This window comes from Acinetobacter sp. MD2(2019) (assembly GCF_035615615.1).
Lineage (GTDB): Bacteria > Pseudomonadota > Gammaproteobacteria > Pseudomonadales > Moraxellaceae > Acinetobacter.
The window spans coordinates 1-230,686 of the sequence record NZ_VTDU01000001.1 but is presented as its reverse complement, the minus strand read 5'-3'; the positions used below and the strand labels follow the sequence as shown (position 1 = coordinate 230,686).

Annotated in this window: 210 protein-coding genes, 4 pseudogenes and 1 other annotated feature (1 of these 215 cut by a window edge); of the genes and pseudogenes, 132 read left to right on the top strand and 82 right to left on the bottom strand. The window is 40.1% G+C overall.

Annotation, left to right across the window (positions count from 1 at the left end):
* A protein-coding gene (locus I2F62_RS01075) for a vWA domain-containing protein (RefSeq protein ID WP_324625180.1) crosses the window boundary here: on the top strand, positions 1-50 show its final stretch. 1,138 nt of this gene lie to the left of the window's left edge; 50 of the gene's 1,188 nt are visible here — the last part of the coding sequence; its start codon lies off the left edge, out of view; it ends in the stop codon at positions 48-50.
* 41 nt (positions 51-91) lie between these two features.
* Here I2F62_RS01075 and I2F62_RS01070 read toward each other — a convergent pair whose 3' ends face one another.
* Positions 92-523 carry a CBS domain-containing protein gene (locus tag I2F62_RS01070; protein WP_324625179.1) on the bottom strand — a complete coding sequence of 144 codons (432 nt, stop codon included), beginning with the start codon at positions 521-523 and terminating at the stop codon, positions 92-94.
* 144 nt (positions 524-667) lie between these two features.
* Positions 668-901, bottom strand: a complete 234-nt coding sequence (locus tag I2F62_RS01065) for a hypothetical protein (protein WP_324625178.1) — start codon at positions 899-901, stop codon at positions 668-670.
* A 342-nt stretch (positions 902-1,243) separates the two neighbouring features.
* On the opposite strand from I2F62_RS01065, the gene I2F62_RS01060 reads away from it, so the two are divergent.
* The 4 genes from I2F62_RS01060 (at position 1,244) to I2F62_RS01045 (ending at position 3,984) form a co-directional block, all read left to right on the top strand.
* Complete coding sequence (locus tag I2F62_RS01060) at positions 1,244-1,606, top strand: hypothetical protein (protein ID WP_324625177.1); 363 nt, start codon at positions 1,244-1,246, stop codon at positions 1,604-1,606.
* Between the two features lie 91 nt (positions 1,607-1,697).
* On the top strand, positions 1,698-2,027 hold the full coding sequence (locus I2F62_RS01055) for a hypothetical protein (protein WP_324625176.1): 330 nt from the start codon (positions 1,698-1,700) through the stop codon (positions 2,025-2,027).
* A gap of 88 nt (positions 2,028-2,115) precedes the next feature.
* Positions 2,116-3,198, top strand: coding sequence for a signal recognition particle-docking protein FtsY (ftsY, locus tag I2F62_RS01050; RefSeq protein ID WP_324625175.1), 1,083 nt, complete (start codon positions 2,116-2,118; stop codon positions 3,196-3,198).
* A 192-nt stretch (positions 3,199-3,390) separates the two neighbouring features.
* The gene (locus I2F62_RS01045) at positions 3,391-3,984 is read left to right on the top strand and encodes a nitroreductase family protein (protein WP_324625174.1); all 594 of its coding nucleotides are present in this window, start codon (positions 3,391-3,393) and stop codon (positions 3,982-3,984) included.
* 102 nt (positions 3,985-4,086) lie between these two features.
* On the opposite strand, the gene I2F62_RS01040 is transcribed toward I2F62_RS01045, so the two are convergent.
* The 5 genes from I2F62_RS01040 to cydP are packed head-to-tail and all read right to left on the bottom strand — an operon-like array spanning position 4,087 to position 7,435.
* Positions 4,087-4,389, bottom strand: a complete 303-nt coding sequence (locus I2F62_RS01040) for a cyd operon YbgE family protein (protein WP_420713693.1) — start codon at positions 4,387-4,389, stop codon at positions 4,087-4,089.
* 4 nt (positions 4,390-4,393) lie between these two features.
* A complete protein-coding gene (cydX, locus tag I2F62_RS01035) occupies positions 4,394-4,495 on the bottom strand; it encodes a cytochrome bd-I oxidase subunit CydX (protein ID WP_000270276.1) in 102 nt (33 codons plus the stop codon).
* Positions 4,496-4,509: 14 nt separating this feature from the next.
* Positions 4,510-5,655 carry a cytochrome d ubiquinol oxidase subunit II gene (gene cydB / locus I2F62_RS01030; RefSeq protein WP_324625173.1) on the bottom strand — a complete coding sequence of 382 codons (1,146 nt, stop codon included), beginning with the start codon at positions 5,653-5,655 and terminating at the stop codon, positions 4,510-4,512.
* Positions 5,656-5,657: 2 nt separating this feature from the next.
* The gene (locus I2F62_RS01025; RefSeq protein WP_324625172.1) at positions 5,658-7,244 is read right to left on the bottom strand and encodes a cytochrome ubiquinol oxidase subunit I; all 1,587 of its coding nucleotides are present in this window, start codon (positions 7,242-7,244) and stop codon (positions 5,658-5,660) included.
* Positions 7,244-7,435: a cytochrome oxidase putative small subunit CydP gene (cydP, locus tag I2F62_RS01020; protein WP_324625171.1), complete on the bottom strand. Its 192-nt coding sequence runs from the start codon at positions 7,433-7,435 to the stop codon at positions 7,244-7,246. Before cydP ends, I2F62_RS01025 begins: the two co-directional genes overlap by 1 nt.
* Before the next feature lie 635 nt (positions 7,436-8,070).
* Here cydP and mnmG point away from each other — a divergent pair.
* Complete coding sequence (mnmG, locus tag I2F62_RS01015; RefSeq protein WP_324625170.1) at positions 8,071-9,957, top strand: tRNA uridine-5-carboxymethylaminomethyl(34) synthesis enzyme MnmG; 1,887 nt, start codon at positions 8,071-8,073, stop codon at positions 9,955-9,957.
* Positions 9,958-10,113: 156 nt separating this feature from the next.
* On the opposite strand, the gene I2F62_RS01010 is transcribed toward mnmG, so the two are convergent.
* Complete coding sequence (locus tag I2F62_RS01010; RefSeq protein ID WP_324625169.1) at positions 10,114-11,103, bottom strand: WYL domain-containing protein; 990 nt, start codon at positions 11,101-11,103, stop codon at positions 10,114-10,116.
* 236 nt (positions 11,104-11,339) lie between these two features.
* On the opposite strand from I2F62_RS01010, the gene I2F62_RS01005 reads away from it, so the two are divergent.
* The 4 genes from I2F62_RS01005 to I2F62_RS00990 are packed head-to-tail and all read left to right on the top strand — an operon-like array spanning position 11,340 to position 15,050.
* Complete coding sequence (locus I2F62_RS01005; protein WP_324625168.1) at positions 11,340-12,887, top strand: circularly permuted type 2 ATP-grasp protein; 1,548 nt, start codon at positions 11,340-11,342, stop codon at positions 12,885-12,887.
* 18 nt (positions 12,888-12,905) lie between these two features.
* A complete protein-coding gene (locus I2F62_RS01000) occupies positions 12,906-13,508 on the top strand; it encodes an alpha-E domain-containing protein (protein WP_324625167.1) in 603 nt (200 codons plus the stop codon).
* Complete coding sequence (locus I2F62_RS00995) at positions 13,505-14,293, top strand: transglutaminase family protein (protein ID WP_324625166.1); 789 nt, start codon at positions 13,505-13,507, stop codon at positions 14,291-14,293. The genes I2F62_RS01000 and I2F62_RS00995 overlap by 4 nt, the downstream gene beginning before the upstream one ends.
* Before the next feature lie 22 nt (positions 14,294-14,315).
* Positions 14,316-15,050, top strand: coding sequence for a proteasome-type protease (locus I2F62_RS00990; protein WP_324625165.1), 735 nt, complete (start codon positions 14,316-14,318; stop codon positions 15,048-15,050).
* A gap of 69 nt (positions 15,051-15,119) precedes the next feature.
* Here I2F62_RS00990 and alr read toward each other — a convergent pair whose 3' ends face one another.
* The 14 genes from alr to ppsA form a co-directional block, all read right to left on the bottom strand.
* Positions 15,120-16,196, bottom strand: a complete 1,077-nt coding sequence (gene alr, locus I2F62_RS00985) for an alanine racemase (protein WP_324625164.1) — start codon at positions 16,194-16,196, stop codon at positions 15,120-15,122.
* A 21-nt stretch (positions 16,197-16,217) separates the two neighbouring features.
* Positions 16,218-17,663: a replicative DNA helicase gene (gene dnaB / locus I2F62_RS00980; RefSeq protein ID WP_324625163.1), complete on the bottom strand. Its 1,446-nt coding sequence runs from the start codon at positions 17,661-17,663 to the stop codon at positions 16,218-16,220.
* A gap of 254 nt (positions 17,664-17,917) precedes the next feature.
* Positions 17,918-18,364, bottom strand: a complete 447-nt coding sequence (rplI, locus tag I2F62_RS00975; protein WP_324625162.1) for a 50S ribosomal protein L9 — start codon at positions 18,362-18,364, stop codon at positions 17,918-17,920.
* Between the two features lie 9 nt (positions 18,365-18,373).
* Positions 18,374-18,601 (bottom strand): 30S ribosomal protein S18, encoded by a 228-nt coding sequence (rpsR, locus tag I2F62_RS00970; protein ID WP_004278792.1) that lies wholly within the window; start codon positions 18,599-18,601, stop codon positions 18,374-18,376.
* A 14-nt stretch (positions 18,602-18,615) separates the two neighbouring features.
* The gene (gene rpsF, locus I2F62_RS00965) at positions 18,616-19,005 is read right to left on the bottom strand and encodes a 30S ribosomal protein S6 (RefSeq protein ID WP_324625161.1); all 390 of its coding nucleotides are present in this window, start codon (positions 19,003-19,005) and stop codon (positions 18,616-18,618) included.
* A gap of 134 nt (positions 19,006-19,139) precedes the next feature.
* Complete coding sequence (locus I2F62_RS00960) at positions 19,140-19,901, bottom strand: DUF3142 domain-containing protein (RefSeq protein WP_324625160.1); 762 nt, start codon at positions 19,899-19,901, stop codon at positions 19,140-19,142.
* Between the two features lie 6 nt (positions 19,902-19,907).
* Positions 19,908-22,010 (bottom strand): hypothetical protein, encoded by a 2,103-nt coding sequence (locus I2F62_RS00955; protein ID WP_324625159.1) that lies wholly within the window; start codon positions 22,008-22,010, stop codon positions 19,908-19,910.
* An 80-nt stretch (positions 22,011-22,090) separates the two neighbouring features.
* Positions 22,091-22,969 carry a heme o synthase gene (cyoE, locus tag I2F62_RS00950; protein ID WP_324625158.1) on the bottom strand — a complete coding sequence of 293 codons (879 nt, stop codon included), beginning with the start codon at positions 22,967-22,969 and terminating at the stop codon, positions 22,091-22,093.
* Between the two features lie 10 nt (positions 22,970-22,979).
* Positions 22,980-23,306 carry a cytochrome o ubiquinol oxidase subunit IV gene (gene cyoD / locus I2F62_RS00945; RefSeq protein ID WP_324625157.1) on the bottom strand — a complete coding sequence of 109 codons (327 nt, stop codon included), beginning with the start codon at positions 23,304-23,306 and terminating at the stop codon, positions 22,980-22,982.
* The gene (gene cyoC, locus I2F62_RS00940; RefSeq protein ID WP_324625156.1) at positions 23,303-23,926 is read right to left on the bottom strand and encodes a cytochrome o ubiquinol oxidase subunit III; all 624 of its coding nucleotides are present in this window, start codon (positions 23,924-23,926) and stop codon (positions 23,303-23,305) included. Before cyoC ends, cyoD begins: the two co-directional genes overlap by 4 nt.
* A gap of 4 nt (positions 23,927-23,930) precedes the next feature.
* Positions 23,931-25,922, bottom strand: a complete 1,992-nt coding sequence (gene cyoB, locus I2F62_RS00935; RefSeq protein WP_324625155.1) for a cytochrome o ubiquinol oxidase subunit I — start codon at positions 25,920-25,922, stop codon at positions 23,931-23,933.
* 3 nt (positions 25,923-25,925) lie between these two features.
* The gene (gene cyoA / locus I2F62_RS00930) at positions 25,926-26,969 is read right to left on the bottom strand and encodes a ubiquinol oxidase subunit II (protein WP_324625154.1); all 1,044 of its coding nucleotides are present in this window, start codon (positions 26,967-26,969) and stop codon (positions 25,926-25,928) included.
* A 296-nt stretch (positions 26,970-27,265) separates the two neighbouring features.
* A complete protein-coding gene (locus I2F62_RS00925; protein ID WP_324625153.1) occupies positions 27,266-27,991 on the bottom strand; it encodes an RDD family protein in 726 nt (241 codons plus the stop codon).
* Positions 27,992-28,063: 72 nt separating this feature from the next.
* Complete coding sequence (gene ppsA / locus I2F62_RS00920) at positions 28,064-30,442, bottom strand: phosphoenolpyruvate synthase (protein ID WP_324625152.1); 2,379 nt, start codon at positions 30,440-30,442, stop codon at positions 28,064-28,066.
* Positions 30,443-30,600: 158 nt separating this feature from the next.
* Between ppsA and ppsR the strand changes: the two genes are divergently transcribed.
* The gene (gene ppsR, locus I2F62_RS00915; RefSeq protein WP_324625151.1) at positions 30,601-31,437 is read left to right on the top strand and encodes a pyruvate, water dikinase regulatory protein; all 837 of its coding nucleotides are present in this window, start codon (positions 30,601-30,603) and stop codon (positions 31,435-31,437) included.
* 54 nt (positions 31,438-31,491) lie between these two features.
* Here ppsR and I2F62_RS00910 read toward each other — a convergent pair whose 3' ends face one another.
* Positions 31,492-32,745: a D-amino acid dehydrogenase gene (locus tag I2F62_RS00910; RefSeq protein ID WP_324625150.1), complete on the bottom strand. Its 1,254-nt coding sequence runs from the start codon at positions 32,743-32,745 to the stop codon at positions 31,492-31,494.
* 138 nt (positions 32,746-32,883) lie between these two features.
* On the opposite strand from I2F62_RS00910, the gene I2F62_RS00905 reads away from it, so the two are divergent.
* Entirely contained in the window at positions 32,884-33,348 is a 465-nt protein-coding gene (locus tag I2F62_RS00905) for an Lrp/AsnC ligand binding domain-containing protein (protein WP_324625149.1), read from the top strand.
* Between the two features lie 6 nt (positions 33,349-33,354).
* Here the strand turns inward: I2F62_RS00905 and I2F62_RS00900 are convergent, their stop codons facing one another.
* Positions 33,355-34,089, bottom strand: coding sequence for a D-Ala-D-Ala carboxypeptidase family metallohydrolase (locus tag I2F62_RS00900; RefSeq protein ID WP_324625148.1), 735 nt, complete (start codon positions 34,087-34,089; stop codon positions 33,355-33,357).
* A 229-nt stretch (positions 34,090-34,318) separates the two neighbouring features.
* A complete protein-coding gene (locus I2F62_RS00895; RefSeq protein WP_324625147.1) occupies positions 34,319-34,768 on the bottom strand; it encodes a glycine zipper domain-containing protein in 450 nt (149 codons plus the stop codon).
* Between the two features lie 367 nt (positions 34,769-35,135).
* Here I2F62_RS00895 and prfA point away from each other — a divergent pair, with 367 nt between their 5' ends.
* From prfA to I2F62_RS00875, 4 genes are all read left to right on the top strand, one after another.
* Positions 35,136-36,224 (top strand): peptide chain release factor 1, encoded by a 1,089-nt coding sequence (prfA, locus tag I2F62_RS00890; protein ID WP_324625146.1) that lies wholly within the window; start codon positions 35,136-35,138, stop codon positions 36,222-36,224.
* On the top strand, positions 36,224-37,054 hold the full coding sequence (gene prmC / locus I2F62_RS00885) for a peptide chain release factor N(5)-glutamine methyltransferase (protein WP_324625145.1): 831 nt from the start codon (positions 36,224-36,226) through the stop codon (positions 37,052-37,054). The genes prfA and prmC overlap by 1 nt, the downstream gene beginning before the upstream one ends.
* A gap of 311 nt (positions 37,055-37,365) precedes the next feature.
* Positions 37,366-38,685, top strand: a complete 1,320-nt coding sequence (locus I2F62_RS00880) for an NCS2 family permease (RefSeq protein WP_324625144.1) — start codon at positions 37,366-37,368, stop codon at positions 38,683-38,685.
* A gap of 107 nt (positions 38,686-38,792) precedes the next feature.
* The gene (locus tag I2F62_RS00875) at positions 38,793-39,791 is read left to right on the top strand and encodes an adenosine deaminase (protein WP_324625143.1); all 999 of its coding nucleotides are present in this window, start codon (positions 38,793-38,795) and stop codon (positions 39,789-39,791) included.
* Between the two features lie 40 nt (positions 39,792-39,831).
* On the opposite strand, the gene I2F62_RS00870 is transcribed toward I2F62_RS00875, so the two are convergent.
* Entirely contained in the window at positions 39,832-40,392 is a 561-nt protein-coding gene (locus I2F62_RS00870; protein ID WP_324625142.1) for a cytochrome b, read from the bottom strand.
* Between the two features lie 240 nt (positions 40,393-40,632).
* Here I2F62_RS00870 and I2F62_RS00865 point away from each other — a divergent pair, with 240 nt between their 5' ends.
* Together I2F62_RS00865 and rnhB are read left to right on the top strand one after the other, a co-directional pair.
* Positions 40,633-41,031, top strand: a complete 399-nt coding sequence (locus I2F62_RS00865; RefSeq protein ID WP_324625141.1) for a hypothetical protein — start codon at positions 40,633-40,635, stop codon at positions 41,029-41,031.
* A 7-nt stretch (positions 41,032-41,038) separates the two neighbouring features.
* Entirely contained in the window at positions 41,039-41,614 is a 576-nt protein-coding gene (rnhB, locus tag I2F62_RS00860; protein ID WP_324625220.1) for a ribonuclease HII, read from the top strand.
* 80 nt (positions 41,615-41,694) lie between these two features.
* Here rnhB and csrA read toward each other — a convergent pair whose 3' ends face one another.
* The 3 genes from csrA to alaS form a co-directional block, all read right to left on the bottom strand.
* Positions 41,695-41,949: a carbon storage regulator CsrA gene (gene csrA, locus I2F62_RS00855; protein WP_324625140.1), complete on the bottom strand. Its 255-nt coding sequence runs from the start codon at positions 41,947-41,949 to the stop codon at positions 41,695-41,697.
* Positions 41,950-42,184: 235 nt separating this feature from the next.
* Complete coding sequence (locus I2F62_RS00850; protein WP_324625139.1) at positions 42,185-43,465, bottom strand: aspartate kinase; 1,281 nt, start codon at positions 43,463-43,465, stop codon at positions 42,185-42,187.
* 63 nt (positions 43,466-43,528) lie between these two features.
* Complete coding sequence (alaS, locus tag I2F62_RS00845; RefSeq protein WP_324625138.1) at positions 43,529-46,180, bottom strand: alanine--tRNA ligase; 2,652 nt, start codon at positions 46,178-46,180, stop codon at positions 43,529-43,531.
* Between the two features lie 329 nt (positions 46,181-46,509).
* Between alaS and I2F62_RS00840 the strand changes: the two genes are divergently transcribed.
* Positions 46,510-47,538 (top strand): type I glyceraldehyde-3-phosphate dehydrogenase, encoded by a 1,029-nt coding sequence (locus I2F62_RS00840; RefSeq protein WP_324625137.1) that lies wholly within the window; start codon positions 46,510-46,512, stop codon positions 47,536-47,538.
* 35 nt (positions 47,539-47,573) lie between these two features.
* Here I2F62_RS00840 and I2F62_RS00835 read toward each other — a convergent pair whose 3' ends face one another.
* Together I2F62_RS00835 and I2F62_RS00830 are read right to left on the bottom strand one after the other, a co-directional pair.
* A complete protein-coding gene (locus tag I2F62_RS00835; RefSeq protein WP_324625136.1) occupies positions 47,574-47,873 on the bottom strand; it encodes an AzlD family protein in 300 nt (99 codons plus the stop codon).
* Complete coding sequence (locus I2F62_RS00830) at positions 47,870-48,616, bottom strand: AzlC family ABC transporter permease (RefSeq protein ID WP_324625135.1); 747 nt, start codon at positions 48,614-48,616, stop codon at positions 47,870-47,872. Before I2F62_RS00830 ends, I2F62_RS00835 begins: the two co-directional genes overlap by 4 nt.
* 163 nt (positions 48,617-48,779) lie before the next feature.
* On the opposite strand from I2F62_RS00830, the gene I2F62_RS00825 reads away from it, so the two are divergent.
* From I2F62_RS00825 to I2F62_RS00805, 5 genes are all read left to right on the top strand, one after another.
* The gene (locus tag I2F62_RS00825; protein WP_324625134.1) at positions 48,780-49,232 is read left to right on the top strand and encodes an Lrp/AsnC family transcriptional regulator; all 453 of its coding nucleotides are present in this window, start codon (positions 48,780-48,782) and stop codon (positions 49,230-49,232) included.
* A 223-nt stretch (positions 49,233-49,455) separates the two neighbouring features.
* Entirely contained in the window at positions 49,456-50,622 is a 1,167-nt protein-coding gene (locus I2F62_RS00820; RefSeq protein ID WP_324625133.1) for an ATP phosphoribosyltransferase regulatory subunit, read from the top strand.
* An 80-nt stretch (positions 50,623-50,702) separates the two neighbouring features.
* Positions 50,703-52,022: an adenylosuccinate synthase gene (locus I2F62_RS00815; RefSeq protein WP_324625132.1), complete on the top strand. Its 1,320-nt coding sequence runs from the start codon at positions 50,703-50,705 to the stop codon at positions 52,020-52,022.
* 127 nt (positions 52,023-52,149) lie between these two features.
* Positions 52,150-52,461 carry a hypothetical protein gene (locus I2F62_RS00810; RefSeq protein ID WP_324625131.1) on the top strand — a complete coding sequence of 104 codons (312 nt, stop codon included), beginning with the start codon at positions 52,150-52,152 and terminating at the stop codon, positions 52,459-52,461.
* 121 nt (positions 52,462-52,582) lie between these two features.
* Entirely contained in the window at positions 52,583-53,356 is a 774-nt protein-coding gene (locus I2F62_RS00805; protein ID WP_324625219.1) for a M48 family metallopeptidase, read from the top strand.
* A 150-nt stretch (positions 53,357-53,506) separates the two neighbouring features.
* Here the strand turns inward: I2F62_RS00805 and leuE are convergent, their stop codons facing one another.
* From leuE to I2F62_RS00790, 3 genes are all read right to left on the bottom strand, one after another.
* Complete coding sequence (gene leuE, locus I2F62_RS00800) at positions 53,507-54,169, bottom strand: leucine efflux protein LeuE (RefSeq protein ID WP_324625130.1); 663 nt, start codon at positions 54,167-54,169, stop codon at positions 53,507-53,509.
* 110 nt (positions 54,170-54,279) lie between these two features.
* Entirely contained in the window at positions 54,280-55,260 is a 981-nt protein-coding gene (gene tal / locus I2F62_RS00795) for a transaldolase (RefSeq protein ID WP_324625129.1), read from the bottom strand.
* An 89-nt stretch (positions 55,261-55,349) separates the two neighbouring features.
* A complete protein-coding gene (locus tag I2F62_RS00790; RefSeq protein WP_324625128.1) occupies positions 55,350-56,240 on the bottom strand; it encodes a LysR family transcriptional regulator in 891 nt (296 codons plus the stop codon).
* A gap of 98 nt (positions 56,241-56,338) precedes the next feature.
* On the opposite strand from I2F62_RS00790, the gene aceI reads away from it, so the two are divergent.
* The gene (gene aceI / locus I2F62_RS00785) at positions 56,339-56,761 is read left to right on the top strand and encodes a chlorhexidine efflux PACE transporter AceI (RefSeq protein ID WP_324625127.1); all 423 of its coding nucleotides are present in this window, start codon (positions 56,339-56,341) and stop codon (positions 56,759-56,761) included.
* A 44-nt stretch (positions 56,762-56,805) separates the two neighbouring features.
* On the opposite strand, the gene ahpC is transcribed toward aceI, so the two are convergent.
* Positions 56,806-57,369, bottom strand: a complete 564-nt coding sequence (ahpC, locus tag I2F62_RS00780; RefSeq protein WP_324625126.1) for an alkyl hydroperoxide reductase subunit C — start codon at positions 57,367-57,369, stop codon at positions 56,806-56,808.
* A 326-nt stretch (positions 57,370-57,695) separates the two neighbouring features.
* Here ahpC and hrpA point away from each other — a divergent pair, with 326 nt between their 5' ends.
* Positions 57,696-61,550: an ATP-dependent RNA helicase HrpA gene (hrpA, locus tag I2F62_RS00775; protein WP_324625125.1), complete on the top strand. Its 3,855-nt coding sequence runs from the start codon at positions 57,696-57,698 to the stop codon at positions 61,548-61,550.
* 21 nt (positions 61,551-61,571) lie between these two features.
* The gene (locus I2F62_RS00770; protein ID WP_324625124.1) at positions 61,572-62,681 is read left to right on the top strand and encodes a beta-ketoacyl-ACP synthase III; all 1,110 of its coding nucleotides are present in this window, start codon (positions 61,572-61,574) and stop codon (positions 62,679-62,681) included.
* A 53-nt stretch (positions 62,682-62,734) separates the two neighbouring features.
* On the opposite strand, the gene I2F62_RS00765 is transcribed toward I2F62_RS00770, so the two are convergent.
* From I2F62_RS00765 to I2F62_RS00745, 5 genes are all read right to left on the bottom strand, one after another.
* Complete coding sequence (locus tag I2F62_RS00765; RefSeq protein ID WP_324625123.1) at positions 62,735-63,454, bottom strand: pirin family protein; 720 nt, start codon at positions 63,452-63,454, stop codon at positions 62,735-62,737.
* Between the two features lie 101 nt (positions 63,455-63,555).
* The gene (locus I2F62_RS00760; protein WP_324625122.1) at positions 63,556-64,251 is read right to left on the bottom strand and encodes a PqiC family protein; all 696 of its coding nucleotides are present in this window, start codon (positions 64,249-64,251) and stop codon (positions 63,556-63,558) included.
* Positions 64,241-65,887 carry an intermembrane transport protein PqiB gene (locus I2F62_RS00755; protein ID WP_324625121.1) on the bottom strand — a complete coding sequence of 549 codons (1,647 nt, stop codon included), beginning with the start codon at positions 65,885-65,887 and terminating at the stop codon, positions 64,241-64,243. Before I2F62_RS00755 ends, I2F62_RS00760 begins: the two co-directional genes overlap by 11 nt.
* A gap of 1 nt (position 65,888) precedes the next feature.
* On the bottom strand, positions 65,889-66,653 hold the full coding sequence (locus tag I2F62_RS00750; protein WP_324625120.1) for a paraquat-inducible protein A: 765 nt from the start codon (positions 66,651-66,653) through the stop codon (positions 65,889-65,891).
* The gene (locus I2F62_RS00745; RefSeq protein WP_324625119.1) at positions 66,650-67,291 is read right to left on the bottom strand and encodes a paraquat-inducible protein A; all 642 of its coding nucleotides are present in this window, start codon (positions 67,289-67,291) and stop codon (positions 66,650-66,652) included. The genes I2F62_RS00750 and I2F62_RS00745 overlap by 4 nt, the downstream gene beginning before the upstream one ends.
* Positions 67,292-67,526: 235 nt before the next feature.
* Between I2F62_RS00745 and cas1f the strand changes: the two genes are divergently transcribed.
* Entirely contained in the window at positions 67,527-68,426 is a 900-nt protein-coding gene (gene cas1f, locus I2F62_RS00740) for a type I-F CRISPR-associated endonuclease Cas1f (protein ID WP_324625118.1), read from the top strand.
* A gap of 239 nt (positions 68,427-68,665) precedes the next feature.
* Here cas1f and I2F62_RS00735 read toward each other — a convergent pair whose 3' ends face one another.
* Both I2F62_RS00735 and I2F62_RS00730 read right to left on the bottom strand, forming a co-directional pair.
* Positions 68,666-69,109: a universal stress protein gene (locus I2F62_RS00735; RefSeq protein WP_324625117.1), complete on the bottom strand. Its 444-nt coding sequence runs from the start codon at positions 69,107-69,109 to the stop codon at positions 68,666-68,668.
* 227 nt (positions 69,110-69,336) lie between these two features.
* On the bottom strand, positions 69,337-71,460 hold the full coding sequence (locus I2F62_RS00730; protein ID WP_324625116.1) for a TonB-dependent siderophore receptor: 2,124 nt from the start codon (positions 71,458-71,460) through the stop codon (positions 69,337-69,339).
* Between the two features lie 232 nt (positions 71,461-71,692).
* Here I2F62_RS00730 and I2F62_RS00725 point away from each other — a divergent pair, with 232 nt between their 5' ends.
* Together I2F62_RS00725 and I2F62_RS00720 are read left to right on the top strand one after the other, a co-directional pair.
* Positions 71,693-72,358 (top strand): pseudouridine synthase, encoded by a 666-nt coding sequence (locus I2F62_RS00725; RefSeq protein ID WP_324625115.1) that lies wholly within the window; start codon positions 71,693-71,695, stop codon positions 72,356-72,358.
* A gap of 109 nt (positions 72,359-72,467) precedes the next feature.
* The gene (locus I2F62_RS00720) at positions 72,468-72,839 is read left to right on the top strand and encodes a ribonuclease E inhibitor RraB (RefSeq protein WP_324625114.1); all 372 of its coding nucleotides are present in this window, start codon (positions 72,468-72,470) and stop codon (positions 72,837-72,839) included.
* Positions 72,840-72,904: 65 nt separating this feature from the next.
* Here I2F62_RS00720 and I2F62_RS00715 read toward each other — a convergent pair whose 3' ends face one another.
* Complete coding sequence (locus I2F62_RS00715; RefSeq protein WP_324625113.1) at positions 72,905-74,212, bottom strand: MFS transporter; 1,308 nt, start codon at positions 74,210-74,212, stop codon at positions 72,905-72,907.
* 409 nt (positions 74,213-74,621) lie between these two features.
* Here I2F62_RS00715 and I2F62_RS00710 point away from each other — a divergent pair.
* Positions 74,622-75,239 (top strand): annotated as a pseudogene (locus I2F62_RS00710) (ribonucleotide-diphosphate reductase subunit beta); the annotation flags it as partial.
* 272 nt (positions 75,240-75,511) lie between these two features.
* On the opposite strand, the gene I2F62_RS00705 reads toward I2F62_RS00710, so the two are convergent.
* Complete coding sequence (locus tag I2F62_RS00705; protein WP_324625112.1) at positions 75,512-76,102, bottom strand: hypothetical protein; 591 nt, start codon at positions 76,100-76,102, stop codon at positions 75,512-75,514.
* Between the two features lie 401 nt (positions 76,103-76,503).
* Between I2F62_RS00705 and I2F62_RS00700 the strand changes: the two genes are divergently transcribed.
* The gene (locus I2F62_RS00700) at positions 76,504-77,784 is read left to right on the top strand and encodes a carbohydrate porin (RefSeq protein WP_324625111.1); all 1,281 of its coding nucleotides are present in this window, start codon (positions 76,504-76,506) and stop codon (positions 77,782-77,784) included.
* A 58-nt stretch (positions 77,785-77,842) separates the two neighbouring features.
* Here I2F62_RS00700 and I2F62_RS00695 read toward each other — a convergent pair whose 3' ends face one another.
* The 5 genes from I2F62_RS00695 to dnaE form a co-directional block, all read right to left on the bottom strand.
* The gene (locus tag I2F62_RS00695; RefSeq protein ID WP_324625110.1) at positions 77,843-79,849 is read right to left on the bottom strand and encodes a lipase family alpha/beta hydrolase; all 2,007 of its coding nucleotides are present in this window, start codon (positions 79,847-79,849) and stop codon (positions 77,843-77,845) included.
* Between the two features lie 119 nt (positions 79,850-79,968).
* Positions 79,969-80,892 (bottom strand): ABUW_2363 family tetratricopeptide repeat lipoprotein, encoded by a 924-nt coding sequence (locus I2F62_RS00690; protein ID WP_324625109.1) that lies wholly within the window; start codon positions 80,890-80,892, stop codon positions 79,969-79,971.
* 111 nt (positions 80,893-81,003) lie between these two features.
* Positions 81,004-81,810, bottom strand: a complete 807-nt coding sequence (cysE, locus tag I2F62_RS00685) for a serine O-acetyltransferase (protein ID WP_324625108.1) — start codon at positions 81,808-81,810, stop codon at positions 81,004-81,006.
* Positions 81,803-82,645 carry an RNA methyltransferase gene (locus I2F62_RS00680; protein ID WP_324625107.1) on the bottom strand — a complete coding sequence of 281 codons (843 nt, stop codon included), beginning with the start codon at positions 82,643-82,645 and terminating at the stop codon, positions 81,803-81,805. Before I2F62_RS00680 ends, cysE begins: the two co-directional genes overlap by 8 nt.
* Before the next feature lie 14 nt (positions 82,646-82,659).
* On the bottom strand, positions 82,660-86,232 hold the full coding sequence (dnaE, locus tag I2F62_RS00675; protein WP_324625106.1) for a DNA polymerase III subunit alpha: 3,573 nt from the start codon (positions 86,230-86,232) through the stop codon (positions 82,660-82,662).
* A 456-nt stretch (positions 86,233-86,688) separates the two neighbouring features.
* Between dnaE and I2F62_RS00670 the strand changes: the two genes are divergently transcribed.
* From I2F62_RS00670 to I2F62_RS00655, 4 genes are read left to right on the top strand one after another with little or no spacing between them, the layout of a single operon-like run.
* The gene (locus I2F62_RS00670) at positions 86,689-87,885 is read left to right on the top strand and encodes an efflux RND transporter periplasmic adaptor subunit (RefSeq protein WP_324625105.1); all 1,197 of its coding nucleotides are present in this window, start codon (positions 86,689-86,691) and stop codon (positions 87,883-87,885) included.
* Positions 87,886-87,888: 3 nt separating this feature from the next.
* Positions 87,889-91,008: an efflux RND transporter permease subunit gene (locus tag I2F62_RS00665; protein ID WP_324625104.1), complete on the top strand. Its 3,120-nt coding sequence runs from the start codon at positions 87,889-87,891 to the stop codon at positions 91,006-91,008.
* Positions 91,005-94,130, top strand: coding sequence for an efflux RND transporter permease subunit (locus tag I2F62_RS00660; protein WP_324625103.1), 3,126 nt, complete (start codon positions 91,005-91,007; stop codon positions 94,128-94,130). The genes I2F62_RS00665 and I2F62_RS00660 overlap by 4 nt, the downstream gene beginning before the upstream one ends.
* Positions 94,117-95,517: an efflux transporter outer membrane subunit gene (locus I2F62_RS00655; RefSeq protein WP_324625102.1), complete on the top strand. Its 1,401-nt coding sequence runs from the start codon at positions 94,117-94,119 to the stop codon at positions 95,515-95,517. Before I2F62_RS00660 ends, I2F62_RS00655 begins: the two co-directional genes overlap by 14 nt.
* 132 nt (positions 95,518-95,649) lie before the next feature.
* Here the strand turns inward: I2F62_RS00655 and I2F62_RS00650 are convergent.
* Positions 95,650-96,337: pseudogene (locus I2F62_RS00650) on the bottom strand (IS1 family transposase).
* Between the two features lie 207 nt (positions 96,338-96,544).
* On the opposite strand from I2F62_RS00650, the gene I2F62_RS00645 reads away from it, so the two are divergent.
* The 5 genes from I2F62_RS00645 to I2F62_RS00625 all read left to right on the top strand — a co-directional run bounded on the left by I2F62_RS00645 (position 96,545) and on the right by I2F62_RS00625 (position 106,641).
* Entirely contained in the window at positions 96,545-99,628 is a 3,084-nt protein-coding gene (locus I2F62_RS00645; RefSeq protein WP_324625101.1) for an autotransporter outer membrane beta-barrel domain-containing protein, read from the top strand.
* Positions 99,629-99,689: 61 nt separating this feature from the next.
* Positions 99,690-100,217, top strand: coding sequence for an OmpA family protein (locus I2F62_RS00640; RefSeq protein ID WP_324625100.1), 528 nt, complete (start codon positions 99,690-99,692; stop codon positions 100,215-100,217).
* Between the two features lie 343 nt (positions 100,218-100,560).
* Complete coding sequence (gene tkt, locus I2F62_RS00635) at positions 100,561-102,552, top strand: transketolase (protein WP_324625099.1); 1,992 nt, start codon at positions 100,561-100,563, stop codon at positions 102,550-102,552.
* A gap of 500 nt (positions 102,553-103,052) precedes the next feature.
* Positions 103,053-105,533 carry a membrane-bound PQQ-dependent dehydrogenase, glucose/quinate/shikimate family gene (locus I2F62_RS00630; protein ID WP_324625098.1) on the top strand — a complete coding sequence of 827 codons (2,481 nt, stop codon included), beginning with the start codon at positions 103,053-103,055 and terminating at the stop codon, positions 105,531-105,533.
* 190 nt (positions 105,534-105,723) lie between these two features.
* Positions 105,724-106,641 (top strand): LysR family transcriptional regulator, encoded by a 918-nt coding sequence (locus I2F62_RS00625; RefSeq protein ID WP_324625097.1) that lies wholly within the window; start codon positions 105,724-105,726, stop codon positions 106,639-106,641.
* A 47-nt stretch (positions 106,642-106,688) separates the two neighbouring features.
* On the opposite strand, the gene I2F62_RS00620 is transcribed toward I2F62_RS00625, so the two are convergent.
* The gene (locus tag I2F62_RS00620; RefSeq protein ID WP_324625096.1) at positions 106,689-107,144 is read right to left on the bottom strand and encodes a DUF441 domain-containing protein; all 456 of its coding nucleotides are present in this window, start codon (positions 107,142-107,144) and stop codon (positions 106,689-106,691) included.
* Positions 107,145-107,300: 156 nt separating this feature from the next.
* Here I2F62_RS00620 and I2F62_RS00615 point away from each other — a divergent pair, with 156 nt between their 5' ends.
* Positions 107,301-108,014 (top strand): 16S rRNA pseudouridine(516) synthase, encoded by a 714-nt coding sequence (locus I2F62_RS00615; protein ID WP_324625095.1) that lies wholly within the window; start codon positions 107,301-107,303, stop codon positions 108,012-108,014.
* Here the strand turns inward: I2F62_RS00615 and I2F62_RS00610 are convergent.
* From I2F62_RS00610 to I2F62_RS00600, 3 genes and pseudogenes are all read right to left on the bottom strand, one after another.
* Positions 108,006-108,449: a GNAT family N-acetyltransferase gene (locus I2F62_RS00610; RefSeq protein WP_324625094.1), complete on the bottom strand. Its 444-nt coding sequence runs from the start codon at positions 108,447-108,449 to the stop codon at positions 108,006-108,008. The genes I2F62_RS00615 and I2F62_RS00610 overlap by 9 nt on opposite strands.
* 224 nt (positions 108,450-108,673) lie before the next feature.
* A pseudogene (locus I2F62_RS13160) lies at positions 108,674-108,868 on the bottom strand (type II toxin-antitoxin system RelB/DinJ family antitoxin); the annotation flags it as partial.
* Positions 108,869-108,925: 57 nt separating this feature from the next.
* On the bottom strand, positions 108,926-109,876 hold the full coding sequence (locus tag I2F62_RS00600) for a pseudouridine synthase (RefSeq protein ID WP_324625092.1): 951 nt from the start codon (positions 109,874-109,876) through the stop codon (positions 108,926-108,928).
* A gap of 105 nt (positions 109,877-109,981) precedes the next feature.
* Between I2F62_RS00600 and tsaE the strand changes: the two genes are divergently transcribed.
* The 4 genes from tsaE (at position 109,982) to hfq (ending at position 113,941) form a co-directional block, all read left to right on the top strand.
* Positions 109,982-110,452, top strand: a complete 471-nt coding sequence (gene tsaE, locus I2F62_RS00595; RefSeq protein WP_324625091.1) for a tRNA (adenosine(37)-N6)-threonylcarbamoyltransferase complex ATPase subunit type 1 TsaE — start codon at positions 109,982-109,984, stop codon at positions 110,450-110,452.
* Positions 110,452-112,380, top strand: coding sequence for a DNA mismatch repair endonuclease MutL (gene mutL, locus I2F62_RS00590; protein ID WP_324625090.1), 1,929 nt, complete (start codon positions 110,452-110,454; stop codon positions 112,378-112,380). The genes tsaE and mutL overlap by 1 nt, the downstream gene beginning before the upstream one ends.
* A 6-nt stretch (positions 112,381-112,386) precedes the next feature.
* On the top strand, positions 112,387-113,331 hold the full coding sequence (miaA, locus tag I2F62_RS00585; protein ID WP_324625089.1) for a tRNA (adenosine(37)-N6)-dimethylallyltransferase MiaA: 945 nt from the start codon (positions 112,387-112,389) through the stop codon (positions 113,329-113,331).
* A 94-nt stretch (positions 113,332-113,425) separates the two neighbouring features.
* A complete protein-coding gene (gene hfq / locus I2F62_RS00580) occupies positions 113,426-113,941 on the top strand; it encodes an RNA chaperone Hfq (RefSeq protein ID WP_324625088.1) in 516 nt (171 codons plus the stop codon).
* A gap of 80 nt (positions 113,942-114,021) precedes the next feature.
* Here hfq and I2F62_RS00575 read toward each other — a convergent pair whose 3' ends face one another.
* Both I2F62_RS00575 and I2F62_RS00570 read right to left on the bottom strand, forming a co-directional pair.
* Positions 114,022-115,353 (bottom strand): peptidylprolyl isomerase, encoded by a 1,332-nt coding sequence (locus tag I2F62_RS00575; protein WP_324625087.1) that lies wholly within the window; start codon positions 115,351-115,353, stop codon positions 114,022-114,024.
* Positions 115,353-117,779 (bottom strand): LPS-assembly protein LptD, encoded by a 2,427-nt coding sequence (locus I2F62_RS00570; RefSeq protein ID WP_324625086.1) that lies wholly within the window; start codon positions 117,777-117,779, stop codon positions 115,353-115,355. The genes I2F62_RS00575 and I2F62_RS00570 overlap by 1 nt, the downstream gene beginning before the upstream one ends.
* A 119-nt stretch (positions 117,780-117,898) precedes the next feature.
* Here I2F62_RS00570 and I2F62_RS00565 point away from each other — a divergent pair, with 119 nt between their 5' ends.
* The 19 genes from I2F62_RS00565 (at position 117,899) to I2F62_RS00475 (ending at position 133,498) form a co-directional block, all read left to right on the top strand.
* Entirely contained in the window at positions 117,899-118,912 is a 1,014-nt protein-coding gene (locus tag I2F62_RS00565) for an aminoglycoside phosphotransferase family protein (RefSeq protein WP_324625085.1), read from the top strand.
* Positions 118,909-119,598, top strand: coding sequence for an N-acetylmuramate alpha-1-phosphate uridylyltransferase MurU (gene murU, locus I2F62_RS00560; protein WP_324625084.1), 690 nt, complete (start codon positions 118,909-118,911; stop codon positions 119,596-119,598). The genes I2F62_RS00565 and murU overlap by 4 nt, the downstream gene beginning before the upstream one ends.
* Positions 119,599-119,682: 84 nt before the next feature.
* Positions 119,683-120,315, top strand: a complete 633-nt coding sequence (rsmG, locus tag I2F62_RS00555; protein ID WP_324625083.1) for a 16S rRNA (guanine(527)-N(7))-methyltransferase RsmG — start codon at positions 119,683-119,685, stop codon at positions 120,313-120,315.
* Between the two features lie 14 nt (positions 120,316-120,329).
* Complete coding sequence (locus I2F62_RS00550; protein ID WP_324625082.1) at positions 120,330-121,103, top strand: ParA family protein; 774 nt, start codon at positions 120,330-120,332, stop codon at positions 121,101-121,103.
* Between the two features lie 5 nt (positions 121,104-121,108).
* Positions 121,109-122,002 (top strand): ParB/RepB/Spo0J family partition protein, encoded by an 894-nt coding sequence (locus I2F62_RS00545; RefSeq protein ID WP_324625081.1) that lies wholly within the window; start codon positions 121,109-121,111, stop codon positions 122,000-122,002.
* Positions 122,003-122,036: 34 nt separating this feature from the next.
* Positions 122,037-122,660 carry a MotA/TolQ/ExbB proton channel family protein gene (locus I2F62_RS00540; RefSeq protein WP_324625080.1) on the top strand — a complete coding sequence of 208 codons (624 nt, stop codon included), beginning with the start codon at positions 122,037-122,039 and terminating at the stop codon, positions 122,658-122,660.
* Between the two features lie 17 nt (positions 122,661-122,677).
* Positions 122,678-123,106, top strand: coding sequence for a biopolymer transporter ExbD (locus tag I2F62_RS00535; RefSeq protein ID WP_324625079.1), 429 nt, complete (start codon positions 122,678-122,680; stop codon positions 123,104-123,106).
* Entirely contained in the window at positions 123,103-124,827 is a 1,725-nt protein-coding gene (msbA, locus tag I2F62_RS00530) for a lipid A export permease/ATP-binding protein MsbA (RefSeq protein ID WP_324625078.1), read from the top strand. The genes I2F62_RS00535 and msbA overlap by 4 nt, the downstream gene beginning before the upstream one ends.
* A gap of 2 nt (positions 124,828-124,829) precedes the next feature.
* Positions 124,830-125,840, top strand: a complete 1,011-nt coding sequence (lpxK, locus tag I2F62_RS00525; RefSeq protein WP_324625077.1) for a tetraacyldisaccharide 4'-kinase — start codon at positions 124,830-124,832, stop codon at positions 125,838-125,840.
* Positions 125,841-125,851: 11 nt separating this feature from the next.
* The gene (kdsB, locus tag I2F62_RS00520; RefSeq protein WP_324625076.1) at positions 125,852-126,613 is read left to right on the top strand and encodes a 3-deoxy-manno-octulosonate cytidylyltransferase; all 762 of its coding nucleotides are present in this window, start codon (positions 125,852-125,854) and stop codon (positions 126,611-126,613) included.
* Positions 126,610-127,590 carry a DNA polymerase III subunit delta' gene (locus I2F62_RS00515; protein ID WP_324625075.1) on the top strand — a complete coding sequence of 327 codons (981 nt, stop codon included), beginning with the start codon at positions 126,610-126,612 and terminating at the stop codon, positions 127,588-127,590. The genes kdsB and I2F62_RS00515 overlap by 4 nt, the downstream gene beginning before the upstream one ends.
* Before the next feature lie 18 nt (positions 127,591-127,608).
* Positions 127,609-127,950: a PilZ domain-containing protein gene (locus I2F62_RS00510; RefSeq protein WP_324625074.1), complete on the top strand. Its 342-nt coding sequence runs from the start codon at positions 127,609-127,611 to the stop codon at positions 127,948-127,950.
* Between the two features lie 29 nt (positions 127,951-127,979).
* Positions 127,980-128,756 (top strand): TatD family hydrolase, encoded by a 777-nt coding sequence (locus I2F62_RS00505; RefSeq protein ID WP_324625073.1) that lies wholly within the window; start codon positions 127,980-127,982, stop codon positions 128,754-128,756.
* A gap of 37 nt (positions 128,757-128,793) precedes the next feature.
* On the top strand, positions 128,794-129,405 hold the full coding sequence (locus I2F62_RS00500; protein WP_324625072.1) for a TetR/AcrR family transcriptional regulator: 612 nt from the start codon (positions 128,794-128,796) through the stop codon (positions 129,403-129,405).
* 100 nt (positions 129,406-129,505) lie between these two features.
* Positions 129,506-130,108: a 6-carboxytetrahydropterin synthase gene (locus I2F62_RS00495; protein WP_324625071.1), complete on the top strand. Its 603-nt coding sequence runs from the start codon at positions 129,506-129,508 to the stop codon at positions 130,106-130,108.
* Positions 130,109-130,128: 20 nt separating this feature from the next.
* Positions 130,129-130,842 carry a uracil-DNA glycosylase gene (ung, locus tag I2F62_RS00490; RefSeq protein WP_324625070.1) on the top strand — a complete coding sequence of 238 codons (714 nt, stop codon included), beginning with the start codon at positions 130,129-130,131 and terminating at the stop codon, positions 130,840-130,842.
* On the top strand, positions 130,839-131,954 hold the full coding sequence (locus I2F62_RS00485; protein WP_324625069.1) for an enoyl-CoA hydratase/isomerase family protein: 1,116 nt from the start codon (positions 130,839-130,841) through the stop codon (positions 131,952-131,954). The genes ung and I2F62_RS00485 overlap by 4 nt, the downstream gene beginning before the upstream one ends.
* Positions 131,944-132,477, top strand: coding sequence for a tRNA adenosine(34) deaminase TadA (gene tadA, locus I2F62_RS00480; protein ID WP_324625068.1), 534 nt, complete (start codon positions 131,944-131,946; stop codon positions 132,475-132,477). The genes I2F62_RS00485 and tadA overlap by 11 nt, the downstream gene beginning before the upstream one ends.
* A 133-nt stretch (positions 132,478-132,610) precedes the next feature.
* Positions 132,611-133,498 carry an amino acid ABC transporter substrate-binding protein gene (locus I2F62_RS00475; RefSeq protein ID WP_324625067.1) on the top strand — a complete coding sequence of 296 codons (888 nt, stop codon included), beginning with the start codon at positions 132,611-132,613 and terminating at the stop codon, positions 133,496-133,498.
* Positions 133,499-133,530: 32 nt separating this feature from the next.
* Here the strand turns inward: I2F62_RS00475 and I2F62_RS00470 are convergent, their stop codons facing one another.
* Positions 133,531-133,761 carry a hypothetical protein gene (locus tag I2F62_RS00470; RefSeq protein WP_324625066.1) on the bottom strand — a complete coding sequence of 77 codons (231 nt, stop codon included), beginning with the start codon at positions 133,759-133,761 and terminating at the stop codon, positions 133,531-133,533.
* A gap of 304 nt (positions 133,762-134,065) precedes the next feature.
* Here I2F62_RS00470 and cmk point away from each other — a divergent pair, with 304 nt between their 5' ends.
* The 11 genes from cmk (at position 134,066) to I2F62_RS00415 (ending at position 144,982) form a co-directional block, all read left to right on the top strand.
* Positions 134,066-134,752, top strand: a complete 687-nt coding sequence (gene cmk, locus I2F62_RS00465; protein WP_324625065.1) for a (d)CMP kinase — start codon at positions 134,066-134,068, stop codon at positions 134,750-134,752.
* A 110-nt stretch (positions 134,753-134,862) separates the two neighbouring features.
* Positions 134,863-136,536, top strand: a complete 1,674-nt coding sequence (gene rpsA / locus I2F62_RS00460) for a 30S ribosomal protein S1 (RefSeq protein WP_324625064.1) — start codon at positions 134,863-134,865, stop codon at positions 136,534-136,536.
* A gap of 154 nt (positions 136,537-136,690) precedes the next feature.
* Positions 136,691-136,999 carry an integration host factor subunit beta gene (locus I2F62_RS00455; protein ID WP_324625063.1) on the top strand — a complete coding sequence of 103 codons (309 nt, stop codon included), beginning with the start codon at positions 136,691-136,693 and terminating at the stop codon, positions 136,997-136,999.
* Positions 137,000-137,025: 26 nt separating this feature from the next.
* Positions 137,026-137,394: a LapA family protein gene (locus I2F62_RS00450; protein ID WP_324625062.1), complete on the top strand. Its 369-nt coding sequence runs from the start codon at positions 137,026-137,028 to the stop codon at positions 137,392-137,394.
* A 174-nt stretch (positions 137,395-137,568) separates the two neighbouring features.
* Positions 137,569-137,967 carry a hypothetical protein gene (locus I2F62_RS00445; RefSeq protein ID WP_324625061.1) on the top strand — a complete coding sequence of 133 codons (399 nt, stop codon included), beginning with the start codon at positions 137,569-137,571 and terminating at the stop codon, positions 137,965-137,967.
* 7 nt (positions 137,968-137,974) lie between these two features.
* Entirely contained in the window at positions 137,975-138,649 is a 675-nt protein-coding gene (locus tag I2F62_RS00440) for a CDP-alcohol phosphatidyltransferase family protein (protein ID WP_324625060.1), read from the top strand.
* Between the two features lie 12 nt (positions 138,650-138,661).
* Complete coding sequence (locus I2F62_RS00435) at positions 138,662-139,309, top strand: lysophospholipid acyltransferase family protein (protein WP_324625059.1); 648 nt, start codon at positions 138,662-138,664, stop codon at positions 139,307-139,309.
* Positions 139,306-140,256, top strand: a complete 951-nt coding sequence (locus I2F62_RS00430) for a phosphatidate cytidylyltransferase (RefSeq protein WP_324625058.1) — start codon at positions 139,306-139,308, stop codon at positions 140,254-140,256. Before I2F62_RS00435 ends, I2F62_RS00430 begins: the two co-directional genes overlap by 4 nt.
* A 103-nt stretch (positions 140,257-140,359) precedes the next feature.
* Complete coding sequence (pyrF, locus tag I2F62_RS00425) at positions 140,360-141,076, top strand: orotidine-5'-phosphate decarboxylase (protein WP_324625057.1); 717 nt, start codon at positions 140,360-140,362, stop codon at positions 141,074-141,076.
* Positions 141,077-141,279: 203 nt separating this feature from the next.
* Complete coding sequence (gene zapE / locus I2F62_RS00420) at positions 141,280-142,398, top strand: cell division protein ZapE (protein ID WP_324625056.1); 1,119 nt, start codon at positions 141,280-141,282, stop codon at positions 142,396-142,398.
* Between the two features lie 421 nt (positions 142,399-142,819).
* A complete protein-coding gene (locus tag I2F62_RS00415) occupies positions 142,820-144,982 on the top strand; it encodes a malate synthase G (RefSeq protein ID WP_324625055.1) in 2,163 nt (720 codons plus the stop codon).
* 687 nt (positions 144,983-145,669) lie between these two features.
* Here I2F62_RS00415 and I2F62_RS00410 read toward each other — a convergent pair.
* The 3 genes from I2F62_RS00410 to I2F62_RS00400 all read right to left on the bottom strand — a co-directional run bounded on the left by I2F62_RS00410 (position 145,670) and on the right by I2F62_RS00400 (position 147,673).
* Positions 145,670-145,981, bottom strand: a complete 312-nt coding sequence (locus I2F62_RS00410) for a hypothetical protein (RefSeq protein WP_324625054.1) — start codon at positions 145,979-145,981, stop codon at positions 145,670-145,672.
* Positions 145,982-146,262: 281 nt separating this feature from the next.
* Positions 146,263-147,171, bottom strand: coding sequence for a LysR family transcriptional regulator (locus I2F62_RS00405; RefSeq protein ID WP_324625053.1), 909 nt, complete (start codon positions 147,169-147,171; stop codon positions 146,263-146,265).
* Between the two features lie 76 nt (positions 147,172-147,247).
* Positions 147,248-147,673, bottom strand: coding sequence for a guanosine-3',5'-bis(diphosphate) 3'-pyrophosphohydrolase (locus I2F62_RS00400; protein ID WP_324625052.1), 426 nt, complete (start codon positions 147,671-147,673; stop codon positions 147,248-147,250).
* A 151-nt stretch (positions 147,674-147,824) separates the two neighbouring features.
* Here I2F62_RS00400 and I2F62_RS00395 point away from each other — a divergent pair, with 151 nt between their 5' ends.
* A complete protein-coding gene (locus tag I2F62_RS00395; protein WP_324625051.1) occupies positions 147,825-148,148 on the top strand; it encodes a hypothetical protein in 324 nt (107 codons plus the stop codon).
* 96 nt (positions 148,149-148,244) lie between these two features.
* Here the strand turns inward: I2F62_RS00395 and I2F62_RS00390 are convergent, their stop codons facing one another.
* Positions 148,245-149,480 (bottom strand): chloride channel protein, encoded by a 1,236-nt coding sequence (locus I2F62_RS00390; protein WP_324625050.1) that lies wholly within the window; start codon positions 149,478-149,480, stop codon positions 148,245-148,247.
* 220 nt (positions 149,481-149,700) lie between these two features.
* Between I2F62_RS00390 and prmB the strand changes: the two genes are divergently transcribed.
* From prmB to I2F62_RS00370, 4 genes are all read left to right on the top strand, one after another.
* Complete coding sequence (prmB, locus tag I2F62_RS00385) at positions 149,701-150,711, top strand: 50S ribosomal protein L3 N(5)-glutamine methyltransferase (protein ID WP_324625049.1); 1,011 nt, start codon at positions 149,701-149,703, stop codon at positions 150,709-150,711.
* 12 nt (positions 150,712-150,723) lie between these two features.
* Positions 150,724-151,815, top strand: a complete 1,092-nt coding sequence (gene aroC / locus I2F62_RS00380) for a chorismate synthase (RefSeq protein WP_324625048.1) — start codon at positions 150,724-150,726, stop codon at positions 151,813-151,815.
* A 193-nt stretch (positions 151,816-152,008) separates the two neighbouring features.
* Positions 152,009-152,239, top strand: coding sequence for a hypothetical protein (locus I2F62_RS00375; RefSeq protein ID WP_324625047.1), 231 nt, complete (start codon positions 152,009-152,011; stop codon positions 152,237-152,239).
* Positions 152,240-152,370: 131 nt separating this feature from the next.
* Positions 152,371-153,156, top strand: a complete 786-nt coding sequence (locus I2F62_RS00370) for a DUF4198 domain-containing protein (RefSeq protein WP_324625046.1) — start codon at positions 152,371-152,373, stop codon at positions 153,154-153,156.
* 105 nt (positions 153,157-153,261) lie between these two features.
* On the opposite strand, the gene accC is transcribed toward I2F62_RS00370, so the two are convergent.
* The 5 genes from accC to I2F62_RS00340 form a co-directional block, all read right to left on the bottom strand.
* Positions 153,262-154,641, bottom strand: coding sequence for an acetyl-CoA carboxylase biotin carboxylase subunit (accC, locus tag I2F62_RS00365; protein WP_324625045.1), 1,380 nt, complete (start codon positions 154,639-154,641; stop codon positions 153,262-153,264).
* Positions 154,642-154,656: 15 nt separating this feature from the next.
* Positions 154,657-155,085, bottom strand: coding sequence for an acetyl-CoA carboxylase biotin carboxyl carrier protein (gene accB, locus I2F62_RS00360; RefSeq protein ID WP_324625044.1), 429 nt, complete (start codon positions 155,083-155,085; stop codon positions 154,657-154,659).
* 26 nt (positions 155,086-155,111) lie between these two features.
* Complete coding sequence (aroQ, locus tag I2F62_RS00355) at positions 155,112-155,555, bottom strand: type II 3-dehydroquinate dehydratase (protein ID WP_324625043.1); 444 nt, start codon at positions 155,553-155,555, stop codon at positions 155,112-155,114.
* A 600-nt stretch (positions 155,556-156,155) separates the two neighbouring features.
* Positions 156,156-157,583: a coniferyl aldehyde dehydrogenase gene (locus I2F62_RS00350; RefSeq protein ID WP_324625042.1), complete on the bottom strand. Its 1,428-nt coding sequence runs from the start codon at positions 157,581-157,583 to the stop codon at positions 156,156-156,158.
* A 355-nt stretch (positions 157,584-157,938) separates the two neighbouring features.
* Positions 157,939-158,727, bottom strand: a complete 789-nt coding sequence (locus I2F62_RS00340; protein WP_324625041.1) for a suppressor of fused domain protein — start codon at positions 158,725-158,727, stop codon at positions 157,939-157,941.
* Between the two features lie 236 nt (positions 158,728-158,963).
* On the opposite strand from I2F62_RS00340, the gene I2F62_RS00335 reads away from it, so the two are divergent.
* On the top strand, positions 158,964-159,692 hold the full coding sequence (locus tag I2F62_RS00335; protein WP_324625040.1) for a D-Ala-D-Ala carboxypeptidase family metallohydrolase: 729 nt from the start codon (positions 158,964-158,966) through the stop codon (positions 159,690-159,692).
* A 52-nt stretch (positions 159,693-159,744) separates the two neighbouring features.
* Here I2F62_RS00335 and mutS read toward each other — a convergent pair whose 3' ends face one another.
* The gene (gene mutS / locus I2F62_RS00330) at positions 159,745-162,384 is read right to left on the bottom strand and encodes a DNA mismatch repair protein MutS (protein WP_324625039.1); all 2,640 of its coding nucleotides are present in this window, start codon (positions 162,382-162,384) and stop codon (positions 159,745-159,747) included.
* Between the two features lie 373 nt (positions 162,385-162,757).
* Here mutS and mobA point away from each other — a divergent pair, with 373 nt between their 5' ends.
* The 18 genes from mobA (at position 162,758) to I2F62_RS00240 (ending at position 179,772) form a co-directional block, all read left to right on the top strand.
* Positions 162,758-163,342, top strand: a complete 585-nt coding sequence (gene mobA, locus I2F62_RS00325; protein ID WP_324625038.1) for a molybdenum cofactor guanylyltransferase — start codon at positions 162,758-162,760, stop codon at positions 163,340-163,342.
* Positions 163,343-163,505: 163 nt separating this feature from the next.
* Positions 163,506-164,246: a molybdate ABC transporter substrate-binding protein gene (gene modA / locus I2F62_RS00320; RefSeq protein WP_324625037.1), complete on the top strand. Its 741-nt coding sequence runs from the start codon at positions 163,506-163,508 to the stop codon at positions 164,244-164,246.
* Positions 164,247-164,258: 12 nt separating this feature from the next.
* Complete coding sequence (modB, locus tag I2F62_RS00315; protein WP_324625036.1) at positions 164,259-164,939, top strand: molybdate ABC transporter permease subunit; 681 nt, start codon at positions 164,259-164,261, stop codon at positions 164,937-164,939.
* An 11-nt stretch (positions 164,940-164,950) separates the two neighbouring features.
* Entirely contained in the window at positions 164,951-165,622 is a 672-nt protein-coding gene (locus tag I2F62_RS00310; RefSeq protein ID WP_324625035.1) for an ATP-binding cassette domain-containing protein, read from the top strand.
* Positions 165,623-165,804: 182 nt separating this feature from the next.
* Positions 165,805-166,956: an ATP-dependent RNA helicase RhlB gene (gene rhlB, locus I2F62_RS00305; protein ID WP_324625034.1), complete on the top strand. Its 1,152-nt coding sequence runs from the start codon at positions 165,805-165,807 to the stop codon at positions 166,954-166,956.
* Between the two features lie 77 nt (positions 166,957-167,033).
* Positions 167,034-167,327, top strand: coding sequence for a hypothetical protein (locus I2F62_RS00300; protein ID WP_324625033.1), 294 nt, complete (start codon positions 167,034-167,036; stop codon positions 167,325-167,327).
* 8 nt (positions 167,328-167,335) lie between these two features.
* On the top strand, positions 167,336-167,851 hold the full coding sequence (locus I2F62_RS00295; protein WP_324625032.1) for a hypothetical protein: 516 nt from the start codon (positions 167,336-167,338) through the stop codon (positions 167,849-167,851).
* Positions 167,852-168,137: 286 nt separating this feature from the next.
* Positions 168,138-168,836 carry a tetratricopeptide repeat protein gene (locus I2F62_RS00290; RefSeq protein WP_324625031.1) on the top strand — a complete coding sequence of 233 codons (699 nt, stop codon included), beginning with the start codon at positions 168,138-168,140 and terminating at the stop codon, positions 168,834-168,836.
* Positions 168,837-169,064: 228 nt separating this feature from the next.
* A complete protein-coding gene (locus I2F62_RS00285; protein ID WP_324625030.1) occupies positions 169,065-169,640 on the top strand; it encodes a nitroreductase family protein in 576 nt (191 codons plus the stop codon).
* A gap of 17 nt (positions 169,641-169,657) precedes the next feature.
* Positions 169,658-170,731, top strand: coding sequence for an NAD(P)H-dependent glycerol-3-phosphate dehydrogenase (locus I2F62_RS00280; RefSeq protein WP_324625029.1), 1,074 nt, complete (start codon positions 169,658-169,660; stop codon positions 170,729-170,731).
* Positions 170,732-170,789: 58 nt separating this feature from the next.
* Positions 170,790-171,245: a phosphohistidine phosphatase SixA gene (sixA, locus tag I2F62_RS00275; RefSeq protein ID WP_324625028.1), complete on the top strand. Its 456-nt coding sequence runs from the start codon at positions 170,790-170,792 to the stop codon at positions 171,243-171,245.
* Between the two features lie 180 nt (positions 171,246-171,425).
* Positions 171,426-172,436, top strand: a complete 1,011-nt coding sequence (locus I2F62_RS00270) for a quinone-dependent dihydroorotate dehydrogenase (protein ID WP_324625027.1) — start codon at positions 171,426-171,428, stop codon at positions 172,434-172,436.
* Between the two features lie 2 nt (positions 172,437-172,438).
* Entirely contained in the window at positions 172,439-173,032 is a 594-nt protein-coding gene (locus tag I2F62_RS00265) for a CvpA family protein (RefSeq protein ID WP_324625026.1), read from the top strand.
* Between the two features lie 23 nt (positions 173,033-173,055).
* Positions 173,056-174,597 (top strand): amidophosphoribosyltransferase, encoded by a 1,542-nt coding sequence (gene purF / locus I2F62_RS00260; protein WP_324625025.1) that lies wholly within the window; start codon positions 173,056-173,058, stop codon positions 174,595-174,597.
* 88 nt (positions 174,598-174,685) lie between these two features.
* Complete coding sequence (locus I2F62_RS00255; protein WP_324625024.1) at positions 174,686-176,578, top strand: peptidase M48; 1,893 nt, start codon at positions 174,686-174,688, stop codon at positions 176,576-176,578.
* A 75-nt stretch (positions 176,579-176,653) separates the two neighbouring features.
* Complete coding sequence (locus tag I2F62_RS00250; protein ID WP_324625023.1) at positions 176,654-177,304, top strand: hypothetical protein; 651 nt, start codon at positions 176,654-176,656, stop codon at positions 177,302-177,304.
* Between the two features lie 10 nt (positions 177,305-177,314).
* Positions 177,315-178,289 carry a D-glycerate dehydrogenase gene (locus I2F62_RS00245; RefSeq protein WP_324625022.1) on the top strand — a complete coding sequence of 325 codons (975 nt, stop codon included), beginning with the start codon at positions 177,315-177,317 and terminating at the stop codon, positions 178,287-178,289.
* A 97-nt stretch (positions 178,290-178,386) separates the two neighbouring features.
* Complete coding sequence (locus tag I2F62_RS00240) at positions 178,387-179,772, top strand: M48 family metalloprotease (RefSeq protein ID WP_324625218.1); 1,386 nt, start codon at positions 178,387-178,389, stop codon at positions 179,770-179,772.
* Positions 179,773-179,794: 22 nt separating this feature from the next.
* Here I2F62_RS00240 and I2F62_RS00235 read toward each other — a convergent pair whose 3' ends face one another.
* Complete coding sequence (locus I2F62_RS00235) at positions 179,795-180,241, bottom strand: GatB/YqeY domain-containing protein (protein WP_324625021.1); 447 nt, start codon at positions 180,239-180,241, stop codon at positions 179,795-179,797.
* A 30-nt stretch (positions 180,242-180,271) separates the two neighbouring features.
* Positions 180,272-180,487, bottom strand: a complete 216-nt coding sequence (rpsU, locus tag I2F62_RS00230; RefSeq protein WP_004652785.1) for a 30S ribosomal protein S21 — start codon at positions 180,485-180,487, stop codon at positions 180,272-180,274.
* Between the two features lie 145 nt (positions 180,488-180,632).
* Here rpsU and tsaD point away from each other — a divergent pair, with 145 nt between their 5' ends.
* The 4 genes from tsaD (at position 180,633) to I2F62_RS00210 (ending at position 183,904) form a co-directional block, all read left to right on the top strand.
* A complete protein-coding gene (gene tsaD / locus I2F62_RS00225; protein WP_324625020.1) occupies positions 180,633-181,643 on the top strand; it encodes a tRNA (adenosine(37)-N6)-threonylcarbamoyltransferase complex transferase subunit TsaD in 1,011 nt (336 codons plus the stop codon).
* 90 nt (positions 181,644-181,733) lie between these two features.
* Positions 181,734-182,327 carry a YigZ family protein gene (locus I2F62_RS00220; RefSeq protein ID WP_324625019.1) on the top strand — a complete coding sequence of 198 codons (594 nt, stop codon included), beginning with the start codon at positions 181,734-181,736 and terminating at the stop codon, positions 182,325-182,327.
* On the top strand, positions 182,320-182,937 hold the full coding sequence (locus I2F62_RS00215; RefSeq protein ID WP_324625018.1) for an acyltransferase: 618 nt from the start codon (positions 182,320-182,322) through the stop codon (positions 182,935-182,937). Before I2F62_RS00220 ends, I2F62_RS00215 begins: the two co-directional genes overlap by 8 nt.
* A 124-nt stretch (positions 182,938-183,061) precedes the next feature.
* Positions 183,062-183,904: a universal stress protein gene (locus tag I2F62_RS00210; RefSeq protein WP_324625017.1), complete on the top strand. Its 843-nt coding sequence runs from the start codon at positions 183,062-183,064 to the stop codon at positions 183,902-183,904.
* Between the two features lie 112 nt (positions 183,905-184,016).
* Here the strand turns inward: I2F62_RS00210 and I2F62_RS00205 are convergent, their stop codons facing one another.
* The 4 genes from I2F62_RS00205 to I2F62_RS00190 form a co-directional block, all read right to left on the bottom strand.
* A complete protein-coding gene (locus tag I2F62_RS00205; RefSeq protein WP_324625016.1) occupies positions 184,017-184,682 on the bottom strand; it encodes an O-methyltransferase in 666 nt (221 codons plus the stop codon).
* Positions 184,683-184,887: 205 nt separating this feature from the next.
* The gene (locus I2F62_RS00200; protein ID WP_324625015.1) at positions 184,888-187,041 is read right to left on the bottom strand and encodes a TonB-dependent siderophore receptor; all 2,154 of its coding nucleotides are present in this window, start codon (positions 187,039-187,041) and stop codon (positions 184,888-184,890) included.
* Positions 187,042-187,590: 549 nt separating this feature from the next.
* Entirely contained in the window at positions 187,591-188,589 is a 999-nt protein-coding gene (gene araD1, locus I2F62_RS00195) for an AraD1 family protein (RefSeq protein WP_324625014.1), read from the bottom strand.
* A 37-nt stretch (positions 188,590-188,626) separates the two neighbouring features.
* Entirely contained in the window at positions 188,627-189,910 is a 1,284-nt protein-coding gene (locus I2F62_RS00190) for an MFS transporter (protein WP_324625013.1), read from the bottom strand.
* A gap of 208 nt (positions 189,911-190,118) precedes the next feature.
* On the opposite strand from I2F62_RS00190, the gene I2F62_RS00185 reads away from it, so the two are divergent.
* Both I2F62_RS00185 and I2F62_RS00180 read left to right on the top strand, forming a co-directional pair.
* The gene (locus I2F62_RS00185; protein ID WP_324625012.1) at positions 190,119-191,852 is read left to right on the top strand and encodes an IlvD/Edd family dehydratase; all 1,734 of its coding nucleotides are present in this window, start codon (positions 190,119-190,121) and stop codon (positions 191,850-191,852) included.
* A gap of 88 nt (positions 191,853-191,940) precedes the next feature.
* Entirely contained in the window at positions 191,941-192,666 is a 726-nt protein-coding gene (locus tag I2F62_RS00180) for a FadR/GntR family transcriptional regulator (protein WP_324625011.1), read from the top strand.
* Between the two features lie 272 nt (positions 192,667-192,938).
* On the opposite strand, the gene I2F62_RS00175 is transcribed toward I2F62_RS00180, so the two are convergent.
* From I2F62_RS00175 to I2F62_RS00160, 4 genes are all read right to left on the bottom strand, one after another.
* A complete protein-coding gene (locus I2F62_RS00175) occupies positions 192,939-193,817 on the bottom strand; it encodes an NAD(P)-dependent oxidoreductase (RefSeq protein ID WP_324625010.1) in 879 nt (292 codons plus the stop codon).
* On the bottom strand, positions 193,817-195,184 hold the full coding sequence (locus I2F62_RS00170; RefSeq protein ID WP_324625009.1) for an MFS transporter: 1,368 nt from the start codon (positions 195,182-195,184) through the stop codon (positions 193,817-193,819). The genes I2F62_RS00175 and I2F62_RS00170 overlap by 1 nt, the downstream gene beginning before the upstream one ends.
* A 157-nt stretch (positions 195,185-195,341) precedes the next feature.
* The gene (gene denD, locus I2F62_RS00165) at positions 195,342-196,331 is read right to left on the bottom strand and encodes a D-erythronate dehydrogenase (protein WP_324625008.1); all 990 of its coding nucleotides are present in this window, start codon (positions 196,329-196,331) and stop codon (positions 195,342-195,344) included.
* 106 nt (positions 196,332-196,437) lie between these two features.
* On the bottom strand, positions 196,438-197,376 hold the full coding sequence (locus I2F62_RS00160; RefSeq protein WP_324625007.1) for a LysR family transcriptional regulator: 939 nt from the start codon (positions 197,374-197,376) through the stop codon (positions 196,438-196,440).
* 114 nt (positions 197,377-197,490) lie between these two features.
* On the opposite strand from I2F62_RS00160, the gene I2F62_RS00155 reads away from it, so the two are divergent.
* From I2F62_RS00155 to I2F62_RS00135, 5 genes are all read left to right on the top strand, one after another.
* On the top strand, positions 197,491-198,666 hold the full coding sequence (locus I2F62_RS00155; protein WP_324625006.1) for a fumarylacetoacetate hydrolase family protein: 1,176 nt from the start codon (positions 197,491-197,493) through the stop codon (positions 198,664-198,666).
* An 87-nt stretch (positions 198,667-198,753) separates the two neighbouring features.
* The gene (locus tag I2F62_RS00150; protein ID WP_324625005.1) at positions 198,754-200,541 is read left to right on the top strand and encodes an IlvD/Edd family dehydratase; all 1,788 of its coding nucleotides are present in this window, start codon (positions 198,754-198,756) and stop codon (positions 200,539-200,541) included.
* 172 nt (positions 200,542-200,713) lie between these two features.
* Positions 200,714-202,039, top strand: a complete 1,326-nt coding sequence (locus I2F62_RS00145) for an MFS transporter (protein WP_324625004.1) — start codon at positions 200,714-200,716, stop codon at positions 202,037-202,039.
* Positions 202,040-202,299: 260 nt separating this feature from the next.
* Positions 202,300-203,175: an SMP-30/gluconolactonase/LRE family protein gene (locus I2F62_RS00140; protein ID WP_324625003.1), complete on the top strand. Its 876-nt coding sequence runs from the start codon at positions 202,300-202,302 to the stop codon at positions 203,173-203,175.
* 41 nt (positions 203,176-203,216) lie between these two features.
* On the top strand, positions 203,217-204,581 hold the full coding sequence (locus tag I2F62_RS00135; RefSeq protein ID WP_324625002.1) for an MFS transporter: 1,365 nt from the start codon (positions 203,217-203,219) through the stop codon (positions 204,579-204,581).
* Between the two features lie 152 nt (positions 204,582-204,733).
* Here the strand turns inward: I2F62_RS00135 and I2F62_RS00130 are convergent.
* Positions 204,734-206,014 (bottom strand): annotated as a pseudogene (locus I2F62_RS00130) (acetyl-CoA C-acetyltransferase); the annotation flags it as partial.
* 316 nt (positions 206,015-206,330) lie between these two features.
* On the opposite strand from I2F62_RS00130, the gene I2F62_RS00125 reads away from it, so the two are divergent.
* The 7 genes from I2F62_RS00125 (at position 206,331) to I2F62_RS00095 (ending at position 214,557) form a co-directional block, all read left to right on the top strand.
* Positions 206,331-207,719: a 3-oxoacyl-ACP reductase gene (locus tag I2F62_RS00125; RefSeq protein ID WP_324625001.1), complete on the top strand. Its 1,389-nt coding sequence runs from the start codon at positions 206,331-206,333 to the stop codon at positions 207,717-207,719.
* Positions 207,720-207,780: 61 nt separating this feature from the next.
* Entirely contained in the window at positions 207,781-208,635 is an 855-nt protein-coding gene (locus tag I2F62_RS00120; protein ID WP_324625000.1) for a MaoC family dehydratase, read from the top strand.
* A gap of 128 nt (positions 208,636-208,763) precedes the next feature.
* Positions 208,764-210,767: a DNA polymerase III subunit gamma/tau gene (gene dnaX / locus I2F62_RS00115; protein ID WP_324624999.1), complete on the top strand. Its 2,004-nt coding sequence runs from the start codon at positions 208,764-208,766 to the stop codon at positions 210,765-210,767.
* 70 nt (positions 210,768-210,837) lie between these two features.
* On the top strand, positions 210,838-211,359 hold the full coding sequence (locus I2F62_RS00110; RefSeq protein ID WP_324624998.1) for a low molecular weight protein-tyrosine-phosphatase: 522 nt from the start codon (positions 210,838-210,840) through the stop codon (positions 211,357-211,359).
* Complete coding sequence (gene murB, locus I2F62_RS00105) at positions 211,359-212,396, top strand: UDP-N-acetylmuramate dehydrogenase (protein ID WP_324625217.1); 1,038 nt, start codon at positions 211,359-211,361, stop codon at positions 212,394-212,396. The genes I2F62_RS00110 and murB overlap by 1 nt, the downstream gene beginning before the upstream one ends.
* A 2-nt stretch (positions 212,397-212,398) precedes the next feature.
* Complete coding sequence (locus tag I2F62_RS00100) at positions 212,399-213,529, top strand: YdcF family protein (protein WP_324624997.1); 1,131 nt, start codon at positions 212,399-212,401, stop codon at positions 213,527-213,529.
* Complete coding sequence (locus I2F62_RS00095; RefSeq protein WP_324624996.1) at positions 213,529-214,557, top strand: alpha/beta hydrolase; 1,029 nt, start codon at positions 213,529-213,531, stop codon at positions 214,555-214,557. The genes I2F62_RS00100 and I2F62_RS00095 overlap by 1 nt, the downstream gene beginning before the upstream one ends.
* A 134-nt stretch (positions 214,558-214,691) precedes the next feature.
* Here the strand turns inward: I2F62_RS00095 and I2F62_RS00090 are convergent, their stop codons facing one another.
* The 3 genes from I2F62_RS00090 to I2F62_RS00080 all read right to left on the bottom strand — a co-directional run bounded on the left by I2F62_RS00090 (position 214,692) and on the right by I2F62_RS00080 (position 216,954).
* Positions 214,692-215,864, bottom strand: coding sequence for a cupin domain-containing protein (locus I2F62_RS00090; RefSeq protein WP_324624995.1), 1,173 nt, complete (start codon positions 215,862-215,864; stop codon positions 214,692-214,694).
* A 110-nt stretch (positions 215,865-215,974) separates the two neighbouring features.
* Positions 215,975-216,568, bottom strand: coding sequence for a Maf family protein (locus tag I2F62_RS00085; protein ID WP_324624994.1), 594 nt, complete (start codon positions 216,566-216,568; stop codon positions 215,975-215,977).
* Entirely contained in the window at positions 216,568-216,954 is a 387-nt protein-coding gene (locus tag I2F62_RS00080) for a DUF2237 domain-containing protein (protein ID WP_324625216.1), read from the bottom strand. The genes I2F62_RS00085 and I2F62_RS00080 overlap by 1 nt, the downstream gene beginning before the upstream one ends.
* Positions 216,955-217,153: 199 nt before the next feature.
* Here I2F62_RS00080 and I2F62_RS00075 point away from each other — a divergent pair, with 199 nt between their 5' ends.
* From I2F62_RS00075 to I2F62_RS00025, 11 genes are all read left to right on the top strand, one after another.
* Positions 217,154-218,341, top strand: coding sequence for a phosphoglycerate kinase (locus I2F62_RS00075; protein ID WP_324624993.1), 1,188 nt, complete (start codon positions 217,154-217,156; stop codon positions 218,339-218,341).
* A 16-nt stretch (positions 218,342-218,357) separates the two neighbouring features.
* Entirely contained in the window at positions 218,358-218,585 is a 228-nt protein-coding gene (locus I2F62_RS00070; RefSeq protein ID WP_324624992.1) for a hypothetical protein, read from the top strand.
* Positions 218,586-218,705: 120 nt separating this feature from the next.
* The gene (fba, locus tag I2F62_RS00065; protein ID WP_324624991.1) at positions 218,706-219,740 is read left to right on the top strand and encodes a class II fructose-bisphosphate aldolase; all 1,035 of its coding nucleotides are present in this window, start codon (positions 218,706-218,708) and stop codon (positions 219,738-219,740) included.
* 121 nt (positions 219,741-219,861) lie between these two features.
* Entirely contained in the window at positions 219,862-220,368 is a 507-nt protein-coding gene (locus I2F62_RS00060; RefSeq protein WP_324624990.1) for a DinB family protein, read from the top strand.
* Between the two features lie 120 nt (positions 220,369-220,488).
* Complete coding sequence (locus tag I2F62_RS00055; RefSeq protein WP_324624989.1) at positions 220,489-221,274, top strand: ABC transporter substrate-binding protein; 786 nt, start codon at positions 220,489-220,491, stop codon at positions 221,272-221,274.
* 94 nt (positions 221,275-221,368) lie between these two features.
* Complete coding sequence (locus tag I2F62_RS00050) at positions 221,369-222,058, top strand: histidine ABC transporter permease HisQ (RefSeq protein WP_324625215.1); 690 nt, start codon at positions 221,369-221,371, stop codon at positions 222,056-222,058.
* Entirely contained in the window at positions 222,055-222,768 is a 714-nt protein-coding gene (locus tag I2F62_RS00045; protein WP_324624988.1) for an ABC transporter permease, read from the top strand. The genes I2F62_RS00050 and I2F62_RS00045 overlap by 4 nt, the downstream gene beginning before the upstream one ends.
* A gap of 10 nt (positions 222,769-222,778) precedes the next feature.
* Positions 222,779-223,555, top strand: coding sequence for an ABC transporter ATP-binding protein (locus I2F62_RS00040; protein ID WP_324624987.1), 777 nt, complete (start codon positions 222,779-222,781; stop codon positions 223,553-223,555).
* Positions 223,556-223,733: 178 nt separating this feature from the next.
* Positions 223,734-224,906, top strand: coding sequence for a cysteine desulfurase family protein (locus I2F62_RS00035; protein WP_324624986.1), 1,173 nt, complete (start codon positions 223,734-223,736; stop codon positions 224,904-224,906).
* Between the two features lie 150 nt (positions 224,907-225,056).
* Positions 225,057-226,694 (top strand): OFA family MFS transporter, encoded by a 1,638-nt coding sequence (locus I2F62_RS00030; protein WP_324624985.1) that lies wholly within the window; start codon positions 225,057-225,059, stop codon positions 226,692-226,694.
* A gap of 58 nt (positions 226,695-226,752) precedes the next feature.
* Complete coding sequence (locus I2F62_RS00025) at positions 226,753-227,613, top strand: DMT family transporter (RefSeq protein ID WP_324624984.1); 861 nt, start codon at positions 226,753-226,755, stop codon at positions 227,611-227,613.
* Positions 227,614-227,640: 27 nt separating this feature from the next.
* Here I2F62_RS00025 and nfsB read toward each other — a convergent pair whose 3' ends face one another.
* On the bottom strand, positions 227,641-228,294 hold the full coding sequence (gene nfsB / locus I2F62_RS00020) for an oxygen-insensitive NAD(P)H nitroreductase (RefSeq protein WP_324624983.1): 654 nt from the start codon (positions 228,292-228,294) through the stop codon (positions 227,641-227,643).
* 185 nt (positions 228,295-228,479) lie between these two features.
* Between nfsB and I2F62_RS00015 the strand changes: the two genes are divergently transcribed.
* The 3 genes from I2F62_RS00015 to I2F62_RS00005 form a co-directional block, all read left to right on the top strand.
* A protein-coding gene (locus tag I2F62_RS00015) for an IS3 family transposase (protein WP_324624982.1) occupies positions 228,480-229,636 on the top strand; the annotation gives its coding sequence in 2 pieces (ribosomal slippage) (positions 228,480-228,756 and positions 228,756-229,636; 1,158 coding nt in all).
* Positions 228,755-228,871: a sequence feature (AL1L pseudoknot), on the top strand. It overlaps the preceding gene by 117 nt.
* Before the next feature lie 161 nt (positions 229,637-229,797).
* On the top strand, positions 229,798-230,517 hold the full coding sequence (locus I2F62_RS00010) for an acyltransferase (RefSeq protein WP_324624981.1): 720 nt from the start codon (positions 229,798-229,800) through the stop codon (positions 230,515-230,517).
* Between the two features lie 37 nt (positions 230,518-230,554).
* On the top strand, positions 230,555-230,686 hold a 132-nt coding region (locus I2F62_RS00005), incomplete at its 3' end, for a transposase-like zinc-binding domain-containing protein (RefSeq protein WP_324625214.1).

Genomic DNA, 230,686 nt, shown 5'->3' with positions numbered 1-230,686 from the left:
CATTAAGCTTAAATGGCTTAGAACAGATGACTCAATATTTGGCAAAATAATCTGCGAAGCAACAAGCGTATTCTGCGCTTGTTGCGCGGTTTTAGCTGGTAATATAACGTTGTAATTGCTCAATTAAGTCGTGCTGATCTTGAATGGTCGCTTTGACTAAATCGCCAATGGCAACTAATCCAACCAATACTTCATTTTCAAGCACAGGCAAATGGCGTAAATGTCGGTCAGTCATGAGGGTTAAGCATTCTTCGACACTATTATTCAAACGAACGCTAATTACGTTTGCCGTCATAATTTCGCTCACCAAGGTATCTTCTGCATTTAAGCTATGTAAAATGACTTTTCGTGCGCAATCGCGTTCCGATAAAATACCAACCACACGCTGATGTTCAGTGACAATTACCGCCCCAATGTCTTGCGTGGTCATTAAGTTGACTGCATCTACGATAGAGGCATCGGGTGAAATGGTAAAAATGGTCGAATTCTTTTTTTGCTGGATGACTTGAGATACTGTGGTCATAACTGGCTATCCTTCGTTTGTTGTTTTTGTCTAAGATTAGATTGGAATGAAACTCAAGCTTTTGCAAGTCGAAAAATAAAAAAATGTGTACAGTAGAGGTCAAAAAATTAATGCATTAAAAAACGCCACCAAGGTGACGTTGTTTTAAGCTTTCATTGTGGCGAAGTTTTGCCAATACTGTGCCTTTAAGCTATCTCGTTCAACACGGAAACCTTGATAATAAAGTTCCGCTAAAAACAATGCTGCTTTTCCATGCCCAGCACGAGCGACGTTTTCTAGATCTGTTACGGCATCTGCAAAATTCATTTGTGATTGAATTGTGTTGACTGCAGAAGAATAAACATGTTCTAAGTCTTGTTGAGTCGATTGTTGCATCATATAAGGTTCCTTATTTTAATTATGACTACAATAGATTTCTTGCATAATTATTTAAATTAAAAGCGATGTTTTAATTAAATCCAGTAAAATAGAATCAAATATTAGCTAATTTTTGATTTATGCAAGAAGTCTAATATAACTTCAATTTAAATAACTTCACTTGAAGTAAAAATAGAATAACTGAATTACATTTAAGTTTTATTACAGTGAAATTCTAAAGTCAATGTATAGATGGGGATTTATCCCTCTAATACAAGTAAAATGCAGTTTATATGATTAAAAAGTGACCGTAAAGATTTTTTTTGTTATATTGGAATGAAAAGATAACAAGGAGAAGCACTTATGATAACTACAATTGATGGTTTCGAGTTCAGCAGTCCGTTAAACCCTGAGCAAGTGGCGTCGCTTGCTAAATTTCATCGGCAACAACTAAATGCAGCTATTTATAACGAAAACCAGCACATTGGTAATATGGGAATCGGACATCGGACCAAAATTGCTGAATTGACCAAAGACTTTCCAGTTGAAGAGCAAAAAGAGTTTTATCGTATTTATAATCAAACCTTATATGCTTTGGCAGACGACCCTTTACATCCGCCACATGCAGCGCATCAAGGCAATATTATGTTATTGGTGCTGATGTTGGTGATTATTGCCGCAGTTTTATATTATATTTTTATCAGGCACATCACAACGTCATACTAAGCTTGAGTTAATTATAGATCGGGTCGATTTATAATTGTTATTGTGTCGTTTAAGCATGATCAATTATACTGATGTTTAATCGAGGTTGATCATGTTTAAATCGATAGATATTTTAACTGTTGTAAAGTCTAAGTTTTCTTTTGCATATTATGTGCATTATTTTATTGTTTTTCTTGTGTTTATCGTATTGGTGTTGGGTTATTTATTATTGACTGCGCCTATTCAAACCACACAATTTTCAAATATTCAGCAATTGGCTTCCATGGGGCAATATCCCCAAACGCAATCTTTAGCGAGCTCATTGTTGCAGCAACCCCAAATTAATAAGCAGCAATATTTTAGGCTTATTCGTGCATTCCAGTACGAACAACGCGCCATTCAGCACTATCCGGCACTTGATCCTGAACATCGTAACAGATAAAGATTTTATCCATTTGCGACAGCAGCAAGCACCCGTAATTTATGCTAAACTTTTATTTTTAATGTGATGTTTTTTTCGAAGGATGAGCATGCAACAGAACACACACGGGCAAACAAAACTTTTGATTGATGCCGAAATTGGTGATGATGATGTCACTTTACCAAGTTTACCTGCTGTGGATGTGCCCATTATTGAGCAGAAAATAGAACAGCCTCAAAATTTAGACACCGATGAAGATAAACCGAAAAAAGGTTTCTTTGGTCGAATGAAAGAAGGCTTAACCAAAACCCGTAAAAGCTTTGCCGATGGAATGGTTAACATTTTAATTGGTGGTAAAGAAATTGATGATGAATTATTAGAAGAAGTTGAAGAACAACTTCTGGTTGCAGATATTGGTGTTGAAGCAACTAAAACTATTATTACCAACTTAACTGAACGTACTGCGCGTGGCGATTTAATTTATTCACATGCCTTATATAAAGCGTTGCAAGAAGAATTGGTGGCATTACTTGCACCACGTGTGAAGCCTTTACATATCGATCCGCAAAAAAATCCGTATGTGATTTTAATGGTTGGTGTAAATGGCGTTGGTAAAACCACGACCATTGGTAAACTTGCAAAACGTTTGCAAGGCGAGGGTAAAAAAGTCATGCTTGCTGCGGGCGATACTTTCCGTGCCGCTGCCACCGAACAATTACAAATTTGGGGCGAGCGCAATAATATTGCAGTTGTGGCGCAAGGACATGGTGCAGACAGTGCTTCAGTAATTTTCGATGCTTTTGAAAGTGCCCGTGCTAAAGGTGTAGATGTTTTAATTGCAGATACCGCAGGTCGTTTGCATAACAAAAGCAACCTAATGGAAGAGCTTAAAAAAGTTAAACGCGTCATGCAAAAAATTGATGCCACCGCGCCACATGAAATTATGTTGGTGGTCGATGCGGGTACTGGGCAAAATGCAATTAACCAAGTACAAGAATTTGACCAAGCTGTTGGGCTTACAGGCATTACCATCACCAAATTAGATGGTACAGCCAAAGGCGGCGTATTATTTAATATTGCTAGCCGCACTCATGTGCCAATACGATTTATTGGCGTGGGCGAAAAAATTGACGATTTGCGTCCATTTTCGGCTAAATCGTTTGTTGCAGCCTTATTTGAAACAGAAAAATAAAATTGTTGCACGTCATGCAGTTTCGTTTTATAAACGGCATGACGTGCAAATAAAAAGAATTTTTGCTACTGGTTTTGTCTATTCTAAAAATAGAACACTGTGTTAATCGTAAGCTACTTTGTCTTTATTTTATAAAATCCTACACTGTTACTCATCAAATTTTATATCAAGCATATAATAAGGAGTCTGATTATGTCCTTTATTGAACAAATTGAAAAACGCCGCACAATTTATGCAATTGGCAACCAAGTTGCTTTATCAAACCAACAAATTGAAGACCTGATTAAGCATGTTGTGCGTCAAAGTCCTTCTTCGTTTAACTCGCAGTCGTCTCGCGTGGTAATTTTGCTTGATGCATCGCATCAAAAATTTTGGAACATCGTTTTAGAAACGTTGCGTAAAATGGTTCCAGCAGAAGCATTTGAAACAACAGCGAAAAAAATCGCGAGTTTTGCTGCGGGTAAGGGCACGGCATTGTTTTATGAAGATCAAGATGTCATTCAATCTCTGCAAGCAAAATTTGCAGCGTATGCCGACAATTTCCCAGTTTGGTCGGAGCATTCAACGGCAATTGCACAATTCGCGGTTTGGACTGCTTTGTCAGAACAAGGGATTGGTGCATCGTTACAGCATTACAATCCAATTGTAGATCAAGAAACAGCAGCAACTTTTGATGTGCCTGCAAATTGGAAATTACGTGCGCAATTGGTGTTTGGTTCAATTGAAGCTCCTGCATCAGAAAAAACGTATATCGCAGATGAGTTGCGTTTCAAAACGTTTGAATAATTCATATTGTAAAAAACCAGCAGAAGATGCTGGTTTTTTACGTTTTATGTTTTAACAGCAATAAAAAACCTCCAAACTTGTGGAGGTTTTTTATTTGGGTGGTTAATGCACAAGCCAAACATAATAACCAATGAACATTAGCGGCCAAGAAATAAGTGGGCTAAATAACCATCTCCATAACCAAAACTCGGGTTTAAAACCAACACCATGAATAAATCCACCTGAAATACCAAGCATAACTAACATGAGTTGCGGATGGCTATAATGTCCATTTGCATCTAGCATCAGCGATGGATAAATCATAAGTATTGCGGCAAGCGGCAATGCCAACGTAAATGAGAGAATCATACTGATGATTCGCATTGCCCCTTTGGGTTGAGGTGATGTTGTCATTGCATTTGCCATGGTTTTATTCCTCATCTAAATTTTGATGATGCTCAATATAAAGTGCACTGAGAACACCTGCAAAACACGCCATTAAAATTCCGAGAATCCAAGCGAAATACCACATCTGTCATTCTCCTTTTAATACAAACTATGTGAGTGAGTTTCAATATGTTTGTTGGTGATTACACCCCACATTTTGTAGTAGCACCACGTGGTGTAACACAAAATGATCGGTACAAAGATTGCCGCAGCAACAGTCATTACACCCAAGGTTTTATGGCTAGATACAGCATCCCACATAGTTAAGCTTGAGGTTAAGTCAATACTAGATGGCAACAAGAATGGGAACAGGGCAAAACCTGCGGTTAAAATTGCACCCACAATGCTTAAACTGGTACCAGTAAAGCTTAGACCTGCTTTATTTAAGCCACCTGCCAAAATGGTAATGATGCCACCCAAAATAGCCACAATCGGCGCAAGCATGGTGATTGGATAAGTTGAGTAGTTGTTCATCCATCCATGATTGGCATTATTAACCACGTGTTTAGTGAGTGGGTTAATGGCTGTGTTGGTTGCAAGAGGCTCAGCCAAGCTGTATCCCTGAATTGAACCGAAATATAACCATGCACCGGCAATTAAGAAACAGGCTAAAAAGACCATACCCATTAGCTGCGTTGCTTTTGCTGAACGTTGGCGCAATATGTCATCGGTACGTAACATTAACCATGCACCACCATGAGCACAGAGCATAGACAGACTCACAATGCCACAGACTAAGGCAAAGGGATTTAGTAGGGCAAAGAAACTGCCTGTATAGGTTGAGCGTAAGGTGTCATCGAATTGGAATGGAACACCTTGGAATAAGTTACCAAACGCCACGCCAAATACGAGGGCAGGCACAGCACCGCCCATACATAAGCCCCAATCCCAAGAGGTACGCCATTTGGTATTTTCAAGTTTAGAGCGATAGTCAAAGCCGACAGGACGTAAGAATAGGGCAAATAACACCAATAATAGCGCCCAATACATGCCTGAGAAGGCGACGGCATAAACCATTGGCCATGCCGCAAATAAGGCACCGCCTGCAGTAATAAACCAAACTTGGTTGCCATCCCAATGTGGGGCGATGGTGTTAATGGCTGCGCGGCGTTCATTATCGGTTTTACCCACAAACGGCATGATGGCCATAGATCCCATATCGAACCCATCGGTCAATGCAAATCCAATGAGCAGTACACCCACCAATACCCACCAAACAATTTTTAATAGTTCATATTCGATCATGATTATGCCTCCCCAACAGAAGAATCATGTAGAGGTTGTTTGTTTGTTTCGAAGTGATATTTGCCTGTATGTAATGAACTTGGGCCTAGGCGAGCAAATTTAATCATTAAATACATTTCAATAATCAGCAACACGGTATAGAACGCAACCAAGGCTAAAATAGAACCTGCAAGGTCTGCTGTGCTTAAGCTTGAGGCAGATAAATGCGTTGGCAAGACTTCACCAATGGTCCAAGGTTGACGACCACCTTCAGCCACATACCAACCTGTTTGTGCTGCAAGCCAAGGTAACGGTAAAGAGAACAGGGCAAATTTAAGTAACCACGGTTTGTTTTCGGCATTGCGTTTTGCAACCGCCCATGTGGTGAGTACAAACAGAAGTAGCATTAAGAAACCAGCAACAACCATGGCACGGAAGCTGAAGAATAATGCTTTCACATTAGGAATGCTGTCTTTTACAGCCGACTGAATTTGTTCGTCAGACGCTTGAGTGACATCGTTGGTATATTTTTTAACAAGTAAGCCATATCCCAAATCTTTTTGGCTGTCTTTAAACGCTGCTAAAAGTTCAGGTGATGTATTGCCTGCGCGAAGTTGCTCAAGTTGTCCATATGCAACCATGCCATTACGAATACGAGCTTCGTGCTCTTGCATCAAGTCTTTAATGCCAGTGACTTGACCATCGGTTGAGCGTGTTGCAATTAAACCCAAAACATAAGGAATTTTAATGGCGTAGTCGGTGCGCATTTCTTTTTGGTTTGGAATACCAAATAAGGTGAAGCTAGCAGGCGCTGGCTCTGTATTCCATTCCGCTTCAATGGCTGCTAATTTGGTTTTTTGTACATCACCAATTTCATAGCCCGATTCATCGCCCAGTAAAATGACCGATAGAGTCGATGCAAGACCAAAAATGGCAGCAATGGCAAAAGAGCGGCGTGCAAACGGTAAATCACGTTTTTTGAGTAAGTAGTAGCTTGAAATGGCTAAAACAAAAATGGCACCTGTGACATAACCTGCAGAAACTGTATGTACGAATTTTACTTGCGCAACAGGGTTAAAAATAAGTGCACCGAAGTCGGTCAGTTCCATACGCATGGTTTCAAAGTTAAATGCTGCACCGACGGGGTTTTGCATCCAACCATTGGCAACCAAAATCCACAATGCAGACATGTTTGAACCAATCGCAACCAACCATGTCACAGCTAAATGCTGCCCGCGTGAAAGTCGTTCCCAACCAAAAAAGAACAAGCCCACAAAGGTTGACTCGAGGAAGAAGGCCATGAGTCCTTCAATGGCTAAAGGCGCACCAAAAATATCACCCACGTAATGTGAGTAATAGGCCCAGTTTGTTCCGAATTGGAACTCCATGGTTAAGCCTGTAGTGACACCGAGTGCGAAGTTAATGCCGAATAATTTGCCCCAAAATTTGGTCATATCCTTGTAAATTTCTTTGCCTGAAACCACATAGGTGGTTTCCATAATGGCAAGAATAAAGGCCAAACCAAGGGTTAGTGGAACAAATAAAAAGTGATACATCGCTGTCATTGCAAATTGCAAACGCGAAAGATCGACCACGCTTTCAGAAATCATCAACGTGTCTCCTTAGTTTCAGATGAGTTACCCGAAATATGCTGGGCAGTTTGAGTGTTAAAATCTTTAGGGATAGTTGGAGAATTAAACCAAATTGATTTAATGAGCATGAGTACCGCAACTTTAATAACCAAAATAATGGCGATTTCTCTGCTCAGTTTTTGGTTTGGTGTTTTATTTTTTAAGCCCATTTAAAATAAGCCTACAATATATTTGTTAATTTATTATCGGACAAAAATAACAAAAAATAAACAAAGAATTGATAAAAAAACAATTTAATTTTTAACTATATAAAACAGTATCTTATTGTTTAATTTGTGCGTAATTTATTCTAAATAAACCTGACAAAAATACTCTGAATTACTAAAAATAAATACAACTAAAATGGTTGGAATTATCAAATTTTAAATATTTTAATAAAAATATTTTGAGAAATAGTTTTTGTTTTATGTTTATTTAAGTATTTTGTAGATTATTTTTATTACATAGTTAAGGTTGGTTGTTTTTTGATTAATTGCGGTTGAGGTTTTAAGATCAATAAAATAGAGCTTTTACGTTAATTTAAATACCCAAGACGATTTGCTAAATTGACTCAGCTTTAATGAATACATTTTTTTAAAAAGCTAAAAGCTAAAAGCTGGTTGATATGGGTTGTGCATGGCCTGAAGGTTGAAAATTTGTGCTGTTTGCTTAGGACTCAAGAAACATCCATTGAGCTTGCAACTTAAGGCTTTAAAATATTGTAATTGCTCGAATGAAAAAGCTATATCCAAAATGAAATTCTGCTATAATTCACGGTCTTTTTTATTGTTCAGACTTAAAGATTATGCATTATCCTAAAGTGTACGATGTTATCGTTATTGGTGGTGGTCACGCAGGTACGGAAGCAGCGCTTGCTGCTGCGCGTATGGGGCGACAGACTTTACTGCTAACTCATAATATTGAAACTTTGGGGCAGATGAGCTGTAACCCTGCCATTGGGGGAATTGGTAAGTCTCATTTGGTGCGAGAAATTGATGCTTTAGGCGGTGCGATGGCATTGGCTGCCGACAAAGGCGGTATTCAATTTCGTATTTTAAATTCGCGCAAAGGCGCGGCCGTTCGTGCAACACGTGCGCAAGCTGACCGTGTGCGTTATAAAGCGGCCATTCGCGAAACCTTAGAAAACCAAGCCAATTTGGATATTTTCCAACAAGCCGCAGACGATTTAATTGTTGATGGCGATACGGTCAAAGGTGTAGTGACCCAAATGGGCATTCGTTTTGATGCCAAAACAGTAGTACTCACCACAGGGACTTTCTTAGGTGGTGTGATTCACGTTGGTTTAGAAAAATCGAGCGGTGGTCGTGCAGGCGATCCACCTTCAATTGCGCTTGCAGATCGTTTACGTGAGCTTAAATTACCGGTTGGGCGTTTAAAAACGGGTACACCACCACGTATTGATGCTCGTTCAGTTGATTTTTCAGTAATGACCGCACAGCCGGGCGATTTCCCATCGCCAGTGATGTCATTTATGGGCGATGCGTCAATGCATCCTGAGCAAGTTAGCTGTTATATCACCCATACCAATGAAAAAACCCACGACATTATTCGCGGTGGTTTAGATCGTTCGCCAATGTACACCGGTGTGATTGAAGGCGTTGGCCCACGTTATTGCCCATCGATTGAAGATAAAATCCACCGTTTTGCCGATAAAGACTCACATCAAGTGTTCTTGGAGCCTGAAGGTTTAGATACGCACGAATTGTATCCAAATGGCATTTCAACTTCGTTGCCATTTGATGTGCAGTTTGAATTGGTACGCTCAATTCGTGGTATGGAAAACGCGCATATTTTACGTCCGGGTTATGCTATTGAATACGATTACTTTAATCCGCAAGCTTTGAAATTTACCTTAGAAACCAAAGCCATTAATAATTTGTATTTTGCCGGTCAAATTAATGGCACAACGGGCTATGAAGAAGCGGGCGCACAAGGATTACTTGCTGGATTGAATGCGGCTCGCCGTGCATGGGATCAAGAACAATGGACGCCAAAACGCGATGAAGCGTATTTGGGCGTGTTGGTTGACGATTTAATCACGCTTGGTACCAAAGAACCGTACCGTATGTTCACCTCACGTGCCGAATATCGCTTAATGCTGCGTGAAGACAATGCAGACCAACGTTTGACTTCAATTGGGCGTGAAATGGGCTTGGTGGACGATACGCGTTGGGCGGCGTACTGTGAAAAAATGGAAGCCGTAGAAACCGAATTGGGTCGTTTAAAACATTTATGGGCTGCACCAAATAACCCAATGGGTAAGCAGTTTGTAGAAATGACCGGTGCAGACTTAAGTAAAGAATGTAGCGCGGTTGATTTGTTAAAGCGTCCAAACATTAACTTTAGCCAAATTGCAGAATTAACCGGTTCGCAAGTTTCACAACAAGTGGGCGAGCAAATTGAAATTGCGGTGAAATACGAAGGTTACATTAATCGCCAGCATGAAGATGTCGCGCAAATGAAACGCTTAGAAGAAACGCGTATTCCTGCCGATTTTGATTACGATGTAGTTTCAGGTTTATCACGTGAAATTACCTTGAAGTTAAAAGATATTCGACCAGAAACCTTAGCGCAAGCCAATCGTATTCCGGGTGTGACACCTGCAGCTGTACAATTGGTGATGATTACAATTCGTAAAAATGCCCAAATGAAGAAAGCTGCAACCGTTTAAATACTTTTAGATTTTGCTTAAAAAACCTGCCATAGCGCAGGTTTTTTATTGCATCACTGATCTACATGCATTTTATTTTTTAAATGCTACGTTGTAGCAGAAGAATAAAATCTGAAATTATGCATATAGATAGAAAAAATTTAGGTTCATCCTATTTTAGGATTCTTCATAAACCTGTTGTGCCACTTCAATGGGTTCAATTTTTAATATTTTATTGCCAAAGCTTCGAAGCCACCAAACCAGTTGTGAGGTGAACGGGACAGTCGCTTGAATTTCAATATCTTGGTGGTTTAAATTGGTAATGACCTGATCTTTACTTAATTGAGATTCATAGAAGGTTTGTGCATCATAATCACGCATAGTCAGTTTTAATTGCACTAATTCCGATGGTTTGTTGCTATCAATTCTAAATCCTAACCCCCCGGCGTCGATATAACGGTCGATATCGAAGTTAACCGGGTGCAATGCACGCTGTTTTGACAGCGTTGCTGCTTTAAAACGATGCAAAGCAAAAGTTTGTACATCGCTACCATCATTTCGGGTGCAAATTAAATAAATAATCGCACCTTTTTGAACCAAGCCTAAAGGATTTAAAATATACGATTTTTCTTCTCTGCCTCGACCTTGATACAAGCATTCAATTTGTTTATCTTGCAATAATCCTTCATAAATCGTTTGTTGTGCCTGCTGATTAATTGTTGGAGGAATCAGAGGTTGGCTCGCCGGTACAATCCGAACCCGATTCACCCATTGGCGTACGTTGTTTTGGCTAGATAAACTGCGCCGAGCAAGATCAAACCAAGGATTCATTTCATCGATTAAACTTGGTGGAAGAAGGTGTTTTAAGTGTTCTTCAACCATCATAAAGGTGACCGCCTGAGAGCTGGTCATATGCGGAAGACTTTGAATGGGGGCATCCGATTTCCAGCGCCAACCTTGCGGTGTTTCTTTGTTATTTTCAATTAAAAAGCGTTGCGCGAGCTGGTTTAAGTCGCGTTGAATGGTTCTGAGGCTAACATTAATGCCTTCGCGTGCCAGCGATTCTTGAATAAAACGCGTGCCTGTCCATTTCCCCGTGCCCAGCAAAGACAGCGTTTGCCATTGACGATATAGGCTGTTGGAAGTTTCTTTTTCTTGTGTAGACATAATGTTTCAAATTTTTTCGTGCGAGAAAGGTATGCTTAACCATAGAAAAATTAGGTGAATTTTGCAAGAGATTCAGTCCATCTCATCAATCATAACGCTTCTATTTCATCAATAAGATGGTGTACAGTGGTTAAGCGTATTAAAGTAATAGAATTATAAATGTGAATGCTGTCACGCTTTTTGGCATTCATTTTGCTTAAGTTAATTGACCTTCATAATAAAAGGGAGAGGTTGATATGCTAAAAGACAACAAAGAAACCCTAGAACGATCAGAAGCTATAACCGCAGGAGTACTCTCGACTGGTTTAACTCAACAGCATGTTCAATCTACATTACAGTGTCCAAATAATATGTTACAAGAATTAAAATCTAAATTTTTCAATGAAATGTCGGACGATCCGCATATGTCTGCAGATGCCTGTCGTAACATTGAAAAGTGGTTATTTAGTCGCAGTTTAACCGAACTTAAAAGTTTAAATGAAAAAGCCAAAGAATTTTTCCTTTATCACGGCATTACTTTTACCGTATACGGCGATGATGAAGGCACCGAGAGAACCATTCCTTATGATTTAATCCCGCGCGTCATTGCAAAAAAACAGTGGGATAAAATTTCTGCAGGTTGTGTGCAACGCGTACGCGCACTGAATTATTTTTTAGATGATGTTTATAACGCACAAGAGATTTTAAAAGCCGATATTATTCCGGAATTACAAGTTTTAAGCCATGAAGCCTTCCAGCCACATATGCTTAACTTTAAATTGAAAGGCAAGATTTATTCGCAAATCAGCGGTATTGATATTATTCGCGATAACAGCGGCGAATTTTATGTTTTAGAAGATAATTTAAGAACACCGTCTGGCGTGTCTTACATGCTTGAAAGTAGAAAAATCAGCAAGCAGTTAATGCCAGATTTATGTGCACAAACCAATTTGCATGAAATTGAACAATACCCACAGTTATTACGAGCCATTTTAGAAGAAAATGCACTGGTTGATAACCCTTGTGTGGTGGTGTTGAGTCCGGGGCGTTTTAATAGTGCTTTTTATGAACATGCCTTTTTAGCCCGAGAAATGGATGTGCCATTAGTGACTGGGCAAGACTTATTTGTAGAAAACGAAAAAGTCTATGTTAAAACCATTCGCGGCAAACAGCGTATAGATGTCATTTATCGCCGTTTAGATGATGCTTTTATCGACCCACTGTGTTTTAGACCAGACAGTTGCTTAGGTGTTCCGGGCTTAATGTCTGCATATTTAAAACAAAATGTCGTTATTGCCAATGCACCAGGTACAGGTGTCGCCGATGATAAATCTATTTATCCATATGTCGATAAAATGATTTCTTATTACTTAAATGAAACTCCAATTTTAAAAAATGTGCCGACCTATCAATGTCGTGATGCAAAAGATTTAGATTTTGTATTAGAAAACATGCCACAGCTTGTTGTCAAAGAAGCACAAGGTTCTGGTGGTTATGGCATGCTGATTGGCCCACAAGCCAGTGCAAAAGAGGTTGAGGAATTCAGACAAAAAGTTCAAGCACAGCCGCATTTATACATTGCTCAGCCAACCTTAGATTTATCTGTTGCGCCAACATTAACCCAAAAGGGAATAGCAGAACGGCATATCGATTTGCGTCCCTTTGTACTCAGTTCGCCCGAGCGTACTGAAATAGTACCCGGAGGATTAACCCGTGTTGCCATGAAAGAAGGCTCACTGGTGGTGAACTCTTCGCAGGGCGGTGGCGTGAAAGATACTTGGGTCATTGAAACTTTAAATGCTTAATTTTGTAGGAAAACGCTGATGCAATTACTTACTTCAAATGCCTACAATATACTTTGGACTGGACGTTATCTGGCTCGAATAGATTTTTTCTGTAAGCATATTCCGCTACAGGAAGATCAGCTTGCACAACAGATTGCTGCGGCTTTTTATCTGCCCGCACAAAATGCCGAAACTTTAAATCGCTTGGTGCTTGATCCAGAGCAGTTATGTTCATTTAATCAATTATTTCAGGCGGTGTATGACAATGTACAATCGTTGCGTGGCGTGTTGTCTAGCAATGGTTATGCCGAACTGAATGCATTATTTAAGCAAAGCAAAAATAATCCGGGTTATATTTGTGATGCTTTGAACGATTTTGACCAAATTTTAGAGGGCGAATCAAATGATTTGTTCTTGTTTTTTAGTTTGGGCAAAACAGTAGAATTATTGGATCATAAAGTGCGTTTGCATGAACCAGCAGATGAGTTGGTTGCGGTGATGGACAGCTTTATGCCCGTTTTACATGACTATGATTGGCGCGAGTTTGAACGCAGTTGGCACGATTTTAAAGCGCAAAAAGACCTCCAATCATTTTTTAGTTTTGTGCAACGCCTGCAACAGGTTTTTGAGATTACTGTATGAAACTGATGGTGAATCACCAAACGCATTATCGTTATACACAGCAGGCATCAAATAGTATCCAGTCGATTAAAATGATGCCTCAAAATGGTCAGCATCAGCATGTACATTCATGGGATATCAGCGTGCCTGGGCAATGCACCTTGCAAAAAGATGCTTTTCATAATGTATGGATGACCAGCACACAGCGCTATGCGTATCATCACCTGACCATTATGGCGCAAGGCATTGTGGAAATTGATGCAAAGCAACACGTTGCGAACCATTCAACGGCATTGCACCCATACATTTTTATGCAACCAACCGTTATGACGGCTTGTAGTCCTGACATGTTGGCTTTTGCATATACGTATGTCAAAGTGAAAGATCTTCAACATTTGCAAAAATTGGCACAAGCTATTTTGGAATATATTCCATATATGCCCAAAGTCACCCATGTCCATAGCTCTGCAATTTCTGTATTTCAGCAGCATGAAAATGGGGGCGTATGTCAGGATCATGCCCATGTCATGATTGCCATGTGCCGAGCCATGGGTTTAGCTGCGCGTTACATTTCTGGTTATTTATATGTGCCTGAAATGACGCATCTGGCGAGTCATGCGTGGGTCGAGGTTTATTTAAATCAAACATGGTATTGTTTCGATGTAAGTAATCAACTGTTCAGTCCAAGTTCGCATATTTACGTGGCGGTTGGACGAGATTATTATGATGTAGCTCCTGTCCGCGGTATACGCGAACAGGGCGGTGTAGAAAGCATGAGTTCCATTGTTCAGGTTCTGGCATGTTAGGGTTGAGTTAAGGATAGTTGTAATGACCTATTGTTGTGCTTTACGTTTAAAAGATGGTCTGGTGTTTATTAGTGATACCCGTACAAATGCTGGTGTTGATCAAATTTCAGTTTTTAGAAAGCTTTATACATTTGGGGTGGAGAGTGAGCGGTTTATTGCAATTCAAACGGCTGGCAATTTGGCGACCACACAGGCGGTAATTGGGCATTTAAGAGACCAATTGGCTTTAAATGAAGAACCTAATTTGTATAGCCTAAGTACGATGTTTGAAGTCGCGCAATTGGTCGGTCGAACCTTACGACAAGTGATTGCAGAAGTCACCGAGAATACCCAAGAACAAAGCAATTATTATTGTAGTTTGTTGGTTGGTGGGCAAATTGGTGAGGCTGAATTGCAGCTATACAATATTTACCCTCAAGGCAATTTTATTTGTGCAACCAAAGACACGCCATTTTTTCAAATTGGTGAAAGTAAGTATGGCAAGCCGATTTTAGATCGTGCATTAACTTACCTAATGCCTTTAGATGAAGCTGTGCGCTGTAGCTTAATTTCCTTCGACTCAACCATACGTTCTAATGTTTCAGTGGGTTTGCCGTTAGATGTTTTGGTGTATAAAGTCGATAGCCTAAGCATTCCAAAAGGAAAGCGTATTACCGCAGAAAATGAATATTTTAAAGAAATTAGTCGGCAATGGTCAGAAACCTTACGCCGTGGTTTGCACGATATTCCCAAACCATCGGATGATTATTTAGAATAGTTTGTTTTTTATAAAATGTTGTTGATTCAAAAGCATATCCACACAGAGTAGATATGCTTTTTTTTGCGATTAAGCTTTAATTTTACGTGTAGGTCGGTTGCTGAGTCGACACAATAACTCATAACCAATGGTGCCACTTGTTTTGGCAACATCATCCACTAAACGTTGTTCGCCCCATAATTCAACAGAGTCGCCAATTTTAAGTGCGTGTCCTGTTGCGTCAATGGTCAGCATATCCATACTGACACGACCAAACAAATTAAGATTCTTTTGGTTTACAACCACAGAATTTTGCGCGATATATGCCCGAGGATAGCCATCGCCATAACCAATCGACACAACGGCAATGTCCATCTCTTTTTCTGCGGTGACGAGCGAGCCATAACCGACTTTCTCACCGGCTTGAATGTGGTTAATTGCAATCACTTCAGCAGAAAACGTCATTACCGGTTTGAGGTCTAGTTCATGCACTGAGCGGTCGGCAAAAGGGGATGCGCCGTATAGCATTACGCCTGGGCGAACATAGTCAAAATGCAGTTCTGGCCATTTTAAGATGGCAGCCGAATTACAGCAAGAGCATAAAATTGGCATGCAAGCCTCACGAACTTGCAAAAATAGTTGTTTTTGCTGCTCGTTCAGTGGGTGATCGTCGCTATCTGCATTGGCAAAGTGCATGGCAAGCACACACTCAAAACCTTCAGCCTTTAAGTTGTTAATGACATCAATAATTTCATCAGCTTTAAAGCCAAGGCGGTTCATACCGCTATTCAGCTTAATCCAAACTTTAAGTTTTTTGGCTTGATAGGCGACTTTATGCTGAATTAACCACTCGACTTGTTGTTGATGGTGCACCATGCATTCAAAGCGTTGATCAATTGCAATCTGCATTTCATCTTCACTAAAAACACCTTCAATTAAGGTAACAAGTTGTTCAAAACCAAGCTGTCGAATTTCGAGTGCTTCACTTAAACAGGCAACCCCAAATGCATCTGTTTGCGCAAGCGCGCTGAGTGAATTTTCTAAGCCATGGCCATAAGCATCTGCTTTTACCATGCTGACAATTTTTGATTTTGGTGCCAGCTGTTTAACGCGATTTAAATTATATTGTAAAGCATCTTGGTTAATGGAAACGGTTGCTTGGCGCACCTTAAAGCTCCTTGTTAAGTGTTATTCATCGTCATCAAACTGGTTGTAATATTCCGGTGAAAGGTTACTAAAACGGGTGTATTGACCTTCAAAAGCCAAACGTACTGTACCAATTGGGCCGTTACGTTGCTTACCAATAATAATTTCGGCAGTACCGGCTTCTTTAGATTCTTTGTTATACACTTCATCGCGGTAAATAAACATGATTAAGTCGGCATCCTGCTCAATCGCACCCGATTCACGTAAGTCAGACATGACCGGACGTTTGTTTGGTCGGTTTTCTAGACTACGGTTAAGCTGCGAAAGCGCAATAACAGGGCAATTCATTTCTTTGGCTAATGCTTTTAAGCTTCGTGAAATTTCACCAATTTCACCCACACGGTTGTCACCCATTCCTGGAACTTTCATAAGCTGTAGATAATCGATCATGATACAACCGAGTTTACCTCCATGCTGTTTAGCAACACGTCTGGCACGCGCACGTAATTCTGTTGGAGGAAGTGCGGATGAATCATCAATATAAAGCTGTTTTTCTTGTAGTTGTAAAATGGTGCCAGTCACTTTAGACCATTCGTCACTGTCGAGTTTACCCGAACGTAAATGGCCTTGATGCACTTTCCCGTAAGATGAAATTAAACGCATGGCAATAGAATCGGCGGGCATTTCCATTGAAAACACCAAAGCGGGCAGGTTGCAGTTAAACAAAACGCTTTCGACCAAGTTCATGGCAAATGTGGTTTTACCCATAGATGGACGCGCAGCAACAATAATCATATCGCCCGCTTGCATGCCAGAGGTTTTATTGTCTAATTCTAAAAATCCTGTCGATAAACCGGTAATATTGCCTTCTAATTGCGATAATTCACTGAGTTTATTAAATACGTTGGACACCACTTCGGTAATCGGTTGCGGGCCTTCGTTTTTCTTGTTGTTATTGTGCTGTTCTGCAATAGAAAAAATATTGGTTTCTGCAAGGTCTAAAATTTCACTGACGCTTCGACCTTTGGTGTCATAGGCATTGAGTAGAATTTCATTGCTGGCTTTAATCATGCTGCGCAGTGTTGCAAACTCTCGAATTTTGGTGGCATAAGTTTCAAGGTTATAGAAACTTGCAGGCGAATCCGACATTAATTGCATCAGGTAGTCTTCACCACCAATCGCATCGAGTAAATTTTGCTTAACCAACCAGTCGTTAACTAAGACGGCATCGTAAGGTGAGCCTTCTTGTGCCAGCTTATCAATCGCTCGATAAATATATTTATGCCGTGTCGCATAAAAATCATTTTCATTTAAGATGTCGCTGACTTGTTCGAAAGATTCTGCAACCGTCATTAGCGCGGCAAGGACAGCTTGTTCAATGGCAAGGTTATGCGGAGGGGTTCTAAACTCTTTGAGTTGACCTGAGTCACTTGTTTTACTCTCTGTTTTTGGAGTATTTTTAGAAAAATTGGCATTCGCCTGTGACATAACAAGACCCAATAAAAAGATGAAACCCGAACAAGTGACTATCTTAATGCAAATAGCAGGAATCTGGACAATTTAATTCAAGCAAAATTGTTTAAAGTACTCAATAGCACAATAGATAGGCAGTTGTGTAATGACATACAATGGACATTTTTCGTCAATACAAAACCTAGTAAATATCATTTAAATGACTAAAAGCTTTATATTTAGACATAAAAAAAGAGCATGCCAAAGCATGCTCTTTTCTTTGCAGCGAATTACTCAGATACGATAGTAACAAGTACTTCTGCAACAACATCATGATGCAATTGGATTGCGATGTTGAATTCACCAGTGTGACGAAGCGCACCGTTCGGTAAACGAACTTCAGCACGGTCAACTGCAAGGCCAGCATTTGTTAATGCATCAGCGATGTCACGTGTACCGATTGAACCGAATAATTTACCTTCATCACCTGCTTTTGCAGTGATTACGATATTTACTTCGTTTAATTGGTCAGCACGTGCTTGAGCAGCAGCTAAAATATCAGCTTCAGCTTTCTCAAGTTCAGCACGACGAGCTTCAAAAGCAGTTGTGTTAGCTTCAGTAGCAGCTACAGCTTTACCTTGAGGGATCAAGAAGTTACGGCCGTAACCAGCTTTAACTGAAACTTTATCACCAAGTTTACCAAGGTTTTTAATGCGTTGTAATAAGATAATATCCACAGCTCAACCTCACTTATGATTGTCAGTGTAAGGGATCAAAGACAAGTAGCGAGCTTGTTTAATTGCTAGCGCTAATTGACGTTGGTAACGAGCTTTAGTACCTGTAATACGGCTAGGAACAATTTTGCCGTTTTCAGTGATGTACTGTTTTAAAGTGTCGATATCTTTGTAGTCGATGTACGTTACGTTCTCAGCTGTAAAGCGGCAGAACTTGCGACGACGGTAAAAACGTGCCATTGATGTTCTCCTTATTACGCTTCAACAGAATCTTGGTTAGCTTGAAGAGCTTCTTCGCGTTGAGCTTTACGCGCACGCTTTTCTTCAGCACTTTTAGCCAATAAAGATTCTTCAGTGATCGCGTGTTCACGACGGATGATGATGTTACGAATAATTGCATCGTTATAACGGAACAATTCTTCTAATTCATCAAGCGTAGTTTGACCACATTCAACATTCATTAAAATGTAGTGCGCTTTGTGAATTTTGTTAATTGGGTAAGCCAATTGACGACGGCCCCAATCTTCAAGGCGGTGAATTTGACCTTCAGCTTCTTTAATTTGTGAGATATAGCGTTCTACCATACCCACAACTTGATCGCTTTGGTCTGGATGTACCAATAGTACGATTTCGTAGTGACGCATTGTCAGCTCCTTACGGTTTATACAGCCCCTAAAACATTATTTTAGAAGCAAGGAGTCTCGATAAGTTTATCGAGTCGCAAATTGCGAGCAGACATTATAGGTAAATTTATCGACAAACACAATTTAATATTCAATTATTTACCTAAAGCCTGCGCAGGTGCTGCTCTGAGTAAAAATACAATAAAGCCTTTAAAATTTGGATCAGATGAAAAATTTAAATTCGGATTCCATTCGCCATATTGTACCAAGCCAATTTTATAGGGCAGTTGCAGCGCTGCAATTTTGCTTAAATAGGCTTGATAATGCGGGATGGTGCGAGAACCTTGATAGGTCTGAATCACCAATTCATTAATATTTTCTCTAAATAGCCTAAGCGTATTTTTATCTTTTAAGTTGGTCCAATCCATCAAACTGGTAATACTTAATTGATATTGCTTCGGCAATTGTGTTCTTAAGCGCTGTAAAAATAGGGCATAGTCATTTAAATTTTTAGTGCGGGCATCAAAGTCAATTTGTATGCCGACAATATGGTTGCCCGCATGTTCCCATTGTTTAACACGTTGTAAAATCTTTATTAATTCATCGCCTTGCCAATTTAAGTGATGATTGCGAAACACCAACCACACTTTTTGTTTAGGGATGCGAAGAACAGGCACGCCTTGTTGAATAAATACTGAGCGTTGATTGCGTGAATCCGCCTGAATCTCACCTTGTAAAATATAAAGGCTTGTTGCTCGGTTTAAATAAGGCGCAGAAGAGATTCTGCCCCATAGCCAAAATTCCTGATATTGATTGGCATCGACAGAAAATTTATTTGGGGCAGCTTGGATTGATGGGCAAAGTATGAATCCACCAATCAATATATAGAGTAGCGCTGAAAAAAGCGGCTTCAACATGCTTATTTACCAATAATATTTCAACGATTTTGCCCACGAGGTATTTGGATAATCACGTTTAATTTGGTCATACCATTGTTTGCGTACAGGTTTTGCAACTTCGGAATCACCGCAGTCATTCATACCACTTGGTGAATAGCACATAATGGCGCGGTACAGCGCATAGGCTTGTAACTCACTTTTTTGGTTAGATCTAATCAGGCTTTTATAAACATTGCCACGTGCAAATACGGGTCCTTCAAAATGATCATTCAGTGTTGTACTTTCAGAATCATCGTATTGCCAGCCAAAGTGATGAGCACGATTATATTCACCCATACAAACATTCAGTAGCGGATCTTTGGGTGATTTTTCAAGTTGCTGCGTTAGCGTCGGTAAATTTGGACATTTGAGCTGTGGACTAATGGTTGTGCCATTCCAAATAAGATCGGAAAATGGTGCTTTATCTTTATATTTTTCTATGCCATCGAATGATTTGTACTGTGCTGCATCTGCTGGTAATTCGCGATAATATTGATTAAATAAACTGTAATTTTGATGCGTTAACGATTTACTTAATAACGTAAATAGCGCGGCCTGCTTTTGGTCATTGTTGGCTTGGTTACTTTTAATCATTTGTTGTAATGCATTTGGATTGGCATGATCAACAATAAAGTTTTTTTGCAAGTTTAACTGACGAATCGTTGGATTTTTACCAATAAAAGCCGCTACTTCTTGTTTTTTGATTAGATATGGCATCAGCGCCAATTCAAATAGACCACGCGCGTCACTACGTTTGGCTTGCGCTAATTGTTCTCGCCAATAAGTTTCGGCCTGTGTCGGACTAATCTGATCAAGTATTTTTCCCTTTAAAAAGCGTTGACTCAGTTGCAGATAAGGCTGCTTTGTATTATCTAAGGCGGTTAAAACAGTTAAAGCTTCACGCGGTTTATTTTGCAAATAGAGTAAATGTGTGGCTTGTAAATATTGGAACAATTCAGGTTGCTGCTGAAAATGATTTTTTTGGGCAGTCAGTTGTGTCCAACCGATCGGCTTGTAACCTTCGCTTTGACTCTCCCGCATCATCATTAAATCATAGGTGGCTAAAAAGAACGGATCACTTAAATGACTTGCTTTGAATTTGCTACTACCAAAGATCTGACGGTCGATTTCCGCAGGCAATGCTTGCATATCTAGGTTGTAATAAGGTGATTTAGGATTTTGTATTTGCCAAACCAATTCGTTGATGAGCGCAGGTTGTTGCCCCCCAAGCCAAAAGGCACGGCGTAAATAACCACGTGCACTGGCAGCATATTGTCCATTTGGATACATTTTTAAATAGTTGCGAATGGTGCCGAGTAATTGCTGGGTATCTGCAGGATTAATTTTGCTTAAATCTAAGTCGCCATATTGCCCAACGCCTGAACTAAAAACTAAATTTAGGCGGGTTCGAATCAGCATATATTGGGCAGTTTCTTTAAGCCAAGTATCATCAACCGTGCTCAGTACCGCATAAATTTTATCTGCAATGGCATAATTTGCATTATAAAATGCAATGCTGGCATTTAGATAAGAAGCATATTGGCGTGCAGTAATTGACCACTGTGGATTCACCGCAAGCAAAGCAATTTTTTCACCGCAACCTGTAATTTTCTTGCGCGCGCTAATAAGTTGCTGTTTTTCATTTGAGCTAATATTTTTATTGTTTTGCACCTGTTGGATAAAACCACTTTTGCCGCTTGCAAGCGTTCTGCAGCGTTCATCTAAGTAATCATCCGATTTATCTGTAGGTTGACGTGCATTATTGACTTTGTTTTTACTCATTTGAATGAGTGTGTCTGCTTCAAAAGGAACTTGGGCATAGGTTGATGTCCAAAGGTCGGTATCGCCTTTGATGGGTTGCAACTCTGCAAGTCCTAAATCACTTAACAATAAGCTCATATTGACTTGATTGTCATTTGAAGGAATGAGAACAGGTACGTTACTGCAAGCATCGTAAGACTTGCCATCTACATTAAAATTTGGACTACATGTAAAGTCTACGCCTGCATGTGTGGTGTGACTTAGCAATAATAGTGGGCTGATTGAACTGAGTAAAAGTGTCGTCAAAATGGTTTTTTTAAGTGTCATAGCGAGTAAAAATCATTATTGTTGCCGCTATAATAGCAAAAATCAGCAAAAAAAAAGATAGAGTTAAACTCTATCTTTTTTTAAAAAATTGGCAAATGTGGTGCAGGGGAGTGATAGCTAAAACTAAAGCTTAAACTTAATGCCGTAATTAAAATTACAGAATATAAAAAATAGCTTTTTGCCCAAACTTGGTCATTCTCAGCTTTAAAGCCAATAATTGATAAATAGACCCAATATGCGCATAACGCATTAAAGGTGACTAAGAAAAATATATTGGTATAACCAAAGCAATATAAACCGTTTAACACCGCAGTAAATAAAAGCACGTAAATTAAAGATTCAATTTTGGTACGCAAAATAGAGCGAGCAACAGGCAAAATAGGAATATTTGCTTGTTTGTAATCATCAAAACGATAAATTGCGATTCCCCACGAATGAGGCATTTGCCAAAGTGCATACGCCAAAAAGATCAGCAAAGCAGCAACATCAAATTCATGCGATACAGCCGTGTAGCCAATAACAGGTGGACAAGCCCCTGAAATACTACCAATCACGGTTTGATGAATTGAAGTCCGTTTTGACCATAAACTATATAGGCAGACGTATACAACAAAACCAAGCACTGCAAAAGCAGTTGCATAGATATTAACGAAAAATAAGAGAATGCTTAATCCCAAAGTTCCTAAAATCGTTGCATAAATTAATGCAATATTCGGTTCAATGGTTTTCTTAACCAACGCTCGGTTTTGTGTGCGTTCCATTCGATGATCGATGTCTTGATCAATGAAGTTATTGACCACACAACCCGAGGCAACAACAAGCGTTGTTCCAACAAGCGTACAGAGAAGCAAAAGGATATCTACAGCGCCTTGGGCGGCTAAGAAAAAGCCGCCCAAGGTGGTAACGAAGTTACCAAAGAGTATCCCTGGTTTAGTCAGGAATATATACTTTTTTAGCATGACAACCAGTTTAGATCATCATGTTGTAATGTAGATAGTTCATAACCCAAACTGAACCGATCAAAAGAATGGCAACAGTAAGAATCGTATAGATAAATGCAATCACATTCCAACGTTGCTCTTCAGATGAGTTCATGTGCAAGAAGAAAATTAATTGTACAAGAACCTGAACAACGGCAGTAATAGCAACAACAGTCAGTAGCAATCCGCGACCAAAGCCACCCGCCATCACCATTCCAAAAGGAATGATGGTGAGGATGATAGATAGGATAAAACCTACTGTATATTGTTTTACATTACCGTGTGATGCATCGGATGAATGATGATCATGACTCATGAGATAACTCCCATTAAGTAAACAACACTAAATACACAAATCCAAACGATATCGAGGAAGTGCCAGAACAAGCTTAAGCAAGCCAAGCGACGTGTATTTGGTAAGGTTAAGCCGTTTTTCTTGATTTGACACATCAAGACTAGCATCCACACTAAACCAGAAGTTACGTGAATACCGTGCGTACCAACTAAGGTGAAGAACGCAGTCAAGAATGCGCTGTGGCTAGGACCGTGGCCTTCAGCAACAAGGTGATGGAATTCGTTGATTTCCATCCCAATGAACACTGCACCAAAAACCCAAGTGACCATTAACCAAGTAATTACACCGTTGACGTTATTTTTATAACGTGCAAGAACGGCAAATCCGAATGTTACAGATGAAATCAAAAGTGCAAATGTTTCAATTAACACATAGTTTAATGATTCACTGAACAAGTCGAATGGGCTTGGTGTGCCCGCAGGCACATGTGTGTGTAATACAGCATACGCAATGAACAGCGTGCCGAATAACACAAGGTCACTCATCAAATATGTCCAAAAACCAAAGACGGTGATGTCTGTATCATCGTGATGATGATGTTCGTCATGTCCGTGGTTTTCGTGATGAAGTACTTCAGCCATGGTCTTAGTCCTTCTTCAAGTGTTTTTCAAGAATGGCAAAGCGTTCGTTTTCAATGCGCTCAACTTCAGCAGCAGGAACGTAGTAATCAACTACTTTCGTATTTGAACTGCGGATGAAGGTAATGATTGTAGAAACGAATGCAGCTACCACAAGCCACCAAATGTGCCAGATTAAACCAAAGCCCATTACGGTAATTAACAACGCCAATGCAAAGCCCGCAACGCGGTTAGTTGGCATATGAATATCTTCATAATGTGTAGGTTTAACATAAGCAACACCGTTTTCTTTGTCTAACCAGAAGCGATCGATATGTTCGCCTTGCGGTAAGTAAGCAAAGTTATAAAACGGGGCAGGAGATGAAGTAGACCATTCAAAGGTACGAGCATCCCAATGGTCGCCTGTGTAATCGATATTTTGGTTGCGTTGTAAGAAACCAACCACGATTTGCATAATGAAGCAAAGAATACCAATTGCAACAAGTACAGCACCAATCATTGCAATTGCAATGTAAGGGTCCCATTGTGGGTTGTCATAAGTATTCAAACGACGTGTCATACCCATGAAACCAAGGATATAAAGTGGCATGAATGCAAAATAGAAACCAATGAACCAGAACCAGAATGCTGCTTTACCCCAAGCTTCGTTCAAGCTCCAGCCAAACATTTTTGGCCACCAGTAAATAATACCAGCGAATAAACCGAATACCACACCACCAATAATTACGTTATGGAAGTGAGCGATAAGGAATAATGAGTTATGAACAAGGAAGTCGGCAGGTGGAACCGCCATAAGTACGCCTGTTAAACCACCGATACCGAAAGTAACGAGGAAGCCAAACGTCCAAAGCATTGGAGTTGTATAGGTGATGCGACCTTTGTACATGGTGAAAAGCCAAGAGAACATTTTCACGCCTGTAGGAATCGCAATAATCATGGTCATTACACCAAAGAACGCATTTACGTTCGCGCCTGCACCCATGGTGAAGAAGTGGTGAAGCCATACGATTAAAGACAATACCGCAATTGCAGCAGTTGCATAAACCATTGTTGCATAACCAAACAATGCTTTACGAGAGAATGTTGGAACAATCTCAGAGTAAACACCAAATGCTGGTAATACAAGAATATATACTTCTGGGTGACCCCAAGTCCAAATCAAGTTTACGTACAACATTGGGCTACCGCCAAGGTCGTTAGTAAAGAAGTGGAAGTCGAAGTAACGGTCAAGCGTAAGCATTGCAAGCGTTGCAGTTAACACAGGGAAGGTTGCAACAATCAAAACACATGTAAATAAAGCAGTCCATGTGAAGATTGGCATATCCATAAGTTTCATGCCAGGCGCACGCATTTTAATCATCGTTACAAGGAAGTTAACCCCTGTAAGTAACGTGCCTAGACCGGAAATTTGCAGTGCCCAGATCCAATAATCTACACCAACACCTGGTGAATATTGAATGCCAGAAAGTGGAGGATATGCAAGCCAACCAGTAGCCGCAAACTCACCCAACACAAGCGAAACCATGATTAGGCCTGCAGCACCCGCGAATGCCCAGAAACTAAATGAGTTAAGCAAAGGGAAGGCAACGTCACGTGCACCAATTTGAAGTGGTACAACAATGTTCATTAAGCCAACAACAAGGCCCATTGCAACGAAGAAGATCATGATTACACCATGTGCGGTGAAAATCTGATCGTAATGGTCAGGGTGTAAATAACCTTCTGAACCACCACGTGCAAGGAACAATTGTAAACGCATCATGAATGCATCGGCGAAACCACGCAGTAGCATGACCACCGAAACAAGCACATACATAATACCAATTTTTTTATGGTCTACAGATGTGAACCATTCTTTCCAAAGGTATTCCCACTTTTTAAAGTAGGTAATACCTGCGATAACAGCAATCGCACCAATTGCCATAATAATTGCGGTCACAATTACAATTGGTTCTTTTGGGATGGCACCCCATCCAAGTTTACCTAATAGCATGTCCATGTATTATTCCCCTGCAGGTGCTTCATGTTGCATGTTGGCATGAGAAGCATTTTGTTCTGCACCATGGTAATTGCTCATGTACTTGTCGATGACTTTCTTGAACAATCCAGTTTCAACTGAAGAGTAGTAAGTCACTGGATGTGGCTTGGTTGGGTAAGGACCCATACGCTCAGCTTCTTCCGCAGCAGCTTTTTCTTCAGGTGATTTAGCGTCAGCTAACATGCCTTCGATTTGGTGTTTAGAACGTTCACCATCACGTAGCGCTTGTAGGCCTGCAAAGTCCAAGTTTTCTTTTTGAACTGCAGTCGCATTGACTTGAGTGCCTTTACCCGCTTTCACGTCAGCAACCCATTGATCAAAATCGGCTTTTGTTACGCTATGCGCTTTAAAGTGCATTTGAGAGAAACCATAACCACTGTAGTTTGCCGAGAAGCCACGGAATTCGCCTGCTTCATTCGCTAATACATGTAGGTGAGTTTGCATGCCTGCCATTGCATAAATTTGACCTGCTAACTGAGGAATGAAGAATGAGTTCATTGTAAAGTCAGAGGTAATATGGAAGTGAACAGGAGTTTGCTCTGGGAAGCGTAATTCATTCACTGTTGCAATTTGTTGCTCAGGATAAATAAATACCCATTTGTATGGCTCTGCAACGACTTGAATATCAACAGGTTTAGTTGTCGATTCAGCGTCAAGCGGGCGATACGGATCGTATTGGTGAGAACCCCACCAAGCGATATAAGCAAGAATCGCAATAATAATAATAGGTACGCCCCAAACTACAACTTCAATTGCAGTTGAATGTGCCCATGTAGGTTTATAGTCTGCATCTTTATTTGACGCGCGATATTTCCAACCAAACCAAATTGCCATGATGATCGAAGGAATCACCACCAAAAGCATAAGATAGATCGCTGTCATCATGAGTCCACTTAGACCATGAGCGACAGGACCTTTTGAGTTTAGAAGTACTAAATCACCTCCACACCCAGTTAAGAGTGCAGAAATCGCAGATAAAGACAATACAGCTAATATCGTTTGTCTCATTTTACAACCTCGGTGAAGAGTCCCATTTCAATTTAAAATATGGGATAGCGATTATAGTGACTGATGCTTTTGTTATTGCCTATTCCTTAGAAAAAGTGATAAGCAAAAGCATGTTGGCACCGCTACTTTGTCGGGCATTATGCCCTATATTGATAAACTTCGCCACATTTAGGCGGTCCAAAAAACACAGATTTAAATCCAAGAAATTAAGTTGGATTTAAGAAACCTGAAACAAAAAATTAGTTAAATCATTATCTTGAACTAAATACGTAGATTTAACTTTAACGTGTCGATGTTTAATTCTGTCGGTTAATTACCTTGGTTTTTGCCACTAAGTCGTGCAAAGTTTGTCTTTTTTTACCGAATGCAAAAGCGTAATCTAAAATTGTGATGATTGGCATAGATAAAAAATTCAGAATAATGAAGACAATACTGCGTAATAAGAAGACGCGAGTCAGCCCAACTTTTTCGTATGTTTGCGCATCTACAATTTGAATGCCCATAATGCGTTTGCCTAAACTTTGCCCTGATTTTGCCAGTAAAAAGGCTTGAAAGGCCAACATAATTAGTAAGTAAACCGCCATGGTTTGCCATGCTTGCGCTGGAATTAAATCAAAAATTTGCTGCTGTGTTTCTGCACTAAAGGTGGTTTGTTGAAACTCTAAAATCTTATTTTTTGCTGTTTCATCAAGCATAAAAGAGGGAATCGCAAAAAAAGGAATCCAGAGTGCAAAATCAATGATTTTAGCAACTGTGCGTTTATAGATGGATGCCAGTTCTGCTTTTTTTACTTCAATATGGTGTGTTGGTTGGGGGTTAAACGTCGGTATTTCTGGTGCATAACCTTGTGGTTGATAAACATTTTTACCTTGAGTGAGTTCGCCTAAGGCTTTCCATTCGGTCATCCCTTGATGCCAAGCAAGGTCGGTTAGTAAAACTTGCTGTGCTGCCAGCATTTGGTTAATTTGTTCTAATGTATACGGGCCAGCTTGCTGATTGTTTCGTGCTAAATAAATTTGCATATTTCTATTTACTCTATATCTAATAAAAAAGACCCAACGTATGGGTCTTTTTTAACATGTTTTCAGTTTGACTTAAAGCTGTTTGACTTTTTCGTCTGAAAGGAAGAACCATGTATCAAGCACTGAATCTGGGTTTAGTGAAACCGATTCAATACCTTGTTGCATTAACCATTTTGCAAGGTCAGGGTGATCTGAAGGGCCTTGACCACAGATACCCACGTATTTACCTGCTTTACGGCAAGCATGAATTGCCATAGAAAGTAGCGCTTTTACTGCAGCATCACGTTCGTCAAACAAGTGCGAAACGATACCTGAGTCACGGTCTAAACCAAGTGTTAATTGGGTTAAGTCGTTTGAACCGATAGAGAAACCATCAAAATGTTCTAAGAATTGTTCAGCCAATAACGCATTGGTTGGTAATTCACACATCATGATGACTTTTAAGCCATTCTCACCACGTTTTAAACCGTTTTGCGCAAGAAGTTCAATGACACGTTTTGCTTCAGAAACTGTACGCACAAATGGAATCATGATTTGGATATTGGTTAAACCCATTTCATCGCGTGCTTTTTTCAATGCACGGCATTCTAGTTCGAAGCAGTCGCGGAAGTTTTCAGAAACGTAACGGCTTGCACCACGGAAGCCCAACATTGGGTTTTCTTCTTCAGGCTCGTACAACTTACCACCGATTAAGTTGGCATACTCATTCGATTTAAAGTCAGACATACGTACAATAACAGGCTTATCTGCAAAAGCAGCGGCTAGAGTGGTAATCCCTTCAACCAGTTTTTCTACGTAGAATTCTACTGGAGATGCATAACCGGCAGTACGTGTCATGACTGCTGCACGGGTTTCACGTGGCAAGCTGTCAATATTGAGTAATGCTTTTGGATGCACACCAATCATACGGTTAATGATGAACTCTAAACGTGCTAGACCAATACCACCGTTTGGAATTTGAGCAAAGTCAAATGCACGGTCAGGGTTGCCTACGTTCATCATAATTTTGAACGGAAGTTTTGGCATCGATTCAATTGAGTTGCGTTGAATTTCGAAATCCAATGCACCTTCATAAATAAAGCCAGTGTCGCCTTCAGCACAAGAAACTGTGACTTCTTGACCGTCAGTTAACACTTCGGTTGCATTGCCGCTACCAACAATAGCAGGTACGCCTAATTCACGTGCAATAATGGCTGCATGACATGTACGACCACCACGGTTAGTAATAATTGCTGCGGCACGTTTCATTACAGGTTCCCAATCTGGGTCTGTCATATCTGAAACAAGTACGTCGCCATCTTGGACTTTGTCCATTTCTTTGATCGATGTCACGATGCGGACTTTACCCGAACCGATACGTTGACCAATTGAACGACCTTCAGCAATCACGGTACCTTTTTGCTTTAATAGGTAGCGTTCCATAGTGCCAACATTTTGGCGGCTTTTTACCGTTTCAGGACGGGCTTGAACAATGTAGATTTGACCATCATCACCGTCTTTTGCCCATTCGATGTCCATAGGGCTGCCGTAATGTTGCTCGATGATGAGGGCTTGTTTTGCAAGCTCGTGTAACTCGTGGTCATTTAAAGCAAATTGTTGGCGATCTTGTTTTTCGACATCGACCACAACAACCGATTTACCTGCCGAAGCTTCTTCACCATAAATCATTTTTTGGTGTTTAGAACCCAGATTACGACGAATCACAGCATGTTTTTCGTTCTTTAATAGCGGTTTAGATAAGTAAAATTCGTCAGGGTTAACTGCACCTTGTACAACCATTTCACCCAAGCCATAAGATGCTGTGATGAATACTACGTCACGGAAACCAGATTCTGTGTCTAGAGTGAACATTACACCGGCTGCGCCTGTTTCAGAACGTACCATGCGTTGTACGCCAGCAGACAGTGCAACAACGTCATGTGCAAAACCTTGGTGAACACGGTATGCAATCGCGCGGTCGTTATAAAGAGAGGCAAACACTTCTTTAATTGCAATTAGGATATTGTCAATCCCACGAATGTTTAAGAAGGTTTCTTGCTGGCCTGCAAACGATGCATCGGGTAAATCTTCAGCAGTGGCTGATGAGCGAACTGCAACGGCAATATCAGGATTGCCATTCGACATTACACGGAACGCTTCACGAACTTCAGCTTCGAGTTCTTTCGTAAGCGGAGTTTCAACGACCCATTGACGAATTTTTGCTCCAGTTTCTGCAAGAGCAATCACATCGTCAACATTAAGTTGATCTAGCTCAGCCTGAATTTTTGCATTCAATCCACTTTGCTCAAGGAATTCACGATAAGCCGCAGCCGTTGTTGCAAAACCACCCGGAACGGATACTCCTGCATTTGAAAGATGGCTGATCATTTCGCCTAATGATGAGTTTTTACCCCCCACCAATTCGACATCATGCTTTCCTAATTTTTCTAGACCAATTACACGCGCTTCCAAAGTAGTCTCTCCACTTTTGCAGTATATGACTCATTATCTGATCATGTTAAAACACTAGCCTAGAGTAGTTTTTTGCTGCTAACTAGGGCATAGTTCTGTAAGATGCGATTACTATAAAGAATATACGTTACTAAGACAAATATTTGAGGAGTTTTTTAATGCCTGAAGCGAAACAAATTAGACGAAGTGTGTTTTTCATTTCAGATGGAACTGCAATTACTGCCGAAACCCTTGGACATTCATTACTCGCACAGTTTCCTAACGTAAGCTTTGATGTGCATATCATTCCTTATATTGCAACAGAAGAAGCAGCCATGAAAGTGGTTGCAGAAATCAACGCGTGTCAGCATGAAGATGGTAAATTGCCTTTAGTATTTGATACTTTAGTCGACCAGAACGTCCGCGACATTATTAATACTGCCAAAGCGGTTAATTTGGATGTTTTTGAAGGTTTAATTAGTAAGCTAGAACAAGAATTAGGTACACGACCAACCACGCTAATTGGACAAACCCATGCGGTGACCGATTCGGAATATTATAAAGCACGTATTGACGCCGTTCATTTTGCTTTAGATAACGACGATGGCGCACGTACACGCCATTACGATAAAGCCGATATTATTTTAATCGGCGTTTCTCGTTCGGGTAAAACGCCAACCTCTATTTATTTGTCATTACAATTTGGAATTCGCGTGGCGAACTATCCACTAACAGAGGAAGATTTAGACGACAACCGTTTGCCAAAAGTGTTAAAAGAACATAAACACAAACTATTTGGTTTAATGATTGATGCAGAACGCTTGGTTGCTATTCGTAGCGAGCGTAAAGCCAATAGCCGCTATGCCAGCTTTAACCAATGCCAAATGGAACTTCGTGCAGTAGAAGGGATTTATATTTCAGAAGGCATTCCATATTTAAATGTGTCTGAAATGTCGATTGAAGAAATTTCAACCCGTGTTTTACAAATGACGGGGTTAAAACGCCGAATTGGTTAAGTTATTGTAAGTAAAAAAAGAGCTGATCATGGATCAGCTCTTTTTCTTTCAGGATTATTTAGCATAACGGCTGATTGCTAAACCTTCGGTATCAATATCCGTTTTGTTTTGGAAGATGATGTCGCTGAGTAATTTTCCTGAACCACACGACATTGTCCAGCCTAATGTGCCGTGTCCTGTATTTAAGAATAAGTTTTTATACTGGGTTGCGCCAATAATTGGAGTGCTGTCTGGCGTCATTGGGCGTAGGCCTGTCCAAAAGCTGGCTTGTTTGACATCGCCACCAGGGAATAAATCGTTTACGACCATTTCAAGTGTGGCGCGGCGTTTAGGATTTAAGCGTAAATCGAAACCACCCAGTTCTGCCATACCGCCCACACGAATGCGATTATCAAAACGTGTCACGGCAATTTTGTAGGTTTCATCTAAAACGGTTGATTGTGGTGCAAGCGCTTCATTGATAATCGGTACCGTAATTGAATAGCCTTTAACAGGATAAACAGGCACATCTAAACCTAACGGTGCAATAAAGTCGCGGCTATAACTACCAAATGCCAATACATATTGGTCGGCATGCAGAACTTCATCGCCAACTTTTACGCCAGTAATCCGATCATTTTCCCACGTTAAACCCGTTACATTTTGATTAAAATGGAATTCAACGCCCAAGTCTTGCGCCATTTTGGCAAGCTTATTGGTAAATAAATAGCAGTCGCCAGTTTCATCATTTGGAAGCTGTAAGCCACCGACTAAACGATCTTTCGCTTGTGCGAGCGCAGGTTCAATGGAAGAGAGTTGTTCTGCATTTAACAACTGATGCGCAACGCCACATTCTTCTAAAACTTTAATGTCACGTTGTACGGCTTCAAGCTGTGCTTCGTTACGGAAGACTTGTAAGGTGCCACCTGAGCGGTTTTCGTAAGCAATGCCGCTTTCTTTGCGTAGTTCGCGCAAGCAATCGCGGCTATATTCAGCCACACGTGTCATACGCTCTTTATTAATAGCATAACTTTGCGCATTACAATTGGCCAGCATTTGCGACATCCAGCGTAATTGCCAAAGTGAACCATCTAAACGAATGGCCAAAGGCGCATGTTGTTGGAACATCCACTTCATTGCTTTTAAAGGAATTCCCGGTGCTGCCCAAGGGGTTGAATAACCCGGTGAAATTTGACCTGCGTTACCAAAACTTGTTTCTTCAGCAGGATTGGGTTGGCGATCTAACACAGTCACTTTTGCGCCTTGTTTGGCTAAATAATATGCACTGGTGACCCCAATAACGCCACTACCTAAAATGATGACATGCATCCCCAATCCCTCTGAATGATTTTTTAGTTGATTTGCCTAGTATATGGTTGGAAGATGAGTTTTTTTCACTATTTTCAATATCAAAAGAAGGTAAAATATAGTTTTTTGTAGTGAAAAAATCGGCTTTAAAGGAAAAATATGCGTCCACTCGATCGTACCGACCGCCTGATTCTAGAAATTTTACAGCAAGAGGGGCGGATTGCAATTAGCGAGCTTGCCGCGCGAGTGAATTTATCGACCACACCGTGTTCGGAACGGGTGAAGCGATTAGAGCGCGAAGGCGTCATTATGGGCTATTATGCACGGGTGAATCCTGCGCATATTGATAAGAATTTATTGGTTTTTTTAGAAATTAAATTGTCTGCTAAATCGGGCGATGTGTTTGATCATGTTGCGGCCGATTTAGCGCAAATCCCCGAAGTGTTGGAATGCCATTTAATTTCGGGAGAATTTGATTATTTAGTTAAGGCGCGCTTAAAGGAGATGAGTGCCTATCGGCGCCTACTGGGCGATTTATTAAAAAAACTGCCTGCATCGGCATCATCGCATAGTTATGTGGTTATGGAAGAAGTTAAAGAAAGCCTGTATTTGACTTTAAGTTAATTTTGCTTAGGGAATAATTTCAGCGCATGGCGAGCTATGCCATGTATGGTCGACCCCCCAGGTTCTGAAACCTTTGGTGTCGATATGAATTTGCCCTGTACTGTAAACACCTAAACCCATATTAAAGGTTTTGCCATGTTGTTGCCAAAATTTACACAACTGAAGTTTGTTTTGCTGAATAAAATCTTGATCTAACAAAGAAGGCTGTTCAGGGCCAATTCGAAAATCTACCGCATTATTGCTTAAATGACTGGACGACTTTGCACCGCCAACACAGGCGTTAAGTTCACTTGGACGATAACTTGACGTCAGTTCAATATCTGAAATGATTTTTTGTGCCAATAACGTATTGAGTAACGTGAGTGTAGGGCGCATATTTTGCCAAAGCTCGGGTTGTGGAACACTAAATTCTTCAAGGTGGCAGGCTTGCCAATTTCTGGCTGATCGAAAAAATTCTTCATCTGCTACGGGAAGGCGAATATTGTTTTCGAGCAAAAATTGCTTATAACTACTGACTTGTTGCAAATGGTTGTCTTGTAATAACCAGTTTTGGTAATTCACAGAGGGAGGTAGGTTGGGCGAGTGATGTGCTGGCGCGCGTGCAGGAAGATTTATCCTTGGTGGCGTAATGACGCTTCCTGTTGTTGATGGAGAGCTGATCACAGGTTTGGATACATTGGATTGACAACCGTAAAGCATGAAACAAGAGAGTAAAACAGCAAAAGGTTGTGAGACGCGCATTGTATCCACTCAAATTTATTTTGGTTATGTTATAACAAAAAAAGGTGGGTCAGAAAATCTAGAATAAGTACAACTTTGTTATAAATGGTTAAGCTAAAAGCTGTCCATATGGCAGATGAAGCTGTATGCAAAGTGTGTAAAAAAAAGAAGCAGTTGGCAAAACCAAGCTGCTCCATAATGCGCCATCATTTTAATGGTGTTGTTATTATGTCGAGATGTGCTGCGTTGCTTAATAATAGTAGCGATGACCGTGATGGTGGTGCCGCGAATGGCGTGCGTAATCATAATTACGTTCGCGTTCGGCACGTTTGTCGTTGGCAAGGCGATTACCTAAAGCAGAACCGCCCGCAGCACCCACGGCTGAACCGACCAAACCACCATTACGACCACCCATGCTGTTGCCCACGCTATAGCCTGTTGCGCCGCCCACCGCACCGCCAATGGTTGACGATGTGCGGTTACGTCGATCGCTAGCAAGGGCTGCACCTGCACCACCGCCGACAGCCGAACCAATTAATGCGCCACTTCCACCACCCATATGGCGTCCAACCGTTGTTCCAACAACACTGCCTAATGCGCTAGTGAGTGCAATATCGGTAGAGTTGCCTGCATGGCTCAATGGTGACAATGCGGCTGTGCTTAACAGTGTGCTAATGATCACAGCAGTGATTTTTTTCATGGTTTTTTACATCCCTTAACGTACTATTTTGATTGCCAGAGAAAGTAACAAAATAATTCTGCTTGTTAATGGAGATCATGGTATCTATTGATTACTTTTAGTTAAGCTTTGTTTGGTTTGTATTAAATTCAGCTATGGGTAGATAACTTTGATTACAAAGTGGTGAAAAGTCATTCGCTTTTGCTGTGTTTAAGTCACTGAAAGGATATCTTTATTTTTCATGCGGTAATCTTGCAGCGATGACGGGAGAGTTTTTCCGGCTTTATATATGAAAAATGCCGCAGAATGGGTAAACTATGCCTCATTTAAAATTAAATGATTTCATTATTATTAATGAAGTTCTGCCTGAATCTGAGATATTTTGACAATGAAAGAAACATTGCGGTTACGTTTAGACCAACTCACCGACCGTCATGAAGAATTAACTGCGCTATTGGCTGACGTAGAAGTCATTTCTGATAACAAACGTTTTCGTGCATTATCCCGTGAGCATAATGATTTAACCGAAATTACCGATGTTTGGAAACAATATCGTCAGGCAGAAGAAGACATTCAAACCGCTGAAGGTATGCTGGCTGATCCCGATTTTAAAGAAATGGCGCAAGAGGAAATTAAGGAAAATAAAACCTTATTAGAACGCTTAGACAGTGAACTCAGCATTTTAATGATTCCTAAAGATCCGAACGATGCCAATGCGGCTTATTTAGAAGTTCGTGCTGGAACGGGTGGTGATGAAGCTGCCATTTTCTCGGGTGATTTATTCCGCATGTATAGTAAATATGCCGAATCGAAAGGTTGGCGTATTGAAGTTTTGTCTGAAAATGAAGGCGAACATGGTGGATATAAAGAGGTAATTTGCCGTGTAGATGGTGAAGGGGTTTATGGTCGCTTAAAGTTTGAAAGCGGCGCGCATCGTGTGCAACGTGTGCCGGCCACAGAGTCGCAAGGCCGTGTACATACCTCTGCCTGTACGGTTGCAATTTTGCCTGAAGTGGATGTAGACACCAGTGTTGAAATCAATGCTTCCGATTTACGCATCGATACTTATCGTGCATCGGGCGCAGGTGGTCAGCATATTAATAAAACCGATTCTGCAGTACGTATTACCCATATTCCTTCTGGCGTGGTTGTGGAGTGTCAGGATGAGCGCTCGCAGCACAAGAACAAAGCCAAAGCCATGGCGTTGTTGGTTTCAAGATTAGAAAATGCAAAACGTGCCGCAGCCGATGCCGCAACCTCAGAAATGCGCCGTGATTTAGTCGGTTCGGGCGACCGTTCAGAACGAATTCGCACTTATAATTATCCGCAAGGGCGCATGACCGATCATCGAATTAATTTAACTTTATATAAGTTAGATGCCATTATGGAAGGTGATTTAACCGAATTGTTAGACAGTTTGCATCGCGAATACCAAGCAGACCAATTGGCGATGTTAGCACAAGAGAATGGCGGCTAATGAATATTGGACAAGCACTGAATTTGCGCGGCGAAGCAGACAGTTATGAACGCCAAGAAGCGATGTGGTTACTTGCTGATATTGTAAAAACAGGCGTATTAGAACTTAAACTGCGCTGCATGGAGCAATTAAGTGCTGAACAAGAACAAACTTATTTGCAAGGGCTCATGCGTTTGTCGCAAGGTGAACCATTAGCCTATGTGATGGGTTCGCAGCCATTTTGGACTTTAGATTTAGAAGTCAGTGCAGATACGTTGGTGCCTCGCCCAGACACAGAAATTTTAATTGAAACTGTACTTGCGCTCGATTTGCCTTTTTCAACCTCTATGGTCGATATGGGGACGGGTACAGGCGCAATTGCGTTGGCTTTGGCCAGCGAACGTCCAGATTGGCAAGTCTTAGCAACAGATATTTATCATCCGACCTTAGATGTTGCTCGGCGCAATGCCTTGAAGTATGGTTTAGATCGGGTTAAATTTTTATGCAGTGCTTGGTTTGATGTCATTCCTCGACAAAAATTCGATTTAATTGTTTCAAATCCGCCGTATATTGATGCAGAAGATATTCACATGCAGCAATTACAACATGAACCACGCCGTGCTTTGGTGGCATTAGAAAAAGGTTTGTCCGATTTGCGTGAAATTATTGTGCAGGGCAAACGGTGGTTGAATCCAAAGGGGTGGATGGTGCTTGAACATGGTTATGATCAGGCACAGGCGGTGCAGTCTATCTTTGAAGCTGAACAATTTAGTCAGATTCGTACCGTTCAAGATTATGGCAATAATGATCGAGTTACATTGGCGTGTTGGTCGGGAATTGAAATTAAGTAATGATTTGAAATTATCTAAAATATTGTTATATAAGATATTTTTTAAATTGGTATTTTTATAGAGGCATTCACTACCTGAATGTAGTTATGATATACTGCAAAAACTATATACATGACTGATATGTATATGCTTTATAAGAGCTGCATCGACATGCAGCTTTTTTGGTTTTAGTAAGCTATCGTTTGCTGTAATGCGGTGGCATTTGGTCTAAGTCCTTTGTTGGTTATTATCAGCATAGGCATCATTATTGTCTTGCTGTTCTTTAACAATATAAAGCATGTGCAGGATAGGCAGTTTATCAAGGGCTATATATGGCGACTCCTCATTCTTCTTCTGGTCTACTTGAGCGTTTATTTAAGTTAACTGAAAATAACACCACGCTAAGAACAGAAATATTGGCAGGCGTAACCACATTTATCACAATGTGTTACATCATAATTGTTAACCCAATGATTCTTTCTGCAACAGGCATGGATCATGGTGCAGTCTTTGTTGCAACGTGTATTGCTGCAGCGATTGGTTGTCTTGTCATGGGCTTGCTTGCAAACTATCCAATTGCACTGGCGCCGGGCATGGGGCTAAATGCTTACTTTACCTATTCTGTCTGTCTTGGTATGGGTGTTCCTTGGCAAACGGCATTGGCTGCTGTTTTCATTTCAGGAATCATCTTTGTCATCATTAGCTTTTTAAGAATTCGTGAAGCGATTGTGAATGCCATTCCAATGTCACTCAAATTTGCAATTGGCGGTGGTATTGGTTTATTTCTTGCGTTAATTGGTTTAAAAAATGCAGGTATCATTATTCATAACGATGCAACGTTAATTGGTTTAGGTAGCTTAAAGCAAGCTCCAGCGTTATTGGCATTGTTTGGATTTTTAATGATTGTGGTTCTGCATCATTTTAGAGTGCGCGGTGCAATTATTATTAGCATTTTAACGGTTACCGTATTGGGTTCGTTCTTAGGCTTAAACAAATTTCAAGGCATTGTTGGCGAAGTCCCTTCAATTGCACCAACGCTGTTCCAAATGGATTTTCATGGTCTATTCAGCGCAAGTATGGTTGGCGTAATTTTTGTGTTTTTCTTGGTCGATTTATTCGATTCTACCGGAACGTTAGTTGGTGTTGCACACCGTGCCGGCTTACTTAAAGATGGTAAATTACCGCGTTTGAAAAAGGCACTTTTTGCAGATTCATCAGCCATTATTGCTGGTGCGGCTTTAGGAACATCGTCTACAACGCCTTATATTGAATCGGCATCGGGTGTTTCTGCGGGTGGACGTACGGGTTTAACAGCGGTTGTGGTTGCAGGCTTATTTCTTGCATGTTTATTCTTCGCACCATTGGCACAATCTGTACCAAGTTTTGCAACAGCGCCTGCGTTAATTTTTATTGGCGTGCTGATGATTCAAGGCATTGTAAATATTGAGTGGGAAGATATTACCGAAGCCGTTCCTGCATTTTTAACCATTGTGTTTATGCCGTTTGCGTATTCAATTGCCGATGGTATTGCAATGGGCTTTTTAAGCTACGCCTTAATTAAATTATTTACAGGTCAAGCTAAATCTGTGCCATATATGGTTTGGATTGTTGCCGTACTTTGGGCAATTAAATTTATGGTATTTGGTGGTTAATGCTTAATTCATCTCTATATGAGGTGAATCTTATTCTTGCGCTGCTTTAGCAGCTCAGGGTGTAAATCGTTTGATATTTACACCCTTTTTGTTTTTCAGGAGATCGTATGAATCACGCAGATCTGATTCAGGCTTTACCTAAAGCCGAGTTACATGTACATATTGAAGGTACTTTCGAACCTGAGTTAATGTTTGCAATCGCGAAACGTAATCAGGTGGATATTCCATTTAAAAGTGTAGAAGAAGTTAAACAAGCCTATAACTTTCACAATCTACAATCATTTTTAGACATCTACTACGCTGGTGCAAATGTTTTGCTGGTAGAGCAAGATTTTTACGATTTAGCATGGGCATATTTTGAAAAATGCCATGCAGATCGTGTTGTACATACAGAAATGTTCTTTGATCCGCAAACCCATACCGACCGTGGTATTGCCTTTGACGTCGTCTTGAATGGTCTTCGCCGTGCTTGTGTTGATGCGAAAAGTAAATTTGGCATTAGCTCTGAATTAATCATGTGTTTCTTGCGTCATTTAAGCGAAGAAGAGGCCTTCAAAACACTTGAACAAGCCTTACCTTATAAAGACGTTATTGTTGGTGTTGGATTAGATTCAAGCGAGCTTGGACATCCGCCTGCAAAATTTGAACGTGTTTTTGCAAAAGCACGCGCAGAAGGTTTTTTAATAGTGGCGCATGCTGGCGAAGAAGGCCCAGCAGAATATGTTTGGGAAGCATTAGATTTGCTGCATGTGAACCGAATTGATCACGGTGTGCGTTCAGAAGAAGATCCTGAATTATTGGCTCGTTTAATTAAAGAGCGTATGCCGCTGACCGTTTGCCCTTTAAGTAATTTAAAACTTTGTGTGGTCGATGACATGGCGCAGCATAATATTCAGCGCTTATTGGCTCAGGGCTTGTGTGTGACTGTAAATTCGGATGATCCCGCTTATTTTGGTGGATATATGAATGATAATTTCTTTGCCATTACTCAAGCATTAAATTTAACCGAAACCGAATTAAAGCAATTGGCCATTAATTCGTTTGAAGCTTCATTCTTAACTGAAGCAGAAAAAGAAAAATGGATTAATCAAATCCACGCACTTTAATAAAAAAGGCATTTCAAATTGAAATGCCTTTTTTATGGATTTATTTTTTCGCTTGGCGCGTCATACTTTGCAAAATATTATCTTTATCGACAAAGTGATGTTTGAGTGCTGCGGCAATATGTCCCACAACTAATAAACCTGCAAACCACGAAAGATAAACATGCAGTGGTTCAAAAAAAGCCAGTAATTTAGGATTTGGTTGAACAAGGGTTGGGATATTAAATAAATATAACACCGGCGCAGGATGACCTGCCGTCCAACTAAATAAACAACCCGAAATTGGCAGCGCCACCAATAAAACATATAAAATTAAATGACCAATGTGGGCAAATACTTTCATTTGTGGCGACATGCTGTCCGGTAAAGCCGGTGCAGGATGGGTATAGCGCCAAAAAATTCGAATCACCACCAAGAAAATAATTGTGGTTGCAATATTTTTATGCAAGGTGATGACATCCCCTTTAAATTCACCATCTGCGGTATAATTTAAGAAGTTCCCACTATAGAAGCCAATGGCCCACGCAGTAATAAAAATGATTGCCATGAGCCAGTGCAGGGCTTGTGCGGTACGAGTGTAATATTGAGGCTTGCTATTATCCATAGAGGGACTCTTTATAAAGTGGCGAGCGATTTTTTAGATTATAAAAATATAGAGCAAATTTTAGAAGCACATTACAGCAACATTGCTGTTGCATTTATGAAATGCTCGGTATAAGCGTGCCTATAATTTATCCAGACACCGCATTCTTTTGCAGGAACATACAAAAAATTAAGCTGTTAAGCCAAAGAATCAGGCAAAATGCGGCTTATGTTTTTAAGTCAATTGTTTAGGACTATTAAGATGAAAAAGAATGTATTCATTTTAGCATCATTGGCAGCTATTTTATCTGGATGCGCAACAACAGATGGGCTAGGTGCGTCTTCAACACAAAATGCATCGACTTACGGTTCTGCTGCTGAACAAATTGGCATGACTGCGGTTAAAGTTGCAGTGAATGCAAAATGTACAACCGAATTGAATCAACTTGATGCATGGAAAACCATCAGCAAAACACTTTCTGCCGAACAACAACAAACTGTTCAAGGCAATATTTGCGGCTGCGTGAGCGAAAAAGCGCCATCAAGTGTGACTGCTGTAGACTTAGCGACTGCAGCGATTGATCCTGCTGCGCGTACAAGTATTGCAAGTAACGCGATTAGTCGCACGCTGAATCAATGTGTCACAGAAGCTTTAAAATAAAATGATGATGCAACTCAAAACTGCGGGTGTTGATGAGGCGGGGCGAGGCCCACTGGTTGGCTCAGTTGTGGCTGCTGCGGTAATTTTAGATCCAAATAATCCAATAGAAGGATTAAATGATTCTAAAAAACTTACCGAAAAAAAGCGTGAAAAACTTTTTTTAGAGATTCAGGAAAAAGCATTGGCATGGTCGATTGCCGAAGCCAGTCATACCGAAATTGACAGCTATAATATTTTGCAAGCCACCTTTCTTGCCATGAAAAGAGCAGTTGAAGGATTGGCAATTGTTCCGAATCGAGTTTTGGTCGATGGCAACCAAATTCCCAAAGGTATTGAAATAGATTGTCAGGCAATTGTGGGTGGTGATGCCTTACACGCTGAAATTAGTGCGGCCAGTATTTTGGCCAAAGTCACGCGTGATCGGCAAATGGTTGCATTAGATGCACAATATCCCGATTATGGTTTTGCCAAACATAAAGGCTATCCAACCAAAGCGCATTTTGAAGCCATCGAAAAATATGGCGTAATTGCGGAGCATCGGCGTAGTTACGCGCCAGTGAAAAGGGCACTTGGTCTTCAATAGTGATTAAAAAAAAGCGATCCTTCAAGGATCGCTTTTTTTATTGATTGCAATGGCCGAAGTGGACGCATTGCATACATTACTTAGCGGTTAAATTTATCTTGACTAAATTCATCGTTGTAAAAAGATGGTTGATAATCTTGATCGAGGTTTTGTAAGTGTTCGTGCATCGCGCGCTCATGTTGAATGCGTTGGTAGATTTCTTCACGATGTACTGATACTTCCTTTGGAGCATTCACACCAATACGAACTTGGTTGCCTTTTACACCAAGTACGGTCACACTGACTTGATCCCCAATCATTAAAGTTTCTCCGACACGTCGAGTCAGAATCAGCATGTTTCTCTCCTTGCTAAACGCTAAACCTGCATTGCTGTCATGCAAAATTTAAACCACAATCATAAAAAAGAATATAAAAAATTATTTAAAGATCGATAAAATGTGATCGATTAACAAATTTTTGCAATATTCTCTTAATAATACTCTCTAATATAACAGAGCCACTCTATGGAGAATAGGGTGGCTCTGTTTTTTTATTGTACATCCCGTAAAAAATCAGGGATTTGGTAAAAAATTACGCACGTGCGCTACTTTCACCGTGTTCACGGTCTAAACCGAATGCTGTATGTAAGCTACGTACAGCAAGTTCTAAGTAGTTTTCTTCAATTAAAACTGAGATTTTAATTTCAGAGGTTGAAATCATTAAAATATTAATGCTTTCTTCTGCTAAAGCGGTAAACATTTTGCTTGCAACACCTGCATGTGAACGCATACCTACACCCACGATAGACACTTTAACAATATCGTCACGAGTGGTTACTTCACGTGCATTAATTTCTTTAGCAATGTTGGTTAAAATGGTTTTTGCTTTGGCAAAGTCGCTACGGTTCACTGTAAAAGTAAAGTCTGTTGTACCATCTTCTTCGATGTTTTGTACAATCATGTCGACTTCAATGTTTGCCGCACCAATTGGTGAAAGAATTTTTGAAGCAATGCCTGGTTCATCAGGTACACCTAAAATGGTGAGTTTCGCTTCATCACGGTTAAATGCGATACCAGAAATAATAGGCTGTTCCATAGAGTCTTCCGCTTCAGTGGTAATGAGTGTGCCAACATTTTGTTTAAAGTCTTCATCAAATGAGCCATCGTTTTCATTATCAAAACTAGATAATACACGTAGCGGAACTTGATATTTTCCTGCAAATTCAACCGAGCGAATTTGCAAAACTTTTGAACCCAAAGATGCCATTTCTAACATTTCTTCGAAAGAAATGCGGTCAATTTTTTTCGCTTTTGGCGCAACGCGAGGATCGGTAGTGTAAACCCCATCAACATCGGTATAAATTTGGCATTCATCTGCTTTAAGTGCAGCAGCAAGGGCAACCCCAGTGGTATCTGAACCGCCACGTCCTAGTGTTGTGGTATTACCAAATTCGTCAACACCTTGGAAACCTGCAACCACAATCACACGACCTGCATTTAAGTCTGCAGTCATTGCATCGGTTTCAATCGACTCAATACGTGCTTTGGTAAACGCGCTGTCTGTTTTAATACACACTTGGCGACCGGTATACGATTTAGCTTCCACACCAATAGAATTGAGTGCCATCGCTAACATGGAAATCGTCACCTGTTCGCCAGTTGAGACCATTTGGTCAAGTTCGCGAGGATCAGGTGTTTCGGTAATGGCTTTTGCAAGTGCCAATAAGCGGTTGGTTTCACCACTCATTGCAGATACCACCACGACCACTTGGTGGCCTTGATCGTGCCAACGCTTCACACGGCGAGCAACATTTAAAATGCGCTCGGCAGTACCCATTGAAGTTCCACCATATTTTTGAACGATTAAAGCCATATTTATTCCATATAAGCCATGACCCTGAGCGACGTTCAGGGTCAGTTACACAAAAGTGAAGTCTTAGTTTTGCTCAAGCCAAGCAGGCAATGCTGCAAGAACAGGGGCAAACTTGTCATTTAGTGGCGCGCCACCTTGTGCTAAGTCAGGTTTACCACCACCTTTACCACCAAGTTCAGAACTTAAGTGTTTGATGATGTCGCCTGCTTTTAGATGAGCGGTAAATTGTTTAGCCACCGATGCAATTAGGCTGACTTTGTCAGCGTCAGTACCGGCTAAAATAATTACAGCATCTTCTAATTTTGATTTTACACTGTCATGCAAATTACGGAGTGATTTCGCATCCATATTTTGCACAGTCACGATTAATGTAGAACGACCCGCTACGGTTTGAACTTGGCTTAAAAGTTCTGCCGCTTGGAAGTTGGCTAACTTTTGGTTGAGCTGTTCAATTTGCTTTTGCAATGCTGAATTTTGTTCTACAGCAGCTTGAACGCGTTCTACAGTTTGATCTTTTTGTGCTTTTAATAAAGCATTAATGTGTTGAATGTCGGTATCGGCTTTTTGTGCAACTTCAATAGCTTTGGTGCCTGTGACCGCTTCAATACGACGCACACCTGCCGCCACACCACCTTCAGAGGTGATTTTAAATAAGCCGATATCGCCCGTGCGTTTAACGTGAATACCGCCACACAGTTCGATGGAGAAATTTTTCTCGTCAATGATAGAACCCATCGAAAGTACACGAACTTCTTCGCCATATTTTTCGCCAAACAGCATCATTGCGCCTTTGGCTTTGGCAGATTCGATATCAAGCAATTCAGTCGAAACAACGGTGTTGGCAATCACTTCAGCATTGACTAAACGCTCAATTTGTTGCAATTGTTCGAATGACACCGGTTGGTCGTTGGCAAAGTCAAAACGTAAAATTTCTGATGCAACCAATGAGCCTTTTTGTTGCACATGGTCACCTAAAATTTGACGCAATGCAGCATGCAATAAATGCGTTGCCGAGTGGTTGCGTGCAGTGGCATCACGTAAATCGGCTTTAACGATGGCATTTACATTTTGGTTCGCAGTTAAGCTTCCCATGGTGACAATACCTTGATGTACGAAGGCAGAACCCGATTTTTTGGTATCTTGAACTTCAAAAATACCGGTATCGTTTTGGAAAATACCTGTGTCGCCAACTTGACCGCCACTTTCTGCATAAAAAGGCGTTTGGTTAAGTACGATGAGCGCTTCATCACCTTCAACCACTTCGTTAACTTGTGCACCATCTTTGTAAATAGCGATAATTTGACCTTGGCCTTGTGTTGCATCATAACCATCAAATTGCGTGGTGCTGTCTACATTCACAATGCTGTTGTAGTCCACATTAAACTTGCCTGCATCGCGCGCGCGTTGGCGTTGTGCAGCCATTTCGCGGTCAAAACCAGCTTCATCAATGCTAAGTTCACGTTCACGCGCAATATCGGCAGTTAAGTCAGCAGGGAATCCGTAAGTGTCATAAAGCTTAAACACCACTTCGCCCGGAATCACATTCCCTTTGAGCGTGCTTAATTCGCTTTCAAGTACTTTTAAGCCTTGCTCTAAGGTTTTGGCAAATTGCTCTTCTTCTTTAAGTAGTGCAGCTTCAATACGCTCGCGGCTTTCAATAAGTTGCGGATAAGCTTCGCCCATCACATCAATTAAAGGCTGTAACATTTTGTAGAAGAATGAACCTGTTGCACCCAATTTATTGCCATGACGAACTGCACGGCGAATAATACGGCGTAATACATAACCACGACCTTCGTTTGAAGGATTCACACCATCGGCAATTAAGAAGCTACAAGAACGTGCATGGTCTGCAAGAACACGTAAAGAAGGTTGTCCTTCATCTTTAATGCCGACTAATTCAGCCGCAGCTTGAATTAAGTGTTGGAATAAGTCGATTGCGTAGTTTGAATTAACGTGTTGCAAAACTGCAGAAATACGTTCAAGCCCCATGCCTGTATCGACAGATGGTGCAGGAAGCGCATGTAAAACACCGTCTGCAGTGCGGTTAAACTGCATGAAAACGTTGTTCCAAATTTCAATAAAGCGGTCGCCATCTTCTTCAGGTGTACCCGGTAGACCACCCCAAATATGATCGCCATGATCAAAGAAGATTTCAGAACATGGACCACACGGACCCGTATCACCCATCGCCCAGAAGTTATCTGATGCGTATTTTTCGCCTTTGTTGTCGCCAATGCGGATAATACGGCTCGCATCGATACCTACATCTTTGTTCCAAATGTCAAAAGCTTCATCGTCAGTTTCATAAACAGTCACGTAAAGTTTGTCTTTTGGTAGACCTAACCATTCTTCGCTTGTTAAAAATTCCCAAGCATAAGTAATGGCTTGTTGTTTGAAGTAATCGCCGAACGAGAAGTTACCCAGCATTTCAAAAAACGTATGGTGACGCGCAGTGTAGCCAACGTTGTCTAAGTCGTTATGTTTACCACCGGCACGGACACATTTTTGTGACGATGTCGCACGGATATAATCGCGTTTTTCTAAACCCAAGAAACAGTCTTTAAACTGGTTCATGCCCGCATTTGTAAATAATAATGTCGGGTCATTGGCAGGGACAAGCGAGCTTGAGGCGACACGTGTATGACCTTTGGTTTCAAAGAAATGCAAAAAGGCTTCACGAATTTCAGCGGAAGTCATAAAACGTGTACTCACAACAAGTCACTCCATTATCATTTTGGCTAAACGCATGAATCGAATTGAATCATGATATTCGATTCATGCGTGGCTTATAAAATTTTAAAAACGCCAAAGTATAACGAAAAATAAGGGTATGACCAATGATTTTGGCGCTAAATTACGACAAATCTATGAAAATTAAATCAGGTTTGCCTATCTATTTTACTTTTAAAAATAAGTTCTTGTTTTGAAAGTGGCTTATGCTGAGATAATTGGCACTCAAAAGCTGATAATTCAACTATCATCACTATCTTGAATGTTTTAAGATAATCCGCTTCATTTGATGTCATTGGGAAACACAAATCATGCAACGAGTCGCAATCAATGGATTTGGTCGAATTGGTCGTAATGCCGTGCGCGCATGGTTTGAAAGTCCACAGCCATTTCATTTTGAGATTGTTGCGATTAATGATATTGCAGACATCGAAACCTTAGTGCATTTATTTAAGTACGATTCAACCCATGGCCGTTTTAAAGGACAGGTTGAAATTGTGATTGAACAAGAAAATCAGTTTTTATGGGTTAAAACGGCCCATCGACAGCTAAAGATTCAAGTTTTTCGTGGGGCAAACCCAGACCAGTTACCTTGGGATACTTTAAATATAGATGTTGTTTTAGAATGTACGGGTTTATTTCGTTCTCGTGCGGCGGCAACACGCCATCTGCAGGCGGGCGCAAAACGCGTGATTATTGGTGCAGCGCCTTTTGATACGGTAGATGTAGCCGTAGTATATGGGGTGAATCATTTAGATGTGAAAACATCCGACAAAATTATTTCGAGTGTGTCGTGTACGACTCAAGCCTTAGTGCCGTTGGTAAAAATTTTAGATGATCAATTTGGAATTGAATCGGCGTTAATGACCGAAATACACGCGGTAACAGCCGATCAGTCTGTTTTAGATCATGCACATCGTGATATACGCCGTGCCAGAGCCGCAGGGCATAATTTTATTCCAACCACGTCTAGTGCATTAGGTGCGCTTAAGCAAGTCATGCCAAAAATGGAACACAGAATTGATGGTTATTCGATTCGTATTCCAACCATTAATGTTGCTGCAATAGATTTAAGTTTTATTGCACAGTCAGAAATATCGGTAGACGCTTTAAACCAAGCATTCATCGAGGCTGCGCAAACCATCTATAGCAAGATTATGGCAGTAACCGAAGAAGCTTTGGTCTCAAGTGATTTTAACCATTCACCCGAGTCACTGATTGTGGATTTAAGCCAAACCATGGTGGTGGGGCGACAAGCAAAAGTTTTTGCGTGGTATGACAACGAATGGGGTTATGCGAATCGTTTGCTCGATTTATGTGAGTCGTTTGAACAGATTTAGAATGATTCTAAATGCAAATGCATGATGCAATCGCATCATGCAAGGACTAAGCGTAAAATTGCTGCTGAAAACATACTAATAATAACCGTCGGGAGCAGTGAAAATCTGCTTGCCGCCAGTAAAGTAATTGCCATTGCAATTAAGTCGGCAACATTATTTTGTACAAAATAAGGCGCAATCACCGAAATTAATACGCAGCCGGGCACAACTTCTAAAATATTGGCTTGGCGTTTGGTTAAAGTCTTATTTTTCAGTAATACATAACCTAAAAGCCGTGTCATATAGGTGGTGAATGCAATGCATAAAATTGCAAGTAAGGTTGAAAGATGAATCATTCTTCTTCATCTCCTGCCAATAAAAATGCGGTTACGATGCCAGTAATGGCGCCTACAGGGACATACCAACCTTGGGGCAAATAAAGATACGCCACTACTGCTGCTGCAAGACTCACAAACCATGGGCGAGCCGCATGAAAACCTTTCCACATGCCTTTAAGTAACACTAAAAACACCGCAGGAAATGCCATATCAAAGCCAAAGCGAGAAATATCGCCGAGAACAGGGCCAATCATGCCACCGAGTGCAGTAAATCCAATCCACATGGCATACAGTGAAAAGCACATCCCCGAATAAAAAGAGAGGCTAAAATGCGGTGTGGTACGGGTTTTAGAATTTCGCTGTGCATCTGCCAAACCCATTGCCCATGTTTCATCGCACATAAAAAATAATGCAGGAAATACTTTTGAATTAGGCAGGTGTTTTAAGTAAGGCACAAGGCTTGCACCCATTAATAAATGGCGACTATTCACTAAAAAAGTAATGAACATGAGCATAAGAATTTGTGGCGGATTGGTCCATACTTCTAAAACCGCAAATTCTGAACCGCCAGCAAAGTTTAAGCCGGTTAGAAGGGGAATTTCTAAAATGCTAAACCCTTTTTGGGTGGCTTGTGTGCCTAGCACTAAAGCAAAAGGAATAATGCCAAGCAGCACAGGAATAGATACTTTAAGGCCACGTTTAAATTCAGCCAAGTCCTCCGACTCATTTAAATTTTGTACCGTATCTTTTTGTGCCAACATGACCAAATTACCTTTTAAAAATCAAATACAATGCGATGAGAAAAGCTATTTTATGGAAAAGGAACCGCTATTTGTTACTAAATTATTTAGATAATTGCTTGTGAATAGGTTTTTTATGCTAAATAATAGATGGAAATTGAAATTTTATACTCGGGATGTTGTTTTGGATAAAATTGATACGCATATTTTGCAAGTCTTGCAGCAAAATGGGAAGCTGCAAAACAACGAACTTGCAGAAATTGTCGGTTTATCGGCATCGCCTTGTTTGCGCCGTGTAAAGCAGCTTGAAGAAGATGGCGTGATTGAAAAATATGTCGCGTTAATTAATCCCATGAAAGTGAATTTAGGTTTGACCGTATTTGCTCGGATTTGGTTAAAAGACCAAGAAGCGAAAACCGTGAATAATTTTGTAGAATCTATTCAAGATTTGCCCGAAGTGGTGGAATGTCAGTTAATGGCAGGCGATTGTGATTTTTTCTTGCGTATTGTGGTGGCAGATTTAGAAGCGTATCGAAAATTTCAGATTCAACGGCTGAATAAAATTACAGGAATCCAAAACGTAAAAACCGAAATTCCTTTACAAAACATTAAACAAACCACGACTTTGCCGTTATAAATACACAAAATGCAGAAGATACACGCAGTCGTACCTAATTCAATGGGTTGTATGCTTAAAATAAAGAGAAAGCCTGCCACTTTGGGCGAGTTTTAAGGTTATAATTTCCCAAAATTGTCAGGTGCATGAGTATAACTTACGTGCTAGACTAGGAGAAATCGGGTGTGTTCCCGATTTTTTTATGCGGATTATGACCGCTTCGATCAGATTTTAGGTTGTTAGCATGCCCATTTCAGAGACATGGTTGTTGCCTGATGGTGTAGCCGATGTGCTACCCGAACAAGCGCAAGTAATTGAAACCTTTCGCCGTGAAGCTTTAGATTATTTGTCGGTTCATGGCTACCAATTGGTCTATACACCATTTATTGAGTATATCGAATCTCTTTCTTCACTTTCTAAACCGAATCAAGACTTAGATTTAGTTTCGTTTAAAGTCATTGATCAGTTATCGGGGCGTCTGCTTGGAATTCGTGCCGATATCACACCGCAAGTTGCACGTATCGATGCACATGTCCACGCCGTTGAAGGCATTGCACGTTATTGCTATGCCGGTACCGTGTTGCATACACGCCCACAAGGGCTAAGTGCATCGCGCACACCTTTACAATTGGGTGCTGAACTTTTCGGGCAAGAAAGTATTGATGCAGACATCGAACTGATTAACCTAATGTTGGGTTTGTTAGGACGTTTCGATTTCTTAGAAGGTGCGCATTTAGATTTAGGGCATGTCGGTTTATTCCGTAGTTTGGTCAATAAAGCACAATTAAATAAAGACACTGAAGCTGCTTTATCGGATTTATATCAGCGTAAAGCCTTACCTGAATTAAAAGAATTTACAGCACAATTGCCATTTGGTGATGATTTCTACACTTTAGGTCGTTATGCAAGTGATTTAGACGCATTGCAACAATATTTAAGTGCAGATGTGTTAAATGATGATGCTTTTAAAACAGCATTGGCTATTTTAGTAGAAGCACGTCAAGCGATTCAAAAATATTGGCCAGAGCTAAATATTGGTATTGATGTGGTTGAACTGCGCAGTTATCACTACCATACGGGTTTAATGTATGCCGTTTATGCGCCACAATGGGCAACCCCTTTAGCAAAAGGTGGGCGCTACGATGGCATTGGTGAACATTTTGGTCGTGCGCGTCCTGCAACAGGTTTTAGCTGCGATATTTATGCTTTGGTCGCAGGGCAGTTTGAACAGATAGAAACTATAGTAGCACCTAAAGGGCAGCAACCCGAATTAGTTAAAGCAATTGCAGAAGCTCGTGCAGAAGGGCATCGTGTTGTGCAATTGCTTGGAAATGATGATTTGACTTCTATTCCTTATGCAACACACGTTTTGTTGCTCAAGAATAATATTTGGCAGATCGAAAAAATTTAGTGAATGGCTAATTTGTTGATCAATAACAAGCAAATTGGCTATTTTTTCAGTTTTAACAGCATGATGTAATTGAGGCTATTATGGGCAAGAATGTTGTGGTACTTGGTACCCAATGGGGCGACGAAGGTAAAGGTAAAATCGTTGACCTGCTTACAGATCAAGCGGCTGCCGTAGTTCGTTATCAAGGTGGACACAACGCTGGTCATACGCTAGTTGTTGGCGGGAAAAAGACCGTTTTGCATCTTATTCCATCGGGTATTTTACGTGAAAACGTATTGTGCTTAATTGGAAATGGTGTGGTACTTTCTCCAGCTGCACTCATTACAGAAATGGATATTCTGGAAAAAGAAGGCGTTCCTGTTAAAGAACGTTTACGTATTTCTCCAAACTGTCCATTAATTCTTCCAAACCATATTGCATTAGACCAAGCACGTGAGAAAAAACGTGGTAATGCTAAAATTGGTACAACAGGTCGTGGTATTGGCCCAGCCTATGAAGATAAAGTTGCGCGCCGTGCCATTCGCGTTGCCGACCTTGTTCGTGGTGGCGAGCATTTAACTGCACAACTCACTGAATTATTGGAATACCATAACTTCCAATTGACTCAATACTATGGTGTTGAAGCAGTTAAACTTGAAGATGTATTGGCACTGTGTGACCAATGGCGTGAAGTGGTTGCTCCATTAGTGATTGATGTAACAACTGAATTACACGATTGCCGTAAAGCGGGCAAAAACATCATGTTTGAAGGTGCGCAAGGTTCGTTGCTTGACATCGACCATGGTACATATCCGTATGTAACATCTTCAAACACAACTGCGGGCGGCGTAAGCTCGGGTTCTGGTTTAGGTCCATTACATTTAGACTATGTGCTTGGTATCACTAAAGCATATACCACGCGTGTCGGTGCTGGCCCATTCCCAACCGAATTGGTTTATGACGCAGCCGCTGATGAAGGCGATGCGATTGGTAAACATTTAGGCACAGTTGGTCACGAATTTGGTGCATCTACAGGTCGTCAACGCCGTTGTGGTTGGTTTGATGCTGAAATTCTACGCCGTTCGGTAGATGTAAACTCACTATCTGGTATTTGCTTAACTAAACTTGACGTATTAGATGGTTTAGAAGAGATCAAAATCTGCGTAGGTTATGAAAGTGCAGATTCAGGCTGTGTTGGTTCATCTGACGCACTAGCGTATGAAACCTTAAAACCAATTTACGAAACACTCCCAGGTTGGTCTGAATCAACGTTTGGTGTGAAATCAATGGATCAATTGCCAGAAAATGCGATTAACTACATTAAACGTATTGAGCAATTAATTGAATGTCCAATTGATATCGTGTCGACCGGTCCAGACCGTGATGAAACCATTATTTTACGTCATCCATTTGGCAACTAAGTTTAATATTTAGTGCTAAAGTTGAAAACGCGCCTATATGGCGCGTTTTTTATCGACCAAAGTTGACTACTACAATTTAAAAAATCCAGTTAAAACAAATGGTCAGTTATTTTTTTAAAGTCTGTTTATGAAGTTAAATGCCGATTTAACCAAAACCTTGTTTTATTCTTTTTTATTTGCTTTGGGTGGCGCGCCATCTATTGCTATGCTGATTGTTTCAGATCAGACGCATCATCAAGATGTATTGCTTTCTGGGTTTATCGGGTTAACTTTAGTTTTGGCCTGCGTGTTTTTACCGCTGATTTTATTGCAAAATATTTTTTTATTGTTGGTGCGGCATCAACCCCGATTCCACAAGCTGACCCAAGTTTTGGGTAAAATTTATTTTGCATTGAATTTAATTTGTTTATTGTTTTGGCTTTTGTTTATGTTCAGATAAACAGCAATTACACAATGAAACAGTTCAACTGTAAAACAGCACATACAGTTATAAAAATATTTTATATATAATTGAAAAAAGCATTGAATAAATGAAATATTGTGGAGTTTTTTGCATGAAAATGAATTGGATGCAGGGCGCTGTTATTTGTACAGCAATGTTAGGTTTGCATGGTTGTACCACCATTGCCGATATGGCAGGTGCAGATTCTGCCACTTTAAATGCTTCAGCTGCGCAAAGTTTTACTAAAATGCGTCAGGATGCACAGCAAAAAGGTCAGTTAGATACATCCTCATCGACCTATAAGCGCATTAACGCAGTCATGCTACGCTTAATTCCATATGCCAATCAAATGAACCAAACGGGTCAGGCATTTAACTGGCAATTGGCGGTACTGAAATCTGACACCATTAATGCCTATGTTGCCCCTGGTGGTAAAGTTGTGTTTTATACAGGCATTGTGAATAAATTAAACCTAACCGATGCAGAAATTGCTGCGGTGATGGGGCATGAAATGACACATGCTTTAGAAGAACATTCTAAAAATAAAGTCGGTGCCGATGTATTGACCAACATTGCCGTTGATATTGGTAAAGGCTATGTTGGCAACAGTGCCGGTGGTTTAGGTGGAACTGCTTTAGATTTAGGCAGCCAGATTGGTGTAGGATTACCATATTCACGGAGCTTGGAAACACGTGCAGATTATGGCGGTTTAATGTTGATGGCAAAAGCGGGCTATAACCCACAAGCGGCATTAACCTTATGGCAAAAAATGAATAAGATGGAAGGCGCAGGTAGTCCCGCATTCTTATCAACCCATCCATCGAATCAGCAGCGTATTGAAGCAATGCAAAAGAATTTACCTGCGGCCATGGCTATTTATAATCGCCGTTGATTCTTTATGTAAGTTTGCTAAAAAATCCCCGAATAAAAGGGGATTTTTTATGGTTTTTGTTGTGTTGTGGGAATTTGAAAATAATTTTTACTTTAATTTTTTATTTAGATCGAAATCCGATCATTCTTTTATTTTTAGCCATTTTTTAATTTAAATACTTGAAAAAGCAAGTTTTAGGCTAAATGCAATAAATAAAATGCCGACAATACAAATGGCCACACTAGATAAGCGATGATGCTGTGAAAAATAGTTAGCCAGTTTACGTCCGCCAAAAATAAGTAGGGTTAAATAGCTAAAACTAATGCTTTGTAGAATAAGCGCCAAACATAAAAAACTCAAAGCGGGGGAGCTGGCTTTGGCATCAACAAACTGTACGAAGAATGACAGAAAAAATAAAATGGCTTTGGGGTTGAGTAAGCTAATGGTAAGCGCCGTCCGATACGGCGTTTGTGCTTTGGCAAGTTCTGAAATATCGGCTTCAATGGCTAAAGTTTCTGGTGGGTTATGATGTTTTTTCCATGTTTCAACACTGTGTAAAAATAACTTAATACCCAAATAACTTAAATAAGATGCCCCAATAATTTTAAGCGCAATAAAGGTTACAGGGTAGGTGTGTAAAATTGATGCTGCACCCAAAACCGTGGCTAAAATAAGTAAGCTATCGCCTGTAATAATGCCTAAAGCGGCAAGATAACCTGCGCGTATGCCATATCGTGAAGCGGTGGCGAGTAAATATAGCGAATTTGGACCGGGTAATAAAACAATTAAAATGGTGCCAATAATAAAAGTGGAAAGATGAACAATGCCCAACATGGAACAACCTAGAGGAAGGATTGATAAACGCGGAATCCCATTTACTATAAATAAAGGGTGTATTTTAGTGCTATAAAATACACCCGAAACAATAGATTATCTACTGTATTTTAAGGTTTTAATTGAGCATCAATGCCAAAGCTTTGACGTAAAAGAACACTTAATTGCTCGCGTGCTTTAATAAACCCATCAATACCAGATTGCAATAGCTGAAATGCCATTAAGTCTTGTTCAAGTTGTTGTTTAAATTCTGCATGAGAAATTTCTTCCACAGAATGGGTTGTTGCGTTGGTTGCAACTAATTGTGCAGTGACGGTTTGTTGGCTTTGTTCGAGTTGATCGAGTAGGTTTGGTGCAACCGTGAGTAAGTCGCAACCTGCCAAAGCCAAAACTTGTTCAGGACTACGGAAGCTTGCACCCATCACTTCAGTTTTAATGCCGTGGCTTTTGTAATAATCAAAAATGGCTTTAACCGATAATACGCCTGGATCTTTTTCAATAGGGTATGCAGTCACATTTTCAGCTTTTTTATACCAATCTAAAATGCGGCCGACAAACGGTGAAATTAAGGTAACCTTGGCATCGGCGCAGGCTTTGGCTTGGTGTAAACCAAACAATAAAGTTAAGTTACAGTGAATGCCTTCCGCTTCAAGGGCTTTTGCGGCTTGAATGCCATCCCATGTCGAGGCAATTTTAATTAAAATACGCTCTTGTGCAACGCCATATTGTTTATACAGTGCCAGTAATTCTTTGGCTTTGGCAATGGTTGCAGCAGTGTCGTAAGATAAGCTTGCATCAACTTCAGTTGAAACACGACCATCAATTAATTTTAAAATTTCAACGCCGAATTTGACCGTTAAAATATCAATGGTGCGTTCAATTAGCGCATCTGACGAGAAGCCTTCTTGCTTGGCTTGGTTGTAGGCATCTTCAATTAACGTTTTATTTTCTGGCTGAGATGCCGCAGCGGTAATTAATGATGGATTAGTGGTTGCATCTAATGGACGAAACTTTTCAATTGCAGTCAGATCGCTACTATCTGCAACAATAGTAGTTAAGTTTTTAAGTTGAGATAATGCCGAATGAGTCATAAGGAACGAATCTTTTTGTTGAGTCTGTATGCAGTTATAGCATATCTTTTTTCAAAAGATTGCTGAATAAATCGGCAAAAGCGTTCGATCTATTTTAAATGCTCGCGTTGCTTACGCACATAATCAATTAAAAAGCGACTGGCAAGCCCAAGTTCAGTTTCTTTGCTCCAAACCAAGTCCAAAAAATATTCCATTTGTGCGGTAAAATTTTCGATGTTCAAAATTTTAATGTGCTGCGAGAGTTGTGGCTGCTGCTTAAAAAGCTCTAAAGGTAAAATGCCCCAACCTAAACCTTGTTGAATCAGCGATAGTGCAACATGATGATGGTCTGTGCGCCAATAATCTTGCGAAAACAGTAAGTCGGGTTTCACTTTTTTGTCGCGGCTGGTCACAATAATTTGGCGTTGCTGCTGTAATTGTTCTAAGGAAATACTTTCGAATTGTGCTAAAGCATGCTCTTGACTCGCCACCGCAACTAAAGTTTCTCGTTTTAATTCGATAAATAATTCACGTTGGTCTAAACATTCACGTTCAAACATTAATGCAAACTGCACCTCGCCACGCATGAGCATGCGTTGGGCATCTTCTTGTGGGGCCGAAAAAATATGAATGCTTAAGGTTGGGAATTGCTGCTCAAGGACGGTAATGTAATCGACCCAATCGGTATGAATCAGTTCTGAAACCACAACAATATTTAATGCAGCCTCTAAGCCTGAGCTTAAAGCATAGGCATGCTGCTTCCATTGTTTTATTTCGGTAATTAGATGAACCGTCCGTTCATACAGCTGTTGTGCTGCGGCGGTTGGTACGGGTTCGCGCCCAACGCGTTCAAACAGTTGTAAGTTTAAATCAATTTCTAAATTGGCAATTGACATACTGACCGTAGACGGCACTTTTCCTAATTGCCGTGCGGCAGCAGAAAAAGAACCTGTTTCCATCACGGTTTTAAAAATGGTGAGCTGTTCTTGGTTAATGTTCATCTATCAATTTCTTTGAAAGAACCTGACTGTAATAATCAATATTATAAAAATATAATGCCAACTATTCAACCATAAAGGATATTTAAACGCGTGCGATCATGTTGATCTCAAAAAAAAGAATCATCCATGCAGTCATGTATGAAGCCATTTTGTTGGTGGTGATTGCGTATGGACTCAGTTATTTTTTTAGTCTACCGCTCGAAGAAAGTGGTTTGTTAATGCTGATTATGTGTGGCATTTCTGTATTTTGGAATATGATTTTTAATGCTTTATTTGAAAAAGCAGAACAAAAGTATCAATTTAAACGGACTGTGTTTTTCCGTATTTTACATGCGATTGGTTTTGAGGGTGGTTTAATGATCATCACCATTCCCATTTTTGCGTATACCTTAAAAATGAATTTGATCGATGCGTTTTTATTAGATTTCGGTATTACCAACTGTATTTTTGTTTATACTTTTATTTATCAATGGTGTTTTGATGCTATTGAACAAAAATGGTTTAGTGCTAAAAATGCATAAATAAAAAAACCACGCAACAATGCGTGGTTTTTTTAAATCTCAACTTAGATTTTACCAACCAAGTCGATTGAAGGTGCAAGGGTAGTTTGACCTTCTTTCCATTTTGCAGGGCAAACTTCACCTGGGTGATTTGCAACGAACTGCGCTGCTTTAAGTTTACGTAAAGTTTCAGAAACGTCACGTGCAATGGCATTGTCATGAACTTCTAAAGTTTTGATCACACCTTCAGGGTTGATGATAAATGTACCGCGAAGAGCAAGACCTTCTTCTTCAATATGAACGTCAAACGCGCGAGTTAATTGATGCGTTGGATCGCCGATAAGTGGGAATTGAGCTTTACCTACTGCTGGTGAAGTTTCGTGCCATACTTTGTGAGAGAAGTGCGTATCTGTAGTTACGATATAAACTTCTGCACCCGCTTTTTTGAATTCTTCGTAGTTGTCAGCAGCGTCTTCAACTTCAGTTGGGCAGTTAAAGGTAAATGCAGCTGGCATGAAAATAAGAACAGACCATTTACCTTTAAGGTCAGCTTCAGTCACTTCAATGAATTGACCATTGTGGAATGCATTTACTTTAAAAGGTTTAACTTCAGTATTAATTAAGCTCATTTTTTTCTCCGTAACACTTAAGAAGTGAGTTATCTGTTTACGAGGTTCAGAATAATTAAATTTTCTCGATTGAGGAAACAGAATTTTTTAATGCAATAAATCGGAAAATTGAATTAAGACAGAGGTTGATTCAAATTTACTCTGACTTCACACTTTTAACCCATTAATATGACATTAAAAAGTCTGTAGATAAATTCGAATAATAATATGGGGAGAAAGCCAATAAAATTCAAGCTGAAATCGTAGAAAATCGACAAAATCTATGCCTTTCTATCATAGACAGAGTCGAGTAAAATGCTTTCTTTTGTGTGTTAGGAAAGGCTTCTGTGCAAAGTGGTTTAAATGTAGATCAATTGGTTATGGCGCGTGACCGACATCGTTTAAATCGGCTCAAAAAAGGCAAAGATGCCCATCCGCAGCAATATCAAAGCTTGTTTGAGCATTCGCATGCCCAAGTGGTTAAACGTCTTGCACGCTTGCCAAACATTAAGCTCAATCAAGATTTGCCTGTAACGCAATCTGCCGAACAATTAATTCAAGCCATTCAACAACATCAAGTCATTATTGTGGCAGGGGAAACCGGTTCGGGAAAAACCACACAATTACCCCAAATTGCCATGCTGGCCGGGCGTGGTTTAACCGGCATGATTGGACATACTCAGCCACGCCGACTTGCTGCACGCAGCGTTTCGCAGCGGATAGCCGAAGAAGTCGGGCAAAATTTAGGTGATGCGATTGGTTTTAAAGTCCGTTTTAACGAACAAGGCTCGAACGATTCAATTGTACGTTTAATGACAGACGGGATTTTACTGGCTGAATTAACCCACGACCGCTATTTAAACAAATACGACACCATTATTATTGATGAAGCGCACGAGCGTTCACTTAATATTGATTTTATTATGGGCTATTTAAAACAATTATTGCCCAAACGCCCTGACTTAAAAGTGATTATTACTTCTGCAACTTTAGATGTAAATCGCTTTAGCCAGTATTTTAATAACGCGCCGGTATTTGAAGTTGAAGGCCGTAGTTTTCCTGTAGAAGTGCGTTACCGTCCTATTTCTGAAATGAACATTGGCGGTAGTGATGACGATGAATTTGATGATTTTGAAGAAAATTTACCGCGTGCTGTGGTACAAGCGGTGGAAGAATGCTTTGCCGATGCGGCTGCAAAAGGTCATCCTGAACATGCCGATATTTTAATTTTTTCCAGTACAGAACAAGAAATTCGCGAACTGCAAGAAACTTTGCAAAAATATGGCCCGCGGCATACGCAAATTTTACCGTTGTATGCACGTTTGGCTTTGGCAGAGCAACAAAAAATCTTCCACCCAACTGGTGGTGGGCGACGCATTATTATTGCCACCAACGTGGCAGAAACCGCTTTAACTGTACCGAATATTCGTTATGTGATTGATGCAGGCTTTGCCCGTATTTCACGCTATAACTATCGCTCTCGTGTCCAGCGCTTACCGATTGAAGCGGTATCCCAAGCGGCGGCGAATCAGCGTAAAGGCCGCTGTGGGCGTATTGCGGCCGGTGTGTGTATTCGCTTATATAGCGAAGAAGATTTTTTAAGTCGTCCTGAATTTACCGAACCTGAAATTAAGCGGACTAATTTAGCCTCAGTGATTTTGCAAATGCAAAGTTTGGGTTTAGGCGCGCTTGAAAATTTTGATTTTATTGAACCGCCCGATCATCGTTTAGTGAATGATGGGCGTAAATTGCTGATTGAGCTGGGTGCATTTAACGATAAAAAATCGGAATTGACCAAAGTTGGGCAAATGATGGCCAAAATGCCCATCGACCCACGTTTAGCCCGTATGTTGGTGGGCGGCGCGCATTTTGGCGTGCTGAACGAAGTGTTGATTATTGTCAGTGCCTTGGCGGTACAAGACCCACGTGAACGTCCTGCCGACAAACAAATGCAAGCCGACCAAAAACATGCTTTGTTCAAAGAAGCCGATTCCGACTTTTTGTTTTATCTCAAACTGTGGGATACGCTGCAAAATAACCGCGAGCAAATGAGTGAAAATAAACGCCGTCAATTTGCTAAACAGCATTTTTTAAGTTGGCTGCGTTTACGCGAATGGAGACAAACCCATAGTCAATTGCTTGATTTGGTTCAAGGTTTAAATTTAAGCTTTAATGCTAAAGCTGCCAGTTATGAAAACCTGCATCGGGCTTTATTAACCGGCTTATTGTCATTTATTGCCAACAAAACCGATGAACGTAATATTTTTATGGCGGTGCGTCAGCAAAAAGCTAAAGTGTTTCCGGCCAGTACTTTACATAAAACCAATACACCGTGGATTATGGCGTTTGAGATGGTGGAAACTTCACAGGTTTATTTACGTACACTTGCGAAAATTGAGCCAGAATGGATTTTGTTGGCCGCGCGTGATTTATTAAAACACCATTATTTTGAGCCGCATTGGTCTAAAAAAGCCGGCATTGTGAATGCATACGACCAAATTTCGTTGTTTGGTTTAATTATTGAACCGAAGCGCCTAATCAATTTTGAAAAAGTTGACCATTTGGCTGCCCATGAAATTTTCTTAAGAGATGCACTAACCACCGGAAAACTAGGAACAACGCCGCCATTTTTGCAGCACAATTTACGTAAATTGGAAGAAGTTGAGCGAGTGGAAGACAAACTTCGCCGCCGTGATTTAGTGGTCGATGAAGAAACCATTTACCAATTTTATGCCGAACGTGTCCCGAATGATGTGGCAAGCCGCAGCAGTTTTGAAGATTGGCGCGCAACTATCGAACCCACTCAGCCGCGTTATTTATTTGTAGAAGATGACGCACTGTGGCAAACCGACCGTCCAACCACACAGCAATTCCCCGATTATTTGCACAATGGGGAATTACGCTTAGCTACGACTTATCGTTTTGACCCAAGCCATGACCAAGATGGTGCGATGGTGAAAATTCCACTCCAAGCGCTCGCGCAAGTCGATGAGAATATTTGGTCGTGGGGCATTCCCGGTTGGCGATATGCTCTCATTGAAGCGCTGCTCAAAACCTTACCAAAAGATAAACGCCGTCATTTAGTGCCTATTCCAGACACCGTACAAAAGCTCCTTAAAGGCATTGATGCCATGCATTTGCGTGAGCATTTGTTTAAATATTTGGCTTTTGCACTACGCGGTGAAGCAATTACTGAAAAAGATTTTTCTTTTGAAAAGGTCGATGCCTATTTATTGCCATATATTTTGGTGGTCGATGCCAAAGGGCAAATTTTGCAGCAAGGGCGTGATTTATCTGAACTCAAAGCCCGTTGCAAGAGCGACACGCATCGACCTGTGCAGCAGTTAAAAGGCGAGTTTAAAACTTTCCCAAACAATTTTGTGTTTGAAGCTTCGCAAAAAGTCACAGGGGTGATAGTTAAACAATATCAAGCACTTGTTCCGACCAAGGCGTTTGCAAATTTAGATGTGAAAGATGAATCGGGCGTGGTGATTCAAACCTTTAACGACCAGCAAGAAGCCATTTCTAAACATCGCCAAGGTATTATTCGCTTAATTCATTTGCAATTGGGCGATGCGATTCGACAGTTGAAAAAGCAAATTTCTAAACCCATGGCACTGGCATTTGCACCACTGGGCGATAAAGCCAAGCTAGAACAAATGTTGGTTTATGCAACTTTGGATCAGGCATTAAATGAATTACCTGTGGATGAACAGCATTATCAGCAGACATTAACGGTGGTGAAACAACAATTTTTGAGTTGTGGTCAGCAGGTATTAACTCAACTGAATGATATTTTTATCACTTGGCAGGCAATTCGCCGTCAATTACTTGGTATTGATTCTGATATTTTTGGCAAAAGTATAGATGATATTGAAGATCAGCTCGATTTAATGCAGCTAGATAGCTTTGTCTATACACAACCTTTGCAGATTTGGCAAGCCTTTCCACGCTTCTTAAAGGCGCTAATGGTGCGACTGGAGCGTTTACCAAATAATCTACAAAGAGACACGGCAGCTATTGATCAAGTCGACCCTTGGATGGAAAAATTGTTTAATTTTAAGCATGATCCGCGTTTGCATGAATTGTATCTAATGATTGAAGAATTCCGCATTTCATTATTTTCGCAGCCCATGAAAACCAAAATGCCCATTTCGCCTGCACGTTTGCAAAAATGGTGGGAAAAAGCCGATTTGCGCTAGGGTCACACACAGGAGTTTTACATGAGCATTCGCATTACAGGTACAGGGTTGTATCACCCTGAAAGTTCGATTAGCAATGAAGAATTGGTGACGAGTTTGAATGCTTATGTTGCACAATATAATCAGCAACATGCCGAGCAAATTGCTGCAGGCGAAGTGCTTGAGTTGCAAGGTTCAAGTGCTGAATTTATTGAAAAAGCCTCGGGCATTCAGCGCCGTTATGTGGTCGAAAAAGACGGCATTTTAGATATTCAGCGCATGCGCCCGAAATTACAAGCACGTGCAAATGATGAATTGTCATTACAAGCCGAGTGGGGTGTGCTTGCTGCTAAACGCGCAATGGACGCAGCAAATGTCTCTGCTGAAGAGATTGATGTGGTAATTTTGGCTTGTTCGAACATGCAACGTGCCTATCCTTCGGTCGCCATTGAAATTCAAGCAGAATTGGGCATTCAAGGTTATGCATATGACATGAATGTGGCTTGTTCATCTGCAACTTTTGCTATTCAGCAAGCCTATAGCGCCATTAAAACCGGCGCACGCCGTGTATTACTGATCAATGCTGAATTTACCTCTGGTCATTTAGATTTTACCCAACGCGACAGCCATTTTATTTTTGGTGATGTTGCAACCGCCGCCATTATTGAAGACTGTGAAGATAAAACTGGCTATGAAATTTTAGATATTCATTTGAAAACTCAATTTTCTAATAATATTCGCAATAATTTTGGCTTTTTAAACCGCTGTGAAGATGTTTCAGGCGAAGGTTTATTGTTTAAACAAGATGGCCGCAAAGTTTTTAAAGAAGTGTGTCCATTGGTTGCTAAAATGATTAGTGAGCAATTAGCGAAAAATCAGCTGACTGCAGATGACGTGAAACGGTTTTGGTTACACCAAGCCAATGCCAATATGAATGAATTAATTTTAAAATATGTGGCTGGCAAAGACGCCGATTTAAACCGCGCACCCATTATTTTAGATGAATTTGCCAATACCTCTTCTGCGGGTGTGATGATTGCATTGCATAAAACAGGACATGAAGTGGCACATCATGAATACGCGGTGTTAAGTTCTTTTGGCGCAGGCTATTCGGTGGGTACAGTCTTGCTACGTAAGCAGATTGTCACTTAAATGAAAAAAGTCGGCTGAATTTAAATTGAGCCGACTTTTTTTATGGGTTGGTTTTAGATTTGCGGTAATTCGTTTGGACGCAGATCAAAAATTAAAACGTCTGCATTTTGGCCTTGGCTGAAATGCAAGTTTTGTGCGCTACGAATGCGTGCAGCATCGCCGGCATGAAACATTTGCCCATTGATATCAACCGAACCTTTGGCAACATGCACATATACATAGCGATGCTCGGCAACCTCGAAATTGGCTTGTTCCGCGCCATCAAACAAACCTGAATAAATGTTAATGTCTTGTTTGATGCTTAAGGTTTTCTCAGCAGCATTCGGTGTAATCATTAAATGAAATTTACCGCGTTTATCTTCATCGGCAATATGCAGTTGCTGATAACTTGGTGTGCTATTGGCTTGATTGGGTACAATCCAAATTTGTAAAAAATGGACATTGTCGGTTGCTGAATGATTAAACTCGCTGTGTGCAATGCCAGCGCCTGCACTCATCAATTGAATATCTCCCGGCACAATGATTGAACCCGTTCCCATAGAATCTTTATGTGCTAAAGCACCTTCAAGCACATAGGAAATAATTTCCATGTTTTGATGGGGATGTGTGCCAAAACCTTTTGAAGGACTTACGGTATCATCATTAATCACCAATAAATCAGAGAAGCCGACTTGTTTGGGATCCCAATAATTTGCAAAAGAGAAACTATGCTGTGAATGCAACCAGCCGTGTTGAGCTGTACCACGGTCTTTTGCCAAGCGCATATCGAACATAAGAATTCTCCTTATTAATGAAATCTGTGGTTATTTTATCGTAATACAAAAGCACATAAACTCTCACGAATGAGAGTTTATGTTGCATATTTAGCACGATCTTAGCCACAAATTGCAACAGGTACCTGTGTTGTTCCTTTCTCAGATGCAATCACCGTATTTGAAATAGCAGTGATGACACGATTTAAAGCACTACGCGATGCATTTACGGTATCTGGAATTTTAAATGGGCTTGCAATGGTTTGATTAAACGTCATTCGGCAGCTCAGTGAGCGCGCTACATTCGATGCATTCACAGGGTTTGCGATAATGGGTTTAATCGTCCAGCTCACTTCAACTTCAACGCGGTTATGATTGGGGTTAGATGCCGATTGAATCGTATCGAAACGTGAAAAGTCTGTTGCAATCCGGTAGGCAATTTTGCCATTGGGCATGCCACTGCTATAGCGGTCGACTGCACCGAGCTGTTGTTGTAACCCTGCCGATAAACTGTCATGCAGTTCAACGGCTAAATTAGACGTCCAACGGTCGTTATCTAAAATTTTTGCCTGACCTTGTTCGCTATTAATCATCAGCGACGCACGGTCTAAACGGTCAGGTAAATTGACCGGCAATAACTCGATGACGCGTAAGGTGGGTTGCGCGGTGGGTACTACACGCGGCGCAAGCGTGTAGTAGTTCGGTGTTACTGAACTTGAGCATGCCGTTAGCCCAAGTGCAGCAAGGCTAAATAAGCCTGCTGTTGTACGATAAACAGTTGAAGAAAAACGCACGCGATGTAATGTCTTATTTCTCATTTTTCTTCTCTCCCGGTTTACCACGAATTAAAGATTCAGGATGTTGTTCAATATAATCCGACATTAATTGTAATGATGCTGCGGTGCGCGTCACTTGCTGTAAGGCACGGCGTAAATCTTGTTGCATTGGTGCATCGCCCGATAAAATCGATTCGGTAGATTGCATGGTTTTACGTGCATCATTTAAGGTGGCTTGGAAATCTGGCGCCACTTTAGTGTCGAGTTGTTTGACCAGTTTATCTGTCGATTCGATGGTGGTATTCATACTCTTTAATGTTTTTCTGACATCTGCACCAATTTCCGTAATTGGGAATTTGCTGACTTTATCTGCAATTTCAGAAACTTGTGCTTGTAGGCTGTTGAGTTCAGGCGGTGTAGTTGGCACTTCAACAACGCCGTTTTCATGTTGGATTAAACCCACAGGCGGTGCTTTCGGGAATTTATCAAAGGCAATATAATTTTGCCCAGTTAATAAGCTGCCGGTACGCATTTGCGCGCGCCATCCGTTATCAATAAAGCGTTTGAAAATAATGCCTGTTGGGTCTAATTCTTTGCCATTGGCTAGGCGAGAAGGATAGAGCACTGCATCGACACGCATGCGTAATTTACGATAATGTTGATCAAACTCAACATTAATGGCGGTTACATCACCAATATTAATGCCCATAAAGTCGACAGGAGCACCCACAGCGAGACCACGTAAAGAGGTGTCAAAATACATAATCACACGATGCGGTTTGCCATCTGGGATTTTTAACGCATCAACCCGAGAATTCCACAGATTAAAATGACTTTGAGCCGGTGCAACACCCGCATTGGAATTGTCTGGATAACCAAATGCAATACCGCCTGCAACAATGGTCGCTAAAGACTGTGTATTTAAGCTAAAGCCAGAAGCATTTAGGCTGACATCTACACCACTGGCTTGCCAAAAACGCGCATCGGTGGTGACAAATTTATCGTATGGCGCGCGAATAAAAGTTTGTAATTCAACATGCTGACCATCTTTAGATAAATTATAAGCGGTAATTTGACCCACATTAATCCGTCGATAATAAATCGGAGAGCCAATATCTAACGAGCCTAAATCATCCGCAGTGAGGAAAAAGACTTTACCTTGTACATCTGACGGCACAACGGGCGGAGTTTCTAAACCGACAAACTGATCTTGCTTGGTGGTTGCTTTGCCGCCATCAACTTCAATATACGACCCTGAAAGCAAGGTGTCGATGCCTGAAACACCACTGGTGCCAATGCGAGGGCGCACTACCCAAAAACGTGCATCTTTTGCTGCAAAACCGCGGCTGTCTTTACTGAGCTCAATTTCTGCAATCACATGTGAATTGTCTGGTGCCAAATGAATTTTTCGCACCAAACCAATATTAACTTGTTTATAGCGCACAGTGGTTTTACCTGCTTCTAGGCCATCGGCGGTTTTAAATGAAACTTCGATGGTTGGGCCGCGATCCCAAACCGCTTTGACTGCCAAAGAAAGGGCAATCAGTAAGGCAATTAAAGGAATCAGCCAAATAAAGGAAATACTAAAACGCGATTTCTTTTTTTTCGGCTCAGGTACAGGCGGCAGTTCATTAGACTGCGCAGGCGGAGGGGTCGTTGTTGGATCGTTATCAGTCATATTAAGGTTCATTAAATGAGTTGGAATGAGAAATATCTGAAAATACTTGTGAATATGGCTGTGCCGCTGTTGGGTTATTGGCTTGATTTGGATGGTTGGCGTAATAGCTATCCCAAATCATTCGAGGGTCAAAGCTAAGCGAGGCGAGCATGGTTAAAATAACTACTGCGCCAAAAGCCACTGCACCCGGGCCAGCTAAAATAGTGGCTAAGGATTGAATTTGAATTAGTGCAGTGAGCAAACTCACCACAAAAACATCAATCATCGACCAACGGCCAATAAATTCGACCACGCGGTATAACATGCTACAATGCTGAGGGCTAAAGCGCCAATGGCCTCGCGCCTGCATTGTTAGAGTAATCAGCAAAAAACTTAGAATAAATAATTTTACTAGTGGAATGAAAATACTGGCCATAAAAATCACCGACGCCACCAAGTAATCACCCGATTGCCAAAAGAAGACCACACCACTCATAATGGTATCTTGCTGGTTGCCGAGCAGAGAATTGGTAATGGTCATGGGCAGAATGTTGGCAGGAATATATAAAATGGTCGCGGTGATTAAAAAAGCAAAAGTCTTTTGCAAACTTTGCGGCTTACGAAAATGTAAAGGCGTTTTGCATCTAGGGCATTTTTGCGTGGAATCTTCAGGTTGCTTTGAACGTGGCGTTAAACGCCCACAGCAATGGCAGCGCAATAAGGATAAATCTTTAGCGCGGATCAGCGGTGCTTCGGATGCTGCATACTCATCTTGGATATTGTTCATGGCAGCTTCCGATCAATAGCATCCCAAATATCTTGGACTTGAATGGCATTTAAAAAAACCATAAATAAACTCAGTGCGGCAAACGCCCACAAGGCAATTTCAGGAATGACGAGTACCATATCAATCAGTTTAACTAGCGTGACCAAGATACCAATTAAAAACACCTCAACCATAGCCCAAACTCGAAATACATGTAATGTTCTAAGTGCTATGCGCATCAACGGTGGGCGTTGTTTAAACCAACTTATACTGGCATAAATATAAACCAATAATACAAGATTAATCAGGGGAATAAAAAATGTCGTAGCCACTAAAATAAAGCCGACAAAACCACGGTGGATATGAAACATCGTCCACGCTGCACCCAACAAAGTCGTTTCCATGCTGTTGCCTTGAACTTCGACTTTTACAATAGGGAAACTGTTGGCCACGATAAAAATAATCAGTGCAGTTAAGACCAACGCAAGCAAGCGGTTAAACGACTTCACCTCTCGATAAAGTTCTGCACCACAGCAAACACAAATTGCCTTTTCACCCAATGCCAAAGGAATTCGTTGATAAAGTGCGTCGCATTCCTCACAGCTTGTGAATTGGGTGAGTTGTTGTGTATGTTGATTGGATATAGGGATTTGGGTCATAGCAGAGATACGCCCTAAAAGGCCTTATTTTGAATACGATGTCATCTCGGTTTATATATCACCATCAAGGATAAAAAGTCGAGCGTTGTTTTGAAATTCTACCTTGAAGGTTGGTTTATAGAAAAGATATATTTTTATTGCGACTTAATTTGTCGTACTCAGTAGAGTATATACTTTTAAAATAAGGGGGGTGTGCTATTTTAAATATTAATAATTTCATAAATGTAGAATAAAAATGGAACAACTTGCACCTTCAGACTTAAAAGCCATTTTACACTCTAAGCGCGCAAATATTTATTACTTAGAACACGCTAGAGTCATGCAAAAAGATGGTCGTGTGTTGTATTTGACCGAAGCTAAAAATGAAAATCAATATTGGAATATCCCGATTGCCAATACCACGGTAATTTTACTTGGTACAGGCACATCCATCACGCAAGCCGCCATGCGTATGCTTGCCAGTGCAGGTGTTTTGGTTGGTTTTTGTGGTGGTGGAGGTACGCCATTATTTATGGGATGTGAAATTGAGTGGATGATGCCACAAAGTGAATATCGCCCGACGGAATATATGCAAAATTGGATGAGTTTTTGGTTTGATGATGCCAAGCGCTTAGAAGTCGCAAAACAATTTCAATACGCACGAATCGAATTTATTCGCAAAATTTGGGCAAAAGATAAAGACTTAAATGATGCAGGCTTTGCACTGGATGATGCCGATATTCAAACCGCACTGAATGGGTTTGAAACTAAAATTCCACATCAAAGCAAAGTTGGGGATTTATTGCTTGCTGAAGCGATGACCACTAAACAGCTTTATAAAATTGCGGCCACACGTTGTAAATTGGGTTTTGAACGTAATCCTGAACAAGGGGATTTAGCCAATGACTTTTTGAATCATGGCAATTATTTGGCGTATGGATTAGCTGCAACCACGTTATGGGTTCTAGGAATTAGCCATTCTTTTGCAGTGATGCATGGAAAAACTCGGCGTGGTGCGTTGGTGTTTGATGTGGCTGATTTAATCAAGGATGCTGTGGTTTTACCTTATGCTTTTATTTGTGCCAAAGAGAGTATGACTGAGCAGGAATTTCGTCAGCAGATTTTGCAAAAATTTAGTGAACATAAAGCCATTTAGAAACTATGATTATTTTAGTACTCATAATTCTAATAGTTCATGGCGACATACGCCATTTAGAAAAAGATTGTTCGACCAACAATCACGCGAAATGTGTTCATGGCGACATACATCATTTAAACCCATACATCGATCCATTCTGCAGAAAGAGCAGGGCACTCGTGAGATGAATTATCCCAAATGAAGATAGAGCAAAACACATTCCTAAAAATATATTTTGCTCATACAAATCATGATGTTTATTCTCGAACCACTAAAACAGGCACATGGGCTTCGCTTAATAACGCTTGAGTTACACTTCCTAGAACAAACTTTTTAAAGCCTTTACGGCCATGCGAGCCAATAACAATTAAATCGGCTTTAATATCGGTTGTAGTATTTACAATTTCTTTATAAATACTTTGCCCTTCAATAATTTGCGTTTCAATTTCAATGCCTTCACTTGCAAATATGGTTTTTGTTTCAGTTAAAATATCCTGAATTTCCTCTTTGACTTTATTGATATAATCTTTTGAAAATTCAGCACTGTTTACAAATTCCACGCCCACAAAAGGATCAACGGTTAATACGCAAATTGCAGTAATACGACTGTTAAAAGCTTTTGCAAGCGACGCTGCATGTTGAATTGCAACTTTTGATGTAGAAGACCCATCTACAGGAATAAGAATATGTTGGTAGCTCATTTTTATCTCCGTTCTCTTTCTTTATGTGTTATTCCTTTTTTAAGGAATACTGACGCAATGATTGCGTTTCTTTTTAATTGATTTTATTTTAACACAGTTTGTATTTTTGGTTGTATTTTATACGAAGCTATTCATCGGAACGCCTGAACAGACGCTCCAATAAATTTCATATTTTTGTAGTTAAAACATACAACAAGAGCATAAATGCTTTATCTATCGGCTACTTTTTAAAATTGCCACTGCATAGATAAAGATGCATTTATCGGGTCGCCTGGTTGAATCCACATGTCACTATAGCTTTCAACCGAATAGGTTTTATCAAACAGGTTATTTAGGTTAAATTGATAACGTAATCTAGAATTCGGCGCATAATAAGCATTCAAATTTACAACCGTATAAGCTGCTAATTTTAAGTTGCCCTGATCGTTTTGTGTGCCATTTCGACTTCCCACATAAACCACATTGCCACCTATTCCCGCTTTACGATCACCATCATCAAGCAGGGTATAGTTTAGACTTAAATTGGCATTGTGCTTAGGAATGCTATTTAACCGTGTGCCTTTGGCAATGCTGGTATCTTGGGTGATAATCGCATTGGTATAGGTATAATTGGCGGATACATTCAACTTCGATGCCAACTCGGTTTGCAAGCTGAGCTCGATGCCTTGGCTACGTGCTTCACCTGCGGCATATTGATAGCTCGGATCTTTCGGGTCGATGGTTAAAGCATTACGTTTTTTCATATGAAAAAGTGCCGCAGTGAATAAACTAGTATCGCTAGGTTGGAATTTTGAGCCTAATTCATAACTTTCACCTTTTTCTGGTGCAAAAACTTGGCCGTTTGCATCGGTGCCCGTATTTAACGCAAAAGATTTACCATAGTTGCTATAAAACGATAACGCATCATTCAGTTTGTAATTTACGCCAACACGCGGTGAAACTTCATTAAAGATTTTATTGGAAGACGCCGCATTCACATAATTGTCTAGGCTTTGTTTAACATGGTCGAAGCGCCCACCGAGTAAAATACTCCATTGGTCATTCAAGAACATTTGATCTTGCAAGTTCAGCGCCGCTGTATCTTGCACTTCATGGGTATTGGTGAACATGCCCATATGGTTTGGATAGTCACCATACTGTGGATGATTTACGTTAATTTGGTTCACGCAGTAGCGCGCAGAATTGCTGTATCCACCATTAATGCGTCCTGCACGACCATTGTCACAACGCAACTGACTTTGATTAAAAACCAATCTTCCAATTTCAGTACCAATTAAAACTTCGTGTCTAGCCCATGCCGTATCAATGGTACCTAAAATTTCGCTTTGCGCGAGTAAATCTTTAGTGAAAGTATAACGCTCACGCCGTTGGCGGTTTAATGTTTCAGCATTATTTTCAAAACTTCGTGGTTCATTGGAACTACCTGTAATTTTGCCTTGCTTGTAGCTTATGGCGCTATTCAGCTTCCAATCATCATTAATTTGATGGATTAAATTGAACTGATAAAATTGGTCGCTCACCTTATTTTGATCGGCAGAGGGTTCACCTGTAAAGGTTTTACGATTCATTAAAATTTGACCTTGGTAGGCGCTAATCCCTCGGTCGAACAAGCCTTTTTGCTGCGTGATTTCACTGTCAAAATTAAGCTGGGTTTGGTCGGAAATTTTCCAACTTAATTGTGGTGAAATAAACCAACGCTGGCTGTTCACTTCATCGCGAAAACTTTGGTTATCTTCATGTGCAAGGGCAACGCGATACGCCAGTTGATCATTGATTGGCGCTGTATATTCCACACTTGCACGATATTTTTCTTCGGTATTGCCACGCAAATAAAGCTCGCCTTGCGGTTCCCATTGCGGTTGTTTGGCGTTGATATTCAGTAAACCGCCCATTTCACCACGACCATACATGGCAGCAGCAGGGCCTTTTAGAAAATCAATCGATTTAATATTGACCATATCGCGTGGCGCACTCAAGCCGCGATTGACACTCAAACCATTCCGAATAACGGTAGAACTAACATTCGGGTCGGTGGTAAAACCACGAATGGAGTAGTTATCCCAGAAACCACCGCCATAATTGTTCTGTGCATAGACACCATTGACCAATTGAATTGCTTTATCAATACGTTGTATGTCTTGTTGCTTTAAAATTTCTTCAGATAAAAAATTGCGACTAAAGGGTACATCCATGATGTTGTGGTTGAATTTTGTGCTTGAAGATGTGTGTTGATCATCTTCTTTATCTGCAGTTTTGACCGTAATGGTTGGAAGGGTGTCCTCTGTTTTATTGTCACCCCAAGATAAAACAGGTAATAAAACAAGCCCCAAAAGATAAGATTTGCGCTGCATAGTAAACTGACTCAAATGTAGAGATAAAATTTAATTGTTATAGTATAACATTTTATTTTATATTTTTGTAGTTCATCAACTTAGAAAAATTCATTTAATATTCGCGGTATTCTTTGGCTATTTCGCTAAAAATCAAAAATTCAAAACAGCTGTATATCTTTCTATTGGATGATCGGATTGACGAACACAGCACAGCTTGCTATGTTGCCCATTTTTATTGCAGCTAAAATTTATGTCCTTGAATGATGCTTTTGTTTATTGCCCGCCACAACAACCGCTAAGCATTTTATTTGAAGATGACGACCTGATTATTATCGATAAACCTGCGGGTTTATTGTCAGTGATGGGGCGAAAACCCGAACATCAGGACAGTGCATATTTACGTATTTTAGAACAGTACCCACAAGCAAAAGTGACCCATCGTTTAGACATGGCGACTTCGGGTATTTTAATGTTTGCTAAACATCGCGATGCAGAAGTGGCGGTCAGTAAAATGTTTCAAGCACGGCAAGTGAATAAGCATTATATTGCTTTGGTACAAGGTGAAATTGCAGAAAATGGCTGTGTCGATGTGCCATTAATTACCGATTGGGAAAATCGCCCTCGTCAAATTGTGCATTTTGAACTGGGTAAGTCAGCCCAAACGCTGTATGAACGTCTAGATTATGATTTAACAACGGATCAAAGCCGTGTGCGTTTAGAACCCATTACCGGTCGCTCACATCAGTTACGAGTGCATATGCAACATTTGGGGCATCCGATTATGGGCGACAAGCTGTATCATCCACAGCCGAAAAATTTTGCGCTAAGCCGTATGGCGCTACATGCTGCGGCATTATCATTCGAGCATCCGTTACAAAAAATAGCCATGCAAATTACCTCAATCATCCCATTTTAATCTTGGGCGGCAAGGTGGATTCAAGTTGAAAAAATGTCACTATAAAACCGTCATTATTTTACGTTAAGATGTTCTTTTCTTCAGTAACAACAAAAAAAGGATACGATACATGAGCCGCGATTTCCAAAAATTCCCCAACGATGATAATGGCAATGTACTTTGGCAAATGGTTGAAGATGGTGGTGATTTAAGCCAACCGCACGAAATTGAATTTATTCTTGCATTCAAAACACTGACCGATGCACAAACCTGTGCTTTGTATTTACTCGATCAAGAACAGCGAATTTCGCTTGCCCAAGATGAGCAAATTGAACCGAACGAATGGCAAGTTTCTGTTTATATTTTGATTGAACCAGATTATGAAGATATTGTCGATTTAGAAAATTGGTTCACTAAAATTGCCACAGAATTTCAAGGCGAGTACGCAGGCTGGGAATGCAGCAGCTATTTTTTTGACGTTTACGATGACGAAGAAGCATAAACAGAACAAATAAAAAACGCCGAGTGTGTCGGCGTTTTTTATGGGGTTTAATTGAAGTCAATCGCTTAAATTTGATGATTTACATCAATATTTTTGGTTTCACGAATGCACATGAATGCCAACATTGAAACGATTGCTGCAGCAGATAAATAGAAACCTACAGCACCAATGCCATACGTTTGCGCAAGTTTGGTTGCAATTAACGGCGCAAAAGAAGCACCCAAAATTCCGGCCAAGTTAAAGGTTAAAGCAGAACCCGTGTAACGTACTGAAGTTGGGAAAATTTCAGATAAAACCGTTCCAATCGGACCATACGTTAAACCCATAATGCCTAAACCAAGCGATAAGAAACAAACAATTGCAACAGGGTTATTGGCAACCAAGAAGTAAGGAAACACAAGTCCAAAAAGTGCAGTGATCGCACAAATGGTAATAGATGTGGTCTTACGGCCGAATTTTTCCGCTAAAATGGCTGAAACAGGGATAAAAATTGCAAAGCAGATGGTTGCAATCAATTGCATTTTTAAGAAGTCACTACGGGTATAATCCAATGCCGTTGTGCCCCAGTTCAATGCAAATACCGTCATTAAATAGAACAAAACAAAGGTACATACTGCACCAAGCGTACCTAAAACGAGCATTTTAGTATGTTTGGTCACGACTTCTTTAAATGGAATGTTGGCTTCTTTTTGCTTGTCTAAAACACGTTGGAACGCAGGAGTTTCATGCAATTTCAAACGAATATATAGCCCAACAATCACCAATAAAGAACTGGCAATAAACGGTAAACGCCAGCCCCATTGTAAAAAGGCATCGTTCGACAACACCGCACCTAAAATTAAAAATGAGCTTGCAGCAAAGATAAAACCAATCGGCGCGCCCAATTGTGGGAACATACCGTACCATGCACGCTGACCTTCAGGGGCATTTTCAGTTGCCAATAAAATTGCGCCACTCCATTCACCACCTAGACCTAAGCCTTGCCCTAAACGGCAAAGTGCCAATAATAATGGTGCAAGAATACCAATATGCGCATAGGTTGGAAGTAAACCAATACACACTGTTGAAATACCCATTAATAACAGCGCGGCAACTAAGGTGGCTTTACGTCCAATACGGTCACCTAAATGCCCGAACAGAGCGGCACCAATTGGGCGTGCAATAAATGCAATAGAAAAAGTTGCAAGCGATTGCAGTACCGCAGCACCATTACTACTGGCTGGAAAAAATAAATGTGGAAAGACCAATACTGCCGCTGTGGCATAAATATAAAAGTCAAAAAACTCGATTGTTGTTCCGACCAAACTGGCAATTAAAACCCGTGCCTTAGAGTTTGGATTTGCAGAAATCTCTATTGTTTGTGAATACGACATGATCAACCATACACTTTTCAAAAATCAAAAAAACGTTATTTAATCTAACGCTAGATAGACCATTCATTTTAAATTTAATAAAGGTGAATGGTCAGCCATACGATGCATCTTTACAGCACATGCTGTCATTGATATCTAAACCTATGATGCTAGTATGCAGATATTTGAATGACGATTCATACTAAAATAATCGGATTTTTTGAAAAACTTTCTTAGTAAAATTCAGCTTTTAGGCTAAAAATGGGAAAAAATTACGAATAAGTCGCTATAGAATGCCAACTTTCTAGTACAGAATTGTTTAAAATGAGAAATAATTTTCGAAATGCACTTAATTTTGCAATAATTTGTTCAACTTTGGGTATTGCAGCGGTCAATGCACAGGCAGCCGAGGTTTTTGATCCCCATGGACAATATGTATCACGAGATTCCAAGTGTTGCACGTAAAGCAGCGTGGGGCTTGAAATATACGCAGTCTTTGAGTGATCCAAAGTTTGAAACAGGAACGCCTGAAAAAGATCAGCAATTGCTTCGTAATTTAATTGCGTTCTATTGCGTGCTTGAAGGGATTTTCTTCTATTGTGGCTTTACTCAAATTTTGAGTATGGGTCGTCGCAATAAGATGAATGGTGTTTCTGAACAGTTCCAGTATATTTTGCGTGATGAGTCGATGCATGTGAACTTCGGGATCGATATGATTAACCAAATCAAAATCGAAAACCCACATTTGTGGACAGCAGAGTTCCAAGAAGAAGCAACGCAAATGATTTTAGAAGGCACCATGCTCGAAATTGAATATGCACGTGACACCATGCCACGTGGTGTATTGGGTATGAATGCAGCGATGATGGAAGAATATTTAAAATTCATCTGTAACCGCCGTCTAGCTCAGCTTGGTTTACCTGAGCAATATCCTGGCGTGAACAATCCATTCCAATGGATGTCTGAAATGATGGACTTGCGTAAAGAGAAGAATTTATTTGAAACGCGTGTTACAGATTATCAGACTGGCGGTGCGTTGAGCTGGTAATAAATTCGTTGTGTTGAACGACACATCAATTGTCATAAATGACACAATGAAAAGGCTGCAATTTGCAGCCTTTTTTACAATTAAAATTAAATATCTTAGGCTAGAAGAGCATTTAAAGGCTCTAGACTACCAGATTCGATCTGTTAGCCTAGAATCATGAGATAAAACAGCAAATGAACTATTTACTCAGTCAAAAGTCACCTAGACTAAATTAACTGAGTTTGTATCAATTTTGCTGAAAGCGTTTCACCTATTGATGATCCTTTCATAGCTTATTTTTCAAACATCTCTTTATATTCTTCCTTAGGCATAAATCGTGATAAATATTGCTGAATAAATATAGCATTGGTTTCAGGGCTTACATGGAATGTTTTTGATTCAAGCTCTATACTTTCGTTTAATTTTCCATTATATTCTAATAAATCTCTAGGCCAAACAGGTAGTGGATTGTCTTTGCTTCCATACTTTGGATTCTTTAACTGATCTTGATTAACATAAGCTGTAAATTTTGTTTCTTTATCAACACTATAAATAAAGTCTATTCTGTTTCTTCCCTGATGATTTCCTTCAAAATAATCAAACATATACAGATTAAAATATTTTTTTGAATTATCGTCATAAAATGTATACCAATACAAAGCTCCTGAATTAGCTCCTCTTTGTAAACCTACAATATATTGTTTATAATCGTTTTTCAACCATCTATCAATAGTAAAAGTTTCGATTTTACTATTATTTAGATAATAATTAACTTCGGTTTCTTCTGCATTATTTCCTTTAAAAAAGAAATAGTTAACTCCCCATGCAAAAAGAGGAACTGCTATTACTAGTCCAATTATATAACCTATTGCCGATCCTTTCATGGCTTATTTCTGTGTTGCAATAACACCAATATTATTTCCATTATCTTTTCCATCAAAATACTCCAATTGTTTCGTTGTATCATCTTCATCATTTCTTTCCCATGCATTCGCTCCCTGATTTATAACAAATCCAATGATTGCTTGTAATATTTTAAAGCATTGCTTTATTTTACGAACATCTACAAATTAAAATTACATCATCTCCTACAATGCGATAAACCATCAAATTATGATCTTTCAACGAATATACTGAACAATTAACAGGTTAATTCTATATACGTATCAGTATGAAAATTCAAGTGAATATTTGTTGATTAAATTTAAAAACACCGCTAAATTTTTGACACTTATTATTGCAAGACAATAATTGGACAATTTTTTTAATAAAGTGGTCAAATCAAATGAACATCAAAGGACTGAAACCATTCAGCATCGCAAGCCTTGTTATTGCAAGCTCTTGTTTTACTTTTACACATGCAGATGATGCCTTTAGTCCTCAGAGCAAATACCTGTTTGGCGACTGGAATGGTCAACGCACAGAATTAGCCAGCAAAGGGATTAATTTTGATGCTAACGTCTATGTCGATACTGACTACCTCGCAGATGGCGGTTATAAACCCCGTGATGGCGTGACTTTTGCGAGTCAACTCTGGTTAGGCAGCAGCCTTGATCTTCAAAAATTATTAGGCTGGAACGGTGTATCTGTTCGTGCCATTGTGACTGCACGTCAAGGTCAAAGTACTACGCCAGAAAATATTTCATACTCAGGCGCGCCTCAAATGGCGAACACACAAGCCACATGGGGACGCGGTAATGTTGACTCACGCCTAACACAGTTATCCATTGAAAAGATTTTCGCAGATACTGGCTGGAGTATGCGTGTCGGTCGTATTGGGATGGGATCCTATTTTAACGTGATGGGATGCGATTTTCAGAGCACTTCGTTTTGTACCGCACAAAATGGCAAATGGATGGGCAATGTTTGGTATAACGAACCTGTAGCACAATGGGCGGGAATCGTTAAATATAAATTCAGCCCTGAACTGTCTGCACAAATTGGAGCATTTGAGTTTAATCCGACCAATATTAAAGAAAATCAGGGGTGGAATTTAAAATCTGATGACGCTGAAGGTGTGACTGTTCCTGTTGAACTCTATTACCAACCCCAACATGGCATAAATCAATTACCTGGCAATTATCGAGTTGGTGTGTTCTATAACAATGCAGATAAAACACAAAATAAAGATGTACTGACTGGCGAACAAAAAGATCGTGCTTATGCAGGCTGGCTCACCATCGATCAACAATTAAGTGCTGTGGATGGTGGTAAACGTGGCTTATATGGATTTAGCAATATTTCATTTCATGACAAAGCCGTGAATAAAATCGACAATACCCAGCAAATCGGGATTCGTTATTTAGGCTTAGTTGATGAATATCCAAATGATATTTTAGGTTTAGCTGCCAACCGTATTCATGTTAATGATCGTTATCGCAAAGGCATTTATAATAAAGGTGCGATTAATCAAGATGCTGAATACAACATCGAACTCAATTATTCTCACTATGTCACGCCATGGTTAATGTTACGTCCAGTGGTGCAATATGTGGTTCAACCCGGAGCGACTGACCATGTGGATAATGCACTGGTACTTGGCTTAACCACCAAAGTGATTTTCTAAAACGCTATTTTTAGTTCGTAACATTTAAAAAAGGGTTGTGTAAACAACCCTTTTTTATTTATTGCGATGGTGTCGATGGCTTATATAAGCCGTGTTGAATCAGATGTAAACGCAGAATCCGGCGTAATTCTAAAACGGCTTCGGGTGTTTCTTGAATAGAATGACCACCAGGGATAATTTTTTCAGAAACCGCACCAGGCAAATGCGCGCTTTCGTAAGGCACAACCCCATCGGTCATAATTTTTGGATCGTTACTTTTGGTAATATTTCCCATCACCGAATGAAAAACTAAACTGGAGGGTGGATTCACATTTCGAGTGAGCTGCATAAATTTCGATTTATAGCTTAAATCGCTTGGGCCATTTTGCACCAAACTGGTATCTAATTGTTTCATCGCATCTTTTAAGTTGGTATCACCTTGAATGGTATCGGTAACAGCGCCAACAAAAGCCACTGGTAAGCGAATAACCCGTCGCGCAATTTTGGTAAACCATAGGTCTGCAAAGGGTGTTCCTTTATGTGGTGATGACAAGAACACAGCACGATCAAAATTTGGAATTTGCGTGAACACTAAGCGCTCAGTGACCACGGTGTCATTTTTATGTTTTTGCAATTTTGGGGATTTCACCAATTTAAAGGCGGCTTGTCGAATATCGTCATTGCTGACCAAAAGTCGAGAAATAATCCCCCCCATACTATGACCAATCAGCACTGCATTAGAATATGCTGGAACTTTCGGATCGACTTGGGCGAAGGTTTGTTGAAGCAGCGCGTAAATTTGGAAACGACTTTCTATAATTGGCATATTGGTCGAATAAAATACTTGCCAAACTTGATAATGCTCGCGCAAAACATTGTCGCCCATAATGTCATTGGTTAAGCGAATCCATGCTTCTGGGCTACTGGCCAAACCATGTACCAAAATAATTACTTTTTTATTGGGATTATACGGCTCAAGCATATAAAGATGCGGCATGAGTATTTTTTGATCGCGGTCAATTAAGCTTAAATATGCCGATTTACCCAAATTATTTTGTGCTAACCAAAGCCCATAAGGGGCAGAGAAGTTTGCAGCGAGTGGAAAATTTTTATGGTCGACCGTAATAGATTCAAATTTATATGGATCGTGTATTTTAATGACCATTGGCGCATGATTCAGTAGCTCTGAAACCGTTGAATTTTCAAACGGTTCAATGGTAATGGTTGTTGCCAAGTAACGTGGCCGATGGATATTCGGATTCACGCCATTTTTAAATTTATAATGCAGTGGGTCTAAAATATATTTGTTTTCTTCTGGGCTTGGCGGATTTTTTAAAATTGTGACGAATTCAGAGCCAAAACCATCGCGGCGGTTAATCGAGCGCAAACCTGAAAAGTTCAGGTTGTAACTTGACATATAATCTTCAATTTGTTGATTTTTTAGCTCTGGAAAATTGCTAAAGTCGATATGGTAAGTCGACTGATTAATCTTAAATTGTTCCAAAGATTGGTTATCTTGTGGTTTGACATTTCGGTACGCCGTCACCAATTTGGCAACGGCTAAATTATAAAAATCGCGGACTTGAACTTGTCTGTTATTAAAAATACGTTGTTGTGGCGCGCGGTTAGATTTAAATAAGTATGCATAACCATAACGCACGCTTTTATCTAACATATTGATTTCTTGCTGTAAGCAGCTAGCGCGACTGATATCGTGCGTGGTGGCCAGTGCTTTGCTTTCACTTTTACACTCGCTACTTTTTTCTAATGTCCCCGCTTTGGCAAGATACAGTTCGCTTGCTGCTGCAAAAACTTGTTCTTCAGGCACTTGCGGTACATTTTGAATATCGGCTAAACAGGCGTTGGGATCATCCATGCAAGCTTTACTTTCGCGGCCCGTCATCGACAATAAATTCAGACTTGCTTCGCTAAGCTTGTCACGGGTTAAAATACTGTCGCGTTCATTGGCAATGGTAATATTTAATGCTTGTTGTTTAACATTCACCACCTGACAGCCAGTTAAAATGACTGGTGAAACAACGCATAACAGAACAGCGTTTCTTAAAAATGGTGTACGTGTAAACATAGGCAACTTAAATACTCTGAATTATGGAAAAATCATACTGAAGTCTAATTTTTTTTCAACGTGCAAAAAGCAATAAACCACCAATTATGGTGGTTTATTTTAAAGATTAAATTACAAAATTAATATTTACCTTGTTTCATTGCTTCAAGATTTTCCCAAACATTGGTACGACCTTGTTTTTGAATTTCTTGAACTAAACGATCAACTACTTTGGCTTCTTGCGGGAATTTCACCTTATAGTTATTTAAGGTGGTCAAAGCGTTGCGTTTTTGCTCGAGGAACAAGTAGTTATTTGTCGCAGATAAATAGGCTTCTTGTACGCCCGCTTTAATCGCTTTATCTAAATATGGAATGGCTTCACGTTGTCCACCGCCTTCAGATAAGCTAAAACCGAACCAGAAATTGGTTTCTGGATCATTCGGGTTCATTTTAATTAGGCGCTGTGCATATTGAAGCGATTTAGTGGTGTACTGCTGACCTAAGTCAAGGTTACGTGCCATTACAGTGGCTTTAAATGCACGAATTAAAACATCGTAAGAGGCATTGTTTGGAGCAGCAAGCGTGTCTAATTGTTGGGTTACTTCACGCAATTTAGATTCATAACCACGACGTTCGTTTTTATCGCTAAAATGAGGTGGATAGTGACGCGCTTTACCTTCAACTAACTGAAGAAAATCATCAATGGTGGTGATATCAACTTCATTTGAGCTTGCAAGTGGCGCATATTTAATGGCAGAGGTTTTGCTATTGACGGTAGGAATAATTAATTTATTGACATCAAAGGTTGCCGATTTTCCTGGATATGAGTCGCTGGTTGCAATCATTTTTGTCACAGGCTGAGCCGCTGCTTTTTTCAATTCAACTTCAAATGCTGGTGGTGCATTATAGTTAAATGGGTTCAAGGCATAAAATGCAGGGCTTGGAGATGGCTCAGTAAACACAATCGGTTCATTCGAAGCGGTATTCTTTTTTTCTGGTATTGCACTACACGCTGCAAGGATAGCGCTTGTGATTGCGAGTGTTACTAATGGTTTTAAACGCATAAGTTTTTTCCCAATTTATTGTCAATGGCTCAATTTATCCAGCATCAGTCTAAGAAAAAGTAAAATGGCATGCAATGTAAAGCGTGTAACAGAAAATCGCTTGCCTATACTTTATACGCTTGTGCTTTGAGATTCACATTCGCGGCGGACTTCTTCAATAATTTTCAGCTCGGCTTCACTATAAGGTTGTTGCTGTTCGCCTTGTTGTTTCTTAAAGGTTGGGTCAAGCAAAGACAAACGCTGGCAGAGTGTATTCATGCGGGTTTCATTGCTTTGCATACGATCAAGCAAGACGCGGATGCCTTCCAATAACGGATCAGTTTGGTTTTGTGACGCTGCATACGGTTCAAAGCCAATGCTTTGCGCGTAGTCGCGGCGGCGCGCTTCATCATCGAGTGCTGGTTTATCTTTTTGAATATAACGTGCAGGATTTCCCACAGCAGTAACCCCAGCAGGCACTTCTTTTGTCACTACGGCATTTGAACCGACTTTTGCGCCTTTGCCAACGGTAAATGGCCCTAAAATTTTCGCGCCTGCGCCAACAATGACACCATCTTCTAGCGTAGGGTGACGTTTGCCTTTATTCCATGTTGTACCGCCCAAGGTCACACTATGATACAAAGTCACATCATCGCCAATTTCTGCCGTTTCGCCAATCACCACACCCATACCGTGGTCAATGAAAAACCGCTTGCCAATTTTAGCACCCGGATGAATTTCAATACCCGTTGCAAAACGACTCACAGCAGATAAAAGACGTGCACTGGTTTTTAATTCTTTTTTCCACAGCTCATGTGCAACACGGTGCATCATTAACGCATGAATGCCGGGGTAGGTTGTTAAAACTTCAAAGGTGTTTCGTGCAGCAGGATCACGTGCAAACACCGCAGCTACATCTTCTTTGAGTTGTTTAAACATGATCTGAATTCCTTTCATTTGATGATTTTTTCCATGTTCCTTGGCTTAAAGAAACAACCCGACTAAAAATCCCACGCAATAAATGATATTCCATTTTATCGAGATGGATTCTGCCAAATAAACGACGTAAACGTAAAGGCAACAGTCTTGGATTATTTAGGTCTAAAAATTCAATTTCTTCAAGCATTTTTTCAATATGCGGATAAAATTTTTCCATATCTGCGTGGGAAACTAAGGGTTCATCCCATTGCATATCGACATTATCACTCACTGGCATGTGATCTTCAGAACGCAGTTCATTCTGTTCGTATTGCAGGGTCGACATTCGCAGTTCATAGCAAATAATTTGAATGGCTTGAGCCACATTCAAAACGCCATAATCGGGATTGACTGGAATGGTGACGTGATAATTGGCCAACGCCAACTCTTCATTGGTTAAACCGCGGTCTTCACGACCAAACATAATTGCAATTTCTTGTTGCTGTTCGACCACAGCATGGGCAATTTTTTCGCTAGCAGGGCGAATATCGAGTAATGGCCATGGAATAGTACGACTACGCGCACTGGTTCCAAAGACCAAATGACAAGGTGCAAGCGCTTCTTGCAAAGTTTCTACAACTTCAATCTGTTCAATTAAATCGGTTGCACCTGCGGCCAATGCGTCAATGTCGGGATGCGGGTAGGTTTTTGGCGCAACCAAAACCAATTTGCTCAAACCCATGGTTTTCATGGCACGTAAGGCACTGCCAATATTTGCAGGCAAGGTGGTATTCACCATCACAATGCGAATATGACGAAGATGATTGCTCACGGCTGTGTTGTCAAAAGTATTCATATACGACCTAATTTTTAAGAATATTGGCTGGCTTCGGCTTGATATAAATCCATCGCTTCATCCATGCTTGAGGTTTCAGGCATAGTTGGCGCGGTATGTGCCGCTTGTGCTGTTTGATAATCGACGCCTTGTGCTGCCTTCGATTTGACTTGGTACTCGATATGAATGGCATCTTTCCCAAAATAATCACGCAGTTGAATCAATGCTTCATCTAATGGGGCAATATGCCATTGTTCTGCTACGTGTAATTCAGCCTGAGCATAATCAAAATGTAGCCCAAAAATAATCGGCACTTTTCTGTATTGATCCAGCTTGCTAAAAGGCGATAAAATTTGATGAATTTCTTTCACAGATTCTTTATTGAAGTGTTCTTGTGTCAGTTCAATTTGAATATTTTGCGCACGTTTTTGGCGGATTTCATTTAAATCGAAGGCTTTGGTTAAACGACCCATCGGACGATCAAACCCTTCACGCTCATACACTTCACCTTCAATCACCACGACACGTTCTACTTGTACAATGTCTTTAAAGCGTTGGAAGCGTTCGTGGTTGCAACTCACTTCAATACGAGATGTGCTGTCGTCTAAAGTAATCACCATCCGATTAGGGAAATTGGCGACATCCATGACTAGTCCTGCAAATACTGTGGTTTGCCCGCGCCGAGTTGTGCTAATTTCATTGAGTTTATTGGGAATAAAGTTCTTTAATTCCGCACGATAAACATCAATAGGATGTCCCGTTAAATACAGCCCTAAAGTATCTTTTTCACCTTTTAAGCGCACTTCGTCTGACCATGGTTTAACCGGTTTTAAAGGTTTTCGTTGAACTTCTTCAACCTCACCAAATAAATCCATCATGCCTGTTTCACGGTTTTGCCGTGCTTGTTCTGCGGCTTGCACCGCTTCTGGCAATTGAGCCATTAAGCTTGCACGTTCAATGCCTAAACAGTCGAGTGCGCCTGCGCGAATCAGTGCCTCAAGGGTACGTTTATTAATTTTCTTTAAATCAATACGGTGGCAAAAATCGAATAAGTCTTGATATGGCCCACTTTGAATGCGCGAATCAATCACCGACTGCATGGCTTGTTCACCTACGCCTTTAATTGCACCTAAACCATACACAATGGTGCGTTCATCGCTGGCATGGAAATGATAGGTCGACATATTCACTGAAGGCGGCATTACCGTCAGTTTATTATTACGGCAGTCATCAATTAAAAACACCACGTTGTCGGTGTTTTGCATCTCTGATGACATCACGGCTGCCATAAATTCGGCAGGGTAATGCGCTTTTAACCATGCTGTATGATAGGCCACCAGTGCATACGCTGCGGCATGCGATTTGTTAAAACCGTAGCCTGCGAACTTTTCCATATAGTCGAAAATATGGTTGGCAGTGGCTTCGTCAATGTCTTTTTTCGCGGCACCTTCAATAAAGATTTGGCGCTGTTTGACCATTTCTTCAGGTTTCTTTTTACCCATGGCACGGCGTAATAAGTCGGCGCCGCCCAAAGTATAACCTGCACAATACTGCGCAGCCTGCATCACCTGTTCTTGATACACCATAATGCCGTAAGTCGGTTCTAAAACGCCTTCAAGCAGTGGGTGCAAATATTCAAACTCTCCGCCGTGCATACGGTGAATAAAGTCTGGAATCAGATCCATCGGTCCGGGACGATACAGCGACACGAAGGCAATAATTTCTTCAAATTTACTTGGACGCGCTTCCTTCAGCATTTTTTTCATGCCGACGGATTCAAACTGGAATACCGCCGTGGTGTTGGCTTCAGCGAAAACCAAATAAGCGTCTTTATCGTCTAAAGGTACGTTGGCAATGTTGAGTGGCGTTTCTGATTGAATGCGTTTATTAATATTTTGTACCGCATCTTCAATTACAGTTAAGTTACGCAGCCCTAAAAAGTCAAACTTGACCAGACCTGCGGCTTCCACATCGTCTTTATCGTACTGCGCGACACGGTTGGTGCCATCTGCATCACATAACACCGCGGAATAATCTGTAATTTTACCCGGCGCAATAACCACACCACCGGCATGTTTACCCGTGTTTCGGGTGATTCCTTCTAATTTGAGTGCCATTTCCCAAATTTCACTGGCATCGTCATAGTCGGGGTTCGATGGATTGGTGACCACATCTTTTAATTGCGGTTCCATATCAATCGCTGTGGCGAGGTCGACACCTAAAGGTTTGGTTGGAATCATTTTAGACACGCGATCGGCCAAACCATAAGATTTACCTAGAACCCGTGCAACATCGCGAATTGCGCCTTTGGCCGCCATGGTACCAAAGGTTGCAATTTGAGATACTGCCTCACGGCCATAATGACGCGATACATAATCAATCACGCGGTCGCGTCCGGCAATACAAAAATCGACATCGAAGTCGGGCATGGATACACGTTCTGGGTTTAAAAAACGTTCAAACAGTAAATCGTAACGTAGCGGATCTAAATCGGTAATTTTTAAACTATAAGCCACCAACGAGCCCGCACCTGAACCACGCCCTGGGCCAACCGGCACGCCGTTATTTTTTGCCCATTGAATAAAGTCCATGACAATTAAGAAATAGCCCGGGAAGCCCATTTTTAAAATAATGTCAATTTCATATTTAATGCGTTCATCGTAAGGCTTACGAATTTCAGGCCAATCTTCATCGCGATTTTCGGGTGGATACAGATGGTCTAAGCGTACTTCTAAGCCTTCTTTAGAAAGATGGGCAAAGTATGAGTCAATGGTAAAACCATCTGGAATAGGGTAGTCGGGCAAAAAGTAGGTGCCAAGCTGTAAACTAACATTACAGCGTTTGGCAATTTGCACGGTATTTTCAAGCGCACTTGGAAGGTCGGCAAAAAGTTCCGCCATTTGTTCGGCGGTTTTAAAATATTGTTCGGGGCTATACGGTTTTGGGCGTTTGCTATCGCCAAGTACATAACCATCTGCAATACATACGCGGGCTTCATGTGCTTCAAAATCTTCTTCATGAATAAAATGCACATCGTTATGTGCAACCACGCCGATTTGATATTTAGATGCCAGTTTGATCGCTTCGGTAATGAAGTTTTCTTCGTTTGGACGATTGGTTCGGGTCAGAGCAAAGTAAACCCGATTGCCAAATTTTTCAGTCCATGCTTCGAGCAACGGTTCAGCTTTTTGCGGATTCGATGAAATCAGCATTTGTCCTACATCGCTGTGAAGTCCGAGCAGGACAATTAAGTCTTGTTGTTGTTCTAAAATCCATTCTTTTTGAACGCAAGGGATATCGAGTTGTTGACCTTCGATATAACCGCGCGAAATAATTTCAGTTAAGCTGCGCCAACCGGTATTGGTCATCGACAATAAAGTCACACGATGTGCCGCATCATTAAGGCGAATATTGCTGCCTAAAATGGGTTTAATGCCTTGGCGAAGGCAGCTTTCATAAAATTTGACTGCCGCGTGAATATTGGAAAGGTCGGTTAAGGCCAGTGCAGGCATTTGTTCTTTTACCGCAGCTTTAATCAGATCAGGTATGCGAACAATCGACTCTGTAATCGAAAATTCGGTATGAATACCAAGATGTACAAACTGCATAAAGCTTTCCTTCACTAGACCAACGCTTATTTTAACATGCAATTCATAGCTTGGTTGCGCTTAAAAATTCTTTGTAGAAAAACTATCCATTCAACCGTAGATATCGGCATTTCTGCTGGTTTTGTAGCAATAAAAAATGGTTAAACATGTGCTTTCTTAAACTGTAGTTTGAGTGTTTGCTGGTGAGGTTAAGGCAGGTTTAATGAACGTCATTACAATTATGTTGGCAGATTTATAAATGATGTGGATGAATCTGCATCAAGTCGCAAATCTTTTTTGATAAACGCAGGCAAAAAATTGCATATTTTCGCGCTCGTTATCCTGATAATATGCGTTAGATTTTCAGGATGAACAGCTTGGAATTGGCAAATATGATGCTTTCATCTTGAATGCTGCGCTATAAATTCTGATGGTCTAATATCTTCTCGGTTTCACCTTCTTAAATTGAGTTTCTTTATGTTGAAGAAAAAAAGTACAGTGCTGTGGTTATGCTTGGTGTTATTGCTGGTGGGATTGGCCATTTTCTTTTGGCTGAAGCATAAAAACACTGCGCAGCATGAACGAACTCAAATACAAAATATAACCGCTGTTCAAGTTGCGGTTGCCGAGCAAAAAAATGTACCGCTAAAGTTGTCTGCATTAGGCACGGTAACAGCAAGTCAGACTGTGTCGGTGACCAGTTTAATTTCAGGGCATTTACAACATATTTACTTTAAAGAAGGGCAATATGTTCAAAAAGGACAATTGCTGGCCGAAGTGGATACCCGTAGTTATGCCGCGACTTTGCAGCAGTATCAAGGGCAGTTGGCGGAAAACCAAGCGCAGTTGAATAACGCCAAACTTACCCTTGCACGTTATCAGCGCTTATACGCACAGGACTCGATTGCCAAGCAAGATTTAGACACCCAAGCGGCAACCACGGCGCAGTATCAAGGGGCGATTCAGTCGGCAATGGGGCAAATTGCGGCAGCAAAATTGAACATTCAATATGGGAAAATTACCGCACCCATTTCAGGGTATATTGGTATAAAAAATGTCGATGTTGGCAATTTGGTCAGCAGTGACACAAGCTCTGCCATTGCCACCATTACCCAAACCAAACCGATTGCTGTGGTGTTTAGCGTGCCGCAAAGTCGTTTAGATGAAGTGGTACAACCCATCCGAAATGGTCAAAAATTAATAGTTCAAGCCTTTGATCAAGAAGGAAAAAATCAGCTTGCTGAAGGTGAAGTGAGTGTGATTAGTAATGAAATTGACAGCGCCACAGGTTCAATAAAGCTGAAAGCCATTTTTAATAATGTCGACAATAAACTTTTTCCGAATCAGTTTGTGAACGTAAAATTACAAACGGGTAATTTAAATAATGCCATTGTGGTGCCAAATGCTGCGATACAAGCCAGTAATAACGGGCAATATGTATTTGTTATAGATAACAACGCAACCGCACATAAAGTGATGGTGACAACGGGTACGCAAACTGAAGATGGTCAAACTGTCATTACATCGGGGGTGAAAGCGGGGCAAAAAGTGGTGATTACAGGTGTGGATGCCTTAGGCAATGGTTCTAAAGTGAATGTTGTGCAGGCTCAGCAAGTCGACTTAACGGTTTTAGATGATGCCACCACTAAAAAAACAGAACATCACCGTAAATAAGCCATGAATCCATCTCGTATTTTTATTCAAAGACCAATTGCCACCATGCTGATGATGATTGCCATCATCTTAAGTGGGCTTTTGGCTTATCGAAGCTTATCTATTTCTGCATTGCCTGAGGTGGATTATCCCATTATTCAAGTCACTACACAGTTTCCGGGTGCAGGGGCGGAGGTGATGACCAGTGGCGTGACTGCACCACTTGAGCGCCAATTGGGGCAAATGGCCGGTTTGAACCAAATGTATTCGACCAGTTCGGGCGGTGCATCGGTGATTACCTTAAAATTCAACTTAGATACCTCCTTAGATGTGGCCGAACAAGAAGTTCAAGCCGCGATTAATGCCGCCGATTCATTATTACCTTCTGAATTACCGAATAAACCGACCTATAAAAAAGTTAATCCTGCGGATACCCCAATTTTAACCCTTGCAGCCACTTCAGACACTTTACCTTTAACTCAAGTGCAAGACTTGATGAATACCCGCGTGGCGCTGAAATTATCGCAAATTTCAGGAGTCGGTTTGGTCAGCCTTGCAGGTGGGCAGCAAACTGCAGTGAGAATTCAGGTTAATCCAACCTTGCTTGCAAACTATGGTTTAACGCTCAGTGATGTCAATACCATCATTAATAACGCCAATGTGAATGGCTCTAAAGGTGGATTTGATGGTGTCGCGCGTTCAGTTACGATTGATGCCAATGATCAACTGCAAACCCCTGAAGAATATAAAAATCTGATTTTAAAATATGAAAATGGGCAAGCGCTGTATTTACGAGATGTCGCAACGGTTGAACAAGCCGCGCAAGACCAATATCAAGAAGCGTGGGCAAATGGTAAACCGGCCATTATTGTCAATATTCAGCGCCAACCCGGCACCAATGTGGTATCTATTGTTGACACCATTCGGGAAAAATTGCCTGAGCTTCAAGCGAGCCTGCCTGCATCAGTTAAAATTTCAACGCTGTCCGACCGTACCGATACCATTCGTGCGTCTATTTCAGATGTGCAGTTTGAGTTAATGCTCGCCATTGCCTTGGTGGTAATGGTGTCGTTCTTATTTTTACGCACCTTTGCCACCACGCTCATTCCAAGTTTGGCCGTGCCGTTATCGATTATTGGTACGTTTGGGGTGATGTATTTATCAGGGTTTTCAATGAATAACTTAACCTTAATGGCGCTCACCATTGCTACAGGTTTTGTGATTGATGATGCGATTGTGGTGGTTGAGAACATTCAACGGCATATTGAAAATGGTGAAGAACCGCTGCAAGCTGCACTCAAAGGTTCGCGAGAAATTGGTTTTACCATTATTTCTTTAACTGTATCTTTAATTGCGGTGCTGATTCCACTGTTGTTTATGGGAGATGTGATTGGGCGCTTATTCCGTGAATTTTCCATTACGCTTGCAGTGTCTATTTTGGTGTCGATGTTTGTATCTTTAACTCTAACACCCATGTTAAGTGCCTATTTACTCAAACATATTCCCGAAGAACAACATAATCCTGTGGTGCGCGGTTTTGGAAAAGGTTTTGATCAACTACTGAAGTTTTACGAAAAATGTTTGCAATGGGTATTGGCACACCAAGGCTTTACCTTAATTGTTGCCGTATTATCACTGGTGGTAACAGCCGCGTTATATGTTTGGATTCCAAAAGGATTTTTCCCTGCGCAAGACACAGGTAAAATTCAAGGCATTACCATTGCCTCGCAAGATGTATCGTTTAACGAAATGGCAAAACGCCAACAGGCCTTAGCCGCAGCATTACAACAAGACCCTGCGGTGGATTCGATTGCCTCGATTGTTGGGGGAGATGCGACCAATAACAGCGCCTTAAACACGGGGCGTTTGCAAATTAGTTTAAAAGATTTTTCCGAGCGAGATAAAGCCGATGATGTGATTGCACGACTCAAACAACGTGCTGCAAATATTGCAGGTATTCAGCTGTATGCCATTAAAAGCCAAGACTTAAATGTGGATGATCAGGTCACGCCAAGTCAGTATCAATTGACTTTAGATACATCGACACAGGCAGATTTACAGCAATGGGTTCCAAACTTTGTCGATGCGTTAAAACAACGTCCTGAATTCAAAGCTGTGAACACTAATTTACAAGATCAGGCTAAAGTTGCGTATGTGGAAATTAATCGTGACGCCGCAAGTCGTTATGGATTAACTGCCAATGATATAGATGCTGCTTTGTATAATGCTTTTGGGCAACATTTAATTTCGACCATTTATACTCAAGCCAACCAGTACCGTGTGGTGCTTGAAGTTGCACCGCAGTATAAGCAAGATTTATCGGCTTTTTCAAATATCTACTTAAAGGCCGCCACCACAAGCGCAACGAGTTCAAGCACATCGACCAATAATTCAACTGCTTCAACGATGGTGCCTTTAAGCAACTTAATTACGGTGTCAGAAAGAAATGGTTTTACGACCTATGCACGCCGTGATCAAACCCCTGCGGCAACGGTATCGTTTAACTTGGCCGATGGTTATTCGGTTGAGCAAGCGCGTCAAGCCATCACTGAGGTCAAGCAAAGCATACATTTGCCGGATACGGTGAATTTACAATATCAAGGTGCACTTGAAGCCTTTAGTGCTGCCAGTAGCAATACATTGTGGCTGATTTTGGCGGCGGTGATCAGCATGTATATTGTGCTTGGGATTTTATATGAAAGTTGGATTCATCCGATTACGGTACTTTCAACTTTGCCCTCTGCGGCGATTGGCGCGCTATTGGCGTTAAAATTAACAGGTACAGAGTTTAGTTTAATTGCCTTAATTGGAGTCATTCTTTTAATCGGGATTGTGAAAAAAAATGCCATTATGCTGATTGACTTTGCTCTAGAGGAAAAAAAGCAGGGCAAAACACCGCTTGATGCGATTTATCAAGCCTGTATGTTGCGTTTTAGACCCATTCTCATGACCACCTGTGCAGCATTACTGGGTGCTGTGCCACTCATGTTCGCTTCGGGTTCAGGGGCAGAATTACGTCAGCCTTTAGGTTTAGTGATTGTTGGTGGCTTAATCTGTAGCCAACTTTTAACTTTATTTACTACACCCGTTATTTATCTGGCTTTTGAGCGCTTAACGCAAGCTAAGAAAAAGGATGCGGTATGAATTTCTCTAAGATTTTCATTACCCGTCCCATCGGCACACTTTTGGTGAGTTTGGCTCTCACTTTATTGGGGGCTTTGGCATTTCGATTTTTAGCGGTTGCACCCTTACCGAAAATTGACACACCAACCATTGTGGTTTCGGCAAGTTTGGCAGGTGCAAGCCCTGAAACTATGGCGGCAACGGTAGCAACGCCACTTGAACGTGCGATGGGGCAAATTGGTGGTATCACCGAGTTGACGTCGACCAGTGGGCAAGGGTCAACCCGTGTGGTGGTGCAATTCGATTTAAATCGAGATATTGATGGCGCTGTGCGTGACGTACAAGCCGCCATTAATGCCGCAAGAAGCTTATTGCCGAGCAGTATGAAGCAATTGCCGAACTACCGTAAAGCCAATCCATCGGATGCCCCCATTTTAATGTTGGCATTGACCTCTAACAGCTTAAATCGAGGACAACTATACGATTTAGCTTCGAGTAAATTGCAGCAAGAAATTGCACAGGTAAAAGGCGTGGGGCAAGTTTCAATTCGTGGCGGAGCCTTGCCTGCGGTGCGAATTAATCTTGAACCTCAACAGCTGAATAGCTATGGCATTGCTTTAGACACCGTACGTCAAGCCGTTAATAATGCCACTAGCAATGCGCCACGTGGATTATTAAGCGGTGAAAAACATACGTGGTGGATTAATGCCAATGGACAACTGAGTAAAGCCAAAGACTACGAAAACTTAGTCATTGCTTATCGGAACGGTGCAGCGGTGCGTCTACACGATGTTGCAACGGTCACTGACTCAGTTCAAGATGCCTACTCGGCAGGCTATTTTAATAATCAGCCTTCGGTTTCAATTGCCGTAACCCGCCAAGCGGGCGCGAACATGCTTGAAACCATTGATTCAATTAAAGCTTTATTGCCCGTTCTGAACCAAATGTTGCCCAACGGCACCAAAATTACCACGGCAATTGACCGATCTTTAACGATTCGCAGTGCCTTACATGAAACTGAACGCACCTTAATGATTGCCATTTTATTGGTGATTTCGGTGGTGTTTATCTTTTTAGGTAAAGGTCGAGCAGTATTGATTCCTGCTATTGCATTGCCCATTTCCATTGTAAGTACCTTTGCTGCCATGTATGTGCTGGGTTATACCTTAGACGCACTTTCGATGATGGCATTAATTATTGCCACAGGCTTTGTGGTGGATGATGCGATTGTGGTGTTAGAGAATATCACTCGGCATATCGAAGCAGGGTTATCCCCGATGCAAGCGGCGATAAAGGGCAGTCGTGAAGTCGGTTTTACTGTGCTTTCTATGACAGCTTCGCTGATTGCGGTGTTTATTCCACTTTTGCTTATGGATGGTGTACTTGGGCGTTTGTTTCGAGAATTTGCAGTCACGTTGTCGGTTGCATTAATTATTTCCTTATTTATTTCATTGACCTTAACACCCATGCTATGCGCGCATTTATTAAAACATGCGCCAAAGCAGCAAGAAAACAAGGTCATGGCGGCCATCTCTCGTGGCTTAAATACATTACAACGGATTTATGTCAGCAGTTTAAACCGCGTTATGCAGCATAAACGCATGACCATGTTGGTGTTGCTCATCACTGTTATTGCCAATGTTTTTTTATACAATGTGGTGCAAAAAGGTTTATTTCCCGAACAAGATAACGGCATGTTATTCGGTATGCTACGTACAGATCAAACCACCAGTTTTCAGGCGCTCGAGCCTCGTTTAAAGTCGATTAGTCAAATGTTGCAAAAAGACAAAGACATTGAATATGTGTTGGCATCGACAGGTGGGGGCGGTTTTGGTTCGCGCAATTCGGGTCAATTTTTTGTGCGTTTAAAAGACCAAAATCAACGCAGTGAAAGTGCAATGCAAATTGCTAATCGCCTGACCCAAAAAACCAAAGATATGGCAGGTGCGTCTTTATTTTTAATGCCTGCACAAGATTTGCGTGTAGGTGGTCGCAGTGCCAATGCCACGTATCAATACAGTGTACAGTCGGATAGCTTACAAAGCTTGCGAGAGTGGAGTCCGAAAGTATATGCCACTTTAAAAAAACTGCCAGAATTAACCAGTGTAGATAGTGATGCAGAGTCGGGTGGGTTGAATGTTAAAGTGGTGATTGATCGCGATGCTGCCAAGCGTTATGGGTTGAATGTAAAAGAAATTGATACGTTTTTGAATAATGCCTTTAGCCAACGGCAAATTGCCACGCAATACCAAATGCTTAATCAGTACTATGCCATTTTAGGTTTAGACAGTCGGTACACGCAAGACCCTGCGGTATTGAATCAGCTTTATGTACTCACCAGTAGTAATCAAAAAATTGCGATTTCAGACTTTACGCATTTAGAGTCGACCACTACGCCGTTGTCGGTTGCACATCAGGGGCAAATGGCAACAACCACCATTGCCTTTAACTTAGCCGATGGTGTGTCTTTGCAACAAGCGCAATTGGCAATTGATAAAGCAATGGTAAGTATTGGTGTACCCGACAGTATTCATGGTAGTTTGCAAGGTACAGCGCAGGTGTTTCAAAGTTTGGTGAAGCAGATGCCATGGCTGATTTTTTCAGCCCTTGCAACAATCTACATTTTACTTGGAATATTGTACGAAAGTTGGATTCATCCAATCACCATTTTATCGACCTTGCCCTCGGCAGGGGTTGGGGCATTGGTTTTAATGATGATGACCAATACTCAGCTGACCATTATTGCTTTAATTGGTATTTTATTGCTGATTGGCATTGTTAAAAAGAATGCCATTTTAATGATTGATTTTGCCTTAAGTGCAGAGAAACAGCAGCGTATTGACCCCGAACAAGCCATTGTTCAGGCCTGTGATCAACGTTTTCGACCAATTTTAATGACGACATTGGCGGCATTTTTTGGTGCATTGCCTTTAATTTTACAAACAGGGGCTAGTGCGGCATTGCATCGTCCACTTGGTATTGCAATTTGTGGTGGATTGGTTTTTAGCCAATTACTCACTTTATATACCACGCCTGTGGTGTATGTATATTTAGATCGGTTTGGCAGTTGGGTAAAATCGTTTTGGAAAAAACCACATCTACTTAAATCTGTGAATGATGAGCAAGATTATGTTAAAAAATAAATTATCACTGGCTTTATGTGGTTTATTGCCGTTATTTTCAGGATGCACAGTGGGGCCAAACTATCAACCACCACAAATTTCTACACCTGTGCAATATAAAGAAGCTCAAGGCTGGAAGCTTGCGAATCCGCAAGATCAAAATCTACGTGGTGAATGGTGGCAGATGTATCAAGACAACACATTAAATGCGTTGGTTGAGCAAGTGGTGCTGTCGAATCAAAATGTAGCGCAGTATACGGCTAAATATGAACAAGCGGCGGCTTTGGTGAATCAAGCCAAATCAGGGCAAATGCCCTCTGTTTCAGTAAGTACAAATGCAAGTCGTGCTCAATCGGGTAATTCAAGTCCAAATAATGATTTTAGCGCCAAAGCGAATTTAAGTTGGGAACTGGATTTGTGGGGCAAGCTCAAACGCAGCACTGCAGAAAATAAAGCTTCGGCACAAGCCAGTGCTGCCGATTTAGCCAATGCAACTTTAAGCGCGCAAACCACCTTGGTGCAAAACTACTTTGCCTTGCGGGTGCTAGATAAACGGATTGCACTGTACGATCAAACTATTGCAACTTATCAGCGTTATCACAAAGTATTATCTGCCAAATATAAAGAAGGCATCATTGCAAAGTCTGACTTAACCCAAGCTGAACAATCTTTATATAGCGCACAAGCTTCGCGTGAAGATTTAGTTTGGCAACGCGCACAATATGAACACGCGATTGCCATGTTAATTGGGAAAATGCCTGCAGAATTTAATCTGCCAATCCATCAAGGCACTTTAGCAAGCATTCCTAATATTCCTTTAACTTTGCCAAGTCGCTTATTAGAGCGCCGTGCTGATATTGCATCTGCCGAACGTAATTTGGCTGCAGCCAATGAAGCGATTGGCATTGCGGTTGCGGGTTATTTCCCCGATATCAGCTTGTCTTCGGCGGGTGGATATTCAGGTAATCGTTTTGCCAATTTAATTAGTGCACAAAATTTAGTGTGGTCGTTAGGTGCATCGGCAACGCAAAGTATTTTCGATTTTGGCGCCAATAAAGCCAAAGTGAAACAATCGCAAGCGGCTTACAATGCTGCGGTTGCGCGCTATAAACAAACTATTTTAGAAGCCATGCAAGGCATTGAAGATGACTTGGCAAAGGCCAACAGTTTAGCCAAAGAACTTGTGCACACTCAACATGCTTTGGCTGCTGCATCTGAAACCGCGCGAATTAAGCGTAATCAATACAATGAAGGCATGATTGATTACACCTATGTTGCCAGTAGCGAAGCGACCCGATTATCGAATGAGCAAAATTTATTGCAGCTACAGTCGGCACAATTGCAAAACAGTGTAGCGTTGGTTAATGCTTTAGGTGGTGGTTGGGATACCACTTTATTACCAGAATAAGTAGACATATTTGTGCTTTGTACTTTTTATAATGTTTAACTAGGTTTGGTGTTTTATGGTTAATAGAGGTTGCATATTTTTAACAATTTGACTGCTAAATAATTAGGTAGTGTTTCAAAAAGTATGCTGGCATTAGACGAATCCATTGTTGATATAAAAGAATACTAAATCAAAAGCTTTGAAATGATTCTCAAGCTTTTTAGAGAAGTTGCAGCTTCTCCTAAAGCCTTGCCTGATTCGATGCCGCAATCGACAATTATTGCCTTCAATACCCACAGTGAAAAACTTACCAATCAATTGTTTGCACTTTTTAAAAGTCGTAACAAAACTATCCCAGCAATCACTCGATAATTCCTAGCTGCTTTAATCTTGCCTTAAGCCGTTTTGCAGTCGCTAAATCTCGCTTACCCCAAACATAAGCAACGATTTTACCTGTTTCTCGATGATAGGCATAGATCAACCATTGTTTATTTTGCTTATTGCCTACAAAAGTCCAGAACTCATCTACTTCAAGGGTTTCATAATGACTTTGCTGTGCTTGGAGCTGATAGTTTGATTGACTGAGTGTACGTAAAACTTTGCCGATGCTGACTCTTTCAACTTCTGCAATATCTCTAACACCACTGCCTCGCGCCATCAGGTGTAATATTTTGGTTTTTATGCCTGAATGGCAACCTTGATAGCTGAGCGCATGATCACCGATAAATTGACGTTTACATATTTTGCATTGGTAATTTTGTTTACCATCTACTTTTGTACCATTTTTCTTTATACTGTCGCTCAGGCAGGTAGGACATTTGATGTGTAGAGTGATTAGCATTTCTCTATAGTATCAAATTCTTACCTGTTTTTATTTCAGCATACTTTTTGAAGCACCACCCAATATTTGAATTTTTTGAAGAAGACCAAGATCTGGTCTTTTTTGTTTTTTTTGCTGAATAAAATTATCTTTTTGTTGTTTTTGATTAATATATAATCTATATTTATGTGATATAGTTTGCAAATAAATTAAAAAAATGGTGTTTTTATGAATAAAATATATAAGTTGGTTTGGTCTGCATCACTAAATTTATGGGTTGTTTGCTCTGAGCTTGGGAAAAAAACAAAATCTTCGAGTAAGTCATCTGTATTATTAGGTGTTGGATTGATGTTAACACCAGTGCTTGGATTTAGTGCAACTTGTGGTAATTATAATGTTCCTGAGAACAACTTTGAGTGTAAGATTATTTCTGCAGATAAGACTCCTAATGGAGATTATGCATCATCAAATATAAAACAAGTTTATTACACACCAACAGTTGATGGGTATGGTAAAAATTTTGTTTTAGAAAACGAAGATATTGTTTTTACTAATTTGAATTATGGTTATGCTGGAGTTTTATTGGCAACTCGAGGGTTTGATAGTTCGCAAATTCGATATAACACATTAACGGGTAATAATTTAAAAATTGTTGCAGATGGTGCAAATGCTGGAGATAACTCTATTACTGGTTTGGGTGCTGCTTTTGGTGGTAGTGTTTATTTTAAAAACGTCAATTTGGAATTTAAAAATGCAAATAATGGCGATATTAACGGTATAATGGCAGGTCAAGCATATGCTGACTTGGGTAAAGATTCAGGGAATAGTAGAACAAATTATATTGAAATTAATGACTATACATTTAAAGCGACAAAAACGAATAATAACAATACAAACCCTGTAACAGGGATTCGAGCTATTCAAAATAATGATGGTACTAATACACGAACTGTTACTAAAACAGGCATTGGACCTACAGCGCATGTTGTTATTAAGGGTGACTATAAGGCTGATATTACCGCAGCGTACGGTAATGGTGTTTATGTTTCAGGGAAAGACTCCGACTCTAGAGCTATGCCAACAGTAGAGTTGTTGGGCGATACCGTAATTACCTTGCATGGTGGTGGTAATGCATTACATATTGGTAAAAAAGATAGATCATTTCCCCTATTCAATTATTATAATAGGGATGGGTGGGGTGCAGGCCAAATTATTTTTGGTGAAGGTTCAAGTGTAAATATTGATCAGTCTGATGCCAAAGGCGAAGCAATTGTTTTAACTTATAATGGTTCTAAGTTAGAAGCAAGTAAAACAAAAGAATTTAAAGTTCGTTCTAAAGATTCTGCAATTCGTGTAGGTGATGATTTCCTAACTTCGTGGACACAAGATTCTACAAAAGAAATTTCAGCAAATATTAATAATGCTGATTTTGCAATTTCAGATGATACCTCAAATGCCTCATTACTTAGTCTCGCAGAAAATCAAGGAGATGTTAAATTTAATTTTACAGGGGATAATACCCAGCTAATAGCAGCTAAATCGGGTGCTCTATTACAAGTTGGTGACGCATCAAATATTGATATGTCTGTAAGCGGTGGTAAAATTCAAGGTCTTACAGAAATGGGAACATCATCATCAATTGATTTGACATTGAATAATAATACTATATGGCAACTTGCAAAAAAAGACACCGAAACCACGTCTACATTTTCTACATTGGAGCTAAATAACTCTACTTTAAATGGCTTTGATGCTGATAGTGTTAATTGGGGAAGTTCAGACTTTACGCTTAAGGGCGATCAAATTACCTCAAATAATGGTGTAATTAATCTAGATAATAGCAATGTTGGGGATAAGCTAAAAATTGAAGGAAATTATACGGCCAGTGGCAATGCAATTGTTAAAATGAATACTTTATGGAATTCGCCAGGTGATGAAGTCGGAACAAACTCATCCTCTGATGTTTTAACCATAACAGGCACTGCAACAGGCATGACAACAGTTATTCCTGTGGGAGTGAACGGTACAGAAAATATTATAGATGGTAATGTAGCTCAAACCCAAAATGTTATTAATACAATACCAGTTGTTTATGTAGAAACAGCAGGGGAACGTGCATTCCAAGGAAGTGCAAGAACTACAGGGGTATCTCAAGTTCAACTTGCAATGAGAAATAATCCCACAACAAATACCGATGAATATTATTGGACTGCAACAGCAAAAACAGTAGATCCAGTAGACCCAGAAGTTGATCCGGTAAATCCAGAAAACCCAGAAGTAGATCCAGTAAACCCAGTAATAGATATTTATAATCCTGAGGTTTCAGGTTACGTTCAAATGCCTATTGCCAACATGGAATTAGGTTACACCTCACTAGCTACGCTGCACGAACGTCGTGGCGAGAATCAAACTTTGGCTTGGGACGAATGTGGAACATGTGTAAAAGATAATAAAGGACAAAGTTGGGGGCGTATTGTTGGTAGTCATTTAGATTTAGAGGGAAAAAATCGCTTTAATGTAAATGGTGAACAATATCTTATACAACTAGGTCATGATTTTATTATTCATGAAAATGTAGAAAAGCAATCACGCAACCACACAGGTGCATATCTTTCATATAGCCGTAGTGATATGGATTTTGAAGATCGCTATAGAGCTGTTGATGGTGAAGTTGTCGCAAATAAATATACTGGGAATGGAAAAACTGATGCCTTCAGTTTGGGTTTATATAATACTTATTATGACAAAAATGGCTCTTATATAGATTTAGTCGGTCAATTTTCTCATTTAAGAAATACTTATAATTCTTATGATTTAGATCAAGTTAAACAAAATGGTTTCGGCGCTATAGTTTCTGCAGAAGTAGGGCGCCCATACGCTATAAATAAGCATAAAGATAGCGAATCTGGTTGGATGTTTGAACCACAAGCACAACTTAGTTATCAATACCTAAACTTAGATTCATTTAATGATGGTATTCGCACAGTTGATCAAAATGACCAACATGGGTTGCGTGGTCGCTTAGGATTCCGTTTGGCTCACAATAGCGAAGCGAAGGGATTAAGAACCAATACTTTCTATTTAACTGCGAATGTATTACATGATTTCTTAAATCAAAGAAATATTGATATTGGTCCTGATCAAATTAAGGAACAGTATAATGATACGTGGGGTTCTGTGGGTGTCGGTGTACAACTGCCTGTAAGTCAACATGGTTATATTTACGCTGATGGACGTTATGAGCATTCTTTCTCATCTGAAAAGCGTGAAGCTTATAAGGGTACAGTAGGTCTTAAGTTTACTTGGAAATAATAAGTAACTTGTGATTTGTCTTACATTTATATTTCAAGTGAATGATATACAAGGTGATAAAATGAAAAAAGAATATATTGTACTTGTCTTGGCCCCATTATTTTTAACTGCGTGTGCAGGTAATGTTAGTCATCGTTGGTGTCCACCAGTCGCAACTGTACAAGAACCTGCTCCAGTTGTGTATGAAAAGGAAGCTATTCAACTCTCAGCAGATGCATTGTTTAAGTTCGATAAGTCTGGTGTTAATGATATCCTTCCTAAAGGTAAGCTTGAGCTTGATGTCTTAGTAGATAAGCTGAAAAAAGGTTATGTTGCGGTAAAACAAATAAATATTGTTGGACATACCGATCGCTTAGGTTCTGAGCAATATAACAATAAGTTAGGTATGGCGCGTGCTGAAACAATACGTAATTATTTGGTACGCCATGGTATAGAAACTGATTATAATGTTTCTAGCCAAGGAAAATCAGATCCTATAACCAAAGATTGTTTAGATACTCTAAGTAAAGAAGCGTTAAAAGCTTGCTTACAACCTGACCGCCGAGTTAATTTGGAAATTACTGGCATTAAAGTTGTCGAAGGTAAGTAAAGATAACGAAAGCATTAAGTTTTAATTCATCTACCCCCGACTTTTTAAGTTGGGGGTATTTTATTACTATTTTGACATGTACCATCTAAGGTTAGACAGATAATGCTGAGTCGAACCTGTGTATTGAATCTCGAGTATACAAAAGAAGAGTATTTACAGCGTCGAAATAATAAAAAAGTTGCACCGTCTTAATTATCTGTACCTAAATGTTGGCTTTAGCTCTCGTTGATCATGAAATTATGTAAATCTAAGTACAAATAAGCTTTACCCATTCGCATTTTTTTAAGACAATATACGCGTTTGAGTTTTTTATTTGTTCACTTTAGAAATTGGATCCTGACCTATGACGACTCCTTTAAACGAACGTCGTGTTGCAAACGCAATTCGTGTACTCGCTATGGATGCTGTACAGCAAGCTAATTCAGGCCATCCAGGCGCGCCAATGGGGATGGCAGATATTGCCGATGTGGTTTGGCGTGAATTTTTAAACCATAATCCAACCAACCCACAATGGGCAAACCGCGACCGCTTTGTTTTATCAAATGGTCATGGTTCAATGTTGCACTATGCACTGCTGCATTTAACAGGGTACGATCTTTCACTTGACGATTTAAAACAATTCCGTCAATTGCATTCTAAAACACCGGGTCACCCAGAATTGGGCTATGCACCGGGTATTGAAACCACAACAGGTCCATTAGGTCAAGGTATTGCCAATGCGGTTGGTTTTGCACTTGCTGAAAAGACTTTAGCAGCGCAATTCAACAAAGACGATCTTCAAGTTGTTGATCACTTCACTTACTGTTTCTTAGGTGATGGTTGTTTAATGGAAGGGATTTCGCACGAAGTCTGTTCATTAGCGGGAACTTTAGGTTTAGGCAAACTGATTGCTTACTATGATGACAACGGCATTTCAATTGATGGTGAAGTTGAAGGCTGGTTCTCTGACGACACAGAACAACGTTTCAAAGCCTATGGCTGGCAAGTTCTTCGTGTTGATGGTCACGATGCTGCTGCACTTCGTCAAGCGACTATTGAAGCAAAAGCGGAAAGCAACAAACCAACCTTAATTATTTGTAAAACGATTATTGGTTTAGGTTCTCCAAATAAACAAGGTAAAGAAGATTGCCACGGTGCGCCACTTGGTAAAGACGAAATTACATTAACGCGTCAAGCATTGGGTTGGACGTCTGAAACTGCTTTTGAAATCCCTGCGGATATTTACACGGCTTGGGATGCAAAAGAAAAAGGTCAAAGCTCTGAAGCAGCGTGGAATGATATCTTTGCACAATATCAAGCGAAATATCCAACAGAAGCTGCTGAATTAGCACGCCGTTTAAATGGTGATTTACCGGCTGACTTCTTAGCGCAAGCGGATGCTTTTATTGCGGCAACCAATGAAAAAGCAGAAACCATTGCTACACGTAAAGCGAGCCAAAATACCTTACAAGCGTTTGGTCCATTACTGCCTGAATTCTTAGGGGGTTCTGCCGACTTAGCGGGTTCTAACTTAACCCTTTGGAAAGGTTGCCAAGGCGTACAAGACAATCCCGCAGGCAACTACGTGTACTACGGCGTGCGTGAATTCGGTATGACCGCTATTGCTAACGGTGTGGCTTTACATGGTGGCTTTATTCCTTACGTTGCAACATTCTTGATGTTTATGGAATATGCACGTAATGCCGTGCGCATGTCTGCGTTAATGAAACAACGTGTGATTCATGTCTATACCCATGACTCAATCGGTTTGGGTGAAGATGGTCCAACGCATCAACCGATTGAACAAATTGCTTCACTTCGTGGTACACCAAACTTAAATACTTGGCGTCCTGCGGATACTGTTGAAACAGCGATTGCGTGGAAATCTGGTTTAGCGCGTAAAGATGGTCCAACCGCATTAATCCTTTCTCGTCAGAACTTAGCATTCCAAGCACGTACTGAAGCACAAATTCAAGACGCTGCGAAAGGTGGTTATGTGCTTGCGGCTGAAAAAGGTGAATTAAAAGCGATTATTATTGCAACCGGTTCAGAAGTTGCATTGGCTATGGACGCATATGTACAGCTTGAAGGTGTGCGTGTGGTCTCTATGCCATGTGCTGAAGAGTTCATGAAGCAAGATGCTGCGTATCGTGAAGCGGTATTACCTGCACATATTCGTGCACGTGTCGCAGTAGAAGCTGCGCATGTGGATTACTGGTGGAAGTTTGTTGGTTTAGATGGCAAAGTGATCGGTATGACCACTTATGGTGAATCTGCACCTGCAAAAGACTTGTTCCAACATTTTGGTATTACCACTGAAGCGGTTGTTGCTGCGGTTAAAGAATTGACTGCATAAATCGTTATTGAATGATTGGGACCTAGGTACACAGGCTGTGCCTAGGTCTTTTTTATAACATTACACACAGAAAAAAATTATTTTCGTTGATGCTTTACAAAAAAGTTTTCTGTTTATCATTGATGATTACCCACATCATCGCGTCAAATTTTAGTCTAAAAATTTTTAATTTATTCTTTTAAATAATGTAAATTAGAAATTCTTACTTTTATAATCAATAATATAGATATATTGGTTTATTCTTACCCTTCAAAAAGTAAATATTTTTAGCTTCAAATTTGTATTTAGGTGCGCCATTTTGGTTCAAATATTTTATCTTGCGGCTTAAACATAAGAGTTGCATTCATTCTTTAGTAGTATAAAATTTGTCGTCTTTTATCTGGCTGGCATTTTAAGCGGACTTCAGTCTTAAAATTGCTATTTTTTTAGCCTTTTATTCTTGATGCGATACTGTTTTGCATCGTCTAAAAGCGGTTTTCTGATTTGAAAAAGGAGGTTTTATGGACTCAGAATCAAATCTAGGTAAAAAATCGAATATTTTTCTATTTATTTATTCATTAATCACCGCTGTGGTTGCCATTGCATTGCTTTATTTAGGTGTGCAATTGGTGATGGTAGGTGGTTCTTGGTATTACCTAATTGCTGGTGTTGTCACCGCATTGTTAAGTTTTTTTGTCGCAAAACGTCATGTAGCCGCCATTTGGTTATTTGCAGCGTTTGCAGTTGCAACCTTCTTCTGGGGATTGTCAGAAGCAGGTTGGGATGGTTGGGCACTTCTGCCACGTTATAACTGGATTATTGTTTTAGGCTTTTTCTTGTGGGCATTACAATCGCCATTACGCAAAGCCTTTGCAAAAAAATCGCAAAATATTATGCCGATCATCTATACAGGATTAACGGGAGGAATCTCTTTAATCATGTTGGTGACCATTTTAATTCCGTTATTTAACAATCCTCATACCGATTTAGCGGCTGAGGGTGCATTGGCACATGCCAATGAAAATTACGGACGTGAAAGCATTAGCAATATTTCAGGCAATTTAGCAGGAAGTAATAATGCAAGTAGTTGGACAGCGTATGGCGGTTCGAACCTTGCACAAAAATTCTCTCCTGCCAAGCAAATTACGCCGGATAATGTCGCGCAATTACAACAAGTGTGGAGTTACGACACCAAAGGCTTGGCTCAGATGAAGGGCATTAAGTCAAAATGGTCGGCTGAAGCTGCACCGCTTGTGGTTGATGGCACCATGTATTCTTGTAACCCAATGGGGCAAGTGTTTGCATTAGATGCGAAAACTGGTCAAGAAAAATGGCGTGTCGATCCGAAGACCAATAAAGAAGCATTTGTAAATAATGGTTCAACCATTTGTCGTGGTGTATCCATTTATAAAGCGCCACAAAAATTACAGCAATGTCAAACACGTATTCTTTGGGGTACGATGGACAGTCGCTTATTGGCAGTCGATGCGCAAACGGGTGAAGCGTGCCGTGACTTTGGTCATAATGGTACGGTGAACCTGAATGAAAACATTGGTAAAACCATTACAGGTTTTGTTGCAGTCACTTCTCCACCTGCAATTATTGACGGTGTGGCGGTGATTGGTCACAAAATTACCGATGGTGAAGACTACCGTGCGCCATCTGGCTTGGTTCGTGCATTTGATGCTGTAACTGGTCAAGTGAAATGGGTTTGGGATCCAGCTCGTCCATTAAACAGCAAGCCATTAACTGGTGCGCAAAACTACCGTCAAGCGACACCAAACGTTTGGACCATTATCTCTGCAGATGATGATTTACACATGGTGTACTTAGGTACAGGTAATGCGTCAGGTGACTTCTACGGTGCACAACGTACCAAAGAAGATGGTATGTACAATACCTCGGTTGTTGCGGTTGATTCACGCACAGGTGCGCAAAAATGGAAATTCCAAACCGTACATCACGATGTTTGGGACTTCGATATTGGTCCACAACCGACCTTAACTGACTGGAAAACCGACAAAGGCAACCGTCCTGCATTGATTCAAGCGACTAAATCGGGTGAGATTTTTGTACTCGATCGTGAAACAGGCAAGGCGTTAATGCCGATCAAAGAAATTCCAGTACCAACTGATGCAGTAGATAAGAAAGAAAAACTTTCTCCTACACAACCAATCTCTGCGGGTATGCCGAACACCGTTGGCGCTCCGGGTAAAGATTATGAAAAATTGACTGAAGCATCAACATGGGGGATTTCTCCATTTGACCAAGCGATGTGTCGTATTCAGTTCCATAAAATGCGTTACGATGGTTTATATACACCGCCTACACTGAAAACCAAAGACCATTTAGGTTCAATTGGTTATCCGGGTAACCACGGTGGTATGAACTGGGGTGGGATGTCGATCAACCCTGCGCTTGGTATTATGGTGATTAACACGGAACGTCTGCCGTATCAGATTTATCTCATCAACCGTGATGAAATTAAAAATGAGAAGTCGGTGTACCAAAACCCAGGTCATAAAGCGAGTGTGATGCCGCAAATTGGCTTGCCATATGGTGCGAAGAAACAACCGTGGATGTCGCCATTAAACATGCCATGTATTGCTCCACCATGGGGTTACTTGGCTGCTGTAGATATGCGCACCAAAGAAGTGTTGTGGAAACGTCCACTTGGTACAGGTTATGACCAAGGTCCAATGGGTATTCCATCTCGTGTGAAACTTGATATGGGTACACCAAGTGACAGTGGTTCAATGACCACTGCTGGCGGTTTAACCTTTATTGGTGCGGCAATGGATAACTTTATGCGCGCCTTTGATGTGAAGACCGGTAAGATGGTGTGGGAACAACGTCTAGACGCAGGCGCAGGCGCAATGCCGATCAGCTATGAAATTGATGGTAGACAGTATATTGCAGCCTATGTCGGTGGTAATGGTGCAATGGGTACTAAACTTGGCGACAAGATTGTGGTATGGGCATTGCCTGAACAGAAAAAATAAGTGATTTAGATGTTAAGAAATGAGGAGCTTGGGCTCCTCATTTTTTTTTGCTAGATGCAATGCTAACCAATAAAGATTGGGTTTCTAATCATCAGTGACAGATAAAATCTTAATGATTCAAAAATAATAGCTGAGAAAATATAAACAAGATTGTGTTAAAATTAATTAAATTCAATTTGAGTTTAGGCAAATGCTGGAAATTCGCCATCTTAAAACCATGATTGCGCTGCGTGAACACGGCTCACTCGTTGCTGCTGCACAAGATTTGTGTTTAACGCCTTCAGCAATCTCACATCAATTAAAAGAGTTAGATTCTTGGTTTGGTGTTGAAGTAGTGAATCGCAGAACGCGACCTTTGCAATTTTCCAATGTTGGGCAGCGCTTATTAAAGCTTGCCGATGATATTTTGCCACAAATTCAAATCGCTCAAAGTGACATCACCCGTATTATTCATGGGCAAACAGGGCGGATTATTTTTTCATCTGAATGTCATAGTTGCTTTGATTGGTTGATGCCATTATTAAACCAATATCGTCAGCAATATCCCGATGTCGATTTAGACTTTGCTGCGGCTTTTGAAGCCAATCCACATGAATTATTGCAAAATAACGAATTCGATTTATTGATTACTGCCGACCCAATTGCCTTAAAAGGGATAGAATATTTTCCCATTTTTGAATATGAATCACGGTTAGTTTTATCCAATACGCATCATTTGGTGCGTGCCAGTCAAATTAGCGTTCAAGAATTGGCTGAAGAAACGCTCATTACCTATCCTGTAGATAAACACCGCTTAGATATTATGGCGCACGTGTTTATTCCGGCTAATATTCTGCCAAAATCGATCCGAACCACCGATTTAACCCAAATGTTGATTCAATTGGTGGCCAGTGGACGGGGAATTGCCGCATTACCCGATTGGGTGGTGAACGAATATGAACAAAAAGGCTGGGTGACCAGTCGCCGTTTGGACTGTGCTGGGTCAAACGGGTTGCGCCGAACCTTGTATGCAGGCTTTAGAACAGAAGATAAAGAAAAAAATTATTTTGAGGGATTTTTAAAGCAATTGGAAAGATTTTCCAAACAACGGACGGTATATTATTCCTAACAACTTAAAAGGCTGCCTAACTCATGCAGCCTTTTTATTTATGCAGTTTAAGATGTTCCAATAAAGATGGATAAAATTCCTGCCGCAATTAGCGGCCCAACAGGAACACCGCGCAAAAAAGCCACGCCGGCCACAGTGCCAATCAGCAAGCCTGCAACCACATCGGGTTGATTACTCATCAGCTTGACACCACGACCACCCAACCATGCCACTGTAAGCCCAATCGCGATAGCAACAATCGACTTAAAACTAACAAAAGATTTTAAAATACTGTCGCCACTTAAGCTGCCGCTTGCAATGGGTGTCAGCACGCCAATGGTTAAAATAAGCACCCCAAACTGTAAGCCATGTTGTTGTAAATACGGTAAAAATTGATTGAGTGGTGTAATTTTAAAAACAATTAATATGCCTGCTGCAATACTCACTGCGGCATTTTGACTTAAGATACCACAAGCCAGTAAAACCAAAAGAACGATTAAATTTACATCAAGCTGGGCAAGCATAGGTAGCGATCAACCATATTTCGGGAGCACGATTGTAGCTGATTTTATCTAGAAATGGTGTAATGCACATCACTCATCAAACAATTGCTACCAAGATTTCGCGCGGCGTGTAAATTTCAGTTAAAATTAGCCGATATTGATAAAAGTGAGATTCACATGCTGCTTGAAAAAATGTTGCAGTCACAAGGTTTTGGTTCAAGAAAAGAATGCCAACGTTTGATTAAAGAAGGGCATGTACGCATTAACGATGCAATTTGTGATCAACCGAAACAAAAAATTCAGACTGAGCATTTAGCATTTCAAGTCTTTGGCGAGCATTACCAATTTCGCGAAAAAATATACATTGCCCTAAATAAACCACAAGGTTTTGAATGTTCACATCAGCCGCAATATCATCAAAGCGTTTTTGCACTTTTCCCTGAAATGCTGATTCAGCGCAATTTACAATGTGTTGGTCGGCTAGATCAGGATACAACCGGTTTATTACTTTTAACGGATGATGGTCAGTTTTTACAAGCCTTAACCCATCCGCGTAAACATGTGGCCAAAGTGTATCGAGTCACCACTGCCGACCCAATTACACCTGCACAACTGGAATCGCTTACATCTGGGGTTGAATTGCGTAATGAAGAAGGGATTTATCGGGCCACAAATGTTCAACAATTGGCAGAATATCAGTTAGAAATGACGATTCATCAAGGGTTGTATCATCAAGTCAAACGCATGATTGCAGCAGTTGGCAATAAAGTGGTGCAATTGCACCGCCAACAAATTGGACAATTGACCTTGCCAAGCGATTTAGCAGAATCGGACTGGTATTATTTGTCCGAACAAGATATTCAACTCGCCAAAACGCAAGATCTACTTTAAGAAACAGTGAAAAGTTTCGAACTCATCATCGGCAACAAAGCCCATTTTTTCATATAAGCGCTGCGAAATATGATTGGTTTTTTGGGTTTCTAAGCTAATTCGTAGCGCATTTTCATAGCCTGCAAACAATATTGCAGTGTCTATGAGTTGCTGCGCCGAACCTTGTCTGCGGAAAATTGGCGTGACATAAACATCGTCTAAAATAAAGTAAGTTGAACAGGTTACAGATGAAAACCCGCGATACAGTAAGATAAAACCAGTAAAAACATCATCTTTAATATGAATAAAAATGATACTTTCTTGATTTTCGTAGCGCTGAGTTAAAAAACTTAAAGATAAGTCTAAATTTGAAGATGCACCATAGAATTGGCGGTATTCATCAAATAATATGGCAAGTTGTGGCAGGTCTTCAAAAGTGGCTTTTCGAACAATCATTATGTTGACCTATTTTTATTGTGCTGAGTAGGTCTTTCAGCCTAGCAAAAAATAACGCCAACAATGCAAGAATTGTATATAAAAATGTAAATTTAAGGCTGATCGCTTTCACCAAGTAAGGCATTTAATTCATCGAATAAGTCATCGTGTTCACGGTCAAACTCATTGGAAGACAACAGCCCATCATTCGACTTTAATGTGTTTTGGGTAGGCTTAATTTTGTTGCGAAGTCTGAGCAATTGCTCCATGTCGATATTCTGATTTTCAATGGCAAACGGAATTGATTTCGTTAGCACCACTTGTTTGAAAAATAAACGTACTGCTTGAGCAGGCGTAATCCCCAGTTGTTTAAAGACCGCAAATGCTTGTTTTTTTTCTTGGGAGTCTAATCGTATTTGATAAACTTCAGATTTTCTCATTGTCGGATTAACCAAAATAAAGCCACAAGTTTTATTGTAGCGAAAGGAAATGTAATTTCAATGGGTTTGATTGTTTTTTATCAATTCATTGTCATTACATTGTATTGGCAATAGTAGATTTTTTGTTGAAAAAAACGCCATTTTTTGTTTTGTGATTGGGTCAACGAAATAAATCTCTTTTGCCAGTAATTGTAGCGGTTGGCTAAAGTCGTCTTCATCTTTGTGTTTAACAATGGGATAAAACGGATCATTTAAAATTGGAATGCCAAGTGCATTTAAATGAACTCGCAGTTGATGTTGTTTTCCTGTTTTGGGTTTGAGTAAATATTTTCCCCAATGTGCATTGTGTTCTAAGAGCTCAATTTTGGTTTCACTATTCGGCTCGCCTGCAACAATTTGCATGGTATAAAAAGGCTGACCTTTTTGCATTTTAAAGGCAGTCTGACAAGGAAATTGAAGCGTTGTGTTGAATGCTGCAATGGCATGATAGCTTTTGTGTACTAAATGCGCTGCAAATAAATTTTGATACACACTGCGTGTTTCTGGTTGTTTTGAAAATAAGACCACGCCCGCTGTTTCTCGGTCTAAACGGTGAATCGGGGTGAGCTGTGGATTATTGGTTTGTTGTTTGAGTCGTACCAACAATGTTTCTTGGACGTATTGTCCTGTTGGCGACATAGTTAGAAAATGCGGTTTATCTACAACCATTAAATGATCATTTTCAAACAAAATTTCATGTTCAAAAGGTACAAGCACTTCTTTGGCTAAATGCCGATAATAATAAATGTGCTGTTGTGTTTGATATTTTTGTGTAATGGATAAAACTTCACCCGCAGCATTTAAGATCAATCCATCTTGAAAGCGTTGTTGCCATTCGGTTGTGCTAATATGTGGGAATTTTTCACATAAAAAATCATAAATGAAGGTTGCTTTTAATTGTTTGGGTAAATGCACTTTACTGGCAGTCACGCCATCGCGCATGGGAATGAGAGGATGTGATTCAGGCATAAGATCGGGGTTACTTGAAAATAAACAAACAAAAACACAGGTGGTAGGTTTTCAATAGGGGCAATGCTATCATATTCATTGTATTTTCTTTTAACTTTTGGCGCTATGAGCAACTCTCTCACCATTCACCTTCATTCCGAAACAGATACTCAGCAATTGGCGCAAACCGTAGCACGTCATGTTCAGCATGGTGTGATTTATCTTATTGGTGATTTAGGTGCAGGGAAAACCACATTTACCCGTTATTTATTGCACACTTTAGGGCACAAAGGCGCGGTTAAAAGTCCAACCTACACCTTGGTTGAACCATACACGATTGTTGAAAAAAACGTTTATCACTTCGATTTATACCGACTCAACGACCCGTATGAGCTTGAGTTAATGGGAATTCGTGATTATTTAGAAACCGGAAATGCGTTATTTTTGTTTGAATGGCCAAGTCAAGGTGGAAATGAAATTCCAAAACCAGACTTAACCATCGAAATTTTAAAAACTGAAGATGAAATGCAGCGCGAAGTCATTCTTTCGACTTCGCAAGCACAGTTATTGGCACAACTTGAGGGCGATTTAAACTAATGTCGAACGCTTCACGTATTCATCATTTAACGGCTGCGGTTGCGAACCAAATTGCAGCAGGCGAAGTGATTGAACGTCCTGCATCTGTGGTCAAAGAATTGCTTGAAAATGCAATTGATGCGGGTGCAACCGAATTAATTGTACGCATTGCCCAAGGCGGCAGTACCTTAATTGAAATTGCAGATAATGGCGCAGGCATTCATCCTGACGATTTGCCCTTGGCGGTGATGCGTCATGCAACCAGTAAAATTCAAACCGCAGAAGATTTACAGGCGATTGTCAGCTTAGGATTTCGTGGAGAAGCTTTAGCATCCATTGCCGCTGTGTCGCGTTTAAGTTTGGTCAGCAGCCAAGATGACTCTGGCATTGGTTATCAAATTGAAGTGAATGGCACCGCGTTTGATCATCAAGAAATTTTGGCTGTTGCTAAAAACAAAGGCACACACATTCGCGTGCAGGATTTATTTTTTAATGTGCCTGCACGGCGTAAATTCTTAAAAAAACCGAATACAGAATTTGGTCATATTGAAGAAATTGTGCGACGTTTGGCACTCACGCATTTTGAAATTCGCTTTGTTTTAGAACACAATGATCAGATTCGACTCAATTTACCCATTGCAGAAAGCGGTGAACTGCGTTTTCAACGTGTACAACAACTGCTTGGCAAGCCCTTTACCCAAAATGCCTATTGGATAGATGCCGAAAGCGTCAATATGCGTTTAACGGGGTGGCTTGGACATCCATCCGATGCAAGATCACAAGCGGATTTGCAATATATTTATGTGAATGGTCGTATTGTTAAAGACAAAACCATGACCCACGCGCTGCGTATGGCATACGATGGCATTTTGCATGGGCATCAGTATTCTGCTTATTTGTTGTTTTTAGAAGTCGAACCTGAAAATATTGATGTGAATGTGCATCCAACCAAGCACGAAATTCGGTTTTTGAATCAGCGTGAAGTGCATGAATTTGTGAGACATTACGCAAAAGCGACATTAAGCCAGTTTCAGACTGCAACGGCAGATTTAAACGAGGCGATGCGTAAAGATCAACAAATTTTACAACCCACAGTGCAAGAAAATTTATCTTTACATCAATATCGTGAATATCAAACCTCCGATTCAAATGCAATGCTGCAAGCGGTGCAGTCGACTGAATCAACCGAATTGCTGACCGATTTTAGCGCGGCACAAGTTAAGTCTGTGGATTACCGCACATCCAGTTCGGGTGTTCCTCAGCCGCAGAATATGCAGCAGTTAAACAATGCTCTAAAAGAATATTTAGCACCGTTAAAAGCCGATCGTGTCGATGCTGAAACATCTGCCGTGCATCAAAATGAATATCCACTCGGGATTGCAATTGCGCAATTACATGGAATTTATATTTTGGCTCAAAACACCGAAGGGTTAATCATTGTCGATATGCATGCAGCGCATGAGCGTATATTATTGCAACAAATGAAAACCGCATGGGATAAACCAGCATTTTGGCAATCCCAACAATTGTTAATTCCTAAAGTGGTTTCAATTAGTCGTATGCAAGCCAATCGTGTGGAAGATTTAAAACCACAATTGGCACGTTTAGGTTTAGAAATAGACCAATATGGCGATGAACAAGTGATTTTGCGCGCAGTGCCAGCAATTTTACAAAAAGCAGATTTTTCCAAATTGGTGCCTGCTTTATTGAATGACTTAGACCCAAACGATGAAGCGCATGCGTTATTGCAAAAACGTGATCAACTTTTGGCAGGTATGGCCTGTCATGGCGCGGTGCGTGCACATCGTCAACTCAGCTTGTCTGAAATGAATGCTTTATTACGCCAAATGGAACAAACCGAGTTTGCAAGCCAATGTAATCACGGTCGTCCAACATGGCGTGCATTTCCATTAAACCAACTTGATAAATTATTTGCTCGAGGAGAATAGCGTTACATGCCAAATTCATTGCCTGTCATCAACTTAATGGGGCCGACTGCAAGCGGGAAAACTGCTTTGGCGTGTGAACTATATGAGCAAGGAAATTTCGAGCTTATTTCGGTGGATTCTGCTTTAGTCTTTAAAGATATGGATATTGGAACAGCCAAACCCAGTAAAGAAGAGCAGCAAAAATATCCGCATCATTTAATTGATATTATTACCCCCGAAGAAGTGTATTCTGCCGCCGAGTTCGTTGAAGATGCTTGTGTACTCATTGATGAGATTCACCAAAAAGGCAAAATTCCCATTTTAGTGGGTGGCACCATGTTATATTTTAAAGCGCTATTAGAAGGCCTTTCGGGGCATTTACCTAGTGCAGATGCTGCGGTGCGCGCAGAAATTTTAGCGCAAGCCGAACAGTCTGGATGGGAAAGTATTCATGCTGAATTGCAGCGGGTAGATCCGATTGCGGGTGAAAAATTTAAGGTGAGTGATAAGCAGCGTATTATTCGTGCGTTAGAGGTTTTTCGTCTAACTGGCAAGCCAATTACCACATTACAAGCAGAGCAACCGAAGCAATTGGAATATCGATATCGCTTTCATAATTATGCTTTGATGCCTGATCGATTAGAGTTGCATCAAAGAATTGAAAAAAGACTGCAACAAATGTGGGAAATTGGTTTTTTAAATGAAGTTGAATTCTTAATGAATAAATACGATTTAAATGAAGATTTGCCTTCAATGCGAGCAGTTGGTTATCGGCAAGCCTATAACTTTTTAAATAAATGTGATATATTTCACAATAATAAGAAAAATATGGAGGATACCGCCTTATTTGCTACAAGACAATTGGCGAAGCGTCAATATACATGGCTGCGGTCATTACGCGAAAGCCATCAATTTACAACATTTGAAACAATAAGCAAAGCACAAGAATACTTGCGAAACTGTTACAGATAAAGCAGAATTTGCACACTGCCTTTTTTATAAATTTTTTAAAAAATTGAAGGCAGATTTTGCGCTGATTAATTTTTTTTATTTTTGGAGTAAACACATGTCTAAAGGTCAAACTTTACAAGATCCTTTCTTAAATTCTCTACGTAAAGAACGCATTCCTGTATCAATCTTCCTTGTGAATGGAATCAAATTACAAGGTCATATTGAGTCTTTTGACCAATATGTGGTGTTGTTGAAAAACACAGTAAGCCAAATGGTTTATAAGCACGCTATTTCGACCGTTGTTCCTGCACGTAACCCACGTCCTGCTGGCGCGCCTGCTGGTGCACCTCAAGCGGGTGGCTTTGCTGGTGGTCAAGGCGGTGGCTTTGGTGGTCAAGGTGGCTTTGGTGGTCAAGGCGGTGGCTTTGGTGGTCAAGGTGGCTTTGGTGGTCAAGGTGGCTTCGGTGGTCAAGGTGGCTTCGGTGGTCAAGGCGGCTTTGGTGGTCAAGGCGGCTTTGGTGGTCAAGGTGGCTTCGGTGGTCAAGGTGGCTTCGGCGGTCAAACATCTGGCTTTGAAAACGATTCTAAATTTGAAGATTCACAAGATGACGATTCAAACAACAATCGTTAATTGATGATGAAATAAAAAAGCCAGCAGATGCTGGCTTTTTTATGCTTAAAAATAAAGACCTCAAATGAGGTCTTTATTTATTATTGAGCTGGGGCTTCTTGATTTTTAGACTTATTTAAGCTTGGGTCTTTAATATCAACATAGGTGTTGGCGCGTAATTCACGTAACCAGCCATCCACTTCGGTATTAAATTGTTGCTCGCCTAGGAACTGGCGCGCTAAACGTTCTTGATATTCTTTGGTCATGTCTTGCTGGCGAGTATCTTGCACTTGCAGAACATGCCAACCAAATTGAGTTTTGAATGGCGCACTAATCTGACCAACAGGAGTTGACTTCATGGTTTGTTCAAATTCAGGAACCATGCTGCCTAAGCCGACCCAGCCTAAATCGCCACCATTTGCAGCCGAACCTGGGTCATTTGAAAAGGTGGTTGCAAGCGTTGCAAAGTCTTGACCTGCTTTTAAGCGGTTATAAATGCTATCAATACGTTGTTTTGCTTGCTCATCGTTCATCACTTCATTGGTTTGAATTAGAATATGACGAACGTGATATTGGGTGACAATCATTTTTTGGTCACTTGCCTTGCGGTCAAGTAATTTTAAAATGTGAATGCCATCTTGTGCAGGAATGGTTTCAGAGGTTTGACCTGGCTGTAATGCGGTGACGCGTGCTGCAAGTTCAGCCGGAATATCTGCTAGGCTTTTGTAGCCCATGTCTGCACCAACCACTTTAATATCAGCGGTTGAATATTTTTTGCTAATTGCTTGTAAGTCGTCAGATTGGTTTAAGTCTTGTTTGACCAACTGGGCGGTACTTAAAATCTCGGAAGTATCTTTACCTGTTGATGATACGCGAACATGTAAAATATGTGCTTGGCTACCAATCGCTGCTTGACCTTGTGGTGTTTTTAAGAAGTTATTAACATCTTGGTCGGTAATTTTAATGCGCGACATAATTTGCTGTTGGCGTAAACGAGCAATTGCAATCTCTTGACCAATACGTGTGCGGACAGCTTCATAAGTACCAGGCGCTTGAGCATCTAATTGTTTTTGAAAACTTTCTAAACTTGGGAAGCCATTTTGTTTTGCGTATTTTGTCACTTCTTCATTTAGTGTAGCTTCATCCGGCTTTACCCCATAACGTTTCACAAGTTCTAGCTGAGCTTGGCGCGTAATCATTTGTTCTAAGGCTTGTTGTTGCAGAATTTGTGTTGGTGGTAAGGTTTGTTTTTGCGCCTGCAACTGATGAGCAAGTTCACTGGTCATTTGATCAAGGTCGCTACGTAAAATAGCGCTATCCCCAACAACAGCTACAACCTCATCACTTGGTGCAGCAAAAACAGGCATAGAACTTGAAATTAAAAGTGCAAGCGTGGTTGCTTTCAAATATTTTTTAAGTTGTAGGTTCTTCATTAAGGTTGAGTCCAAGATTGATTAGATTTGTTAAAACCGATAATGCGCTGCTCAAGCAACGATGAAAGTCGATTGCTGAAAGAGCCAAGTCCTTTTAAAGTAAATTCAGCCATAATAGCGTTTTTACGTTTTACTCCAACTGCAGTGACATCGTCTAAGTCATTGAAATACGAACGACCGTAAACAGAAACAGTCCAGCAACATGATTCATAATTTACGCCCAACAGATATTCGCGCATTAAACTATGGTCCATGTCATATTGAACGTGAGCCATAATACGCCAATTGTCGCTTACAGGTTGTATGAATGATGCAACAACTTGATCATAACTGAGCTGCCCACTGCTGTTGTCTCGTCGTTTGTAATAACCCAGATTATAGATTTGACCGTTGTCTGAGGTATAAAAAGTCTGGAAATTGGCTTGAGATGTAGATCCATTATTCCAAGCCAAATTCGAAGCAATCGTGAAATTATTGCTGAGTTGACTTGAAACAGAGAAGACAGGACCAGAGGTCTTTTCAGTGGCTACTTTTTCATTTTTGGCATCTAAAACGACTTTTCGATCTGAAAAATAGAAGCTTTGACCGACTGCAGCCTTTAAGCGTTCGAGTCCTTTTTGATCAAAAAGACTATAGCTGAGACCTAAAGAGGTGAAATTATTGTCATCTAGACGGTCATGTCCGTAAAAACGATATGGACTAAAGAGTTGGTCGTAACTTACAGAAGCCGTGGTTGTATCGTAATTGGGTAAGTCGCTTTGGCTCTTATATGGAGAGTAGGCATAAAATACGCGTGGCGTAAGTGTTTGCAGGTATTTACCTTGTTTCTCAAAATTTAAACCTGTATCGAGTGTGAACTGCGGGACAACAACTGATGGATTGGATTGATTTCCACCATTATCCGCATCTTTGTCGTAAATATAATTCAGGGAGCGCACAGAGACTTCAGGAATAGCAAAAGCCCATGGTGTTCTGAAGTTATAACGGGTCGCGAAAGAGTTGTAAACGCGGGTACCATTTTGAATAACCGAGCTGTCGCTAGTATCCTTTTTAAAATAAGCCGTATCGTTGTGGTATTCAAACTGCCAACCTTGAGGATTGGTTGTGGTGTAATTTAGTAAGAATTGTGGTAACCGTGCATAAGGTTTATCTGAATCTGCCAGAGTTTTGTCAAGCGTTTGGTAACTTTCAATTTTTAAACTTGCATTTAAACCAGGAATGGCATTTGCAAAGTTTAATTGTGCTAAACGTCGTTGGTTTAAGTCGGTTGATATATTTGGATCATTTTTAATGTCGGTAATATAGTCAATATCTGACAAATAATTGTATTCAAAATTACTTGAAAAATAAGGGTTTATAGTCCAATTGTGAACTACTTTTAATGATTTACGATCTTGGTTGTTATAGTCTTTGTCGTTTGGAAGGTATCCCCCTGCAATTTTTCCTTCACCAAAATGTTCAGTTTTATATCTAAACTCACCATCTAACATGCCACCACGACTCCCTAAATAGCGTGGAATTACAGTCATGTCATAGTTGGGTGCTAAATTCAGATAAATCGGTAAGGATGTCTCAAATCCACTATTGCTACTCCAACCAAAGCTTGGTGTGAGTAGCCCCGTTGTTCTGCGGTCATCAATTGGGAAGTTATAGTAGGGTAATGCAAAAACAGGGACATTTTTAATATATAAACGCGTGTTTTTAGTGACACCCCGTCCAGTATCTTGATTTAAAGTCAGCTCTTTTGCGGTGATCTTCCATCCTGGTGATTTACCCGGCTCACACGTGGTATATGTTGCATTTTTGAGTATGGTTTTTTCAGGTGATGTACGCATAATACTCGATGCGTGACCGTGACCATGTGTGGTTTCAGTAATGTAATAACTATCGGTTAAATCACCACTTTGCTGTTTTAAATTATAATTGACTTCTTTACTTTGAGAAACCAAACCATTTTGTGCAACTTGTACATTCCCCGTTGCATGTGCATAAGTTTGGGTTTGGTCTAAAGTCACCTGATCGGCTTTAATCTGACGACCTTCTTGATTAATAACCACGTTCCCATTTAATTCAGAAGTTCCATTGGGATTGTAAAGTGCGTAATCGGCGTCTGCATAGGTTGTGGTGGTATTTGGGCTTGGAGTTTTGGTGTTGGGCTCAATTGGCGTAACCCAGACGCCCTGACAATAGGGCGTATATTTTTTATCAGCGACACGTTGCTGTGCTTCAGGGCTATTTTTATCGACATAGAATTGTTCAAAGAACGCTTGACCATCGTAATTTTGCGCAAGATTCTGCTTTAATTGGTTGTTATCAATCGTTGATACAACCTCAGAAGATGCTGCATAACTTGATTGTAACGAGCCACCACACAAAAGTGTCAGAATTGCAGTTGCTAGCGGATTAAATTTAAACTGTTGCTTCATGTGTCTCATTAACCAAGTATGCTTTTTGCAATTAATTATTGTTGCATCATAGAGAAAAAGTCTATAAGTAGCTACACTTGAGACTTCAAAAACTCAGCCTGTATTAGATAAATTTGCAAATGAATACACAACGTGAACAATTGATACAAACATGGTTGACAGATGTTCTTCATTCTGATCAATTTGAAATCAAATATTTAGCAGGCGATGCAAGTTTTCGTCGCTATGCGCGAGTGAATCAAAATAATAAAACATTTATGTTGATGGATGCACCTCCAGATAAAGAAGATTGTGTGCCTTTTGTGAGAATTGATGAATTTTTAAGCGAAAATGGGGCGCGTGTTCCGCATATTTTGGCTAAAAATTTAGAGTTGGGCTTCTTGTTGCTCGAAGATTTTGGCGATACTGTCTTGGCTAATTTATTAGATGAGCACAGCGTTGATGGCTATTATCTACAAAGCTTTCAGCAGTTGATTGCACTGCAAAGCATTGATGGCAATACTCAGCTTCCATTATATAGCTATGAAAAATTATTGTCTGAAATGCAGTTGTTACCAGATTGGCTTTTGCCTGCATTAAACATTCAACTCACCGATGCTGAACAGTCAACTTTACAGCATGCTTTTGAGCTGCTTGCAAAACGTGCACTGGCGCAACCGCAGGTGATTGTGCATCGAGATTTTCATAGCCGAAACTTAATGTGTTTAGCGGCAGAAACAGATTTAGGTGTGATTGATTTTCAGGATGCGGTAATTGGTGCAGATACTTATGATCTAATTTCAATTACCCGCGATGCCTATGTGCAATGGCCAGTAGAAAAAGTGCAGGCGTGGTTTGAACAGTTTTATGATTTATTGCCAAAAGCCTCCAAACAGGGTCGCAGTTTTACAACATTCAAGCAAGACGCCGACTATATGGCATTACAACGCCATATTAAAATTTTAGGGATTTTTGTGCGCTTGTTTGAAAGAGATGGTAAATCGGGCTATCTAAAAGATTTGCCGCGTGTGATGTGGTATGTCATGACCGAAGCGCAGAATTATAGCGAACTTCAGCCGTTCATCGATTTATTGCAACAACGCGTATTACCTGCATTTACGGCAAAATATGGTCGATACGAGGAAATTGTATGAAAGCCATGATTCTTGCTGCGGGTTTAGGGAATCGCATGCGTCCATTGACGCTGACGACTCCAAAGCCATTACTCGAAGTCGGTGGTAAGCCGCTTATCGTTTGGCATATTGAAAAATTGCGCCAAATTGGTATAACAGACATTGTGATTAATACAGCATGGCTTGCCGATAAACTATGGGCAGCTTTAGGTGATGGTCAACAATTTGGGGTGAATATTCTGTGGTCTAACGAAGGGGAAGGCTTAGAAACTGCGGGTGGTATTATCAATGCACTGCCTTTGCTGGGAGATGAACCTTTTATTCTTGTGAACGGCGATGTTTGGACGCAATATGATTTTCAGTCGTTGTTAGACGTAGAATTAAATGACTATTTGGCGCACTTAATGCTTGTAGAGAATCCTGCGCAGCATCCAAAAGGCGATTTTATTTTAGCAGATCATCAGGCGTATTGCTTTGAACAAGAGCAGGTGGGCGAAGCTTTAACTTATAGTGGTATTGGTGTGTATTCGCCTAAGCTCTTTCATGGCTTAGCTGAAGGAAAGCGCCCATTGGCACCTATTTTAAAAAATGCCATGCAATCACATCAAATATCTGCACAAAAATTACAAGCAGTTTGGGTGGATGTGGGCACGCCAGAGCGTTTATTGGCACTAGATAAGCAAATTCGTCTTGGTGAATTTGCTTAAATGAATATTCGCTAATCATCGAACGCTATGATTAGTTGGATAATTCAGTATACTTCAACCTGAATTTTATGAACGAGTTTGAGCATGCATCTTTTTTTTCAAGAGTTAAAACAAGGCAGCCAGAAATTAGGCTTAACGCTCGATGACGATGCTTTGCAGCTATTATTGAAATATCAAGATGCATTGGTATTGTGGAATAAGGCGTATAATCTGACCGCTATTCGTGATCCAAAAGAAATGTTGGTCAAGCATTTGCTCGACAGCTTAAGTATTTTGGTGCATTTGCCTGAAGGTCGTATTCTCGATATTGGTACAGGCGGTGGTATGCCGGGGATGATTATTGCGCTGTGCCAACCAGAACGCCAATGTGTATTGCTTGACTCAAATGGCAAGAAAATTCGTTTTTTAAAACAATTTATTGCAGATCTAAAATTAAAAAATGTCGTTGCTGTGCAAACACGAGTAGAAAACGAAGATACGATTCGTGAACTAGGGCAGTTTGATGTAATTACAAGTCGTGCATTTGCATCATTAACTGATTTTGTGACAGCTTCTGAGCCATATATGCATGAAAAAACCCAAATTTGTGCAATGAAAGGCGTGATTCCAACCGATGAATTGGATGCCTTAAAATCAAGCTACTCAAATCAAGTAATTGAATTGCATGTTCCATGTTTGGATGAGCAACGTCATTTAATTATATTGAATAAGATTTAAGGATTGGGGTTTTCATGGCTCAAATTATTGCAATTGCAAATCAAAAAGGTGGGGTCGGCAAAACCACGACAGCAGTCAATTTAGCTGCGTCTTTAGCGGTGCTCAAAAAACGTGTATTGCTTGTGGATATGGATTCACAAGGTAACGCGACAATGGGTTCAGGCGTGCAAAAAAATGACTTGTTGTATTCCATTACCGATGTACTTTTGGGCGAAGTGCCAATTGAAACAGCCATTATTAAGGCCGAAGTTGGTTATAAAGTTTTAGGTTCGAATCGCGATTTGGCCGGCGTTGAACTGGCCATTGCAGAGCAAGAAGGGCGTGAATATATTTTGCGCAACGCTTTGCAAGAAATTCAGCATGCTTTTGATTTTATCATTGTCGATTGTGCGCCAAGTTTAAGTTTAATTACCGTTAATGCCTTAGCAGCGGTAGATGCAGTAATTATTCCAATGCAATGTGAATATTACGCGTTAGAAGGTTTGGCAGATTTAACCCAAACCATCGACCGAATTCAGCAAGCTTTAAATCCACAGTTACAAATTATTGGTGTCTTACGTACAATGTACGATGCACGTAATGCGTTAACGCGTGATGTTTCGGCAGAACTCGAACAATTTTTCGGTTCTAAGTTATATGATACGGTCATTCCACGAAATGTCCGTTTGGCGGAAGCACCCGCACATGGGTTGCCGGTCATTTATTTCGAAAAAAGTTCGAAAGGTGCGGTGTCATATTTGAATTTAGCAGCAGAAATGCTTAAAAAAAATAAAGTGAAGAAAGGGTAAATTGCATGAGCATTAAAAAACGCGGATTAGCCAAAGGGCGCGGTTTAGATGCTTTGCTAGGTTCAATTCAAAAAGAAAAGCTAAAGATTGAAGAGCAAGCACACGACCAAGGTCAACTCAAAAATATCGATGTTGCATTGTTGCAACGCGGTGTGTATCAGCCTCGTCGCTTTATCCATGAAGATGATTTGCAAGAACTGGCAGCATCGATAAAAAAACATGGTGTCATGCAGCCAATTGTTGTCCGTCCTATTGATGATGAACAACATCCGTACGAAATTATTGCGGGTGAGCGCCGTTGGCGAGCAGCGCAACTGGCAGGGCTGACTGAAATTCCAGCCATTGTGCGCCAATTGAATGATCAGGTCGCGATTGCTTTGGCGTTAATTGAAAATATTCAACGTCAAGATTTAAATCCGATTGATCAAGCTTTAGCGCTACAGCGATTTCACGAGGAATTTGGTTTAAGCCATCAAGAAATTGCCGATACGGTGGGTAAGGCACGCGCCACCATTAGTAATTTGCTTCGCCTATTAAGTTTGGTTGACTCAGTCAAAGACTTGATGCAGCAAGGTGCGCTAGATATGGGGCATGCCCGTGCGATTCTTACCTTAAAAGCGAAGGATCAAGAAAGAATTGCACAGTTGGTTATCGAAAAAGCCTTATCTGTACGACAAACAGAGCAATTGGTTCGTGAATTAAGTGCGCCTAAAACTGAAAAAGAAAAAACCGCCATTTCACCAGATGTAGAGCAATTAGCGCAACGTTTGTCTGAGCGTTTTAATGCTAACGTGAAACTTGAACATAATAAGCAGGGTAAAGGAAAACTGGTCATTCAATATCACTCATTGGATGAATTGGATGGAATTTTAAATATTTGTTTGCCTGAATCTAAATAAGATTCATTTTATATTTGTATTATTGGGGTCGATCATGTGGGAACTGTTTAAGGCGGGTGGCTGGCTCATGCTGCCGTTGTTGTTGTGCTCGGTGTTTACCGTAGCAATTACCTTGGAACGTTTAATTCGCTTAAGACGTAAAGATGTGTTGCCAAAACAAATTTTAGTCTCGTCTCGGCAAGGCAATTTAACTGAAATTATTGAGCAGTTACAGCATGATTCGAAAGTTAAACACAGTGCTTTAGGGCAAATTTTGTCTATTGCACTGCAAAGCAAATCTGAAGGTGAGCAATTCACACGCGCGCAAATGGAAGTGGTTGCTTCTCAAGAAATTCATTATTTAGAGAAGAATATTAACTTTTTAGGCACAATTAGTGCGGTTGCACCTTTGTTGGGGTTGCTGGGTACGGTTGTTGGTATTATTGAATCATTTTTAATGATTGATGTTGGTTCTAATGTTAGCCCTACACTTATGATTCCGGGGATTTCTAAAGCCCTAATTGCAACCGCAATGGGGATGGTGGTTGCCATTCCTGCGTTGATTGCTTATCGCTATTTGCAGCGTGTTGTGCATGAATATATTTCAGAATTAGAACAACAAGCGACACTTTTTCATGCGCAGTTATTTTATCAACAACGTGCTGATCAGTCAGATTAAGCCATGGAGACTTTGCAATGAAGTTTCGTGCTAAACGTCAAGTTGAAGATATTCATTTGAATTTGACGCCATTAATCGACTGTTTATTGTTTATTTTGGTGTTTTTGTTGTTGTCGACCTCTTTTCATCAACCTAGTCGTATCAATATCACCTTACCAGACGCACAAGGTGTACCACCAAAACAATACGATCATAAAATTGAAGTTATGGTAGACTCGGCGGGTCATTATGCTGTGAATGGACAAGCATTATCGAGTCAAGATAGCGCAGATTTATCTACAGCCATTAAACAAGCCACCGATGGTCATCGTGATTTGATGTTTGTAATTGCAGCCGATGCAAAAGCGACCCATCAAGATGTTATTCGGGTGATGGATGTTGCAGGCCAGCTTGGTTTTGTGAACATCAATATTAGTACCAAAGCACCAACTCGAGGTTATGAGTGAAACAAGATATAAAGATTTATTTTCGATTACTTGCTTATCTGAAACCTTATTGGGGCTATGCAATTTTAGTCTTAATTGGTTTTACTTTAAGTGCTTCTACTGAAGTTTCTATTGCAAAGCTACTCGAATTTATTATCAACGCAATTCAAAAGCAGAATATTCACCAAACTTCATTATTTCCATTTTTAGTGGTGTTATTGATTTTGGTTCGTGGTGTGGGGTCGTTTTTAGGTGACTACTATTCTGCTGTGATTTCGCGACATCTTGTTTTTAGCATGCGTCAGCAAGTCTTTGGGAAGCTTCTGCGTCTGCCATCAACATACTACTTGAAAAACTCAAGTGGTCAGATTACCTCTAAAATCTTGTATAACATCGAGCAAGTTACCGCGGCATCTTCAGAGTCAGTACAAATTTTACTCAAAGAAGGGCTGATTGTAATTGGCTTACTCGGGTATTTGTTCTATCAAAACTGGAAGTTATCGCTGGTAATTATTGTGTTTGCACCAATTATTGGCTATGCGGTGCGTAAGGCAGCTAAGCGCATGCGCAAGCTCTCTACCCAAATGCAAGATACGATGGGCGACGTTAACCATGTAGTTCAAGAATCTATTTTGGGTCAGAGTGTGGTACGAGGTTTTGGTGGGCAAGATAACGAATATGAGCGTTTATACGATCGTTCAAGTGAGAACCTTAAACGTGGTTTAAAGCTCCATGTGGTTAATGTGTTGAACACACCGATTGTGCAGTTCATCATGTCAATTGCAATGGCCATTATTATGTGGATTGCGCTTCGTCCAGAAATTTTAGGCGATACCTCACCTGCACAATTTGTGGCATTTATTACCGCAGCCGGTATGCTCAGCAAGCCTTTAAAAAACCTCACCAGCGTGAATGAAAAATTACAACGTGGTTTGGCGGCGGCATATTCTGTATTTGAATTGTTGGATATGGATGATGAGCCGAATAAAGGAACGCAAACGCCCCAATTAAAAGGTGCAGTTGTGTTTGATCGGGTGAATCTGGTCTATGAAGATGGTTCACATGCAATTAAAGATTTCAGCTTAAACGTAAAAGCCGGTCAGACTGTTGCATTGGTTGGGCGTTCAGGTGCGGGAAAAACCTCTTTAGTGAATTTGTTGGTGCGTTTTCATGCCATTCAATCGGGGGAAATTTTACTAGATGATATCAATATTGATGATATCGAGTTGAATTGTTTACGTACGCAAATTGCCATGGTGAATCAGCAAGTATTCTTGTTTGATCGTAGCGTACGCGACAACATCGCTTATGGTCAGTTAAAAAATGCAAGCGATGCCGATGTAATTACTGCGGCCAAATCTGCGTATGCGCACGACTTTATTATGAACTTACCACAAGGTTACGATACCGTTTTGGGTGCGCAAGGGCTTAATTTATCGGGTGGTCAACGCCAACGTATTGCCATTGCACGTGCGATTTTGAAAAATGCACCGATCCTGATTTTAGATGAAGCGACCAGTGCTTTAGACAATGAATCGGAACATTTTATTCAGCAAGCCTTTGATCAAGCCATGCAAGAGCGCACCACAATTGTAATTGCACATCGGTTATCGACCATTGAAAATGCCGACCAAATTGTGGTGATGGATCAAGGGCGCATTGTCGAACAAGGTACGCATATTGAATTACTCGAAAAACGTGGGGCTTATTTTCAATTGCACCAGCGTAATTTTGAGGAATAAGCATGTCCTTGGCCAAAAGCATACAAAATGCATGGAATAAACAATCAGCATGGTTGGTTTTATTGCGGCCATTATCCTGCGTATACGGTTGTGCTTTTGCCTTGAATAAAGCTTTGTATCAGGCGGGTATTAAAAAAGTCTATAATGCGCCTGTACCCGTCATGATTATTGGGAATATTACCGTAGGCGGCAGTGGCAAAACTCCACTGCTGATTCAACTGGTGCAATATCTGCGGCAAAAAAATATTCGTGTGGGTGTGATTAGTCGGGGTTATGGTGGTAAAGGGCCATTTCCGCTTTTTGTCGATGCAGATGCAACAGCCGATTTGGTCGGTGATGAGCCGTGTTTGATTGTGCAGCGAACCGCTGTGCCAATGGCGGTTGGGCCAAATCGTCAGCAAGCCATTGAATTATTATTGCAGCATGGGCAGTTCGATTTAATTCTTAGTGATGATGGATTGCAACATTGGGCGTTGGCACGACAAATTGAATGGGTGGTGTTAGATCGAACTCGCGGTTTAGGTAATGAAAAATTACTCCCAGAAGGTTATTTGCGCGAACCTAAAACGCGCTTGCAACAAGTAACTGTTATTGAGCATACCAGCGAAACCAATGCGACCTATGCCATGCAACTTCAGCTTGGGCAGCCGTACTTAATTCATTCAACGCAAAGCAGTCAATCTGTGTTTGATGCAAAGCAGCATTATCATGTTGTGGTGGGTATTGGTTATCCAGAACGGTTTTATCGCAGTCTTACTGAAATTGGGGTGCGAAATTGCACGCAACATGAATTTGTCGATCATCATGCCTACAGCTTAGATGATTTAAAATTTGAGGATAATTCACCAATTATTACCACGGAAAAAGATGCGGTAAAAATTAAAGCATTGTTGAATGCAGATTCAGCGCAGCTGCCAAACGAAATTTGGGTATTGCCCGTCGATGCCGTTCTTTCCGATGCTTGTTATACTTTGCTTAATCAACAATTACGACAACTTAATATTTGCGCCTAAATAGGTTTTTTATGAAGCACATTGTTATTCCTGCCCGTTATGCAAGTTCACGTTTACCTGCGAAGCCTTTGTTAGAAATTCATGGTCGCGCGATGATTTTGCGTGTGGTGGATCAGGCAAGAAAAGTGGAAGGATTTGATGATTTGTGCGTGGCTACGGACGATGAGCGAATTGCACAGTTGTGTCGTGAAGAAGGGGTGGATGTAGTTTTAACCCAAGCCAATCATCCTTCTGGTACCGATCGCTTAAGTGAAGTGGCGCAAATTAAAGGCTGGGCTGCCGATGATATTATTGTGAATGTGCAAGGCGATGAGCCGTTGTTGCCCGCACAATTGGTGCAGCAAGTCAGTCAATTATTGGTGGATCAGCCACAATGTTCAATGTCTACATTGTGTGAACCGATTCATGCCTTAGATGAATTTCGCCGCGATAGTATTGTTAAAGTGGTGATGTCTAAATATCAAGAAGCACTATATTTTAGCCGTGCAACCATTCCGTACGATCGAGATGCTGCGAAAAATGCAACTCAAACTTTGCACTCCATGGCTTATCGTCATTTAGGTTTATATGCTTACCGTGTGAAATTGCTGCAAGAATATGTTACTTGGGATGTTGGCCAGTTAGAAGCACTTGAAAGTTTAGAGCAACTACGTGTGCTTGAAAATGGGCATCGGATTGCAATTGCGGTGGCTCAAGTGAATTTACCACCCGGTGTCGACACGCAAGCCGATTTAGACCGTCTCAATGCTATGGATATTTCAGTTTTTCAATGAATCTAAAAGCAGCTACTCCGATCTTTGCTTGGCAACAATCCGTTTGGGATATGCTGACCCAGCGTTTTCCTGAACTGGGGCATGGTTTACTGTTTTATGGTAAAGATGGCTGCGGCAAAGAAATTTTTGTACAGCAGTTCTTGGAATGGGTGCTGTGTAGTCACAAAACTGCGCATGGAGCCTGTGGGCACTGTGGCAGCTGTGTTTGGCTAAAGTCAGATACGCATCCAAATTATGTGCGAATTAGCACCGAAGACGATAGCAAAAAAGCCCATCCACGAATTAAAATCGAGCAAATTCGAGAGTTGCTGCCATTTGTTCAGCAAACCGTAGATGGCTGGCGTGTGATTGTTATTGAACCTGCCGAAGCATTAAATGTTGCTGCGGCAAATGCATTATTAAAAACCCTTGAAGAACCGGGTGAGCGTGTGCTGATTATTTTGGTCACAACGCATTTTTTAAAGTTGCCAGCAACAATCCGAAGTCGCTTACAACGCTATGCCTTAGATCGCTTAAGTACCGAACAAGCGGTTGAATATGTGCAACGTGAATTGCCGGAGTTAGATCAACAAAAAATTCAACTGTTACTTAATTTGTCAAATGCAATGCCATTGCAGGCGTTAAAGTTAAATGATCAAAATTGGTTAGATAAACGGCTTGAGTTGATTCTAGATTGGCAAGATTTGGTGCAAAATAAACGCCTGCCAATTAGTTATGCCACCAAGTGGACAAAGGCACTTTCATTTCATGATTTCATGCAAATGTTTGAATATTTGTTATCCGATATTATTTGTGTCAAACTCAAACAACCGGTAAAAAATATTGATTTAGATTTCCAGAAATTGGCTCAAGCCTATTCTTTAGAAACGCTATTTCAAATATTAGAACATTTACAGCGTAGTAAAACCATGCTGGAACAAAACGTGCAAACTCAATTAATTGTCGATCAATTATTTGTACAGTTAATGAATATATAAAGAAACAGGGGAAACACAATGCAAGCACCAATGGGGGGAATTCTGCAAGTGAATATTGCAGATCGTGCTGTACTACAAGCCAGTTATATGCCTTTTGTGGCAGGAGGAGGGTTATTCATTCCCTCAGCTCAGAAAGTCGCATTGGGGCAAGAAATTTTTGTTTTGGCAACGTTACCCGAGCAATCACAGAAAATCCCTTTAACCGGCAAAGTGATTTGGATCAATTATAAAAAAGCGGGTTTAAAACCACAGGGTTTTGGAATTCAACTCAGTGGAGAAAAAGGTGCCTATTATCGCAATGAAGCTGAGAAGCTTTTAGCAGGTACGACGTCATCTACGCGCCCTAGCTACACCATGTAATTCATTTATTTAATATTAAAGGAAAAAATGTGTTTACCGATACTCATTGTCACTTAACGATGCTTGATTTAACCCCATATGAGGGAAGTTTAGATAAAGCATTACAGCAGGCACGCGCTGCAGGTGTTACAAAATTTATGGGGATCTCGGTCGATTTAGATGATCATATTGCCTTGGCAAGAATTGCCGAGCAACATACAGATGTTGGTTATAGCGTGGGGGTGCATCCGTGTGAAAATCCAGAGATCATGCAACGCGCAACCGTTGAATATTTGGTTGAACTGGCGCAAGCTGAAAAGGTTTGGGCATTAGGTGAAACGGGTTTAGATTATTATCACAGTACAGAGCATATATCTGAACAAAAAGCCTGTTTTGCGCGGCATATTCATGCATCAAAGTTGGTGAAAAAACCAGTTGTGGTACATACCCGTTCTGCCAAAGAAGACACGATTGATCTGATTCGTGCAGAAGCATCACATCATGGCATTTTGCATTGTTTCACTGAAGATATAGATACCGCAAAAGCCGTGTTAGACTGCGGATATTATATTTCCTTTTCTGGCATTGTTTCGTTTAAAAATGCCCAGAGTCTGCGCGATGTTGCTAAAATTGTGCCATTAGACCGTTTACTGATAGAAACGGATAGTCCATATCTTGCGCCCGTGCCGTATCGTGGTAAAAGTAATGAGCCTAAGTATGTGCCTTTTGTTGCTGAAGCATTGGCACAGGTGTATGGCAAAACCGCAGAGGAAATTGGTGAAATTACTACGCGCAATTTTGAAACATTATTAGCCTGTCCGAATTAATAAATTTCTTCCTTTTGTGTGAACATAGAGAACAATAATGGATCGACAAACACAATTTCGAGAACGAGAACAACTAATTTTTCAAATTGCTGAAACGTTATTGCTAGAAAATGGCGATTCTGGCATGACGCTTGATGCGTTGGCTGCCGAATTGGATTTAGCCAAAGGCACTTTATATAAGCATTTTCAAAGTAAAGATGAGCTTTACATGTTGCTGATTATTCGTAATGAGAACATGTTGTTAGAGATGGCCAAAGATCAGCATAAAGAATTTAATGAAGTGGTGGCATTTTTTATGCTGCACCACTTACATCACCCAGAAAGAACGGTGCTATTTCATGCACTTGAGGAGCGCTTATCTGTAACGGGTGCAGGCATTCAGCGATTATTTACCCAGCTTTATCAAATTCGACGTCAACGCTTGCGTATGATTATTCAAATGGCTGAAGAATATTTACTGCAAATTGGAAGTCAAATGACAGTTCGAGATTATTTGGCGGGCATTTGGGCGCTGACGCAGGGCGCAGCCATGATGCTTAATTCAAGTTTTTATCAACGTTATTTGGGTTCTCGTGACTCGTTGCGCGTGGCATATATCGAGCAGGCGCTGGCTTTGCCTTTGGCGCATGCTCAAAAAAATAACATTTAATCACAATTACATCGCGAAAGGTTTCACTAAAAAGATTCGGCAAAAGCTGAGTTTTGATTTATAATTTCTGATTCCTGAAAAAAGATGACTACGTTGCCCCATGCTGATTCGCAAGTTATTTAAGTTTGAAAATGCTCATGTTGTAAGAAATTGTACGTCTGATCGTTGCAAGCGTTCTATTCATGGACATAGTTACAAAGTTGAGCTTATTTTAAAAGCATCTCAGCTTGATCATGGGCAAATGGTTTACGACTTTGGCTTACTTAAAGGGGTGATTAAAGAGCTTTTTGATAGTTTTGATCATGCCATTTGTTTTTGGGATCAAGATGCTCCGGATTATATCCAAGCCTGTAAAAATTTCAGTGCACGCTGGGTTAGCTTGCCGGTTTCACCGTCCGCAGAGCAGTTTTCGCGAGTGTTTTTCTTTCTTGCACAGCAAGTATTGAATTCGACCAAAACCCAAAATGGGGAAGGCGATGTAGAGGTTTATTCAGTTATCGTACATGAAACAGACACCGGTTATGCTCAAAGCTTTTTAGACGATATTGAAAATGCACAAATGGGTGTGTTGAGTTTAGAGCAAATTATTTTTTCAGAGCAAGTTCAAGCTGAATGGTCGGATGTTCAGATGTATGACAAACTCAAAAATGGCGGATTTTTTAAAAACCCCGATGTTGAATTGCAAGTGAAAGTATCTTCATAAGTTAAGGGTTTAAAAAAAGTATGTTATTGACTGAGCAACAGCAGCAAAAATTAGATAAAGTTCAACTCGAAAGCTCGTGGAAGCAAGGGTTGCAAGAGTTTTTAGTTTCTTCACAAATGGAACAATTACGTGAGTTTTTAATTGTTCAAAAAAATAATGAGAAAACGGTTTATCCACCCAACCATTTAATTTTTAACGCGCTCAATACAACACCGTTGTCTCATGTAAAAGTGGTTATTTTGGGGCAAGATCCGTATCACGGGCCGAATCAGGCGCATGGATTAAGTTTTTCTGTACAAAAAGGGATTGCAATCCCGCCTTCATTGCGTAATATTTTTCATGAATTGCATTCGGATTTAGGCATTACTCCACCGAAGCATGGTGATTTAAGCCAATGGGCTGAGCAGGGCGTATTATTACTTAATAGTGTGCTGACTGTAGAAGCTGGGCAACCCACATCACACCAAAACCAAGGATGGGAAGTTTTTACAGATTATATTATCGACGTCTTGAATGAGCAGTGTCAGCATATCGTTTTCATCTTGTGGGGTGCATATGCTCAACGCAAGGGACGCCGCATCGATCGGGAGCGCCATTTGGTTCTCACAGCAGCACATCCTTCTCCGTTGGCTGCGAATCGTGGTGGTTTTTTTGGTTGTAAGGCCTTCTCAAAGACGAATCATTATTTGAAACAAAATGGCATTGAGCCAATTAACTGGCAGTTGGACGCATGACACTAACATCTAAAAATTATCATCCAGATCTGATTGTAGAGCATGCACAGAATGGATGGCGAGTGATTCGCTTAAATCGACCAAAATCATTACATGCTCTAGATTTATCGATTGTTACGGCATTAAACCAAGTTTTTCAGGATTTTCATCAAGATGATGGTGTGAAAGCCATTTGGTTTGACTCGACCACATCTAAGGCCTTTTGTGCCGGTGGTGATGTGCGTAAATTGCGTCAATTGGTCATAGAAAACGAAGCCGAAGTGGCCGATGAGTTCTTCAAACAAGAATATCTGTTAGATTTATTGTTGCACAATTATGCCAAGCCGATTGTGGTGTGGGGCGAAGGTTATGTGATGGGCGGTGGACTCGGCTTGTTTATGGCTGCACCGTTTAGATTGGTCACCCCGCATTCACGTTTGGCGATGCCTGAAATTAATATCGGATTATATCCCGATGTTGGTGCAACACGCTTCTTGGCAGACCGTGGTGCTGTGGGATTGTTCACGGGTTTAACCGGTTCAATTATGACCTCTGCTGGTGCGTATGCCATTGGTTGGGCAACCCATATTTGCGATACACAGCGCGACACCGTATTAAACAAAGTGACTGAAATTCAGTGGTCAGATTATCCTGCCGGTGCATTTAGAGCCATTGATGATACCTTAAATAGTTTGCACCGTCCTGTGGGCGCGGGTCCTCTACAGAATTCTTTAGATGTTCTGCATAGTGTTTGCCGTGGGGTAAATTTTGAATATGACTACGAGGCGATTGTCGGATTAAGCGATGCTCGCAGCGATTGGTTGCGTCAAGCTAGCGAAAATTTACAAAAAGGCTCACCGGTAACGGCTGCTTTAACGTGGCTGTTATGGCAGTGGGGCCGTACAGTACGTTCGTGGAATGATGTTTTTGAATTGGAAATGCAAATTTCAGCATGGAAAATTCGCCACGCAGATTTTGTTGAAGGTGTGCGTGCACGCTTAGTCGACAAAGACTTGGCACCCGAATGGCAAAAATATACTGAGTTAAGCCTTAAAAGTATTTTAGGTGATTGTCCACCTGTAACAGAAGTTGAAAGTTGGAATGCGATTTTAAAGCAATATCATGTTATTTAATCAGTTGCATGATCCTTCATCGTTTTCTGAAGAAGATAAAAAATGGATGCGCCTTGCTTTAGTACAGGCGTATTTTGCACAAACACAGAATGAAATTCCCGTAGGTGCGGTCATTGTCAGTCAAAATAAAGTGATTGGCGTGGGCTATAACGCGCCAATTGGCCTAAATGATCCGACTGCTCATGCCGAAATTATGGCGCTTCGAGATGCCTGCGCAAGCCTAGATAACTATCGATTGCCTGAAGATGCGGTGTTATATGTTACCTTAGAACCATGTACCATGTGTGTAGGGGCATTGGTACATGCCCGTGTTCAAAAAGTTATTTTTGCAGCGTCTGAGCCGAAGGCAGGTTCATTGTTAAGTGCGCGGCAATTGTTAAATAATAATGGCTATTATAATCATGTGTTTGAATATCAAGCGGGATGTTTGGCGGAAGAGTCGACCGCGTTGTTGAGTACTTTTTTTAAAACCCGTCGTGCTGCAAAAAAGCGCCAATTATTAGAAATGAAGAAAAACAATTAAGTTATTGCACAGATATAATGCATTCTGTTGGTATTTTGTTATGAATACGCTATATTTGTGTGCTCAATAATATTGAACCATAAATGTTATTGGTTATCTAATAAATATTGAGATTTGAAAAGGGAAATATTAAATGAGTCTCATTAAAGCTTGTTTGTCAAGTGCAGTTTGCTTATTATCTTTGTCTGCAACATCAACTTTTGCAGTAGATACTTTAGCCAAAATCCAAAGAACCGGTACAATTGTGATTGGTCATCGCACCTCATCACAGCCGATTTCTTATGTGGTGAATGGCCGTCCAATGGGGTATGCAATTGACATCTGTAATGATGTGGTTGCAGAAGTTAAAAAAGAGTTACATCTACCAAATTTACGTGTTGTGTATAAAGCCACAACACCAACCGACCGTATTCCAATGTTAAAATCAGGTGAACTTGACATGGAATGTGGAACGTCTACGCATTCAGTTGTACGCAATAATGACGTTAATTTTTCAACCAATTATTATATGGCTGAAATTCGCATGGCGGTGAAGCGATCATCAGATATTAAAAGCGTGGATGATTTAGATAACCGTAAAGTTGTGACAACTGCAGGCGTGATTGCCGATAAATATTTAAAACGTACTGTGCGCGGTCACGATTTAAATATTCATAAATTGTACGGTCGAGATCATGCTGATTCATTTAGCTTGCTTGCAACAGGCAAGGCAGATGCTTTTGTTGGCGCAGATTCAACTTTAGCGGGTTTAATTGCAACGTCTGGTCATCCTCAAGATTATAAAATTGTGGGTGAGGTGTTATCGACAGATCCATACGCGATAATGATGCCAAATAATGATCCTAAACTTAAAGCTTTGGCGGATCGGGTAGTGACAAATTTATGGCGTTCAGGAAAAATGGATCAGCTATATAAGAAGTGGTTCTTGTCACCAATTCCACCGCATAACTTAGCTGTGAATATGGAATTGAATAAAGCAAATAAACAGTTGCGCGCACGTCCAACCGATGCGGGTAACTAAGTTTTTACATGATCCAGCCTTTTTGTGCTGGATCATAACTTGTTAATTTTACTCATTTTTTCAAATTGATATGCTGTAGCATGCTTTTGAATTACCTCAATTAATTCTGCTTTACTCAGTAAATATAAAGTTTGTAGCTCTTTTTCTAATTTTTCATTTTTGCTGTCATTGATCTGCTTGGATAATCTAAGCTCGATTCTATTTTTAATCCCTGCCTCTGCAACTTCTTGTAACTCATCTTCGGTTAGCTGATTCAAGTTCATTTTTTACCTCTTAGATATTTAATTAAGCTATGTATATCCATCAGTATGACTGAGTGTATAGCAAATTAAGAAATTAAATGGAATGATTTGATTTGCGTGAATATTATTTTTTCAGTTCGGTTTTTAATTCTGATATTTTTTTATAAATATTTGATTAACAATAATTAAAAATTCCATAACCCCTTTGTTTTAAGTTTCAAAAATGAACTTTTATTGAAAATAATATTGAATTTATATGGCGCAGAATGCAGACTAGTTCACCATTCTTCATGCTTAAATATGAAAAGCAAAATTTGGAAAAGTTATGAGTATTCATGTCATTACAATTGATGGTCCGAGTGGTTCTGGAAAAGGCACATTGGCATCTAAAATAGCACAACACTACGGATATTATTTGTTGGACTCGGGTGCGTTATATCGACTTTTGGGTTTATCTTTAAAAAATAAAGGATTATTGACCTCTTTAGATACGCGACTTACAACTTGTGTTGATTGCGCGTTGAATTTAGATATTCAGTTTAAGAGTAATACAGAAGATTCGAGCATCCAGATTTTACTCGAAGGCGAAGATGTGAGTTCGATTATCCGCACAGAAGAAGTTGGTGCTTATGCTTCGCAAATAGCGACCATTCCTGAGTTAAGAGCCGCACTATTACAGCGCCAACACGACTTTGCACAAGCGCCAGGCTTGGTTGCAGATGGACGAGACATGGGAACCGTGGTGTTTCCAAATGCTGCTGCCAAAATCTATTTAACCGCATCTGCCCAGTCACGTGCCGAGCGTCGTGTAAAACAGTTGCAGGCAATAGGCCTAGATGCTAAAATAGACGCCATTTTAGCAAATATTGAAGATCGAGATCGGCGCGATATGGAGCGATCCGTTGCGCCATTGAAACCTGCTGAAGATGCTTATGTAATTGATAGTTCATCATTGAATATCGATCAAGTATTCCAAGCCATGGTTGAATATATCGACTCAAAATTAGCATAAACCTATTCTTTACAGCTTTTGTATCGCTTGATCAGATTAAAAAGACGATACAAATGCTTAATTAAACCGGCCTTGTCTGATCCAAGACCGCTGACTTTATCAGGTATATCATGACCGAATCTTTTGCAGCCCTCTTTGAAGAAAGTGAATTAAACTTAAACGTTGAAAAGGGTGCAGTCATCCAAGGTGTTGTTGTTAACATCGATTCTGACTGGGTTACTGTTGACACTGGCCTTAAATCTGAAGGCGTTGTTGACCGTGCTGAATTTTTAAATGAACAACGTGAACTTGAAGTTCAAGTTGGCGATACTGTTGATGTTGTTGTTGAAGCATTAGACAACGGTATGGGTCAAACAGTTTTATCACGTGAAAAAGCAAAACGTGCTGAAACTTGGACTAAACTTGAAAAAATCTTTGAAGATGGCGAAATCGTTACTGGTGTTATTTCTGGTAAAGTTAAAGGCGGTTTCACTGTTGACATCGGTCCAGTACGTGCGTTCCTTCCAGGTTCTTTGGTAGACACTCGTCCTATCCGCGACACAACTCACCTTGAAGGTAAAGAGTTAGAGTTCAAAGTAATCAAGCTTGATGCTAAACGTAACAACGTTGTTGTATCTCGTCGTGCGGTAATGGAAGCTGAATCTTCAGCTGACCGTGAAGCATTACTTGCTCAACTTGAAGAAGGTCAAACTGTTACTGGTACAATCAAGAACCTTACAGATTACGGCGCGTTCGTTGATCTTGGCGGTATTGATGGTCTTCTACATATCACAGATATGGCTTGGAAACGTATCAAACATCCTTCAGAAGTTGTTGAAGTGGGTCAAGAAGTTACTGTTAAAGTACTTAAATTTGACCGCGATCGTAACCGTGTATCATTAGGTCTTAAACAACTTGGTGAAGATCCATGGTTAGCGATCATGAGCCGTTACCCTAAAGGTTCTATCGTTAAAGCGCGTGTAACTAACTTAACTGACTACGGCTGTTTCGCAGAAATCGCTGAAGGCGTTGAAGGTCTTGTTCACGTTTCTGAAATGGACCACACCAACAAAAACATCCACCCATCTAAAGTTGTTCAGATTGGTGATGAAGTTGACGTTATGGTTCTTGAAGTTGACGAAGAACGTCGTCGTATTTCGCTTGGTATCAAACAAACTCGTGCTAACCCATGGGAAGAGTTTGCTAAAGCGCATGACAAAGGCGAAAAAGTTTCTGGTACTATCAAGTCAATCACTGACTTCGGTATCTTCATTGGTTTACCAGGTGGTATCGACGGTCTAGTTCACTTGTCTGATATTTCTTGGAATGAACAAGGTGAAGAAGCGATTCGTCGTTACAAGAAAGGTGATACTGTTGAAGCGGTTATCTTGTCTGTAGACGCTGAAGGCAACCGTATCAGCCTTGGTATCAAACAATTGAACAGCGATCCGTTCAATGATTTCTTAGCTGCAAACGAACGTGGTGCATTGGTTAAAGGTACTGTAACTGCTGTTGACGCGAAAGGCGCAACTGTTAAGTTAGGTGACGACATCGAAGCAACACTTAAAGCTTCTGAAATCAACCGCGACCGCGTTGAAGATGCAACTAAATTCTTAGAAGTTGGTCAAGAAGTTGAAGCGAAAATCATCAACGTTGATCGTAAATCTCGCTCTATCAACTTGTCTATCAAAGCGAAAGACGAAGCTGAAGAGAAAGAAGCAGTTGCAAACTTGAAAACTGCAGCAACAAATTCAGACAATGGTCCTAAAACTATTGGTGATTTGATTAAAGCGCAAATGAAGTAATAATAAAAAGTTGAAAATTAGTGTAACTAATTGATACTTTATATTTAATTACTGTAAGCGGTAGCGTAGTATTATTATATTACGCTACCGTTTTTTATTTAAACGGGTTATCATCAAGTAATTGATAAATTGCTATAAATCAATGAGGTCATAGATGACTACACCAGAAGCTTTAAATAAGTCCGACTTAATCCAACGTGTTGCTTTGAAAAATCCACATTTGACAGAGCCTTTAGTAGAAGAAGCCGTACGAATTATGATTGATCAAATGATTGACGCATTATCTTCTGATAATCGTATTGAAATTCGTGGGTTCGGTAGTTTCTCATTACATCATCGTGAACCACGTGTTGGACGTAATCCAAAAACTGGAAAATCTGTAGAAGTTGCTGCAAAAGCAGTTCCACATTTTAAACCAGGTAAAGCGCTTCGTGATGCTGTGAATGAATCTTTAGACGCTTAATCATATTCTAACTAATTGGGTGATATATGCGTTTTATTTTAGCTATTTTATTAATTGTATTATTTATTTATTCTTTAGCGTTAGTGCTTTTAAATGGTACGCCAGTTACGGTTGATTTAGGTTTTAACCATATTGTGCCAGAAATGCGCGTTGGGCTTTTAGTGCTTATTACGTTGGCATTAGGTGTTGTGGTTGGTCTATTGTTGGGTGTTCAACTGTTCAGAGTTTTTCAAAATAATTGGGAAATTAAACGTTTACGAAAAGAAATTGAGCGTTTACGAAAAGAGCAAATTCAATTTGCCCAATCTGCCGCCGCAGAAGCTGCTGCAAGTGTAAGACATGAAAAAACAGTGTTAGATATTCAGCCTGAAAGTGAGAGAAACTCTCCTTTATAATTCGAATATTATGGAAAAAGCTCATTATGAAAATTCATGGTGAGCTTTTTTTTGAAATAAAATGAATTCTTTTTATTCTTGTTCACTGGTTAAAAAGCTAAGCGTTGCTTTTTTTAATAGACTCTTTCAATATTAAAAGTATTTCAAGTTGATAATAAAATTTAGGGGTTTCGCTTGAACAATCAGGTTAAAAATTCAAAGTACTATAAGATGGGATTTGCTTTCTTTGCTTTTTGTTTATGGGGTGGTTGGTCTTTTTATGTAAATGCCCAGTCTTCAGGATTAAAAGTAGGGTTAGTTTCTGGTCTGGTTCAAGGTTTTTGCAGTTTTATCATTACTTTATTTATTGGTTTTTTGATTGAAAAACAATTTAATTTTTATCAAAAGATATGGCTTAAATTGATATTGCCACCCATAATAACCATCTTAATTTCAGGTTCATGCTTAGTATTTATTCATTTATGCATTGCAACGCCGCATATTGTAAAAACAATCTCGCCTGCAATTACAGTTGCATTTATCTTTGCATGTTTAACCAACATTAAATTGTATCGACAACAAAAAATAGATTAGGTTTCTTATGTCAACACACCAACCACCTACACCTAACAATCGTCGCCCGTTAAAAGTGCGTCAAGTCAATTTGGTCCAAAAAATTGCAATTTTTTTAGCAAATAAATCAATCACGCCAAATCAAATTTCTGTTTTAAGTGTCTTTTTTGCAATGGGTGCAGCTGTAGCTTTAGTCAGTACAACCTTTGTACAAGGCGTTGTTCAATTTGTATGGTATGTTTTATCTGCATTATTTATTCAAATGCGATTATTATGCAATTTATTTGATGGGTTAGTTGCAGTTGAAGGGGGAAAATCAACTTTATCTGGAGAGCTTTTTAATGATATTCCAGATCGTATTTCTGACCCAGTCATCATTATTGCGGCTGGATATGCTGTTGTTTGTGTAGGTTATGCCAGTGAGCTTGGATGGCTTGGGGCATTATTAGCCGTACTAACAGCATATATTCGGACGCTTGCAGTTTCCATTCAGGCACCTGCAAACTTTACAGGACCAATGGCAAAACAACAACGTATGGCGTTATTGACCGGCGCAATTATTTTAACAGCATTGGAGCAATATTTTTATCAACACGATTATGTCATGTTGATTGCTTTAATTGTATTAAATGTGGGTTGTGTAATTACTGCGTGTCGAAGAGCCTATGCAGCATATTGCTATTTAGAACAAAAAACACAGTAAGAGATAGGTGTTATGCATAAAAGTTCTTTTATTAGTCGATTCTTAGGTCGTTTGATCGCTTTTATTATTCGCCGCATAGTACGACTTTTGACCGGTGCTCGGAGTTTATGGATCGGGTGTAAGCCTGAAATGAAACAACGAATTTACTACGCAAACCATAATAGTCATATGGACTTTATTCTTTTATGGTCATCTTTGCCTGCAACAATTCGACGTCATACGCGTCCTGTGGCTGCTTCAGATTATTGGACTAAAAGTAGTTTACGCCGCTTTATTATTTACGATGTTTTTAATGGCATTGTTATTTCTCGGCAGCGTGAAGAAGGAAAAGATCCGCTAGATGTTGTTAAGCAGGCCTTGGCATTGGGTGATTCGATTATTTTTTTTCCAGAAGGCACGCGAAATTTAGATCAAAACCAACAATTATTGCCATTTAAGTCTGGGCTTTATTATTTAAAACAACAATTTAACGATGTAGAACTAATTCCTGTTTGGATTGCTAATTTAAATCGTGTAATGCCAAAAGGTGTTTTGATTCCTTTGCCCTTATTGGCAACGGTAAGTTTTGGCCAAGCGCTCACATTTAATCAGGATAAAACGGCATTTATAACAACCGCGCGTGAACAGCTTTTAGCTTTGAATGAAGGTGAATATCAATGAATTATAGCAATGCACAAATCACTTTTATTCTTTTTGTGGGTGTAACTCTTGTGCTTACCTGTGCATCGACCATTGGTTTTATGCTTAAGCAAAAAATAAAACATCAGCCTCATGCCGTCATTGATAATTTAAATGCGCGTATTAATGCATGGTGGGCCATGGTGGTTATTTTATTCGCTGCTATTTTTATTGGTCGCACGGGTATTATTGTTTTATTCGCAATCATTTCTTTTTTTGCGCTGCGTGAATTTATCACTTTATTGCCTACGCGAAGAGGAGATTATTTTGCGTTGCTGATGGCTTTTTATTTTGTGTTACCGTTTCAATATTATTTAATCTATATTGATTGGTATGGTTTATATTCAATTTTTATTCCGCTATATGCTTTTTTACTTATTCCAATCGGTATATTAAAACAAGAAGATACCACCTACTTTTTAGAAAGAACGGCAAAAATTCAATGGGGATTGATGATTGCCATTTGCTGTATCTCATATGTGCCTGCATTATTAAATTTAACAGTGAAAAATTTCCATGGCGCCAATATTTGGCTATTAATTTGGTTGGTTTTAGTCGTGCAAATTTCAGATGTATTGCAATATATTTGTGGAAAATTGTTTGGAAAAACCAAAGTAGCACCGAATTTAAGTCCATCTAAAACCCTTGAAGGTTTGCTCGGTGGAGTAGCTTTAGCAATCTTGATTGGTGTTTTAGCGCGTGGATTAACGCCATTTTCCTTATGGCAGTCACTTGTTATTGCATTTATAGTCTGTATGTTTGGTTTTTTTGGTGGGCTAGTGATGTCTGCAATTAAACGTGATCGCGGCGTAAAAGATTGGGGGCATTTAATTCAAGGCCATGGTGGAATGTTGGATCGTATGGATTCAATTTGCTTTGCTGCTCCAATTTATTTCCATATTTTAAGATATTGGTGGGGCGGTTCTTAAAGCTTATCCATAATATAAAGCCACTTTATATGCCCCTACATTGAGTGGATTTAGTCTGTAATATAGATTTTTAAGGTTATCTTTCTGAACGAATGCCTTTATAATGCTCCAAATTTATCTTTTAGGACGGACAGTTGTGAGCATTATTGTTGCCTTAGATGCAAAAAGTCAAAAAGAAGCTTTATCCCTTGCCGAGCAGTTAGACCCTAAATTGTGTCGTGTAAAAGTCGGCAAAGAATTATTTACTCATGAAGGTCCGCAAATTGTTAAAGCACTCCATAATCAAGGTTTTGAAGTCTTCTTAGATTTAAAATTTCACGATATTCCCAACACGACTGCACAAGCAGTATGCGCGGCGGCGGATTTAGGGGTGTGGATGGTGAATGTTCATGCATCAGGCGGTCGTAAAATGATGGAAACTTGTGTTGAGCGTTTAAAAGCGGGTAATTATCAAACCCAACTGATTGCGGTGACCGTTTTAACCTCGATGGGGCGTGAAGATTTACGCGATATTGGTTTAGATATTGAGCCCGCAGAGCAAGTTCGTCGTTTAGCGAAGTTAACCCAAGATTCAGGACTCGATGGTGTGGTCTGTTCTGCACAAGAAGCACAATTTTTACGTCAAGAATTGGGGCAAGAATTTGCGTTGGTTACACCAGGGATTCGTCCATTAGGCGCAAATGCAGATGACCAAAAACGTATTGTGACGCCAAAACAGGCCATGTTAGATGGTTCGACACATTTGGTAATTGGTCGTCCAATTACGCAATCGGAAAATCCAAAACAAACACTGCAGGATATTTTAGTCACTTTAGCTTAAATGAAAGTACTTGAGCAAATGTACTGCTTTGCTCAAGCAATTTACTAATCAACGCTTGAATTTAAACAGAATTTAAGCGAATAATAACTTATATGGATTGTGAATAGATGACATGGAAAGTCGTTTTTTAAAAAACTTGCATTAACTTTCTATTTTATAATTCGCTCAGATCACTCTTGTTTAAGATTATAGATGCAAAGAATATGACCGATTTAAACGATTTATCACCAGCACAACGTTATGAAAAGGCTTTGGCTTCTGGGCATTTTATTGCAGATGATGCTCAAGCGAAGGCTGTTAATGAATTACAACGCACTTGGCAAGAATTGCAAGAGCGCCAAACCGCATCGCAGTCATTTTTTGGACGTTTTCGTAAACAAGTTCCGCCACGCGGTGTTTATATGTGGGGTGGTGTGGGGCGTGGTAAAACGTGGCTGATGGATCAGTTTTTTGATTCTATTCCGTTTCGTCGTAAAATGCGCATGCATTTTCATCACTTTATGCAGTTTGTGCATAAAGAATTAAATAAATTATCGGGTCAACAAAATCCGTTAGACACCGTTGCAGATCAAATCTATAAAAATGCGGTTGTGATTTGTTTTGATGAGTTTTTTGTGTCGAATGTGACCGATGCAATGATTCTCAGTGATTTATTCCAAAAGCTTTTTAACAGTGGAATTACCTTGATTGCAACTTCAAATATTGCCCCAGACGGTTTATATAAAAATGGTATTCATCGCGATCGCTTTCTACCGACCATTGAAATGGTCAAGAAATTTTGTGAAATTTTAAATGTCGATGCGGGCGTAGATTATCGACTAAGAGTATTAAAACAAGCTCAATTATTTAAATATCCGCTTTCAAGCGATACCGACCAATGGATTGCCGAGCGATTTGAAGCCTTAACACATGGTCAACACGTTTCACACGAACCGATTGAAATTAACCATCGCCAAGTAGAAAACTTAGGGCATAGCGTAGATGTGTTATGGTGTGATTTTAAAGAACTCTGTTTAAAACCGCGGAGTCCTGCGGATTTTATTGAGCTTGCCAATACCTATCAAACGGTTTTGATTCGAAATATTCCGCATTTGACTGACCAAATTAACGATGCGACACGACGTTTTATTTATTTGGTCGATGAGTTTTATGACCGTGGTGTGAAGCTGCTATTAACCTCAGAAGATTCAATCATCGAGATTTATCACGGTGAGAAATTAGCATTTGAAATTGAACGGACACGTTCACGCTTGCTAGAAATGCAATCGGACGATTATTTAAATGCTGCACATCGCCAAGTCGATCAAGCTGCCGTGGACTAAATAAAAAAGGGTGTTATGAATGAAATAGCACTCTTTTTTATGCTAAAAACGCTATTTTTTTTAAAAATAACGCACAATTTAAAATTTGATACTGCCAGTCATATTTAATAAAAACACATAAAATCAAAAATATAGCTTTGCCTTAACGCTACAAAAATGTGTATTTAGCCAAAATATTCGCTTTAGTCTTATTTTGAGACTGTTCAAAATATATAAACTGTCATAAAGTCATTTAAAACGTTATAAAAATTCAGACTTCATTTTGATGTAAAACCGATGGATGATTTACTCAAAAATGATTTGAATGAAATATATCAATGAGATTATTGGAATATGGAATCTGTTGATTTGAGGATATTTAGCCACTCAAATTAAACGCTTCTATATTCGGTCATAGAAATTAGTGCTATCAGGAAAGACAATGACGACACGTATTCAAAAAGGCAAATTAGCAATCGCTAAAGAATTATACGATTTTATTGAAAATGAAGCGCTTCCATCATCGGGTGTGAACAGCGAAAGTTATTGGAAAGGATTTGAGCAAGTCGTTGTTGAATTGAGTCCGAAAAATAAAGCACTGTTAGCTAAGCGTGATGAGCTGCAAGCCAAAATTGATGAATGGCATCGTAACAATCCGTTTGAATTAAATGCCTACAAAGCTTTTCTGACTGAAATTGGCTATTTGGTTGAAGATGTTGAAGATTTTCAAATTAGTACTGAAAATGTAGACAGTGAAATTAGCTTAATTTCAGGCCCACAATTGGTTGTTCCAGTGCGTAATGCGCGTTATTGCTTGAATGCTGCCAATGCACGTTGGGGCTCTTTATATGATGCATTATATGGCTTCGATGTCATTTCAGAAGCAGAGGGTGCAGAAAAAGGCAAAGCTTATAATCCTGTTCGTGGCGAAAAAGTTGTTGCTTTTGCTAAAGATTTTTTAGATGAAAACTTTGCCTTACAACAAGGCTCTCATCGCGATGTAACTGCTTACCGAGTAGAGCAAAACCAATTGATGGTTGAATTAGCCAATGCTGAAACGACGCAACTTGCAAATGCTGCTTTTTTTGTTGGTTATAATGGCGAACCCGATCAGCCAACAGAAATTGTTTTAAAAAGTAATGGCTTGCATGTCATTATTCAAATTGATGCCAATAGCCCAATTGGTAAAACAGATTCAGCTGGGGTGAAAGATCTACTTTTAGAAGCTGCAGTAACCACCATTCAAGATTTAGAAGATTCGGTGGCTGCGGTTGATGCCGAAGAAAAAGTTGAAGGCTACCGTAATTGGTTAGGCTTAATGCAAGGCACCTTAGAAGATGCCTTTGATAAAGGCGGTAAAACCGTTAAACGCACCTTAAACGCAGACAAGACCTATCAAAACTTAACCGGTGGAACAACCACGGTGCACGGTCGTTCATTAATGTTACTCAGAAATGTCGGGCATTTAATGACCAATCCTGCAATTTTGGTCGATGGTGAAGAAATTTTTGAAGGCATTATGGATGCATTGGTTACGCCATTGCTGTCTAAAGTAGATATTTTAGGCAAAAACCAAATTAGCAATTCACGTACGGGTTCAATGTATATTGTAAAACCTAAAATGCATGGCCCAGAAGAGGTTGCATTTGCGGTTGAGCTTTTTGCGCGTGCCGAACAACTCATTGGGTTACCTGCAAAAAGCATTAAAATTGGCATTATGGACGAAGAACGTCGTACCTCAGTTAATTTAAAAGCTGCCATTGCCCAAGCCAAAGACCGTACCATTTTCATTAATACAGGCTTTATGGACCGCACAGGCGATGAAATTCATACCTTTATGGAAGCTGGTCCAATGGTGCGTAAAGCAGAAGTGAAAAACCAAAAATGGTTTGCAGCTTATGAAAACCGTAACGTTGGTATTGGTTTGGCCTGTGGTTTAAGTGGTAAAGCGCAAATTGGTAAAGGCATGTGGCCAAAACCGGATATGCTGCTCGACATGTACAAGAGCAAAATTGAACATCCTCAAGCGGGGGCGAGTTGTGCATGGGTGCCTTCGCCATCGGGAGCGGTGATTCACGCGATTCATTATCATCAATGCAATGTACATAAGCGCCAACAAGAAATTTTAACGGAAAAAATGTTGCCGTTAGATGATTTATTAACGCCACCACTTGCGGCAGAAACCAATTGGTCGGAAGATGAAATTACCAAAGAACTTGAAAATAATTGCCAAGGTATTTTAGGTTATGTTGTACGTTGGGTTGACTTAGGCGTGGGTTGCTCGAAAGTGCCAGACATTAACAATGTTGGATTGATGGAAGACCGCGCGACTTTGCGTATTTCATCACAACATGTGGCAAACTGGCTTCGTCACAATATTGTATCTAAACAGCAAGTCGAAACAGTTTTAAAGCGCATGGCAGCCATTGTCGATCAACAAAATGCGCATGATCCTGAATATACAGCCATGTCACCAGATTTTAATGGTTATGCTTTTCAAGCAGCGTCGGATTTAATCTTTAAAGGGGCAGAGCAGCCTTCGGGTTATACTGAACCTTTATTGCATGCAGCGCGTTTGAAGCTTAAAGGCTATACAGGCGACTAATTGACAAAAAGCCTCTTCTCGGAGTAATGCTGATCAGTTAAGGATTTAAAAACTAAAATTATGCTTGATAAGGCATAAATCTAAATTTCCTTAACTGACTGGCAGTAACTCTTCTGAGTGGTTTTAAACTTTTATTCATCGTTCCAGTCGTTATACATATACCAAGTTTCATGTCTAAAACTATCTAGTTTTAGCTCACTATATGGCTGAACCCTATCCCAAAGCGGTAATCTACGCTGAATATCTGCCTCTAACTCATCCTTTTTAGCTTAGCTATGTTCCTCCATCTTTAAAAATCTCATTAAATATATCTTAGATAAAATAATAGAAGTATAAATCATACTCATTTTCAATTTTTTAAAGCCCACATCATCAACGGCAAATTCTTGATCCGCTCTTTCACTGCAATGATTTTTTATCGACCATAATGATTTCATCACGAGTCATAAGCCCACGCTACAGGCTTTTGATATCTGTTAATATTCGAGTGTGGTAATTTATATTTTTCTGCGTTTCGTATTTATTCACATTTTTGCCATTAAAAATGTCAGAAGAAATGTCAAAAAAAAGACCATATCGTTGCAATGAATAAAATGGTCTTTAATACTGTTCACTTTTATAAGAACTAAAATGATAAATATGATGATTAGAGCGATGGCTACAAAAACTATAAATATTGTATGAGCATTACCCATTCAACCAACTTAGATATTCGTCTTTATCCAAAAAATTAGGAGCCTCATTTATATTGAGCGTTATTTCAGCATTATCCACCAGAATCATGTAATTCCGAGATGTCTGATTTAACTCATCATTTGGTCTAGCTAGTTCAAAATAGTTTTTTAGAAAAATGGTATTGCAAACCATATTATCAGCCATGACTACTAGGCGAGACAAATCAGAATTTTTTTTCATAAATCTAGGACTTAAACCAGCTTGTTTATAGTGACGGCTGTTAAGAAAATCATCATATTTCTGCTCTAAATCTTTACGATCCACTTGCTATTCACTCTTTTAATTTAAAGATCATATAATTTACATCTAAAAATCAAGAAATTCTCTTAACAGCTCAAAAAAATACAAATTTTAGATCTTAAAAAGCCCACATTTTGTGTAATGCTGATCAGTTAAGGATTTAAAAACTAAAATCATGCTTGATAAGGCATAAATTTAGATTATTTTTAATCTAAATTTCCTTAACTGACTGGCATTACCTCTTCGGAGGCTTTTTTATTGGCTTGATAAAGATTATGTATTGCGATGGCTACACATCTTGAAAATTAATGCTTGGCATGTTGTGCAAAATAATCGACCAAATAATCAATAAAAACACGTACCGCAGGCAACATACCTTGTCGGGTTGGATAAACCGCATGTAAAACCCCGTGTGGAGCTTTCCATTCAGGTAACACATGCACCAGTTCACCACTTTGAATACTCTCTGCAACCACAGAGTCGGGTAACAGTGCGACACCTGAACCATGCCGTGCCAACTGCATCAGCATAATTAAGTCAGAGCCCATCACCACAGGGTTCACTTTAATTTTGATCGTTTCATTTTTTTGGTTATGTAAAGTAATATTTTGATCAGAATGTTCATCAATCATGCTAAGTAAGCGATGATTTGCCAGTTGTTTAGGGTCTTTAATATCGCCATATTCGTTTAAGTAGGCTTGACTTGCGACCAAATGCTGCTCAATTCGTTCGAGTTGCCGCACAATGAGGCTAGGATCATCATCTATTTTTGTACGAACGCGCAGCGCAACGTCAATACCTTCATTAATAATATCCACTCTGCGATTACTGACACTGAGTTGTAAGCGAATTTCTGGATAACGGCGTAAAAACTCGGGGATGATTCTTGGAAATTCATTTTGTGCAACCGACACTGGAATGCTAATTTTTATGATCCCGCGTGGCTCAACACTGAGGTGGTCTACCAAGTTATGCGCAGCTTGTGCGGCATTGGTCATCACTTGTGCATGGCGATAAATGTTCATGCCAATGTCTGTGACGGCAAAATGTCGCGAACTGCGCTGAATTAATCTTACGCCCAGACGTTCTTCTAAGTTATACACTCTACGACTTAATTTTGACTTGGGGATATCAGTTGCGCGTTCTGCTGCACTAAATCCACCATGCTCGACCACGAGCGCAAAACAATAAAAATCGTCTAAATCACTAAGCATAAAGAAGTTCGCCTTAAAGCTATGGTTATCTTAGGTATTACATCATCTTAATGATATTAGCTTAATCTATTATTATTCAAAAGTGTCCTAGCAGAATTTCCTCGACTTGTTGATATTCTTTTAAACGCAAATAGTCGCGCGCGGTGGGCGAAGCAATACGGTTGATATCCATATTATCGTGGACATCGGCAAGTTTAACTGCTCTTGCCAATGGGTTTTGCACGGCTCTTAATGCGGCGTCTATACGCGTTTCTCCATTTCGGCGGGTTAAGAGATCTACGGCATCAATGGTCGTTTGTGAAAACCCGAGTGAAATTAAGTCAACAATGGTTGTATCTGTATCTTCTAAAATATCGTGCAAAACCGCAACAATTTGCTGCTCGGTGGTTTTCATTTTCAGCATAATTCTTAACGGATGCAAAATGTAAGGCTGTCCTGCTTTGTCCACTTGCCCTTGATGCTTACGCGTTGCAAAAATGATCGCTTGTTCTAAATCTGCCATAAACATCTCCTTTTGCACCATTGTTTGAACGTTTAATTTAACTTAAATGGATGATTGTGCTATCTAAAATTTGATTCAGTGTAAAATACATTTGTAAATGCTATTTCAGCGAAAATGTTTTAATATGGCGTGACGTTTGAGATGTAGCATTATGATTAAACAAATTATTGAATTATCTGTAGAACACAATAATGTAGCTTGCCCGATGTGCCAACACGACATTTTAGATTGGCAGCAAGAACAATATTTACAGCCTTGCGAGCATACTGCATTTATTGCACTCGACTTAGGTTTTGAATATATTGCAGATTTTTTCGAACAGCATTTACCACATACGGTAGATGAAATTCACGACCAAGAATTAAATATATTTGAGCAAATTAACGCATCACAAGGCATCAATTTAACTGTGTTTAAGCAAGATTTAGGCGCGCACAATTTATGCCGTTATATTGGTGTAATACGCCCCGAATAAGTCAAAATTGTTTGGTTTCTAGAATGATCAATCAAAAGAAAAAGGCCAATCTTCAAGGTTGGCCTTTTTTTTCAGGTACTTAAAAGATGTTTATGCTTATACAAATTTTGAACTTTGTAGCCATTTAAACATAGGGACTGCGGTTAAAAAGCATAAACAAATTGGATATAAAAAACTTGGGCTAAAGCGCGTCAATTCTAATAAAAACACGGTGGCGGTAATTGGCATACCAAAGGCCAGTCCTAAAAATACTGTGGCGCCAATAATCGCAGCTGTAGTAGTGGGCACTAAGGGTAAATCAAAGTTCCAAAAGTAAGCACATAAGAACGCGATTAAACCACCGAGCATCATACTTGGGGTGATGCGCCCACCGTATGCACCGCCAACAGTGGCAAGAATAATCGCAAGCCATTTAAACACAAATAAACCAATGGCATAATTTGCACTTAAACCAATGGCAAAACTTAATTGATTGGTCGCTTTACCGTTACCCAAAATTTCAGTATACCAAATAGACATTGTCCCAATCACTGCAAAGGACAAAACAGCAATGAAAATAATCACGGGACGATCGCGCGGAATGGTTGGCAGTTTTTTCATTGATTTTTCAAATAAAAACACGCCTACAGCCAAGAGAGGCCCGACAAGTAAAGCAAAATAAATCAGATGCGGCGTATATTCTAAAGCACCCAGTGGATACTGGACTAAATCGCCAAGGCCTAAACGCGCCACAAAAACCGCAGTCACACAGCAAATTAGCGCAGAAATAATAAATTCTATACTCCACGACAACAACAGCGTTTCAAGTACAAAAATAACCGCTGCTAAGGGAACATTATAAACGGCGGCTAAACCTGCGCCAGATGCACAGGCCAACAATACGCGGCGTTCATGGGTGCTAAGTTTGAAAATTTTGACCCATTGATTGGCAAAGGCTGTACTCATCTCACGTGGAGCAACTTCACGGCCCAGCGGAGAACCCATCGCCACGGTAATAATTTGCAAAAGCGAATGCGAAATGGTGGTGAAAAAAGGCAAATCTTTATTGTCTTGATTCACTGCAGTTTTAATATCGACCAAGGGTTTGGCATAACGGTGTAAACAAAACCATCCAATACCCACAACCAAGCCACAAAGCACCAATGCGCAGATGCGACGTGTTGCAGAGGCTTGTTCGACTACCACGCGAAAAGGCATTTCTTCAAACAGTGGCGCACCGAAGGTTAAATGCTGCAAAAAATGCATTAAGAACGTGAATGCGATGCCAACACAACCGGCAAGAATGCCGATCATAAACAGGGATAACATGAACTGTGGACGAGGTGATTGCATTTAAACTGAGGGAATATGAAAAATTGAGGCAAATATTAAAGCATTTTGATTACATTTGCTGCTTCGAGCAACAAATCTATGGCTTTAGATTTTAATTACAGCCGTGCTGATTCAATAAAATGCGCGATCATCTTGGCTTTGATACGAACAGGCATTATAAAAGCCCCTAAAACAAGGTAGAATAGCGCCATATTTTATAGATTGATAAGTGGAGTTCTGAGTGGAGCGATTGACGATTAGCCCTGAAAGTTTAAATGAAGCGGCTGAGAATTTAAGTACGATTCGTGATTTTATTCGATTTGGGGTCACTGCATTACGTCAATACGATGCACATTTAGGGCAAGGGACTGAAGACTTTTTTGCTGAAAGTTCAGCATTGGTTTTACAAACCTTATCTTTAGAATGGTCTGCAGATGCAGAAATTTTAGATGCTAAATTATTACCAAGCGAAAAAGCTGAATTTTTAAGTTTATTGGAAAAACGCATTAATGAGCGCGTACCAACCTCTTATCTTTTAAACTTAGCCTATTTTTGTGATAAACCATATTATGTCGATGAGCGGGTACTTATTCCACGTTCGCCAATTGCCGAACTGATTGAGCAACGTTTTGCGCCGTATTGCCGTGACGAAAATGGACAAATTAGAGACGCATTAAACAATTTACCATTGTGTGACGAACCAAAAACACCACAACGTATTTTAGATATGTGCACAGGTTCAGGTTGTATTGCCATTGCCTTAGCGTATGCTTTCCCTGACGCAGAAGTGGATGCAACCGATATTTCACGCGAAGCTTTAGAAGTTGCTGCAATTAATTCAGAACACCATAGCAAACAATATCAAGTTGCGTTAATGGAATCGGACTTATTTGCCAAAATTCCAGCCGAAAATCAGTACGACTTAATTGTGACCAATCCGCCGTATGTCGATGCTGAAGACATGGCCGATTTACCCGAAGAATTTTTGCATGAACCAGAACTTGCATTGGCAGCAGGGCAAGACGGCCTAGATTTAGTCCGTAAAATGTTAGCGCAAGCTGCAGACTATTTATCTGAAAATGGCTTAATTGTAATTGAAGTGGGTAACTCTGAATGGGCGATGCGTCAAAACTTCAATACTGTTGATTTCCATTGGTTAAAATTCCAAAAAGGTGGTTCAGGTATTTTTGCTTTAACTGCAGAACAATGCCGTAAACACCAAAAACTTTTTCAAGACTCAATAAATGCATAAGGAATTGTTTTAATGGCTGGGAACAGTATAGGACAACTTTTTCGGGTGACCACCTGCGGTGAATCGCATGGTGCGGGCTTGATGGCCATTGTAGATGGCGTTCCACCAGGACTTGAACTGAGCGCAGAAGATTTACAAGCCGATTTAGACCGCCGTAAACCGGGCACATCTAAGTTTGCCACACAGCGTAAAGAACCTGACCAAGTTGAAATTATTTCGGGGATTTTTGAAGGTAAAACCACCGGTACACCGATTGGTTTATTAATTCGCAACACCGACCAAAAATCAAAAGATTACGGCAATGTTGCGCAAACTTTCCGTCCGGGCCATGCCGATTATACCTATACGCACAAATACGGTTTCCGTGATTACCGTGGTGGTGGTCGCTCAAGTGCACGTGAAACAGCCATGCGTGTAGCAGCAGGCGCAATTGCGAAAAAATACTTGTCGGAAAAATTCGGGGTAGTTATTCGTGGTCACGTCACTCAAATTGGTTCTGAAATTGCAGAAAAACTGGATTGGAATGAAGTGCCAAATAATCCATTTTTCTGTGGCGATATTGATGCGGTACCACGCTTTGAGCAATTGGTCACATCATTACGTGAGCAAGGGACAAGTTGTGGTGCAAAACTTGAGATATTGGCTGAAAATGTACCTGTGGGCTGGGGCGAACCGGTGTTTGATCGCCTAGATGCCGATATTGCCCATGCCATGATGGGAATTAACGCTGTAAAAGGTGTAGAAATTGGTGATGGTTTTGCGGTTGCTGGCCAATTTGGTCATGAAACGCGTGATGAGCTGACTACACAAGGCTTTTTAGCCAATCATGCTGGTGGTATTTTAGGTGGAATTTCAAGCGGTCAAACCATTCGTGTGGCGATTGCTTTAAAACCGACAGCCAGTATTACCACTTTAGGTAAAACGATTAACTTACAACGTGAAGATACTGAAATGCTCACCAAAGGCCGCCACGACCCTTGTGTGGGTGTGCGTGCAACACCCATTGCAGAAGCGATGTTAGCGATTGTTTTATTAGATCACTTCATGCGCCATCGTGCACAAAATGCAGATGTGCTGGCGCCGTTCGAACCGATTGCACCGTAAATCTTTATTTTGTATAAAAAAACCTATGCTTTATTGTCATAGGTTTTTTTATGTAAATGTCTTGAATCATAATAAATAGTTATAAGATTCGATTTGTTTAATCTTTGGTCTAATGTTACGATTTTTCATTAGGAGAATTGGCAAAAACTTGATAAAACTAAAAATAAAGTGTGTTTGAAAAGGTAAGACCAACATGAAAACGACAGTGAAATACATTGTTTTAAAAAGTAAAGACTACCAGTTAGGTCGCCCATTATTTGAAGAAGAACTTGATGAAACAGGTGATTATTTTGACCGGTTGCCAAAAACCATTCAATTTCAAAATTTAGAATTCAAAGTCAAATCTAAAGAGCTAACCCGCAAGCAAATGTTTGATGAAGATGAAGAATCTCAAACAATTTTAGTGAAAGTCATTGCCATTTAAATGATCTTACATATTGAATGAAACCGATCTTTTGATCGGTTTCTTTTTAGATGAATGCGAAGATGAATTTAATTGTAATGATTCTCATTATGTATTAATGTGTAGCTCCAATTTTAAATCTTCTTATTAAAATGAAAAAATATTTATATCTTATGTTGTTCGTCAGTGGTTATGCAGTTGCACACGAGCCTTATATTGCACCGCTGGCTTATGTTACTCAAAGTACGCAAGTGCCTATTTTAGCCGGATATGCAGAAGAAGCGTTACAAAGCGAATTTGCACTAAAAAATAATCAACTAGAGGTGCTTTTGCCCAACAATGAGAAGCTACAATTAGACGCCGTTTCAAACAGTAAAGCGGCCACAGTTTTTGATTTAGAGCTAAAACAAGCAGGCACATACACACTGCAAACCAAAGCCAACTTTCCATTAAATTACGTTAACGTGAATAAAGCGTGGCATTTATATTTTAAAGCCAATGCCAATCAAGTTCCGCCAAAAGCACAGCGCGATTTTTATATTCCTACTGATTTTAAAACCGAGCCGAAAACGACCAATATTACCCGTGAATGGTCGGTTGTGAGCTATGTGACAAAAGAGAAAATCTCTACGCCACAAATTGCAGCAACACCCATTGTGCTGAATTTTTCGATCCATCCTAATCAATTGACGCATAACCAAGCTTTGGTTTTAAGCCTAAGCAAAGACAAGCAAGCATTTACCAACGCTGAGGTGCATCTTCGTAAAAAAGGCATGACCGATAAACAAGCGATTGCAGTGCCGGTGGATACGCTTGGTCGTGCAACCATACAATTTCCAGCAGCAGGTGAATATTTAATTGAAGTCGCAGAGAAATTTGATGCTAAGCAACCGCCTAAAAACCAAGTGATGACCATTGCCAGTGTGAATGTAAACTAACACGCAACCAAACTTTGTTGATCAATACGTTTAAAAATTTAGATGAAGTTTAAAACAAAAAAGAAGCGAACAGATCGCTTCTTTTTTGTATGAAACATTGGAGAATTAAGCAGATTTCTCTTCTTTTTTCTCTTCATTGGCTTCAAGTTGTTTAAGCAAATGTTTTTCTAAATAGTGAATATCCATTGCGGTTTCACAAAAAGATTTATCTTGTAAAATTAAGTCTTTATGCAATGGAATATTGGTTTTTACACCCGTTAGAATCATTTCATCGAGTGCTTGTTTCATGCGTGCAATCGACGTTTGACGGTCTTTGCCATGCGCAATTAATTTTGCAATCATCGAGTCGTAATACGGTGGAATGCTATATCCTTCATAAATATGCGAATCTAAACGAATTCCAGCACCGCCTGGCGCATAGAAATGTTCAATTTTCCCTGGAGATGGCATAAATGTGGTTGGATCTTCCGCATTGATACGACATTCAATGGCATGACCACGCACTTCAATATCGTCTTGCTCAAGGTTTAAACCTAAACCTGCGGCAATACGCAATTGTTGTTCAATAATGTCGATGCCTGTCACCATTTCAGTTACAGGGTGTTCCACTTGAACACGGGTATTCATCTCGATAAAGAAGAATTCACCATCTTCAAATAAGAACTCAAATGTGCCCGCACCACGGTATTGCATAAGTTTACACGCATGCACACACGCTTCTAAGATGTCGGCACGTGCTTGCTCTGGTAAATCTGGCGCAGGTGCTTCTTCTAATACTTTTTGATGGCGACGTTGTAAAGAACAATCGCGGTCGTATAAGTGCACTGCATGGCCATTGCCATCTGCAAGAATTTGAACTTCAACGTGACGTGGCTTTTGCAGGAAACGTTCCATATACACGGTGTCATCGCCAAACCACATTTCAGCATCACGCTGAGCCGCTTGAACCGATTCAAGCAATGTGTCTATGCGCTCAACAATACGCATACCACGACCACCACCACCAGACGCTGCTTTTACAATTAAAGGGAAGCCAATTTTTGCAGCTTCTTCTTTGGCATTGGCCGGTGTAACCGCATGCTGAGAACCCGGAACCGTTGGTACGCCAGCTTTACGCATGGCTGTAATGGCTGAAACTTTGTTCCCCATTAAGCGAATATGTTCAGGACGTGGACCAATGAAGATATAGCCTGAGGTTTCAACCATTTCGGCAAATTCAGCATTTTCAGACAAGAAGCCATAACCTGGATGAATGGCATCTGCACCTGTAATTTCTGCTGCGGTCAGCAATGCAGGAATGTTTAAATAACTTTCGCTGGTTGCGCCTGGGCCGATACATACAGCTTCATCAACAAAACGCAAATGCATTAAGTCTTTATCTGCACTTGAGTAGACCCCGACAGTTTTAATGCCTAAGGATTTGCAGGCACGGGTGATTCGCAATGCGATTTCACCACGGTTTGCAATCAATACTTTTTGCAACATGAGCAGTCTCCGTAATTATGCGCGGTAACGGAATAACGGTTGACCAAACTCAATCACTTCGCCATTTTTAACTAGAATTTCTTCAATCACACCACTTTGGGTGGCTTCAATTGGGTTCATAATTTTCATGGCTTCGATAATACCTAAAGTATCACCTGCAGAAACAGTTTGACCCACTTGAACAAATGGTGCTTCACCTGGACTTGGCGCAGCATAATAAACACCAACCATTGGAGAGGTTTCAACCACACCACGTGATTTTGCTTTTGGCGCAGTAGACGCGACTTCAGAAGCAGGAGCGGGCATTGCTGCAACACCCATTTGAATTGGTGCAGGACTACGGCGAGTCAAAGCAATCGATTGGTCACCTTCTTTTACTTCAATGGCTTGAAGGTCAGATTCAATCATCAAATCGATGAGCTTTTTGATTTTACGAATATCCATAGTGTTCGTATTCCTTGGTTGGAAAATTAAGGTTGAAGTGTTGAAAGCGCATGTTGCAGCGCAAAATGATAGCCTTGAGCACCGAGCCCACAAATCACACCTACGGCTTTGTCGCATAAATAAGAGTGATGACGGAAGGGTTCGCGTGCATGTACATTAGAAAGATGTACTTCAATAAAAGGAATATTGACCCCTAATAATGCATCGCGTATGGCCACAGATGTGTGCGTAAATGCAGCAGGGTTAATAATAATAAATTGAATATGTTCAGATTGTGCTAAATGAATTCGGTCAACAAGATCGCCTTCGTGATTACTCTGAAAGGTTTCGAGTTGGCAGTGGTATTGCTGTGCTTGTGAAATAAGTGCTTGATTGATGTCATCTAAGCTTTGGTGCCCATAAACTTCAGGTTCTCGCTTTCCTAGCAAATTTAAGTTTGGCCCATGAATGACCAAAATACGTGAAGTCATGCGTTATGCTCCGATGGTTAAATGCAAGCTTTATTTGTAAGATCCTTGCAAAGTTTGCATATTATGCAATTAAATTCTACCCATTCTATTAATTTTGTAGAGATGATGAAAGAATTATAAAAGCAAAATCTGCGTATATCTTGTAAATTTTTCGATAAAATAACAATGTTAAAAAATGACATTTTTTCTTCTCATTATAAAAAGACGATTTATACCGTACAAAGCTTGATTTGATGATTGAAATACTTAAAGACATAGATTCATTGCAGCAAAACTATTTTGGTTTAATTTGTAACAACTGTATTGAAACTATCGTAATATATTGATTTTTATTGTTAAGTTTAAATATTTTTTTATTTAAAGCCACTTGTTTGTGGCTATTTTGATGTGATTCGATGACGAAACAAAATCATCCCATTAAAATAGCCTAAGCGTTAAAAGAACTCTTTTTATAACATCAAACAACAAAATTCCTGAAAATTTAAACAAATAGGGCAGATTGATTCGGTGTTTTATGGAATTAAATTGACCATTTTGATCAAAACAACTGAATTTTCTCAGTTTAAATGATTAAGCAAACAGCACTTAATCATTTGAACATTAGCGTAAGAACCATTTGTAAATCATTTTTTGGAATTTTGTTCCATAAGGCGGGTAAATAAATTTCATAAAACTGAGTTGAGGGCGAACAAATACAGACTTTGCATGACTAAAGGTAAGGAATCCTTCATAACCATGGTAGCTGCCCAAACCCGATGCACCCACACCGCCAAATGGTAAATCGTCCTGACCGACATGCACCAATGTTTCGTTTAAACAGACGCCGCCACTGTGCGTGTGGGTCAATACATGCTGCTGTTCTTGCGTGTTATTGCCAAAATAATATAAGGCAAGTGGACGTTCACGGTGGTTAATGTAGTCAATCGCTTCATTAATGTTGTTGTAGCCAATAATCGGCAAAATTGGGCCGAAAATTTCTTCTTGCATTAACAGCATTGATGCATCGACACCATAAACTAGAAAATGGCTTAAACTGCGATGTTGTGTTTTTTCGGTGTTATATAGCGGAACGACCGTTGCACCTTTTTCAATTGCATCGTCAAGATAGCGCCGTAAACGCGCATATTGTCGGTCGTTAATGATGCTGGTGTAATCTGGATTTTGTGTAATTTCAGGATAAAACTGATGGACTGCTTTTTGATAATGCTCGATAAAACGTGCTAATTGTGTTTCTGGGACAAATACATAATCTGGTGCAACGCAGGTTTGCCCGCTATTAATAGATTTTCCGAAGGCGATTCTTTGTACAGAGGCTGTGAGGTCGGCATTTTGCCCAATAATTACAGGGGATTTTCCACCTAATTCTAATGTTACAGGTGTAAGATTTTGCGCTGCGGCTTGCATAACGTGTTTGCCGATGGCTGTGGCACCAGTAAAAAGTAAATGATTAAAGCGCAAAGTGGTAAACTCTTGTGCAACTGTGGCATCGCCGACCACCACGTGGACTAAATTTTCAGGGAAAATCTCAGCGATAAGCTGTTTAAAAAGCGCAGAAAAAGTCGGTGTGAACTCACTCATTTTGAGCATAACGCGGTTACCCGCTGCCAATGCCTGACACAATGGGCCAATAGCTAAAAAGAGCGGATAATTCCATGGCACCACAATCCCTACCACGCCAACAGGTTGATACATCACATAAGCTTGTGCCGGTTGAAATAATAAACTGACATGACGTTTACTTGGCTGCATCCATTCTTTTAAGTTTTTTAGCGCATAATTGATTCCCATAATGCTGGGCAGCAGTTCCATTAAGCGCGTTTCGTCTTTACTGCGGTTTCCAAAGTCTTGTTTAATGCTGTTCGCAATTTGCTTTTGTTGTTTGAGTAGTTGCGTTTTTAGTCGTTTTAGCCATTGTTTACGTTCGGCTAAAGTCGGGTTAGGTTGTTTTAGGTATGCTTGTTTTTGTTGTTGAAAGTAGTATTCTAAATTTGCATCCTGCGTTTGATTGGAAAAAGTAGATTGATCCATAATATTTACACAATTCGCTTTAAAATTTCATGCTAGCGGAAAATCTAAAAGAACAATAGTGTGATTTTTATAAAATGTAGGATTTTTGAATAATTCAGTCGTGGTAGATGAGTTGGGTTTAATCCATCCTGTAGCGCTGCGTCTGAATTGATTGTGCAACGAGCTTATTTACCATTGTTCTAATTATATCTTTGAGTATTTGGATCCAAAAAAATGTTGATATCACCATAGTTAATCAGGGCTTGATTAGATGAGAGCCAATTGGTCGTGTGATCGATTTTCGGGGTAGGCTTCTTCATTGCTAAAGAAGCCTTTACAACAGGTTTAAGCAATAAAGCCAGTTCCAATGAATAAACTACTTTAATATTGATTGTCGATCACGATCACTGATTTGCGTTGTATTTGAATCCATCAATTTTTTCAACAATGCATCTCGACCATTTGCAATAGACCATTGCATTTCTTCATCGGTAATAACCGTTGCAACTAAAAACTGCATATTGCCATTTGGTAGTTTCATGCCAATAGGTAAAGGCTTTTGAGCTTTTGCAATCAGCACGTTAATCGTATCATTTTCGCCATCACCCACAGGGATAGCTTCAACAGTTAAGCCATTATTTTTTTCAACTCTAGATAAAAGATCAACATCGTTGATTAAAATAAGATTTCCAACCCATTGCATAAATCTTAAGGGCCATTCTGCATCCTCTTTTGCAATTAAGAGTACTTCGTAGCCATAACCTGCTTTTGTCGAAGATTGGATGATTGGTTTCTTTTTTTGTAACGTGGTTGTAGTCGAGATCACCCGACCTTGTTGATTGTACTCAGTTTCAGTATTTGTCGGAGTGATGGTTGCAGGCATGTCACTATTCGTGAGTCCAAAAGTAGAATAAACCCATAAACCCTTTTTAATTTTATCAGCAGGGATTACATAAAAGCCACCACCCGGCCAAACAGCAAACAAATGGGGTGCTTTCATAATATCATCTGGTAATTTTCCAATATTTGTTTCATAGAAAGCCTGTCTAGCGTTATAAACAGATTGCCATTCTATTTCTTCAGTATTTTTACTCATACTCATTGTTGACGATGCAAGCGTAGTAAATCCTAGTAAAAATTTAATAAGTTTATTTTTTTTAATCACTTATATTCTCAATGTGTGGATGCAAAATAATTATATCAATAAATAATAATGTCAGGCGAGTGAACCTTAACGAGTTGCTCAAGAAAAATGAACCAGTACGATTCAAATTTCAAATGGAGCTATAAGGATTAATATCTGTATACAGATACTCAAAAGCTACATGAAATAGCGAAAACTTCAAAATTAAGTGACAAATTGAAGTAAAATAACAAGGATTTTTTCTAACTTTATTTCTAATGACTCAAGCTGCATATAAGTCGCTTATTTTTACAAGCGTCACAACGGTTTTTTTGGCGAGTTGTACGACAACAACGACACAGCAAGCAGGGCATAATTATTCTCAGACAGGAACACGCATTGAAATTCCTCAAGAGAAAGTATCAACCCAAAGACCAATTCCACAAAAAGTTGTACCTGAATCTTACGTGCAATGGTTGTCTGTAGGTGACCATCGCCAACGTGTATATGAATATGAACAGTTTTTAGCAAAAAACAACGTAGGCAGTATTATTCCTTCTTTTGAGTTGTTACGTACCGCACGAGATTGGCAAAAATGTGGTGTAGACGAATATGCCGTGCCCAATCGAGAATTATGGAATAACCAAATTGCGACCTTGCGCGTTTTCAAATATTTAATTGCCACCAAAGTCTTAACAGATTTTGAGGTCACTTCGGTGTATCGTGATTTGCCGACCAATCGCTGTGCGGGTGGGGCAACCTCATCGCGGCATTTATTTAATTCGGCCATAGATTTTAGAATTGGACCGCAATATCCAAAAGGTTCAGATTTTAGCTTTATTGATGACACCAAATATAAAATCTGCCAATTTTGGTATCAATATGGTCAAAGCTTGAATATGGGCGTGGGCTTATATGCTTCTGGCCAAATTCATATTGATACGCAAGGTTACCGCACATGGGGGCCTAATTTATCGCATGCATCATCTATGTGTAGCGGTTATTAAAAATATGATTTCTAAATAAAAAGAGAGCAATACATGCTCTCTTTTTATTTTGTTACAGTTGCTTTTTTAGCTCGTACAACTGTTCAAGGGCTTGTCTTGGGGTTAAATTGTCGATATCTAACTGGCTGAGTAATTGAGCAACGGGTGAAGCAACTTCCACCTCAACCACTTTTTCTATAATCATGGGTTCCATTGGCTGAGCGGTTTGATTTGACTCTGCAAACAAGTCATTTTGTACGGCGTGTTGTAAATGTTGCTGCTGTTGCTTTTCTAAAATATGTAAGCGTTTTTGCGCATCTTTAATCACATTGCTTGGAATACCGGCAAGTTTCGCCACTTGTAAACCATGACTTTGACTCGCAGGCCCTTGTTGGACTTTATGTAACAAAATTAAATTTCCATTAATTTCTTTGGCGGTTACGTGGTAGTTGTCAATGCCAGTTTCTTTGGCCAGTTCGGTCAGTTCAAAGTAATGTGTTGCAAAAAGACATAAACATTTAATGCGTTTGGTTAAATCGACCACACATGCCCACGCTAAAGATAAGCCATCGTAAGTACTGGTGCCGCGACCAACTTCATCCATTAACACCAACGATTGATGGGTCGCGTGGTGCAAAATTTGTGAGGTTTCAGTCATTTCAACCATAAAGGTTGATTTACCGGTTGAAAGATCATCTGCTGAACCGATGCGAGTAAAAATTCGGTCGATGGGTCCCAATACTGCCGATTGTGCCGGCACAAAACTACCGCAATATGCCAGTAAACAAATTAAAGCGGTTTGGCGCATAAACGTCGATTTACCGCCCATATTGGGTCCAGTCACAATCGCCATGCGGTGATTAAAATCTAACAAGGTATCATTTGGCGTGTACGGCGCTTTATTGAGTGCTTCGACAACAGGGTGTCTGCCTGCCACAATTTTAATGCCAATTTCTGGGCTAAAGCTTGGGCGTGACCAATGGTATAAACGTGCCAAATGTGCAAAGTTACTTAAAACATCAATTTGGGCAATTGCGGCACTCATCATTTGTAAATTGGCAATATTTTCACGTAATGTTTCAAGCAAAGTTTCAAATAACATTTTTTCACGTGCCAATGCGCGCGACTCGCTCGATAAGACTTTATCTTCAAAGCCTTTTAATTCAGGTGTGATGTACCGCTCTGCATTTTTAAGTGTTTGGCGTCGAATATAGTCGGCAGGGGCAAGCTCTGCTTGGGCGCGTGTCAGTTCAATATAATAGCCACTTACACGGTTATAGCCGATTTTTAACGTATTAATGCCAGTGCGTTCGCGCTCTTGAACTTCTAAGTCGACCAAATATTGTCCGGCATGATCGCGAATTTTGCGTAGTTCATCTAGTTCAGAATCATAGCCTTCGGCAATGACATTACCATCGCGGAGTAATACTGGTGGATGCTCTACAATGGCGGACATGAGTTGTTGATGCAAAGCTTTAAAGTCACCCAATTGCTCATCTAGATTTCTTAATAGGCAAGATTCTGATTTAAATAGCGGACTCAAATTCTGACGCAAAGCTGGAATTTCGGCGCAGGCTTGGCGCAATAAGACTAAATCGCGAGGGCGAGCACTGCCTAAGGCCACACGGCTCAGCACACGTTCAATATCACCAATGTTTTTAAGGACATCGCGCAGATTGGCTTCTGCATAGTTATTCATGATTCGATCAATTGCATCTAAGCGTTGATCTAGAATTTTCGTGTCGCGAATGGGCTGCATTAAGGTGCGGCTAAGTAAGCGTCCACCCATGGCTGTCTGGCTGTGGTTGACCAGTTGAAAGAGTGATGTTCCGTGTTCAAATAAGGGATCAATAATTTCTAAATTGCGCCGTGTAACAGGGTCGAGCGCAATAAAATGATGGCTGTGTTCGACTTGAATAGAACGTATATGAGGTAATGCTGTTTTTTGGGTTTCTTTGGCGTAATGAATCAGTGCTGCGGCAGCAGCTTGAGCCAGTGGCAAATGCTCAATGCCAAAGCCTGCAAGTGTACCCACCGAAAATTGGTCACATAAGGTTTTTTTGGCATTATTTAAGTTAAAGTCGACGTTCGGACGTTTGCTAATTGGGCAGTCGAGTTGTTTTTTAATCAGCTCGATAATATTTTGATCGACTAAATCTTCATCAATTAAAATTTCGCTTGGCATTAGTCGGGCTAATTCAAGCGGCAATTGTTCGGGTTTAAATTCTTGTTGTTGAACTTTAAAAATGCTGGCGCTTAAATCGAGGAGTGCCAGACCAATTTGGTTTTGCTGAATGGAAATAGCAACCAAGTTAGACGATTGATAGTTACCCAGTAACGCATCATCGGTTAGTGTGCCGGGGGTTAAGATTCGCACGACTTGACGGTCGACAGGGCCTTTACCGGTCACTTCACCGACTTGTTCACAAATGGCAACAGTTTGACCAGCTTTAATTAAACGCGCCAAATAACCTTCAGCGGCGTGGTAGGGAACACCCGCCATAGGGATGGGTTCACCATTGGTTTTACCACGGTGAGTTAATGTAATTCCTAAAATTTTGGCAGCTTGCTGTGCATCATCAAAGAATAATTCGTAAAAATCGCCCATACGATAAAAAAGTAAAGCATGGGCATGTGCCATTTTTACTTTTAAATATTGCTGCATCATTGGGGTATGCGAAGAGAGATCTGCCAAAATTTTACTGTCAATCATGTAAGTTAAAGCCTTAAATTTGAATCATCAATAAGTTTTAGAAAGTGTTGAGCAGCCGTAACCGGTGTTTAGAACTACGGTACAATTTTAAAATTACAGAAAAATGTGTTGTTGGAATTCTAGTTAAATTGGCTGTAATACGCAAAATTTAGAGATTTTCCAAGCCAATGATTTTATCAAATTGCATAAGATTAATAAAAAGTAATACTGGTCCGAATGTAGAAATAACCAACAAAAGACATGCAATCTTTTTAAAGTGATAAATACTTTTGCAGATGTATTATATTAAATTCAGCGATTGCTTAAAGTATTACAGCGCATAAATCGCTGATGTAATTGCAAGGAAAATACAGATGAGATGGAATGATGCGTTATGGTATTAGGTGGATTGGTTCTTGCCGGTGGACAAGGGCTGCGAATGGGCGGTCAAAACAAAGGATTAATACCATTTAGAAATGGCGATTTAATCGATCCTATGTTGGCGTTGCTTAAAGCAGAATGCGCCTATGTCGCGGTGAGTGCCAATCAAGATATTCAGCGCTATCAACAAAAACAAGTCGATGTTTGGTTCGATGTAGCGCCTTGGAAAAATTGTGGGCCACTGGGTGGGGTTTATAGTAGTTGTTTGCAATTTCCAGCAGAGGTCGACTTAATTCAAGTGCTTCCGTGCGATTCTCCATTTATTTCAAAACAAGTGTTGCAAACGCTATTTAATGCGTTAACGAGCAAACACTTGAATGCTGTTTATGCAAAAACGAGCACGCAAATTTATCCTGTAATTTTTTTATTTAAGCGCGATTTATTGCCGCATTTGAACCATTTTTTAAGCACAGAAAAAAAGCACAGTATTCGTCGTTGGTTATCGCAAGTGCATGCTGAAGCAGTATTATTTGAAGATGAAAGCTATTTTGTGAATATGAATGATATCAAAACATTAGAATCTTATAGAGTAAAGTAACCGCAAGATTAATTGTTTTTCTTAACTATTTTTGTGCTAAATTGCTCTGTGCAGTGGTAAGCGATTGACACGCTTTAGTGTAAGCATGAACGCGTAGAAAGCTAATATGCTTAATTCAAGAGGAACTGCAACTATTTATTGATACAACATGAGTGTTGACGTAATGAAAAAACATCTGCTTTTAGGTTTGGGGATTTGTCTTTTACAATCGACTGCGTGGTCCGCTGAAATTACAGTTGCCGCCGCCGCAAGTCTGACCGATGCATTTAAAGTTATGGCTCAACGCTTTGAAAAGCAAAATCCAAATACCAAAGTGAATGTCACTTTTGGATCTTCAGGTACCATATTGCAACAGCTCCGTTATGGTGCGCCAATTGATGTCTTTGCCAGCGCCGATGAACAAACCATGAACGATGCTGAAAAAATGGCCTTAGTACAACAACAAACACGAACCGATTTTACCAATAACAGCCTTGTTCTGATTACGTCTACAGAAAAACCAGTGCTCGTGAAATCTTTAAAAGATTTAACAAGAAATGATATACAACATATTGCGCTGGGCAATCCTGCACATACGCCCGCAGGTCGTTACGCGCAAGCCACTCTACAAAAACAAGGACTTTGGAATAATCTGCAAAGCAAAATGATTTACACACAAAATGTTCGTCAAGCTTTAGATTATGTTGCACGCGCTGAAACCCAAGCAGGGTTTGTATTTTCATCCGATGTGTTAAGTCAAAAAAGTAAAGTGCGTGTGATTTTTAAAGTACCGACAGAAATTGCGATTCGTTATCCGATTGCTGTGACAAAAACCTCTAAAGATGTTCAACAGGCACAACAATTTATTCGTTATGTTAAAAGTGCTGAAGGGCAAAACATCTTACGTCAGTATGGTTTTCAATAAATCGATCAGGTTATGGATTTAAATGCACTGCATGCCATTTGGATTGCACTTTGGTTGTCCTTAAAGGTTGCCTTTTGCGCGACCGTGGTCAATTTTATTTTAGGTGTGATTGTTGCGGCATTTTTCTTTCGTGTACGTAATAAATTTACCTCGCTGCTTGAAAGCATTTTAACCTTACCGATGGTGCTGCCCCCAACGGTTTTGGGCTACTACTTGCTGGTATGTTTTGGTAGTAATAGTTCTTTGGGGCAATGGCTTGCAAGTATTGGCATTCAAATGGTGTTTAGTTTAAATGGTGCGATTGCTGCCGCAGCACTGGTGACTTTTCCGTTGGTGTTTAAACCCATTCAAGCGGCCTTTGAGCAAATTCCACAAAATATTTTAGATGCCAGTAAAATTATGGGGCTGAATTTTGCACAGACCTTATTCATAATTATTTTGCCAATGGTTTGGGATTCTGTGGTGGCGGGGCTATTACTCGGTTTTGCGCGTAGTTTAGGTGAGTTTGGCGCAACCTTAATGATTGCAGGCAGTATTCCGGGCAAAACCCAAACGATTTCCATTAGTATTTGGGAGGCCGTTCAAGCGGGAAATAACGAGCAAGCGGCGTATTTGGTGCTGATCATCTCTGTCGTCTGTATTAGTATTTTAATGTTGGTTAAAGCATTAAATAAACGTCACTGGAAACAATGATGAGTGCGTCCATGCAATACGATCTGAACATTGTAAAATATGCCGATACAAAAAGAACCCAGCGTATTTTAGCAAGCCAATTGTGTTCTAATTCTTCATCTATTGTGATTATGGGTGCTTCTGGTTCAGGTAAAACGCAATTTTTGAAGTGCTTGGCAGGATTGACACAACCTGAACAGGGACACATTTATTTTCAAGGGCAACTATTTTGTGATACCGAAAAAAAAATTAATATAGCCGTTAAAAAACGCAAAATATCGTATCTATTTCAAGAGTTCGCACTTTTTCCACATTTAACCGTTGCGCAAAATATTGCGTTAGCCCATAACCCGTCAATTTGGGATTTACGTCAAAAAAAAGCTGAAACCATTGCAAAAATTTGGTTAGAAAAAGTCGGCTTGGCACACCTTGCAGATCGTTATGTGCAGGTATTGTCTGGCGGGCAAAAGCAGCGAGTGGCTTTGGCTCGGGCGCTTGCGGCACAGCCAAAACTGTTGCTTTTAGATGAACCATTTTCGGCTTTAGATCAAAACTTAAGACAAGAAATGCGTAAGCTAGTGCGTGATATTATCCGTGAAAACCAACTGCCAATTATTTTAGTGACACACGACCCAGAAGATGCCGATTATTTTGCCGATGAGCTGTGGCAAATGGATTGTGGTGTACTGACTCGTGTTAAGTGATTTTTTATCTTGTTGAAAAAAATAATGTTATTGTAAGAATTGGAAATACAGATTGTATTTGTTAAACGGTATTTTTAGATACGAATGATGTAAAATCAATGCCTTGAAAAATAAATAAATTTCTTTAAGATTTTTGTTTATAATAAGCTCTTATTTTAAAGTGGACATGGGGCAACTCATTTATGCCATCTGGTTTTGAAACCTTAAATTTACACCCACAGTTAAAACAAGCGATTGATGCGCTTGGCTTTACTTCAATGACGCCAATTCAAGAAAAGGTTTTAAAATTTACTCTTGCAGGGCATGATGCTATTGGGCGTGCACAAACAGGTACTGGTAAAACTGCTGCTTTTTTAATTAGTATTATGAATGACTTATTACATAATCCTATTCAAGAACAGCGTTTTCGTGGCGAGCCGCGTGCGCTTATTTTGGCGCCAACGCGTGAGCTTGCATTACAAATTGAAAGTGATGCCAAATTTTTAGCCAAATTTAGCAATTTAAATGTGGTGACACTTTTGGGTGGTGTCGATTTTGACAAACAAAGAAAACAGCTAGACCAAAAATTTGTAGATATTATCGTGGCAACACCAGGACGCCTAATCGATTTTGTGGAACAAAAAGAAGTTTGGTTAGATCAAGTTGAGTTTTTGGTCATTGATGAAGCCGATCGCTTATTAGATATGGGCTTTATTCCTGCGGTTAAACGCATTGTGCGTTATTCACCTCGCAAAGAACAACGTCAAACCCTAATGTTCTCTGCAACCTTTAGCTATGATGTATTGAACTTGGCACGTCAATGGTTATTTGAACCGGTTACGGTAGAAATTGAACCCGAGAAAAAGACCAATGCAGACGTAGAACAACGCGTTTATATGGTTGCGAAGCAAGATAAATACAAATTGTTAAAAGATGTTTTGGCGCAAGAACCGATTGATAAAGTCATGATTTTTGCCAACCGCCGCGATCAAGTGCGTCATCTGTACGATCATTTAAAACGTGATGGTTATAAAGTTGTTATGCTTTCTGGTGAAATTGCACAAGACAAACGCTTGAAAATGTTAGACCAATTTAAAAATGGCGTGAATAACATTATGATTGCAACAGACGTTGCAGGACGTGGAATTCATGTCGATGGCGTTTCGCATGTCATTAATTTCACCTTGCCTGAACAGTCGGACGATTATGTACATCGTATTGGTCGTACTGGCCGAGCTGGTGTGCGCGGTGTGAGTATCAGTTTCTTGTCTGAAGATGATGCTTTTTCTTTACCTGAAATTGAAAAAGCCATTGGACAAAAATTGCCGCTGACACGTTTAGACGGTTACTGCTAAGCTTTTGAAAAATAAAAAATCTCAATCCTTTGGTTGAGATTTTTTTTGCCTGAAATATGCAGAATAGAGTTTTATTTTTGGCAATTCATATTTTACCTCAGGATGTCTTTAAGAAAACACGAGGGTTTACTGATCTACCAAAAGATCTCCAGAATGCCTTGATTAATGATAAGTTGAATTTACAGCCTATGTTACAATCGTGTAATTCCTCTAAATGTAATCTAGTTGAAAATGGAGTTAGTGGTGGTTGGAATACTTGGAAAGGCACAAATGTTAATCCCACATACAAGGCTGAATTAGCGGATATTCAAAAACAGATGAGAGCAAAAGTTAAAAAAGCTATTGATGCAAACCAAGTAAAAAATAAGTGAGATTGAATATGGCATTTTATAATATTAAAAAATTAGAAAATGATTTTGATTATATTGTTGATTCCTACGCTGCTATAAGGGACAGAGAATTATATTACATTGAAAATAGTGAGTTATATTCAGAAGATATCGAGTGTCTGAATATTCTAAAAAATCATGATTTTAATTGGCTTATTGAATCAATGCAGGATTTTTTTCCTAAAACATTTAATCAACTTAAAAATAGACAATTAAAATATCAAGTGGCATTTAGAGAGTCTTTTGCTGAAAGTTCTGAGATAGTTTTTTATCCTTTTTTTTTAATAAATGAAAGAATATATTGGATTACTCTTCCTGCTTATGCTGTGGGTAATATTAGAGAATCCATTTCTCATGGTATGTGTCGTAATTTAGGGGGAGTAATTTGTACAGACTCTTCAACACCAATTTGGGGGCAAACCTTAATTAGTGAGCCAACAAGTTGGCAATCGTTTGATGATTATTTAGGTAAAAAAATAAGAAAAAAGTTATTCAAAGCATTGTGAGTCGAATACCTTATGCCTATGAAGAGGAACATGCAGAAGTACCCCAAAAATACAAAGTAAAAGGCTTTCCAAACCTCCGTGTATTTTTAGATAGTCGTGAGCCAGGAGGACAACAAACAGAATATGATTTATTGCTTACCTGTTATGACTATGATCAAAACATCTATTGGGTTAAAAATGGTGATTTTGAAAACGAACTCTATATTTTGTCAAACCCAGAAACTGCAATAGATGATTACATGGTACATGTATTTTCACAGGTAGAAGGACGCTTTGACTTTGGTCCTTGGGCGGTAAACTCGAAGAAACAGAAATTATTCATCAGATTGAAGAATCTGACGATGATGTTGAAGAAGAACCAGAAGGCATTCCGCTACTTGATCCTGAACTTGCCGCTAAACTGGGAAATACACCTGCACAAATTAAACTCGGTGTGGACTATAGTTTAGGGCGAAATGGTATTGAAAAAGATCCAAAACGAGGGCGAGATTGGTTTTGGCAATCTGCCAAATTCGGAGATTTACTTGCACAATACAACTGGGCTAGCTATTGGTCGAAAGAGCCTGTATATGTTGAAACAGAATTGACATCAGCTTTGTTAGAATCCTTACAAATGCAGGGAAACTTAGCTGCAACCTATATGTTGGGCGTATTTTCAGAGGACGGTGTGGATGGAACCGAACAATCTTATCCATTGGCGGTGCATTTTTATACGTGTGCGGCAGAACAAGGCTTTGCGCCTGCAATCAATAATCTTGCAGATAAGTACGAAAATGGTTTAGGGGTTGAACAAGATTTATCAAAGGCTTTGGCATTATATACTCAGGCTGCGGAACAAGAAATTGGGGCAGCACAGTGGAGCCTAGGCTTAATGTATTTAGAAGGCAAAGGTGTCAAACAAGATCAAACTAAAGCAAAACAGTGGCTAGAAAAAGCTGCTGTGAATGGTTGGGACCAGGCAGTAGAGCTTTTAAAATGCTTATAAGTTTTGAATATTATCACGAAGTGAACTGTAGTGGGCTTGTCGGAGATCACTTGAATATCCCATATCTTATATTGTATTAAATATTTGAGAACTTAGTTATATATGCTGCCTGAAAACCAAGTTTGGTTACGTCTTAAATACTTAAAATTTACCGATTTATCTAGAGTTCAATTTTTAGAATATGCTAATCTACTCGGTCAGGTTTAAATGAGAAAGATGAAAAAATTCATGACGAATACGCTTGTAGATAGACTTCATGACACCATTAGTCAGCGACAATCGGTGGGGCATTTGGTTGCGCCTGCACCTAATCAACAGCAGTTGGCTTTGGCTTTTGAGGCAGCTTTGGCTGCGCCAGATCATCATCGTTTAAAACCAACCCGATTTGTTATTATTCCTTCTGAAAAAAGAGCTGCTTTTGGCGAATTGTTGTCAAACTCACTTGCCAGTACTGAAATGGATCCGGTGCAGATTGATCGGGTGAAAAATCATCCTTTTCGTGCGCCATTGTTGGTTTTGGCATTAACCACTTTGCAAGATCATGCAAAAGTTCCACATTACGAGCAAATTTTAAGTTCTGGCGCGGTCATCGAAAATTTCTTATTGTCTTTACAAGCGCAAGGTTTTGCGAGTATTTGGCGCACTGGTGCGGTGAGTGAATCGAATGCGTTAAAACACGCTTTAGGTTTGCAACACAGAGACTTAATTGCTGGAATTATCTATATTGGTACAGCAGATAAACACATGCCAGCCCGACAAAAAATCAATATTGATGAATTCGTTAGCACTTGGTCAGACGCGTAAAAGATAAGAGTAAAAATATGTCAGAATTGAACTTTGCAGATTTAGTCCAGCCGTCAAATACCGACCAAACTACAGCATTACGTGTGACTGTGTTAGGTGGCGGTAGCTTTGGGACAGCAGTTGCCAACTTGGCAGCACGAAACGGTTGCCAGACCAAATTGTGGATTCGTGATGCAGCAACCGCAGAAGAAATGCAGCAAACCCATGTAAATAAAAAATATTTGCCAGATTACCCACTCGATGCACGTTTAAATGTCCTTTCAGATTTAGAACAGGCTGTGCGTGAGTGCGATTTAATTTTAGTGACCATTCCAAGCCATTCGTTTAGAAGTGTAATTAAAAAAATAAAGCCATTTATTTCTGCACAAGCGATTATTTCCTTAACCAAAGGTATTGAGGCAGAAACCTTTTGTTTTATGACTGAAATTATCCGTGAAGAATTGCCTGAAATTCCTTATGGTGTGCTGTCTGGGCCAAACTTGGCCAAAGAAATTATGGCCGGCATGCCTGCAGGCACCGTAATTGCAAGCCATTCAGAATTGGTCCGTTCTGCCGTGCAGCAGGCATTACATAGCGCTTTATTTCGAGTGTTTGCAAGCGATGACGTGCATGGTGTGGAATTAGGTGGTGCGCTCAAAAATATTTATGCTGTTGCCATGGGAATGGCGGTTGCACACAACGTGGGTGAAAATACCCGCAGCATGATTTTAACGCGTGCCTTGGCTGAAATGAGCCGTTTTGCTGTTGAACTGGGTGCAAATCCACTAACCTTCTTAGGGCTTTCGGGGGTTGGCGATTTATTCGCGACCTGTAATAGTCCGTTAAGCCGGAACTATCAGGTTGGTTTTGCTTTGGGTAAAGGCAAAACGTTACAACAAGCCACTGAAGAATTAGGCCAAACCGCTGAAGGCATAAATACCATTGTGCAAGTGCGTACCCGTGCAAAAGCGCTCGATGTGTATATGCCAATCACCAATGCATTGTATGAGGTGATTTTTGAAAATGCGCCGCCTTTATCTATTGCTTTGGCTTTAATGAAAAATGGCCACCGCAGTGATGTTGAATTTGTGCTGCCACATCAGCAACTGTAAACATCGTTAAATATTACTGAATTATTCTTTTTAAACTTTTGTTGTTTTAGGGTTAGATATGCAACTTACTTTGGTTCGCCACGGCGAAGCCGCACCTGCAATAAATGGGAACGATATTAAACGACCGCTGACGCCAAGAGGGCATCAACAAGCGGAGCAAACGGCGCACTTTGTTCAGCAAAAAGTCCAGCCCGATGTTTTTGTGGTGAGTCCGCTATTGCGTGCCCAAGAAACATTGGCGCATATTCAGCAGCAATTTACAGATGTACCTGTTTTAATTTGCGATGGAATTAAACCCGATGATGATGCTGAAGTTGCTGTTGAATGGTTGTCTAAATTGCCTTACGAGTCGATTGTGGTGGTGTGTCATATGAATGTTGTGGCGTATATCGAAGAGATTTTGCTTGAGCAAAACTTCCATGCATTTGCCTTGGCTGAAGCACGTATCTATGAACAAGCTGTGATTGCACAAGGCTTATCTACGCAACAAGCGTCATTTATACCATCGGTTTAAGTGCAGTTTAAATTTGAGAAAGTACAATCGCTTTCTCAAATTGATGAAATATCAAAGTTATTGACTGAATTAGCATCGAGTTAGTTACGAAACGTATAAATAAAGCGTTGTAGAGCATAGCGTTTTTTTATTGTCATGCCTATAATAAGCCAAACTCAAATCTATAGACTTGATGACGTTATGATGTATTCTCTGGCTCGCCCTTTGTTGTTTTCCTTAGCACCAGAGCGTGCGCATGATCTTACATTATCTTGGTTGAAAACCGGACATAAGATCGGCCTTGTGAACGCCGCATTTATTTCAAAACCCGTAACGTGTATGGGCATTGAATTTCCTAATCCTGTGGGTTTGGCTGCAGGTTTAGATAAAAATGGCGCGTATATTGATGCACTTGCTGCATTAGGTTTTGGTTTTATTGAAATTGGAACCATTACACCACGTCCTCAAGCGGGTAATCCGCAACCTCGTTTATTTCGACTTCCAAAAGCCAAAGCAATTATCAACCGTATGGGCTTTAATAATGACGGTGTCGACAAGCTGGTTGAAAATGTAAAAGCTGCGCGTTTTAAAGGTGTTTTGGGTATTAATATTGGTAAAAATGCCGACACGCCAGTTGAAAATGCCGTGGATGATTATTTAATCTGCCTCGAAAAAGTCTATAATTACGCCTCTTATGTCACTGTTAATATTTCATCTCCCAACACAAAAAACTTACGCAGTTTACAAAGCGGTGAAGCATTAACGCATTTACTTGCAACCTTAAAGCAACGTCAAGCAGAACTTGCTGAAGAATATGGACACTACGTTCCTTTAGTTCTTAAAGTTGCCCCAGATTTAACCACCGATGATATTGCCTTTATCGCCAAACAACTTTTAGCCTATAAAATTGATGGTCTGATTGTCACCAATACCACACTTTCGCGCGATGGCGTAGAAAACTTGCCTTTTGCAAAAGAAGCGGGTGGGTTGTCGGGTGCGCCTGTGTTCGATAAAAGCACAACCTGTCTTAAAAGTTTTGCCGCCGTTTTAAAAAATCAAATTCCATTAATTGGTGTGGGTGGTATTTTATCTGGCGATCAAGCCCATTTAAAACAGCAAGCGGGCGCAAGTTTGGTGCAGCTTTATAGTGGTCTTATTTATACAGGTCCGAAATTAATTCAGGACAGTGTAAAGGCGATGCATACAGCATAAATATGAATGTCATTGATATTGTCTTATTCATTGTATTGATCATTGGGGGGTTAGGTGGTTTGCGACAAGGACTGATAAAATCCTTGGCCAACCTAATCGGCTGGATCTGCGCACTGATATTAGGTGCGCGATATACAAATGATTTGGCGCCATATATGACAGGATTAAGCCATGATGCAGTGGTGCAAAAAATTGCTGCATTTGCTTTTATTGTTTTAATTATTGTGGTTGTAACCTGGTTAATTTCGGCAATTTTTAATAAATTACTGAGTTCACTGAAGTTAGGGCCGCTTAACCGTTTGGCTGGTGGTATTTTTGGTTCATTAAAAAGTTTATTGATTGTGTTAATCACCATGCAAGGTGTGCAACCGTGGGTGCAAACCGCCCAATCTTGGAAGCAGTCAAAAATGGTGCAAACGCTTTTACCGTATGCGCCGTTGGCAACCGAGCTTTCTAAAGAAATTGCAAGTGATACAATTGAGCATATGAACCAAGGAAAATCACCGAGTGAAACTTCTTCTGTTGAAGAAAAACCTGATCAGATTACGTCTAATAAACATGAATCTGGTCATTCAGCAGAAAACCCTTTTAATTAATCCAAGCTTTTTGCGAGGTTGCTATGTGTGGTGTTGTTGGAATTGCTGGACAAGCTCCAGTTAACCAATTGTTATTTGATGCTTTAACGATGTTGCAACATCGTGGGCAAGACGCAGCAGGGATTGTAACCTGTCACAATGGACGTCTTTTCTTGCGTAAAGATAACGGTTTGGTTCGTGATGTTTTCCATACGCGCCATATGCGCGCCTTGCAGGGTAATTATGGTATTGGACATGTGCGTTATCCAACCGCTGGTTCTTCAAGTAGTGCTGAAGCGCAGCCATTTTATGTAAACTCACCGTATGGGATTACATTGGCACACAACGGTAACCTAACCAATGCCGATGAAATTCGCCAAGATTTGTTTGAAACAGATTTGCGCCACATGAACACAGATTCTGACTCAGAAGTCTTGTTAAATGTGTTTGCGCACGAATTACAAAAACTTAGAACGCTACATCCAACCGCCGAAGATATTTTCTATGCGGTGCATCGTGTACATCAGCGCTGCCGTGGTGCTTACGGTGTCGTGGCAATGGTTACAGGTCAAGGACTGGTTGGTTTCCGCGATCCAAATGGTATTCGCCCATTAATTTATGGTTCACGCGAAAATGAGCAAGGGCAAAAAGAATATATTATTGCCTCTGAATCGGTAGCGATCACAGCGCTCGGCTTTAAAGTCGAGCGTGATATTGCACCGGGCGAAGCAATTTATATTAACGCTGAAGGCGAATTATTCTCTAAGCAATGCGCAAGCGATCCAAAATATTTCCCATGTATTTTTGAATACGTTTACTTTGCTCGTCCAGATGCCACCATCGATGGTATTTCGGTGTATAAAGCGCGTCTTAAAATGGGTGAAAAGTTGGCCCATCGTATTTTGGATGAATGGACTGCAGAACACGATATTGATGTGGTAATTCCAATTCCAGATACCAGCCGTACCTCAGCATTAGAACTTGCTAATGTATTGGGTGTGAAATTCCGTGAAGGATTCATGAAAAACCGTTATATTGGGCGTACGTTTATTATGCCGGGTCAGCAGCAGCGTAAAAAATCGGTGCGTCAAAAGCTTAACCCCGTTGAACTTGAGTTTAAGGGCAAAAATGTTTTGTTGGTAGACGATTCGATTGTACGCGGAACGACTTGTAACGAAATTATTCAAATGGCGCGCGATGCGGGTGCGAAGAAAGTCTTTTTTGCCTCTGCTGCGCCAATGGTCAAATACCCGAATGTTTACGGGATTGATATGCCTGCCAAAAATGAATTAATCGCTTCCAATCGTAGTGTTGAGCAGATCCGTGAAATTATTGGTGCAGATCGCTTAATTTTCCAAGATTTAGAAGATTTAAAAGAAGCCATTCGCATTCCAAAAGTACCAGAAGTGGTTGAATTTGACTGCTCTGTTTTTGATGGTATTTATGTGACAGGCGACATCGATGAAAACTATTTAGATGCTTTACAGCGTAGCCGTAGTGATTTGGCCAAGAAAAAGAAAGATGGTTATATTGATGTAAATATCGATGCATCTTCTGTAGATTTAACTGGCATTCATGGCGATTAAGTTTTCTTAAAGCTAGACATAAAAAGCGGGAATTTCCCGCTTTTTTATTCTAAGATTACAATGCCCAAAAGCATGAGGTGGTTTAAAATTGGCAGCAAATACATTTTTTTCACATCATCAAAAAAATCTGTTTTGGCCAACAGCCATTTGTTTGGTTGCAATCTTGATCACCCTTATTGTATTGAACTTCTCTTTTGGCTTGTTTGTACATTATTTGGAACCAGAACAATCGGTTTTTTGGTACAGCTTTAGCCCGATTGTTCTGCTCGTCATTTTAGGTATTATGACGGGTTCTGTGCTTTACGAAGTTTATGTTTTTCGTGAAGGTGGGCATTCGTTGGCAAAGCAATTACATGCGCGCTATGTCAATGCCTTAGAAAGCACACCCGAAGAAATTGCTGCAATTAAAATTATTGAGCGATTCGCGCAGCAATTTAATGTAAAAACACCGAGCTTGTATGTATTGCCCGATGAGGTTGGGGTTAATGCCTTGACCGCAGGTGTTCAAGCAAGTGATACCGTGATTATTATTACTTGGGGCGCGCTACAAAATTTAGATGAACTTGAGTTATATGGATTGTTTAGTTATGCGTTTTATCAAATTTTAAGTGGTGAAACTCAGCAAAATACACGGTTAAAAATTTTATTTAGTAGTCTGACAACCTTTAATCAGCTCGGTAGTAATGTTGCTCGCTTAGGGTTTAAGCCGTATCATCAAAAAAAACAAAACAAATTTGAAACCATTTTAGTCGCATTAGGCGGCATTATTTGGCTTATGGGAAGCATGGGCTTATTTATTTCTCGCCTAATTAAATTTATCACCTTGTCTGGGCGAACGTTTAAAAATGACGATTTAACCAGCCAAATGATTGATAGCGAAGCCAATATCCAAACTTTATTAAGGATTTATGTGCATCATGCAGGGTCGCAAATTCATAGTCCATATTCTGAATCTGTGGCACATATGTGCTTCGCCAATTCATTAAGTCCCCAAAGTTGGCTGAACATTCACCCAAGTATTGAGCGCCGAATTTACGAATTGAATCCAAGCTTGTTGGAAGATTTACAATTAGAAAACTTAAAAAAATTACGCAGCCAACCGTGGTCAAGCTTATTTACACCGTTTGACGATGAAAACACGCCAGAAATTCATTTGGTTTGGTCTGCACCGCAACCGCTACCGCTGTTGCGCTTATCACCAATTAGTTTTTCAATGAAAGATGCCATTAAGCCTTTAAATCCGAGCATTCGCGCCAATATGGTTCGACCAGAGCAAATTAATCGCGCTCTGCAAACTGCAACAGGTTCCAGAGAAGTTTTGGTGGCAATTTTAATGATTCGGCAATATCGCGAATACATCCCAAAGGATGCGCCAGTCAGTCAAGCGCTAATTGATGCATTGTTGAGTATTGATGGTCGCCAGCACGTACAAATTTTTTATGATGCTTGTGATAACATTCAAACCATGCCAGCCAGTTTTGCGCGACAGTTTTTAACCAAATTGGCGTATATTGTGCAAGCCGATGGTGAAATTGGACTGTTAGATGGGTTGTTGCTAGAACGGGTGAAATATCAACTGGATTTATTGCCAGAGCGAATGCCTGCCGCCTATGATGAAGTATTGCCTGAGGTAATTCGCTTAATGGATGCGTTGTTGCATGTGCAGCAAATTAACAGCAGCCATCAGCTTGAAGCCAGAGAAAAAATGCTGACTCAATTACTTAAAACGGAAAATCTTGAGCAATATCAAGATATTTCTGATGAACCGATAGATTTGGGTGAAATTTTACAAGATTTGTCTGGCTTACTTTTACGCGACCGTTTAAAGATTTTGGGCATTGCCGAACAGTGTCTGTGGAATGATCGTGTAATTACACAAGACGAGCTAGATATGCTACAACTTTTATATTGGCGACTGGGTTTTAATACCGATGAAATTGTAGATCATATTCTGAAAAAAAATAGCATTATGATTGTGTAGCAATTGGGCAGTAGTGCTATCCTTTAAATTAAAAATTCCCTAAACTAGCCATCCTTAAATAAGCTTGATATAAATATGATTGAACATCAACAACAGCTTCTGCGCAGCATGGGTGTCGAGCTTTGGGCTCCACGTCAGGCGGTTGTGTGTTCGATTGTGCCTAAAACCATTTGGCGAGACCAAACGACTGAAGAACCGAATCAAGCAATCATGGCTCAAGCGTTGGAAGCCCAAATTGAACCGGTTATTCAGCCAAAAGCTAAAATATCTGAGCGTATAAATCCTCGACCCGTACAAAATACTGCGCCCGTAGTGCAGCCTGTCGAGCCGTTACCTGAAACCAAAGTGGCTGAAATTTTAGCACCTGTTGAATTTCATTTGCACGTATTAGTGTCTGAGAAATTTATTCTGATAACAGAGCAACAACAATTAGCACAAAGCACACAGCAGTTGTGGCGTAATATAAAAACTAGCTTAAATTTGCAAGTGGCAGAGTTGCAGTGGCCTTTTCCTTTATTGGATTTACAAGAACCCCATGCGCTCAGCGATTATGTGAAAGGTTTTTTAGATGTGATTGCGCATGAAAAACCTATACTTAGTCTTGGTAAGTTACCGTTTTCTATAGCGGATGTATCAACGCAGATTTTGCCAAGTTTAGATGAAATGTTAGCGCAACCTTTAAAAAAACGTGAGTTATGGGAGAAGGTGAGTTTGCTTTTAAAATAAAGAGGATCATATGCAGCAAAAAGTCGTTGTTTTTAGTCAAATCCCCAATCAAATACTTGAAAAATTAAAACAAAAATACCAGGTAGTGTGCTTAAACCCAAAACTTGGCAATATCAATCAGCAAATTAGAGAGGCCGTAGTGGATGCCGATGGCATGATTGGCTCTGGTCGTGTTTTAAATCAAGATAATCTAGCGTCAGCCCAAAAACTTAAAATTATTTCTAGCATCAGTGTGGGTTATGACAATTACGATGTGGCTTATTTAAACCAACAAAAAATCTGGCTGAGCCATACGCCACACGTTTTAACTGAAACCACGGCAGATCTTGCCTTTAGCTTGCTAATGAGTGCAGCGCGGCGCGTACCTGAGTTAGATGCTTGGACAAAAGCTGGGCAGTGGACCAAAACATTGCCGAGCACCTTGTTCGGGCAAGATGTTTTTGGTAAAACTTTAGGGGTTATTGGTTTAGGCCATATTGGCACAGCAATTGCCCGCCGAGGTTTTTATGGCTTTAATATGAATGTGTTGTATCACGCGCGCCATGAAAAAATAGAAATCGCGCAAGCCCTCAATGCAGAATATTGTGACTTAGAGTCGTTGTTAAAACGTTCAGATTTTGTGGTGATTGCAGTCAATTTAAATGCTGAATCTCGTACGTTAATTGGTGAAAAACAATTGGCATTCATGCAGAAACATGCGGTATTGGTTAATATTTCTCGTGGTGCGGTGGTTGATGAGCATGCTTTAATTCAAGCCTTGAAACAAAACAAAATTTTTGCGGCGGGTTTAGATGTTTATGCAACAGAACCATTGCAAAGCTCTGAATTATTTAGCTTAAATAACGTTGTTACTTTGCCACATGTGGGTTCGGCAACACTCGAAACACGTCAAAAAATGGCAGAGTTAGCCTATAAAAATCTCACACAAGCTTTAGAAGGCGCTTATCCTTCTTATTTGGTAAATCCAAAATTTACAGAGAAATGAAGCGAAACTGCTTTGATAAAGGATATATGACTTGAACAGATATTTGGGTATGTTGTTATTAGGTTGGGCAAGTCAAGTCTGTGCGGCACAATCGGTGATGCTCACACCGAGATATATCCCTGAGGCAAATTTAGTCCCTGAAATTGGTTCGGGCACGGGGTTGCTAGATCAGCAAAATGAGCGTTATTTGGGTGAAAAAGTTTATCGGGAAATTCATCAGCATCTGCCACTCATTCAAGATATTTGGTTGCAAGATCAACTTAATGAAATTTTTACTAAAATTTGGGTGCAAACAAATTTGCCACAGCCTATCGGCTTACTTATTATCAATGATCCACAAGTTAATGCATTTGCTGTTCCGGGCGGTGTTTTTGCCATCAATACTGGACTGATTTTATTGGCACAAAATAGTGATGAAGTTGCAAGTGTTATTGGGCATGAAATTGCACACGTAACACAAAAACATTATAGCCGATCGCAAGAAGCTTTTAAGGGACAAGGGTTATTGGCTTTGGCTGGTATTTTGGTGGGGGCTGCAATTGCCAGTAAAAGCGATGGCAATGCGGGTTCTGCGATTATGCTTGGCACGCAAGCGGCATTAATTGATCACCAATTAAGTTATAGCCGCGACCAAGAGCGAGAAGCCGACCGGATTGGAATGCAATATATGACTGCTGCAGGCTATAATCCTGCCAGTATGGCTGATTTTTTTGAACGCATGCAACGCAGTTCATCTCAGGTCAGTTTTATGCCTGAATTTTGGCTTACACACCCTTTAACCACTCAGCGTATGAGTGAGGCGCGGTTACGTGCCAGTCAATTACCGCCGGTAAAATTGAATTTGGATCATCGGCAGTACGACCTTATTCGCTGGTATACTGGTGTGATTACCAATAAAGTCACAGAAAATCAGTTGCTGACGCTAGTGGCTCAAAATAATCAATCGGCAAAGTTGGCGCTGACGGCATTATATGTACAGCAAGGTGATTTTAAAAAGGCGCAACAGGTGTTAGATGGAGTTTCCAATGCAAGTAAAAATAATGTTTTGGCAGTTTTGTTGAAAACCGATATTTTGATGAATCAACAACAATTTGACCATGCAAAGCAGGTGATTGCAGCGCAACAGGTATTAATGCCCGAGAATCGCGCATTAAGCTATAAATATGCAGAAGTTTTAATTCGCCAAAAAAATACTGTATTGGCACAGCAAGTGGTGAAGAAAATTTTGCAGGATAATCCGCGAGACGTTGCGGGTTGGGATTTAATGATGCGTGCGGAAAATGAAAATCCAGCGTCATTGATTAAGCAAATTAATGTGTTGAGATATCGTGCTGAAACACAATTTTGGTCGGGTTTAGAAGAAGATGGAATTAAGTCGCTATTACACGCACAGCGTTTATCGAAAGACAATCCATCTTTATTGGCTACGGTAGATGCGCGTTTAAAGCAAATGCAGCAAGAGCGCTTATATCATATTGATTAAGTGCGAAGAGATTGCGTTAAATTTAAGCCAGTTTAGCTTTAATTTTAGCAGAAACTTGTGCAGGATCGGCACGCCCGGCTATGATCGGACGTAGAGAATTCATCACCTTACCCATATCTTTCATGCTAGTTGCACCTTGAGCAGTAATTGTCTGCTCAATGAGAGAATCAAGCGCTTCCTCAGTCATAGCTTCTGGTAGAAATTGAGATAAAATCTCGATTTCGGCTTGCTCTTTACTAGCTAAATCTTCTCGGTTAGCACCTTGAAAGGCTTTAACCGATTCTTTACGTTGTTTAATTTGTTTTTCAACAACCGCAAGAACTTGAGGTTCTTCAAGCTCAATACGGTCGTCAATTTCAATTTGCTTAATTGCCGCTTGTAAACTACGAATGACCGTCACTGTTGCCATTTCTTTGGCGCGCATTGCTGTTTTTAATGCGTCAGTAATTTGGTTTTTTAATGTATTCATAGTCATGCAAGCTTCAATCACAAATTAATCTTAGTAAAGGCGAGTAGTACGTACAGATTCGCGAGTCAATTTCTTTTGATAACGCTTAACTGCAGCAGCTTTTTTACGTTTACGTTCTTGAGTTGGTTTCTCATAGAATTCACGTTTACGAACGTCAGCTAAAACACCCGCTTTTTCGCATGAACGCTTGAAACGACGGATAGCTACGTCTACTGGTTCGCCTTCTTTCAATTTAACTTGTGGCATGAAGAATCCTCAAATATTTATGGATAACAGCCAATGCACCATGCACTAGCTGACAAGTGAAGCTCGCTATTTTACTCATTTACATCTCATATCACAAGTCTATAATAGCAATCGCTGTAATTTGGATAGAAAAATAGGCATTTTAATGATTGTTTTAGGCTTAGAAACCTCTTGTGATGAAACTGGACTTGCACTTTATGACAGTGAGCAAGGTATTTTGGGGCAAGTTTTATATAGCCAGATCCAATTACATGCCGAATATGGCGGCGTTGTGCCTGAATTGGCATCTCGTGACCATGTACGTAAACTCATTCCTTTAATCAATGAATTGTTACAACATAGTGGTGTAACGAAGCAACAAATTGATGCCATTGCCTATACACGCGGGCCGGGTTTAATGGGAGCGCTCATGACCGGCGCATTATTTGGCCGTACTTTGGCATTTGCTTTAAACAAACCTGCTATTGGTGTTCACCATATGGAAGGGCACATGCTTGCGCCTTTGTTGTCTAAAACACCCCCTGAATTTCCTTTTGTGGCGTTGTTGGTGTCGGGTGGGCATACCCAATTGATGGCAGCTTACGGCATTGGACAATACGAATTATTAGGCGAGTCGATTGATGATGCGGCAGGCGAAGCCTTTGATAAAGTTGCTAAAATGATGGGCTTGCCATATCCAGGTGGGCCAAATATTGCCAAACTTGCCTTACAAGGTGATATGAATGCGTTTGAATTTCCACGTCCGATGCTGCATCAAGGACTAGATTTTTCCTTTAGTGGTTTAAAAACCGCAGTTTCAGTGCAATTGAAAAAATTAAATGGCGAAAACCGCGATGCCGATATTGCTGCATCTTTCCAAGAAGCCATTGTTGACACGTTAGTGAAAAAATCAGTCAAAGCGTTAAAGCAAACTGGCTTAAAACGTTTGGTGATTGCAGGTGGCGTTAGTGCAAATTTACGCTTACGTGAAAGCTTAGAACACAAGTTGGCAAAAATAAAAGCCGAAGTTTTTTATGCCGAACCTGCGCTGTGTACCGATAACGGCGCCATGATTGCCTTTGCAGGTTACCAACGCTTAAAAGCTGGCGCGTGCGATGGTTTGGCGGTGACCACAACCCCACGTTGGCCGATGACGGAATTAACCGCACCGGAATAACCGCTTAGCGATTTGTTGTGGCATAGATGATAGTGAATAAATGTTTATCTATGCCATGAATTCTATCAATATGTTTTATCGATGTGATCTATGCCATTTACCCTTGCAAGCTTGGTTGAATTTGAACAAGACATTAAAAAGAGTCGTTTTCAGGCTTTTGCTGTGCCTGTAGAAAATGAGCAAGAGGTGCGTGATTTTTTAGAAAGTTATAAAGATATTAGTACGACGCATCAATGTTGGGCATGGAAAATTGGGCATCACGTTCGATTTAATGATGACGGCGAACCATCAGGCACCGCAGGTCGTCCTATTTTAGCCACCATAGAAGGTAATGATTTAACCAATGTTTTGGTTTTAGTAAACCGATGGTATGGTGGTATAAAGCTTGGAACCGGTGGTTTGGTACGAGCCTATGGTGGCACCGCAGGTCAATGTTTATTGTTGGCTGAAAAAATTGAACTGATTGAAAAAAAACAAGTCGAATTTTCCTGTTTATTCAATGAATGGGCAATTTTGCAATACGAATTACAACAACAGCAAATACAGTATCAAGAAGAATATACTGCCGAAGGTGTGTATGTTATAGCACAGTTGCAAGTGCATCAAATTGCGGCACTCTCGCAAAAAATTCAAGACGTGACTCGCGGCCGCGAAAGCTTAAAATGTGATGATACACATGACTGAGCACGATCCATTACTTAAATACCGAGAACAGCACAAACAGCGCTTGAATTACATGCCATGGCTGTATTGGACGCTCAAACCGAAACACCGTGCATGGGCAGAGCAATGGCAACAGGAATATCAAGCCTATTTAATGGACATGGAAACCGTTGAAATTGGCAAGAACTGTTTTATTTCGCCATTGGCGCATATTTTTGCTGAACGCGGACGCAAAATTACTATTGGCGATAACTGCTTTATTGCCGCAGATTGTACTTTGCATGGGCCGCTGACCATTGGCAATGAGGTGGCGATTAATCATCATTGTATTTTGGATGGTGGACGTGCAGGCATTGTGCTTGAAGACCAAGTGCGGATAGCCGCTTATAGTCATTTATATGCTTTTGATCATGGAATGGCATTAGAGCAACCCATTTATCAGCAAGCGGTACGTTCACAAGGGATTTATGTTGGTCGTGACGTTTGGTTAGGCGCCCATGTTGGCATTAAAGATGGAGTGAAAGTTGGCGCACATGCCATTGTGGGCATGAATAGTATGGTCACTAAAAATATTGATGATCGGGCTGTCATGGCTGGAAATCCTGCGCAATTTATCCGCTGGCGCGAGTGAAAAATCGCGCATTTTATTCAAAATTATCAACATAAAATCGTTTTCGCTTCCATTGAACTGTGCTAAGTTAGGGTTAATAACTAGACCAAAAGCGTTTTTTAGCGCAACCAAAAGAGAGGCTAAAATGAAACGTGTGATCGCCTGTATTGACTCATCTCCATGCATTAATGCAATTGCTGCGGCTGCGGCATGGGTTGCAAAAGAAACCCATCGAGAATTGGTTTTATTGCAAATCTTAGATTATTATCCGGCAAGTTATCATTTAGGCGAAATTAGTGGTGTGATTGGCTTTGAAAGTAATGCCATGCTATTAAAAGAGCTTGCCGAGTTAGAACAAAAACAAAGTGAACTTGCGGTGAATTACAGCAATAATTTATTGCAACATATTTCACACATGATTAAAGAACAATACGGCTTAGATACCACCATTATTCAAGAAAAAGGCGACTTTTTAGAACAAAGCTTTAATGTGCTCAGAGAAGATGACTTTGCCATAATCGGCCGCGTTGGCGAGCGTGCAGCTGGAAAAAATAAAGTCATTGGCAGTAATGTTGAGAACTTTATTCGCGGTGCTAAATGTACCGTTATGACCGTTGGTGACCATTTTAAAGCGCCAACACGCTTCATTTTTGCCTATGAATATTCGCCAACATGCCTAAAAATGTTGAACCGTATTCCACAAACCGATTTATTGCGTCTGTTGCAGTGTCATTTGTTGTATGTGGGCGATCATCCAGACATGCTAGAAGAGCCAAAAGCATTTTTAGAAAATTCCAATATTAATGTGGTGGCGGAAACTCGTTATGGCGATGTTGCAGAAAATATTATGGATTATCAGCGTGAGCATGGTATTCAGTTATTATTACTGGGTGCATTTAGTCACAGTAAAATTCACCAATTTTTCTTAGGCAGCATTACCACAACTATTTTTAGGGACTTAAATGTGCCTTTAATTGTGGTCAAATAGATTTTGAAAAAATCTGTCCATATTTATCCTCATTATCTGTGGATAAAATTATGGACAGACATTATAAGGCATTGTATTTAAAATATAATTTACGATAGATTGTTTTTTGTTCTTATTTTACAATTGCGATGGCAAAACCATCGTGACCTTTAGAACCAATGGTCTGTAAAGCAGTACAAGACAGCAATTTTGGATGATTTTTGAGTGCAGCAAAGGTTTGGCGCAAGCCTTCAATGCTTGGTTTATGATTGTCTGGATTAATGATATCCCCAGCGCGAATCACGTTATCTAATACAATGACGGTTCCAGAACGCGAATGCTTTAAACTTAATTCTAAATATTCAGGGTAGCTTGCTTTATCTGCATCGATAAAAATAAAGTCAAATGCAGGCGTATTTGCATCTAAATTATTTAAAATATCAGCTGCACGTCCAACTTTGAGTTCAACTTCTGGTGTCAGTGCTGCTTGGTCTATATTGTATTGTGCCATTTTGGCATGTGTGTCGCGGTTTTCAATAGTGAGCAAATAACCATCTTCGGGTAAGGCGCGTGCAAGCCAAATAGTGCTATATGCTGCAAATGTTCCCAATTCTAAAACACGTTTACAACGGTTCATTTGAATCAGCATTTGTAGAAACATGCCTTGGTTGGGTGCAACAGCAAGATGATTTGAGAATCCGTGGCTGACTGTGTTTTGCGCCGCCTGATCTAGCTTTGAATCGTGAGGGATTAAATGTGATTCGATATATTCATCTACTGCGGTCCACAGTTCTTGCATGATTATGACACCTGATTACGATAGGGCAATTGTATACATTTATGCTTAGAGTTCAATTTCTGCAGATGAATATTGCTTAAAAAAGCAGAATGGATGTGCTAATCACTGCATAGAGATGAAAAAATTGTATCAATGTTCAATTAAATTTGGCTTATTGTTCAGTAAAACAATAAGCCAAAGTAAGTCTTGTATTTTTTATGTGTAATTACCAATCCATTTTTAGCGATAATGCTGCGTTTCGAGCTTCACCTAGCGTGAAATAACCGTAATTTCCTGCCGCCCAATATTTTTTATTAAATAGATTGTTAATATTGGCGTTTAACACTGCGTTATGCTTGGCAAGTTTAAATTGATAAGAAAGACCTGCATTTACAGTGGTATAAGCTGAAACTTTAAAGGTATTTTCATCATCAAAATAGCGCATACCATTATAGCGCGCATCTGCATGTAAGCTCAGTCCAGCAATTTGTGGAATTTGATATTCGCCTCGGGTGGTTAGTGTCCATTGTGGAACGCCCGTTGGGGTTTTGCCTGCTAAAGCCGCATTGGCTGTACTCAGTTGGTCTTTAAACGCATCTAAATAAACCAGACCAAAGCCCCAATTGAATTGGTCAGTGGCTTGCACTTGCGTGTTGAATTCTAAGCCTTGGTAGATGTCTAACCCATCTTGACTCAGATAAACACCATTGCCTTGTTTTTTGGCCACGTTGCTAGATCGTTCAATACGAAATATTGCACTACTTAAACTAATGTTATCTAAGGCATATTTCAAACCGAGTTCGTACTGTTTGCTAATGGTCGCATCGAGCGTGTCGCCCGCATTAATATAGGTCGCACCAACCACTGAACCTGCTTCTAAGGATTCAACATAGCTAGCATAAGCGGTCATATCATCGGTTGGTTTATACAGCAGCGCAAAGGTTGGCGTTAAAGCATTGGTGCTATAGCCTTTGGTGTTGGCAACATTGGCTTCTTGGTCGTAATGTGTATATCTTGCACCTAAAATTGCTTGCCAACGCGGTGAAAAATGCAGGGTATCACTTAAGAAACCATAGTCTTGATTAATGACTGTACTATAAGCTTTAAGTGAAAAATCTGGAGTGCGTGAAACTAAAAAAGTTTGCGGTTGATATAAATTACCAGTAGCATTGACTTGCCAATAACTGTTATTGCCTGCTGTCGTTACATTTTTGAGATGCCCGACACCAAAAACTAAATCATGTTGAATGATGCCTGTGTTGATCTGCCCAAACAGCATGGCTTGATTGGTAAAACTTTCTAAATGTTGAGCAAAATTGTACATGTATAAATTATAGTCACCCGCCACATTGTTTAAGCTTGCAAAAGACTTATTCGATTCATGGTTTTTTTCGGTGTAACCAAATTGATATTTTGCTTTCCAAAGATCATTAATTTGCCAATTTAATCCTGTTGATGCAATTAACGTATTTGTTCGGTAATAGGAATTATCGACATTGACGTCATCATAATCATAATGAACGCTTGGAAGATGCGTGCCGCTATAATTTGAATCGAGCATAAAAGTAAACGGTTCTTTAGATAATCTATTCTTTTCATAGATTACATTTGCATCCCAAATCAGGGCATCATTGAACTGTTTTTCTAATGCCAATGAAGTTACAAAGCGATTGGTCTGGCTGCTGTTGTACGCTGTGCCTTGATCTGTTGCGAACATAAAGCGATATTTTAGGTCAGCGGGCTTAAAGGTATTACTGGTATCTAGCATGACAGAGAACAAGCTTGATGGCCGATAGTCCAAACTCACCGATGTTTTTGGTTGTTCGGTTGGGCGTCTAGTTTGATAGCGAATCGCACCACCTGGCGAACCAAACCCGTACATAAATCCAGTTAAGCCTTTCAAAACGGTCACATTATCTGCCGCTTCAATGGGTAAATCACCGCCCCAATAACCCAAAATGGGATAGTCATCCATAAAATAGTTTCTGACGGCTAAACCACGAATACTTGCACCCCACCAATCGGTTGCATTGGCGGCGGTCGGGGAATAAAAAGAGGGTTCATTGACAAGAATTTGAGCAATCGATTTCGCGCCGCGTTTTTCAATATCTTCACTACCAACTACGGTTACCGAAAAGGGCGTGTCGAGTATGCGTTTTGAACCCAGTGCGCCATTGTCTACCTGTTTTTCTAGCGGATGCACTGTCGTTGCAGATGCTTTAACTTTAATGGTGTCTAACGTTTGTTCATTGGATATGTTCTGATTTTCTGCATAAACGTTATGACAAAACAAAATCTGTACTGACAGCAAAAAGCCAATTTTTAGCACAGGTGTAAAGCGAAATTGCGGATATTGGTTGACCCCAAGCTTTATTTTCATTGTTGATATCTCATTCAATTAATAACTGTTGCAATCACAGTTAGCTGTTAAAAAAGCACAAACACTATATATGATTTTAAGAATAATAGGGATAATGATTACTATTTATCTTTTAGGGTGTTTTATCATCAACAAAAAATTGAAGTTTTAGTTTTAATTAGGGGAAGATTGCTTGTATCTATCTATAGATAAATTTTTAGATAGAGTTGAGTCTGGTTTAATATTTAAACAGATGAATGGTTTGTATCATCAAGTCATAAAAAAAGATTAAACTTTTCAAACGAGAAAAAAACTCCCGCATCAACCATGACGGGGAGTTATAGGACACCTTTTCTAATCACTCAGCTCGCTGCTAAGGTGAATTATATTTAAAAATCTTGAGTGCTTCATCAGCAAGTCCACATTCAAGATTTACTTTATTCTCGCTTGCTTAATAGAAAGAAGAAGGTCATTCTTTTTGTCGTTGCATTCAAACTTTTTAGTATTTGATCACTTTCATACTTACCTTGCTTGCAATCAAACTATACCCAATCTTCATCGTTGATATCTCTATAAAGTAATGACTGAACCAATTGCAAGTTCTGGCTCTGCTTTTGAGAAGGAATTTTTTAATGGATGACCAAATTCAGGCATTTCAATTTCAAATTGATCCCCAACTTGAGCCTGAATCTGCTCCGCGAACGATAGAGTTGCTGTACCAAAATAATGAATATGCACATCGCCTGGTTGTAAGAATTGTGCATATTTAAAATGATGATATTCTAGATTGGCAATACTATGACACATATTATCTTCACCAGATAAAAACTCCTTTTCCCAAATAACACGGTCACCACGACGAATCCGACTCATACCGAGCAAATGTGTAGGAAGTTCGCCTGTACGTAATTCTGGACCGAAACTACATGAACGTAGTTTTGAATGTGCCAAATATAGGTAGTTACGACGTTCCATCACATGATCTGAATATTCATTTCCCAATGCAAATCCAATACGATACGGTTTGCGGTCATCACCAATCACATATAAACCCACAATTTCTGGTTCTTCTCCACCATCTTCAGCAAAATTAGGTAAAGAAAAATCTTCGCCAGGACGTACTACGATTGAGCCATCACCTTTATAGAACCATTCAGGTTGTACCCCCGTTGTTCCTTGTTCCGGCTTACCTCCCTCTAAACCCCATTGGAATATACGCATAGTATCTGTTACTGATGCTGCATTGTTTAGGTTTTCTTGGTGCATTTTATCTCGAGTAGAAGCAGAACCAAGATGCGTTAACCCTGTACCAGAAACCAAACAGTGTGCAGAATCAGGATGGTCAAGTGGTGCTAAAACCTGCTTGTTTTTTAACAAATTTTCGTAATTTTCATCAGATTGGCTAAGCCCTAATCGCTCAACTTGCTCTTCTAAGGTCGTCTGATTACGAATTGCTAATAAAGCTAATTCACGTATGGTTTTTACTTGATTAACACAATGTATTTCATTCTGTTTCACTACACCCACATGGCGTTGCTGTTGCTGATCTTCAAATTGAATAATATTCATTTTAACAATTCCTTTTAAGTCATTTCATCTATTTGGTTTAAGTTGTTTGACGGTTTTTCTCTAATTTTAGATAAACTAAGTAGGTTAAAATCAGACCAATAAGCATCACAATACTCAAAAAGTATAATCCCGATGCCACCGATCCCGTCTTCTGTTTTAAAATACCAATCACGAATGGCCCTAAATATCCACCTAAGTTGCCTACAGAATTAATCAGTGCAATACCGGCTGCGGCACCAACACCTGTTAAAAAACGCCCTGGAAGAGTCCAAAAAACAGCAACTGTGGAAAATAAACAGAGTGCAACTGTAGATAATGCCATCAACTGTAAAACTGGTGATGCTAACCATGCACTCAGAAATATACTGACTGCCCCTACACCGTGTAAAACAGTCAAATGACCAAAACGATCATTGGTGCGGTCTGAACTTCTAGGTATAATTAATAAACCAAGAATTGCAAAGAAATAAGGAATGCCTGCCAAAAAACCAATCTGCAGATCACTCCCACCTGCAAATTGCTTCATAATGATTGGCATCCATAAATTTAAGCCATAAATACTAAGTACGGCCGGTAAATAATAAAGAGATAAAAGTAATACTCGCTTATCTTTTAAAGCATGTAAGGGATTCGCATGTCGTGTTTGTTGATATTCAGATTCATCTTTGTGTAATTCCTGTTTTAGCCATATTTTTTGCTCTCCAGATAACCATTTCACTGCATCAACACGGTCTGGCAAAAACAATAGCGTTGGAACAGATAAAATTACAGCAGGCAAACCGACAATAATAAACAGCCATTGCCAACCGTGTAGCCCTGAGAGGCCATCCATGCCTAATAATGCACCAGATAACGGTCCTGCAACCATCATCGCAATGGGTTGTGCAAGTACAAACATGCCCATGACTTTGCCACGATGTCGTACTGGAAACCATTGTGTAATTAAATACAAAACACCAGGGAAAAATCCTGCTTCAGCAACACCCAATAAGAAGCGTAATAAATAAAAACTATTCGGCCCTTGAATTAATGCCATTGCCATGGTGACTAAGCCCCATGATAACAATATGCGTGCAAACCATCTCCGTGGACCAAATTTATCTAACAGCAAATTACTCGGTACTTCAAAAATAAAATAACCAATAAAGAAAATGCCTGCACCAAGACCGTACGCTGCATCTCCAATGCCAACATCAGCACCCATATGCAAATGAGCAAAACCCACTGCTGCACGGTCAATATAGGCAACTAAATAAAGAATAATTAATGCGGGTATCAATTTTAAGGTGACGGTCCGTATTACATTTTTTTCAAAATCCATCTTTGACTCCTTGTTTTGTGAACTAAGGCTTCATGCCTTGCTATAACGATGTGTTGTCTTTTTCTTACAATGTCCTTTGATGCTTATTATTTGTACTTAATAAAAATATAGTATTACTATTTAAAACACAAATGCTTTTAAAAATTATTTTTATGTTGTATCTTTATTTTATAAATAACAATAGTAATACTATATAGGGAAGTTAAGGATGACACAAAAACATAAACTACGTTCTAGTGCCTGGTTTGGTACAACTGATAAAAATGGTTTTATGTACCGCAGTTGGATGAAAAATCAAGGTATCCCAGATCATGAATTTGATGGTCGCCCAATTATTGGGATTTGTAACACCTGGTCCGAACTGACACCTTGTAATGCACATTTTCGTAAAATTGCTGAACATGTTAAAAAAGGTATTTTTGAAGCGGGAGGATATCCTGTCGAATTTCCAGTTTTTTCAAATGGTGAATCAAACTTACGCCCAACAGCTATGTTTACTCGAAATTTAGCAAGTATGGATGTTGAAGAGGCAATCCGTGGCAACCCAATTGATGGCGTTGTACTGCTAACTGGTTGTGATAAAACTACACCTGCATTACTAATGGGAGCAGCAAGTTGTGATATTCCTGCGATTGTCGTAACAGGTGGTCCAATGTTAAATGGTAAACATAAAGGAAAAGATATTGGTGCTGGTACAATTGTTTGGCAAATGCATGAAGAACTCAAAGCAGGGAAAATTGATTTAAATGAATTTTTATCTGCTGAAGCAGGTATGTCGCGCTCGGCAGGTACTTGTAATACTATGGGTACAGCATCAACCATGGCATGTATGGCAGAGGCATTAGGTACTTCTTTACCACATAACGCAGCCATTCCAGCAGTTGATTCTCGGCGCTATGTCTTGGCTCATCTATCTGGTATGCGTATTGTTGATATGGTGAAGGAAGACTTAACTTTATCTAAAATTTTGACCAAAGAAGCGTTTGAAAATGCCATTAAGGTCAATGCAGCGATTGGTGGGTCAACCAATGCAGTCATTCATTTAAAGGCGATTGCAGGGCGAATTGGTGTTGATCTGGAATTAGATGATTGGAATCGTGTTGGTCGTGGTACACCAACCATTGTAGATTTACAACCATCAGGTCGGTTTTTAATGGAAGAGTTTTACTATAGCGGTGGCTTGCCAGCTGTTATTCGCCGTATGGGAGAATCTAATTTATTGCCACACCCGAATGCACTTACTGCCAATGGACAAACCATTTGGGAGAACTGCCATGAATCACCAATTTACAATGATGAAGTAATACGTACTATTGATAATCCACTTCGTGAAGATGGTGGTATGTGTATTTTACGTGGTAACCTCGCTCCAAAAGGCGCGGTACTTAAACCATCTGCAGCAAGTGCGCACCTAATGAAGCATCGTGGGCGGGCGGTGGTTTTTGAAAACTTCGATGATTATAAAGCACGGATCGCTGATCCAAATTTAGATGTTGATGAAACGTGTATTCTTGTGATGAAAAATGCAGGTCCGAAAGGGTATCCTGGTATGGCTGAAGTTGGTAACATGGGCTTACCACCAAAAATTTTGGCCAAAGGCATTACTGACATGGTGCGAATTTCAGATGCTCGTATGAGTGGCACGGCCTATGGGACAGTCGTTTTACATGTTGCTCCTGAAGCCATGGCCGGTGGTCCTCTCGCAATTGTACAAAATAATGATTATATTGAATTAGATGCTTACGCAGGTATATTACATCTAGATGTGAGTGATGCTGATATTCAAGCTCGTTTTAACAATCTAGCACCTGCTGAAGCACCTTCTTTTATTGGTGGTTATCGTCAATTATACGTAAATCATGTTTTGCAAGCTGATGAAGGTTGTGATTTTGACTTTTTGGTTGGTTGTCGTAAAGCTGAGGTACCACGCCATTCTCATTGATAAGTTGAAAGTTATAAGGGATATACTTGTGCTTGAATAAGTGTATCTCTACTATATATTGTCCACTAAGATAGACACTAAAGAACGAATGACTGCAGCAAATTATAAAACGCCGAAACCGAGTAAAAGCCAGCATGCCCATATTGTACAATATTTGGGGCTTAAAATTGTTTCAGGCGAAATTGCTGTACATGAAAAACTTCCTAATGAAATTGACTTGTGTGATGAGTTTCAAGTCAGTCGGCCAGTTTTTCGTGAAGCCATTCGAGTATTAAATGCGAAAGGTTTAACTTATTCGAAACCTCGTATTGGGACGGTTGTTCGAAATAAACTAGATTGGCATTTATTAGATCCAGATGTTTTATTCTGGATGATGCAAAGCACACCTGAAAATGAGTTTTTCAAAACACTTTCTACTGTAAGAAGGGTGCTTGAACCAGAATTGGCATTTATTGCAGCTAGCACAGCAACCGAAGATGACATTTTGGCAATGTACGATGCATATGATGGTATGCAAAAAGCCAAAAATATTGAAGAATTTATTCAACCGGATATAAATTTTCATTTAGCTATAGCAAAAGCTACGCATAATGATCTATTAGTATATATGTCAAAAATGCTTATTATTCCATTACAACAATCTATAAAAGTCACAAGTTTAAGACCTAATTTGCAAAGTTACTCATTACCACGTCATAAAGCAATTTTAACTGCTATAGAAAATAAAGATCCGTTATCTGCTCGACATGCTTCATTAGTACAGTTGGAAGATACCAAAATTGCATATGATTTATTAAAATCATCAACTAAATAATAGGCTTGGATTGAACATTGATTTACTCAAAACAGGAAGATGAATGTTTCAGGCGAATGTATTCATAAGCTAAGTGTTCATGTAATTTGCAACAGAGCATTTTTTTTGATTTTTAAAGTCGTTACAATTTTACATTTTGGTGATGTTTGATATTTGTGTAGCCTAGTGAGAAATTATCGCATGTTAAGCTAGCTTAGTATTAATCTGCAAATTGCTCCAACTTGAAAATTCAATGCATGTCCTAGATTGGCACGCATTGAATTTTATTGCTTTTAGATCTTTAAATGATTTATGCGCTTTAATTGGCGAATTAATCCTGCGTGATCAAGCTCTCCATCGCCAGCATCCACCATATCTGCAAACAACTGATCTACAATCCGTGCAACGGGAAGTTGTAAATTGACTGTTTCGGCATAATCAAGAGCCGTACGGGTGTCTTTGAGTTGCCATTTTGCTGGACCACCTGGCGTAAACTGATTGTTTAAAATCCTTTCCCCATGCTGTTGAAGAATATTCGAGTCAGCAAACCCACCTGTCAATGCTTCTTTCACTTTACGTGGGTCGGCACCCCCTTGTTGTGCCAATAATAGGCCTTCACTGATGGTTGCTATTGTGGTGGCAACAATCAATTGATTAACCAATTTTGCCAACTCACCACAACCTGCAGCTCCAACTAAAGTTGGTCTACCCATTGCTTTTAAAATATCTTTGACCTGTTCAAAATGTTCAGTTTCGCCACCTGCCATAATCGCAAGAGTTGCCTGCTGTGCACCTTTTTCTCCCCCAGAAACAGGTGCATCTAAATAATGTAGGCCAAGTGAATGGCATTTTTTAGCTTGAGCTTGTGCAGTTTGTACAGGAATAGAACTCATTACAATTACAGTGCTGCCTGCTTTTAATTGGCTTACAGCACCATTTTTGCTAAATAAGATTTCATCACAAGTAGGACCATCATTGAGCATACAAATTAGTATGTCACTATCTATCCCAATCTCTGTAAGATCCGGGCAAATTGTTGCTCCTGCATCTGCCAATATTTTCAGCTTTTGTGTACTTCTATTCCAAACATTGAGCGAATGTCCAGCTTTAATTAGATTTAATGCCATAGGCATTCCCATAATACCTGTTCCGATAAACCCGATTTTTGCCATTATTTTGTTCCTAAATGAGCTTGGGCTACAAGCTGGGCTTTAGTTGTTGTTGCTTTATTTAAACGCCCCAACAGAATTAAAGATAAACCACCCATTGCAACAAAACCTGCAATAATAAAGAAAGGAACGCTGTAGGTGCCTGTTGCAGTGTATAAGTACCCTGTTAAATATGGGCCTGTAAATCCACTTAAATTGCCAACTGAATTAATCAGCCCGATCCCAGCAGCAGCACCAACACCTGTCAATGTTTGACCTGGGATCGTCCAGAAAATATTAATCGCACTGAAAACGCCAATTGCAAGAAACATAAAACCGATTACAATCGCCCAAGGTTCGTTAATCAGCAGTGCTATAGCAATCGCAGAAGCCGCCATAATTGCTGCACAAGCACCATGATGATAGCGTTCTTGTTTCTTATCAGAACGGCGACTCCACATAATCATACCAACAGCAGCAAAAGCGTAGGGGATGGCGGTAAGCAACCCATTTTGAATGAGACTGATCTGTAAACCAAAGGTATTGCGAAAAGACTCCAATACGCTCGGTAAGAAAAAGAACATGGCATTAGAACCAGAGGTAATACCAAAATATGCCAATGCCATAATCCAAACTAAGGGATTGCGAAAAACTTGTTTAATCATCTCACCTTTAGAAAGCTGTGCATTAGATGTACTTTTTTCTTTTTCTTCCTTTTCTAATGTGTCAATTAACCATGTTTTTTGTTCTTGGCTTAACCAATGAGCCTCTTGTGGAGTATTTGTTAAATATTTTAAGCATACAATCCCCAATATAATAGAGGGAATACCTTCTAAAATATACATTAAGCGCCAGCCATCTAAACCTAAAGTATTGCCCCATTGCATTAATCCCACCGAAATTGGTGCGCCAATGATTTGTGCAATGGGTAGGCCTAAATAAAAACCGGCAAAAACACGGGCTCGATATTGCGTTGGAAACCATAACGTTAGATAAAAAATGACACCTGGGAAAAAACCTGCTTCGGCAATACCAAGTAAGAATCTTAAAACAATAAATTGGGTTCCACTATTAATAAATCCCATCATGGCAGCAATGATGCCCCAAGTAATCATAATTCTGGCGATCCAAATTCGAGCGCCAAACCTATGCAGTAAAATATTACTCGGAACTTCTGCAATGAAGTATCCTAAGAAAAATACACCTGCACCTAAACCAAAGATTGTTTGTGTAATTCCAATCGCGTCATTCATATGCAACGCCGCAAAACCAATATTAGTGCGATCTAAAAAAGCCATAATGAATAGAATAATTAGAAAAGGAACGATCCGTTTAGAAACTCGTTGAATTGTTTCTTGTTCTAGCTGTGTAGAAGAGATGATATTCGGCATAACAGTACTCCCTGTTAAATTCATCCATTTTTTTAAGTTATTGTGTTTATTGTCCAGCTGATCAAAACAATCACTGAATTTTGAGTCAAGTCACTTAGACACAACTACGCAATCCGTACGCAAATTCTGGCTAAGTAACTATAAGGATTTTTATAGATTACACCTCTACCGTTGATGGCATATGAGGGTGATCTTGTATATGTGATTGAATAATTTCCGAAAAATTAGCATCTGCTTGAAACCCTAGCGATTCTGCATAAGGAGCATCAATATAGGCTGGCCAACTTTGTACAATGCGCTGAATACTCTCATCTTCTTGCCATTGCACAAGTTCTACAGCTTCTGGACCTGCAACTTGTTCTAATGCTTGCAACATATCTGCAACTGTGACAGTTAAACCTGGTAGTGGAATAATTCGTTTATTACCCAGTCGTTTCGCGGGTAAACTCGCCGCGTGCAGCATGGCATCTACACAGCGTCTTGGCGAGGTAATAAATACAGGGGTGTCTGCTTGAACAGGGCAAATAGCAGTTTCACCTTTAAGTGGTTCACGAATAATTGAACTAAAAAAGGTAGATGCTGCTTTATTGGGTTTTCCTGGACGCACGACAATGGTAGGTAAACGCAATACACGCCCATCAATAAAACCTTTGCGTGAATAATCTGCAACCAATAGTTCACAGACTGCTTTTTGCATACCATAAGATGAACTTGGTGTTACAACGGTTTGATCGTTAACAATATCGGGTAATTCACCACCAAATACAGCACAGCCACTTGCAAAAATAAATCGGACATGACGTTTTTGATGCCGTAATATATCCAGAATATTTAATAGCCCATACAGGTTGACTTGCATACCTAAATCAAAATCTGCTTCAGCAGCAGAACTGACTACAGCAGCTAAATGCCAGACAATATCTATATCACTTAATAAGGTTTCTAAAGTATTTTTATCCGTTATATCGCCTGTCACAACTTGGATTTTTTGATGCTGTGGTATTTCTTCACCTGCAAACGCATCAAATAAAATAATTTTATTGATTTCTTGGTTTTTTCCATCAATCTGCATCTGTCCTTGTTTTAGTAAGCGCGCTGCAATTTGTTTGCCAATAAAACCTGTGCCACCTGTAATCAGTACATTCATACGTAGTCCTTCACGATTTTAGATGATTTCATGTTTAAAATAGTTAAAGAGCATCATCTAACTGAATAGTAATAATTTCCAATGAATTATTTGCAAGAATTAATAACTAAATGTTATTGATTTTATTCTCTAGTAATAATTGAATAAATGCTTGACTAATTGCAGAAATATTTTCGCCCTTACGAGTCAGGATGCCATAATCTTGTGCTTCTAACTTTAATCCTGTCTCTAGAATATGTAAGCGACCTTCGGCAATGTGTTGGCTGACCATAGCTTCAGGGAGCATGCCAACGGTAGGTGAGTGTTGTAATATCTGTAAAAAAGTCTGCATTGAGATGGTGTTTACCGTATTTTGCGGCAATTTAACATTTGCACGAATAAAAGCACGTTCCATACGATCGCGAATCGGAGTGCCCTTAGGATAGAGTACCCATGGCCATTCAATAAGTTCACTCAGGTTACAGTGTTTTTGTTGCGCTAAGGGATGTTGTTCATTCACAACGATGCAAAAAGGTTCAGGACAAAGTGGCTGAAATTCGAAAAGGTTGGTTTGGGTTGGATTAGTAAAACGACCGATTGCTAAATCTAAAGTGTGTTCGCTTAACATTTGCATCAAATGATCACTGGTCTGTTCAACTACATCAATGCTAAGTAATGGCCATTTCTGTTTAATGGCAATAATTGCTTGTGGTATAACAATGGCAGTGGCTGCAAAAATTCCCCCAACTTTTAAGTAACCGTGACCACCTAAGCGCAAAGTCTCGATATCTTCTACAAAATGTTGGGCATCATTTAAAGCACATTGGGCATAATTGACTACATGTTGCCCTAAGGCTGTGACAGGCATACTGCGTGGTAAACGTTCAAAAATTGCAAAACCAATCAAATGCTCAATTTCTTTGAGCATTTTACTAATAGCAGGCTGGCTTAAATTCATTTGCTCTGCAGTGAGGTGCATATTTTGTGTGCGTGCCAAGGTTTCAATTAAGCATAGATGTTTGAATTTAAGCCAATTGTTTAGTGTGGATGGGTTGAGTTCACTCATCAAATGTCCTTATTTTTCCAATTACTTTTAGTTATCGATAACTGAATTTTTTCGATTGGTGTTTATTGGATAACAATCCTATCATGATTTTAAATCATACATGGAATGGATTTAATGAACTTTGAACTCAATACACACAATACTTTACCAAATGATGCTACACAAGGATGTTTGATTGGTCGTATTTGGTCCGTAGGGGAATGTGCAGGGCCATCTCCTGTACTTTTAAGAGATGGCTATGTTTTTGATATTTCTAAGAGTTATAGCACGATATCTGCATTATTGGAGCAACATGATGTGGTCCAGATTTTGTCAAAACTACAAGGTGATGTTGTTGGGAGTGTTGATGCTGTCTTGGCAAATACGGTGATTGATCCAGATCCAAGTCTCCCTTACTTTTTAGCACCAATTGACTTACAAGTCATTAAAGCTGCGGGTGTGACATTTGCAGCCAGTATGCTAGAGCGTGTCATTGAAGAAAAGGCAGGTGGGGATGCACAAAAGGCGCAAAGTATTCGAGATGTCGTGCAAAAATTCATTGGTGATAATTTAAAAACAATTCAGCCAGGCTCCGAACAAGCCTTAAAACTTAAAAATTATTTAATAGAACAACAAATGTGGTCGCAGTATTTAGAGGTAGGTATCGGCGTAGATGCAGAAATTTTTACTAAAGCACCTGTACTGTCCGCTGTGGGGACGGGGAATGCAATTGGCATTCATCCTAAATCCGAGTGGAATAATCCAGAGCCTGAAGTGGTTGTTGTGGTTAATAGCCGAGGTGAAATTGTCGGTGCAACCTTAGGCAATGATGTTAATTTACGTGATTTTGAAGGACGCAGTGCATTATTGCTCAGTAAAGCCAAAGATAATAATGCCTCCTGTGCTTTAGGACCGTTTATTCGCTTATTCGATGCTTCATTTGGTTTAGATGACGTACGTAATTGTCAGGTTGAGCTAAAAATACAAGGACAAGAAGGTTATGTATTAGATGGTTTAAATTCGATGGAACAGATTAGTCGAGATCCTGTCGACTTAGTACAACAGACCTTAAACGAAAATCATCAATATCCTGATGGCTTTGTTTTGTTTCTGGGGACGTTATTTGCTCCAACGGAGGACCGTGATCATGTCGGGGCGGGATTTACGCATAAATTACATGATCTGGTACGTATTCATAGTCCTAAACTTGGAACTTTACATAATACAGTTACCACCAGTGATCAGGCTAAACCATGGCAATTTGGTATCCGCGCTTTAGTTGATAATTTGAGCACTCGGCAACTACTTTAAGCTGTATACGTAGCAAAATTAGCTTACACTCGGTGTCGCATAAAACATAAGCAACGATATAAAACATTAAAACAAAAGGTGAATAAAATGACTGATCAAAGCAAAAGGATTTTTTTGAGGAGTCAACAGTGGTTTGATGATCCAGAACATGCAGATATGACCGCACTCTATGTGGAACGCTATATGAACTATGGCTTAACACGAGATGAATTGCAATCTGGACGCCCAATTATTGGTATTGCACAAACAGGAAGTGATTTAACACCGTGTAATCGACATCATAAAGAATTGGCAGAGCGGATCAAAGCGGGTATTCGAGATGCAGGTGGTATTCCTATGGAATTTCCTGTACATCCAATTGCTGAACAAAGTCGTCGCCCGACGGCTGCGCTTGATCGTAATTTGGCATATTTAGGCTTGGTAGAAATTCTACATGGATACCCTTTAGATGGCGTTGTGTTAACCACAGGTTGTGATAAAACCACGCCTGCTTGTTTAATGGCAGCTGCGACTACAGATTTACCTGCAATTGTATTATCGGGTGGGCCAATGTTAGATGGGCATTACAAAGGTGAATTAATTGGTTCAGGCACAGTCTTATGGCACGCACGTAATTTAATGGCCAAAGGCGACATTGATTACGAAGGCTTTATGGATATGACCACGTCGGCATCTCCTTCTGTTGGACACTGCAATACTATGGGTACAGCACTCTCAATGAATGCATTGGCGGAAGCATTGGGAATGTCTTTACCAACTTGTGCCAGTATTCCTGCACCCTATCGGGAACGTGGACAAATGGCTTACGCGACAGGCAAACGAATTTGTCAAATGGTTTTAGAGGACCTGCGGCCATCTAAAATTATGAGCAAACAGTCTTTTGAAAATGCGATTGCCGTGGCATCAGCATTGGGTGCATCGAGTAACTGCCCGCCACATTTGATTGCCATCGCACGACATATGGGGATTGAACTCACTTTGGACGATTGGCAACGTGTTGGTGAAAAAGTTCCTCTATTGGTGAATTGTATGCCAGCAGGAAAATATTTAGGTGAAGGTTTTCATCGTGCTGGTGGGGTGCCTGCGGTGATGTATGAATTGCAAAAAGCAGGTCTTTTACATGAAGATTGTGCCACAGTGAGTGGTCAAACTATTGGTGAAATAGCCAGAAAATCACAAACCAGTAATAGTGATGTGATTTTTGATTATCATCAGCCTTTAAAACATGGCGCAGGATTTATTGTGCTCAGTGGTAATTTCTTTGACAGTGCTATTATGAAGATGTCGGTGGTGGGCGAAGCATTTAGCCGGACTTATTTATCTACTCCGGGTGAAGAAAATAGTTTTGAAGCACGCGCAATTGTCTTTGAAGGACCAGAGGATTATCACGCAAGAATTAATGATCCTGAATTAAATATTGATGAATATTGTATTTTAGTCATTCGTGGCGCAGGTACGGTAGGTTATCCAGGCAGTGCAGAAGTGGTAAATATGGCACCACCTGCGGCATTGATTAAAAAAGGGATTGATTCTCTGCCGTGCTTGGGGGATGGTCGACAAAGTGGTACATCAGCGAGTCCATCTATCTTAAATATGTCACCAGAGGCTGCTGTTGGGGGAGGGATTGCCTTGCTTAAAACCAATGATCGTTTACGAATTGATTTAAATAAACGTTCGGTCAATGTATTACTTTCAGAAGATGAACTTGCACAGCGCCGTGCAGCATGGAAACCAAGCTATCCAAAATCACAAACACCTTGGCAAGAAATGTACAGAAAAATGGTTGGGCAACTCTCAACTGGAGGATGTTTGGAGCCTGCGACATTGTATATGAATGTCATTAATGAACAAAATTTACCTAGGCATTCACATTAATAATATAGAGATTATTCTGTTGAAAGATGCTTTTTTGATGTGAGATCAAAATAATAGAGGTCACTGTATACGTACGGTGACTTTCATACTTGGCTGAAAGTCTGTGGTCAAATCAATAGACATCATCATAAGATGTCCACATAAGATAAAAACAAGATTAAAGGATTAAGCTATGAGTTTAAAAAAAGTACATCGCCATTCATGGATATCATTGCTGGTATGTTGGGTAATCTGGGTCATTATTGCATATGACCGGGAGTTAATTTTTCGTGCTGCCAATATGATTTGTGAGGAATTCTCATTATCACCCACGCAATGGGGGTACACCATTGCATGTATTACCTTGTCACTTGCACTGTTAAGCATCCCAGTTAGTGCATTCAGCGATCAACATACCGCAGGCTGGAAACGTGCTATTTTTCAATGGCCCTTAATTATTGGTTTTGCACTTATTTCATTGCTATCGGGTATTACATCAATGAGCAATACCTTTTATAAATTTGTATCATTACGAATTTTGGCTTCGATTGGTTGCGGTGTCGCTGAACCAATTGGGGTGAGTAATACCGCAGAATGGTGGCCGAAAGAGCATCGTGGATTTGCTATTGGTACACACCATGCAGGTTATCCTGTTGGTGCGATGCTCAGCGGAATCGTGATGGCAACGATTATTTCTTATTATGGCCCTGAACATTGGCGTTATGCTTTTTTCCTCGGCATTATTTTAGCTGTACCTGTGATGACATTTTGGGTTATTTATTCAACCAAGAAGCGCTATGCTGAATTTCATCAGTCCTGTTTAGACAATGGTTTTACCCCACCGATGCAATTTGAAATTGCTGACCAACCTATTGCAAAGCAAGAGCAGTCTATAACCCCAAAAAATGGTCGTTTAATGAAGACTTTAAAGTCACGAGGGATTCTATTTACCGCAGGAAGTACATTAATTACGCATATTGTTTATATTGGCTTTCTCACTATTTTTCCTGCCTATTTATACAATATTGTTGGACTCGATTTAGCCAAGGCTGCAGGCTTAAGTGCTGTTTTTACTTTAACGGGAATTATAGGGCAAATTTTTTGGCCGACCTTGTCCGATAAAATAGGCCGTCGTAAGACACTGATTTTATGTGGTTGCTGGATGGCAGTTGGCATAGCCAGTTTTTGTTTAACGTCAGGTGTGACATCAGTCATTATTATTCAATTAATTTTTGGATTTTCTGCCAATGCAATTTGGCCTATTTTTTATGCAACAGCATCAGATTATGCTGAGCATGATGCCATTGGTACAGCAAATAGTATTATTACCGTGGCGTTATATGTGGGTGGTGCAATTGCTCCGATTTTAATGGGGTATTTACTTACAGAATTTGGTGGTTGGCAAAGTGAAACTGGGTATACGCTTTGCTTCTTATTGATGTCTGTATGTGCCATGTTAGGCGTATTATTACAGATCATTTTAAGTTTTATTGTGAAAAAAGAACAGCAACAGACATAGCAGGATTATCGATTTATCGTCTGAATTTTTCGGTGTATAGACAAAACAACAACCTGAATATGGGGGATGAACGCCTATATTCAGGTTTTTTTGCTCAATGAAAATGCTTCTATTGAGCTAAAACCTGAGGTAATTGTTGAATGGGTTTAGTGATAAAGCAATAACTTTTTTATATTAATAGCTAAGTTTTATTCATTGGTAATCATTACAAGACCTCTATATTTTAAGAATATTCAATATTTTATGACATGGATTTTGTTATGGAAATTAAAGTACTGGTAGATATTAAGACCCGTTTAGGAGAAGGAGCAACTTGGGATCCGATACGTCAACGCTTATTCTGGGTAGACATTGTGGATAAGCGGTTGTTTAGCTGTGATGAATTTGGTGGCAACCTTCGTGCATGGCATGCACCACAAAAAATAGGCTCATTTGCATTACGTGATCAGCATGATGGTGCAATTCTTGCCTTAGAAGATGGTTTATATACACTCGATTTTAATACGGGGGATGTTGAGTTTCTAATTAGTCCAGAGCCAGATAAACCATTCAATCGTTTAAATGATGGTCGTGTTGATCGGCAAGGACGGTATGTTTTTGGCTCAATGAATCGTATGGAAGAGGATACTACTGCGGCACTGTATCGTCTAAATACAGATTTAAGCTTAGAAACGTTAGAGACTGGAATTAATACATCAAACAGTATTTGCTGGAGTCCCGACGGCTCAAAATTTTACTATGCCGATACATGGGCAGGTGAGATTTGGTCGTATGACTATGCCATGCAAGGTCTACCCACGAATAAACAAGTTTTTTGCCAAATTGATACCTCAGATGGCGGTTCTGCTGACGGCTCTACCGTTGATAGTGAAGGATTTGTTTGGAATGCAAAAGTCTATTCAGGACAACTGATTCGATATGCACCAAATGGTCAAGTGGATCGTGTTATTGAAATGCCAGTCAAGAAAATTACCACAGCCACATTTGGAGGAAAAAACTTAGATGTTTTATATGTAACCTCAATGTCTGAACCACCATTGCCAAGATTTCCAGGGGATAACCAATATCGTGGTAGTGTCTTTGCAATTTATGGACTAGGTATTCAGGGGGTGGAAGATACGCGTTTTAAAGGATAATTAAACGTTAGCATTTCTATGATTATTTAAGGAAAAATAATATGGATGTAACAGAATCGGCACACGTGAATTCACGCAAAGGATTAAAGGCAACTGCACAGGTATTTTTTCAGTTTTTATCTCAAGATAAATATATTGTGTATTTGGTATTAATTGCCTTGGCAGGATGGTCATTAGCATCATATGACGTGAATTTATTAGTTTTAGCCTTACCTGACATTGCACGAGAGTTACACATTTCTGAAACCATGTTAGGTGTATTGGGTTTTGTGGTTTATGGCGCACAGTTCTTTATTACGCTGTGCGCAGGTTCGGCAATGGATGCAATTGGTCGCCGTAAGGTATGGATGTTTTGCTTAACCGGTTGTGCGGTATTTACAGGCTTAACCTTCTTTGTACAGAATTTTTGGCAATTAGCAATCGTTCGCGCTTTGGCATCTGGTTTTGCATATTCTGAACTTGCAGTTTCAATTACGATTGTGAATGAACAGGTACCTGCACGCTATCGGGGTTTTTTATATTCGATTGTGCAAGGTGGATGGCCAATAGGTGTATTCTTGGCATCTGCAGTGTACCTCGTTATTGGTGATATGGGATGGCGTGTTGTGTTTCTATTGGGTGTTGTGCCTGTAGTTATGGTCATGATTGGGCGTAAGCACATTAAAGAGTCGGAGCGCTACGAACATGTACAAGCTTTGAAAGATGCGCAACAAATGGGAAATAATACTACAGATGTTGTTGCCGAATTACAGTCACAACATCAAGTGGATACTCGTGATTTAAATAAAACCTCAATTCGACAATTATTTTCAACAGCAGGCTATGTCCGCCGTCAGTTAATTTTATTGTCTGTAATTTGGATTATTTATGCGATTAGTATCGTGCCATCCAATTTTTATATCACTTATTGGTTGCAGACATATAAACATTTTACTACTGCACAAACCAGTATGCTTTTAGCAGTGAGCGGAATTTTAGGCTTCTTTTTCTACGTGCTAGGTGGTTTGTTGGGTGAAGTGATTGGGCGCAAAAAAGTACAATTTTGGACGGCCGTATTGATTCCAATTTTCGGCTTTGCATTTTACTATTCACAAGATTACTGGTTGATTTGTTTGGTTTATTTTTGTCTGTATCAGGTGACGAATGGGACGTGGTCAGGTGCTGGGTTTGCCTATATTGGTGAAAGCTTTCCAACACGTATTCGAGGTACAGCCGTCGGATTTATCAGTGCAATGTTGGTATTGGGTTATATGTTAGGTTCATTGGTGTGGACAGTATGCACATCCATCCTTTCTCCACATAATACATGGATGTTTATGGCTGTGATTATGCCACTTGGATTATTTCTTACGCTTTTCTTAAAGGATATTAAACCAGGCACTGAACTAGAAGATATTGCAACTTAACGAATTTTGAATAAAAAAACCTCAGATTTATTTCTGAGGTTTTTTTATGAAAATATTAGATATATCAGCGTAAATACATCAATGTGCAATGACTTAAATTGAACCTAATAAACACGTAAAAATAAGTAAATAATAGTTTGAGTTTGTACCTTCTATTTTTCAATAATAGCGGTGACGCCTTGTCCACCCGCTGCACAAATCGAGATAAGCGCACGCCCCGCGCCTTTTTGGTGTAGCATTTTTGCAGTACTGGCTAGAATGCGACCGCCTGTTGCTGCAAAGGGATGTCCTGCAGCCAAAGATGATCCATTCACATTGAGTTTGCTTCGGTCAATCGAACCGAGTGGTGCATTTAAACCTAAGCGCTCTTTACAAAATTCAGGATCTTCCCAGGCTTTAAGTGTACTTAACACCTGTGATGCAAAAGCTTCGTGAATTTCATAAAAGTCGAAGTCTTGTAAGCTTAAACCTGCACGTTGCAGCATGCGAGGCATTGCATATGCTGGAGCCATAAGTAAGCCTTCTTTTTTATTCACAAAGTCAACAGCGGCTGTTTCACTAAAACTCAAATAAGCTAAAATTTCGTGTCCATTGGCTTTCGCCCATTCTTCAGATGCAAGCAGGACCACCGATGCGCCGTCAGTGAGCGGGGTTGAGTTTCCAGCGGTCATGGTTGCACTTTCACCCCGACCAAACACCGGACGTAGTTTTGCAAGTTGTTCCACCGTAGAGTTTGGACGTAGGTTTTGATCGCGCTCTAAACCTAAAAATGGGGTGATTAAATCATCAAAAAAACCTTGTTCATATGCTGCAGCTAAATTCTGGTGACTGGCTGCGGCAAGTTCGTCTTGCGCTTGGCGAGAAATTCCCCATTCTAAAGCGGTGAGGGCGGCATGCTCACCCATAGATAACCCTGTTCTTGGTTCGCCATTTTTAGGTGCATCCAATAAGTGTTTAAAGTTTATTTTAGATAAGGCTTGTAAGCGCGCTTTGGCGGTTTTGGCAATATTTAATTCAAGTAATGCTTTGCGCAGACCATCGCCAATTGCAATTGGTGCATCTGATGCGGTATCCACACCACCTGCAATACCCACTTCAATTTGGCCTAATGCAATTTTATTGGCCACCATAAATGCCGCTTGTAAACCCGTTCCACAAGCTTGTTGTAAGTCGGCGGCTGGGGTTTCTTGTGCAAGTTTCGTGCTTAATACGCATTCACGTGTTAAATTAAAATCACGACTATGTTTTAAAACGGCACCAGCAACAACTTCGCCTAAGCGCTGATCTTGAAGGTTGAAACGCTCAACTAAACCATTCAATGCAGCGGTGAGCATATCGGTATTGCTGGCTTTAAAATAAGGCCCATTTGAACGTGCAAATGGAATGCGATTTCCACCTAAAATGGCAACACGGCGAACGGTAGTTTGAGTCATAAAATGTTCCTGTCGTATCAGTAGAATGCAAAATGGGCAGATGAAATAGTTACTTGAAAAGAAAATTCTGCCATCTTTATCATTCTTCGGCTATTCCTAAGCTTAAACGATTTAAATAGTGGTTAAGATTAAACATAACACAGAATAATTACCCGACAATTGACTTAAATGACGCAGGCTTACAGATTTTGGTCAACACATTTAATGGCTATCTTGAGTATGATCATAGTCATAACATAATCAAATGGAATGATCTGCATTCTATTGTGTTGAATGCGTTGATCTGTTTATTCTAGGAATGTCTGAGGTAACGTATATGACTGATCAGTACCAACTTTTTTCTAAAACGCCGATTGGTAAATTTGTCATTAAAAATTTAGGTTTACCTACGCCACTGGTATTAGAGCGTTTTGAGAATCCATCTCCTGTCATTAAAGGTGCGGTGTTATTAGGCGCTGCAAAAACAACAACATTAAGTTCTACTTTGGCAGAGGTGTTAAACCGTATTCATGCCAATTGTTATCTGCACCAGTCAGATTTACAACAGCAAGCAAGCAAAGTGGGTTTGCAGGCGACGCTTCTAACAGAGCAAACTCAAAATACCAAATTTAAAGCCTTGGTTTTTGATGCAAGTGGCATTGAAGATGCGGCTGATTTAAGCCAAGTGTACGAATTTTTTCATCCAGTTGCGCGACAAGTTCAAAGTTCTGGTCGCGTGATTGTTTTTGCCAAAAGTCCAGAAAAGTGCAAAGCCGTGGCACAAGCCGTTGCACAGCGCGCGTTGGTTGGGTTTGTTAAATCGGTTGGTAAAGAGTTTAAAAAAGGCATTACCGCGCAAGTGGTTTATGTCGATGATGGTGCAGAGCAAAATATAGAATCGACCTTTAGATTTTTACTTTCGGCGCGTTCAGCCTATGTGTCAGGTCAGGTGATCCGTATTTCTAAAGCCGATGTGGTTGAGGTGAATTGGGTGAAGCCGCTTGACGGCAAAGTTGCGGTTGTTACCGGCGCAAGCCGTGGAATTGGTGAAGCGATTGCCCATGTTTTGGCCCGAGATGGCGCACATGTCATCTGTTTAGATGTACCTGCTCAGCAAGCCGATTTAGAGCGTGTGGCTACCGATATTCAGGGTTCCACTTTAGCACTGGATATTACTGCCACCAATGCAGGTGAGGAAATTGCAAAAGCTGTTGCTGCTTTGGGTGGTTTAGATATTCTTGTGCACAATGCCGGTATTACCCGCGACAAAACATTGGCGAAAATGACCGCAGATTTTTGGAACTTGGTGATTAATATTAACGTCTCTGCTGCCGAGCGTATCAATCAGTATTTATTAGAACATAACGTATTAAATCCACAAGGACGTATTGTGTGCGTATCGTCAATTAGTGGTATTGCCGGAAATTTAGGTCAAACCAATTACGCAACCTCGAAAGCAGCAGTGATTGGCTTGGTACAATTTACTGCACCAACTTTAACCAACGGTATTACCATTAATGCAGTTGCACCAGGATTTATTGAAACACAAATGACAGCAGCCATTCCATTTGCGATTCGTGAAGCAGGGCGCCGTATGAATTCTATGAGTCAAGGTGGATTACCTGTCGATGTTGCAGAAGGCATTGCTTGGTTTGCAACTGCGGCATCATCGGGTTTAAATGGAAATGTGATCCGTGTTTGTGGACAAAGTTTATTGGGTGCATAATCTAAACTTGTGGGGATACGACTGCGTATCCTCACTTTAAAAATTACAAAAAGGGGTGCGCATGCGAACACGTTATTTTAGTCAGTTTCCAAAGCCTTATACGGCTTATCCTAAAATTATTAAGGGCTTGGTTTCAAAAAATAAAACAAGCGCGCAAAGCTTACCCGATGTTGAATATGTGGTGGATGCCTTTCATGTTCATGCACGTCATTTACATGCCTACAATAAAATTTGTGGATTTGAAAACAATGGCAGCATTCCTGCCATGTATTTTGCGGTGTTATCGCAAAGTTTACAAATGCATATGATGACCCAAGAAGCGTTTCCATTTGCCATTTTAGGCTTGGTTCATATTCATAATCAGGTGACGCAGCATGCGCGTTTAGCGGCAAATTTACAATATCAATTGTCGTGTAAATTTGGCGAGTTAAAACCACATGCCAAAGGGGTTCAGTTTGAGTTTATTACGCAAGTGAAATTGGGTGCTGATGTGGTTATGGAGGGAGTGAGTACTTATTTGTCGCGACAAAAATCAGCAGATACGCCAATCACAATCAATAAAACTGAGCTTCGCCCTGCGTATGTATTGAAGGATACATGGCAGATTCCTGAAAATATTGGACGCCGTTATGCGTTAATTTCAGGCGATGCCAACATGATTCATTTGCATGCTTTTACTGCCAAAGCCTTTGGATTCAAGCGCGCCATTGCACATGGCATGTGGACAAAAGCCAAAGCCTTGGCAAGTTTAGATTTACCCGAGCAATACCAAGCCGAAGTTCACTTTAAAACACCGGTATTTTTACCATCAACGGTAGAGCTTTTAACGGTAACCCAAGCCAAACAAACCGATTTTTTGTTGCAACATCCACAAACGACCAAGCCGCATTTAGAAGGATGTGTGATTGCGCTTTAAAAAACACGTTTGATGATAGAAATACGGATTGGATGAGAAAAACACGTTGTATTTCATCCAATCGGTGGGCAGTTCATTCACTATTGCAAGAAAAAACAGTATGCTTAGCAATGTAGAAAGGAGCATACATGTATCAAGTTCTTGCTAGAAAATATCGTCCACGTAATTTTAATGAGCTGGTGGGTCAAAATCATGTCTCTAGAGCCTTAACCAGTGCTTTAGAACGTGGTCGTTTGCATCATGCTTATTTATTTACGGGCACACGCGGCGTGGGGAAAACCACCATTGCCCGTATTTTAGCAAAATGCTTGAACTGCGAAACAGGTGTAACTTCAACGCCTTGTGAGGTGTGTGCAACCTGTAAGGCGGTGAATGAAGGTCGTTTTATCGATTTAATTGAAATTGATGCTGCTTCACGTACCAAAGTTGAAGATACTCGAGAATTATTAGACAACGTGCCCTATGCGCCAACCCAAGGTCGTTTTAAAGTCTATTTAATTGACGAAGTGCACATGCTTTCAACGCATTCTTTTAATGCCTTGTTAAAAACGCTTGAAGAGCCGCCCGAACACGTTAAGTTTTTGTTTGCCACCACCGATCCACAAAAATTACCAATTACGGTCATTTCTCGTTGTTTGCAATTTACCTTGCGTCCCTTAGATGCCAGTGAAATTCAGCAGCACCTGAGCCTTATTTTAGAAAAAGAGCAGATTCAAAACCAAAGCGATGCAATTTGGCAAATTGCCGAAGCTGCGCAAGGGTCGCTGCGCGATGCATTGTCTTTAACGGATCAAGCAATTGCTTATGGGCAAGGGCAAATTCATCAGCAAGATGTAAAAGACATGTTGGGTCTGATCGACCGAACCATTATTTATGATTTAATTTTAGCCATTCATCACAATCAGGCACAAAAAGTTAGTCAGCTATTATTACAATTTAGACAACAAGCCTTAGATGTCGCTTTGGTTTTAGATCAGCTCATTTCAACGTTGCATGAACTGGCGTTAATGCAATATTTACCCGATTTAGGCTTAAAATATAGCCAGGAAATTAATCAAAAAATAAAAACACTTTCGCAAAGCATTGCCGCAGTCGATTTGCAATTGTATTACCAAATTGCCTGTAAAGGTCGTTCAGAACTGAATTGGGCGGTCACGCAAGAGCAAGGTTTTGAAATGTGCGTACTGCGTTTATTGGCATTTCGTCCGTTACAAGCCAATGAAGTTGTGCAACAAACTACAACGCAGGTAACAACTGAAGCGATTGAGGCGAATCAGCAGAGCCCGCTCATTAATGATATTGCACCTAGCTTAGAATCGGAACAATCCTTTCACGATGAAGCAGGTCACGATGAAGCAAGTTTTGCATCAGCGATTGAAACGCCTGCTCAACCAAATCACGATGCCGATACCATCCATTTTTCTGCACCAGATGAACATGGTTTAATTGAGGTTGAGCTTGCACACAGCACAGCTTTAAATCAGCCAGACGATGTGTCCGTTGAGGATGTATTCCCGTTTAGTTATGAATTAGAGCAAGCGCAAAGTGTAGAGATTGCAAGCACAGCGAAAGAGAAAATCACGCAAGCGGCTGTACTTGAAACAAGTTCTGCACAAGAGATAGTGCTTGCTGAACCTGAACCTGAACCTGAACCTGAACCTGAACCTGAACCTGAACCTGAACCTGAACCTAGTTCTGGCTCATCGTTAATGCCACAACAAATTTTAAAAGTTGTTGAGCAAGATTTAACTGGCGAATGGACGGTTGAAAAGTGGGAGTATTGGTTTAGAAATAGCGATTTATCGCCTGCTGTGCAGGAACTTGCTCAATATGGCGTTATGCAAGGCACAATTGATCGCGAAAGTATTTTTCATATTCCTCAAGAATATCAACAATTACTCACGCAGCAACAACATAACTTAGAACACGCGCTGAGACAACAATGGCAAAATACTGTCTTTCGTGTGGAATATGGTGAAGTAAATATGACAACACCCTATACCTTGCAACAACAACGCAAAATACGTGCTTTTGACCGTGCGGCAGAACTAATTCATGCGGATGAAACGGTAAGTCAGTTGTTAGAGCAATTTCATGGCGAAATTCGTAATATCCAATTGAAATCAGATTAATGAAAGCAGGTTGAAATGGTGGTTTATTATCCATAAACCACCAACCCGCAATTTTTAAAAAGGGAAAACTATGGCAAATATGCTACCTAAAAAAGTGTTATGTGTCTGTTTAGGTAATATTTGTCGCTCTCCCACAGCCGAAGCCGTGCTGCGTCATTTCTTTGTTCAAAACCATTTAGAAATTATGGTGGATTCCGCAGGAACAGCAGCCTATCACATTGGCGAAGCACCAGATGAACGCAGCCAAAAATATGCTTTGCAGCGTGGTTACGATTTATCTCACTTACGCGCCAGACAACTACAACCCCATGATTTTGTCAACTTCGATTTAATTTTGGCGATGGATCTGCAAAATTTAAAAGACATCCAAAAAAAGCAGCAACAAGCGCTTCATCAGTTTGGACAGGATGCTTGTAAAGCACTGGTTACGCTCATGAGCGCACATGACGAGCAACGAAAAAATCAAGCCATTGCAGACCCGTATTATGGTCAGGCGAGCGACTTTGAAAAAGTGATAGATGATTGTGAAAGTGCCAGCCAAGCGTGGGTAAAATTTTTGAAAGACAGTAATAATAAGGTGAAAACGCCGTGATTGACGTGCAACAACAAGTTCAACTGCAACGGTTTAATACCTTAAATTTAAAAGCGATTGCAGCTTTTTACGTGAAAATCTCCACACGCCAAGCATTGTTGCAGGCATTAGATTTTGCCAAACAACAACAGCTAAACTGTTTAATTCTTTCGGGTGGCAGCAATATGCTTTTGCCTGAAAAAATTGATGCTTTGGTGATTCATATCGATATTTTAGGAATTGAAAAAGTCGAAGAAGATGAACAATGTGTTCATGTAAAGGTGGGTGCGGGCGAAAACTGGCATGACTTTGTTTTATATTCAACACAACAAGCATGGTATGGCTTGCAAAATTTAGCCTTAATTCCCGGCTTGGTTGGCGCAAGCCCAGTACAAAATATTGGTGCATATGGCGTAGAAGCGGGCGATTTTATTGAATCGGTTGAGGTATATGACCGCGAAGCAGCGGTATTTAAACGCTTATCTGCAAAAGATTGCCACTTTGCTTATCGTCACAGTATTTTTAAAGATCATCCGAACCGATTTGTGATTGTGTCTGTACATTTTAAATTATTAAAAGTGGCACAGCCCAAACTGGCTTATGGCGATTTACGCGCTGCTATGGCGGATGATTTAAGCCCTGAAAATTTGCAAAAACAAGTCATTGCGATTCGTCAAAGTAAATTGCCAGACCCGAAAGAATTTCCGAATGCGGGTAGTTTTTTTAAAAACCCAGTCATTGACGAAGTGCAATATCAAAAGTTGTTAGCAATATTTCCGAATATGCCACATTACCCACAACCGCATGCAAAAGTTAAAATTGCCGCAGGATGGTTAATTGATCAGGCGGGTTGGAAAGGTCAGCGCTTGGGCTGTGTGGGCATGTTTGCCAAACAAGCCTTAGTTCTAGTTAATTACGATTCCGCCAGTTTAAACGATGTGCAACAGACCTATCGTGCGGTGCAACATGCGGTTAAACAAAAATTCAATATTGTGCTTGAGCCCGAGCCTGTACTGTTTAATGCACAGGGGTTAATTCAAGCGCACGAGGACAATTAAAGATGGTAAAACAGCATGGGATGGTCAAAATTTTACGAATAGCTTCTGTGCTATTTGTATTGTTTGGCTGTCTAATGATTTTTGTTTATACGCCATTTTATTCTCGTTTTATTGTTTTTTTACTGAATAAATTTGTCTCGGTTGAAGTTAATCATGTGGCGGCACAAAGCCAACAAATGGCGGCATTAAGCGAAGGTGATGATTTAGAACCGGGTTCAGACTTATGGATTGCCCGTCAAGCTTATTTAAAGGTCTTGCAAGATGCTGGCCAGAAAAAAGATGTTCAGGCACTGAGTCAAATACAAGAAAGGTATCGTATTTTAATTGCTGAAATTAAGCAAAATCAGAACAATACATCAGGTGAATTGGCCTCAGACCCAATCCAATCTTTAATCTTTAAACATAAAGCCAAAGAATTACCGGCCGAGCAAGACGCTGAAAAAACCCAATTGGCCAGTGAAGTGGCGGCATTTGATCAACCAGATAATCTGGCTTTAATGGATAAATACACGCATTTTTTAAATTATTATCCAATTCAGGCAAAAGCCAATCCATCAGTGATCACGCAGTTATCTCAAGATTTAGAAGATGCGCAGCAAAATGAAGAAAAAACGGTCGATGCGGTAAAGCCCTCTGCCATTGTGGTTTTAGGTGGTGGTTTGACGACAGTAAAAGGTCGTAAAGGCATTGTGGTGAATGATTATACCCGATTAAGACTTGAAACGACTTTGGCTTTAGAAAAACAAAACCATCTACCCATTGTTTTAAGCGGTGTGGAAGCACCGTATATGCAAAAATGGTTAAATGCACATTCAGTTGAAGCCAAATTATTGGAAAATAGAAGCATGAATACTTGCGAAAACACGCGCTTTAGTTCATTGCTATTACAAAAAAAAGGAGGCGCGCCTAAGGTGATGTTAGTGACCGATGAATATCATATGCCACGAACACGGCGCTTATTTGCAATGAATGGAATTGCCACTGTGCCTGTGAATGCACCAATGCCAACTGCTTTAACAGCATGGCAACCAGCCATACAAAATTACGATCATAGTCGCCGTGCCAACTATGAACTGCTTGCCACAATTCGAGATACCTTGTTTGGTGCTGGTAATTGTCGAGAGGTGCCATAATGCCAGAAATTCCATTTCTCACCCCCAATCATTTAGAGCAGCTTGATTTGCCTGTGCCAGATCGGGAAATTACGCCAAGCTTGCTGCCGGCTTTAAATTTGAATCGACCGTATATTGCATCGCTTGAATTGTTGGCCTATCAAAAGTTATATGGGTTAGATGTGCTGGACTGCGAATATTGGCAAGGTGGCATTGAAATCAAACAATTTAAGCTACATACACAAGTTTTTCAGCCCAAAGCGCAGCCGATTGTAGGAACGGTTTTTTTGCTGCATGGTTATTTAGAACATAGCGGAATTTATCAGCCGATTATTGCCGAATTGTTAGCGCAAGGTTTTAGCGTATTGGTATTCGATTTACCCGGTCATGGTTTAAGTAATGGACTGCCTGCAAATATTCAAAATTTCAGTCATTATCAAGATGTTTTGCATGCGGTTTATCATTATGTCAAAACGGCGAATCAATTACCGAAACCGTGGTTGGGTATTGGGCAAAGTACCGGTGCGGCCATTTTAATGCATCATGTTTTAGATTATGCCGAACAGCGTAAAAATCCATTTGTAGATCGGGTCTTGTTGCTGTCGCCGTTGGTGCGACCTGCAAAAACCGCGTGGTGGCATAATCCGGTTGGCTTAAGCATTATTCGTCGAATTCGTAGTCAAGTGCCGCGTCATTTCCGTCGGAATAATCACAACCCAGAATTTTTGCGTTTTGTTCGACTAAAAGACCCGTTACAACCGAAAATGATGGGTATGGATTGGATTGTGGCCATGTCGAAATGGATGCTTGAAATGGAGCAAAAACCGTCTTGTCGTATTCCGGTTTGGTTGGCGCAAGGGGCTTTAGACCAAACGGTGGATTGGAAGTATAATATTGATTTTATACGTAAAAAATTTAGACTTCAGACTTTACTAATTTTAGAAGAAGGTTCTCATCAACTGATTAATGAACGAGCGGATATTCGTGCTGCATTAACTGGGCTGATTCCCGCGTTTTTACATGCAAAATCGACAGGTGATTTTTATTAATCGGATTGATTGGCGAAAGTCCGGAATTTCTTAATAAAGAAAAAACACCTTTGCAGGTCGTTATTCAATGCGCATAGATACACTGAATAACGACCTTAACTAAAAGTCAATTACTTGAATTTAAATGAATAATATTATTCGGAGTCTTCGGCAGATGGTAACAACATTAAAATAGATTCATTGAGTAATTGCGCAATGTCTTGTAAAATTTCTTCATGATTGAAGTGCTGATCGAACGCTAGGCTTTCACCATCTGCCAGTTTCTTTAAACTGTTTTCAAAGGCTTCAGAAATACAACACGCTTCACCATTGGCCCAAAATAAAAGCTGATTATCTTCAAGGGTATACAGTAAGCGAGACGCCGGCTCTAAACATAATTCATAACCAGAATCTAAAACTGCGCTTAAATCCTCAGTTTCAATTTCGTCTGCCTCAGGAATGTTTTCTGGATATTTGGCTTCCGACATTAACGACATTAACGCATGTTCAAAGTGGTTTGAATGTTGCAATTGCTCAAGCACTTTGGCTTTTAAATACGCCAATTCATTGGTGGTGATTTCACCAATTTGCGAGGTTTGATCACGAATAATATCCAATAATGGATTTTTTAAGTTTTGCTGGTCGGCAAAATAATCGCTGACACGATCCATCATGCTGGCAACATTGGGCATGCGAAAGCCAAAAGAATACGTCAAGCAGTCATCTTCAGCCACACCGTAGTGCGATAAACCCGGTGGTACATAAAGTAAATCGCCCGGTGCTAAAATTTCGTCAAAATGTACGTTCATTTCAGGCAGTAGTCTTAGCGGTTGGTTTGGAACAAATTTAGTCGATTCATCGCACATTTGTCCGAGTTGCCAACGGCGTTGCCCGTAGCCTTGAACTAAAAACACATCATAAAAATCGAAATGTTGCCCTACAGATCCGCCTTTTGGTGCATAAGACACCATAATGTCGTCACGGCGCCACTGTGGAATAAATGGAAATTTCTTCCATAATGCGGCTAAATCAAAAGAATAATGATCGACAGCTTGAACCAAAAGTGTCCAAAGTTTGGGCATTTTTTGAAAATCGCCTTTAATTAAAGGCGAAGATTTCACGCTCCATTGGTTTGGATTACGATCTTTTTGCTTAATTAAGCGCGCAGTAACGTTGTCTTCTAACGCCAATTCCATTACATCGTTAGGCTCTAAAATATCGACAATTTCAGACATGGCATTGCGTACTAACAGCGGTTTTTTTTGCCAGTATTCAGTTAAAAATTGTTCTGCGGTAAGACCGCCTAAAATAGCAAGAGGTTCAGACATTAACGATAGCCGAAAAAGAATTTCGACTATTGTCGTTGAGCCGATGTTTGAGTGCAAGCCCCAGTTAAAATCTACCTATCGTTGTAATGGCGGTAAGGACGTTTTAAGTTTTAGGGAATGCGTATATTCAATGCTCTTAAAATGTTGCACACTTGAATCATGGGTAAGCCCATTAATGTGGTTTGGTCATTGCCAGACATTGACTCAAACAAGCTAATACCCAATCCTTCACACATAAAACTGCCTGCGCAGTGTAACGGTTGTTCTTTTTCCACATAGCGCTGAATTTCGTCTAGGTTTAACTGACGAAACTTAACTTGGTAATGCTCAACAATGGTTTTTTCAAATCCAGAAGCGTGCTGTTGAATACTTAAGCCCGTACTAAAACACACTGTTTGACCTGCGCTTTGCTGTAATTGTGCAATGGCATTGTGTGTTGTTAATGGTTTGCCAATAAATTCATGTGGTTGGTTTATGCGCCACGCGACCTGATCTGAGCCAATCACCACTGCATGTGGATGTTGCTTGGCAATACATTGTGCTTTTTCAAAAGCAAGTCGTTTGGCTAAATCATCTGCATGGGTTTCGTTTTGGCTCGACTCATCAATATTCGGTGAAATACATTGATAAGGCAGACCTAAACGATTCATTAATTGCTGACGAGTTTGGCTGCTCGAAGCTAAGATTAAATCGAATTGACTCATTAAACCGCGTAATCCATTAAAACATCCAAAGGGACATAGCTTAAGATAGATTGATGGCATGCTTGCAATTTTAGTTGCGGCGCAAAACCTGCTTCATAGGCTTCAATCCAGCGTGTCACACAAATACACCAAAAATCGCCCGGTTTTAATCCCGGAAAACCCACTTCAGGCAGTGGGCTAATTAAGTCATTGCCCGTTTTTTGTGAAAAGTTCAAAAATTCCGAGGTCATTAACGCGCATACGGTATGCTGACCTAAATCGCTGGGTGCGGTATGACAAAATCCATTGCGAAAATAACCTGTAATAGGGTCAAAACAACAACTTGCTAAAGCTTGTCCAAAAACGTTTAAACGATTAATACTTGGATCGGGATGAATAGCTGACATAATCAATGGTGCATAATTTTGTTGATCTTCGATCATACATCGAAATCTAAGCGATCAAATAGTCCTAAAGTAATAAAAATCTGCATGGATAAATTTTGTGAGTTTTTAGAGAATGGACTGCAGCAAACACCATTTTTAGGTATAATTAAATAAAATGGCACCATTTTAAAATTTCATAACAGCACAAGAGTAGGATTACATGAACTTTAAGCGCATGACGGACCTTGAACTTGATGGAAAACGCGTACTAATCCGGGAAGATTTAAACGTACCTATCAAAAATGGAACAATTACAAGCGATGCTCGTTTAAAAGCAGCACTGCCAACCATTCAACAGGCATTACAACAGGGTGCGGCTGTTTTGGTCTGTTCACATTTAGGACGTCCTGTTGAAGGCGAACCGCAAGCTGAACAATCATTATTACCTGTTGCGGATTACTTAAGCAAAGCATTAGGACAAAATGTTGAATTAATCACAGATTATTTAAATGGCGTAGATGTTCAAAAGGGACAAGTCGTTTTGCTTGAAAACGTGCGTTTTAATGTTGGTGAAAAGAAAAATAAAGCAGAACTTGCAGAAAAATACGCTGCATTATGCGATGTCTTTGTTATGGATGCGTTTGGAACTGCACACCGTGCAGAGGCATCAACCGAAGGTGTTGCGCGCTGTGCAAAAATTGCAGCAGCAGGGCCGTTATTGGCAGCAGAATTAGATGCACTGGGTAAAGCCTTACAAACACCAGCACAGCCGATGGCCGCCATTGTTGCCGGCTCTAAGGTTTCAACCAAGTTAGATGTTTTAAACTCGCTTGCGCCACTGTGTGAACAATTAATTGTGGGTGGTGGAATTGCAAATACCTTCTTAGCTGCGGCCGGCTTTAACGTGGGTAAATCATTGTATGAAGCCGACTTGGTTGAAACAGCCAAACAAATTGCGGCAAAAGTCAGTGTGCCACTACCAACCGATGTGGTTGTTGCCGATGCCACACAAATTGATTTTTCAGACTTTTTAGGTTCACTTGCAAAAGTACACGCTGTAACAAAAAAAGTTGAAGATGTGGCCGATACCGACATGATTTTAGACGTTGGTCCAGAAACAGCTGCACATTTTGCAACATTACTGAAACAATCGAAGACTATTCTTTGGAATGGACCTGTCGGTGTATTTGAGGTTGATCAATTTGGCGAAGGAACAAAAACTTTGTCGCTTGCAATCGCACAAAGTGATGCATTCTCTATTGCTGGCGGCGGTGATACCTTGGCGGCCATTGATAAATACAATGTGGCCTCAGAAATTAGTTATATTTCTACCGGTGGCGGTGCATTCTTAGAGTTTGTTGAAGGAAAAACCTTGCCTGCGGTTGCCGCTTTACTTGAGCGCGCTTAAGTTTTTGGAGCATTTTATGAAAAAACAAATATTTGTGGCATTGGCATGTACAGCCGTATTGGCGTTAACGGCATGTTCGAAAAAGTCAGATGAATCGCAGGCGGCTTCTGCTTCAGACGTGGCAGACCAACCCACCTCTGCCGATCAACAAGCTAAAATTGATGCTTTGGATAAACCGGTGTTAGATGAAAAAAATACCGATGTTGCAAGTTCTGACGTAGCCTCAGAAGCCAAAGCACCATAATCTGTTGTTTTTTTATTTAAAATCCTCGTAAATACGAGGGTTTTTTTATTTTTATTAAATTTGATGCTGAATTACTCAGCATCAACATGTAGAATATATGGCACTATTTGGGAGGAAATTATGGCTCTTATTTCATTGCGTCAGTTGTTAGATCATGCGGCTGAACACAGTTATGGCGTGCCTGCATTTAACGTAAATAACTTAGAACAAATGCGAGCAATTATGTTAGCAGCGGATGCTACAAATTCTCCAGTTATTGTTCAAGCATCTGCGGGTGCGCGTAAATACGCTGGCGCTCCATTTTTACGCCATTTGATTTTAGCAGCAATTGAAGAATGGCCACATATTCCTGTCGTAATGCATCAAGATCACGGAACAAGCCCTGATATTTGCCAACGTTCAATTCAATTGGGCTTTAGCTCAGTCATGATGGATGGTTCATTAGGTACAGATGGTAAAACACCAACAAGCTACGACTATAATGTTGATGTGACTCGCCGTGTTGTGGCAATGGCACATGCTTGTGGCGTGTCTGTAGAAGGTGAAATTGGTTGTTTAGGTAGCCTTGAAACCGGTATGGCAGGTGAAGAAGATGGCGTGGGTGCAGAAGGCGTACTCGACCATTCACAGCTTTTAACATCTGTTGAAGAAGCAACGCAATTCGTTGCCGACACCAATGTTGATGCCTTAGCTATTGCCGTGGGTACATCTCACGGGGCATACAAATTCACGCGTCCACCTACAGGCGATATTTTGGCCATTGACCGCATTAAAGAAATTCATGCAGCGTTACCAAATACTCACCTTGTAATGCATGGTTCAAGTTCTGTACCGCAAGAATGGTTAAAAATCATTAACGAACATGGCGGTAAAATTGGCGAAACTTATGGTGTGCCAGTTGAACAGTTAGTTGAAGCAATTAAACATGGTGTGCGTAAAATTAATATCGACACCGATTTACGTTTAGCCTCTACAGGCTCTATTCGTCAATTTATGGCGGAAAACCCAGCCGAGTTTGACCCACGTAAATACTTTGCTAAAACTGTTGATGCAATGAAACAAGTATGTATCGACCGTTACGAAGCATTTGGTACTGCGGGGAATGCCGACAAAATTCGTCCAATTTCTTTAGAGAAAATGGTTGAGCATTATTAATTTTAAAAAATTGTAATGTGAAAAAAGCCAGTTGATTCAACTGGCTTTTTTATTGCCGATGTCTCGCAGAAAACAAAAAATTCATGTAAAACAACTTAATCATATTTTAGTAGTATCAAAAATGGATGTTCAAAGCGTTCAATATTTTGCCAATTATCATGTTTGGGCGACTAGACGTTTAATGCTAAGTTTGCAACAGGTGTCCGATTCCGATTTTCATGCACAGGTTGGGCTATTTTTTCAAAGCATTTTTGGTACATTGAACCATTTATTGTTAGGCGAGCGCGATTTGTGGTTGGCTCGATTTATGCAGCAGCAAACACCTATTTTGGCACTTAATACTGTGGTTGAATCTGACCGGCAGCAATTAATGCAGCAGTATTTAGACACAACGCTCAAATGGCAAACTTTTGTGAATGGTTTGGGGCAAACCAAGCCTGATAAAGAACTGCATTACACCACATCTATCGGATTAAACGTTTCATTGCCATTTGTGGCAAGTTTATTCCATGTTTTTAATCATGCCACCCATCATCGTGGGCAAATTACCGCCGCCATGACGGCATTAGGTTATGTATGCCCAAGTTTGGACATGGTCTATTATTTACTAGAGCAAAATACGGCGTAATGCATTAATTAAGCGCAATTTCTAAATTTGGTACAAAATTTGCTAATAGATAAAGTCAAAGATTGGTGCGTTTGACACATCTTATTTTTTTCGATGAATCATTTTTAGGAAAAAAGTTACATGAAAAATTTGAAAAAGCGAGTGCTCGTTTCAGCAACTGTCATGCTTGCAGCATTTGCAACACATGTACAAGCAAAAGATTGGTCAGTGATTCGTTTCGGAACGGAATCATCGTATCAACCATTTGAATACAAAACACCAGACAATAAATTGACGGGTTTTGATGTGGACTTGGGTAATGCCATTTGTGCACATTTAAAAGCGAAATGTGTTTGGGTGGAAAACTCGTTTGACGGCATGATTCCTGCGCTAAAAGCCAAGAAATTCGATGGCATTTTATCGTCAATGACCATTACTGAAGAACGTGCAAAACAAATTGCATTCAGTAATAAAATTTACAACACGCCAACGCGTATGATTGCGAAAAAAGGTTCGCCGTTGTTACCAACAGCAGTATCGTTAAAAGGTAAGCGTGTAGGCGTACAACAAGGCACTATGCAAGAAAGCTACGCAAAGGCTTATTGGGCGCCTAAAGGTGTGAATGTTGTTCCTTATCCAAACCAAGATGTTTTATATCAAGACATGGTTTCTGGCCGTTTAGATGCGTCTTTACAAGATGCAATTATGGTTGATGCCGGTTTCTTAAAATCACCAAAAGGTAAAGTATTTGCATTTGCCGGCCCAAATGTGGTCGATGCAAAAACTTTAGGTGTGGGTGCTGCAATTGGCTTACGTAAAGAAGATGCCGACTTACGTAACAATATTAACAAAGCATTGGCTGCCATTATTGCTGATGGCACATACAAAAAAATTGAGAAAAAATATTTCCCATTTAGTATCTATTAAGTTTCTAGAAAGTGTCGGTCTAGTACCGACACTTTTTTGTTTGTGTTAATCCTCATCAATATCAAATTTATAGATTCACTAGGAGATGATGAGTATGTTTTTGTCTGGTTATGGATCAGTGCTGCTGACCGGAACATGGATGACAATTCAACTTGCACTATTATCGCTCGTACTTTCGGTTTTAGTGGGTTTAATTGGTGCAAGTTGTAAGCTATCTAGCATTAAAATTGTGCGTTATGTTGCAACGGCATATACCACGCTCATTCGCAGCGTTCCCGATTTAGTCATTATGCTGCTGCTTTATTACAGCTTACAACTTGGACTAAATGCGATTACTGAACCATTAAATATGGAACAAATTGATATTAATCCATTTGTGGCAGGTGTCGTGACACTTGCATTTATTTATGGGGCTTATTTTACCGAAACATTTCGTGGGGCATTTCAATCGGTACCCAAAGGGCAAATTGAAGCGGCTTTTGCCTATGGAATGACGTCTTTTCAAGTGTTTAGACGGGTTTTATTTCCACAAATGATGCGTTTTGCTTTACCGGGGATTGGGAACAATTGGCAAGTTTTAATTAAAGCCACAGCGTTGGTTTCACTCATTGGTCTGACTGATATTGTGAAAATTAGCCAAGATGCAGGGCGTAATACCATGCAGATTTTTTATTTTAGTGTGGTTGCTGCTGTCATTTACTTAGCGATTACCACGGTTTCAAATGGCGTTTTATGGTGGCTTGAGCACCGATATTCTGCTGGTGTGAAAAAGGGACAACTATGATTGAGATTCTTCAAGAATATTGGAAGTCCTATTTGTGGACAGACGGAATGCAAATGACCGGTGTGGCCATGACATCGTGGTTACTGGTGTCATCGATTGCCATTGGTTTTATCCTTGCAGTACCGCTTTCGATTGCGCGCGTTTCAAATAATCCATTTGTGCGTGGTCCAGTGTGGTTATTTACTTATATTTTTCGTGGCACACCACTTTATGTGCAATTACTGATTATTTATTCAGGCATTTACAGTTTCGATTTTGTGCACGACCATCAATTATTAGATGAGTTTTTTAGAGAAGGTTTAAACTGTACTATTTTGGCTTTTGCTTTAAATACTGGGGCATATACCACCGAAATTTTTGCGGGTGCAATTCGCGCTATTCCTTACGGTGAAATTGAAGCTGCGCAAGCCTTTGGCATGTCGCCGTGGAAGAAATATACACGTATTATCATTCCTTCAATGTTGCGCCGTGCGTTGCCTTTTTATGGCAATGAAGTGATTTTAATGCTACATGCAACCACAATTGCATTTACCGCAACTGTACCAGACATCTTAAAAATTGCTCGAGATGTCAATGCTGCAACCTATGAAACATTTAATGCCTTTGGTATTGCCGCAGTGCTTTATGCTTGCTTGGCATTTATCCTTATTGGGATATTCCGTAAATTGGAACAACGCTGGTTAGCGTTTTTAAAACCATCGAATCATTAGGAGTAACGAAATGACAGATTCAACAAAACTGGTGATTCGTGATTTATGCAAAACCTTTGGTGACAACGAAGTGCTTAAAGGCGTGTCTTTAGACGCCAAAGCCGGAGATGTGATTAGTATTATTGGCTCGTCTGGCTCGGGTAAAAGTACCTTACTGCGCTGCATTAATTTTTTAGAACAACCGAGCAACGGCTCAATTAAATTAAACGGTGAAAAATTAGAAACGGTTTATGACAAGAAAGGCAATTTAAAGCCAATTAATCCAAAGCAATTACAAAAAATGCGCACCCAACTCATGATGGTATTTCAGCATTTTAACTTATGGTCGCATATGACTGTTTTAGAAAATGTAGTGGAAGGCCCGATTCATGTGCTTGGCGTTAAACGTAATGAAGCCGAACAGCGCGCGCGTCAATATTTACGAAAAGTTGGTTTGGGTGAGGAAGTAGAAGGGAAATATCCAGCGTTTTTATCGGGTGGGCAGCAACAGCGTGTTGCCATTGCGCGTGCGTTAGCCATGGAGCCCGAGGTGATGTTATTTGATGAGCCGACCAGTGCGCTCGACCCTGAATTGGTGGGAGAAGTACTTAAAGTCATGCAAAGTTTGGCAGAAGAAGGGCGAACGATGATTGTAGTTACGCATGAAATGGGCTTTGCGCGTCATGTCTCGAATCAGGTGATTTTTTTACATCAGGGTAAAATTGAAGAACAAGGTCATCCAGAAGAAATTTTGGATAATCCTAAAAGTGAACGCTTAAAGCAATTTTTAATGGGTAATTTTAAATAAATACGTTTTTATGATAATAGATAAGATCATCATATCTTATCTATTATTTGAATTTTGATTGATTAATCTGTTTTTATGGTATTTTTATCAGAAATAATGATGACTTAAAGCAGAAAAATAAATCTTTTTGTCGTTATACTTCCTTTAGTTAAAACTCGCTTGCATATTGTGATACAAAATGAACAAATTGATTTACCTTGATTATGCTGCAACCACGCCAGTATTGCCTGAAGTGATTGAAAAAGTCGTGCAGTGCTTAGCTTTCGATGGCCATTTTGGTAATCCTGCATCGCAGTCGCATCATTATGGTTGGGATGCTGAAAAACTGGTGGCCAATGCGCGTCAGGAAATTGCAAACTTGATTCATGCAGATGCCAGTGAAATTATTTGGACTTCAGGTGCAACCGAATCGAATAATTTGGCGTTAAAGGGCATTGCGACACAATATCCGCAACAAAAAAAGCATATTATTACCAGTCAAATCGAACATAAAGCCATTTTAGATACTTGTGCTGCGCTAGAGCTACAAGGTTTTGAAGTCACCTATTTGCAGCCACAAGCGGATACGGGCTTAATTACGCCAGAACAAGTTGCAGCCGCAATTCAACCCAATACTGTGCTTATTTCTTTAATGTTTGTGAATAACGAAATAGGAACGGTGACGGATATTGCCGCCATTGGCGCATTGGCAAAACAACATCAAATTGTATTTCATGTGGATGCTGCACAAGCTGCAGGAAAAATTAAAATTGATGTAGATGCCTGTCATATCGACTTATTAAGTTTGTCTGGGCATAAAGTCTATGGGCCAAAAGGGATTGGTGCGTTATATGTGCGTCAGGCGGTACAACCCAAGTTATGTACCCAAATTCATGGCGGTGGTCATGAACGAGGTTTGCGTTCGGGAACTCTAGCCACCCATCAAATTGTTGGAATGGGCGCCGCTTTTGCATTGGCGCAACAAAAATTAGAAACCGAGCAACAGCGCCTAGCAGAACTACGTTTAGCGCTGTGGCAAGCCTTACAACAATTAGACGATGTGGTGTTAAATGGTCATCCACAGCAACGCGTTGAAAATTACTTAAGTGTGAGTTTTGTGGGTGAACATGCCAATAGTTTGACTGAAAAAATTAAACAATTGGCGGCTGTTTCAAGCAGTTCTGCATGTAATTCAAAAAATGCTGCTCCTTCGCATGTTTTATTGGCTTTAGGTCGTTCAGCAGAAGCGGCATCGCATTCTATTCGCTTTAGTTTCGGTGCATATACCACACTGGCAGATATTCAATTTCTTGTGGCGCAGTTAAAGGTGCATTTAACCCAGCCTAAAGTGAACTTTTTTGTATTTAATTAACCAATACTTAGCGGTTTAGTTCTATTCTTTGGGTATCTGCTCAATATTATAGGCAAGATGGGAACACTCCTTTTTTAAAACACTGCTGATTGATTGGACAAGATTGTAACAATCGTGTATATCCAATGGCAGAAAAAAGGAGTTATTTTCATGCCATCATCAACACAGTCCGTGTCCCCGCCATTTTTATCCAAACAACGTATTATTGCCAATGCCGGTTTTAATCGTTGGCTTGTTCCACCTGCGGCCTTAGCCATTCATTTATGTATTGGTATGGCTTATGGTTTTTCTGTATTTTGGTTGCCATTGTCTAAAGCATTAGGTATTTCGCAACCGATTGCCTGCGCAGCCGATATCGGTTTTTTTCAGCAGCTTTTTATTGCCAGTTGTGATTGGAAAGTTTCAACTTTAGGTTGGATGTACACTTTATTTTTTGTGCTGCTGGGCAGTTCTGCTGCAATCTGGGGCGGATGGTTAGAGAAAGTTGGGCCACGCAAAGCGGGTTTATTGAGTGCGGTGTGTTGGTGTGGCGGTATGCTTATTTCCGCATTAGGTATTTATTTGCACCAATTTTGGTTAATGCTCCTCGGTTCTGGGGTGATTGGTGGTATTGGCTTAGGACTCGGCTATATTTCACCGGTAAGCACATTAATTAAATGGTTTCCCGACAAACGTGGTTTAGCAACGGGTATGGCAATTATGGGTTTTGGCGGTGGTGCGATGATTGGCTCACCTCTAGCCGTAGAATTAATGTCGCATTTTTCATCACCAAGCAGTGTGGGTGTTGCGCAAACCTTTGTTGTTATGGCGTTGATCTACTTTGTTTTTATGGTGGCAGGGGCTTTAACTTACCGAATTCCGGCAGTAGACTGGAAACCCAAACATTGGCAGCCGAAAGCCACAGTTTCTGGGCTGATTACACCTCACCATGTGCATGTTGACCGTATTTGGGGTATTCCGCAATTCTGGTTAGTGTGGTTGGTTCTGTGTATGAATGTTTCCGCAGGAATTGGAATTATTGGTATGGCATCGCCAATGCTGCAAGAAGTCTTTGCAGGCAATTTATTGGGTAAGGCATTATCTTTTTCACAATTAAATGAAGGTCAATTAAAAGCGGTTGCGGCCATTGCAGCGGGTTTTACCGCGTTATTAAGTTTATTTAATATTGGTGGGCGCATTGCGTGGGCCAGTCTGTCGGACAAAATTGGGCGCAAAACCACTTATAATGTATTTTTTATCTTAGGGATTATCCTGTATATCAGTCTGCCTTTTTTAGCGGCGATGGGAAGTAAATTCTTATTTGTGAGTGCCATCTGCATTATTATTAGTATGTATGGTGGTGGTTTTGCTGCGGTTCCTGCTTATTTGGCTGACCTATTTGGAACACAAATGGTGGGTGCCATTCATGGGCGTTTACTGACGGCATGGGCAACGGCAGGGGTCATTGGGCCCGTTGTTGTAAATAATATGCGAGATTATCAATTGAGTTTAGGTATTCCTGCAAGTCAGGTTTATAACCAAACCATGTTTATTCTAGCGGGCTTATTGGGCATTGGGTTGATCTGTAATTTAATGATTAAACCAATTGCAGCCAAATACTTTATGTCTGAGCAAGAGCTTGCCGAAGCACAAAATCAAATGATTGAACAAAAAAATCAACCAACAGGTATGGTGTTGATTAGTCAGCCAACAGCTAAAATTTGGGTGGTTTTGGCGTGGCTTGCGGTTGGTATTCCTTTGTTGTGGGGAATTTATCGTACCCTTATGAGTATTCGTGCATTTTTTTAAGCTTTAAACGGCAATTAAAGTCGTGTTATTCATACTTTAATTGCCTTAGGTTGTTGATATGATTCTTATTTTCTGTGCTGCATTTTGTAGTATTGCCGTTTCCATTTTAGTTAAATATTTTAAAACCATGGGTTTTAATGCGCTGCAAATGGTGATGTGGAATTACTTTGCCGCAAGCGTGTTGTGTTTTGTATGGTTCAAGCCAAACATTTTACAAGCCGTAGCTCATCCAAGTTTAACGCCTTGGTGGCTTATTGCTGCTTTGGGGATGTTATTTCCATTCATTTTCTTATGCTTAGCACAATCTTTAGTCTATGCAGGCATGGTAAAAACAGAAATTGCACAGCGGCTTTCTGTGGTACTCTCACTTTTAGCAGCCTATTTTATTTTTAATGAAAGCTTTAGCTTCATAAAATTATGCGGCATTGGATTGGGTTTCGTGGCGGTAGGATGTTTACTGGCTGCCAAGCAAGCTTCAGCGGTAACAACACATAAAAATAGTATTCGGTTTTTAATTCTGGTTTGGGTTGGCTATGCTTTAGTCGACATTTTATTAAAATATAACAGTAGTTTGGGGCAAAGTTTTACCTTAAGTCTGAATTTAATTTTTATGGTGGCATTTGTCTTAACTGCACTGACTCAGTGCATTAAACCACAAACCACATGGCAATTTAAAAATCTTCCAGCAGGGTTGTTACTGGGGGCGTTTAACTTTGCCAACATTGCATTATATGTACAGGCACATCAGCAATTAAAAGACTCGCCAGCGCTAGTGTTTATGCTGATGAATATGAGTGTGGTTGTTTTTGGTGCGATTGCAGGCATGCTTATATTTAAAGAAAAGCCAAATCGACTGACGTATCTAGGATTATTTGCGGGCGTATTGGGTGTGCTAAGCTTAGCAAAAGCGATGACTTAAAGCAGACCTTTAAGTCATCTTTATTTTTTAAAGCGTGGTGAAGATTTGTTCTTTAGCTAAACGCGATTTTGGTAAAGTTGCATTAAAGTCGGTTTCACTGCGATAACCTAAGGTTAAAACCACAGAGCTTGTGAAACCTTGAGCGGTTAAATTAAATTCCGCATCTAAAGTTTTGGCATCGAAACCACCAATTGGGGTTGAATCAATTCCTAATGCCGCAGCGGCAAATAAAGCTTCACCTAAAGCAATAAAAGTTTGATTTTCCATCCAGCGGGTAATTCCACCTTCTGCTGCGCGGTATTGATCCACATAGCCTTTACGCACTTCAGCCTGAGCTTGTTGCGTTGCGGCATCTTTAAAACGGCCAATTGCGGCATCTTGTTGGACTAACTGATTTAGATATTCATCGGTCACATCATTACGCGTACAAAACACCACAGTATGCGATGAATCTAAAACTTTAGGCGCATTGTAGGCATAAGGGCCAGTCATGGCTTGGGTGACACGTTGTTTCGCGGCATCACTTTCAATCACTAAAAAGTGCCAAGGCTGAATATTAATTGAAGATGGCGCTAAATGTAGAACATCTAAAATGGCATTTAAGTCGGTCTGGGAGATTTTTTTATTCGGATCATAAGCTTTGGTGGTATAGCGTTCTTGGGCAATTTTTAAAAGATCCATAGGATGATCCTTGTTTAAGTATTAAAAATGAATTCTTAAATAATATTGAGCCGAGTTTTTAAAACACAAGCCCAAAGATTCAATAGAATAATTTCAGTTTGGTTTGGCTTTGTTGAACAAATATAACATGGTAGTTGAACCGTACCGGGTTTGTCGGAGACTCAATGTTCTGAGAAACTATTGCGATGAAAAAATCAAATTATACCCCTGAAATCAGAGAACGAGCTGTTCGCTTAGTTCTAGAATCTGAAAAAGATTATCCCTCAAATTGGGCTGCAATCACTGCCATTGCTCCTAAAATTGGTTGTACACCTGAAACATTACGTGTTTGGTATCAGAAACATCTTGATCTCCAAAATCCTGCCAAAGTTCAACAGATGTCTGATCAAGAACGTATTAAAAAACTTGAGCGTGAAAATAAAGAACTACAGCGAGCAAATGAAATTCTGCGTAAAGCAGCCGCTTTTTTCGCCCAGGCGGAGCTCGACCGCCCACGCAAATAATGGTCGATTTCATTCACAACAATAAAATTCGGTATAGCGTTGAAGGTATTTGCAAAATATTACCAATCACACCTTCAACGTACTATCGGCATTTATACCTCAATGATCATCCCGATAAACGTTCTAAACGAGCTTTGCATGATGAGCATTATGCAGAAGAAATTAAACGAATATGGCGTGATAGTTCAGGTCGTTATGGCATTCGTAAAGTTTGGGAGCAATTGAAGAAAGAAGGCTACTCTATTGCACGTTGCCGTGTTGCTCGATTAATGCAACAGCAACGTGCAGATGACTTAGTTAAACGTGATTTTACAGCACAACATCCGAATAACCTCTGGGTCGCTGACTTTACGTATATTCAGACCCATTCAGGCTGGGTATATACCGCATTTATTATTGATGTGTTTTCACGAGCAATCGTAGGTTGGAAGGTTTCAACACGTATGAACACTGATATGGTCCTCGATGCACTGGAGCAAGCATTACATGATCGAGGTATGCCAAAGAATGTGATTCATCATTCCGATCGAGGCGTGCAATATTTGTCGATTCGCTATACCAATCGCCTAGAAGCAGCGAATGTAAAAGCCTCTGTCGGTACTACAGGTGATTCATACGATAATGCTTTGGCTGAAACAGTGAATGGTTTATACAAAATGGAGGTGATTGAATATTTGAAATCTGATTGGACTGGTCTATCCGATGTTGAACTAGCAACATTGAATTGGGTCGATTGGTTTAATAAAAAACGGCTACATAGTGCAATTGGATATGTGTCGCCATTTGAATATGAAACGATGTACTATGCTAAGATGAATCCGTTAGGTCAGGTGGCCTAACTTAGATAAACTGTCTCCGACAAACCCGGTACGGTTCATACCCAAGTTGTCACTTAAATTTAGTAAACCTAGGAGAAATTTAACCTTTTTATATTTGTGCAACAAAGCCGGTTTGAAGTAATATACTGATATTTTATAAATTATTGTCAAAGGTGAGTGATTTGTTTTTATCCAAAGCATTGAAGCGAGAAAATAATAATTTAGATATTTTTAGATTGTTTGCTGCTCTTTCGGTAATATTTGGGCATGCGTATGCCTTATCTCCAATGGATGGTGCTGTAGATCCTATTGGAAGATTGCTTGGATATACTTATTCTGGAGATTTAGCTGTTAAGTCATTTTTTTTTCTTAGTGGGCTTGTTGTAACAAATAGTTTGTTAGTTCGACGAAATATAATAAATTTCTGTATTGCGCGATTTTTTAGAATATGGCCAGCTTTTACTTTTGTAATTTTAATGTCCTCATTAATTGTCGGCCCTATACTTACTAATTTAAAGGTTTCAGAGTATTTTAGTAATATTGGTGTTTATTCTTACATATATAAAAATATATTTATGAATATTTCATATGGGCTGCCAGGATTATTTTCTGAAAATCCCTATAAAAATGCTGTTAATGGTTCTTTGTGGACTATACCCTATGAAATAGGAGCTTATCTTTTTTTGATTGTTTTATACTTGTTTGGTATTTTTCAAAGAAATAAAGTAGTGCCAACTATAATTGCTATACTAATTATATTGGATCCATTGTTTAATAATAGGTTGGTTTTTACTTTTTTAGTAGATGATTCGTATCGTTTTTTAGCTCCAAGCTTTGCATTTGGTGCCCTTTTGGCCTTACATAAAGATTATTTTTTGGTGGTGTTTCAAAAAGTATGCTGAAATAAAAAAACAGGTAAGAATTTGATACTATAGAGAAATGCTAATCACTCTACACATCAAATGTCCTACCTGCCTGAGCGACAGTATAAAGAAAAATGGCATAAAAGTGGATGGTAAACAAAATTACCAATGCAAAATATGTAAACGTCAGTTTATCGGTGATCATGCA

Bases quoted from the DNA above. Each gene is read 5' to 3' on its own strand.
- I2F62_RS01005 (WP_324625168.1), top strand. From the start codon at position 11,340: ATGCTAAAAGACAACAAAGAAACCCTAGAACGATCAGAAGCTATAACC.
- cyoD (WP_324625157.1), bottom strand. From the start codon at position 23,306: ATGAGTCATGATCATCATTCATCCGATGCATCACACGGTAATGTAAAA.
- I2F62_RS00220 (WP_324625019.1), top strand. From the start codon at position 181,734: ATGCCATTTACCCTTGCAAGCTTGGTTGAATTTGAACAAGACATTAAA.
- I2F62_RS00050 (WP_324625215.1), top strand. From the start codon at position 221,369: ATGTTTTTGTCTGGTTATGGATCAGTGCTGCTGACCGGAACATGGATG.
- I2F62_RS00810 (WP_324625131.1), top strand. From the start codon at position 52,150: ATGAAGTTAAATGCCGATTTAACCAAAACCTTGTTTTATTCTTTTTTA.
- I2F62_RS00270 (WP_324625027.1), top strand. From the start codon at position 171,426: ATGATGTATTCTCTGGCTCGCCCTTTGTTGTTTTCCTTAGCACCAGAG.
- I2F62_RS00995 (WP_324625166.1), top strand. From the start codon at position 13,505: ATGAAACTGATGGTGAATCACCAAACGCATTATCGTTATACACAGCAG.
- mutS (WP_324625039.1), bottom strand. From the start codon at position 162,384: ATGATTGACAGTAAAATTTTGGCAGATCTCTCTTCGCATACCCCAATG.
- I2F62_RS00250 (WP_324625023.1), top strand. From the start codon at position 176,654: ATGATTGAACATCAACAACAGCTTCTGCGCAGCATGGGTGTCGAGCTT.
- I2F62_RS00695 (WP_324625110.1), bottom strand. From the start codon at position 79,849: ATGTTTACACGTACACCATTTTTAAGAAACGCTGTTCTGTTATGCGTT.
- I2F62_RS00840 (WP_324625137.1), top strand. From the start codon at position 46,510: ATGCAACGAGTCGCAATCAATGGATTTGGTCGAATTGGTCGTAATGCC.
- I2F62_RS00185 (WP_324625012.1), top strand. From the start codon at position 190,119: ATGACACAAAAACATAAACTACGTTCTAGTGCCTGGTTTGGTACAACT.
- I2F62_RS01040 (WP_420713693.1), bottom strand. From the start codon at position 4,389: ATGGCAAATGCAATGACAACATCACCTCAACCCAAAGGGGCAATGCGA.
- I2F62_RS00025 (WP_324624984.1), top strand. From the start codon at position 226,753: ATGATTCTTATTTTCTGTGCTGCATTTTGTAGTATTGCCGTTTCCATT.
- lpxK (WP_324625077.1), top strand. From the start codon at position 124,830: ATGTCCTTGGCCAAAAGCATACAAAATGCATGGAATAAACAATCAGCA.
- I2F62_RS00175 (WP_324625010.1), bottom strand. From the start codon at position 193,817: ATGGCAAAAATCGGGTTTATCGGAACAGGTATTATGGGAATGCCTATG.
- I2F62_RS00455 (WP_324625063.1), top strand. From the start codon at position 136,691: ATGACTACACCAGAAGCTTTAAATAAGTCCGACTTAATCCAACGTGTT.
- I2F62_RS00060 (WP_324624990.1), top strand. From the start codon at position 219,862: ATGGATGTTCAAAGCGTTCAATATTTTGCCAATTATCATGTTTGGGCG.
- zapE (WP_324625056.1), top strand. From the start codon at position 141,280: ATGACCGATTTAAACGATTTATCACCAGCACAACGTTATGAAAAGGCT.
- mobA (WP_324625038.1), top strand. From the start codon at position 162,758: ATGGTATTAGGTGGATTGGTTCTTGCCGGTGGACAAGGGCTGCGAATG.
- I2F62_RS00575 (WP_324625087.1), bottom strand. From the start codon at position 115,353: ATGAAGAACCTACAACTTAAAAAATATTTGAAAGCAACCACGCTTGCA.
- leuE (WP_324625130.1), bottom strand. From the start codon at position 54,169: ATGTTGGGCATTGTTCATCTTTCCACTTTTATTATTGGCACCATTTTA.
- I2F62_RS00720 (WP_324625114.1), top strand. From the start codon at position 72,468: ATGAGCCGCGATTTCCAAAAATTCCCCAACGATGATAATGGCAATGTA.
- I2F62_RS00960 (WP_324625160.1), bottom strand. From the start codon at position 19,901: ATGTTGAAGCCGCTTTTTTCAGCGCTACTCTATATATTGATTGGTGGA.
- I2F62_RS00240 (WP_324625218.1), top strand. From the start codon at position 178,387: ATGCTCACACCGAGATATATCCCTGAGGCAAATTTAGTCCCTGAAATT.
- I2F62_RS00540 (WP_324625080.1), top strand. From the start codon at position 122,037: ATGTGGGAACTGTTTAAGGCGGGTGGCTGGCTCATGCTGCCGTTGTTG.
- cysE (WP_324625108.1), bottom strand. From the start codon at position 81,810: ATGTTTAAACAACTCAAAGAAGATGTAGCTGCGGTGTTTGCACGTGAT.
- rhlB (WP_324625034.1), top strand. From the start codon at position 165,805: ATGCCATCTGGTTTTGAAACCTTAAATTTACACCCACAGTTAAAACAA.
- I2F62_RS00205 (WP_324625016.1), bottom strand. From the start codon at position 184,682: ATGCAAGAACTGTGGACCGCAGTAGATGAATATATCGAATCACATTTA.
- cyoC (WP_324625156.1), bottom strand. From the start codon at position 23,926: ATGGCTGAAGTACTTCATCACGAAAACCACGGACATGACGAACATCAT.
- I2F62_RS00475 (WP_324625067.1), top strand. From the start codon at position 132,611: ATGAGTCTCATTAAAGCTTGTTTGTCAAGTGCAGTTTGCTTATTATCT.
- I2F62_RS00045 (WP_324624988.1), top strand. From the start codon at position 222,055: ATGATTGAGATTCTTCAAGAATATTGGAAGTCCTATTTGTGGACAGAC.
- I2F62_RS00545 (WP_324625081.1), top strand. From the start codon at position 121,109: ATGAGCATTAAAAAACGCGGATTAGCCAAAGGGCGCGGTTTAGATGCT.
- I2F62_RS00820 (WP_324625133.1), top strand. From the start codon at position 49,456: ATGCCCATTTCAGAGACATGGTTGTTGCCTGATGGTGTAGCCGATGTG.
- I2F62_RS01070 (WP_324625179.1), bottom strand. From the start codon at position 523: ATGACCACAGTATCTCAAGTCATCCAGCAAAAAAAGAATTCGACCATT.
- I2F62_RS00075 (WP_324624993.1), top strand. From the start codon at position 217,154: ATGAACTTTAAGCGCATGACGGACCTTGAACTTGATGGAAAACGCGTA.
- cmk (WP_324625065.1), top strand. From the start codon at position 134,066: ATGAGTATTCATGTCATTACAATTGATGGTCCGAGTGGTTCTGGAAAA.
- I2F62_RS00925 (WP_324625153.1), bottom strand. From the start codon at position 27,991: ATGCAAATTTATTTAGCACGAAACAATCAGCAAGCTGGCCCGTATACA.
- I2F62_RS00645 (WP_324625101.1), top strand. From the start codon at position 96,545: ATGAATAAAATATATAAGTTGGTTTGGTCTGCATCACTAAATTTATGG.
- dnaB (WP_324625163.1), bottom strand. From the start codon at position 17,663: ATGTCACAGGCGAATGCCAATTTTTCTAAAAATACTCCAAAAACAGAG.
- I2F62_RS00400 (WP_324625052.1), bottom strand. From the start codon at position 147,673: ATGGCAGATTTAGAACAAGCGATCATTTTTGCAACGCGTAAGCATCAA.
- I2F62_RS00875 (WP_324625143.1), top strand. From the start codon at position 38,793: ATGAATCACGCAGATCTGATTCAGGCTTTACCTAAAGCCGAGTTACAT.
- I2F62_RS00895 (WP_324625147.1), bottom strand. From the start codon at position 34,768: ATGAAAAAAATCACTGCTGTGATCATTAGCACACTGTTAAGCACAGCC.
- fba (WP_324624991.1), top strand. From the start codon at position 218,706: ATGGCTCTTATTTCATTGCGTCAGTTGTTAGATCATGCGGCTGAACAC.
- I2F62_RS00350 (WP_324625042.1), bottom strand. From the start codon at position 157,583: ATGGATCAATCTACTTTTTCCAATCAAACGCAGGATGCAAATTTAGAA.
- I2F62_RS00905 (WP_324625149.1), top strand. From the start codon at position 32,884: ATGCGTCCACTCGATCGTACCGACCGCCTGATTCTAGAAATTTTACAG.
- I2F62_RS00170 (WP_324625009.1), bottom strand. From the start codon at position 195,184: ATGCCGAATATCATCTCTTCTACACAGCTAGAACAAGAAACAATTCAA.
- cyoE (WP_324625158.1), bottom strand. From the start codon at position 22,969: ATGCTAAAAAAGTATATATTCCTGACTAAACCAGGGATACTCTTTGGT.
- I2F62_RS00110 (WP_324624998.1), top strand. From the start codon at position 210,838: ATGGCAAATATGCTACCTAAAAAAGTGTTATGTGTCTGTTTAGGTAAT.
- I2F62_RS00955 (WP_324625159.1), bottom strand. From the start codon at position 22,010: ATGACACTTAAAAAAACCATTTTGACGACACTTTTACTCAGTTCAATC.
- I2F62_RS00395 (WP_324625051.1), top strand. From the start codon at position 147,825: ATGATTAAACAAATTATTGAATTATCTGTAGAACACAATAATGTAGCT.
- accB (WP_324625044.1), bottom strand. From the start codon at position 155,085: ATGGATATTCGTAAAATCAAAAAGCTCATCGATTTGATGATTGAATCT.
- murU (WP_324625084.1), top strand. From the start codon at position 118,909: ATGAAAGCCATGATTCTTGCTGCGGGTTTAGGGAATCGCATGCGTCCA.
- I2F62_RS00135 (WP_324625002.1), top strand. From the start codon at position 203,217: ATGGATGTAACAGAATCGGCACACGTGAATTCACGCAAAGGATTAAAG.
- nfsB (WP_324624983.1), bottom strand. From the start codon at position 228,294: ATGGATCTTTTAAAAATTGCCCAAGAACGCTATACCACCAAAGCTTAT.
- I2F62_RS00805 (WP_324625219.1), top strand. From the start codon at position 52,583: ATGAATTGGATGCAGGGCGCTGTTATTTGTACAGCAATGTTAGGTTTG.
- I2F62_RS00440 (WP_324625060.1), top strand. From the start codon at position 137,975: ATGTCAACACACCAACCACCTACACCTAACAATCGTCGCCCGTTAAAA.
- I2F62_RS01025 (WP_324625172.1), bottom strand. From the start codon at position 7,244: ATGATTTCTGAAAGCGTGGTCGATCTTTCGCGTTTGCAATTTGCAATG.
- I2F62_RS00755 (WP_324625121.1), bottom strand. From the start codon at position 65,887: ATGACTGATAACGATCCAACAACGACCCCTCCGCCTGCGCAGTCTAAT.
- I2F62_RS00140 (WP_324625003.1), top strand. From the start codon at position 202,300: ATGGAAATTAAAGTACTGGTAGATATTAAGACCCGTTTAGGAGAAGGA.
- rpsA (WP_324625064.1), top strand. From the start codon at position 134,863: ATGACCGAATCTTTTGCAGCCCTCTTTGAAGAAAGTGAATTAAACTTA.
- I2F62_RS00730 (WP_324625116.1), bottom strand. From the start codon at position 71,460: ATGCAGCGCAAATCTTATCTTTTGGGGCTTGTTTTATTACCTGTTTTA.
- hfq (WP_324625088.1), top strand. From the start codon at position 113,426: ATGTCTAAAGGTCAAACTTTACAAGATCCTTTCTTAAATTCTCTACGT.
- I2F62_RS00665 (WP_324625104.1), top strand. From the start codon at position 87,889: ATGAATCCATCTCGTATTTTTATTCAAAGACCAATTGCCACCATGCTG.
- tal (WP_324625129.1), bottom strand. From the start codon at position 55,260: ATGACTCATTCGGCATTATCTCAACTTAAAAACTTAACTACTATTGTT.
- I2F62_RS00910 (WP_324625150.1), bottom strand. From the start codon at position 32,745: ATGCATGTCATCATTTTAGGTAGTGGCGTTATTGGGGTCACCAGTGCA.
- aceI (WP_324625127.1), top strand. From the start codon at position 56,339: ATGTTGATCTCAAAAAAAAGAATCATCCATGCAGTCATGTATGAAGCC.
- I2F62_RS00085 (WP_324624994.1), bottom strand. From the start codon at position 216,568: ATGAGTCAATTCGATTTAATCTTAGCTTCGAGCAGCCAAACTCGTCAG.
- I2F62_RS00215 (WP_324625018.1), top strand. From the start codon at position 182,320: ATGACTGAGCACGATCCATTACTTAAATACCGAGAACAGCACAAACAG.
- I2F62_RS00835 (WP_324625136.1), bottom strand. From the start codon at position 47,873: ATGATTCATCTTTCAACCTTACTTGCAATTTTATGCATTGCATTCACC.
- I2F62_RS00070 (WP_324624992.1), top strand. From the start codon at position 218,358: ATGAAAAAACAAATATTTGTGGCATTGGCATGTACAGCCGTATTGGCG.
- I2F62_RS00515 (WP_324625075.1), top strand. From the start codon at position 126,610: ATGAATCTAAAAGCAGCTACTCCGATCTTTGCTTGGCAACAATCCGTT.
- I2F62_RS00125 (WP_324625001.1), top strand. From the start codon at position 206,331: ATGACTGATCAGTACCAACTTTTTTCTAAAACGCCGATTGGTAAATTT.
- I2F62_RS00080 (WP_324625216.1), bottom strand. From the start codon at position 216,954: ATGTCAGCTATTCATCCCGATCCAAGTATTAATCGTTTAAACGTTTTT.
- I2F62_RS00285 (WP_324625030.1), top strand. From the start codon at position 169,065: ATGACGAATACGCTTGTAGATAGACTTCATGACACCATTAGTCAGCGA.
- pyrF (WP_324625057.1), top strand. From the start codon at position 140,360: ATGCTCCAAATTTATCTTTTAGGACGGACAGTTGTGAGCATTATTGTT.
- I2F62_RS00235 (WP_324625021.1), bottom strand. From the start codon at position 180,241: ATGAATACATTAAAAAACCAAATTACTGACGCATTAAAAACAGCAATG.
- tsaD (WP_324625020.1), top strand. From the start codon at position 180,633: ATGATTGTTTTAGGCTTAGAAACCTCTTGTGATGAAACTGGACTTGCA.
- I2F62_RS00565 (WP_324625085.1), top strand. From the start codon at position 117,899: ATGAATACACAACGTGAACAATTGATACAAACATGGTTGACAGATGTT.
- rsmG (WP_324625083.1), top strand. From the start codon at position 119,683: ATGCATCTTTTTTTTCAAGAGTTAAAACAAGGCAGCCAGAAATTAGGC.
- I2F62_RS00120 (WP_324625000.1), top strand. From the start codon at position 207,781: ATGCGAACACGTTATTTTAGTCAGTTTCCAAAGCCTTATACGGCTTAT.
- ahpC (WP_324625126.1), bottom strand. From the start codon at position 57,369: ATGAGCTTAATTAATACTGAAGTTAAACCTTTTAAAGTAAATGCATTC.
- I2F62_RS00765 (WP_324625123.1), bottom strand. From the start codon at position 63,454: ATGTTCGATATGCGCTTGGCAAAAGACCGTGGTACAGCTCAACACGGC.
- I2F62_RS00210 (WP_324625017.1), top strand. From the start codon at position 183,062: ATGAAACGTGTGATCGCCTGTATTGACTCATCTCCATGCATTAATGCA.
- tsaE (WP_324625091.1), top strand. From the start codon at position 109,982: ATGAGCAACTCTCTCACCATTCACCTTCATTCCGAAACAGATACTCAG.
- I2F62_RS00265 (WP_324625026.1), top strand. From the start codon at position 172,439: ATGAATGTCATTGATATTGTCTTATTCATTGTATTGATCATTGGGGGG.
- I2F62_RS00655 (WP_324625102.1), top strand. From the start codon at position 94,117: ATGTTAAAAAATAAATTATCACTGGCTTTATGTGGTTTATTGCCGTTA.
- cyoA (WP_324625154.1), bottom strand. From the start codon at position 26,969: ATGAGACAAACGATATTAGCTGTATTGTCTTTATCTGCGATTTCTGCA.
- I2F62_RS00815 (WP_324625132.1), top strand. From the start codon at position 50,703: ATGGGCAAGAATGTTGTGGTACTTGGTACCCAATGGGGCGACGAAGGT.
- I2F62_RS01045 (WP_324625174.1), top strand. From the start codon at position 3,391: ATGTCCTTTATTGAACAAATTGAAAAACGCCGCACAATTTATGCAATT.
- I2F62_RS00690 (WP_324625109.1), bottom strand. From the start codon at position 80,892: ATGCGTTTAAAACCATTAGTAACACTCGCAATCACAAGCGCTATCCTT.
- modA (WP_324625037.1), top strand. From the start codon at position 163,506: ATGAAAAAACATCTGCTTTTAGGTTTGGGGATTTGTCTTTTACAATCG.
- modB (WP_324625036.1), top strand. From the start codon at position 164,259: ATGGATTTAAATGCACTGCATGCCATTTGGATTGCACTTTGGTTGTCC.
- I2F62_RS00725 (WP_324625115.1), top strand. From the start codon at position 71,693: ATGTCCTTGAATGATGCTTTTGTTTATTGCCCGCCACAACAACCGCTA.
- I2F62_RS00435 (WP_324625059.1), top strand. From the start codon at position 138,662: ATGCATAAAAGTTCTTTTATTAGTCGATTCTTAGGTCGTTTGATCGCT.
- I2F62_RS00900 (WP_324625148.1), bottom strand. From the start codon at position 34,089: ATGCGCGTCTCACAACCTTTTGCTGTTTTACTCTCTTGTTTCATGCTT.
- araD1 (WP_324625014.1), bottom strand. From the start codon at position 188,589: ATGAATATTATTCAATTTGAAGATCAGCAACAGCAACGCCATGTGGGT.
- rpsF (WP_324625161.1), bottom strand. From the start codon at position 19,005: ATGCGTCACTACGAAATCGTACTATTGGTACATCCAGACCAAAGCGAT.
- csrA (WP_324625140.1), bottom strand. From the start codon at position 41,949: ATGCTGATTCTGACTCGACGTGTCGGAGAAACTTTAATGATTGGGGAT.
- I2F62_RS01000 (WP_324625167.1), top strand. From the start codon at position 12,906: ATGCAATTACTTACTTCAAATGCCTACAATATACTTTGGACTGGACGT.
- I2F62_RS00155 (WP_324625006.1), top strand. From the start codon at position 197,491: ATGAACTTTGAACTCAATACACACAATACTTTACCAAATGATGCTACA.
- I2F62_RS00100 (WP_324624997.1), top strand. From the start codon at position 212,399: ATGGTAAAACAGCATGGGATGGTCAAAATTTTACGAATAGCTTCTGTG.
- I2F62_RS00750 (WP_324625120.1), bottom strand. From the start codon at position 66,653: ATGAACAATATCCAAGATGAGTATGCAGCATCCGAAGCACCGCTGATC.
- cyoB (WP_324625155.1), bottom strand. From the start codon at position 25,922: ATGGACATGCTATTAGGTAAACTTGGATGGGGTGCCATCCCAAAAGAA.
- I2F62_RS00470 (WP_324625066.1), bottom strand. From the start codon at position 133,761: ATGAACTTGAATCAGCTAACCGAAGATGAGTTACAAGAAGTTGCAGAG.
- rpsR (WP_004278792.1), bottom strand. From the start codon at position 18,601: ATGGCACGTTTTTACCGTCGTCGCAAGTTCTGCCGCTTTACAGCTGAG.
- I2F62_RS00145 (WP_324625004.1), top strand. From the start codon at position 200,714: ATGAGTTTAAAAAAAGTACATCGCCATTCATGGATATCATTGCTGGTA.
- I2F62_RS00850 (WP_324625139.1), bottom strand. From the start codon at position 43,465: ATGGCTTTAATCGTTCAAAAATATGGTGGAACTTCAATGGGTACTGCC.
- I2F62_RS00180 (WP_324625011.1), top strand. From the start codon at position 191,941: ATGACTGCAGCAAATTATAAAACGCCGAAACCGAGTAAAAGCCAGCAT.
- I2F62_RS00055 (WP_324624989.1), top strand. From the start codon at position 220,489: ATGAAAAATTTGAAAAAGCGAGTGCTCGTTTCAGCAACTGTCATGCTT.
- I2F62_RS00430 (WP_324625058.1), top strand. From the start codon at position 139,306: ATGAATTATAGCAATGCACAAATCACTTTTATTCTTTTTGTGGGTGTA.
- I2F62_RS00200 (WP_324625015.1), bottom strand. From the start codon at position 187,041: ATGAAAATAAAGCTTGGGGTCAACCAATATCCGCAATTTCGCTTTACA.
- cydB (WP_324625173.1), bottom strand. From the start codon at position 5,655: ATGATCGAATATGAACTATTAAAAATTGTTTGGTGGGTATTGGTGGGT.
- sixA (WP_324625028.1), top strand. From the start codon at position 170,790: ATGCAACTTACTTTGGTTCGCCACGGCGAAGCCGCACCTGCAATAAAT.
- I2F62_RS00405 (WP_324625053.1), bottom strand. From the start codon at position 147,171: ATGCTTAGTGATTTAGACGATTTTTATTGTTTTGCGCTCGTGGTCGAG.
- I2F62_RS00760 (WP_324625122.1), bottom strand. From the start codon at position 64,251: ATGAGAAATAAGACATTACATCGCGTGCGTTTTTCTTCAACTGTTTAT.
- I2F62_RS00570 (WP_324625086.1), bottom strand. From the start codon at position 117,779: ATGAAGCAACAGTTTAAATTTAATCCGCTAGCAACTGCAATTCTGACA.
- I2F62_RS00375 (WP_324625047.1), top strand. From the start codon at position 152,009: ATGAAAACGACAGTGAAATACATTGTTTTAAAAAGTAAAGACTACCAG.
- prmC (WP_324625145.1), top strand. From the start codon at position 36,224: ATGAATATTGGACAAGCACTGAATTTGCGCGGCGAAGCAGACAGTTAT.
- I2F62_RS00830 (WP_324625135.1), bottom strand. From the start codon at position 48,616: ATGTTGGCACAAAAAGATACGGTACAAAATTTAAATGAGTCGGAGGAC.
- I2F62_RS00295 (WP_324625032.1), top strand. From the start codon at position 167,336: ATGGCATTTTATAATATTAAAAAATTAGAAAATGATTTTGATTATATT.
- I2F62_RS00790 (WP_324625128.1), bottom strand. From the start codon at position 56,240: ATGAACATTAACCAAGAACAGCTCACCATTTTTAAAACCGTGATGGAA.
- purF (WP_324625025.1), top strand. From the start codon at position 173,056: ATGTGTGGTGTTGTTGGAATTGCTGGACAAGCTCCAGTTAACCAATTG.
- cydP (WP_324625171.1), bottom strand. From the start codon at position 7,435: ATGGGCTTAAAAAATAAAACACCAAACCAAAAACTGAGCAGAGAAATC.
- I2F62_RS00335 (WP_324625040.1), top strand. From the start codon at position 158,964: ATGACTCAAGCTGCATATAAGTCGCTTATTTTTACAAGCGTCACAACG.
- tadA (WP_324625068.1), top strand. From the start codon at position 131,944: ATGTTATTTAATCAGTTGCATGATCCTTCATCGTTTTCTGAAGAAGAT.
- tkt (WP_324625099.1), top strand. From the start codon at position 100,561: ATGACGACTCCTTTAAACGAACGTCGTGTTGCAAACGCAATTCGTGTA.
- rpsU (WP_004652785.1), bottom strand. From the start codon at position 180,487: ATGCCACAAGTTAAATTGAAAGAAGGCGAACCAGTAGACGTAGCTATC.
- I2F62_RS00610 (WP_324625094.1), bottom strand. From the start codon at position 108,449: ATGATTGTTCGAAAAGCCACTTTTGAAGACCTGCCACAACTTGCCATA.
- I2F62_RS00700 (WP_324625111.1), top strand. From the start codon at position 76,504: ATGAACATCAAAGGACTGAAACCATTCAGCATCGCAAGCCTTGTTATT.
- I2F62_RS00880 (WP_324625144.1), top strand. From the start codon at position 37,366: ATGGCGACTCCTCATTCTTCTTCTGGTCTACTTGAGCGTTTATTTAAG.
- I2F62_RS00190 (WP_324625013.1), bottom strand. From the start codon at position 189,910: ATGGATTTTGAAAAAAATGTAATACGGACCGTCACCTTAAAATTGATA.
- I2F62_RS00680 (WP_324625107.1), bottom strand. From the start codon at position 82,645: ATGAATACTTTTGACAACACAGCCGTGAGCAATCATCTTCGTCATATT.
- ung (WP_324625070.1), top strand. From the start codon at position 130,129: ATGTTATTGACTGAGCAACAGCAGCAAAAATTAGATAAAGTTCAACTC.
- prfA (WP_324625146.1), top strand. From the start codon at position 35,136: ATGAAAGAAACATTGCGGTTACGTTTAGACCAACTCACCGACCGTCAT.
- I2F62_RS00870 (WP_324625142.1), bottom strand. From the start codon at position 40,392: ATGGATAATAGCAAGCCTCAATATTACACTCGTACCGCACAAGCCCTG.
- I2F62_RS00160 (WP_324625007.1), bottom strand. From the start codon at position 197,376: ATGAGTGAACTCAACCCATCCACACTAAACAATTGGCTTAAATTCAAA.
- aroQ (WP_324625043.1), bottom strand. From the start codon at position 155,555: ATGACTTCACGTATTTTGGTCATTCATGGGCCAAACTTAAATTTGCTA.
- I2F62_RS00035 (WP_324624986.1), top strand. From the start codon at position 223,734: ATGAACAAATTGATTTACCTTGATTATGCTGCAACCACGCCAGTATTG.
- I2F62_RS00625 (WP_324625097.1), top strand. From the start codon at position 105,724: ATGCTGGAAATTCGCCATCTTAAAACCATGATTGCGCTGCGTGAACAC.
- I2F62_RS00640 (WP_324625100.1), top strand. From the start codon at position 99,690: ATGAAAAAAGAATATATTGTACTTGTCTTGGCCCCATTATTTTTAACT.
- I2F62_RS00485 (WP_324625069.1), top strand. From the start codon at position 130,839: ATGACACTAACATCTAAAAATTATCATCCAGATCTGATTGTAGAGCAT.
- I2F62_RS01010 (WP_324625169.1), bottom strand. From the start codon at position 11,103: ATGTCTACACAAGAAAAAGAAACTTCCAACAGCCTATATCGTCAATGG.
- I2F62_RS00535 (WP_324625079.1), top strand. From the start codon at position 122,678: ATGAAGTTTCGTGCTAAACGTCAAGTTGAAGATATTCATTTGAATTTG.
- aroC (WP_324625048.1), top strand. From the start codon at position 150,724: ATGGCTGGGAACAGTATAGGACAACTTTTTCGGGTGACCACCTGCGGT.
- dnaX (WP_324624999.1), top strand. From the start codon at position 208,764: ATGTATCAAGTTCTTGCTAGAAAATATCGTCCACGTAATTTTAATGAG.
- mutL (WP_324625090.1), top strand. From the start codon at position 110,452: ATGTCGAACGCTTCACGTATTCATCATTTAACGGCTGCGGTTGCGAAC.
- miaA (WP_324625089.1), top strand. From the start codon at position 112,387: ATGCCAAATTCATTGCCTGTCATCAACTTAATGGGGCCGACTGCAAGC.
- I2F62_RS00450 (WP_324625062.1), top strand. From the start codon at position 137,026: ATGCGTTTTATTTTAGCTATTTTATTAATTGTATTATTTATTTATTCT.
- I2F62_RS00550 (WP_324625082.1), top strand. From the start codon at position 120,330: ATGGCTCAAATTATTGCAATTGCAAATCAAAAAGGTGGGGTCGGCAAA.
- I2F62_RS00865 (WP_324625141.1), top strand. From the start codon at position 40,633: ATGAAAAAGAATGTATTCATTTTAGCATCATTGGCAGCTATTTTATCT.
- mnmG (WP_324625170.1), top strand. From the start codon at position 8,071: ATGCATTATCCTAAAGTGTACGATGTTATCGTTATTGGTGGTGGTCAC.
- I2F62_RS00715 (WP_324625113.1), bottom strand. From the start codon at position 74,212: ATGTCGTATTCACAAACAATAGAGATTTCTGCAAATCCAAACTCTAAG.
- I2F62_RS00245 (WP_324625022.1), top strand. From the start codon at position 177,315: ATGCAGCAAAAAGTCGTTGTTTTTAGTCAAATCCCCAATCAAATACTT.
- I2F62_RS00495 (WP_324625071.1), top strand. From the start codon at position 129,506: ATGCTGATTCGCAAGTTATTTAAGTTTGAAAATGCTCATGTTGTAAGA.
- dnaE (WP_324625106.1), bottom strand. From the start codon at position 86,232: ATGCAGTTTGTACATCTTGGTATTCATACCGAATTTTCGATTACAGAG.
- I2F62_RS00415 (WP_324625055.1), top strand. From the start codon at position 142,820: ATGACGACACGTATTCAAAAAGGCAAATTAGCAATCGCTAAAGAATTA.
- I2F62_RS00705 (WP_324625112.1), bottom strand. From the start codon at position 76,102: ATGAAAGGATCGGCAATAGGTTATATAATTGGACTAGTAATAGCAGTT.
- denD (WP_324625008.1), bottom strand. From the start codon at position 196,331: ATGAATGTACTGATTACAGGTGGCACAGGTTTTATTGGCAAACAAATT.
- I2F62_RS00660 (WP_324625103.1), top strand. From the start codon at position 91,005: ATGAATTTCTCTAAGATTTTCATTACCCGTCCCATCGGCACACTTTTG.
- ftsY (WP_324625175.1), top strand. From the start codon at position 2,116: ATGCAACAGAACACACACGGGCAAACAAAACTTTTGATTGATGCCGAA.
- rnhB (WP_324625220.1), top strand. From the start codon at position 41,039: ATGCAACTCAAAACTGCGGGTGTTGATGAGGCGGGGCGAGGCCCACTG.
- I2F62_RS00620 (WP_324625096.1), bottom strand. From the start codon at position 107,144: ATGCTTGCCCAGCTTGATGTAAATTTAATCGTTCTTTTGGTTTTACTG.
- I2F62_RS00630 (WP_324625098.1), top strand. From the start codon at position 103,053: ATGGACTCAGAATCAAATCTAGGTAAAAAATCGAATATTTTTCTATTT.
- I2F62_RS00735 (WP_324625117.1), bottom strand. From the start codon at position 69,109: ATGAGCTACCAACATATTCTTATTCCTGTAGATGGGTCTTCTACATCA.
- I2F62_RS00150 (WP_324625005.1), top strand. From the start codon at position 198,754: ATGACTGATCAAAGCAAAAGGATTTTTTTGAGGAGTCAACAGTGGTTT.
- I2F62_RS00745 (WP_324625119.1), bottom strand. From the start codon at position 67,291: ATGACCCAAATCCCTATATCCAATCAACATACACAACAACTCACCCAA.
- I2F62_RS00280 (WP_324625029.1), top strand. From the start codon at position 169,658: ATGTCAGAATTGAACTTTGCAGATTTAGTCCAGCCGTCAAATACCGAC.
- accC (WP_324625045.1), bottom strand. From the start codon at position 154,641: ATGTTGCAAAAAGTATTGATTGCAAACCGTGGTGAAATCGCATTGCGA.
- I2F62_RS01065 (WP_324625178.1), bottom strand. From the start codon at position 901: ATGATGCAACAATCGACTCAACAAGACTTAGAACATGTTTATTCTTCT.
- I2F62_RS01060 (WP_324625177.1), top strand. From the start codon at position 1,244: ATGATAACTACAATTGATGGTTTCGAGTTCAGCAGTCCGTTAAACCCT.
- I2F62_RS00090 (WP_324624995.1), bottom strand. From the start codon at position 215,864: ATGTCTGAACCTCTTGCTATTTTAGGCGGTCTTACCGCAGAACAATTT.
- I2F62_RS00030 (WP_324624985.1), top strand. From the start codon at position 225,057: ATGCCATCATCAACACAGTCCGTGTCCCCGCCATTTTTATCCAAACAA.
- I2F62_RS00390 (WP_324625050.1), bottom strand. From the start codon at position 149,480: ATGCAATCACCTCGTCCACAGTTCATGTTATCCCTGTTTATGATCGGC.
- I2F62_RS00095 (WP_324624996.1), top strand. From the start codon at position 213,529: ATGCCAGAAATTCCATTTCTCACCCCCAATCATTTAGAGCAGCTTGAT.
- cydX (WP_000270276.1), bottom strand. From the start codon at position 4,495: ATGTGGTATTTCGCTTGGATTCTCGGAATTTTAATGGCGTGTTTTGCA.
- I2F62_RS00990 (WP_324625165.1), top strand. From the start codon at position 14,316: ATGACCTATTGTTGTGCTTTACGTTTAAAAGATGGTCTGGTGTTTATT.
- I2F62_RS00670 (WP_324625105.1), top strand. From the start codon at position 86,689: ATGTTGAAGAAAAAAAGTACAGTGCTGTGGTTATGCTTGGTGTTATTG.
- ppsR (WP_324625151.1), top strand. From the start codon at position 30,601: ATGCCTGAAGCGAAACAAATTAGACGAAGTGTGTTTTTCATTTCAGAT.
- I2F62_RS00310 (WP_324625035.1), top strand. From the start codon at position 164,951: ATGCAATACGATCTGAACATTGTAAAATATGCCGATACAAAAAGAACC.
- kdsB (WP_324625076.1), top strand. From the start codon at position 125,852: ATGAAGCACATTGTTATTCCTGCCCGTTATGCAAGTTCACGTTTACCT.
- I2F62_RS00615 (WP_324625095.1), top strand. From the start codon at position 107,301: ATGCTGCTTGAAAAAATGTTGCAGTCACAAGGTTTTGGTTCAAGAAAA.
- I2F62_RS00040 (WP_324624987.1), top strand. From the start codon at position 222,779: ATGACAGATTCAACAAAACTGGTGATTCGTGATTTATGCAAAACCTTT.
- I2F62_RS00510 (WP_324625074.1), top strand. From the start codon at position 127,609: ATGCAAGCACCAATGGGGGGAATTCTGCAAGTGAATATTGCAGATCGT.
- I2F62_RS00500 (WP_324625072.1), top strand. From the start codon at position 128,794: ATGGATCGACAAACACAATTTCGAGAACGAGAACAACTAATTTTTCAA.
- I2F62_RS00770 (WP_324625124.1), top strand. From the start codon at position 61,572: ATGAGCATTCGCATTACAGGTACAGGGTTGTATCACCCTGAAAGTTCG.
- I2F62_RS00370 (WP_324625046.1), top strand. From the start codon at position 152,371: ATGAAAAAATATTTATATCTTATGTTGTTCGTCAGTGGTTATGCAGTT.
- I2F62_RS01055 (WP_324625176.1), top strand. From the start codon at position 1,698: ATGTTTAAATCGATAGATATTTTAACTGTTGTAAAGTCTAAGTTTTCT.
- I2F62_RS00600 (WP_324625092.1), bottom strand. From the start codon at position 109,876: ATGCCTGAATCACATCCTCTCATTCCCATGCGCGATGGCGTGACTGCC.
- cas1f (WP_324625118.1), top strand. From the start codon at position 67,527: ATGGAACAACTTGCACCTTCAGACTTAAAAGCCATTTTACACTCTAAG.